We start from the raw sequence: 230686 nt of genomic DNA, 5'->3' as shown, positions 1-230686 counted from the left end.
TCTTCAACATCTTCTGAACTAAATTTTATGCTGGTTAATGGATTATCCGTCGTGGCGATCATTTTCTCAACCCATGGCAATTCATCATAGCGTTCATCTCCTGTAAAAAAAGTGTAAGCCCTTATTTTTTTATTATTTCCGAACAGGTTTACCAATGCCAGAAGCAGCGAACTATCAATACCTCCACTGATATTAAAACCCAGCGGAACATCGGCCCTGAACCTCAATAAGATGCTTTCTTTTAAAAGGTCGTAATATTTTTTTTTGGCTTCCTCAAAGCTATATCCGGTAGGAATTTTAGCTATTTCAGCCTCAAAATCATACCATTTTTCAACAGCAAATTCCCCGTGGGAGCTTTTTAGGAAATATCCGCCTGGAAGCTGACTGATATTTTCATAAAAGGTTTTCTCCGGCATCCCGTAGGAACCATAGGTGAAGTAATTGGCCCAGACTTTCTCGTTTGGCCGGCTTGTTCCCGGAACAATTTGTAAGGCTTTGATCTCGCTGCTGAAGTAAAAGGAACCATCCTGAACAGTATAGTAAAAAGGTTTAACGCCAAAGCGGTCCCTGGCGGCAAAAAGCTCTTTTTTTTCAGTGTCCCAAATTCCGAAAGCAAACATTCCCCGGAATTTTTCCAGACAGTTTTTTCCCCAGTGAATATAGGATGCAAGCAGTACCTCTGTGTCTGATGAGGTGCGAAAATCGTAATAATCTTTTAGTTCTTCCTTTAATTCTATGTAGTTATAGATCTCCCCGTTAAAAGTTAAATAATACCTGCCGGAATTATCGCAAAATGGTTCATCAGCAGCCGTGGAAAGGTCAATTATTGATAATCGGTTATGCCCAATTGCGGCGTAACCTTTATCGTTAAAGGATCCGGTATGGTCCGGGCCGCGGTGGACCTGCTTTTCCAGCATTTTAAGAAGCTCTTCTTCTGAAGGATTTGAAGAAATTATTCCTGCTATTCCGCACATTTCGAATTGTTTTTTATAATCTAAATTTTTTTCTTTATCACTTCAGATTAACTAAATCATAGCTTTACGAATTCAAAAGTAATGGAGTTTGTTAGATAAACCTATAAGTCAGGGGTTCAGATTTTTTATCATCGATTATTATTTGAAAATAAAAAAACATTCCCGGCAATATTTTTTTTGAAGGTTTGTCATCCATAGTTTCCGAAGCACTGTAGACGTGGGGATATGATGGGATTATTTTTCCTATTTTTACCAAAACATTTTATATGAGCCTAAAGCGACATGTTCCTAACTTTATCACGATCCTTAACCTTCTTTGCGGTGCAATAGCTACTATTTTTGCGGTACAGGGTAATTTAATAATGGCAGCTTTGTTTGTTGCACTGGGAATATTCTTTGATTTTTTTGACGGACTTGCCGCCAGGGCGTTAAACGTGAAAAGCGAGATGGGATTACAATTGGATTCTTTGGCCGATGTGATCACCAGCGGACTCGTTCCCGGGATCGTAATGTATCAGTTATTGGTCCGGGCTTTGCCGGGAACAGTAAAGCCTGTTTCAAACTGGACCGATTCAGGTAGCTGGTGGGAGTGGGATTTCCCCACCCTGGCTCTAGTTGGTTTGTTAATCGCCGCCGCTTCCGCGTACCGACTCGCAAAATTCAATATAGACGACCGCCAAACCGATTCCTTCATTGGCCTTCCAACGCCTGCAAATGCCTTGCTTATCCTTAGTCTGCCATTGATACTGGCTTTTCAGCCAAATCCCTGGGCGGTGGAACTTATTTTAAATGAATGGTTTCTTATTGGATTAACATTGGTTAGTTGCTATATGCTGAATGCGGAAATCCCTCTTTTTGCCTTAAAATTTTCAGACTGGTCTTTTAAAGCGAATAAACTCCGGTATTTCTTTTTAGGCTTCTGTTTGCTGATGCTTATTTTGCTTCAGTTTATAGCGATCCCACTTATCATTTTAAGTTATGTGATCCTGTCTATTATTTTTCCGGATAGGAAAGAGAATTTGAAACCCACAGAATCTTAAATCAAAAAAAAAACTCACAGATCCAGGGAATTTGTGAGGTTATATCTTGAAAGCCTTTAAAGTTCCAGGTATTTCTTAATCGAAGATCTTTTTCTTTCTCAGTTCAAAATTCTGGCCCAGATAGACTTTACGTACCATTGGATCGGCAGCGAGTTCTTCCGGTTCCCCGTGTTTGAGAATACTTCCCTCAAACATAAGATAAGTCCTGTCGGTTATGGCAAGGGTTTCCTGAACATTATGATCGGTGATAAGGATACCGATATTTTTATTTTTTAGCTGGGCAACGATTCGCTGAATGTCTTCAACGGCTACGGGATCTACTCCTGCAAAAGGTTCATCCAGCAGAATAAAGGCAGGATCGGTGGCCAGGGCACGGGCGATCTCTGTCCGCCTGCGTTCCCCGCCGCTTAAAAGATCTCCGCGGTTTTTCCGGATATGACCCAAACCAAATTCATCAATAAGGGATTCCATCTTATCTACCCGTTCTTTTTTGGTCATTTTGGTAAGTTCCAAAACGCTCATGATATTGTCTTCGATGCTAAGTTTTCTGAATACTGAGGCTTCCTGAGCCAGATAACCAATTCCGTGTTGTGCGCGCTTGTACATCGGAAATTTAGTGATCTCCATATTGTCCAGAAATATCTTTCCTCCATTGGGTTTTATAAGGCCAACGATCATATAAAAAGAAGTGGTTTTCCCGGCACCATTAGGCCCCAGTAAACCCACGATCTCTCCCTGATTCACTTCTATGGAAATGCCTTTTACAACTTCCTTCCCTTTATATGCTTTGACTAAATTTTCCGCAGATAACTTCATTTTAATATGTGGATCCTTATTGTTTTTCATTGGTCATATTTAATTCGCAAATCTTCATTGGTGTTTGTATCGAGTTTCCGTTATGCTCATTTCGTATGTTCAATAATAATTGATGAGCTAATTGATTAATTTTCCTCATCAAGGGTTTAATTCCCCGAAGCTCGCCTCGACTTTTTAAAAGTATTTTCCAGCTCATACCTCAGTGGCTGGCACTGAGGTTTTTGATTTTTATTTTCTGAAGCAGTTTTGTTAAAATACAAAATAATAATCAGATAAAATTTAGCTCAAAAACAACTTACACCTGAGCACTATTTTCCTCAAGCGCTTCCCAAAATTCATAAGCGCGTCTTAAATGCGGGATTACTATGGTTCCGCCAATAAGAGTTGCTATTCCAAGGGTTTCCACTACTTCTTCTTTGCTAATCCCTTCTTTGTAGCAGGTTTCAAGGTGGTATCTCACACAATCATCACAACGTAAGACGGTAGATGCAACCAATCCTAATAATTCCTTGGTCTTAATATCCAGTGCTCCCGGCGCAAAAGCGTTGGTGTCCAGGTTAAAAATGCGTTTTATAATTTTATTGTTGTCTTTCAAAATTTTATCATTCATCCGCTCCCGGTATGAATTGAATTCTTCAACCTGATTTGTCATAAATTTATACTCGTTTTCTTAATTTTTTTTCTTCTCTTTTAAATACAATAGCCGAAATCATAATACTTATTTCATACAATACCAAAACCGGAATGGCCACAATTATTTGAGAAACGATATCTGGAGGGGTAATAATTGCTGAAAATATAAGTACAAGAACAAGAGCATATTTTCTGTAGGTCCTTAGGAATTGCGGCGTGATAACCCCAACTTTGGTAAGGAAAAAAATGATTATAGGTAATTCAAATATCAATCCGCTGGCAAGAACAGAAGCCCTTACAAGGCTGATATAACTACTGATGTCAAATTCGTTAAGCACAAGTTCACTTACCTGATATTTTCCCAGGAAATTGATCGATAAAGGCGTGATCACGTAATAGCCGAATAAAACCCCTAAAAAGAAGAGGAGCGAGGAGATAAAAATGAATCCCCGGGCATTGCTTTTTTCATTGGTTTTCATTGCCGGAGCTACGAATTTCCAGAATTCATAGATCACATATGGAAATGCGATAATAAAACCTGCGGTAATGGAAACCCAGATATGTGCAGCAAATTGGCCTCCCATGGTACGACTTTGAATAGTGAATGGCAGCTCCTGAAAACAAAATCCGCCGTCTACTCCCACAAAGTTGGTGATACGGCATAAAATGTCATAGGTCCAGAAATCACCTTGGCTGGGACCGAATAAAAGAACGTCAAAAATAAATCCTTTCGCAAGAAATGCTACCGTAGCCGCTATTACGATGGCTAAAGTAGCTCTTATTAAATGCCAGCGAAGGTCTTCAAGATGATCTAAAAACGACATCTCTTCATTGGGGGTTTTTACTTTTGCCATTATATTATTCCTTCTCGTATTAGATTATGAATATGCACTACACCGGCATATTTTTCGCCATCCTGTGCTATTAACTGAGAGATTTTAAATTCTTCGAGCATATCCAGGGCATCCACCGCCATCGCATCCTGGTTTATTGTTTTGGGGTTCTTGCTCATAATATCTCTCGCGGTGAGATGTATAAAAGCTTCATTGTTCCGAAGCATTCGTCTTATGTCTCCATCGGTAATAATTCCAATTATCTTTTCATCTTCAATTACAGCAGCCACACCCAGCATTTTTTCAGATATTTCTACAATTACATCCCTAACGTTTGTTTCCGGGCTTACCCTGGGTTTTAAATTCTGGGAGGTAATGTCGCTCACCCTTAAATATAATTTTTTACCAAGTGCTCCCCCGGGATGATATTTTGCAAAATCATTACTGGAAAAGCCCCGTAAATCCAGTAAACAAACCGCCAGCGCATCTCCCAGTACCAATTGCGCGGTTGTGCTGGTGGTAGGGGCCAGGTTATTGGGGCAGGCTTCCTTCTCTACATACGCGTTTAAAACAAAATCTGATTGCTGGCCAAGGAAAGAATCCTTATTCCCGGTAATTGCAATAATTTTATTTTTGAAATTTTTAATTAATGGAACCAGAACTTTTATTTCGGGAGTATCTCCGCTTTTGGAAATACAAATTACCACATCATCTTTTAAAATCGTACCCAGATCTCCGTGAATTGCATCTGCAGCGTGCATAAAAATGGCAGGAGTCCCCGTAGAATTAAGGGTTGCAACAATCTTTCCTGCAATAATTGCACTTTTCCCTATTCCAGTAATAATTACCCTACCTTTCGAGTTAAAGATGCACTGTACCGCCTGTGCGAATTCCCTGGAAAGTAAATTCTCCAGATTTGCAATGGCTTTGGCTTCAATGGAAATGGTATCTTTGGCTACAGAAAGGATTTTTTCTTCAAGTTTCAAATTTGTAAAATTATGAATTGTGAATACTAAAGAAACATGTATCTTTATTAGTGCAAATGTATGTAAAATTGTAACACAATTGAATGGGTCCTACCGAAATCGATTTACACAAACAGCTTAAAAAGTACTTTGGATTTAGTCAATTCAAAGGCCTTCAGGAACAAGTGATTACCAGTATTGTCAACGGGCACAATACTTTTGTGATTATGCCCACAGGAGGTGGGAAATCCTTGTGTTACCAATTGCCGGCTTTAATAGCCGAGGGAACCGCGATCGTGGTTTCACCCCTTATCGCCTTAATGAAAAACCAGGTGGATGCAATTCGCGGGATCTCTTCGGAACACGGAGTTGCTCACGTACTTAATTCATCCCTTAATAAATCGGAAGTACGGCAGGTGAAAGAAGACATCACCAACGGCATCACCAAATTGCTGTATGTAGCGCCCGAATCCCTTACCAAAGAGGAACATGTTGAATTTTTGCGCAGCGTGAAGATCTCCTTTATGGCGGTAGATGAAGCGCATTGTATAAGTGAGTGGGGACATGATTTCCGGCCTGAATACAGGAATTTGCGTACCATCATTAAGCGTATAGGCGATAATATTCCAATTATTGGACTTACTGCTACTGCAACTCCAAAGGTTCAGGAAGATATTCTGAAAAATCTTGGGATACCAGAGGCAAAAACCTTTAAAGCGAGTTTTAACCGCCCCAACCTGTATTATGAGATCCGTCCAAAGACCAAGAATGTAGATGCCGATATTATTCGTTTTGTAAAACAGAATGAAGGAAAATCCGGGATCATATATTGTTTAAGCCGAAAAAGGGTGGAAGAACTCGCTCAAACACTTCAGGTAAACGGAATTAAAGCGGTTCCCTATCACGCCGGGCTCGATCCCAAAACCCGAATTCGCCATCAGGATATGTTTATCATGGAAGATACAGATGTTGTGGTGGCGACCATCGCCTTTGGAATGGGGATCGATAAACCCGATGTGCGGTTTGTAATACACCATGATATCCCTAAAAGTCTGGAGAGTTATTACCAGGAAACCGGTCGGGCCGGGAGGGATGGAGGAGAAGGGCATTGCCTTGCATTCTATTCCTATAAAGATATAGAAAAGCTCGAAAAGTTCATGAGCGGAAAACCTGTAGCCGAACAGGAAATTGGCCATGCATTATTGCAGGAAGTAGTTGGCTATGCTGAAACATCCATGTCACGAAGGAAATTTTTGCTTCATTATTTCGGGGAAGAATTTGACAGTAAAACAGGAGATGGGGCCAATATGGACGATAACGTCCGAAACCCTAAAAAGAAAAGCGAAGCAGTTAAAAACGTGGAGCTTTTACTGAAAACAGTTAAGGAAACCAATGAGTTATATAAATCCAAGGAAGTAGTAAACACCCTTATTGGGAAAGCCAATGCGGTGATACTTTCCCATAAAACCGATGAGCACCCGCTTTTTGGAAAAGGTGGTGACAAGGATTCAAAATACTGGATGGCCTTGATCCGTCAGGTACTTGTAGCCGGAATGTTGAAAAAGGATATCGAAACCTACGGCACGGTAAAACTCACCGAAAAAGGAGCGGATTTCATAAAAAATCCAACCTCATTTATGATGACCGAGGATCATGTTTTTGACAATACCACCCAGGCTGTTCCAGGACCCGCTAAAGGTGAAGGAAGTGGCGTGGATCAAAAGCTTGTGAAAATGCTTAAAGACCTGCGGAAAAGGGTCGCCAAGAAACGCAATGTTCCCCCTTTTGTTGTTTTTCAGGATTTTTCACTGGAGGATATGGCTTTGAAATATCCTATAACTTTGGAAGAATTAAGCAATATTCACGGCGTTGGAGAGGGAAAAGCAAAAAAATTCGGCAATGAATTTGTAGATTTCATCAAAACCTATGTCGATGAAAACGAGATACTTCGTCCGGATGACCTGGTGGTGAAATCCACCGGTGCAAACAGCGGATTAAAACTTTATATCATTCAGAGTGTAGACAGAAAATTACCGCTGAATGATATCGCTTCGGCTAAAGGCATGGAAATGCCACAATTTATTAAAGAGATGGAAGCCATTGTTTTTAGCGGAACAAAACTCAATATAGATTACTGGCTGGATGATCTCCTGGATGAAGAGCAACAGGAAGAAATACACGAATATTTTCTTGAAGCCGAAACCGATAAGATCGAAGATGCCATGGAGGAATTCGACGGAGAGTATGAGGATGAAGAATTACGCCTCTACAGAATTAAATTTATTAGTGAGGTAGCAAATTAAAGAGATACGGCTTTTAGGGCGCCTCAACTTTCTTAAAATCCCTATCTTTGCATTCTAAATTAAAAAATTATAGACATGCAAGACGGATTATACGCAAAATTTCACACATCAAAAGGGGAAATTCTTGTAGAACTTAAATATGAGAAAACACCTGGAACGGTAGGAAACTTTGTTGGACTGGCAGAAGGGAATATCGAAAATAAAGCGATTCCGCAGGGAAAACGCTATTATGACGGATTAAAATTTCACCGCGTAATTCCCGATTTCATGATTCAGGGAGGAGATCCAAAAGGGAATGGTACCGGAGGCCCGGGATATAACTTTGAAGATGAGATTCATCCCGACTTAACCCATGACAAACCCGGAATATTATCCATGGCCAATGCAGGTCCGGGAACCAACGGAAGTCAGTTTTTTATCACTCATATCGCAACGCCCTGGCTCGATGGGAAACACACTGTTTTTGGAGAAGTAGTTGAAGGTCAGGATGTGGTGAATAAAATCGCCCAGGGAGATAGATTGGAAAAGCTGGAGATCATCCGTGAAGGGGAAGATGCCAAAAAATTTAATGCGGTTGAAGCATTTCGTTCTTTTAGCGGAGCAAAAGCTGAAAGAGAAGCTGCAGCAGAAAAACAGCAGGAGGAAATGCTTGGGGAAATTTCACAGGGATTTGAAAAAACTTCCAGTGGGCTACGTTATAAGATCGAGGAAAAAGGAACAGGTGCCAAAGCAGAAAAAGGGAAAACCGTTTCGGTACATTACAAAGGAATGTTGCCAGACGGTACCGTGTTTGATTCTTCCTATAAAAGAAATCAGCCTATAGATTTTCCATTGGGAGAAGGCCATGTGATCGCAGGTTGGGATGAAGGAATTCAATTATTGTATGAAGGCGGTCAGGCAAGATTCGTAATACCTTCGCACCTGGCATACGGAGAGCGTGGCGCCGGTGGGGTAATTCCTCCAAATACAACCTTGGTTTTTGATGTGGAATTGGTAAAAGTTAAATAGAGTTTAAATTTAGATCAACAATCAAGAACCTCCGGGCAAGCATAGGAGGTATGTCCCGATAATTCGGGAGAAAAATACTTTAAAAATTCGAGGCAAGCCCGCCTGAATGAAATATATTTCGGGCAGGCCTCGGAAATTAAACCCTCAATGAGGGATTAAAAACCAATTTTTCAACCCTCCCTTCTGAATGGATATAGAAGACAGAATAAATCAACTCCGCAAAGAACTTAGCGAACATAATTACAATTATTATGTGCTTGATAAACCCGTAATAAGTGATTACGAGTTTGATATGAAGCTGAAGGAATTACAGGAACTTGAGAAAAAACATCCTGAATTCTTTGATCCTAATTCCCCTTCGCAGCGGGTTGGGGGGGAGGTTACCAAAAGCTTTAGAACGGTAGTACACGATCATCCCATGTATTCGCTTTCCAATTCTTATTCAAAAGAAGAGCTGGAAGACTGGGAAAAGCGTGTGATGAAGCTGGTGGATGAACCTGTGGAATTTGCATGTGAATTGAAATATGACGGCGCCTCGATCAGTTTAACCTATGAAAACGGAAAATTTTTGAAGGCCGTGACCCGTGGAGATGGTGCTCAGGGAGATGATGTATCTCATAATGTTAGAACCATACGATCTGTTCCGCTTCTATTAAAAGGAGATGTTCCCAAACGATTTGATATCCGGGGCGAGATTGTTTTGCCTTATGAAGGATTTGCAAAATTAAACGCAGAACGTGTAGAACTGGGCGAGGAGCCTTATGCCAATCCTCGTAATACAGCTTCGGGAAGTTTGAAATTACAGGATAGTGCTGAGGTTGCAAAAAGACCTCTGGACTGTTTGCTTTATGGGATCACGGGTGATAACCTTCAGTTAAATTCTCATTTTGAAAGCCTTCAGAAAGCCCGGGAATGGGGTTTTAAAGTCCCAAAAGAAGCAACTTTGGTGCAAAGTGTGGATGAGGTGCTTGATTTTGTGAATTATTGGGAGCAGCACCGGCATGATCTTCCCTATGAAATAGATGGAGTAGTTGTAAAGATTAACAATTTCAGGCAACAGGAGGAATTAGGGTTTACAGCCAAATCTCCCCGTTGGGCAATGGCTTATAAATTCAAGGCAGAGCAGGTTTCCACAAAATTGAATAAAATAACCTATCAGGTTGGCCGTACCGGGGCAATTACCCCGGTTGCTAATCTTAAGCCCGTTCAACTGGCCGGGACCGTTGTGAAAAGGGCTTCCCTGCACAATGCCGATCAAATTGCAAAACTGGATATCCGCGAAGGGGATACGGTTTTTGTGGAAAAAGGAGGCGAGATCATTCCCAAGATAATAGGAGTGGATTTTAGCAAACGCGACCCGAAAACCGAAGAAACACAATACATCACTCATTGCCCCGAATGCGATACAGAATTGATTCGGAATGAAGGAGAGGCCCAGCATTATTGTCCTAATTATAATGGCTGTCCACCTCAAATCATTGGTCGTATCCAGCATTATATTTCACGGAAAGCGATGGATATAGAAGGCCTGGGCGGAGAAACCGTGGCCCTGCTCGTAAATGCAGGTCTCATTCATAATTATGCCGATCTTTATTCGCTGAACAAGGAAGATATCCTTCCTTTGGAACGCATTGCAGAAAAATCGGCTGAGAATCTTATTCGGGGAATAGAGAATTCGAAGGAAATTCCTTTTCCCAGAGTCCTTTTTGGATTGGGGATTAGGTATGTGGGAGAGACTGTAGCCAAAAAGCTGTCCAGACATTATAAAAACATCGATGCACTATCAAAAGCTTCGGAAGAAGATTTAATAAATGTGGATGAAATAGGAGAACGGATCGCTCAAAGCGTTACCGACTTTTTTGCTTCCGAAGAAAATCAGGAGATCATTCGGCGCTTAAAGGAATATGGCGTGAAGATGGAGATTTCCGCAGAAAAACTTGCGAATCAAACCGATACATTACAGGGAGAAAGTTTTGTGATATCGGGGGTTTTTGAAAAGCTGTCCAGAGATCAGTTAAAAAAGATGATCGAAGACAACGGCGGGAAAGTTTCCTCATCCATTTCTTCTAAAACCAATTACCTGGTAGCCGGGGAAAATATGGGGCCAAGTAAACTCGCCAAAGCAGAAAAACTGGGAACAAAAATTCTTAGTGAAGATGAATTTCTTGGAATGTTAGGAGCGTAATTGAAGTCCTTGGCGTTGGAAATGGACATTAGGTGGCTGATTATTTTGTTGGCCCCGTATTAGGAAATTGTAGAATGGTGCTTTCTTAAACCACAAATGGCACACAAAGCCTTGCTATTCCAATTCAGCTCTTTGGTATAGTAATCCCTTTTATAATTTTCAACTAAATAATTATCTATTTGGTTCAATTTAAATCATCATTTTTTCTTTTTGTCCTCTGTGGTTTTTTCTTTGTGACTTTGTGGTTAAATTTGGAATGAAGCAAAAACGGCAATTCTTAATTGAGATCTATAAAATAATCCACAATGTTATAAAACAGAACCTTTAATATTATTAAATGCAAAGTCCTGCAGTGGAAGCTTTACACAGAAATACTTCTTCCATCCCCGGAAATATTATTTTCCTTATCCAGATAAAAATCTATTCGACCCAAATAGAGGCCATAACAACCCACCTGATTTATAAGTACTTTTTTACCCACTTTATTGCTGTGTACTTCCGGTTTTTCCAAAAATGTATGAGTATGTCCCCCAATGATAAGGTCTATATTTTCTGTCGCTGCCGCCAGTTTGACATCAGAGATCTTATCTGATCTATAGCTGTGTCCAAGATGGGAAAGACAGATCACAATATCACATTTTTTATCTTCTTTTAATATCCTGCTCATATCTGTTGCGATCTCTACCGGATCCAGATATTTTGTTTCCTTATAAAGGTACGCATTCACTAAACCTTTTAATTCCACTCCCAGTCCGAAGATTCCAATCCTTACTCCATCTTTTTTGAAGATTTTGTGTGGCAATACGTGCTCACTCATCACCGTATTGCTGAAATCATAATTGGAGGAAATAAAATCGAAATCGGCGTGTGGAAGCTGGGCGTAAAGGCCGTCTATTCCATTATCGAAATCGTGATTTCCAATGGTGGAGGCATCGTATTTCAATTTGCTCATCAATTTGAATTCCAGTTCTCCCCCGTAAAAATTAAAGAAAGGAGTTCCCTGGAAAATATCTCCGGCATCCAGCAGAAGCGTATTTGGATTTTCGTTCCTGATATTATCAATTAAGGTTGCCCGCCGTGCCACTCCGCCCATATTTGGATTCCGGGGGTCATTTGGGCTTAAGGGTTCTATATGACTATGAACATCATTGGTATGCAGAATAGTGATGTGTTTTTTATAATTTTTAGAAAACGAAAGGGATAGGCCTCCAAGGCCAATAAATGCTCCTGTAGCTGCGGTTTGTTGAATAAAATTCCTTCTTTGCATAGCCCTTTATTGTATTTTGATATACCGGTTATCCCTTGTGGTCTTTAAGGTATCCACTTTTTGAAAATAATCTATAATTGTATTCCGGATCTTATACTTCATGTTGTATAAATTAACCGGATCTTTAAAAAAGATCATATTATCTCCACCCTGCTGAAGATAATCGGAGGTTGCCACAAAATATGATTTTTCAGGATCGATTTTTTCCTGGTTTATGGTGGCTTCAATGATCTTGTAATTTTTATCTACCCTAATCTGAATACCGCTCAAAGGATGGGCAGTTCTATTGCTTTCAAGATAAGAGAGCATTTCATTTATTTTATTCCCGGTGAGTTCAACGATTACCACCTCGTTCTCAAATGGCATAAGGCTATATGCGGTTCTGGCGTTCACAGGTCCTTTTCCTACAGCAGCTCTTATACCGCCGTAGTTTAGTAAAACAAGGTTGATTTCTTTACCAGTTCTGCTTTTAAATACCGGGTTTACCTGCGCCATGATGATGTCGGCCATCAGGTTTCCCAGTGCTGTATTCAATTCACCATCGTTCTTGTTTAAATTGGTTGGATTGTATGCCAGAACGCTGTCCAGGGTTTTATTGATATGTTGGGAATATGGTTTTATAAAGTTTTCAATGCTGGAATCGGGCGTGATGCTTTGGTCTATCGCGATTCGTTTCCCCTCAATTTCTGCGGGTTCCAGGGTTCCGGTCTTGCACGAGATAAAATTCAGTGCAAGTAAAGAAAAGATAAGAATTTTAAATTTCATTATGGACTTTTTTGCATTGCAAATATAAAGAGATTTTAACCAAACCTTTCTAAAAGTAAATTCTTACAATTGTTAATAATATTAACATTATAATGAATGTCTTTCTTCCTTGTTCCAATATATTTACAGCCTTTAATACCCCCAATGAAACCAAAATTTAGATTTATAACAGCTTTTATATGCCTGATGATCATGGACATTATGGCTATATTCTCTACCTGGTTTTGGGTTGTTAATATCATTTATATCATTTTTTTATTTACCGCAGTATGGATGTTTCGTAAGAAATATAAAAAGTTCAACACCTATTTATTTATATTCATTGGATTTTCCGGTTTGGCTTTTCTGGCAAGAATCTTCGAAACAGCCTGGTATTTTAATCAGGTATCTTTAATCCTTTTAACAATCGCTTACCTCGCTCTTATTATGGAGTCGGTGAAATATATAGAAATGAAAAATGCGAGTAATTATATGTTGCTTTATTTCACATTGATTGTTGGAATAAATGCGTATTTGCTGGGCATTCACGTTTTCGACCTGAGGTTTTATCTTTCCAGCGGCCTGGATTACGGGATTTACATTTTTTATTATATCAATTTACTTATACTTGGAATTTTTGGTTTTATCTATTATTTAAATTCCTATTCCAAAAAAGCCGTTTATTTTGTTTCCCTTATTCTGGCTCTAATATTTGCTGAAGTTCTTAGGGATATGGGGGTTTTTTATATGCAGGATCCAAGCGTGGAAGTTGCAGAAGCTATTCTAAGACTGGCAGTTGCCTTATTTGCAGTCTTGTTTTTTATCACCAAAGAAAAAAAGTTGCACCTTATAAATATGATATAGCACACTTTTTCAATTCTATTTTCCGTTTACTTTAAGAATCCCTAATTTTACGGCGGATTACACAATTTATATGATTAGAAATGGTATTAAACTATCGGTTGCGAAAAGAAAAATTTCGAGGCTTGTAGAAGCAAGAGAACAGGAAAATTTTAAAATTCCAGTTAAATCCATCGGAATTATTGCCGATCTTAAAAATATAAAAGCTTTTGAAGTTTTAGAACAATTAAGGGATCAACTAAATATAAAATCTAAAAATTTTAAAACCCTTTTATACGCTGAAAGTCATCAAAGCATTCAGGATTATTCCGGACAACGTTATTCGTTAAGGGATATCGATATTAAAGCTTCGGTAAAAAATGAAGCTTTGGAGAAATTTACCTCAGAACCTGTTGATTTACTTATTACTTTTGCCGAAGAAAACAATACAGCAGTTCATCTTATTACCGCGTTTTGTAAGGCGGGAATTAAGGTAGGACGATATCGCAAGAATGAAGCTTTATACGATATCATCCTTCAGGCGGATAATGATCATGAATTGTTTGTAGATGAATTGATGAAATACATAAAAAATTTAAAAAAATCGAATAATGAATAAATTGATTGGCACCGGGGTAGCGCTCATAACTCCGTTTAAAAATGATCTCACTGTAGACCAGGAAAGCCTTGCCAAACTTGTAAAAAATCAAATTGCAAATGGAATAAATTATTTGGTGGTGTTAGGTACCACCGCGGAGGTTGCAACGCTTACCAAGGCTGAAAAAAAACTGGTTATTGATACAGTAATTAAGGCCAACAATTCACAACTTCCGCTTGTATTGGGTATTGGCGGGAATAATACCGCAGCTCTTGTAGAGGAGTTATCGTATGAAGATCTTTCTGCTTTTGAAGCGGTTCTATCGGTTTCCCCGTATTACAATAAACCAACCCAGGAAGGAATTTATCAGCATTACAAAGCCCTTTCGGAAGCATCCCCAAAACCCATTATAATATATAATGTACCAGGAAGGACAGCTTCCAATGTCTTACCAGCAACTATAAAAAGACTTGCGGAAGATTTTCACAATATTATTGGAATAAAAGAAGCCGCAGGAGATATGGTGCAGGCCATGAAACTTATTGCTATGGTCCCCGAAGGTTTTCTGGTTATTTCCGGCGATGACATGATCACTTTGCCAATGATACTTGCAGGAGGACACGGAGTGATTTCAGTAATAGGACAGGGATTCCCGGCCGAATTTTCTGAAATGGTGAAAATTGGGTTGGAAAGCAAAGTGAAAGAAGCCTATAAACTGCATTATAAAATTGCACCTTCCATAGATTTGATCTTTTCTGAAGGAAATCCTGCCGGTATAAAATCGCTGCTTCATTCCAAAGGTTTATGTGAAGAGGCTGTGAGACTACCATTGATGAAAGCTTCAGAAAAATTAAAAAAGGAACTGAGCAGATTCGTTGAAGCATTTTAGTCCAGATTATATTGAAATACTGGAAATTCCTTTGGGAATAGCGCAGGAGCTTGCTCCGGCGTAAGAAATAGAAATTGGGATTGCTATGAACGAAAGTTTTTATTATCTAACATAAAAGAGTACTTTTGCAGGATGTTTTTACAAAGAATGAAAAAAAGTTTATTATTTTTAGGTGTACTTTTAATGCTTGTTTCCTGTGGGGAATATCAAAAAGTATTAAAAAGTGAGGACGTTGGCCTGAAATATTCAACAGCTGAAAAGCTTTATGACGAGGCTAAAGAGGAAAACAGTAAATCCAAATATCGGAAAGCCTTAAGGTTATTTGAACAAATCGTTCCACAATATCGTGGAAAACCACAGGGAGAAAAGGTGACTTTCCTTTTTGCCGATACCTATTTTCAATTGGGCGATGATTACCTTGCCGGATATCAATTTGAGCGTTTTACGCAGGCATATCCCAATAGTGATAAAATAGAAGAAGCCGCCTTTAAAAGTGCAAAGAGTTATTATTTTCTGTCTCCAAGATATGATCTGGATCAAACGGAAACGTATAAGGCTATTACCGAGCTTCAAAAATATATAGATAGTTACCCCGATGGTGAAAACCTGGAGGAAGCCAATAAGCTGGCAACAGAACTAAGGGTGAAACTTGAGAAGAAAGCCTACCAGATTGCGTGGGAATATTATAATAAAGGGGAAGCAGGACTTCCCGGGCAGAATTATAAAGCTGCAGTTGTTGCTTTTACAAATTTTTTAAGTGATTACCCCGGATCACCTTTCAGGGAAGAAGCATATTTTTACAGATTTTCGGCCGCATACGAATTGGCTGTTAACAGCTATGCATTTTTGATAAAGGAGCGTTTGACAGACGCGAAAACCTTTTATAACAGTTATATAAGGTATTATAAAGAAGGAAGTCCTTATTACGAGCAAATTCAGGCTTTGAACAGGGACTTAGAATCAAGACTACAAAATTTTTAATCATAACTCAACGATGGATTTAAAAAGAATCAATGCACCAATCAACACTACCACGATCGATAAGAATCAGGTAGATGCCCCTACAAATAACATTTATGAGGCTATTGCGGTAATTGCAAAAAGAGCGACTCAAATCAATTCTGAAATCAAAAAAGAGCTTTTGGAAAAGTTGGATGAATTTGCAACTTACAACGATAGTCTGGATGAGATTTTTGAGAACAAAGAGCAAATCGAAGTGTCCAAATACTACGAAAAATTGCCTAAACCTCATTCTCTTGCAGTTCAGGAATGGTTAGAGGATAAAATTTACTACCGTAATACGCAGGATACTCAGGACGAGATATAATATAATGAGCGTGCTAAAGGGCAAGAGGATACTATTAGGCATTACCGCCGGTATTGCTGCCTATAAAACAGCCTTTCTTGTTAGGTTATTTATTAAAGCCGGAGCCCAGGTGAAAGTTATCCTAACTCCGGCGGCAAAGGATTTTGTAACCCCACTTACGCTATCCACGCTTTCCAAAAACGAGGTGATTTCTTCTTTCACAAAGGATGAGGATGAAAATGCCATGTGGAACAATCACGTTGAACTCGGCCTTTGGGCCGATTTTATGCTTATAGCCCCCGCTACCGCCAATACGCTTTCTAAAATGGCATCCGGGGCAAGCGATAATTTTCTTCTCGCAACCTATCTTTCAGCAAAATGCCCGGTATATTTTGCACCCGCAATGGATTTGGATATGTACAAGCATCCGGCTACCAAAAAAAGTTTTGAAACGCTTCAATCCTTTGGAAATACGATGATTCCGGCAGAATCAGGGGAACTCGCCAGCGGACTTACAGGAGCGGGAAGAATGGCCGAACCGGAAAATATCCTGAAATTTATTGAAGCTCATTTATTGAAAAAAATGCCGCTTCAGAATAAAAAAATTCTAATCACTGCCGGCCCAACATACGAAGCAATAGATCCTGTGCGTTTTATAGGAAACCATTCCAGCGGAAAAATGGGTTTTGAACTCGCGATAGAATCAGCTAAATTAGGTGCCCAGGTTATCCTGATTACCGGCCCAACCCATTTGAACACAGATTTACCTGAAATTGAATTGATACGGGTTACTGGTGCCGGGGAGATGTATGATGCCGTGCACAGGTTTTACCAGAATGTGGATATAGTAATTGCTGCCGCGGCTGTTTCAGATTACAAACCTAAAGTTGTTTCCGCCCAGAAAATGAAAAAGAAGGATTCGGCCTTGTCTATAGAACTGGAACCTACAAAAGATATACTCGCTTCCCTGGGTAAGCTTAAAAAACATCAGAAATTGATAGGATTTGCTTTAGAAACCACTGATGAACTCGAGAATGCGACCGGGAAACTGGAGCGAAAAAACCTCGATTTTATAGTGCTCAATTCCTTAAATGATGAAGGAGCTGGATTCAAAAAGGACACCAATAAAATTAGCATTATCACAAAAACCTCAGTAAAGAATTTTGAATTGAAATCCAAAACTGAAGTCGCGAAGGATATTTTAAACGAAATAATCAATATGCCAGATGAATAAGATCATACTCTTAGTTGCATTTTTCCTGGGAATAACATCACTGAACGCGCAGGAACTAAATTGTGAGGTCATAGTAAATGCCGAGCAAACCGGGCAAACCAATCTGCAGGTTTTTAAAACCCTGGAACGCTCTATTTCAGAATTGATCAATCAAACCAGTTGGACAGATAATGAATTTCAAAATCAGGAACGAATTAACTGCAGCATTTTCATCAATATCACCAGTTTTGAGAATGAAACATTTAGCGGAACCATTCAGGTGCAATCTTCAAGACCGGTTTTTGGTTCTTCCATGATAAGCCCGGTATTTAATTTCAACGATGTGCAGTTCAGTTTTAATTACAGGGAATTTGAACCCTTAAATTACAGTCAGAACTCCTATAGTTCGAACCTGGTTTCGGTGCTTTCCTTTTATGTTTATACTATTTTGGGCTTAGATGCCGACACTTTTTCTCCGGAAGGAGGCACTCAGTATTACCAGGAAGCAAATAGGATAGTTTCAACCGCGCAGCAGGGGAATATGCCCGGCTGGCGGGGAACCGATGGTGCGCGTTCGAGGTACAGGTTGAACACAGATCTTTTATCTAATGCCTTTGCGGTTTACAGGGACGTTGTTTATACGTATCACCGGCAAGGCTTGGATTTGATGCATAAAGATCCCGCAGCCGGAAAAAAAGCAGTTGCAAACTCCCTGGAAAAATTAAATTCGCTGAACGATACCCGACCTAATTCTTTATTAATGCGGGTGTTTTTTGATGCGAAAGCACAGGAAATTGAGCAAATATTTGGGGGAGGCCCATCGGTTCCTATTTCAAGCCTGGTAGAAACACTAAACCGTATTGCCCCAATGTACACAGAAAATTGGCGTAAGATCCAATTCTAGGTCTTTCCGTTTTGATTGGAACGAATTTCTCTTGTATCTTTAGCTTTAAATTCAATATACCTTGCTAACCGCTTTATCCATTAAAAATTACGCTCTCATTGAGGACATTAAGATCGACCTCCGTCAGGGATTTACTATAATTACGGGCGAAACCGGTGCCGGAAAATCCATCATGCTGGGCGCAATGGGGTTACTGCTTGGGAAACGTGCCGATTATAGCGCGATTCGTTCTTCCAGGGATAAATGTGTTATCGAAGGGTATTTTGATATTTCCAACTACAGGCTGAAAGATTTTTTTGAAGCTGAAGATCTCGATTACGAACCACAATCAATTATTCGCAGGGAAATACTTTCCTCCGGAAAATCCCGTGCTTTTATCAACGATACTCCTGTTACACTTCCTGTTCTTGTGAAACTGGGAGATCTTCTTATAGATATTCACGGGCAGCATCAAACCCTTAGCCTGGGTGAAAATCAATATCAGTTTGAGGTGCTGGATACTCTATCCGGAAATGCCGATTTGCTCCAGGAATATCAGTTGAAACTGAGTTCCTATAAAAAATTACAACAACAGCTGGTACAATTAAAGGAAACGCAGGCAAAAGCTATCAAGGAACACGATTATAATTTGTTCCTGCTTAAAGAACTTGAGGATGCCCGGTTAAAATCGGGAATGCTGGAAGATCTGGAAGAGCGTTTTGAGGAACTTAACAATGTTGAAATCCTCACCGAGTATTTAGGAAATGCGGTAACCCAAATTGAACAGGAGGAAATTGGGACGCTGGCAGGATTAAAAGATGTTAGACTTAACCTGAATAAAATTTCAGGTTTTTCAACCACCTACGCTGCCTTACAGGAGCGCGTGCAAAGCGTTATTATAGAATTGGATGATATTTCACAGGAGCTGGGAAATGCCCTGGAAAGGGTAGAGGCTAATCCTAAAGAACTGGAAGAGGTAAATGCAAAGCTTCAGGTGCTGTATAATTTGCAGAAAAAACATGCTGCGGAAGGTTTAGATGCTCTTATTGGAATTATGGCTCAACTTCAGGAAAAGGTTGACTTTACAGAAAATGCTGAAGCCGATCTTGAAAAAGTAATCAAACAAATTGAAATAGATAAAACCGCTCTGAAAGAAATTTCGGTTAAAATACATAAGAACAGGGAAAAGGCTATTCCCGGATTCATAAAGGAAGTTGAAACCATTATTTATGAACTGGGAATGCCAAATGCAAGGTTAAAGATAGACCTTAAACTTCAGCAGGAATTCTTCAGCAACGGTCAGGATCAGCTTTCCTGGTATTTATCGGCCAATAAAGGCGGTAATTTTTCCGAGATTAAAAAAGCCGCTTCCGGAGGGGAACTCTCCAGGATAATGCTTGCTGTAAAAAGTATTTTGGCTTCAAGGAGCAACCTGCCAACTATAATTTTTGATGAGATAGATACCGGCGTTTCCGGAGATATCGCTCAAAAAATGGGGGATATTCTTCAGAATATGGGGAATTCCATGCAGGTGATCGCCATCACGCACTTGCCGCAAATAGCCGGGAAAGGAAGTAAACACTTTAAGATTTTTAAGGAAGATATTGGAGAAACCACGATAACTAAAATAAGGGTACTTGAAACCGAGGAGCGAATTGAAGAACTGGCCTTGATGCTTGGCGGAAATACAAAAAGTGAATCGGCGATGGCACACGCAAGGGCATTGCTTAATTAAATTCAAGTTTGTTATATTTACGGCCTTTACAACTATAAAAAACCAAAACACATGTCATACAATTTACTAAAAGGAAAAAGAGGAATTATTTTTGGCGCTTTAGATGAAAATTCCATCGCCTGGAAAACTGCCGAACGCGTGCATGAAGAAGGAGGGAAGTTTGTCCTTACCAATGCACCTATCGCTATGAGGATGGGAAATATTAAAGATCTTGCCAAAAAAACAAATTCTGAGATCATTCCTGCAGATGCTACCAGTGTTGAAGATTTGGAAAACCTTGTAGAAAAGGCGACCGAGATTCTTGGTGGAAAACTGGATTTTGTATTACATTCCATAGGAATGTCGGTAAATGTGAGAAAAGGAAACCATTATACCAATATGGATTACGATTACACTCATAAAGGATGGGACGTATCTGCGGTTTCTTTTCATAAAACAATGCAGGTGCTTTACAAAAAGGAAGCGATGAATGAGTGGGGAAGTATTGTAGCGCTAACTTACATGGCTGCACAACGCGTATTCCCGGATTATAACGATATGGCCGACAACAAAGCATATTTGGAGTCTATTGCCCGTAGTTTTGGATATTTCTTCGGAAAAGATAAAAAAGTAAGGGTAAATACAATTTCTCAATCTCCTACGCCAACCACTGCCGGACAAGGCGTGAAAGGATTTGATGGATTTATAGCCTATGCAGATAAGATGTCGCCTCTTGGAAATGCAACCGCAATGGATTGTGCAAATTATACGTTGACCTTGTTTTCCGACCTTACAAAACGGGTAACTCTTCAGAATTTATACAACGACGGTGGTTTTTCCAATATGGGTGTAAGTCAGGAAGTGATGGATACTTTTATGAAAGATTCAGAGTAGTAGAATTGAAATGATCCAATTCTATAGCTAGAAAAATAACCTGCTGGATTCAAAGGATTTAGTAGGTTTTTTTTTGATTTAGAGATTATGACTGACTAGATGCAATTAAATTATTCATTTATCATCCCGGTTTACAACAGGCCGGAAGAGATCAGGGAATTGCTGCAAAGCATGCAGGAGCTGGAATTTCCAGCTTCCTTTGAGATCGTGATCATAGAAGATGGCTCTACGCTTTCTTCTGAAGAGGTGATAAAGGATTTTCAAAAAAAGCTACAGATCAGTTATTATTTTAAGCCGAATTCCGGTCCCGGAGATTCCAGGAATTTTGGAATGGAAAAGGCAGCGGGAAATTATTTTCTAATTCTGGATTCTGATGTTTTGTTACCGCCGAATTATTTACATGAAGTACATTCCTATCTGTCTCAACATTACACCGATTGTTTTGGAGGTCCAGATGCTGCACATCCTGAATTCTCCAATTTACAGAAAGCTATTAATTATGCGATGACTTCCTTTTTAACCACGGGAGGAATTCGGGGCAGAAAAAAAGCGGTGGGTAAATTCCAGCCACGGAGTTTTAATATGGGATTATCAAAAAAGGCTTTTGAAGCTTCCGGTGGGTTTGGTGAAATTCATCCCGGGGAAGATCCGGATCTTTCGCTTCGGTTGGAAAAACTGGGTTTTGAAACCCGGCTCATCCCAAATGCGGTAGTTTTTCATAAGCGCAGGATCGACTGGGAAAAATTCTATGTTCAGGTGCGAAAATTTGGAATGGTGCGCCCGGTATTAAACCTTTGGCATCCTGGATCTGGTAAGATTACCTACTGGTTTCCCAGCTTTTTTATCCTGGGATTGACCGCTGCATTAATTTTGCTACTTTTAGGGATTCCCTTTTTCTTTTTATGTTATTTGCTGTATTTTTTGATAATTGGAACAGATGCTGCAGTAAAAAATAACAGTTTTGATATTGGTTTGGCAGCAATTGTTGCTACTTTTATTCAATTCTATGGATATGGCACTGGCTTTTTAAAAGCCATTTGGAAAATAAAATTCCTAAAACTAAAACCTCAAATCGCTTTTCCGAAGCTATTTTTTAATGATGCAAGACAAAACAAAACAGCGTAAACCCCTAATAAAAAAAGGTCCACTAAAAACATTTTTGTTTTTTCTGGCATTTTCGGCATTTGTGTGGATTTTCGTTCAATTTTCAAAACAATATTCGGAAGTGGTAGGATTTCCCATCACCTATATCAATGTTCCAAAAGACAAAATCATCCTTGGAGACTCCCCCAACAGTTTGGAGCTTAGGCTTCGGGATAATGGGATAAATATAGCTTTCAGAAAAATTTTCCCGAAAAAACTGGCGATAGATATCAGTGAAACTACCGAGGATGGCAATAAACTTATCTACGATCTTGAGAAACAAAAGCAGGCAATCCTAACGCAGCTAAAAATTGATTATGAGGATGTGAATTTTCTTCAGGAAGATTTGAAGATAAATTTTGAGCAGCGTATGGTTAAAAAACTCCCTATAGTTCCCGATATTGAATTAAGCTTTTCTGTAGGTTATTCGGCCCTGGAAGGCATTAAGCTGGAACCGGATTCGGTCACTATAAGCGGACCAAAAAATATCCTGGATACCCTTCAAAAGGTTCAAACAAGATCTTTAAGGATCAATAATATTAGTAAGGATGTTCAGGGGAGTATTAAACTGAATACTGCAAATTTGAAGAGACTTACTTTTTACAGGGAGGAGGTTAACTATTCCCTGCGAACAGATAAGTTTACTGAAGGAAAAGCAGTGATTCCCGTAGAGCTTGTCAACGTTCCTGAAAATTTGAATGTAGTGATCTTTCCAAAGGAGGTGACGGTTTTTTACCAGGTAAGTCTGCAAAAATATGATAAAATAAATCCTTCCGGTTTCAAAGTTGTGGCCGATTTTCAAAAGGCCAGCAATAGTGACGGGTATCTATTGGCGCAAATCGTGAAGAAACCACAATTGGTAAACAATGTGCGTTTAAATGAACAGAAGATACAATTTATAATTAAACGATGAAACATCCATAACGGCAAGTAGATACACAGGGGGGGATTATTATGGATGTCTCCAGATAGCCATCGGGGGACCGATAAAAAACAATAATATAAACATTTGAAATGAGCATAATGGAAACACGATACAAACTCGGGTGAAGATATGCGAATAGATATGACCAATAAAAAACAATAAATATCCACATATGAAAGTAGCTGGACTTACCGGCGGAATGGGAAGCGGAAAAACCACCGTTGCCGGTTTTTTCCGGGAACTGGGAGTTCCGGTTTATATTGCCGATGAGGCCGGAAAGAGGCTAATGGATACTTCTGCAGAAGTTAAATCTCAAATTATCCAGGTCTTTGGGAAAGAAGCATATTCCGAAGGAAAACTTAACAGAAAATACATAGCTTCTAAAGTTTTCAATAAGAAGGAACAACTTGAAAATCTAAACAAGATAGTTCATCCGGCTGTAGCCCGGGATTTTGAGGAATGGAAAAATGCCCAAACTAAGGCTTATGTGATTTATGAAGCGGCTATTTTGCTTGAAACAGGTGGGCAATCCCGCTGTGATTGGGTAATACTGGTAACTGCAGATAGGGAAAACAGGATCCAAAGACTTCAAAAACGCGATCAAAGTACAGTGAAAGAAATTGAAGCGAGATTGAAGCATCAATGGAGTGATGAGAAAAAACGTACTCTTGCCGATTTCGAAATAAAAAACGATGATTTATCTTCTACAAAAGAACAGGTGCAGAATATTCATGAATTTATCTTAAAAGCTATTAAAAATTAGGATATGTTTTGTTAACATTTGGTTAAAGAGATAAGGCTCTAAATGTTAAAATATTACTTTTGATCCATGAATAAAAAGTTGTTCCTTTTACTGGTTGTGCTGATGAGTCTATCGCTAATTGGGATTATTTTTGTTCAGGGATATTGGATAAAAAGCACGGTGGAAGATAAGGAAGAGCAATTCTCCTATAATGCCAAACAGGTTCTTGTGAATGTTTCAGAAAATATCCAAAATAATGAGTTGGAAAGGTTTTGGTATAAATTTACCGATACCGACAATTCCGCCATTCTCTTAAATGAAAAGGTTTTAAATGAATATTTTCTTTTGAAACAGGAAGGGGAAGATGGTAAATCTGCTAGGTTATCTGAAGGGATCCCTGATGACGATTATAAAATTACTTCAGATTTCCTTGTTTTTGCCCAGGACAGCCTTCAGTTCTCCGATCTTATAAACGATAAGTTATCGTCGATTCTGAATAAAGGAAATACCCAGGGAGCGGTGCTTACGTCAGAAGAAAAGCTTAACAGGTTTATGCAAATGGAGGAGATGGAAAAAGATGTTTTACGTTCTTTTATCCTGGAATATACTTCCCGGATCCCAATTCATCAAAGACTTTCGGAGAGTGCAGTTGAAGAACATTTGAAAACCGAGCTTCAAAATTATAACCTTAATACAGCATTTGAATATGCGGTTTACAGCAATTCATTGGCAACTAAGGTACATTCAGATAATTTCTCCCCGGATTATCCGGCAACCTATTCGGTGCCGCTGTTTATAAATAATACCGGCGACAGCGATTATCAATTGCTGGTTAATTTCACAGGTAAAAAGAAAGTGGTGCTATCATCGGTTACTTTGATGGCGCTGCTCTCCATAATTTTTACGCTTATTATTGTAATAGCCTATTCAAGTGCGTTATCTCAATTGATCAAACAGCGGCAGATTTCCCAGATCAAAACCGATTTCATCAATAATATGACCCACGAGTTTAAAACACCTATTGCAACCATTAATTTAGCGTTGGATGCCATTAAAAACCCCAAAATAATTAGCGATAAGGAAAAAGTTGCCCGTTATCTGCAAATGATTAGGGATGAGAATAAAAGAATGAACGCCCAGGTAGAAAATGTATTGCAGATATCAAAACTGGAAAAAAACGAACTGGACTTAAAAAAGGAACGGCTGCAGTTACATGAACTTGTGGAGGAAGCGATGAGCCATGTAGAGTTGATTGTAGAGGACAGGAATGGGTATATAAAAACCCATTTTGGAGCTTTGAAATCTTCCGTGCTGGCAAATCAAAATCATATGACCAATGTGCTGGTAAATGTGCTTGACAATGCGATTAAATATTCTGAAGATCCCCCTAAAATTGATATCTATTCTGAAAATGTTAAGAATTTAATAGTGTTGAAAATCAGAGATCAGGGAATGGGGATGAATAGGATAGTACAACGAAAAATATTTGAAAAATTCTATCGTGAGCACACGGGAGATATACATAATGTAAAAGGTCACGGCTTAGGTCTGGCTTATGTTAAACGCATCCTGGACGACCACCACGGAACTATTTCCGTGGAAAGCGAAAAGGGAAAAGGAAGTACTTTTATAATTAAATTACCATTAATAACTTAGAATATGGAAACTGAAAACAAAAAGATTTTACTGGTTGAAGACGATCCCAATTTTGGAACTGTCTTAAAAGACTATTTGGCTATGAATGACTATGATGTTACGCACGCCAAAAATGGAATGGAAGGATTTGAGAAATTCAAAAAAGATGATTTTGATCTTTGTATCCTGGATGTGATGATGCCTTACAAAGACGGATTTACACTGGCTAAGGAAATTCGCGAAAAGAATGAGGAAATCCCTATTATCTTCCTAACCGCAAAAGCGATGAAAGAAGATGTACTCAAAGGATATAAAGTAGGGGCAGATGATTACCTGAATAAACCTTTTGACAGTGAAGTGCTCTTGATGAAAATAAAAGCGATCATGCAGCGTAAAGCTACCGATAGCGTTGCCGACAGTAAGCAGTTTGAGTTCATCGTTGGCGGATTTCACCTGAATTCAAAGCTTAGGTTTTTGACTTATAAAGATGAAGAACCTCAAAAATTATCTCCAAAAGAGAATGAATTATTGCGTTTGCTGGCTTTGCATGAAAATGATCTCATGCCAAGAGAGCTTGCACTAACCAAAATTTGGAGGGACGACAATTATTTCACTTCCCGAAGTATGGATGTTTACATCGCCAAGCTGCGTAAATACCTTAAAAAAGATCCGGATGTGGAGATCCTTAACATTCACGGGGAAGGTTTTAGACTTGTTGTTAGAAATAAGGAAGTTAAAGAATAAAGGACATTTAAAGCGTTCAGTTTCCAAAAGGGCTGTATAGGGACAGTAATATATTTTTTAACGGGTTATTTACTTTAAGAGGTGAATATCGCGTTAAAAATCAATATGTTATCGATCTTTATACAGCTCTCTTGTGTTTAAATGTTAACAGTTAGCGGGCAATATTTCAAGGAAAACTACATTATATTTGTTCCTTAACCCCCAATTGGATGAGCAGTACCATTACTGGTAAAACATATTCAAAAACACCATTCCACAATTTTTTTGGAAGGGTATTCCTATGGGTTATTTTTATCTTTACATTATTTGTTTCTTCCTGGAATGTTGTTGGTCAGAATCCGGAAATGATTATACCGGAGTATCAATGGTTAGAAAATAAGACTTTACCAACTGTCAATGTTAAAATAATACCTCCTTCGGTAAACTCAGAGGATATAACAATCTCCATTGCAACTGATCCTGAAGGAAACGTATATTTACTCACTTTTGGAAAAGGTGTAGCTAAAAGAGATAATTCTGGAAATTTAATAAATCCCAATTTTATTCCAGCATCTGCTTTGGATAGTCCATTAGATATTGCAATAGATGAAAATGGCTTTATTTATATAGCAGACTATTTTGCTGGAGGTGAAACCTTTGAAGATAATGGGAAAATATGGGTTTTTAGCCCCGAAGGAACTTTAATTAATTCCAGAACCATTTTTACTTCATTTTATAGGCCATTAGGGGTTGATGTTGATGAGGAGAATGTTTATGTAGCAGAGTTTAACGATGGAAACAGTGGGCCTGAGAGTAATCAATTAAGCCGTATAAGAATATATGATAAAAACTCTGGAGTTCCGGGTCTTATTACAGCCGATGTTAATACTCCTTATAGAATTGCGGTAGATTCTCAAAAAAATATCTACGTGAGTCAGGCAGGAAATGGTAGTCCTTCAGTTCGAATTTATAATCAGGATCTTATTTTTCAAAATATTACCCTGCCAAATATTCTTTCTCCCGGAAGCATTGTTATTGATCATTTTGATTTTATTCATGTTATTGAATATGATGGTAGAATAGATTTTAGTCAATTTATAAATTTTGAAGATCTTACCCTTTCACAGGTTCAGGCTATCGCTAAAAAAATTGATGAAGGTCAAAAGGCAAATGCATTTTCTATTAAGGTATTCAATCCTAATAGAGAATTAAAAATCACAATAAAAGATCAAATTGATTTTCCCATAGATCTTACATTTAATAATTGTGACAAGATGTATGTCAATAATGCCAAAATATTTGGATCCCCGAATTTTATTTTAGGTTATGTTCCTGATCGATTGGAATTTGATTTAGAGATTTATAAAAGAACCCCATCCTTTGATCTGATAAAACCCTTACTTAATTGTCCTGCAGATATTACCGTCACGGCGGCGGCAGGTGCAACCTCTACAGAAGTAAATTATACAGTTCCTATTCCAACAGATAATTGTTCCACTCCGGTATTGACTCGGAATGGTCCTGCCACAGGAAGCAGCTTTCGATTGGGCGAAACCACAATTATTTATACAGCAGAAGATGCAGCAGGAAATGTTGAAACTTGTTCATTTACTATCACCGTAAATCCTAACGATTCTGAAACTACACCTATCCCGGTGTTAAAAGATGATACATATCCAGTAAATGCATATGAAGTTTTAATAGCAGATAATAATCCAATAGATGGGATATTAGAGAATGATACCTATACATCAGGTTTTCAAATAGAAATTATAGATGAAGTTGGCTTTGGGGTTTTAAATTTAAATAGCGACGGTACATTTGTTTACACTCCTAACGATGCAATTTCCAGAACTGGAGGAACAGATAGATTTACATATAGATTAATAAATGCAGATGGAGTAGTATCTGAAATTCCAGGTATTGTAATCATAACAGTAATTCAATTAACCATAGAATGCCCAGCTAACAGTGAGCTTCAGGTAGATTTAAATGGGCAATGCGAGGTGCCACTTCCAGATTTTACAGGTTTGGTTAGTACCAATAATCCAAATGCAGTTATCACCCAAAGTCCATTAGAAGGTACTCCTATTTCTGAAGATACTCTTATAACTTTTACAGCTACTGTAAATGAGAGAGGTTCGGTTTTTTGTGAAAGATTAGTCGAAGTAATAAACCGAAAAGTATTGGACTTTAATTGTCCTTCAACTCAAATAGAGGAAATAGCAGCTGCCGATGGCAATTTTGAAATACCGGATTATACGGCATTGGTAGATGTAACTTCATACTGCGGTATAGAAAATATTGTTCAAAACCCACCTAGGGGAACTATAATAAGTTCAAGTCAAACCATTGTATTTACAATTAGTGATGATTTTGAAGTAAAAGAATGTGAGATAGAATTAATATTAACTCAGCCAGATCCTCCATTCAATATTAATTGTGTAAGTAATTATTTAGTAAAACTTGAAGGTAATAATATTGTAATTCCAACGGCAGAATTTGTTGAAGGGGACCTTTCAAATATAGAATTCACTGTAGCCGAGCAATCTTTTACCTGTGCTGATATTGGAATCAATAGCATTACAATTGAAGCTACAAATTTAAATACGGGAGAAACTGACAGTTGTATTGTAGAAGTAACTGTTGAGGATACTACTGCCCCGGTAGTTAGCTGTCTTGTAACACCTTACACAATTACCCTTGCCCCGGATGAAAGCCGGACAATTACAGGAGAGGAACTTGATACCGGATCTTCTGATAATTGTGGGAATGTTAGTTTTTCTTTAAGCCAATCTACTTTTACAGCCTCAGACGAAGGTTCCAACACCATAATTTTAACTGTTACCGATGAAAATAACAATTCCTCAACATGTTCTGTTTTGGTTCAGGTAGAGGTAGAGGATCCGCAGGCAGCGTTTGAATGTAAAGAATTTTTCACGATTCAGTTGGATGCAAATGGTCAGGCCACGCTTTCCGCAGGAGATTTATATACGGGTGACGGTACGGGAACACAATTTAGTCTCAGCAAATCCACTTTCACTTGTGCAGATGTAGGTGTCCAAACTATCACCCTGAGCTATACAGGAGCTGAAACGGGAAGTTGTCCTTTAGAAGTAACTGTTGGGGATATTATTGCCCCGGTAATTAGCTGTCTTGTAGTGCCTTACGAAATTACACTTGCCCCTGATGAAAGCCGGACAATTACAGGAGAGGAACTTGATACCGGATCTTTTGATAATTGTGGGAATGTTAGTTTTTCTTTGAGCCAATCTACTTTTACAGCCTCAGACGATGGTTCCAACACGATAACTTTAACTGTTACCGATGAAAATAACAATTCCTCAACGTGTTCTGTTTTGGTTCAGGTAGAGGTAGAGGATCCGCAGGCAGCGTTTGAATGTAAAGAATTTTTCACGATTCAGTTGGATGCAAATGGTCAGGCCACGCTTTCCTCAGGAGATTTATATACCGGCGATCCAGGCGATCGTGAATTCACTCTTAATACATCAAGTTTTGATTGTACCAATATAGGTGAGAATCCGGTAGTATTGAATTACACAGGGAATGATGGTTCCGGAAGTTGTACTATAAACGTAACTATTGAAGATGCTTTGCCCCCAGAGATCCAGACCCAAAATATAAGTATAAGCCTGGATTCCTTTGGATTTGCAACCATCACACCCGAAATGGTAGACAATGGAACCATCGATAATTGCGGAATTCCCGAATTTAGTTTGGATCTTTTAGATTTTAGCTGTGAAAATTTGGGAATAAATACCGTTTTATTTACAGCAATAGATGCCAACGGCAATTCTGCCACTCAAACGGTGAATGTAGATGTTACCGGAAATTGTAAGCAAATATCTATACCGCCAATCGAATATATATTTATATATCCAAACCCAACTCCCGGTCCCTTTACTTTTGAAGCCCCTACCGGTTGGATTATTGAAAAGGTGGATGTTTTTGATTATCGTGGCAGATATATAACTACTGCCGAGTTTCCTATGGGTGAGCCTTATAATATGGATCTAGGCACCCTTCAAACAGCGGTATACACCTTACATTTGACCACGAACCAGGGAAATAAAATTATAAGGGTGATCATTGAGTGATTTGATATTTTCAAGAATCAATCAAAAATGTCGAGTTTTTTCAATTTCTGCCTTTATAAAAGCGATGATTTCTTCCGAAGAAGTTTTATAATCAAACCAATGTATATTTTTATCTTTTCTAAACCAGGTGAGCTGTCGTTTAGCAAAGCGGCGGGTATTTTTTTTGATCTCGGCAACGGCTTCTTCCAGGCTAAACCTGCCTTCCAAAAAAGCAAACAATTCCTTATATCCAACCGTATTTAAAGCATTGAGTTCACGTTTTGGATACAGGCTTTTCACCTCTCCCAAAAGACCTTCAGCCATCATAGCATCCACCCTTAAATTGATGCGTTCATAAATTTCTTCCCTTGGCGCCGTAAGTCCTATGGAGATTGTTTGAAATGGTCGTTTTGGTTTTTGTTGATTTAAAAAAGAAGAATATGGTTTTCCTGTTCCCAGACAAATTTCCAATGCCCGGATAACCCGATGCGGATTATCAATATCTGTCTTTTTATACGCTTCGGGATCGTGTTCCTGTAAACGGAGTTTTAAAGGCTCGAGGCCTTCTTTTTCAAATTGTTCATTTAGCTGAAGGCGTATTTTGGGGTCTATTTCGGGAAAACTATCCAGCCCTTCCAACAGGCTCCTTACATAAAGTCCGCTGCCACCAACGACTATAAGAATATCCTTCTGCTTAAATAATTCCTGGGTTTTAAGCAATGCCTCCCGTTCAAAATCTCCTACCGAATAAGAATCTTCAACACTTTTATGCTGAATGAAATGATGTGGTGCTGCCAAGAGTTCTTCCTCTGAAGGTGTTGCGGTGCCTATTTTCATATCCTTATAAAACTGGCGGGAATCTGCAGAGAGTATTACGGTATTAAAAGCCTTTGCGAGCTGTATACTTAAAGCGGTTTTTCCTATAGCGGTAGGGCCGGTGATGCTTATAAGAAATTTATTTTTCATTCAATCTGTTTCCGCAGTTATGGCAAAATTCGGCATTATCAAGGTGTTTGGTTTCATTGCAATGTGGGCAAACCTGGGTATTGTGGGGAATTCCTTTATGCGCACCCTTTGTAATCTCGGCACTAACGATTCCCGTAGGAACCGCTATAATTCCGTACCCCATGATCATAATAAATGAAGCGACAAACTGTCCCAGCGGGGTAATAGGATGAATATCTCCAAAGCCTACGGTGGTAAGCGTTACTATACACCAATAGATTGACAAGGGAATACTTGTAAACCCATTTTCGGGGCCTTCAACAAGAAACATTACAGAGCCCATAATTATTGAAATAATGATTACAGCGAACAGAAATACCAAAATTTTGGGCTGACTGTTTTTTAATGCTCTTATCAGTTTATCCGATTCCCCAATATACCGGGTGATCTTTAAAATCCTGAATATTCGCAGGAGTCTTAATGCGCGCACCGCAAAAAGCATGTTGTGTCCTCCAAAGATAATAGCGATGTAGGAGGGAAGGGTAGAAAGAAGGTCTACCAAACCATAAAAGCTGAAAATATATTTTTTTGGTCGGTTAATGGTAATGATCCTAAGGATATATTCTATCGTGAAAATGGCGGTAATGATCCATTCCGCAATATAGAATTCCATATAATAAGTCCGGTTCAAATCGGCAACGCTTTCCAGCATTACAAGAGCAATGCTGAATAAAATAAAGATGAGTAGAACGATGTCAAATGCCCTTCCCATCCTGGTATCTGCCTCATAAATTATTTCATGAAGTCTGTGTTTCCAGTCCAATTTTTTTTCGGGTTCCTTCAAATTGTATACATTTTAAAAGTCATTCAGGTTTTAACTTTCCAGTGAATTGAATTCTTCTATATTTCATCATAATATCGAATATTTCTTCCTTAAACACTTTCTGAGAATTGAATGATTTTAAGCTTTTTGTTTTTTCTTAAATAATTCTGAATGATGTGTCTAACATCCCGGTCATCCTTCATGGGAGTGATGATTGAACGTACAATATCTATATTATTAAGCTGATAATTCAAATTAAAGTACCCAATTCCTCTAAAAACACCATCTTCTACCAACAAGGCACTTTTCTCGTCTATATCCCTTCCACGGTCAATAATTAATATATTTTGATCCTGGTAGCTGAATTTGGCAATCATTTCGAAAACCCTTTCATTGTATTCTGCAGGGCATTCTGCTTTAATACAGACGCCTTTACAGGTTTTTAAATAATTGAAACAGTTTTCCTTACCGCTATGAAGGCCGGTTAAATAAAAACACAGCCCATAGGTTTCTACGATATTATGCAAAACAGATTTCGCTTGTTGTAGCCCGGTAAAAGTTGTGATGTTTTTCTTTCTGGCATCGGCCTTTCCTATTTTTAAATTGATGTAACCATCCTCATCGGTGAACTGATAAAGCGCATAATTGAAAATAGATTTTGTAAGTGCCTTGTTATATTTAGGCCTATTGTGTTTTATTTCTTCATTTTCCTTCAAAAGCGCAATCAATTCATTTCCCGTAGCTTCAAAACTAACCGAAGCTACTGCCTTTTGAATTTCCCTGGATTTATGATGATCATTTGTAAAGTGCTGATTGACCCTTTTTCTGATATTCTTGCTTTTTCCAATATAAATGATCTCACTTTCTTCATTATGAAAATAATAAACTCCGGTTGCTGCCGGTAGTTCTTCAATCATTTGTATTAATCTCGTATCTAACTGCCGGGAGGGTTCATTTTTTACTGATTCTTTTAGAATATTTTTTTCGATATCCTTGTTGAGCAGCATTTTAAAAAGTTTTACTGTAGCCTGAGCATCTCCACTAGCTCTGTGACGGTCGCTTAGTGGAATTCCTAGTGCTCTTACCAGTTTTCCAAGGCTATATGAATCCTGATCCGGGATAAGCTTTTTGGAAAGTTCTACTGTACAAAGGGTTTTTCTTTCAAAATCAAATCCCAATCTTCTAAATTCAAGTCTCAGGATTCGATGGTCAAATTTGGCATTATGAGCCACTACAATGCAATCACTTGTGATCTCCACAATTCGTTTTGCAACTTCAAAAAATTTAGGAGCATTGCGCAGCATCTCATTATTAATACCGGTAAGACCCACTACAAAAGGTTGTATAGGCTGCTCTGGATTTACAAGACTTATAAACTGATCTACTACCTTATGGCCATCAAATTTATAAACGGCAATTTCGGTAATACCTTCTTCATTATATTTCCCACCGGTGGTCTCTATGTCTAAAATTGCGTACATAAAAACCCCCTAACCCCCAAAGGGGAAATTATCACTGTTGAACAAATTTTTCATTTTATATAAACTCATTATCATTTTCTTTTTAAGCCCTTATTTAGGGTTTACCTTCCCGAGGCCTGCCCGAATCATTCAGGCGGGCCTGCCTAGAATTTTCAAAGTATTTTTCACTTTCCTCCGAAGGAGGGGATAACCTTTACTCCCCCTTCGGGGGTAGGGGGGCTTATCTTTCCCCAAATATAGCACTTCCAATGCGCACCATATTGCTCCCGCATTCCACAGCGATCTCGTAATCTCCGCTCATTCCCATAGAGAGTGTTTTCAATTCCTTGAAATTCTTCTGAAATTCATCAAATACCGATTTTAAATACTGAAATTCTTTTTTAACCTGCTCTTCATCTTCCGTAAAAGTTGCCATTCCCATGAGGCCGGTGACTTTTACATTTTCCATTTCAGCTAATTTTTCCGATTTCAGTATCGACCCGGCTTCTTCCGCGCTAATTCCAAATTTTGAATCTTCATCGGCTATTTTAATCTGAAGAAGGCACTTGATTATCCTATTGTTCTTTTTAGCCTCTTTATCGATCTCTTTCAATAATTTCAAGCTGTCTACAGCATGAATCAGGCCAACGTAAGGAGCCATATATTTCACCTTATTTCGCTGTACATGACCTACCATATGCCACTCGATATCCTTTGGAAGGTCCTCCCATTTTTCGGTCATTTCCTGGATCTTATTCTCTCCAAATAATCGTTGTCCGGTGTTATAGGCTTCCAGAAGATCAGCTGTAGGTTTTGTTTTGGAAATTGCTACCAGGCTAACACCCTCTATTTCTGTTTTAAATTTTTTTATATTTTCTGAAATGCTCATGCTCTATTCTAAATAAACTATAAAAAATTCAGACTAATTTAAAGGTCGCAATTTTAAAATTCATAGATGGTTAATCCGCTTCTTAATTTTGGCTCAATATAGGTGCTTTTAGGCGGCATAATAAGGCCTTCATCGGCCACTTTTTTTATTTCTTCAATGGTTAAGGGCAACATTCCAAAACCTACTGCAAACCTGCCGCTATCAATTTCAGATTTCATTTCTATTAAATCATTCTTCCCGTGAATATAAGAAATTCGAATGTTATTTCTTACATCCTGAATACCTAAAATAGGTTTCAAAAGCTTTTCATATAAAATATGGGTATCTAAAGTGCTTAGGGAATCGGTGAATTCATAATTGATCTTCCGAAGAAAAAGGGAATAGAATTCACCATCCAGATACATATTGAAATGATGTTTGGACTTAGGTGAATATACCTGGGTACCCCTGTTTTCTATTCGAAATTGCTCATCCAGCTGCATCAGGAATTCCTCTTTGCTCCAGCCATTTAAATCGGTCACCAAACGGCTAAATTCATAGATCTTCAATTTGCTTTCAGCAATTAGGAAACTCATAAAGTAATTGTAGGGTTCCTCCCCGGAATGCATTGGATTCTCCGCTTTCGATTCCTTTGCCAGTATATGGGACGAGGAACAGCGATGATGTCCATCTGCAATATAAAGGGCAGGCATTTTCCCGAATTCCAGTTTTATTTGCTCCACGATTTCAGGTTCACAAACAGTCCATAGAAAATGGGTTTCCTTATTGTGGGTGGTAAACTCATATTCGGGCCGGGTATTCATGGCTTCTTCAATAAGTTTTTCTATTTCGGGAGAATCCGGATAGGTGAGCAAAACGGGCTCGGTATTAAAACCAACGACTTTTAAATAATCCTTGAATAAATTTTCCCTGAAGGCAATGGTGTCTTCGTGTTTTTTAATGATATTATTTTCATAATCCTCCACACTTGCAGCTGCAATTATTCCAAAAAAGGAATCATTTCGGGTTACTATTTTATAGAAATAATAGCAGGGAACAGCATCTTTTATAAAGATTTCCTCTTCCTTGAATTCGAGATAACGGTTTTTAACCAGCTGAAAGCGTTTTTCCCCGGTAATTTCATGTTGGAATTTATAACCGGGGTTTATGATATGCAAAAAGGAAAAAGGATTGTATTGTAGCTGGGCTTTGAGCTCCCCTTCAGTATAATCTTCATAGGGCCGGGATGCAACCAGGCCGGCTTTATCTTTTGCAGGCCTTACCGCCTTAAAGGGATTTATCTTTGCCAATTTTTTCTATTTACCTTTTCTGAAATTTCCTTCGGAAAAAACTATGTATGATAAAGGGACCAAATAATAAGAACCTTCTAATTTTTCATCAAGCAGCGAATCTTGGGGGTTGTGTTCTCAGAAATGCTTCTCTCCGGTGAATCGCTATTTAGTAAACTGTTCCGAAACTTTTTCCGCTTTTCTGCTTTCAGAATAATCATAGAAACCTTCCCCGGATTTTATTCCAAATTTCCCTGCACGAACCATATTGGTAAGCAGAGGATTTGGAGCATATTTCGGATTTTTAAAGCCGTTATACATCACTTCCAGAATGGAATGACACACATCCAGTCCTATGAAATCTGCCAGTTGAAGTGGTCCCATGGGATGTGCCATTCCTAGTTTCATCACGGTGTCTATCTCATAAACCCCGGCAACTCCTGTGTACAAAGTTTCAATTGCTTCATTGATCATTGGCATCAAAATTCTGTTGGCAACAAATCCCGGATAATCATTTACTTCTACAGGAACTTTATCCAGCTTTTTGGAAAGATCCATGATTGTTTTGGTCACCCTATCGGAAGTGGAATAACCCCGTATAATCTCTACCAGTTTCATCACAGGCACCGGATTCATAAAATGCATTCCTATTACCCGCTCCGGATTAGAAACCTCTGCAGCTATTTGCGTGATGGAAATGGAAGAGGTGTTGGTGGCAAGGATAGTATCATCGGTACAATTGGTGTCGAGTTGTTTGAAAACCTGTAATTTCAATTTCACATTTTCTGTAGCGGCTTCTATTACCAATCCAACATTTTTAACTCCGGAAGGAATATCGATATGAGTGGTGATGTTTTTTAAAGTCGCTTTTTTATCTTCTGCAGAAATTTTTTCTTTGGCAACCATCCTGTCCAGATTTTTGGAAATGGTATCGATCCCGTTTTGAAGATTTTCTTTTGAAATATCGATGAGGTTGACTTTAAATCCAAACTGGGCAAATGTATGTGCAATTCCGTTGCCCATGGTTCCTGCTCCTATTACTGCTATTTTTTTCATTTTGATTTTTATTTTTAGGATCCTGATATTTTATAATTCAGTTTCCGTTATTAATTGTGTTAATCCATTATTTGGCTTTAATCCAGATTCGTTTTGGCCCTATTTCATCCAAATTCTGGTTATTTCTGCCTTTTGCATAGCTTATAAGCTTGCTCCCCTATAATTGATTGAATTTAAATATTATCATTTCCAAATCTTACTTTCTGAACCCTGCAATTACCTGGTTTGCCACTTTTAATGCTGCGGCTCCTTCTTCCAGGCTTACTATTGGTGTGGTGTTGTTTAGGATGGCATCTGCAAAAGTTTCCAGTTCCTCCAAAATTGCATTATGCTCTTCTACTTTGGGATTTTCAAAATAGATCTGTTTCTTTACACCTTCAGCATTTTGCAGGATCATCGCGAAATCATCTGGTTTTTCAGGTGCATTTTTCATTTTCACCACTTCGCATTTTCGCTCAAGAAAATCTACCGAAATATAGGCGTCTTTTTGAAAGAACCTTGATTTGCGCATATTTTTCAGGGAGATCCTGCTGGCGGTTAAATTTGCTACACAGCCGTTTTCAAATTCGATCCTGGCATTTGCGATATCGGGAGTATCACTAATTACAGAAACTCCGCTGGCATTTATATTTTTCACTTCAGATTTCACCAGACTAAGGATCACGTCTATGTCATGGATCATAAGGTCCAGCACTACGGGAACATCGGTTCCCCGCGGATTGAATTCTGCAAGCCTGTGTGTCTCGATAAACATCGGGTTTTCAATCTTATCGGCAACCGCGCGAAAAGCAGGGTTAAAACGTTCTACATGGCCAACCTGGCCTTTAACCTTGTGTTTTTTAGCGAGCTCTATCAGTTCCGAAGCTTCCTGAAAAGTAGAGGTAATGGGTTTTTCAATAAAAACGTGTTTTCCTGCGAGTATGGTTTTTTTGGCAACTTCAAAATGGGCAAAAGTTGGTGTTACAATGTCTATCATATCTACTGCATCGATTAACTCTTCAGCAGAATTAAAGCTTTTGTAACCAAATTCTTTTTCAATTGCAACGGCGGTTTCTCTATTGTCATCATAAAAACCAACCAGTTTATATTTTGGGGATTCTTCAAGAAGTTTCAAATGGATCTTTCCAAGGTGCCCTGCACCAAATACGCCAGCTTTAAGCATTATATTACATTTTTCACAAAAATAGCATTTCTTGGGTTAAAGCCAATATCATTTTGATTGTTATTGGTTTAGGACATTCGTTAAATAAAAACTAAATCGATGCTTGAACCCTAGGGTTTGTTTGAGTATTTTTATACCGTAAAAGTTAAAACCGTTTTGAAAGATACATTTAAGCATAAGGGAAAAAGACAACAACTGGCGGCTATCGTGGAGGCTAAGGGAGTGAAGGATAAAAAAGTGCTGGAAGCTATTAAAAACATTCCAAGGCATTTGTTCATGGACAGCAGTTTTGAGGATCACGCCTATCAGGATAAAGCCTTTCCCATAGCTGCAGATCAAACTATCTCCCAACCTTATACGGTTGCGTTTCAAAGCGAGTTGCTCGAGATCAAAAAAGGCGAAACCGTATTGGAAATTGGCACGGGCAGCGGCTATCAAACCGCCGTTCTATGTGAACTTGGCGCAAAAGTTTATAGTATAGAACGTCAGCAGGAATTGTATAAAAAAACCAAACTTTTTCTTTCAAAAATCGGGTACCGGCCAAAATTCCTGAGTTTTGGAGACGGCTATAAAGGTCTCCCGGAATATGCCCCTTTTGATAAAATAATAGTTACCGCCGGAGCGCCATTTGTTCCGAAAACTTTGCTGTCACAATTAAAAGTTGGCGGCAGAATGGTGATCCCGGTAGGAGATAAGGTGCAGGTAATGACCTTATACATTCGGAAATCGGGGAAAGAGTTCGAGAAAAAGGTATATGGGGACTTCCGTTTTGTTCCATTGCTGGAAGACAAGAACTGATTCTTTAAAGATTCAAGATTTAAAATTCAAGATTAAGAATTTTAGAGAATGGAAAAAGAGAAAGATCAAAGAAATATTCGTGTATTCTAGGTTATCGATTGATCACTCAAAAATCCCCAGAAACTTCAAACCGAAAATAAAGGCTCCCTGCCTGTTTCCTTCAAAATTGGAAAAAACATAATCCAGTCGTAAGAGACGGTATTTTCCGAAACCAAGATTGTCAATTCCCACAGAGTATTCGGAATATGGTTTGTTGTTTTCGGTTGAAAGAAAATGTGCTCCCAGGATGAGGTTGTAATTTAGCTGATTTATACCCGGGACCTTCCCAAGGATCCAGCCTTTAAAATCCTGTTCAAAATGACTCTCAAAATAACTTTTATCAGTACTTAACGCGTAATAGGGCAGAAGATTGAATTTGTTAATATAATTGCCGTTTCCAATCCTGGTTTGATTTCCGTTAAAATGCTGGAAATCTAAAAACGCAATATTTCCCGGATTTAAAAACGTCCCGGCCTTTAAATTATAGCTAAAAGTCCCCTTGTTTCCTAAACTCACATCCTGGACAATTGCCGCCCGGAACTGGTCAAAATTATAATTCTTAACATCGGCGCCAAACCCTTTTTCATAAGCAAGGTAAAGCGTTGGGAATCTATTCGAGCTCATGTTGAATTTACCGGTTGGATAACTCATATAATTTTGCGCAAAATCTATTTTGGCGATTAGATTAAGCTTGAAAATTTGATGGTCTTCGAAGGGAGCAGAACCAAAATTAGCTGGTTCCAGGGGATTATTGGAAGTATAATCTATTCCATCCCGGTTTATCCAGGATTGGTTTGTAGTATTTAAAAGTGAAGACCGATCCTGAAAACTGATGTCTGATGTCAATTGAAACCCATTGAAAAGCTCTTGTTGAAACCTGATCTCAACAAATTTCTTATCGTATAATTTCAGGTAATTTCGTTGAAAAAACAGGCTTGTAATATCGTTGATTCTTTCTGAAATGGGTTCGGTAGGATTGATCTGTTCCGTTTTAACGCCACCTAAAATTGTTAAAACAGGCTTGGAGAAATTGTTGAATTTTTTCTGAAAAAGGCCTGTGAATCTTAGCTTGTCATCACTAAAACCATAATTTACAGAACCTGCAATTCGCCAGAATTTCCCGAAATTCTCATCCTGATTTTGCCGGAAATCAATATTTACCGTAGTATTCCAGCCCTGAACTGAATTAAAATGGGAGCCAAAAAGCGGTGAAGAAATACTGAAAGTTTGTTTTTTATAGGAGTTGCTGAAGCTATATCCAAAAGCCAAATTGGAAATATTGAATTCGTTCTGCACCCTGTCTACAGAATCCAGGTAGGTTTTAGAGTTCCGCAATTCCTGAATACTGTCTTTTCTGATATAATCTGAAAGCTCTTCTGTGGTAAGGGGAACCGGCCGGATTGTTTTCCAGTACAGGGAATCTTTTTTATTCGCTGCATCGGCAAAGGTCAATACCTCGCGGGTAAAGGTTTTTTTGTCAAAACCGGGATCAAAATTGTAATTGCTGTAAACCGCCGTGAACCTACCGTCCCCCGAAATACCAAACATCGCAAAACTGAAATCCACGGTTTGTGAGATCTTGATCCAGAAGTTGTTTTCTTCAGAATACTTGAAATTTTGAGTGAATGTAAGGGTTTCAATTGGTTCAAACTGGATGGCCTTTCCTGTTGTATTGAGGCTTAGTCCATAAATTTGCCAGGAATCCTCAACAATATAGATAAGGCCATAAAACACCCTGTCCTGAGGGCGTTTGGGAGTCACCCGGATCTTGTTGATCATTTGTCCAGCTTCATCGTAAAATACCCCTTCCAGCTTATACGTATAATAATTAAAGGCATAATCGGCTATGGGTGATACAACCTTAGCATTGAGATCTATGGTGTTTTCATAAAATGAAAATTCCGATTCCCGTGCAGAATTGAGGCTGAAACCATTATCATTCCCACTTACCTTTGAGGCCAGGATCTTTTCCCTGAAATCATTGGGAGCGCGATAATTGATCGTGGAGATGGTCTCGCTTAAATAAACAATTCCGCTGCGGGTAGAATCCAGGCCGCCGCCTAAATCGCCAATATCCTGGCCCAGGATCTTTTCCGGTGCATTTTTGATCCGCCATAGGCCGCGCGAGTAATAATCGGCAGAATATTGTTTTATTTTTGCGAGGTTTTGTTTCCGTTGATCGATCGTTTTCCGGATAATTTTATCGGCCGGATTTTCATTGGAATTTATGGTGACTTCATCAAGATTGGTAGTAGTCTCGGTAAGTTTGATATCCTGGCGAAATGGAAATATTGCTATGTTTATTTTCTTCCGAAGGGTTTCAAATCCCAAAAACTGATATATCAGTTCATATTCCCCTTTTTCTGATATTTTGAGCGAATAATCCCCATCTTCATTGGTGGTGGTACCAAACTTTCCGTCTTCGGTATAAATATTCACATAGGGGAGTGGTTCATCATCAAAATTGGTAACTTTTCCTGTTAGCTGAGAAAAACTCCAGTTAAAAACTAAAAAGAACAGGATAAAAAGCTGGATTTTACTGATCATTTATTTTTGATTTACTTCAGCAAATAGCTATTCATAAAAGAATGGAGGATTAATTGAAATCTTTTTTGATACGGTCCAACCTTCGTTTACTATCTCTGTCTTTGATGGTTTCGCGTTTATCGTAGAGTTTTTTACCCTTTGCAAGAGAAATCTGCAATTTCGCCAGTCCGCGGTCATTGATAAACAAGCGAAGTGGGACAATAGTAAGCCCGGAATTTTTGACTTCCTTTTCAAGTTTATTCAGCTCCCGTCGCTTCATTAAAAGCTTACGTGCGCTTTTTGGGTCGTGGTTAAAATGGGAGGCGTGCGAATATTCTTCCACCGTCATATTGATCACGAAGAGTTCATTATTCTGAAATTCACAAAAACTTTCAGCAATAGAAGCTTTTCCAAGCCGAATGGCTTTTATTTCGGTTCCCGAAAGCTTGATCCCGGCGATAAATTTATCCAGGATCTCAAATTCAAACCTGGCTTTTCGGTTCTTGATGTTAATGGTATTGCTACTCTTTTTCATACGTAAGCAAAAATAGGAAGCTTTCTTTAGAAACACCTATAATGTAATTGTAAATTTTGATGATCAACAAAATCATAAATAGAAAATCTCTGCTTTTAGCTTCCTTCTGTTTTTTCCTGGCATTTTAGTACCTTTGAGGCTATTCTGATAAAAAAACATATGAAACAATTCATCATACTTCTTGTTACAGTTTTTTTTATTTCCTGTCAGGAAGAGAAAAATGAGATCACAGCGGAAGAAATTATTGATAAAACAATTGAGAATGCGGGAGGAGCAAACTACCGAAAGGCGACTATCGATTTTAAATTCAGGGATTATACCTATAAAAGCATTCGAAACGGCGGAGAATTTCAGCTGGAAAGAAGGATTGTGGATTCTACAGGTATAAGTTACAGGGATGTGATAAACAATACCGGATACCAGCGTTTCAAAAATGACAGTTTGATAAAAGTTCCGGATTCAATGGCTACCAAGTATACAGGCAGCGTGAATTCTGTCCATTATTTCGCGCATTTACCTTATGGTTTGAATGATAAGGCCGTGAACAAAGAATTGGTTGGGGAAGCAGAAATAGCGGGAGCGCCTTATTACGAGGTGAAAATAAGCTTTCAGCAGGAAGGTGGTGGCGCCGATCATCACGATGTTTTTATGTACTGGATCCATAAAAATGATTTCACCATAGATTATCTCGCGTATAAATTTCAGGTTGATGATGGCGGAATCCGATTTAGAAAGGCCTTTAAAGAACGGGTTATTGAAGGGATTCGCTTTGCCGATTATGAGAATTACAAAATTGAAGATTTTAGCACTCCCCTCGAAGATCTTGATGAATTATATGAAGCGGGAAAACTGGAATTCCTTTCTACTATTGAAACAGAAAATATTGAAGTGAAAATCAGGTCCTGAAACCAGGATTTTATCATAAAAATTTATTCCAAATAATATAATAAAGAGTCAGCTAAAATTCCTGACTTTTTGATTTGGGCAAACTCAGCTATTTATTAATTTAGCTTTTATCCACTGGCTTTACCTTTCAAATATGTTTCAGGTGTAAAAATGGCGAGAGATTTGATTAGATATTGTTTTTCTGCACGGTTAACACATTTTTTCTGGACAAGTTTCATTTAAATATACTTATCTGAATTTCTTATAAATCAGATTTTACTTTAAACTGATTTAAATCCGGCGGGCTTGCCTCGAATTTTCAAAAGTATTTTCCACACGAATTATCGGGACATACCTCGTGGGCCTGCCCCAAGTTTTTGATTCTAAAATTGGTTTTTCTTTGGATTCAAATACAGTTCATAGGAGTTGCTATGGTTAAATATGAGGTTTAGCATATTTTTCTTCGATGTGAAAACAACATCCAAGGTATTTCCTGAAGTTTTTAGAATAAAGCGGCCTTGCAAATAAATACCTTAAAAATCTTTTTTTGATGAAACTCTTATAATCCTGTAAACCGGTAATACCACCCACAGGAAAAGTACCCCAAAAGAAATAAACATACCCTGGGAGGTGCCAAAAAATTGTTTAAAAACCGCGCCTGTGTACCCTAATAATGCCGAAATATCTAACTTTAATAACACAAGAATCCGCGACAGGTCAATAGGATTCAAGACACTTGCTATAAGCGCAAATTTATCCAGCGGATATTCCTGGAAATATACCAGGATGAGCAAAAATATTCCGTCATAGACCACCGCCAGGAATAACCAAAGCAAAATAGCCAGTCCAAAACCTTTGATTTTGTTTTCATGGGACAAAGCGATATTGAAGGCAAGGGCGGTGAAAATGAATGTAAGAAACACACCAGATACCAATAAAGAAAAGAAATTCCAGATGGCTGCCGACTCAAATAGGCCGTATGCTGCAAAGGGGATTCCCAGTCCCAGAACAAGGCTAAGAGAAAGGGAAATAGCCACACCCAGATATTGCCCAATAAAAATGGTGCTCCGTTTTATGGGTTGTGCCAGTAAAAGTTCAGTGAACTCCCTCGAATCGTAATAATACATCACCCCAAAAATTGTCCCTATCAGCGGAACCAGAATAATGATCACGTTCATTAATGTTATTACCGCATTGGAAAGATCGTTGTTAAGAAATAACAGGATAATTCCCAGGAATAAATAGAATAGGAAATAAACATAGCTCCATAAACTGCGGGAAAGATCAAAAAAACTGTATTTTAATATTTTAAGCATCGTTTTCGGTTAAGATATTGGCAATTGCATGTTCAAAATCGGGCTGTCCGGTTGAGGTTTTAAGCTCGGAAACCGTACCGTTGAAATAAATTTTTCCTTCCAGCAAAAACACGATCCTGTCTGCCACTTCTTCCACAAAACTCATAATATGTGAAGTGATGAGAATGGTCTTTCCTTTTGCTTTTTCCTCTTGAATTAGATCCCGCAACCGCAACAGTGAAACAGGATCCAGGCCCGAAGTGGGTTCATCCAGAATTATAAGCGGACTGTCAAACATAAAGCACAATACCACATTGACTTTTTGTTTTGACCCGCCGGAAAGGTTGCTGAGTTTTTTGTCCAGAAAAGGTTCCAGTTTAAAGAATTCTATCAATTCTTTATCGCGGGCTTCTTTTCCTCTCAGGTCTTTTATCATTTTAATAAGTTCATTTACCTTGAGGTTGCCGGGGAAATTTGCGATTTGGGGCAAGTAATCAATATCCTTGCGGTATTCCCAATGGTTTTTCACCTTTTTGCCCCCAATTTCAATGTCACCTTTGGCAGGAACCACCATTCCCAGCAAACTTTTTATGAGCGTAGTTTTCCCGGATCCATTGGGTCCCAGTATGGCAATAATACCTTTTTGATCTATCTCCAGATCAAGGCCGTTAAGCACTACCAGGGAGCCGAATTTTTTATGAAGGTTTTTAATACTTACCATTTGATTCTTTTCATTTGGGGTTCTTGATCAATTAATTCTGCAGGGGTAAAGATGGGGGAGACCTTTTCTGAAAAATCCACCAGGTCAATAAAGAGACTTCTTAACAATACGATGGCTTCGGGGGTTTGATTTACCAGGTATGAAAAGAGTTTAACAGGCCGGAAGGGAACATCCCCTATCTTGTCCTTATTAAGGTCATAGCCTCTGTATTCGCTCCAGTAATTCCCGTTAAAAGTATTGTCATTCAACCTTCCGGAATATCCAACATCAAATGAATTGTACAAAAAGTTATTACGGGTAAAACTGGTTGTATAAGCGCCCCCGTGGACCTTAATGGCATAACCGTTATTCATAAAGTCGTTTTCTATGAATTTCACCCGCGTGGTACCATCTGCATTTACTGCTATGGTGTTGTCTTCAAAAACATTGTGTTCAAGAGTTGCGTCTGAAATTTCCTTAAGCAACAAGCCATAGGAAGCTGTACCCCAGTTTTTCCTGAACAGGTTATTTTTCATTTCAATAAATTTAGAGAACATGACCGCGACCCCGGCACCGTTATCATCAAAGGTATTTCCTATATAGCTGTTATTGTTGGAAAACATAAAATGCAGCCCATACCGTAAGTTTTTTTCACATACGTTGTTGATAATGTTACAGTTTTCGCCGAATTCAATATAAATCCCGTCACGCATTCCCTGCACGTGGTTGTTTTTAACGGTAATTTCAGAGGAGTTCCAAAGATGGATTGCATTCCCGGAGTTTGTTTGCTCGCTTCCTTTACCTTTAATACGATTGCCTTCAATAAGCCCATTAACCGATTTTTCGATTAAAAATCCGAAGAAAACATTTTCAAGGATGTTGTTTTTCATCGTAAAATTTTGACTTCCGTTTAACAGTACGGCCGCAAATTCCTTGGTATAACTTCTGCCAACATTTATAATCTTAAGACCTTCTATGGTAACCCCGTCGGCTTTTATACCAAAAGCAGTTCCGTTCATTCCGGCATCAATAACGGGATAGTCGATTCCTTTTAGGTGAAGCTTCTTATCAATTATATTGATATCGAATTCCTTATAGACCCCCTTTTCAATGATTATGGTATCACCAGATTGGGCGATTTCTATAGCCTTTTTCACAGTTTTCACCTCACAGGAACTGCATACCCTGATTTCTCCAGCCAAGGAAGGAAGGAGGTGCAGTAAAAATATAAGACTTAGAAAATACTTCATTTCAGGTTTTGCGGATCCTCTTTGAGGAAGTGTTTTTTAAGTTCATTCCAGGTATATGCCTCAGAATATTCTTCCCGATTACCGTCTTTATTAATTGCCGCGAGATTTGCCCCCATAGGACTGGTGATTTTTTTATCAATTACAAAGGAAGCTTCCTCAACGGGCAGCATTGTGCCAGGTTCCTCATAGTTTGCTACGAGCATAACGGCAATTTCTGAGGTTTCATAATTTTGAAGATTATCCTGAACCATACATTCAATGGCATCGTATTTTATTTGTTTGCCTTTTTTGGTGACCATTTGGGCAGAATGTGCCTTGCTTACAATTGTCATTTTGCAATAAGAGCAATTATCACTTCCATAAACAATTGGTTCAGGCTCATTGCTGCAGGATACAAGCAGCATTCCAATAAAAAGAAAGATATAATATTTCATATTTGGATCTTTATTATTTTTTAACGGTCTCCCGATATTCGCATGGCTGTTTCATTATAAATTGTTTTGGGCCTTAACTGACTTTTTTCCCACCCACCAGGCGACTAAAGTTAAGAACATTCCCGCAAACATTAACCAGGCTCCAAGTCTTGGATAGGAATGTGCTGTAAAGTTCAGGATCTTTTCTGTGCCAAAGAGCGGAGGTTTGTAGTTTAAGGGATTTCCAGCCTCATCTGTAAGTTTGATTATGGCTTTTGGATCAAGGTTTGTCCCATAATCTGTAAGCCATGCATTGAAATCATACATACCCAGGATTCCAAGAACCATCATTAAAGCAAACCATCCAAGAAACCATTTGGGACTTATTTTTTTAAAAAAACCCAGAATTCCAAGAAGGATTCCAAGGCAAGCCATCCCGCCAATTACAAGGGGAAAAGTCTTGAATTCCCACATTTCTGCGGGCTTTGGTATTTTTTTCATACCGATATAATGATTTAATCCATCAATATTTTGAATATCAAATTCCGAGTTTCCTTCGATTCCTGAAATATAGATATCCATTCCCAGTGGTTCGGGGTATTGAGGTGCGCCCAGAGTGATATTCCAGAGTGGAAAATAAAATAGTCCCAGCAATAAGGCTGAACCCAGTATCATTAAAATTCCTGATTTTTTCATATACAGATTTTATTGTTTTTCAATAACCATATGCAATTCGCATATCTACATTGAGGTTTGGATTTTTTCCAGTATTGCTCATTTCAATTGAATAATTTTTATAAAAAAGCGGGTAAATACTAGTATTCACCCGCCTTACCAGTAAAGATGTTCAACTAATCAAAACTGTATCTAGTCTCCATCCAGTGACCACTTAAGCGGCACATTGGAACCGGAACCTGAAACTCTTACATATCCCTGCATTTCCTGGTGAAGTGCAGAACAGAAGTCAGTACAATAGAATGGCCATACTCCAACTTTCTTCGGTTCCCAGATTATGGTTTTTGTTTGTCCGGGCATGATCAAAAGTTCAGAAGTATTGGCACCAATCATTGCAAATCCATGTGGTACATCAAAATCCTGTTCCAGGTTGGTTACGTGGAAATATACCTTGTCACCAACTTTGATTCCTTCGATATTATCTGGTGCGAAGTGGCTCCTTACCATGGTCATATATACGTGTACTTCGTTCCCATTGCGCTCTACACGGGTTTCTGATTCATTAAGCGCTGCATTTTCATGTTTGTTCTCATCAAGCCTGTAGATCTTTTTTGAGTTGGCTTTGACCTTATCAGCATGAATTGCGGCAGCATAATGTGGTTCTCCGTGAGTAGGGAAATCCAGAAGGAGTTCCATTTTTTCTCCGGAAATGTCATACAACTGAGCAGAGTGCTCTAACTCGGGACCAGTTGGCAGGTAACGGTCCTTGGTGATCTTGTTCATAGTGATCATGTATTTCCCGTCAGGTTTTCTTGAGTTTCCACCGGGGATCATATTGTGTCCCACAGAGTAAAAAGTTGGTTGCCTGTCCAGCACTTCCCAGGTTCCCAGCTTCCATTTTACAACTTCAGAAGAGATGAAGAAGGTAGTATAGGCGTTCCCTTTATCGTCAAATTCGGTATGCAAAGGCCCTAATCCTCCATTTTTAACAACTCCCGCGAGTGTAGATTCAAAGTTCAAAATAGGAATTCCGTAAGCATCTCCGTCAAATTCTTTATTTTCAATTGCCTTCAGCATTTTGGAGAAAGAGTGGATGGTAAGATCTGTAGATAGTTTTCCGTTCCCAATGATATATTCACCAGAAGGATCCACATCACATCCGTGAGGGGATTTAGGTGTTGGCATAAAGTAAACTGCGCCTGGCACATCCCTTGGATCTACGGTAAGAACTTTGTCCATCATTGTAGTGGTAGCGGTTTGCGTTGAATGATTGAATACGTTATGCGCATATTTAGCGTCGATCTCTTCCCCACCACCGTTTTGTACATATTCCTGGATCTTTTTCCAGTTTACGGCAGCGATGAAATCCTTATCGTTTTGTGAAGCGTTCACCTCTTGCAGGGTGTGAGCCTCTTCTGTATTATAGGTAGTAAAGAAGAACCAGCCGTGAGAATCCCCACGTCCCGGGTGCGAAAGGTCATAATTGAAACCAGGCATCTTTAGCTGAAAATCAATTGACATACCGCCTTTGTCGTCTATTGCAATAAATGTAAGAGGGCCTTTGAAATTTCCTTTCATTTGATCGATCGCAATATCTTCCTGAGGATAGGGAACAGAAAAACGAGTACCTGCTACCACATATTCGGTATTTTCAGTTACAAATGAAGAAGAGTGGTTACCTGCACTATGAGGGATCTCTATGATTTCTTCTGTTTCAAAGTATTCAAGACTGATACGTGCAATCCTTGGCGTGTTGTTTTCATTGATAAAGACCCATCGTCCATCCAGTTCCCCATTGGTTTGGGAAATATCCGGGTGGTGAGCATCACCCCAGGGAATAAAACCAAAAGAAGTTTCCAGCATTGGGGTTGTTTCCTCAGAATACCCATATCCATTAGTAGGAAATTGAGAAAACACAGGAATCTCTTTTAACATTCTTCCAGAAGGAAGGCCGTATACAGTTAGGTTTCCGCTATATCCACCAGACAGGAAAGCATAATATTCATCATGTTCTCCGGGTGCTACATAGACTCTTTCGGCAACGTTGGATGCCATTGCACCTCCGGAGCGTTTGGATTCGTTATTATCACCACAACTCACCATGATAAGGGAAAATATGGCAACAAAGAAAATTGAATTGAATTTTTTCATTATTGTTTTTGTTTGATTAATTTTTTGGTAAAATGATATCTTCTATTATGTGAACCCAGCCATTGCTAACATTTATAGAGGCAAGAATTTTTGTTCCTCCTACATAGATGTCCTCACCTTCCTGGGTTACCGGAACATATTCCCCGGATGCCATATATAGAGTACGCCCTTTTTCAACATTTTTTTTCAGGGTTTCAATTGGGTAATTGCCTGGCGCCACATGATTTATTAGGATATTTGCAAGTTTTTCCTTGTTCTCAGGTTTCAGAAGGTCATCCAAAGTGCCTGCCGGTAACTTGTCAAATGCGGCGTTGGTAGGTGCGAAAACCGAAAGGGGACCAACGTTTACAAGTGCATTTTCAACTTCAGCAGCTTGTACCGCAGCAACCAGGGTGGTATGATCTGGAGAATTGATAGCGGTGTTCAGAGCATTTGGTTCAGAATTTTCATCATCGATAAAAGCCTGGCCGCGATTGGAAGCAGCATCGGTGGTTTCCTCGGTATCAGTGGAAGTTACTTCCTCTGAGGGTTTTTCTTTACATCCTACAAACAGCATTGTGCCTGCCATTATAAGATAAGCAAATAAAAAAGATCTTGTTTTCATATTAAGCGTTTTTGGTTAGATTAAAATTTAATTTTTATTTCTCGTCATCAAGAGACCTGAAATATTCAAGAATAGATCTTGCTTCCTCCTCGGTTAGGTTTTGATTGGCCATTATTGCCATGTTGGATTCTAAAAGCAATTGTTTTGCAATAGGATCTTTGGCGATCATTTCCTGAGGATTCAGGATCATGTTCATGATCCATTCAGGTGAGCGGCGTTCGGTTATTCCTACCATTGCCGGACCAATGAATTTTTTATCGGTTTTATGGCAGGCGGTACACATATTCTTAAAAACTGTTTCTCCCTTTACAGCAAGCGCTTTATCAATTTCGGCATCCAGGGATACTGATTTTATGGGTCCTATGCCTTTATTGGACATATCCACCATATCTCCTGAGCTGGTGGCAGGAGCTTCTTTTTTAGGATTTTCCTTGCTGTAATCTTCGATTTTAATATCTTCCTTCTCTTTTTTTTCTGAATCCCCGCAGCCCGTAAAAACGGCAAGGGTGAATAAAAACAGAATAAAATTTGATAATTTTCTCATTTGTTTATGTTTAATTAATTGTCACAAATTTAAAGTTGTTGTCTTTTTTATTATATGACCAAAATCATAAAAAGTTAAATTTCGGAGGAACTTGTCTTGTTAAAGCATGAAATAATAGCATTTAAAAAAATCTGGGTTTTAATCCCTCATTGAGGGTTTGTTTCCCCGAGGCCTGCCCGATTCATTCAGGCTGGCTTGCCTTGAATTATTAAAAGTATTATTCAATTCATACTTTTTTCGGTTACCCCAAGATTTTTAATTACCCGGATTTTTTAAAAAGCCGGGAGGGGAACCTTGCAGAAGGAAGGATCTTTAGAAAAAAAAAGAATTACAATTATAAGGTTAGACGACATTAATTGGCGTGTGCTTTCCCTTTCTTTGATTTAAACCTTAAAAAAACAATAAATACTTACTTATGAAAATACTTTATTTACACGGCTTGGAAAGCAAATTGAGCGAGGAAAAAAGAACTATTTTGGGAAGATTTGGGGAGGTAAGCGCGCCTAATCTGAATTACTATAACAACCCGGATGCAATAGAAAGTATCGTGGAAAAATATGGAAAAGCGGGAATAGATGTGGTGATAGGAAGCAGTATAGGAGGCTTCGCTGCATATTATGTTTCTACAGTTTTAAAGAAACCAGCATTGCTATTCAATCCGGCTTTAAGAAAACGTTCTGTGGAGCAAATCATACCTTCTGAAGCGATAAATTCCTATACCCTGAAGCATTTTGTGCTTGGTGCCGATGATAATGTGGTAAATCCCGCAGACACTATGAATTTCATTTCAGAAAAATACAATGAGTTTACAGACTTTCACCTTCATATCCGGCCAAAACTCGCCCACAGCATACCTGTGCATGTATTTGAGGACGAAGTTGAAAATTTTTTCACGCAGGTTTTGGGAAAATATATCAAACAGCGTCATTAAATGTCCCGATATGGTTTTATATTGGTTTTTTAAAAATTAAATTTATGTCAAGACAGGAAGGATTGCAACGTCATCGCTTTATCATACATCAACTCTCTAAACGTCCTTCATCTTTTGAAGATATTCAGAATTTTTTGCGTTTACAGGAAACGCTGTCCGAAGACAAACTTACCTGTTCTATCCGCACTTTTCAGCGGGATATGAAAGAGATTGATGACAATTACAAAATAGAGATCAAATGTGACAAATCCCAAAACCTGTATTACATAGCAGAAGATGGGAGGGAAGCGCAGTCTGAAAGACTTATGGAAACTTTCGATCTTTTTAATGCCATCAAAATGGGGAACAGTTTTGGGAATCATCTCATCTTCGAGAATAGAAAAGCTCTTGGTACAGAACATATGCACGGACTCCTGCATGCGATACGGAACAGGCTGGAGGTGAATTTCACCTATAAAAAGTATTACGATTCTTCCATTACCGAAAGAACAGTCCGAACTGTCGCTATTAAGGAATCACGCAACCGTTGGTATCTATTGGCACAGGATACACGGGATGAAAAAATCAAGAATTTCAGTTTAGATAGAATAAGCAAGCTTGAAATAAGTGGCAAGAAATTCAGGGAAATAAAGGATTATGACCCGGTGGAGGAGTTTAGGGATATTTTTGGGATCATTAACGGCACCGGGGAAAAACCTCAAAAAATCGTTCTTTCCTTTACACCCCAGGAAGGCCGTTACATCAATTCATTGCCCCTGCATGCGAGTCAGCAGGAAATTCTGAAAGATAAAAATGAGCACCGCTTCAAATATCACCTGGCGCCAACCCACGATTTTAAGATGGAGATCCTTTCTCACGGGGACCAGGTAAAGGTGCTTGAGCCGGAAAGCCTGCGGAAGGACATCATTGCACAACTCCAAAAAAATCTTGATGCCTATTATTAATTACCGGGGAAATAAATTGAATTTTTTGGTACTGTTTCAGGAAATTGCAGAAAGGTACTTTCTTTAATCACAAAGGACATAAAGTTTACACAAAGTTCGCCAAGTCTTGCTATACCATTCGGCATTGCTGTCAAGTAGTCCTTTTCTAATTTCCAACTCAATAATTATCCATGATTCATTTCCAATCATCACTTTTTCTTTGTGTCCTCGGTATTTTTTTTTGGTGTACTTTATGGTTAAAAAGATACAAAGCGAAAATGGCAATTCAGAACTGAGATCTATATTATAATCCAAAATGTTCTATAACATAACCTTTTTTTTTAAGCTTTTCTTCTGAAGGATTTATCCGAAAGAACTTGTAAAACAGGTGATGATTGAAATTTCACCTGCTTAAAAAATCTGAGCAAATTCGCGTTGGATTACGGTTTTCCTTTTTTAGAATCGATTAATAAAGCCTAATTTGGGAAGAAATTCAGAAGGCAAAAATTAGATGAAACACAGTGTCCAGAATTTTCAAACAGAATCAAAATTCATTATAAAATATGAAGGTAATTTTCAATTTCAACGGGACTTTTACAAGAAGAATTTTAGGGATTTTAGTTCTAAGCCTTATGTTTCACCGCTCTTTTCCCAAACGGTATTTCCCGTTAAATTCGCCACCCAGGCCGATGTAAAAGTGTACGAAGTGAAGTTTGAAACCCAGGCGGACCTAAACGTGTTTCGGGTAGATTTTCAAAACCAGGCAACAGATTGCGACGGCCTATGGTTCTACCCAGATTTTGTGAATCAGGCGCAATGGAAGATATTCTTCACCAACTTTCAAACCCAGGCCGATCTTAAGATCTTTTATGTGAAATTCAGAAACCAGGCAGGGTGGAGGAATGAGGAAAAGAAGCAATTGTATTGCAGCAAAACCTAACAACTACAAACCAAATTATTCTCTTTTAAAAAAACTCCAGTGTTGAAAACCCGAATTCTATTAATCTTTTTGCTGTTTTTCTGTAATACCCTTCTCATTGCCCAGGTAAAGATATCTTCCTGGAATCTTCAGAACTTTGGTAAGACCAAAACAGAAGCTGAAATCAATTTTATGGCAAATACGCTGAAGGATTTTGACCTTGTGGCTCTTCAGGAAGTGGTGGCTGGTTATGGAGGTTCCCGGGCGGTTGCAAAACTGGCAGATGAGCTTAACCGGAAAGGAGCAAAATGGAAGTACTTGGTAAGTGACCCAACACAAAGTACGCCTTACGCGACAGAGCGCTATGCATTTTTATGGAAATCGGCAACCGTAAAACAGATGGAGAAAGCCTGGCTGGATCAAAATTATGTAGCTGAGATAGATAGGGAACCCTATATGATGGATTTCAGCTATAAAGGAAAACCATTTACGCTGGTAAGTTTTCACGCCGTTCCCAAAAAGAAGCAACCGGAAACCGAGATCAAATACTTCAAATTTCTGCCCGGAAAATATCCCGGTAAAAACCTGATCTTTTTGGGAGACTTTAATGTTCCGCAGAGCCACACCGTATTTAATCCGCTGAAGAAAATAGGATATCGGCCCGTGTTGCAAAACCAAAAAACCACTATGAAAATGGAATGCGTGGGAGAAGAATGCCTTGCATCTGAATACGATAATATCTTCTATAATTCCAATAACCTTCAGCTTTTAAGTTCCGGGGTGGTTTTGATCTATAAAAAATTCCCCGATATGAAAGCGGTGCGCCGCATCTCGGATCATCTTCCAGTGTGGGCCGAGTTTGAATTTTTGGATGGTAGCCAGGAGATGCAGGCGATAGTACCAGGGAAGTGATTGTTGGTGATGAGGTGATTATAAGAACTAAAGCCGTGGGGTTCATTAAAAATACGATAATTAATGCCCTGCTGAAATAACACAAGGTTTCCAATTGATCTTGAAGCCGGAGCCAATAGGTTTCGGTTTTTTTATGCTGGCATCCGGCATCGTCATTTTTAAGCTTCGCACCTCCTGAATACGCTAAAGTTTTAATAAATTGAAGAAATGAGGCATGGAAAAGTATTAATTTAATCTCTTTGAGGGTTTTTAAGTATAAATCAGGGAAGTAACTTCCGTGTGATGGTTACTTTTTTTCAAATAAGATAAAAATTATGAGATCGATTTGGAATGGTTCAATACAATTTGGCCTGGTTTCAATTCCCGTAAAATTATATTCGGGATCTGAAGACAGGAAGATAGACCTTGATATGCTGGACAAACATGACAATGCCCGGATACGCTATAAAAGAGTGAATGAAGATACGGGCAAAGAGGTAGAGTGGGATGATATCGTAAAAGGTTTTAAGCAGGGCGAAAAATACGTGGTATTGGAAGATGAGGATTTTGAAAATGCCAACATGAAGAAAAGCAAGACAATAGATATTGAGGAATTCATTGAGGAGAATGAGGTAGCCGATGTGCTGTTTAAAAAACCCTATTTTCTCGAGCCTCAAAAAGAGGGCGGGAAATCCTATAATTTGCTTCGTGAAGCCCTGAAAAAAACCAAAAAACTTGGTGTTGCCACCTTTGTAATGCGGCAAAAAGAACACCTGAGCCTGGTGGGATTATATAAAGATGCCCTCGTGTTGCATGTAATACGTTTTTCCGATGAGATCCGCGATCCGGGAGAATTAAAATTACCAGATACCAAGGTGACCAAAAAGGAAGTGGATATGGCCATTTCACTTATAGAACAGTACACCACAAATTTTAAGTTGGAGAAATTTAAAGATGTGTATAATGATCAATTGATGAAGATCATAAATTCCAAAAGTGCCGGGAAAAAGGCCAAAGCTTCCAAATACGAGAGCAAACCCACCGCCGCATCAGATCTTATGGCCCAGCTTAAGGCGAGCCTTGAAAAAAAGAAAACCAAGGCTTCCTAAATGAGCTTAGAAGAATATTTCAAGAAGCGCGATTTTAATAGTACCCCCGAGCCAAAAGGTTCCATTCCGAAAAGTAAAGGGGACCTGCGGTTTGTGATCCAGCGTCACCAGGCAACCCGCCTGCATTATGACCTCCGGCTGGAAATGCAGGGCACTTTGAAAAGCTGGGCGGTACCCAGGGGACCTTCCATGAATCCGGCGGATAAGAGGCTTGCTATCCAGACAGAGGATCATCCCATCGAATATTTGACATTTCAGGGGACTATTCCAAAGGGGAATTATGGAGCAGGGGAGATGAAGATCTGGGATGAAGGTATTTATAAAGGAACCGGGGATCTCTCCAAAAAGGAACTGCTGGAACAATTTGTAAAGGGAGATTTAAAGCTGGAATTCTTCGGGAAAAAGATCAAAGGAACATTTGCTCTTGTAAAGACCAACCGGGAAGATAAAGGAAACCAATGGTTGCTCATCAAAAAAACCGACGATTTTTCTACCGATCTCTCTTATGATGCCGAAGATTTCTCTCCCAAAAGGGATATGAAAAAAATACCGGCCCCAAAAGTTAAAAGCCTTCAGCCAACAGAAACCATAAAACCCATGCTGGCCACCGCCACCAAAAAGATCTTTAACGATCCCAAATGGATCTACGAACTCAAATGGGACGGGTACAGGATGATCGCTAATATTAAAGACGGAAAAGCAGCGCTTTATTCCCGCAACGGAATCTCCTTTAATTCGAAATTTTCAAGATTGAAACGTGATTTGGAACAAATTCCACATAATGTGATTTTGGACGGCGAAGTTGTAATCGTGGATAAAAAAGGAGTACCCGATTTTCAGAAATTGCAGAATTACGATGAACATACCCTGGGAGAATTGCGGTTTTATGTATTTGATATGTTATATCTCAATGGCTTGAGTATGCTTGATCTGCCGCTGGTTGAGCGCAAATCCCTGATAGAAGAAGTTATTGAAGGTACCTATCACACCTATTACTGTGATCATATGGAAGGAATGGGAAGTGCTTTTTACAAGCGGGCCATAGATGCAGGGATGGAAGGGGTGATCGCCAAAAAAGCCGATTCAAAATACAGTCCGGGGTACCGGAGTGAGAACTGGCTAAAAATTAAGGCAGTTCAAAGCACCGAGGCAATTATATGCGGGTACACCAATTCTGAAAGCGGGGGTTCTCTTTTTGGTTCTCTTATCCTTGGAATGTATAAAGAGGAAAAGCTTACATATATCGGGAATTGTGGTTCCGGTTTTTCAGAAGCAGAGCAAAAAAAACTGCTGGTAAAATTCAGAAAACTGGAATCGGTAGAAAGTCCGTTTGATAAGAAGATCAATTTAAAAGGCAGAACACCGCACTGGTTGAAACCCCAACTTATTTGTGAAGTTCACTTTACCGAATGGACCAAAACAGGAAGGTTACGGCATCCCGAATTCAAAGGCCTGCGGAATGATAAAAGCCTGACTGAAATCACCGGAGAAAAGGTGGTGGAAAATCCCGAAAGTATAAGCGAAACTTCCACCGATAAAGGGTCAGCGAAAGCAGGTCACCTAAAAATTGACGGCATTGAAGTTCCCTTCACCAACCTGGATAAGATCTACTGGCCGGAATCGGGTTTCAGAAAATATGACCTTATAGATTATTATATCAAGGTGTCTGATGTTATTTTGCCCTATTTGATAGACAGGCCCGAGAATTTACACCGGCATCCCAACGGGATTGATCAACCGGGATTCTATCAGAAAGATAATGAAGGCATACTGCCGGAATGGATAGAAACTTTCAGGGTACACTCAAAGTCATCCAACAAGGATATAGAATATCTTTTGTGCCAGAATGAAGCTACCCTGCTTTATATGGCAAACCTGGGGTGTATAGAGATCAACCCGTGGAGTTCCCGCATTCAGCATCCTGATAAGCCGGATTTTACGGTGATAGATATAGATCCTTCAGAAAAAAACAGTTTTGAGGAAGTGATAGAAGTGGCCCGGGCTGCAAAGGAGGTTTTGGATAAGGCAAAGATTAAAGGTTACTGTAAGACCTCGGGCTCCAGCGGCCTGCATATCTATATTCCTTTGGAAGGAAAATACACCTATGAGGAAGGCCGGGATTTCACCAAACTGATGTGCTATTTCATTCACGAAATGCTTCCGGAGATCACCAGCATGGAACGAAATATCAAGAAAAGGGGAAAGAAGATCTACCTGGATTATCTTCAGAACCGCAAAGGACAAACCCTGGCTGCGCCATATTGTGTGAGACCAAAACCGGGTGCTACGGTTTCAGCGCCTTTAAAGTGGGATGAGGTGAAACCAGGTTTAAAGATGGAAGATTATACTATAAAAACCATGCCCGGCCGTATCGATAAGATGGGTGATATTTTTAAAGAGGTGTTGGGAAAAGGGATCGATATGGAAACGGCCCTGCAAAATCTTAATGAGGATTAAAGGTTAGTTAGTGGTAAAAAAAGTTGAAAAGTTGAAAAGTTGGAAATTGGAGAGTTAAGTTTGGGGTTCCTGGCTTAAGGCTTTGACCAAATGATCACACATTTTCTAGATGAAATGATTCGTGTTGCGGAAAGGGAAAATCATCAGGAACTTTTGGGGTTTGATAAGGAGCTTCAAAAACATGCGGTCCTGGAAGAAGAAATTTTATTTCCTGCGGTATTGCTGATTGGAGATTACCTAAAACAAAAATACGGCGAAGGAGTAGAGGAGTAAGTCCGGTTTTTCTATATTGTATAACATTTAAATTTTTGCTTTTGATATTGCTAAAACTCTTGTCCTTCATTTTTTTTCTTCTGCTTTCTGTTGCTGGAATGGCACAGTCTGTTCACCTGGAGAACAGGTATGGCAGTAAAGTTTACTTTGTCGACGGAAATACGCTGAAGGCAAACGACAGGTATGGAAAGCCTGTTTTGTTTTATGACAATAAAACCTTGAAGTTGCAGAGCAATTATGGGAAACCATTGTACTTCCTGGATGATCAAACGGTAAAAGTAAAGAACAGGTATGGAGAAGCATTGCTGTTTTTCGATGGCAACTTTATTAAAACCGAAAACCGCTACGGGGAAAAACTGTACTACCTCGACGGGAATATCCTCAGAAGATCAGATCTATATGGCAAGCCCATTTACTATTTTGAAGAAGTACCGGAGAGGTGGGTGTTGGCTGGGGTGATTCTTTTCCTTTAACGTGGTTAATTCTTTATTACCGAAAGTTTACAGAGAGTTTCATCCGTAGCTTTTTTTATCTAAGGCCAGCCTTTCTTTTTAAAGTGGAATTTTTTATTCCCACCCCGAACCCAACAATTCGTCAAGATTTTCCAGTGCAGCCGTAAATCCTTCTTTAAAGCCCATTTCAAGCAATTTTTCAAGATCAGAAAGCAAATCAAACTTTGTTTCTATTGAAACTAATGTTGAATTGGATTTTTCACTGAATCCAACGGTCCAGAATGATATGGGTAACGCCGTGTCAACCGTTCCGTTTTCGTCACAAAATGCATCCCAGCCTGAAAAACTTTTTAAGGAGATAATCTCTTTGTAATCTGCCCTTGACCAATGTTTTGTTCCACTTGGTCCCTCCATTACATACAGCCAGAATCCCCCTTCTTTAAAATCCATTGTTTTGGTGGTAGCCTTCCAGGGTTTCGGGGCCCACCATTGGTCCAGAATCCGACTTTCTGTCCATGCAGCCCAAACTTTGGAAAGTGGTGCTGCAAATTCTCTCTTTACATTTATTCTTTTATTTTCCCTGTCAATGGAAAAATTCATTAAAAGATCTGTTTTCATGATTATTTAATTTAAGTTTATAAATGCCGGTTAATTCTGATCTGTAAATTCCCATGCGGATGTTTCCTGGTTTCAAAAATCGAAATTCAGCAAAAGTCACTGAGTTTTTCTTTGCACTCTCTGCGGGTTTTCTTCGCGCTCTTTCTGGTTAAATTGAGCAAAAACATTCATAATCAGAATTTTACCTTAAGATAAATCATAATAAAAATTGAAGAAAATGTTTTAAGTATCTTTTATGAGAGAATTAGGATTGAATAAAAACAGAAGCATTCTTAAAGACCTTCAATTGTATTTTTAAATACCCTCAGCATCACACTTAATTAAAAACCCTCAGGACTTAATAGTTCTGAGGGTTTTTCTTTGCGCTCTCTGCGGTTAAATTTTTTATCTACGATTAATTCATTTTAGCGCCAAGATCGCAGAGGTTTACGCAAAGGTCGCGGGGAGATTTTCTTTTGCTGTGCGTTCTCTGTTGTTACTCTTTTTTTCGAAAAGAATGGGTTTTCCGCTTAGCGTTTAGCTTTGAATTTTGATTTTTTGAACTTTGAATTATTCGCCAGATTGCTTCTCCCGATCCAAAAATCGGGATCGCAAGGACAGGCTCATTTCGAAATGACTCCAGGGGATGGCTTTTCCGTTTAGCGTTAACTTTTGAAACTTTGAACTTTTGAAACTTTGAACTTTTCAACTTTCTAACTTTGAACTTTTGATCCTCAGCAGCCTGACCGAACTTCCTTCGCCGCATTTCATTCTTACATAAATAACTATGGAAGAAAAGAAGGTGAGCGCGCCCACTATCGCAATAGCAGCTTCTATACTTATAAGATCTGAAATCACACCGGTAAGGATGGCTCCCACTGCATAACCCATATCCCTCCAAAGCCGGAAAATCCCGATACTTTTAGCCCTGTCGGTAGGATGGGTGTTTTCAGCAATAGTGGCCAGGAAGGTTGGATAAACCATCGCAGTTCCCCAGCCCAGAAGGGCCATCAACCCTACGAATTGCCACATGGTATTTGCCCATACAAGGGCGATTAGCACTACTGCCTGTAAGAACATCCCAACAAAGAGCATATCTTTTTTGCAGAACTTATCGGCCATCCTTCCGGTGAATAATTGTCCAATTCCCCACACGCCGGGGTAAACAGCTACTACAATCCCTATTTGTTCCAGGTTAAATCCCCTGGTGGCCAGAAGGATTGGAAAAAGACCCCAGGCCATCCCATCATTCAGATTATTGATAAGCCCCGCCTGGGTGACAGATCCAAGGTTCTTATCTTTCCAGGTGGTGTCCCAGAAAATGTTTTTCAGCAAGGGAAAATCACTGGTATCTCCCTCTTTCAAAGCATGGCCACGTGTATCTTTTATAAGAAAAATACTGGATAGCAATCCCAGAACCATCAGTATGATGCCCAGATAAAAAGGATAGGGCCTAAGGCCGTACTCGGCGGCTATCCAGCCCGTTAACCAGGCAACCAGACCTACAGCCAGATATCCTGCAAATTCATTAAGGCCCATGGCAAATCCGCGCTGTCTTTCGCCAACAAGATCAATTTTCATAACCACGGTGCTGGACCAGGCAAGCCCCTGGTTGATCCCCAGCAAGACATTGGCAGCGATTATCCAGTTCCAGTTTTCGGCAAACATCAGGATAAACGGGATGGGAATTGCAAAGATCCATCCCAGGACCAGCAGGTTCTTTCGTCCAAACTTATTGGCAAGGGCTCCAGCATAATAATTGGAGATGGCCTTCACGATCCCGAACACTACAATAAAGGAGAGGATTGCGCTGGTGGCAGCTATGCCAAATTCCTTTTCGGCAATCTCGGGCAGAATACTGCGTTCCAAACCTACCATTCCACCCACAAAGGCATTTACAATTACCAGCAGGGTAAACTGTTTCCAGTTTTCCTTTAATCCGTGTTCCAGCGTATCTTTTTGCATATTTTTTGAGTAATGTCTGGTAAAGAGTCAAGATCGTTGCGCTTTTGGCGTAAGTACATGAATCAGGAACCAGGACTTGATTTCCCTCATTGAGGGTTTAAACCGCCTGAATGTTTCGGGCAGGCTCCCCCGGGTTTTTGATTTAACCGATAAACATTCAGTTATGATTGCTATTTTTTTATTCCGAATTATCTAAATGACTTATCTCAGCAGGAAAACCCATCGCTTTCCAATCCGGATATCCTTCTTTTAATCTTTTTGCCTTAAAACCTTTTTCTCTCAGCAAGCTTACTGCCTCATCGGCATATACGCATAAGGGCCCACGGCAATAGGCGATAATTTCCGAATCTCTGGGAAGTTCATCCATTCGGCCGGCAAGCTCTTCCACGGGAATAGAAATGGCTTCCTTAATGTGGCCATGTTCATACTCTTCCCCCGGACGCACATCGAGAATGACAACATCCTGCCCGGTAATTTTCTGACGTAACTCTTTCAATGTTACGGGTTCCAGTTGATTTTCGGAATGATAAAAATCATGAACGAGTTTCTCTGCTTCAGCGTTTTGGGCAAGCCCAAGTTCCCGTAAAGCCCTCCAGACCTGAAATACGCTCTCACCGGCAAGATGATAGTAAATGAAATTTCCCTTTCTGCTGATCTCTACCAGGAGCGCCCCTTTTAATACCTGCAAATGTTGCGAGGCGTTGGCGACACTCAAACTTGTTTGTTCTGCGATCTTCTCCACAGAAAAAGGACCTTGTGCCAACAGATCAATGATTTCCATTCGGCGGGGATTTCCCAGCGCCTTGGTCACTTTTGCCAGCTCGGTATATATTTTATTCTTAAACTCCCTCTTCTCCATAGCTTCAAATCTTTAGCTGAATTTCAGTTGCAAAGATAAAAATATAAATAACTATTCAATTATTTTATTGAATAGTTATTTAGCAGCAATGGCTGATTAAATAAGGAAGATTTAAGCTTAGGAAATTAGCTTAGACCGGCCACGAACTATTTTTATGGAGAAAGATCTCTTATAAGGCCGTAGAAATGCTCTTTCCCTATTGGTTTTCATTTATCTTTTCTTTCCGCTCTCTTCGGTTGCTCTTTTTTATCGAAACTAATACGTTTATTAGGGAACTTTCTAACTTTTGCATTTTGAAACTTTTTGAACTTTGAAATTTTTTTACCACAAAGGTCACAGAGGTTTACACAAAGTTCACGGAGAGATTTGTTTTCTCTGGATGCTTTTAGTTATCTATTTTATTAGAGTTCTCTGCGGTTCAGCTTTTACCGCAAAGAATGGGTATTTTCCGTTTAACTTTTTGAACTTTGAAACTTTTTTACCACTGTCATTTCGAGCGAGCGGTTTAAACTTGAAATTTGTTTGCCTGAAGGCATTGATTTTTATTAGGCTTTTGTCAGGTTTTCGGAATAAAGCGACGAGAAATCTCATGTTTGAAGGTAGAAGGTTTTAAGGGAGTTTTGGCTTTACTAATTTGAGATTTCTCAATCGCCAGATTGCTTCTCCCGATCCAAAAATCGGGATCGCAATGACAGGCTCATTTCGAAATGACTCCAGGGGATGGCTTTTCCGTTTAGCGTTTAGCTTTGAACTTTGAATTATTCGCCAGATTGCTTCTCCCGATCCAAAACCCGGGATCGCAATGACAGGCTCATTTCGAAATGACTCGAGTGGATTTGCGTTTAACTTTTGAACTTTCTAACTTTCTAACTTTTAAACTTTTAAACTTTTAAACTTTTCAACTTTGAAACTTGTCTATTTTTCCTTCTGTAACTGCCGATTGCTCAACCGTACTTTTACATTCAACTTTTGCTTCCGCTCTTTTTCATGGTTCTTATCCTGTACAAGTTGCAGGTAGAATTTTGAACCTGCCTTTGCAAAGGTTGTTTTTTCTGGAAGCGTCAAACCATCCTTACTTTTAAGGTTCCTCCAGGGCAGCGATAGCCAAACATCGATATACTCATCAAACTTTACCTTTCCTTCTACAAAAACATGAATGGCAGAGGATTGTATTTCCGTTTGGGGAATGAGGAGTACACCATCCCTAATTTCAAAAGTCTGAACGATGGGTCTAAATCGCAACTTCTCAAAACGCTCATCTTTCATCATTACCGAGTTTTCTATGATGGGTTTGTAATTGAAAAGTTCAAAATCCTTTAACTGTAATTCTAAGGTGCCGTTTAAAGACTCCAGCTTCACTTTGCCATCATTATCAAGAGCTCCAATCGCTTTTAAATGCAAATCAAGCATTCCTTCTATGGTGTCAGTGGCTCTTAAATCAGCATCATTAAAATAATCAAATCCTGTTACCAGCTCGTGAATGTCAACGTCAGTTGCTTTCATATCAATGGTCACAGGCAGGTTGTCACTGGTTTTTAAGTCAACCTCCATAGTTAGGGCGATAGCGCCACCATGAAAATCGAGTTGTGTGTCTTCAATTTTAAACTTGCCGGTATCGTCAAACAAAAGATCCATTCCAAAATCGGTCAAAGTAAAATCCTTATGCTTTAAGGTATCTATCTTAACGCCTAAAGTTGGATAGAAGGATGTATTGATCTTGACCATGGCATCCTTTAATTTCTGCAGATCTGTTTCTTTTCGGGTTGGCGTTTCATTGTTTAATGTCGCATTCTTTAAAAATTCCTTGAGGTCGTCAGTGTTCAGATATGGCGAATGAATAGAGAAATTGGATTTATGAATACTGTTTTCATAGGAATTATTTATAAATTCCGAAAAATGATCGATCGATCCGGAAAAATTGATGGCACTTTTTCCCGGCAATTTGATGTCGAGGTTTTTCAGGGTAGCCAAATCATCATTTATTTCCAAATGCAGGCTATCTACCGGAATTTGTAGGTTTGCCGCCGTGTAATCAATACGTGTGTTGCTTAACTTTAAATCGCCAAAGGTCTTTGAATTCATAATATTCAAATCTTCAGATTGTGCATTGTAGTTGCCGACAAATTCAAAATCACCCGATTGAAAAATAAAGTTGGTGGTTTTTAAGTAATCATTTAAATCTTCTGATTTTCCTTTGACCTTCACGAAAAAATCAAGGTCAAAAGGATTCCCGCCTGATAAGTCTTCTTTGCTGCTGTGCGCATTGATAGTGCCCTCTATGTAGACTTTGGTGTCTTTGTAGGTTACATCGAGATGGTTCAGCCGAAGAATGGAATCGTTTTCAAAATAGATCGCAGCTTTTAAGTTCTCGGTGATTAGTCCGTCATATTGGAGCGAATCAATGTCCAACTCAATTTCCGGATAGAACTTATACATATCCTTAAACAAACTGTGCATGGCTTTTTTAGTCCGTAGCTCCTTGTCAGCGTTTTCATTATCAAAGGATTTTATGGTATTCAACACATCATCAACATTTACGAAGGGCGCTTGTATCTTCAGGGCCATAGAGCCAGCATTCTGTACATCGTTTAATAAGAAGCTTGGAAACTGTTTGATACTTCCGGTTAAATTCAATGGGGTTTGTTCATCCACCTCTAAACTGAATTTATTCAGAAGAATATCAGAATTATCCAAAAATAGTGAGATAGAATCAATAACCACCTCCATATCTGCAGGTTCATAGTAGAGTTTGGTATTGGTTAAGGCCAAATCGCCTCGCGCATTATTCAAAAGTTCAGAAAACCTTTTGACATTGCCATTCACTTTTCCCTGAAACTGAAATTCACCGGAGTCTATGTGGAACAATTCAATATTGAACAGCTCCTTAAAAACAGCAATGGAGCCGCTTGAGGTAGCTTCGGCATCCATATAAATGGCATCCTTAAACTTGCTTTCGGGTCCATATATGATGAGGTTGCCATTAAGGCTTGTAGAGGATTCGTAGTATTTAAAATCAAAATTTCTCAATAAAATAGTTTCAGAATTCAATAAAGTTATGCCCGATTTCAAGTTATGGATAACATGATCATTATACTGCAAAGTGTCCACCCTGATACCGAATTGCGGATGGAATTGGGTATAAACCGCATCCAGGGTTTCGTGCAGCGTCTTTCGATTGTTCTTGTTTAAATCAGATTTTGGGATAAATTGTAGTGCCGTCGCAATTAGTTCATTGACATTGAGGTTTTTGGAATCCAGAAAAATCTGGCTCGTTGTGGGGAAGCCCGGCTCTTTTGATAAAAGTCCCGATAAGTTTTTGAGTTGGCCATAAAGCACCAGATTTTCCCCATTAGGAAGATTGATAACCAACTGTTTCAAATATGAATTTTCGGGTGCCAGCTCAAGGTTGATATTTTGGATGGGCAATTGAAGACCATTTTTTTTAAGGATGACCTGGGTACCTTCCAAATTAAAATGACCAGTGGCAATATTCAAAAAATGATACATATTAGGAATTTCTCCGGCAATGGCAGCATTCAACCGGAACCTTCCACCTTTAAAATCGAAATTTTCAGTTTTTATAATTCTCGTAAGGGACTCATTACTTCCATCCAGCAGGATGGTGGCTTCTACAAAGTTGGAAACATCACGGGTATTTTGGTAGTACCCATGCTGTATAAGAACTTTAGCATCCTCTAAATCCGCTTCAATCCTGTCAAATGCTATTTTGATATCCTTTGAGGATTTCTTTGCTTTTCGATCTTCATCAGTTTCATAAATATCAGTCGTTAAACATCCACCAAAAGAGGCATTTTTAAGATGTAACTTATTTGAAATTATGAGATCATTATTTTTTGTCGAAAAGGTTGCCAGGATATCCGGATCATTTCCATAAGCGAAGTTTCCCGCGATTTTTACTGTGGATTTGAACGGTTTCTGAATGTCAAAGTTTTCCATTTTGACCGCTATGCTATCGGTCAATAATCCTTTGACGGCTTTATAGTCGGTTTTGTCATTTTGAAAATTGAACAGATAGCTATCCAATTCCGACAGATTGAGTTGTGCATTCAATCGAAAGTTCTGTTCGTCAATACGCAGCGGAAATTCAGGGATTTCGATCTGATCATTTTGGATGTCTATCATAAATTTTGGTTTTCCAACGAGACGTGCGCCATTTGAAAAACTTCCTTTTTTTGTATTGAACCCGAGCTTGTTAATTGTAACATCAAAAAATGCACTTCCGGATAGCTGCAGGTCTTTTCCTTTATAGAAGCCTTCGATTTCATGGATGTTATAATCAAAATATCGGTTAGAAATACTGTCTTTACCGATGTATTTCACGTTATAAATAGAGAAGGCAGCGCCATCTTCAGCAAGCCATTCAGGTAGATTGAGCCCTTTTTGTTGGGTTTGTGACTTAAGTCGCCGGAGTTGTTCATGATATTCTAAGGACCTTTTTGAAATAACTTCAGAAGTGATGCGGGCATTATTAATGGAAATATTTTCAAATTTTATGTTTCCTATCAACAGGTTTCCTGCTCCAACAATCAGTTTTGCTTCGTCAATATGAAGGGTCAGGTTTATATCGGTAATCGTGTCTGTGCTTGTATGTGTAATATTTTTTAAAATGAACTCTACTTTTGGGAAACCACTTAAAAAGGTGGTATTTACTTTCTCAACAGTGAATGTCCCTGTACTGTTTTCACTATACCAATCCTGCAACTCATTGATGATGGTATCCCTATTCAGCCAGCCAAGGGTAAAGAGTGCGATGGGAAGTAAAATAATGACTGCTAAAGTTTTTAGAATACGCGGTAACCAGGTTCGGAAAGTGGATTTCTTATATTTTGCATTCTTCGCTTCCAAATCTGAATTTTATTGGAAAATAAGAAGAATATTTGGATTCTCTTGAGCCTTTTTAACTTTGAACTTTTGTTTTACCGCCAAGGTCGCGGAGAGATTTTCTTCCCTGTTGGTTTTTAGTTCTTTTTTCTTTGCGCTCTCTGCGGATTTTTCTTTGCGTTCTCTGCTGTTAAATTTTTACCTCTTGACCCTTTTTAACTTTCAAACTTTGAAACCTTTAAACTTTTTAACTTTGAACTTTTTTACCACAAAGGTCACAGAGGTTTACACAAAGGGCACAGAGAAATTCTTTTTTCTTAACTTTCAAACTTTGAGCTTTTCAATCTTGAACTTTGAATTTTTTAACATTGAACTTTGAAACTTTGAACACCCTAAAAGTCACCTGCGCCATCATTGAGAACAACGGAAAGATCCTGTGCGCGCAGCGCAGTGAGAAAATGCACCTGCCTCTTAAATGGGAATTTCCGGGCGGTAAGGTGGAAGACGATGAAAGCCTTGAAGCCTGCCTGAAAAGGGAGATAAAAGAGGAATTAGGAGTAGAAATTGAACTTATAGAACGGTTACCTTCTAATTTTCACATATATTCGAATATCAAATTAGAATTAATTCCATTTAGTTGTTCCCTACAAACATTTGAAATTGATCTCCTTGAACATGCACAAATTCACTGGCTCTCAATTCACAAGCTACAGGATTTGGATTGGGCAGAGGCAGATGTACCAATTGTTAATCATTATATACAAAATTATAAATGAGTTTTGAAACGGGGCTTTACGAACAACTTATAACTAAATTAGTTTCTAATAAACTTGAGGATATTGATTCTCAAAAGTTTCACATCAGTGAAACAGTTCTAGATAAGCAGGAAGCTTCTCAATACTTAAGTCTTTATTTAGCAGAGACTATTAAGTACGCTTTAAATGAAATTAAAGAAAAGGATCGTCCTTTAAAGCAAATAGAATTATCTAATAAGATTATTAACCTACTTGTAAAGGAGCTTCAAAATGTAGAACTTTCAAATAATTTAATTGAAATTGAAGGAAGGATTCTACAAGCTGTTTTCTCCAAATTAGATTTTCCGTTTTCAAATTTAGAAGCTCGTTTAAAGGAAATTACGCCATATACTCGTTTAAGTCAAAGTGAATTGTTTACAGGAAATAATGTGGGAATTTCTTTAGAAAGCGAACTTCGAAAAGAAATCCTCTCTTCAGATGAAATTTCCTGGATAGTTTCTTTTATAAAATATTCTGGAATTAGAATTTTTAAAAAGGAGCTGGAAGAGTTCACGAAAAGTGGTAGAAAATTAAAAATTATTACTACTTCCTATATGGGAGCAACAGATGTAAAGGCCATAGAATACCTCTCTTCACTTCCCAATACTGAAATAAAGGTTTCCTATAATTCTGAACATGAAAGATTACACGCGAAAGCTTATTTATTTCTAAGGAGCTCTGGATTTCATACGGGATATATTGGCTCATCTAACCTCTCCCGATCGGCACTTACAAACGGACTAGAATGGAATCTAAAAGTAACCACAAAGGAAATCGGCCATATTATTGACAAATTCCAAAAGACCTTTGAAACCTATTGGGAAGATCCAGAATTTGAACCTTATCTTCATGGAAAGGATCGCACAAAATTAAGCCAGGCTTTAAAAAGACAGAGCAATTTTGGCTTAGGAAAAATAAGTGCTTTTTTTGATTTGAAACCATATCCTTATCAGGAAGAGATTTTATCAAAATTACAAGCCGAAAGAGAAATCCATAACCGAAATAAAAATTTATTAGTTGCCGCTACTGGTACAGGAAAAACTGTTATCTCAGCATTTGATTTTAAAAGGTTTAAAAATGGAAAATCTAATCTGAATTTTTTATTTGTAGCCCATCGCAAAGAAATCTTGGTCCAAGCCCAGGAAACTTTTCAACATGTTCTGAAAGATGCCAATTTTGGAGAATTATGGGTTGATGGAAATGAACCGGAAAGATATAACCAGCTTTTCGCTTCAGTTCAAACCTTAAATAGCAGATTAAATAATCTTGACTTAGCAGAGAACTTTTTTGACTATATCATAGTTGATGAGGTTCATCATATCAAGGCAAACAGTTATCGCCCAATACTCAAAAGATTTGAACCGCAAATTCTACTTGGTTTAACAGCAACTCCTGAAAGAATGGATGGTGGCGATATAGCTGAAGATTTTCATAATAAAATTGCAGCGGAGATTAGACTTCCTGAAGCCTTAAATAGAAAACTACTTAGTCCTTTTCAATATTTTGCACTTTCTGATACTATTGACTTGTCCAATGTACAATGGCGAGGAAAATATGAAATTAAAGAACTTACCAAACTATACACCGAGAATGATCGCCGTGTTTCAGATATTATTAGGAACTGTGAAGACTATTTAACTGATATAAATGATGTTCAAGCCCTGGGTTTTTGTGTAAGTCAGGAGCACGCCAAGTATATGGCTGAAAAATTCACACTTGCAGGTTTGAAAGCCAATTATTTAGTTAGTAGCAACAGCTCCTCCAGGGATATCGTTAGAAATCAACTTCTTAAAAAAGAAATCAATTATCTCTTCGTCGTTGACATATTCAATGAGGGTGTTGATATTCCAAATATTGACACTGTTCTTTTTTTAAGGCCAACAGAAAGTCTGACTATATTTTTACAGCAATTAGGTAGAGGGCTCCGTCTTGCTGAAAACAAGGATTGTTTGACAGTTCTTGATTTTGTTGGTAATGCTCATCCAGATTACGATTTTGAGCATAAATTCAGGGCGCTTGTTGGCAAAACTCACACCTCAATAATCAAAGAAATCGAGGATGAATTTCCTCATTTACCACTAGGATGTTCAATAGTCTTAGAGAAAAAGGCAAAAGAAGTAATCCTACGGAATATTAGGGCAGCCACAGAATTTAGAAGACCTCAACTTCTTAAGAAGATTCAAAGTTTCAAACACCACTCAACACTCCCGCTCACTTTGCACAATTTTTTAGAATTTCATCATCTGGATATTCGACAAGTATATAAGAAAGGAAGCTGGAAAAGGTTATGTGCAGATGCAGGGGCTATTCCTGATTTCAAGGAGCCACAGGAAAAGGAATTGACTGCTTGTATGCAAAGGAAACTTATTCAAAGCAACTCTATTTACTATCTGAAATTTATTCAAAACGTAATTTCTGAAAATACAAACCTTGAATTATTGAATAAGCAAGAAGAGGTTATGCTTCTAATGTTCCATTATGACGTATGGAAAAAAAAATGGGCAGATTTAGGTTTTTCAGATGTTAGAGAGAGTATCAATTCCCTTCGGAAAAACAAAATTATGCTCCAAGAAATGCAAGAGTATATTGAACATCAAATTGAAAAAATAGAGTTTGTCGAAAAAAATATAGATTTAGGTTTCCCTTTTCCTTTAAAACTACACAGCAGATACAACCGGGAAGAAATTCTTGCAGCAATAGGAATGAGTACTTTCAGTGAGAAATCATCAAATCGTGAAGGTTCTGCTATGCAAAAAACATTAAATGTTGAAGCTTTATTTGTCACACTTAAAAAGACCGAAAAAGAATATTCTCCGACTACGATGTATGAAGATTATGCGGTTAATAAAACCCTTTTCCATTGGCAGTCTCAAAACAGCATCTCACCCCATTCGCCAAAAGGTGACTCTTACATTCGACATAAAGAAATTGGAAAAAAAATTATACTTTTCGTAAGGGAGCAAAACGTTGACGAATATGGATTTACTATGTCCTATATTTTTCTAGGAGAGACAGAATTTGTAAAAACTAAAGGAGCAAGGCCAATGAGCGTAGAATGGAAATTGGATGAACCTATACCTTCCTACCTTTTAAAAGAAAGTAGAAAATTGGCGGTTGGATAATATCTAATTGAAAATTTCCTGGTATCTTTTCTCTAAAATCAGAAATGAAAGCAGATTCAAGTAAACTCAGATTCGAGTATCTTCATCGGGATGGAAAAAATTATAAAATATTTGGTTCTATAATTATAAAGAATATTGATAAAATTTCTCCTTTAAAAGCAACGCTATTATTGGAAAAAAAGCTCATTGATACTGAATATTTTTATCCTAAAATGGCCAAAATTCCTTTATTTGAAGAACATAAAGAAGACAGTGAGTTTTTTACCGATTGGTATGAATTCGACAAATTCTCACTCACGGATGAAACTCCTTCCGATTCTCGTTCTTTAAAAGAGTTTATAAAGAGTTTTGAAAATTGATAAAAAAATAAGTCAACCTATTCAACCTGGTTCTTCAATTCCTTCTCACGCACACCGGTCCTCCCTCAAAAACCTTGGTGCGATTTCATCTTCTCCAATTATTTTATTGGATCTTAGGATCATTTGGGTTTTGCCAGTGAGCGGATTTTTAAACAGGGAGAATCCCCCGCGACAGTTTTTATAGCGAAAGAAAAATGCTTTTATTCCGGCAATTAATCCGTAAGCAGCGGTTTGATCGTAAATATGGTGGGAACAGGTTGTGGAGAACAGGCAGGCACCGCGTTGGGGAACCGGCACCCATTTCCAATACATACTGATACCTAAAAGAAGCAATTGTTTCATTTTTTTAAAATAGGAATGTCCGGTATAGAGTCAAGATCGTTCCGCCTTTGGCGTAACTGCAAGAATCAGGAACCAAAACTTGTCTTTAATTAAGTGATAAACATTTAGTTATGATTTCTATAAACCCCGGGGTCAATTCTTGCCCTTTTCTTACAAAAAAGGAATTGTTAACTATGGGCAGTTCTGTGGTTATAAAGGTAAACCGGGGTAGGGGATATTCCTTACGGGTTTCCGTAAACGGGTGAAATCAGGTCGTAAAAAAGGTTTATGCTTGATGTGAAAAAGTAGGCACTACTTCGAAAAATGCGATGAAGTGCCAACAAATTTTTAGGATTTCAGGAAGTGCCAATCAAGATGACCGGATTTTCAGGTTTTTGGGAAATACCTATTAACCTATTTATTTAAGAAAAAACCGCAGTTGAACACAAATTTAGGGCGATGGGGTTCTTTAATCGAAAAAACAGAATTGTCTTAAGATTAGGTTCAGGAATTGATATTTGATTTTTCAGTACATTAGGAGTGAAGAATCCAATTTAAAAGATATCAAATACACGTTCTAACCGAAGACTCATAATAGTGCACTTGTAGTTTAAATAACCAACCATGATTAGCATAAGCGATATTCCAAAATTTCTACTGGCCTTTTTCCTGGTCCTGCCAGTGATCTCCATTCTACATGAGGCCGGGCACGTTTTTTTTGCTTGGCTCATGGGTGGGAAGAAAATCAAGGTCACCGTGGGTAGCGGAAAACCCGTATTTAAGCTATGGATGCTGGAAATAAAGCAGTACTACTTCTGGTATGGCGTGTGTATTTTTGAAAATATTAAGCGCAAAAATAAATTCGCCAATATTCTCATTTTTTCCGGAGGTTCTTTTTTTAATCTTTTAGGGGTATTTGGTGTCATAATCCTTGTTGAAAATGAACTTTTGGAAACCGGAATTGTCACCTATCAGTTTTTATACTTTTCCCTCTACTATATTTTTTTCGCACTGTTTCCCATGCCCTATCCCGACGGGTCCTACAGTGACGGAAAGATGATCCTCGACATTTTAAAGGGTAAGGAAGCGGCAGTAGCGGAATGGACATATCGGGTTCAATGGCAGACGAAAGAAGAACAATGGCAAGTACTGGATTACAACAATGAATTTATCGAAAGTTTTGATAAGGAAGAAGATGCGATGGAAAAGGCCCGGAATGTTGCCCGGGAAAACCGGCCGAGCCGTATCCTTAAAAGCAAAGGAGATGAAGAAAGGGAGGTTCAAAACTTTCCAAAAATCCCTTTGTAAATTATTTAACAACACATAAAAGAAAGTTGTTAAATGCTTTGACCCTCATATCTTGGCTTTGTTGTAAATTATCAGAAGAAAAAAGGAGAAAACAGGATTCGGAATTGGCGCTTAATCCCTCCCGATGATTATCCTGACATACCCTATTCCCCCGAAGTTTTTGATTTAAATTTTAGATGCTGAAAAAATGAAGAAACCCGTTAAAAAAGAGAAGCCCGATCAAAATTCCAGGGTAGTTGTAATAGGTACATCTGCCGGGGGGCTTAGCGCATTGAAAGAATTAATTAGCCAATTGTACAAGGATTTTCCCCTCCCTATATTGGTTGTCCGCCACATTTCGCCCGATGCTACGGGAAATGTGCTTTTAGATGAACTTAATAGGTTGGGGACTGTAAAATGTCAACATGGAAAAAGCGGAAATACCCTGAAACCCGGAAATTTATACCTCGCACCATCAGACCATCACCTGATGATTGACGGAGACCTGAAAATTCTGGTGACCAAAGGCGCTCATGAAAACAGGTCACGGCCTGCTATTGACCCTTTATTTAGATCGGCTGCCGTAGTATTCGGTACTGGTGTAATAGGAATTTTGCTTACCGGGTATCTCGATGATGGCACGTCAGGAATGAAAGCTATTAAAAGCTGCGGAGGAACCTGTATCGTTCAGGATCCTGAGGAGGCCGAGTATCCCGATATGCCCAGAAATGCCCTGAATAATGTGAAAATTGATTATTCCCTTCCTATTTCTGAAATGGGAACCCTGCTGGACAAACTTATTCTCCGGAAATTAAGAAAACAAAAACCTGCTCCGGAAGATGTTGTTATAGAGGCTGAAATAGCCCAACGTGTATTGAGCGATTTGTCATCTGTAAATGCAGTGGGCGATCAGGTTCCCTTTAATTGCCCTGGTTGCGGTGGTGTTTTGTGGAAAATAGAGTCAGATAGTGACATGAGGTTCCGTTGTCATACTGGGCACGCATATACTTCTGCTGCCCTTTTAGCCGAACAAACAAGTAAGATTGAAGAGACTATGTGGACCGCATTACGGATGTTCGAGGAGCGAAAAAACCTGCTAACATCAATGTCACGAGGAGAAAAAGGTGTTGGTTCTAAATCGGCGCTTGAAAGAGCACAAATGTCTCAGGTTCATATCAATCGGATCAGGACTATTTTAAAAGCGGATGATACTAAAAGTGATGATGATATGCCTAAATGATGAACTCATCAATTAACAGAACAATGAGGATGAAAGGCCTGAAAGGGTGAAATATATTAGCGATGGGCAAAGCCCATCGAAAAAAAGACGATAGTTTAAGAAAGCCCTGAAAGGGCGAAATAAAAAGGGTACGAGGAAGAGTACACCTTAATTATCTCACCCTTTCAGGCCTGTTATGGTTTTTGTTTTCACCTGGCCTACCATCTCTGTAAAATTCAAAGTTTAAATGGTATTATTCTCTCATTGAACCTTCTGCCTGAACTTCTGCAATATTCATCACCTTTACTTTCCAATCATTTTCCTCATCAGACCGTTCCCAGATAAAGGTATAAGATCCCGCATAATGAGTCGTGTCGTCTGTATAGGTATGAACATAGGTGCCTGTTTCGTAAGCCACATAATCTGTAGTTTCTTTCTTCAGGCTACGCAATTTGAGATCTTGCATTGCCAAAGTGGCTGCATCTATCCAAGCGCCCAAACTATCCTGCGGAAATTCCTGTCCATTCAGCACCAGTACGACGTCATCTGCGGTCATTGCCCGCACCTGTTCAGGATCTTTACTGTTCCAGGCATTTTCCCAGCCCTTGATTGCCTCATCAGCATCAGGTACTTTTTGGGTAGTAATCATATCTTCTTGTTCCATTTCTGTATTGCGGTTTTCGGTTTCACCACAAGAATACAAAAAGATGAAAAGGGTAAAAAAGGAAAATAATTCAATCGTTTTCATAAAATTTGATTTAAAGTTAGTCATCTAATGTACTTAAAATTAAATAATTACATTTATTTAACTTAAAATTCAGTTAAAAGCATCTTACCTTCTCGTTTACTAACTATTTTTCTTTTAACCCGGCAAATCTCTATAAGGTAAAAATCCTTGTAAATTTTGCCCTGGATCAAATTCAATTCAGGAGATACTTTGGTTAGATATCTACCACGAATACACAAATGTTTTTTTATAACAGCGTTGGGTTGCAGAACTACTTTTCTGTATCCATTCTGGAACTTTCGGTGTTCACTATGCGATCCCTGAAGCTCAATTCATACTTTGTAGGCTTGCCCCGGGGTTTTCGATTTCTTTTTTATCAGAAAACAGGAGGCCAGGGTAATGAAATATGCTGCTGCGGCCATCAACATCAGCACTGAAAATCCTACTTCTATTGCCAGGATTGTAGCCAGGGAAGCACTTACCACTGAAAGGCAGCCATTGATTCCCCAGGCCCAGGGGACAGCTTCTTCATTCCTTTGGGAAAGAAAATGCAGCCCCAGCGGGAAAGGCATTCCCATAAAAAAGGAAGGAAGGCCTATGAGCACCAAAGAAACCAGGATCTTTGCCCAAATTGAAAATCCCATCCCCGCTTCCAGCAGCCATGGCAAGATCCCGGCATACAACAGCAACAACAAAACGATGGACAATACAATTTTTTGTATGCCCGCAATCGATAATTTTAAGCCTGAAGACAACCAGCTTCCAAATCCGGATAAGAGTAACATTCCACTTATCACAGCTGCCACCGAATATACGGGATGGCCCAGATAAAGGACAAACCGCTGGATCAACACTATTTCCACGAACATAAAACCCATTCCCAGTCCGGAAAAATATACCAGGGTGAACCCTTTGTTCCTGATATTCTTTTTCAGCCGGAACAGGGGAAGGAGGATAAGCAGAAAAGCAAGTAAAAGCGACTGGATAAAGGTTACTCCCACAATTAGGTAACCCAGCTCAATAAAGGAAGCAGACTGATTTCCGAAGATCTCCTGCAAATGCGGCAAACTTTTTAATCGCAGGAATTGTGAAAAATAGGGTTTGTCGTCGGTGGCAGGACGCAGGTGAAAATCGTAGTTTTCATAGATATTTTCCCTGTTGCCGGAAATAATGGAATCGGTAAGGCTGAACAAGGCCTGGTCTTCCAGCATATTATACTGGTTTCGCTCTTTGGGAGTGATTCCCGGGAGTAACATAGGGTCAAAATACAAACGATCGCAAAAATCGCGGACAGCCTGTACTTCTGTCAAAGAAAAAGGTGTTTTTTTGACCAGGAAGGTGAGGGTATTCCAGCTTCTTAGGCTTACCAGATGCTGTTTCGGGTGAGAAATGCCTTTTTTAGCAAGAATTTCAGAAATGGTGGCAGCAATTTTCAGCGGATTGCGGAAAGGATAATCCAGCCATACGGTTATTTCAAAGAATCCGTCGGTTTCCAGTCGGTCATAGATAAGGGAAAAAGCCCTGGTGGTAAGCAGATATTCCTCCTGCAGCGCTCCCAAACCGGCGGTTCCCCCAAAAGCACCAATAGGAGGGAGGCTAATAAGGTTATAGGATTTTTTGGTTTGGGCGAGAAAAGACCGGGAATCCTGCTGGTGCAAAGTTACAGCGTCGTCACTGGCAAGTTCGGTTTGATCTTCAGCAAAGTCGGTAACTAGCCGATGAGATTCCACGTGATCTATTTCCGAAGCACCCTTTAAGGAGGCATATTGGGTCCTCACGCCGGAGTCTGCATCCAGAACCAGCACTTTTTTATGATTTCCCAACTCCCAGGCTACAGCCGAAGTGGTATAATCTAGGATCTGGCTGTCCCCGGGAGATTTCAACACCGCGCCGGCCCATTCCCCGTTGCTGAACACCACATCGATTACCGGCACCTCCCCGGTAAAGGAAAGACTTAAGCCGGGGGCATAGCGCAGCACCGGAGAAGTGACATATTGCACCCAGCCGTGCGGACTGTTAGCCGATTTTTCTATATGTGCTTCCGGGAGATCCAGGGTTTGACTCAGACTTTTATATTGCGAAAGGGGTAACGTTGCCGGAGACGAAAATGCAAGAAGTATCAATATAACCGCTGTTATCCCTACGGAAACCATCCAGATTCGTTTTCGGTGATGGGGAATTATCAGCAAGGCAGACAGTAACGAGAGAAATCCGGTGATATAAGGGATTTGCGTGGGAAAAACCGTCCAGAACAGGGCAATAGCCGCCAGACCCCCCATTCCTGAACCCGCCAGATTGCTGAAATAAAGTTTTCCGATCCTGTCGGTATATTTAACGAAAACCAGCCCGATTGCAAGTGCACAAAAAAAGAACGGTATAAAAAAGAGCAACTCATACAGCAGCAATTGCCATAACTGACTTCGTTCCACGAACAAAAGATAGGTATCAAACCGGGCAAAAGGCTGTCCCGAAAGCCAGAGGACAAGCGGCATGAAAATACCGGTTAGCAGCATGAATAACGGCAGTAAATAATCTATTCTACCTAGCAGGTATTTTCGAAAGAGGGCAATAAAGGTTCCTGCAGCACCAAATCCCAGCAGGGCGATGGCAATCACCATATAGGCAAAATGATACCACTGCACGATAGACAGGTATTGCATCAGGCTCAACTGGTAGGCTATCATGGACAGCGAGAGCAGGGCAATAGAAAACAACAAGCGGTTGAAATAAGAAAAAGATCCCATTAGTTACGGGTAAAGGGAACAAACCTCACCGGCAGGAGATTGCGGGTTTTCCGTTTTCCGTCTTTTTGCTTTTCCACCAGCATAAGTTGCTGGGTGGTAAAAGGGGCACCCACAGGAATTACCATTTTCCCGCCTTCTTTTAATTGTTCTATAAGCGGCGGAGGGATAAATGCTGAAGCTGCAGTTACAATTATGGCATCAAAAGGAGCATGTTCTTCCCATCCAAAATAGCCATCGCCTTCTTTTACATGAACATTGGCATATCCCATTTCCTCCAACCTGCTTTTGGCCGTTTTTGCCAATGCTTCAACGATCTCAATAGTATAAACCTCATCCACAATTTCCGCAAGCACCGCCGCCTGATACCCGGATCCGGTACCGATTTCCAATACCTTCATTCCGGCAGTAGGCCTTATCACTTGGGTCATATATCCAACCATATAAGGCTGGGAGATGGTTTGTCCAAAACCTATGGGCAAAGGGCGGTCTTCATACGCATATTCCACCTGTGCTTTGGGAACCAGGCGGTGACGTTCAACACTGCGCATGGCGTTCAGGGTTGGCTTATGGTTAATTCCACGGGCTTCCAGTTGAGTTTTCACCATGTGTTGACGATCCTTTTGATATTTATCCTGATCAGCCGGAGCTACTGAAAAAAGCAATATAACTGAAATTAAGAGTGCTAACTTCATGATCCTTTAATTTGTTCATATTCAATTAAATATAAGAAAAAAGAGTTGAAAATTTAGGGTAAGGGAGTTGAAAAGATCTGTAAAACTTCGATCAGTACAGCAAATTTTTCGGTTTTAGGGCAGTCCTTCAGATGGACTATATTTTGAAGTTTTTTTCTCTTCGGAAAAGGGATTTTTTCAGCTCTAATTTTCCTAAACTTGAGAAAACACAAAAATTATTGAACTAATTAATCACATTCTGTTTCAGGAAATTGTTGAAAGCTGCTTATCTTAACCACAAAGGTCACAGAGATTTTAGTTCCCTGTGGGTTTTCAGTTCTTTTTCTTTACGATCTCAGCGCTAATTTTTTCCCGAATAGAATGCAAGCCTTTTAACTTTAGAACTTTGAAACTTTGAAACTTTGAATTTTTCAACTTTGAAAGAGTTAAAAGGAATCCATTTTTTGACAATTCAGCATATGTACCAGGATACCAAGATCCTGCACCTCCATTTTGTTTCTGGACAGCTTCAAGGAACCATTATGCTTCAGGCGTTGTAAATGCCGGTTTACTACCGCCCTTGTAGATCCCAGCAGGTGCGCAATTTCCTTATCCGGTAAATCGTGAATGAATTCCAAATCCCGGGAATTTTTGTTCACGTTTTTAATAAGTAATTTCAGAAGTCGGGTGGCGATGTCATTAAAGGTCATTTCGTAAAGGGAATTTTCCAATAGCCTCAATTGCTTTCCTGCATATGGGAGAAAATTTTTATACTTATCAGGGTTTTTATTAAGCCAGTTCCTTAAACTTTCCATGGGTGCCGAAAGCACAGTGACTTCGTCCAGACATTCATAATAAATGGTATGTGTCCGGCTATCAAGAAGGCAGAAAATATCAAAAAAGTCGCATTTGCTCAACAAAAAAAGTGTGAGCTCTTTTCCTGAAAGTGGATCTACCTGATACATTTTTAACCTTCCGGAAAGTATTATATGAAATTTTAAGGACAACTTTTCCGGGTTCAGGATACAGGTGTTTTTTGGCCACTTTTCTTCCTTAAAAAGCCCCAGAAAAGCATTGGATGTTTCTTTATCCAGGCTTTTTAGTAAATCGCATCCGCCCAATATCTCCCGATATTTATGGTTTAAAATTGTTTCTCTTGTCATCGCTACAGTCTTTATCATTCCAAATTTCAAACAGTAGGGCATAAGAACTGCTAAATAAGCAACATTTGGTTGATTATAAAAGCCTTATAGGACGGAGGCCTCCTAAATTTGTCCGGTTGGCTTAATTTTTTTATCGTAAAAATCGGTTGAAACAAAAAGTTATCTTTTTACAGTCGCCTGGCGAAGTGTAGCTGTTATATTTAAATTCTCCTGAATATTTTAGACTTCATAAATCAACAAGGCATTGAAAAACAAGGATTTAGTTGTATATTTCAGTTTTAATTTTTTAGTGTAAACTCTCTTGATTACAGCAAAAAATATCATTTTGACGCTGTTCCTTTCCGCGCTTTTCAGCACATCCGGTTATGGGCAAATCTTCGATTTCAGTAAACCCAATCCCTACAATAAGGTATTTGTGGGAACCGATGATTTTGATAGTTCCTATCTGCAAATTCTGGAAAATGCCCTGGATAAAATTGAAACAGATACCATAAAATTTTCTGTTTTAAATGATCTGGCCTATTACTGGCATACAAGAAACCTGACTTTTGCCCTGGATTTCACGGAGGAAGGTTTGAAACTCACTTCCCAAAAAAACAATAGCCTCTGGAATGGAAGATTTCAAATTACTCAGGGTTCAATTTTGCTGCGACAGGAAAAACTGGATTCGGCGGAAGCAGTGCTTAAGGAGGCTGAAAAAAAAGTTCCGGAAAGTGATCTGGCTTTTCTGAACACCCAGTTGGGTTACGTTTATGAACGTAGGGGGCAACTGGGAAGAGCGGCAGATTATGCCCTGGAATCCTTGCGGTTAGGGGAAAAATTAAATGACGAAAAGGCAATGGGACTGGCCTATAGCGATCTCAGCAACCTGTTTTGGAAGCAGGCTAAATTTGAAGAAGGGCTGGAGTATGGCTTAAAGTCGCTGTCCTTTTTTGAATCACGCGGATTGAACGATCTTGATTATGATTTCACGCTTTATATAGTCGGGAATAATTACTTAAGCCTTAATGAGTATTCAAAGGCGTTGGAATATTATAATCGTTCCATAGAAATTGGCGAGCGCTATGGCTTTTACAATAATTTAAGCGACGTTTATATTTCCCTTGTCGATCTGTATTCTTTTTTAAAACAATTCGACAAGGCAAATGAGGCCGGTAAAAATGCCTTGAAATATGCGTATTTACTGGATAATTCATTTATGCTGATGCGTTCCTATCTCTCTGTTGGCGAACTTCAAAACCAATATGGGAATTATCAGGCTGCTATAGAAAACATCAATAAATCCATCAACGTGGCCACCACAGAATTTGGGGATGGATTTTTTTTGAGTAAAGCTTTTGAAAGCTTGGGAACGGCCTATGCAGGAAATGGTCAATATAAGGAAGCCTATGACGCATTTTCCAAATATGATTCTCTTAAAAGCATAGTTTTTACTGCGGAAGCAGATCAACGTATCTCCCTGCTTCAAACCGAATTTGAGGTAGCGCAAAAAGAAAACACCATCGATTTACAGGAGATAAAACTGAAACAGCAATTGGCTACCCAGCGGTTGATCTTACTTATTTCAGGACTGCTTTTGCTTTTTTTAATCGTTTTGTTTTTTAGTTTCAGGAATAACCGAAAGAAAAACAAGCTTCTGAGGAAACAGAATAGGGAAAAGGAATTTTTGCTGAAGGAAATCCATCACAGGGTGAAAAACAATCTCGAGGTGGTTTCCAGCCTTTTAGCACTGCAAACAGCTCAAATAAAAGATCCCAATGTGGCGAGTGCGATGAAAGAGAGTCAAAACAGGGTGTATTCAATGAGTATTATTCACCAGCGCTTATATCAACATAATCACCTTTCTTCCATTGAAATGAAAGATTATTTATTCAATCTTGGCACTCATATTTTGGATTCTTTTGGGGAGGAGGAACGCATTAAAATCAACTATAAAATGCCGGAATTGTATCTGGATGTAGACACGGCCGTGCCTTTAGGATTAATAGTAAATGAATTATTGACGAACAGTTTCAAATACGCGTTTCCGAATAAACAACCGGGAGAGATCACTATCAATTTGGAAAAAATATCGGTGCACGAAATACAACTCTTGGTAAAAGACAACGGTATTGGGCAAACCGTAGGTGAACCCATTAAGGGCACGGGTTTTGGAAAAAAACTTATCGAACTGCTTACCCAGCAGCTGGATGGGACTATGGAGGTTATTCACAGCCCCGGTACACAATATTTATTTGAATTTAAAGTGAACGGACTTCAGTGACCGATATGTTGACCCTGGCGGGACATTATTCGCACTAGGTTTACCAGGGGAGCATTTTCAAAATACTGCCCCGGTATAAACACCAGCTTTCAAACTATTTTACCACAGCATCATCATTGTAAATGTCCCTGATGCAGATGTATTTTCCGTCGCGCTTTTCCCAGATAGCCATATATTTCCCTGTTCTAATCACCTTGCCTGATGCATCCTTAGATTCTGAAATGCCAATCTCAGTTACAATGTCTTCATCACCAAATACCTCAATGGTTTTATAAGCCACCGTTTCTCCTTCAGCTTTTTTTGCCAGGCCTTCCTCTATTTCCTTTTTAATGGCTGCTTTTCCTTTTGTCATTGGAGCATTATTGGACAAACTCACCGCGTCATCCGAATAAAACGCACTAAAAGCATTCGCATTACGGGCATTATCAGCTGCGGCCCAGGCACTTTCCAGGGCTTGTATCTCGGCTTTTATAGTGGCCATGTCTGCCTTGGCTACTGCTGGTTCTGCCGTTATAGTTGGTTCCTTTTCAGTTTTTTTATCGGGTTGGGAGTTACACCCTAAAGTGAAAAGGCAAATTGCAAAGCCTAGCGTTGCAAGTTTAAAATTGTTCCTTCCGTTCATTTTTTTGATTTTTAGTTTTGCCTACTCTGGTCGGTTTTTGGCTCACCCCTTTATTTTGTTTTAGATGCCTTGGAAAAAAGATTTTTTTGCATCTTTAAAATTGATTTTTCAAAAAGTAAATGGTAGCTGTGAAAACAAAATGAATCTGACTACAATTTTTTTAAACAGAGCCTTAAATTATTTACCAATAGCTTCCGCAAATTCTTTGTAGCGATATAATGCTGAAAACCATGCACTTTCCCGTTTTAAAATTCCCTTTTTTGAATTTCATTCTATAAATCAACCTGAAGCGACATGGTAATGGGTTCTAACACCGTGTGCAAATCTTTGATCCCCTGGTTTTTTGGGTCGTTAATGATGGCTCCAAGCAAATCCAAATCGGTTACTTCCACAACTAAAACCACCGAATTTGGGTCATCAGTATCCTGAAATGTTTTAAATTCTTTTACTGCCGGAGCGAATAATTTTACCCGATCCTGATGGCCCTTGAGCCATGCATTAATATCCCTGACTTTGTGTCTAACTACAATTGTTTCCATTTTTTTCTATTTAATTTTATTACCTACTCTTGGCGGTTTTCGGCTTACCCGGTTTTAAATCATTTACGTCATTAATGCTTTTCATAGGAATACATTTATGTTAATCATGATTCTTGATTCTTGTATCGAAACAGGCTCCAATCTTGTTCTGGACAATATTTAAATTATTTGCTGGAGGCATCTGCAAGTTGTTTTGTATCCACATACTGTTGAAAGCCGACTACTTTCCCATCTTTGAGTGTCCAGAGATGAGCAACCTGAGCATTATAGGTTTTTCCGGTTTCTTTCACTTTTCCATCATACCTTAGTGTTGCCAATACTTTATTGTCACTCATTTCATGGAGCTGAATATTTTCCAAGGTAAAATACTCATGTTCTTCACCCACGCGTGCAAAAACCCCATTCAAAACAGCGTCCGGACCGATGTACGGATTACCGTCAGCATAGGCGTTGCCTTCGGCCTCATTCCAGACAACTTTTTCATCCAAAGCACCAAGCACCGAGGGAATATCGCCAGTGGAAAAAGCTTTGTATAAATTATCTACTATGTCCAGGTTTTCAGGGTTGGATACCAAACCTAATTGTTGCATAAATAACATATTATCAAAAAAATCCTGTTCCTGGGCTATTTTTCCATTTTTCATTTTGGCAATTGTAACCCCACTTAAATCAACGGTTTTACCAGTTGGCGGAATCCCAAAAAAATCACCCGTGTGCTTGCCTTTAAAATTAAAATGTTTCACAATTTTATCTTCGCTTCCAAGAATTTCCACCACGGTGAATTTGATGTCTGAAAATCCGGTAAGAAAGTTTTGGTAGTAGGCTTTAAAGGCATCAATTCCCACAATATTCTCTGGGCTTGCTATCATGACGATGTTCTCGTCAAAATTTTTAGCGTTTATTTGATCTATTTGTCCTTTGTTAATGACATTGTCCCAGGTGGTCTTATAGGTTTTAATGTTGTTTTCTACCTGGCTTTGCTGCGCGAATATGTTCGGGATACTCAAAAAAGAGAGTGCTAAAAATAATGTTGCTGTTTTCATTTTAAGAAATTTAGTGGCTGGTATGATTTTGTAACTATTGTTTTATTTCTACCCTTATGAGCCTAATAATTTTTTGGTTAGTTCAGGTTTATTGCAGAATGAAGCGCTTGTCAACTTTCCACAAAGTCATTGAAAAATGTTTTATCGCACCTTCCTTAAAAGGGTAGCCATATACTTATATTTCAAATCCCGGGAAGCGATTCCTTCCTGAATTTTTCGATTTTGGTCTGCAGACAATGCTGGTGCTGCGGCAGCTCCTCCACTAAATAAATGGTTGTAATTCCTGTACATATCCACGGTGATATGTGAGGCGTAAACATCACTTCCAACCGGCAACATATAGCGCAATAAACCCCAATTTCCCCTTAATCCCGTATCGACTTCTTTTTGATGCATGGGCTGGAAAATTTCTGTTTCAAATTTTTCGTATTTTTCATAATCTCCATCCGTTACTTTCATTAAATTAATTCCGGCAACGGTACCTAAAGGCATCTCAAAATCACCTTTAGTGGTCGCGATTTGTTCAAGATATATGCGCTTTGCCAAATCTCTTGATTTTGCGGTGTTGTTAAATTTTTCAGTAAGATCGTCATCAGACATTTCCGGGTAAGCTGCTTTTAGGGCTGCCTCAAAATCTCCTGCCCCGCTCATCATTTTTACCGGATCATTATAAAGGCTTACAGTGAGGTATTGATATCCCTGATTCTCACCTCCGGGCTGTAAACCCCACAAATCCCATCCCATAATATCTCCATTTTTAACCCGCTGTTCCTGAATTTTTTCCCAAAATGCTTCGGTTTCCATATAAGCTTGTTCCTGCTCATTGTCCACTTTCATAAACTCGAATATTAAATAAAGCTTGTCCTGGGCAATTCCAGTATGGCCCACCATCATTAGTACGATTAGAATTAGTAAATTTTTCATGATCTATAGATTTTAAATTAGTTGTTGGTTTAGTTTTCATTTTGAAAAACTGCTTAATGTTTCCTTTACCGGCTTGAACTTTATTTTCAAATCGCTTTTAGCGAGATCGTTTTTATAAATAACCTGTGCTTCTTCTTTGGGTTCACGGTTGTTAAGCATCTCGTGAATATCTGAGACACGGTATGTTTGGCTGCTCAATAAATAGTCTTTCCCGTGGAGTCCTTTTGTAGTTGCGGCATTAAAAACGGCATTGGCTACATCTTCAACATCTACTACCGCAAAAGGAACATCGTTGTCGTAGAGTGATTGAAAAAACTCATCGGGGGCTATTTTGTTCTTTATGAGGAACTGAACTCCGGTAGAGGTGGAATCTTCTCTGTTAGAAAGGGATTTCCCCATCACCATCACCGGCGAAACTGAACATATTTCAAAAGAAATTTTGGGGTTTTTTTCGATGAATTGCTCCACTGCCTGATTGGCAATAAATTTGGCCTGACCATATGGGTGGCTTTCTATACTGGTAAATCGAAGTTCCTTTTCATCAAAGGGATCTGTAAAACTTTTACCGCCTGCCGGCATAGGAAAGTTAGTGTTGAAAGCAGCCACGGAGGCAATAAAAACTACCTTTTCAATATTTGGCGCCTCACTTACGGCATCAAGAAAATTATTGGTACCATTAATAGTTGGATCAAAAAGTTCGGTTTTGGGATCTTTAACATCCAATTGGAAAGGGGTGCCGCTGTGCACCACAATTTCACAATCCTTTATAAAATCCTGTAAAGTTTCTGTATCCTCGAGTTTTAATCCGCGAATATTGAGGTTGTCAGAATTTTTAAGATTGAAAAGATGTTGATACTTTTCGCTTTTACGGATATCGGTCACCGATACTTTTACCTCGAATCCTTCTGCCAAAAATTTCCGGGTGATGTAGCTTCCAATAAAGCCTGAACCACCAATTATTCCAACTGTTTTCATTTTCAAGGCCCGCGAAACCGGGTGTTTTTTTAGTTTATAAATTATAATCTATATTGAATCCTGTTCCTTAAAAGGGTAGCAAGAATACTCAATTGATTAGAAATTAAATCAAACAGATTCCCATAGATTTTTGTAAGCTCTTTAAATTAAAATTCGTTTCCTGATTACTACTCAACCTGTGTACCCAAATTATCTGCGTGTTTTTTATGAATTTAAGATTTTGGAGGTGCCGGCATTGAATATCCTAACTGTTGAAATAAAGTAAGATTATCATAATAGGCATCTTCTCTGGAAGCTTTTCCGTCTTTTTCAAAGGTCCAGATGCTTGCACCATGCGTGGTAATAGGTTTGTTTGTTGTTACCCCCTGGAACTCACCAGTATTGGTACCTGTGACTGTCCAATTAATCAACACTTTGTTCCCCATAATTTGATAGTCGTCTAAGGCCACCTGGAAATCAGGGAAACCGGTAAAAAAGACATCCATAAGGTTGGTTGCATATTCAGATGAGCTGTTAACAATAACATTCCCGTTTTCAGTTCTAATGAAATTGTCCGTCATGGCAGCCTTCATAGCTGCTTGATCGTTGGCATTCCAAGCTTTGACTATGTCGTCAATTCCTTTTTTGAGTAGTTTTTCATCAACAGACATGGCCTTTTCGGCTTCGATATTTTGTAATTCCATAAGGATTTCTGTTGGATCCCAATAGCCATGCTCTTGAACAATTTTACCATCTATTATTTTAAATGTCATATGAACCGGCATGTCAATTGCCTTTCCATTAGTCGCTAAGGTAGCTTGCCAATCCAGCCAGGCATTGACCCAAGTTTCACCATCATCGGTTACTACCATCTCAAATTCCTGGTCTTTTTCAAGAAAGCCTCTTTTAGAATAATTGGCATCATTGGCCTCATGGTAGGCGATGATGTCTTTTCTTAAAATAGGATTCTCTTTAGCATTAAAAAATGATTTAGAGCTATCGGCCAGGGCACTCCCATTCATGTTGTAATTCTTTTTGTTGTAATTGTCTATGTGTTTTTTCACCAAATCAATTTCCGGCGATTGTTGTGTGTATCGTGAGTCTTTTTGTTCACAGGCTGTAAATAAGACTATTGCAAGTCCAATTAATAGTATTTTTCGCATAATATTGGTTTTTTAATATTCTTTAAAACTGACGATTTTTCCATCTTTTAAATCCCAGGAATGTTTAAACCGGGTTGAGGTAAACTCACACTCTGTTGGTTGGCGTCCATTTACTATCCCGGTAACGATTACCTCATTTTTTTCGGTGTCCCGGATATCAAGTTTCTCAAATACAATGCTGCCCCATTCTTTTTTCATAATCGCATCCAATGTTATGGAGGATCTTTCATTGTCTTCCCTGGAATATTTTACATCCTCCCATTTTATTCCGGGGATTAACACTGTGATGTCATTTGAGCTTGCCTTACTGTTTTGCAGGATATCATATAAGTTTTTAATCATTTCCTGATTGTTGGTATTTTGCCCTTGCAGTATGGTTGATGTAAACAATACAGTTATAAGAAGAATTGAATATCTCTGTAAAGTGTTCATCGGTTGTTTTTTATGTTGTTATTGTTTTGCAGTATATCCCAGGTCTGCACGCATGCTGCCTGTTTTGGATTCATATTTATGAACGTATTGCATCATTTCATCAAACAATTTCTCTCCTTCCGCTCCCAGAAGTACATCTGTTTCATCAGATGTTTTTTCATAAGCCAGGGCATCCTTTGCTGATATTACCACGAGATAGTAATCTCCAGCGGTGCCAAAGCCATTGCGGTAGATCCTGAAATGTTCATTGGCCCCTTTCTCCTCGTACAATGCTTTAATTTCCTTCATCTTATTTCTAAGGTTCGCAACATTTTCAGGGGTTACGTGAAAGAAGTGCCATTTCCTGTAATCCTCTCCTGGGGTATTGGTGGTGAGTCCGTCAGGCATATAAGACATATCAGTGATCAAATGAACCACATAGTTCCTGTGAACATCATAGCATTTGTCAAAACGGTTAAATATGGCTCTAAAATTTTCTTCTCCCATTTTTTCAACTAAAGGCGCCAAAGTATTCTTATCAAGATCGGCCATGTTACTAATAGGTGAAATGGTCAAATAGGTTCCACCGTGCAGACGAGCCGTTGACCAGTTGGCATCTTTTAAATCATGTTCCTTGCAGGCGGCAATAAAATCTTTGGAAACGGCTTCATACTCTTTAAGCATGGAAGGTTTTACCTGGTCTTCGTGTACCCAAAATGACTGATTGGTGTTTTGAGAATGGACGACATTTGTTGGCAGAATTGCTAATGCAAAAAGGAAGGTGATAAAATTTACAGTTTTCATAATTTCCTGGTTTTAGTTGATTTAACAACAAAGTAATTACCTATTAATCTGAAAGCAAGTATGTTAGGATGAAAGGGGTGAAATACTGTCCTAAAGAGTTAAATAATTTCCCAAAGCATTCTTTTGTTGGTTAAATGGAAAAAAATAGAGAATAGAGAATAGACAAAATTATTCTTGTATTCTTAATGCATTGAGGATTAATTTCTGCGGAGATCAGCGGGAGATAAAAACAAGTAGCATTGAAAATTAATGTTTAATACCGGTCAACACTAATCAGCATTTTAATTATCGGTATAATTGAAAAATTCAGAAAAGCAAGGTTTGTTTATTTTCGACCAAATAATGTTTTAAAGGATTCTCCATCAGGCTGCATTTTTGATTTTAAAGTGAAACTCTACTGCAGTGCCATTTTCATTTTTTTCCAGAATAGTGCCATTGAGTTGTTGTGTCAATAATTGAATTAACTGAGAGCCAAAACCGGTTCCTTGTGGTGACAAACCGATTGTTTTACCCACGCCGTTATCAGACACTGTTAAGGATAAAGTCTCTGGATTTGTTTGAGATAAGCTTATTTGTATGGTTCCATTCCTATTCTCTGGAAACGCATATTTTAAGGCGTTTGTAAGTAGTTCATTAACTATCAAACCAATGGGTACTGCGGTATCCACATCCAGCTCCAGGCTGTCCATCGCGCATTCAATTTTCACCTTATCTTCTGCATTAAAGGTATCTAAAACGCCTTCACCCAAATTCAGGAAATAATCTTTCATTTCAATGCTTCCCAGATTTTCTCCCTGATATAATTTTTGATGAATAATGCCCATGGACTGCACCCTGTTTTGACTAGCCATCATAGCGTCTTTGGCTGCTGAATCTTCCAGTTGGGCTGATTGCAGCGAAATTAAACTTTTAACCAATTCCAAATTGTTTTTTACACGGTGATGAATTTCTTTTATAAGCAGCTCGTTTTGCTTGTTTTTGATATCTAATTGATTATTTAATGCGAGCAATTCCTGGTTTCGCTTTTGGCGCTTTTTATAATAATAGAATAATCCAAAAAGAATAAAGGCCAATAGACCCACAAGAATTATGTAAAGGGTTTGAGTTTTGCGTTGTTGCGTTATTTTTTCATTTTGAAAAAGGATGGTGGCATTTTTTTGTCCGGTTTCATATTTAGCCTGGATTTCACTTTCCAAACTTTGAATCGCGCGATCTTTAAGTTCTGTATATGCCTTTGCATAAAGCTTGGTGTATATCATTGCATTTTTGTAATCACCTAAAGACTCATAAATTGACGACACGTGCATATAGTTTTCCCATAGATTTCCTACCCTCCCTGTTTTTATCATAATATCAATAGCTTCGAGATTGTAGGGGAGTGCTTCTTCATATTTTCCCTGCATCAAATACACGTGCCCTATATTAGCCAAAGAGGGGATTAGGTATCGTTGCAATCCCATTTCGTTGGATTTATCAAAATTGGCCTGGTAATCTGCAATAGCAGCATCATACTCTCCCATATACTTGTAAATATTTCCACGCCAGTTTATAGAGGCCATCATAGGAATACCATATTCCCCCTGGGTTTTATAAAGGGCAATAGCTGTATTTATATTCTTCAATGCATCTTGCAGTTCATCTCCTGAAAAAAGTTGGTTAAATGCTTTATTATGATAGGCCAAGGCCAAATCTTCCTTTGAATCTAACTTTTCCAGTATTTCAATTGCTATGTTGCATAAATCGATCCCTGTTAAATAACTGTTTTCGTAATATAGTAGTCCGCAAAGATGCGTATAGCTTTGTGCGATGCCTTTTTGATCGTTTAATTTTTCGAAAATTTCCAAGGCTTTATACCCCTGTTCTGTAGCTTTTCCATACTCTGTTTTAAGGGCATAAACTTCCTTAAGGGCGAGATGGGTTTTGGCAAGGTTTAATTCATTTTGCAAAGTGCTGTAAATATCTTTTGCCTTAAGGGTATAAACCAATGAAGAATCCAGGTTAGAGTATTCTTTGTGATAATATGCCAGATGTAAATAAGATTTGGCAAGGGCGTTTTGGTTATTCAGCTTTTTGGACAGCAATACAGCTTTATGTGAATTAGCGCCCAACTGCGTAGAGTCTGCAGGTATTTTTGCGTGCGCATCCATCCATACAAGAATGGAATCTAAATCTTTCACATTCGAAGCCTGTGAAAAACCAGCGCTGATGTAAAAAAACATAAAAAGTAAAGAGATAATTTCTTTCATATTTATTTTTTTAAACTAGGAAAAATAACCTGAGGGTATTTAAATATATGGAAAAAAGAAACTGGTTTTACGTTTGGAAATCCATGGTTTAGCATCTCAAGATTGTTGAATAAATAATTATTTATAAATCTGAAGACAAGCAGAATAGCATGACCCGCAGAAAATACTTTCCAAATCGACCATATCTTTACCAAAGGTTTAAATGGTTTGCAATCTTTTTAAGAGCTCGGTGCGCATTCCTTTGGACATAGGGATTGTTTTTCGTGAAATAACTACATGCGAGCCGCCTATTTCGTCTATTCGGGAGAAATTGATAATGTAAGATCTATGAATTCTTAAAAAATGTTCTTGAGGTAGCTTTTTGTCTATATCTTTAAGCGTAGTCACTATTAAATATTCCTTTTCCATTGAAAATATCCTGCAATAATTACGCTCAGCTTCAATGTACCGAATATCCTTAATAGCTACTTTCACCATCGTTTCACGATTTCTAACAAAAAGGCAATCTTTTAAAACAACCGTGGAAGACCCGTTTTTAGATTCATTGGATGTGCTATTGATATTACATTTTAACTGATGGATTGTAAGCTCAATACTGCGCTGTAAATCTAATTTTTTAAAAGGTTTGGAGATAAATGCATACGGGTGGGTTATTTTAGCCCTGTTAAAATTTGCTTCATCGGCATTGGCAGTAAGGTATATTATCGCAATATCCTTATTGAGTTCATGCATCTTTTGCGCGGTTTCTATTCCATCCAGTTCACCTTTAAGCTGAATGTCTATCAACACGATATCCGGGAGGTTGTTTATAATATGACTTAAGGCGTCTTCACCCCTGGGAATAATTCCTGAAACTTCATACCCCATTTCTGTAAGCTGCATAGAAATATTGGCAGCGATGATCATTTCATCTTCAACGACTAATATTTGAATAGGTTGAATCATCGAATAGCGGTATTAAATCACACAAGCTGGCTTTTGTTTAAAACCGGAATTGATCTCAAATTATGACTGAAGCTCTTTTTCTTGAAAAAAACTTCCGAAACAAAACTCAAGAAAAAAGAGTTAGTAGAAAAGCTGCGCTTGTAATTATATTTTTAAATTGAATGAACATCAAAGGACAAGTAGGGTTTCTGTGAGAGGGAGGGCATTTCTTCCTTGCATCAGGAAGCGCATAAAATGCGTTCTTTCGCAGCTAATTTAATAAATATTTAGATATAATTAATAATTATTTTTCTGAATCTTCCGATCCGGCTATTCTTTTAACAGAAGAAGTGGGATTCTTCTATAAAGTTTATTTTTCAGGCCGCGTTTCGTATTTTTACCAGGAAAATAATTTAATTGGAATGGAGAAACAAGAAATTCTGGCAAAGTGTAATGAAATGTCTAAAAACACTTTGATGGAAACCCTCAATATAGAATTTATAGATATAGGCGACGATTTTGTTATGGCCAAAATGCCGGTTACTTCAAAGGTTCACCAACCGGATGGTGTCCTGCACGGTGGTGCAAGTGTTGCACTGGCCGAAAGCGTTGGCAGCGTGGCCTCTCATATTTTTATGGATGCCGAAGATTTTTACATCCGCGGCATTGAAATTTCTGCCAATCACATCAAAAGTATTTCTAAAGGAGATGTCTATGCAAAAGCAACCTTTATTCACAAGGGAAGAACCACTCAGTTATGGAATATAAGAATAACAGATGTTGAAGATAACCTGATCTCCCTTGTGAAATTGACTACCATCGCCTTGCCTAAAAAGAAATAAATGATTACTTCTGAAGAATTTTTTGATAAACTTCGGTTGCAGCTGGAGAAGAAATTGCCTTTTGTAGCGTATAGAAAACCATCGACGGGACCCGGGAGAGTAAAAGCCTTTCTGCAATCAAATCCTGAAATTTATAAAACCCAGGATTTTTCTGAAAGCGGTTTTGTTTTCGCCCCTTTTGATGCCGGCAAACCTAATTTTCATATTCCTGCTGCCCATTCAGAATTTCTGGAAAGCATCCTTGATCTTTCAGAAATCGATAAGAATTTCAGTAAGTCATCCATCGGTAAGACTGAATCTAAAACTGCCCGGAAGCAGCATATAGCTTTAGTAGAAAAGGGGATAGAGCAAATAAAAAAAGGAACATTCAAAAAAGTGGTGCTTTCAAGGAGAGAATCGGTGAAACTGCAAGGTCAGGATCCTGTAAAAATAGTTCAGGAATTATTCCAGATGTATCCAACAGCACTGGTGTATATCTGGTTTCATCCCGAAACCGGATTATGGCTTGGCGCTACTCCGGAAACCCTGCTTAAAATTGAGCGCAACCGGTTTAAAACGATGGCTCTTGCAGGAACTCAGAAATATGATGAAGAAATGGAGTTTGTTTGGGGAGAAAAGGAACAGCAGGAACAGCAGTTTGTTACAGATTCTATTATGGAGAATTTGAAACCATTTGTTGAGAAGATTGAAAAATCGGATCCTTTTACAGCTAAAGCGGGGAATTTACTTCATTTAAAAACCGATATCTCCGGATCTTTAAATCCGGAATCCCAGGATTTGGGAACCTTGATTTCTGTAATACATCCAACTCCTGCCATTTGCGGACTTCCGAAGGAACCCGCCAAAAAATTCATCCTGGAATATGAAAACTACGACAGGGAATATTACTCCGGCTTTTTAGGGGAATTGAATTTGAAGACGGAAATTAAAAGAAGCGGTAACCAAAGAAATCAGGAAAATCAGGCATACGCGACTATTATTACCACTTCGAATTTATTTGTGAACTTACGATGTATGAAGTTTGAAGAGAAGCAGGCCGTTTTGTTTGTTGGCGGCGGAATTACAAAAGACAGCGATCCGGAGGCGGAGTGGGTGGAAACCCAAAATAAAGCTGAAACGATGAAGGCGGTGCTTTAATCCAAGCCTTTCAGGATTTCATACCCTGACTGTCACTAGGTGCTGGTACATGTGCTTTCAAAATCGTAATTTTACCTTTCATTCAAAACTCATTATAAACCTCACAGGTTTTGAAAACCTGTGAGGTTTATAATGCGAGGTTTTGGTTAAATAAAGTTTAGTGAAATACTCCAAAATTCCCGTTGCCCAATCCATAGTCGCTTTATGCGTCGCAAAAAATATAAACCATGTGGTGATTTCTCCGGGTTCACGAAATGCACCATTAACCATTGGCTTTACCCATCATCCCGAAATTAAGGCTTACAGCATTGTAGATGAGCGTTGCGCAGCATTTTTCGCATTGGGAATGGCACAGCAACTTCAACAGCCGGTCGCCCTGGTGTGTACTTCCGGATCGGCATTATTGAATTATTATCCCGCGGTGGCAGAAGCTTTTTACAGCGATATTCCGTTGGTGGTGATCTCTGCCGACAGGCCAATTGAACGCATTGATATTGGGGATGGACAAACCATTCGGCAAAAAAATGTATTCGAGAATCATATCCTGTATTCTGCCAATCTCTATTCTGAAATCGTACTGGAGAACACTTCTGCAGATAAAAAATTACAACAGAAACAATTTGAATCTCAAAAGCACAATCAAAGGGAGATCAATCTTGCACTGAATAAAGCTTTGGAAGGAAAAGGTCCGGTTCATATCAACGTGCCTTTTTATGAGCCCTTGTATGAAATAGTAGAAAAAGCCTCGGTAAATCCTTTACAGATTCTTCCGGAAATCCGGGAACGAATTTATTCTGAAAAGGAATTGGAACCCTATGCCGAAATCTGGAACAAAGCCAAACGAAAAATAGTGATCGTGGGAGTTGCCCAGCCAAATGCGCTGGAGCAGAAATTTCTGGATTTCCTCGCTCAGGATGAATCGGTGTTGGTGTTGAGCGAAACCACGTCAAATTTAAATCATCCGGAAATTTTTACACGTATAGATACCCTGATAGGTCCTATTGAAAGAAGCGAAGATGCAGCAGAACAATTTGAGGCTTTAAGGCCAGATATATTGTTAAGCTTCGGAGGGATGATCGTTTCAAAGAAGATCAAGTCTTTTCTACGCAATTTTCAGCCGGAACATCACTGGCACGTAGATCCTAAAAAGGCGTACAATACCTTCTTCTGTTTAAATAAGCATTTTGAGACTTCCATCAATTCCTTCTTCGGAAAGTTTCATCCCTTGCTGGAAAATGGGAAAAGCGATTATGCCCTGCATTGGAAAAATATCAGGAAAAAAAGACAGGCCCGGCATGATCTATATGTTCAGGAAATCCCATATTCCGACTTTAAAGCCATGCAGCAAATTGTGCCAAGTGTGCCGGAAAAATATAATGTACAATTGGGAAATAGCGCCACCGTTCGATATGCACAACTTTTTAACTGGGACTCAACCCTGAAGTTGTTTTGCAATCGCGGCACGAGTGGGATAGATGGAAGCGTTTCTACCGCGGCAGGAGCTGCGCTCAACAATGAAGACCCTACTTTACTGATATGTGGTGATTTAAGCTTTTTCTATGATAGCAACGGGCTGTGGAACAATTACATTCCAAAAAACTTCAGAGTAATTATCCTGAACAATGAAGGAGGCGGGATTTTTAGAATTCTTCCGGGAAATAAGAATACTGAAAATTTTGATACGTATTTTGAAACCGTTCACAATATGAATGCGAAGCCTTTATGTGAATTGTATGACTTTGAATATTTTTCGGCTAAAAATTCAGAAGAGATAAGTGAATCTTTAAATGGATTTTATGACACTTCAGAAAAGCCAAAATTACTGGAGATCTTTACGCCGCGCCAAATCAATGATGAGGTTTTATTGGAGTACTTTGGTTTTATGAAATCTTAACTTTTATCTTTTTTTTTTCTAATATTTTGTTAAATTAGCAATTACTAATAATTAAAAATTTAAATTATGGGAACCAAAACCGATGAAAAAGTTGGAAAGTACATTCAGGATTATAAAGATAAAATAAATGATGATCTGGATGTAGGCTTGTTGCGCAAGGTAACAGAAGGATGTGGTCCAAGTATTTTTAACAGCGATGCCGAGACCGTTTCCGGATCTTCAAAATCTGAGCTTGCTACCGTAAGGAAAAATTTCCTCATCAATAAACTCGGTCTAAAAGATGATGAAAAACTGGATGCCGGAATTAATTCCGTGATGGAAAAATATGGCAAATCCAATAGAAACAAATACAGGGCAGTGGTATATTATATGCTTACCAAACATTTTAAAAAAGAAAGTGTCTATAACTAATAAATTCTTTTTTATGTCGAAAGATCCGTTTTTCAAAATTTGAAAAACGGATCTTTCAGTTTTCCCTCACTGAGGGTTTAATATCCTGGAGCTTTTTAATTTTTTAAAATTTAAGTTTGTGTAAGAAAAAACAAGGGCTCCTTCCTCCCGAAGCGTCGGGATAAAGGGAATCCCGCCCGGTACGGGCAGGGTGGATTAATTGGTACCGGAATATTTTTCTTATTGACCAGAATCCTTCTTCCGATTAAGACGGAAGGGTATAGGATTTAAATTAAAACCGGAACCACCCCGGCCTTTGGCCACCCTCCCGATTTTATCGGGATTGGGAAGTAAATGTTTTTCCAATCTTAGTAAGCTTGCTACGAGGTTTGTGATTTTATTTAGTATCCATCACATTTAGGACAAACCCCCGTTTATGTAAATTCTCGATTTTTACCGAAGGATCCCGGCTTAAGTATTTCCGGAGATGAGATATAAATATATTAAGGCTTTTTCGGTTAAAATAATCGAATTTCCGGTATTTCGGGTTTCATGATTCGGGCTAATAACACATTGATACGCGCTACAAGTTCTTCTTCATCAATAGGTTTTTTTGCCTCCATGGCTTCCTTGCTGTTCTTTGCCCCGGTAAACCCAAAATTCTTCATCCCAGATATTCGGATAGTAAATATCCAAGGGAAGCATCGACCTCTACAAGTAAAATTTTATAACTGCTTTTTTTTATTTGAGTAATGGTATATGGACAGAAACAATAGTTCCCTTGTTTTGTTCGCTTTCAATGGTGATTGTTCCGCGATGTTTTTTAACGATCTCTTTCACATAACTTAAACCGAGTCCGTAGCCTTTTACTTTATGCAAATTCCCGTTGGGAATCCGGTAGAATTTCTTGAAGATTCGCTCTTTTTCTTTCGCAGATATGCCAATCCCGTTATCCTCAATGCTGATTACCAATTTTTTATTCTGAAGTGATGCTTTCAGATTAATTTCAGGTTGATCGGAATATTTTTTTGCATTATCCAACAGGTTGTTGATCGCGTTTTCCAAATGGGAAACTTCAGCTTTAACTGGGTATTTTCCCTCCTGCAGTTCGCAGGAAAATTTTATTTCTTCCATTTGAGCCAGCAAACTGAAATCTGCACACAGCTGAAGCAGTACCGGGCGGAGATCTGTTTCTTTAAAATCGAATATTTTTTTCCCAGATTCCAGACTTGCAAGATCCAGAACCTGATCGATATGTCTTTTTAAGCGCTCTACCTGCTTTCGAATTAGATGAACTATAGGTTTTTGGCGTTCATCCAGATCATCCTCCAGTATTTTTGAGGCGAGTCCAATTGAAAATACCGGGGTTTTAAGCTCGTGCGTGAGGTTGTTTATAAACTCATTTGTGGTGGTAATTACATTGCTTTGCCAATAAAAAGATCTTAGGATCCAGATCACAACAAAGATAATAGCAATAATAAATATCAATGCCGGAATGGTAAGCCCATTAAGCTGGGAAAGGAAATACTTGTTGAGGTCCTGGAATTGTAATTCCAGGATAAGTGATTTTTCAATGGACTGAGGTAAATACCCCTTTAGTTCGATTGGATAGTTTATAAGGGATTCGTCCTTTTTAAAAACAGTAGGGGATTTTAAATAATCGGTGCTGTCCCGGGTGTAAAGCCGATAGGAAAAATCGGTATCTATTCCATTTGATACCAGGCGTTGCTCGAGAAAATCATTCAGAAAAAAGCGGGATGCATCTTCAACGCTGTCAAGGCTTAATTTAAAATAATCTTCTCCCGTGATAGCTTTGGCAACTAAAAAGGTAAGTTGGTTTTCAGAATTAAGATCATCCTGAATATCCTTTCCAGCCGTGGCCATTTTCCTGTCAAACTGAACCTTCGCCAGATTCAGGCCAACCCTCAGGAATTGGTACTGTACAACGAACAGGCCGAGCACGGAAACTATAAAAATACCTATATATAATTTTCTTCTTCTCACAATTGCAGGCCCTATATTACAGAAAAATCTCCTTAAAAACCCATAAATAGCCTTTATTAATTCATTTGATCCTTCTTTTATCTTTTTTGTTTTTCATCTACTGTTTATGCAGTATTATTTATAAACAGGCATCTTTAACCCAGTTTATAAGTTTCTTTTCAGGATGCGGGAGGATTTTATCCATAATATGGTTGTTGGTTCTCTTGCCTTATCTGGCAAATTCGATCGTATAATATTGATATTCAGTTGTGTAGATTAAAAAAATCTTAAATTAATAAAGTAAGATGTAGGTGTATTATTCAAAAATAGACGATATTTAAATAAAAAACACTTCAGAGTTGTATTTAACTGCTGAGTATTTTTCTCTCTCCCCCTTGAATTTATTTAAAAAATTAAGAATATCTGTTTCAAAATATTTTAGAGAGGCTATAAAGGCTGGACTGAAAAATAGAATTACTAAAATTTAAAAAGTATATCATGGAGAACAAGATCAAAAGATTTGGATTTTTAGTATTATTTATTCTGGCAACTTTTATAACCAGCAATGCGCAGGAGGTGAAACAGTGGAGCCTGGATAAAAATCATACTTCTGTTTCATTCGGAATTAAACATTTCTTTAACACTGTAAACGGAACTTTTAATGATTACCAGGGGGAATTTTGGTTTGACGCAAATAATTTGAAAGACAGTAAGTTCACTTTTACAATTCCAGCTTCAAGTATAGATACCAATAATAAAAAGCGGGATACACACCTTAGATCTGAGGATTTTTTTTATGTTGAAAAACATCCAAACATCACATTTAAATCTAAAGGTTTTGAGAAAAAATCTGGAGCAAATTATGTAGTTCATGGCGATTTAACGATTAGGGGAATAACCCGGAAGGTTACGGTACCTTTCGAAATTACCGGGGAAATGGATCACCCAATGAAGGAAGGGACAAAACTTATGGGCCTTTCCTTTAACACCAACCTGGATCGCACAGATTATAAGGTGGGAGTGGGAGATTGGGCTTCCACGCTGGTGGTTGGCGATAATGTTAATGTGTCCATCAATATGGAACTCAACAGCAAAAAATAAAGCAAACGCAAGATTATAGTTTTGAAAAGTCCACTTTGTTTAAAATGTGGACTTTTTTGATCCCTCATTGTGGGGTTAATTCCCCGATGCTTGCCCCAAAGTTTTTGATTTTTAGTACCGGTAATTTATTCTTATTTTTCAGCATCCAAAAATCCATAATTTATGAAATCAGTTCTCAGCTTTATGTTCACTATCTTTTTTATCTCCTTCAGCAATGCGCAGAATGGTACCCCCACCGATTATTTATCGGCAGAATTCCACAAAGAAAGACGTGAGGCACTTCGCGCAAAAATGCCTGAGAATAGTGTAGCGGTATTTTTCGCAAATGCTGTTCGTAACCGTGCCAACGATGTTGATTATATTTATCACCAGGATCCCGATTTTCATTATTTGACAGGTTACAAGGAGCCGCATTCTGTTTTGGTTATTTTTTCTGAAGACCAGGTCAATGCTGAAGGAAACTCTTTTAATGAGCTTTTATACGTTCAGGAAAAAAATCAGAGGGCAGAGCAATGGACAGGTTACAGATTGGGTGTTGAAGGCGCCAAATCGAAACTTGGATTTGAAATTGCCCAAAACGGAAAGGAATTTTTAAACTCCGGAATAGATTATACCGGATTTGATAAGGTGTTTTTCAAGGATTTTGAGGATGATTACCGGGATAATAAAAGAGATTCCGCAGATCTTTACAGTTTAGTTGAAACATTTAAGGTTCAGGTTGGATACTATCTGGAGGAGGAAGGACAGGGAAATGACCCTTTAAACAATGAACTCAACGTAAAAAACACCCTTACTTCCCCAAAAGCCAAAACCGATACCAGAACACTCAGGACTTTTATGGCAGGTCTACGCCAGATAAAAACTGAAGAGGAAATGGCTTTGCTTACCAAGGCTGTTCGTATTTCGGCAATGGGACAACGAGAGATCATGAAAGCCATGCACCCCGGAATGTCGGAAGCCGAAATACAGGGAATTCACGAATATATTTATAAAAAATATGGCAGCGAGTATGAAGGCTATCCATCAATAGTTGGAGCGGGTAACAATGGTTGTGTTTTACATTATATTGAAAACAATAAAATGAAGGTGGAAAATGACCTTGTCTTGATGGATCTTGGTGCCGAATACCACGGTTACACTGCAGATGTTACCCGTACCATCCCTGCAAACGGAAAATTCACGCCAGAGCAGAAGGCTATTTATGACCTGGTTTATAAGGCTCAGGAAGCCGGTATTGCAGCTTCGGTTGTGGGAAATGAGTTTGGTTCACCCGATGCCGCCGCACGAAAGGTTATTAACGAAGGCCTTGTTAAATTGGGAATTGTTGAAACAGAGGAGGAAGCACGCCAATATTTTCCTCACGGAACTTCTCATCATATAGGTTTAGACGTTCACGATCCCGGATTGGGAGGGCCTTTTGAAGCCAATATGGTAATTACCGTGGAACCCGGAATTTATATTCCGGAAGGCAGCAATTGCGATCCAAAATGGCATGGAATTGCAGTAAGGATTGAAGATGATATTCTCATCACCAAAAACGGTCCGGTAAACTTATCGGGAGAAGCGCCTCGAAAATCGGAAGAGATCGAAGAACTGATGAAAGAAAAAAGTGTTTTGGGTGATTTTGAACTACCTAAACTGGATTGAGTATGCACGATTAAAAATCCATATAAATATGCCAATTTCAGAGTTCGATTTGTAATTCCAGTTCTCCAGAGATGTAATATACATGGCAACAATCTGCACCTACCTCGTAATTTGAACTTACAACTTCTACTTCATCTATAAACCCTTTAAAATTTATAGTTATTTCCCGCTGCCTGAATTCTCCGGAAAACAAATCGCTAAAGATTGGATAGGTACCATTTTCTCTGAGATATTGAAATTCTGATTCATTTATTCTCAGGTTAAGCTCATTGCCATTTGCTGTATTGATAACCCTGAAAGAATCCAAAGCAACTGGATTGCCTTCCGAATCTATTATTTCTATTGTAATAGTCCTGAATTCTTCCGTGCAAATTCCGGAACACTCATTAACTTCATCTCCTTTCATGCAGGATTGAAAAAGAAGGGTCACAAAAATAATGGTCAGGCTGAGGTTTTTCATAGAAATTCTGTATTTGGTAAAATTATAATGAAAGTTAGGAATGTAGTGGTTTGTTGATCTAAATATTTCCTTAAAATAAAGAAATGTTTTAAAGGATTCATTTTTTCTGAAATATTTCAGGTTTTTCACTTTCATCCTTGATTTTGGAACCTGGAACAAAATACAAACTGTACAATCCTAAAGCAGGGCCAATGGCAAGGACGGTGAGGACAAAAAATGGATTAAACAGGGTTATTAAAAATGTAACCAATTGTATGCTGAGGATCGTGATTGCAAAACCTATGGAGTTTACAATTGTTAGTGCAGTACCTCTGGATTCTGCGAAAGCATTTTCAGATACCAGGGTAGAAAACAGGGGAGAATCTGCCACCACCATAAGTCCCCAAAAGATCAGGAAGCAAAGGAGGAAAATTTCAGAATCCTGTAAAAAAACGAGGGGAGAAATAACACAACAGCAGCCCGAAAGGAACAGGGATGCAGTAGCGAGCTTTTTCGCACCCCACTTTAGTGATAGATATCCTCCTGCTGCACAGGCAAATCCGCCAAGTCCAATAATAAGAAAAGAATTCAGGGGAACATTAAGATCGGTTCCCGGGTGAAGCAGATTATAACTGCTTAAAACAACCGGAACAAAAGCCCAGAATGCATACAACTCCCACATATGTCCAAAATATCCAAAAGCTGCCGCACGAAACTCCCTGTTTTTAAAGACTTTTATAAATCTGAAAAAATCTTTTCCGGTTTGGGGTTTTCTAAAGGGACCTTCGGGAACTGCCAGCAGGATTAAAAAGCCTCCTAAAGTCGCCATTAATGAAGTGATTATAATCACCATTTTCCAGGGAAGATTTTCGGCTCCGGTAAAATTTTTAAGCAAATGCGGAAAGGCAGTTCCCAAAACAAGGGCTCCCACAAGGAATCCAAGAGATCTCCCAAGATCCTTTTGATAATAATCGGCGGCAATTTTCATTCCTACCGGGTAAATACCAGCCAGGGAAAATCCAGTTAGAAACCGCCACAAAAGCAAACTACTCAGGTTATTGTTATCCAGGATCACTCCAAGGTTAAAAACCGCCCCAAAAAGTGCGCAAATAAAAAACACTTTGGAAGGAGGAAATCTGTCTGCCAGACTAAGAAATGCAAATAGAAGAGTGCCTGCTATAAAACCTATTTGTACCGCTGAAGTTAAGTGACCCAGTGCTAAAAGGCTCAGTCCATAGGTTTGCAGAAGATTACTCATAACGCCATTCCCGGCAAACCATAAGGAGGTACAACAGAACTGTGCGAATACAATGGTGGGAAGTATGAATTTCATTTCGTTATCAAACCTCATTGCCATTTTTTCGGATTGTTGTCCTTGTTTTATTGGTGCAATATAAAGTTTCTCATTTGAACTTCTTTCGTCAAGATTTTAATATCGTAAATATTCTGAATTGTGGAGAGCGATGATAAGGCCTAAAATTGAAGATTTCTAGGTCAAGAGATGCTGGAATTTTTTTCCTTAATCATTTTTATATCTTCCAGTTGCTTTTTGATAAACTTCTTTTGTTTCCTGTTGTTTCTAAGAAGTATCAACAGGAAAAAAGCGAACAGGATAATCAGGATTCCATATATTAAATTTATCATTAGAAAAATTTGGATTTGTAAACATAAACTAATCCCGAAGATTTGCTTTACGGAAAACCACAAACCGAGGGTTTATTTGATTCTTTTTTAAGTAGGCCTCATAGGTCTTCGAGACCTGTGAGGCCTAAACTATTATCCTCATTTAATATTTCATACCGTTTTACCTTACAGAATTTTTAGTACTTCTTATTAAAACTTAACAAGGGAACTTTCAGGCAGACTTGCATTCGTTTAACCAGATCCCGGTGTAATATTTTTGTCAATTCGGTTTTTTTTCCGCGCTCCAGCATCGCAACGATGTCTATACCGGCCTCCTCGACATAGGTTTTTAAGGATTCAACGATTTCATCAGAATAAACTATTCGGACAGTGGAATTGCTGAATTCTAAACAATTTTAACTGGTTTGGATTTAAGAAACAATTTAGGATTGATATTTATCATTGTTAATCAAAGGTTTAGATAGTAAATTCAATACATAATACTAAAAATTTTAAGCTTATTGATATTGGATGATTAAGAAAACACAAAAAAATGGCTAAAAAAGTAGCGGTTATAGTTGCACATCCCGATGACGAAACCTTATGGAGTGGTGGAACTATTTTGATGCATCCTTCCTATAACTGGTTAATTATTTCTCTTTCCAGAAAAAAAGACCAGGACAGAGCTCCTAAATTTTATAAGGCTGTTGAACTTTTCCAAGCAAAAGGGATTATGGGGACCATGGATGATGGTCCGGAACAATTTCCTCTGGAGGAAGCAACTATTGAAAAAATGATATTGGAGCTTTTACCAAAGGATTATTTCGATGTGTTAATAACTCATGATCCACAGGGAGAATATACCCGGCACAGACGGCATGAGGAAGTAAGCCGGGCGGTGATAAAATTATGGTATTATGGAAAGATTCATGCAGGTGAACTCTGGACCTTTGCTTATGAGGACGGAAATAAAAGATATTTTCCAAAGCCCGTGGAGGATTCATCTATTCTAAACAGACTTCATCATAATATCTGGAAGCAGAAATATGATATAATTACAAAAGTTTATGGTTTTCCTCCTGGAGGTTTTGAGGCTGAAACTACCCCGAAATCCGAAGCATTCAGGAAATTCCGGAATCCTGTAGAGGCATATCGCTGGCTTATTAAAAAGGGAAATCTGGGATTGACAAAGCAGTATATAAATTAATGTTTTTGAGAAACACGTGTCTAAAAAAACTATGAAATGAACACAACGGAAACACGAGACATACACCGATGAAGATATACGAATTACACATGACCAATAAAAAACGCTTGTATTGAGCGAAGTCGAAATAATAAATATCTACCTATGAAAGTATTGGTGCTTTATGATTATCCACCTTCTCCAGGCGGTTTAGCTACCCAGGGAGATCTGTTATATAGAGGTTTACGGGAATTGGGAATAGATGCCCATGCGGCTCATTTTGAATCTTCACAGGAAAAGGAATGGTATTATCGTTGGTTTAAGCCGGACGTAGTAGTGGGAGTTGGATATTGGGGTCACACCCCGGATCTCATTCTTCATCCTCAGAGCTTTGGAATACAACCTGTGCCCTGGTTAGTGGCAGATGGATATATAGCCAATTATCAGAAAGTTTTAAATGAACTTCCACTTATTTTGGTGACTTCCAATTGGGTTAAGGAAATGTATGTTCGTGACGGTATTAAGGAAGACAATATTGTGGTATTGCCCGTTGGTTGCGATACAGCGTCTTTTCGTCCATTTGAAAAAACACATCCCAAAATTATGGCGGTCCGTGAAGCATTGGGAATCACTCCCGAACAGATCATGCTCCTTACCGTGGGTGGTGATGCGGCATCTAAAGGAGCTCAGGAGGTCATGCAGGCACTTGCAATTATTGATGCAAAAGCACCCAACTGGAAATATATTTGTAAAGTTTGGCCCCAACGCCGCACAATATTGCAAAACAGCAAAGACCTTGAGTTGGCAAGGCAATTGGGTATAAAAGAGAAAATATTTTATGCCACTAATACCGTATCCCGCAATTTTATGCCATATCTCATTGGGGCCTGTGATATCTATGCAGGTCCATCCAGGCTGGAGGGTTTTGGAATGCCCCAGGTGGAGGCAGGGGCCTGCGGAAAGCCTGTTATCGGGATCAATGCCATGGGAATGAAAGACACACTTATCCATGACAAAACCGCATTGCTTGCCGGAATAGCAAAGAAAATTGATGTAGACCACGTAATTCTTGGAAAAGAATCCGGCTATGAGAAAAATCACCAAATTACATTTGACATTCCAAGAACTGTAGATTACCGGGCGAATGTTCAGGATATTGCCCAAAATCTTCAACGGCTTATGCAGGATGCAGATTTAAGGGAAAAAATGGGGAAAGAAGCGCGTCAACATATTGAAAGAAAATTCAATTACAAAATTGTAGCAAAGCGGTTTTTAGATACTATACAGGATAAACTAGGAATTAAATAAAGCCTCATCGATGAACTCAGAAAATCTCCTTTTGATAGAATCTGCGAAAAAAGCAGCCCTGGAAGTACTTCTTAATAATTCTGAAGGAGCGTATCATGGACTTCCCAGAACTGCCGCCTGGGGATATCCTGAACCCTATACCCGGGATTTAATGTTTTCCATACTTGGAATAGCAGTAACAAATAATCCTGTTCTTATAAGCAGTATCCGAAAAGTTCTTGAAAAGCTTGCTGAAACACAATCTGAAAAAGGACATATTACCTCATTGGTTCACGATAAGGAAGATAGGGGAGCAAGTGATACCACTCCCTTGTTTTTGGTTGGAGTAGGTATTTTCCGGAAACTAATTGATGAACCTGAATTTTTAACAACCGCTGTAAACAAAGCGCTTTTGTGGATGGAATACCAAAGCCCAACAAACCAGTATTTGGTTGCGCAACAACCTACCAGTGATTGGAGGGATGAACAATGGGTCCTGGGTTATGGCTTGTTTGTGAATAGCCTTGTATATACGTATTTAAGAATGTTGGGTCAAAACAAAAGAGCAGAAAATGTCCGTGTAGAGATGGATCGATTTGCCATAACCGAGAAAAAAATGCATAGGCATGTGCACGAAGGATTGGTATTAAAGAATAAACCTTATTACGCGTTGTGGTCTTATAAAATATTATGTAGTGAACGTTTTGATCTTTTGGGCAATAGTTTGGCTATTCTCTCTGGGATTTCTTCCCGGGAACGTTCAGAGGAAATAATTGACTGGATAGAAAAAGAGTGTCTGGCGATGAAGGAAAAAAATGAATTAAATGTAGATCTTCCCCCGAACTTCTTTCCTTTTGTAAAAGCTGAAGATTCCGACTGGAATGAACGTTATGCACTTTATAATAAACCCGGGGAATACCATAATGGCGGAATCTGGCCTTTTGTATGTGGTATTTATGTAGCTGCATTGGTTGCTTCGAAAAACTACAGTCTTGCAGAAGAAAAACTTGTAGCGCTCACTAAACTTGTAAAACTTTCCAATAAGGAAAATCTTGAATTCGGATTCAATGAGTGGCATAGACCGGAGAATGGAGAACCTGCAGGGCAGGATTGGCAAACCTGGAGTGCTGCCCTCTACCTGTATGCTGCCAAGTGTGTAGAAGAAAAAAGTACTCCCTATTTTGAAGACATGAGGAAATATTCCCTTTAATCCCTCATTGAGGGTTTAATTCCCCGAGGCCTGCCGGGATTTTTTAGCCGAGCCTGCCTTGAATTTTTAAAAGTTTTTTCCTCCAGATAATATCGGGACATACCTTGTGGGTTTTTCCCGAGATTTCGATTTGGGATCAGTTTCTGGTAAAACTCTGTCGTTCCAGACCAATGTTTAGGCCTTTTTCGATCTTTTTAAAACAGCCAGTAATTCAGTCATATCCACAACACCATAAGTCGAAGAATAATCGGATACGGCATAGGGAAGAATAAGATTGTTGTTATGAATAAGCGATCCACAGGAATAAACCACATTGGGGACATAGCCTTCCCTTTCATGTTCCATTGGAGTGAGGAGTGGTTCCTTCAGGCGCCCTATTTCTTTTGAAGGATCATCCAGATCAAACAATGAAGCACCGATGCAATAACGGCGCATGGTTCCAACTCCGTGAGTGATGATTAACCAACCTTCTTCGGTCCATATTGGGGATCCGCAATTCCCCAACTGGGTAAACTCCCAGGGGTATTTTGGTTGTTGGAGGATTTCAGGGTTGTTCCAAAGGGTTGCTCTATCCGAATACATAATATAATTATTTACACCATCCACCCTTGCAAGCATCGCATATTTGCCTTTGATCTTTCTTGGAAACAAGGCCAAATTCTTATCTCTGGCACCATTTCCGTGCATCGGCATTACCCTGAACGTATAAAAATCTTCTGTAGATATCAGCTTAGGAAGGATAGTTTTACCATCATAAGCTGTATAAGTCGCAAAAATTTTAACGCTATTGTCATCATCAGTAAAATGCACAAACCGTGCATCTTCTATCCCGCTCTTTTCAGCACTTGAGATAGGAAAAATCACCCGTTCAGAAAGATCGGAATCTTTATGGAATTTAATATCGTAGTACGAATCTACAAGCCAGGTCATCTCTTCAAGGGCAATTTTTTTATCGGTGGATAAGGTGCTGTTTTGCAAAACTTTTTCTACTTCATTCTTCAATGAATAATGTTCAAATTTATCCGGAAGACCATTCATGATACTTTGCGAATATTTTTCAGGAATATTCATTTCCTTCATCTTATTAGAAAATCGTTTCTTATCGTATAATTTTTTAAAAGAGATTACCGGCACATCGATGTTATCACCAACCCGGCTAATTATTAAGTCATTATTACTGTTCAGGACAGCTCTTCTAAATACCAATGAGGAAATATGGCCTTCTCCGGTAGCACGAAAGGAAATAATCACTCTCTTCTCCCCTGGTTTCAAATAGGTTTGATCAAAATCCTCTACTATGGAAGGATTGAAAATAGCGGCAGATTCTATGGCATATTCACTTGTACAGTATGCCCCTAATAATAATTTACGTTCTAAGGATAACTCTTTAAAATCAATTTCCATTTCCTCTATGATGTCCTGTATTTCAATTACATGATTCATGAAAACTTTGGAGATATTCCGGTGCCTGTTTGCAAATTCCCTTAAGGTTTGTTCCAGGGCCATATTGACTTTTTTATCCGGCAGGTTGAGGACTCTCATGATGAGCTGCTGGGTTCTTAATTCCCCACTCATAAAAAACCTGGCAATGATCCGACTGGAATCTGGAAGAAATTTGATGTTTTTTCGTGTTACAGAAACTCGCATATAATTAATTTTAAAGCACTATAAACCTCTTAAAGATACTAAAACATCCTTAGTATTTAATCTTCTAAATAGCTGATATTTATCATCATGTGCAATTGTGATTTCAATTTTTTTCTGGTTTTTCCGAAGCGTATTTGCAATTCTATTATTGTTTTTTGCGATTTATCCCGAAGTTAGCCTATGCCAACTATCCGTGGTGGTTTTCACTGTTACGCTGAATTTATTGTATATTTAAAAGCTATTCTCTGAAATTTTAGTCAGTATTTATGGAACGAATTATAGGTTTAAAATATAACCATCAAGGCAACTACAAGTTTCCGCTTGCTTTTCCCAGGCAGAAAGATCTCAAAGAATTATCAGGCCATGTGCTGGCAGCTGATGTCGGAGGTACAAAGACTAATTTATCGCTTTATCAAATAGATGATGGCGCGCTCCAACCCATAAAACAAAAATCCTATAGCACTAAAGAGCATTCCTCTTTTCAGGAAATTGTCAAGAAATTTAAAAATGAAGACCTCCCGGAAATAGATAGCCTTTGTCTTGGGGTTGCGGGGCCGGTTAATAAAGGTGTTGTAAAGGGAACGAATTTTCCCTGGATAATCGATGAAAAAGAGATCCGTAGGGAACTTGGTATCAGGAATGTTGAGATGATAAATGATATGGAAGCCAATGCCTTTGGATTGGGCGCGCTGGAAGATTCCGATTTCGAGGAAATTAGAAAAGGAGCGGAAGTAGCCGGGAATGCCGTCATTATTTCACCGGGTACAGGACTTGGCGAAGCAGGTTTATTTTGGAATGGAAAGGCTTATCATCCATTTGCAACCGAAGGTGGACACTCTGAATTTAGCCCCCGGAATCAATTCGATGCTGATTTATGGCACTTCTTGCATAAAAAATACGGTTTGGTAAGCTGGGAAAGGATCATCTCCGGTTCTGGAATTTATGATATCTACCAATACCTGATTCATAGCAAGGGAATAAAGGAACCAACCTGGTTTAAAGAGCGAATTTTACATGAAGATCCGGCAGCCGTTATAAGTGCTGCTGCTATGGAGGGAAATTACCCTGTTTGTAAAGAAACCATAGATCTTTTTGTGAGATATCTGGCCACTGAAGCCAATCAATTTGCATTAAAAACAAAAGCTACCGGTGGAATATTTATAGGTGGCGGAATTGTTCCAAAAATTATTAAAACTATTGATAAGGAAATTTTTAACCAAAATTTTATTAAATCGGACAGGATGGAGCACCTCCTGGAGCTTATGCCGGTTAAAGCGATACTAAATGAAAAAACGGCTACCTATGGGGCCGCACTTTACGGCGCGATGCTATTATAAGAATTGAAAACAATCCTAATCAGTCCAAAGGAATCCTTTTGAATAGGTTCTTGCTTTTCCGCTGATAAGAACACGATCCCCTTTATTTTCACAAATAAGACTTCCTCCCCTTTCAGAAATTTGTTTTGCTTTCATCACGGATTTATTCAGTTTTTCACTCCAGTAAGGAATGAGCGAACAATGTGCCGATCCGGTTACCGGATCTTCAAAAACCGAAGCACCCGGGGTGAAAAATCTGGATACAAAATCACAGTCGGTTCCTCTGGCCGTAAAGATCACTCCTCCGGTTCCAAGATCCAGTTGATCAAAATACAACCTGTTGATCTCTATATTCTGAATATCTTCTTCCTTTGGGTAAACCAAAACAAAATCGCGTGCCTTAAGCACATACGTAGGTTTTATACTTATTGCTTTTTCCATAAGTTCCGGCAAGGGAGTTGGGATTGGTTTCCTGGAAGGGAAATCCAGGGTATATGTATCATTTTCTATGAAGACCTTCAAATCGCCACTTTTGGTGGTGAAAACTAAATTTCTCTTAGGATAGTCGTGAATGGAATGAAGCGCATGTGCTGCAGCAAGTGTTGCGTGCCCGCAAAGATCCATTTCGATTTCAGGCGTGAACCATCTCAAATGAATTTTACTGCCTGACACGACAAAAAAAGCGGTTTCAGCCACCGCATTTTCCCTGGCTATTTTCAGCAGTAATTCATCCGGGATCCATTCCTGAAGAGGAACAACACAAGCGGGATTCCCGGAAAACAATTCATCTGTAAAAGCATCAATTTGATAAAGCGGTAATTTCATAAGCCTGATTTATCGCTAAATTACTTAAAGAAAGCAAAACTGACAATTATTATAAAAACAGTCAGTAATGGCCGGAAAAGAATCAAGTTCGTTCCGCCTTTGGCCTAACTGAAAGAATCAAGACTTGATTTTTAATTAGCTGATAAACATTTAGTTATAATTTCAAATTTTGCAAAACACTTTAATTTTTAGTATAATTTAAAAATATTAAAAAGGCAAGTTCTGTTTTTGAAAAATCTCATAGGAATGCCCAATGGAGGTATAATTTCAGCTTTAAAAAAAATGTTTGTCGGACACCAATAAAAAAAGTGATAAAATAGTTCAAAAACCATTCTTCAGAAGACATAAACCAGTCTTCAATAATGCCAAATTCTTAGATCAGGGAAATTCGTTTTCCCCCATTTGCTGCAGATTCGTATATTTTTTCCAAAATCACAATGTCCTTCAATCCATCGGTTCCGGGGACAAAAACCGGAGTGTCATTAAGAATAGCCAGCGCATCATCATCCATCTGGACTGCCTGCTGATTCTTACCAAAAGGCTCCAAAACAGTTCCGTCGCTGGCTTTGCCCTTAACTCCGGAGTAGGACTGAAACGGGCGTAAATAATACCATCCATTTCTGCAATTTATCTCAAGGTTATTGAGGTTTTCTCCAAAACTTGTTTTGCAGTTGGCAACAATCCCTTCAGGAAATTCGAGTTCGAAGATGGTGGTTTCGTCAACTTCAGTAAATACTTCCGGCCTGTTGGTAGTATGGGTAGCACTTACAGCTATTGGCTCCAGCCCGGTGGAATAGCGTGCAGCATTCAGGGGATATACACCCATATCATACATAGCACCGCCTCCCATTTCCTTTTTCAATTTCCATGGATTCATCGGGTTGCCATAATACCCGGCTTCGGCTTTCAGGTATTTTATGTTTCCAAAAGGTTTGGTTTTTGCCCATTTCATAATGGTTTGGGTGTTATCCTCATGCTGCATCCGGTATCCGATGGAAAGTTTCACCTTATTCTGCTCGCAAGCCTGAATGATTTGCCGGCATTCTTCGGCAGTTCTGGCCATTGGTTTCTCACACCAAACATGTTTTCCTGTATTGGCAGCTTTAATGGCATATTGCGCGTGTAAACCTGTGGGCACAACGATGTAAATCACATCGATCTCCGGATTGTTGGCTATGGAATCCATATTTTCATAGTTGTAAATATTGGAGTCTTTAATCCCATACTTTTTTTGCCAGACAGGTATTTTTCCGGGACTTCCCGTAACGATTCCCCGAAGTTCACAATGTTTGGTTTTCAAAAGGGCCGGAGCAAGCTGAGTACTGCTGTAATTTCCCAAACCAACCAGGGCAACACCTAATTTTCTGTTTCCATTAGGAAAAAGAAAACCATAGGATGGAAGAGCAGCTGCAGCCATAAATAAGCCCGATTTTTTGATAAAAGTTCGTCTGTTACTCATAATTTCTGAAATTAAGCAACTTAAAGATAACTCAAATCTTTCATTGAGGGTTTAATTCGCCGTAGCTTGTTTCGAATTTATGAAAATATTTTCTAATTCATACCTCGTGGGCTTGCTTCGAGGTTTTTAATTTATTTTTTTCTGCTGCATTCTTTTAATCCTAAATATGAAATATCTGAGTTTTAACAGCTGAAACATAAGTGTATGTAGAAATTTTTCTTCTGTTAATGCAAGCTGAAACAGCCTTCTAAAATTCCCGTTGAGGCAAGAATCAAATTCAAAGAAAAAACGCTATTTTTGCACATTAATAAAAGAATAAAGTTGATATGGGCAATATTGTAGCCATTGTAGGAAGACCGAATGTAGGGAAATCCACTTTTTTTAACCGCCTGATCCAACGCCGGGAGGCAATTGTGGATGCGGTAAGTGGGGTTACCCGCGACAGACATTACGGAAAATCTGACTGGAATGGTCAAACTTTTTCGATTATAGATACCGGTGGGTATGTGAAAGGGAGTGATGATGTTTTTGAGGCTGAAATAGATAAGCAGGTGGAACTTGCTATTGATGAAGCCGATGCGATTATTTTTATGGTAGACGTTGAAAGCGGAATAACCGGAATGGATGAGGACGTTGCCGCGCTGCTTCGAAAAGTTGAAAAACCTGTTTTCCTCGTGGTAAACAAGGTTGATAATGCAAAACGACTCGAAAATGCCGTGGAATTTTATTCCCTGGGGTTAGGAGATTATTTTCCCATTGCCAGTACCAGCGGAAGCGGAACAGGGGAACTGCTGGATGCGCTTATTAAGGCCCTTCCTGAAGTGGAAGATGAAGAAGAGACAGAATTGCCAAGGTTTGCCGTTGTAGGAAGACCAAATGCAGGAAAATCATCTTTCATAAATGCACTTATAGGTGAAGATCGATATATAGTACACGATGTTGCGGGAACTACCCGTGATTCCATAGATACAAAATACGACCGTTTTGGTTTTGAATTTAACCTGGTAGATACTGCCGGAATTAGAAGAAAATCGAAGGTTAAGGAAGATCTCGAGTTTTACTCGGTAATGCGATCTGTACGTGCGATAGAGAATTCAGATGTTTGCTTAATTATTCTGGATGCCACCCGTGGATTTGACGGACAAGTACAAAATATTTTCTGGCTTGCCCAGCGCAATCGCAAAGGGATTGTTATCCTGGTAAACAAATGGGATCTTTTGGAAGATAAAGAGACCAATACCTTAAAGGAATACGAAAAAAATATAAGGAGAGAGATTGAGCCTTTTACAGATGTGCCAATCGTATTTATTTCGGTGTTGACAAAACAAAGGATTTATAAGGCCATTGAAACTGCTGTTGAGGTTTATAAAAACCGAAGCAAGAAAATCAAGACCAGCGAACTAAATGAACGCATGTTGCCAATAATAGAACATTATCCGCCGCCGGCCTGGAAAGGAAAGTATGTTAAGATAAAATTCTGTATGCAACTTCCCACTCCGCAGCCTCAATTCGCATTTTTCTGTAATTTGCCTCAATATGTACGGGAGCCTTATAAACGTTACCTGGAGAATAAATTGAGAGAGGAATTTGACTTTAAAGGAGTTCCGGTTTCAGTTTATTTCAGAAAAAAATAAGATTGGTTTAAACCATTGTTAAATATAATGGTCTTAACAGAGTAATTTCTGTTAAGACCATTTTTTCGTTAAAATCAAATAACAAACTCCTCCCAAATGAAATCAGTATTTTTTCTCCTTACCTGTTTTTTCACATTTCAATTAGCTGCCCAGGATTTTAAAATTTCAGGTAAGATCCTGAATAAGGAATCTAATGAACCTCTGGAAGCTGCAACTATTTATGTTGAGAAATCTACAGATAGCAGTCTTGTAAGTTATACGATTTCAGAAAAGGACGGGGATTTTGTCCTTAGCGGAAATTCTTCAGCAAAATCAATGAATTTATTTATTTCATTTACAGGATTTCAAACCTACAGGCAAAGCGTTTCCCTGGAGGAAAATCCTACCTATACCTTGGGAACCATCCAAATGGAAACCCAGGATAATACCCTGGGTGAAGTTCAAATTGTTGGCAGCCGTCCTCCAATAGTGGTGAAAAAGGATACCCTGGAGTTTAATGCAGCCTCTTTCAACACACGTCAGGATGCCAATTTGGAGGATGTTATGAGAAAACTTCCCGGGGTTGAAGTGGATACCCAGGGAAATATAACCGTGAATGGAAAACCGGTTTCCAGGATACTTGTAAATGGAAAGGAATTTTTTGGAAATGATCCCTTAATAGCTACTAAAAATCTTCCGAAGGAGATTATAGATAAAATTCAGGTAACCGATACTAAAACAAGGTCTCAGGAATTTACGGGAAAAGCAGGAGATCCAGATGATAAAACAATCAATATTACCATACAGGAGGATAAAAATAAAGGATATTTTGCCCGTTCAACTCTTGGAGGAGGAACCGATGAGCGTTATGAAATGAGCGGAATTGGGAATTATTTTAAGGATAAAATGAGGCTTAGTGTTTTGGCGAGTTCAAATAATATTAACAGCTCGGGCTTTAGTTTCGATGAGGTTTTTGATATGATGGGAAGAAATGCCAGGAGTATATCGATGAACAGTGGTAGTGGCGGAAATTCCTTTGGGATCAACGGAATGAATTTTGGGGGTGGAGGTGGCATCACTAAAGCTGAAACTGCCGGAATAAATTATGTGAACGAATGGGGAAAAGAACTGGAATTCACTGCCGATTATTTCTTTGGTAGAAATGATACCGAAAGCAGAACCATTGTAGCACGGGAAAATATTTTACCAAATTCGCGGTTTTTTTCAAATTCCATCAGCGAAAGCAATTTGGTGAATGACAGTCATCGCGCGAGTGCAAGGTTGGAATATGAACCCGATACCTTAACCCGAATCTCTATTTCACCCAGGTTTAATTCAAATTCTGGAATTTCTAACCGAAATAATTCTGCGTTTTCTCAAAATAAAGATCTCCAACTCGTGAATTCCACCGAAACCCGTGATGATGAGGTTCTGGAAAGCAGAAGCTTTAGCAACAGGCTCGATTTTATCAGGAAATATGGAAACCGCGGCGCATATACGCAGGTGAATTTTGAGAATAGCCACAGAAATCAGGAAAATGAAAATTTCTTTTTTTCTGAAAGTCGGTTTTTCAGGGATGGGGAAGTGATCGAGATTCAGGATCAGTTCATAGATGAAGAGGAGCAGCAGGATGAATATTCTATAGGAGCCACGCAGCGCTTTGTGCTTGCAGAAAAATTGTTCCTGGATGCATCCTATGATTTTTCTGCCTCCAACTCTGCCAATACCCGAAATGTATTGGATTTTAATGAGCAAAACGGAAATTATTCAAGCTTTAATGAGTTGCTCAGCAATGATTTTGAGGTTAAAAGTCGAAAAAATATTCCGAATGTGGGACTGAATTATGAAGGAGAGAAATGGCGGGTAGGATCTGAAATAGGTCTTTTAAATACCAGCCTGGAAAATACCAATTTCCTTCAGGAAGCCTCCTTTTCCAATTCGTATAACAACCTTTTCCTAAGCGCAAATGTTCGGTACGAGATTAAGCGATCTCAGAGTGTTTACCTCAATTATAACAGCGATGCAGGAATTCCTTCTATTCAGCAATTACAACCGGTTGTGAACAGAACCAATCCGTTGAACATCATTACAGGAAATCCAGATCTTAGGCCATCCTACACGCAAAGCCTTCGCGGGGGATACAGGAATTTTGATTTTGCAAAGCGCAGCGGATTTTTCAGCTATGGTTCCGTAACTTTTACAGATAACAATGTTGTGCCGGTAACTATAACGGGGGAGGACCTCGTAAGAACTACAACCTATACCAATGTGGACGGGGCAATCAATTCCAATCTTGGAATGTCATATTCCAAAACCAACAAAAAGGAGAAAAGGGAATTTAGATATAGACTCGGGCTTAACGGAGATTACAGCAGGAATATTGGGTTTACCAACGGAGAGAAATATAAGGCCGAAAGGTATACAGCAAGGCCTAGAATCAATTTAACTTATGCGATTGAAGATTATTTTTCACTGGATCCTGGTTATCAGCTCACTTTTACTGAAACCCAATATGATATTAATGCCAGCAGAAATGAGAATTTCGTGAACCATCAAATAAGTCTGGAAGCCACAACTTATTGGCCTAAAAATGTGGTTTTTGGCAATGATATTTCTTATAACTATTACGGGAATGTTTCTCCTGGATTTGATAATACAGCCTTGTTATGGAATGTGAGTTTGGGGTATAAATTCCTGAAAGACAAGGCTACTTTAAAAATAAAGGTGCACGATATGCTGAATGAAAATGTTTCTACCCAGCGTATTGTGGGGGATGATTTTATCCAGGATACCAACAATTTGATTTTACGCAGATATGGAATGTTGAGTTTTACCTATAAAATCAGCAAATTTGGCGGAAAAGATCCTAATGCTGGCAGAGGAATGATGAGAATGTGATAGCAGGAAGTACTTCAGTTTACCAGCTTCCACCGGCACCGCCACCACCAAAGCCTCCGCCACCGAAACCGCCACCAAAACCTCCGCCACCACCAAAACTTCCTCCTCCGCTTGAGCCACCGCCAAAACCACCACGGCCTAAGCTGCTTAGGATGATTACATCCAATAAAGAACCACCAAAGCCACGTTTGCTTCCGGGGCCGCCATTGTTGCCTTTATTTTTGCGTACAAGGGAAACTATGAATACCAGGAATATCACCCCAAGGATCAATAACTGAACAGGAAATCCCTGTGATCCCTGTCGTTGTTTGGGAGAACCCTGAAACGTACCACTTAGTACCTCAAATATTGCAGATGTGCCTTTGTCCAGTCCATTGTAATAATCGTTATTTCTAAATTCGGGAAGGATGATATTCTCAATAATATCTTTGGTTCGGGCATCGGTTAAATATTCTTCCAGTCCGTAACCGGTGGTGATCCATATTTTTCGGTCTTTCTCAGACATTAGGATCAACAGGCCATTATCTTCTTTTTTCTGACCGATTCCCCATTCCTGCGCCCATTCGGGAGCATACAGGCCAATATATTCCCCTTCCAGGGATTCTATGGTCGCTATGACTATTTGGGTAGTGGTAGTATCGGCGTAATTGATGAGTTTTTGTTCCAGCCTTTTTTCATCGGCAGCCGATAAAATATCAGCCTCATCATAAACGCTTGTTTGTTCAGCTGGTTTGGGAGGTATATCCCTTTGAGCAAATCCTGATAAAGAAAAGGCTGCTATTAATAGAAAGGTTACCAGAAATTTTCTTTTAAATTGTAGCATTTACTCTTTTGAAATATTATTGGGAAGTTCGTTTCTATTGCCTTCACTCCAGGGGAAATGAGTTTGTAACTGTCCCCCTGCTTTCAAAATTCCATCGATGAGTCCCTGTTTGAAATTGCCGGCCTTAAATTGGGCGACAATCGCATCTTTGGTGCTTTCCCAAAAATCTGCAGGAACCACATCATTGATACCTTTGTCTCCGTAGATCACAAAATCACGGTCTTCCACCGCAACATAAATCAAAACACCATTATCCAGTTTGGTATTATCCATTTTTAAAAGGTGAAATACCTCCATGGCACGTTCAAAAATATCCTGATCGCCGTGCGTTTTTTCTATATGAACCCTGATTTCCCCTGAAGTAGATTTTTCAGCCACTCTTATAGCTTCAACAACTTCCTCTTCTTCTTTTTTGGATAAGAAATCTTCAACTTTGCTCATAATTTTTATTTTTTCTTTAAAAATCGAAATCCACATCGGGTGCATCTTCAGAACCGGCATCGGCTTCAAAACGTACCATTTGGTCAAAGCCAAACCATCCTGCAAATACAGAATTAGGAAAAGTCCTTATGTAGGTATTATAATCTGTAACTGCTTCATTATATCTGTTTCGGGCTACATTTATCCGGTTTTCAGTCCCTTCCAGTTGTGATTGTAACTGAAGGAAGTTTTGATTTGCTTTAATATCCGGATAGCGCTCCACAGTAACCAACAATCTGGATAGGGCAGAAGAAACCTGGCCCTGCGCTTGCTGGAATTGTTGCATTTGTTCCGGTGTGATGTTGGACGGATCTATCGTAATACCGGTAGCTTTTGATCTTGCTTCAATGACATCGGTAAGCGTACCTCTTTCAAAATCGGCTGCTCCCTGAACGGTTTTTACCAAATTGGTGATAAGATCATTTCTTCGCTGGTAGGAGCTTTCCACATTGGACCAAGTCAATCGGGCATTTTCCTGTTTAGTGATGGCGGTATTGTTGAATCCTACTGTAAGACTGTAAATAATGATCCCTAACACAGCGATCGCGATTACGGGAATAAGCCATTTTTTCATTTTATAATTGGTTTTTGATGTTGGTTAATTCAGCTTTAACACTTTGCAGTTTTCTAATAATTTCAAAGTTAGTAAGAGTTTTTTTCTTTTCCTCTTTTAAATGGATTTTTGCACCTTCCAGTGTAAAACCGCGTTCCTTCACAAGATGAAAGATAAGCTCCAGATTCCTGATATCCTGAGGGGTAAATAAGCGATTGCCCTTGGCGTTCTTTTTAGGCTTTAAGGCATCAAATTCCTTTTCCCAAAAGCGGATAAGCGATGTGTTCACGCCAAAAGCCTCGGCTACCTCACCAATTGCATAATAGCGTTTTTCGGGAAGATCTATATACATTAGTCCAGAGATTGGTTTTCCTGCTGTGATTTCTCTAGTACCTGATCAAACTCTTCAGGAGAAAGGTTTCCGTAGTAAAAGTTTATAGGATTGATACGGTCTTCATCTTTAAATATTTCATAATGAAGATGAGGAGCTTCAGATCTTCCTGTGCTACCCACAAAACCTATAACATCGCCACGTTTAACTCTTTGACCAACGCGTACATTATATTTATATAGATGTCCATAAAGACTGGTATATCCATAACCATGATCTATCCGGATGTGATTGCCATATCCTGTAGACCGGTTATCTGCACGTTCAATTCTCCCATCTCCTGTAGCATATACCGGGGTTCCGCGGGGTGCGGTAAAATCCATGCCATAATGGAATTTCCTTACTTTGGTAAATGGATCGCTTCTCCAACCATAGCCGGAGGCGATCCTTTTTAAATTTTCATTTTTTACCGGTTGAATTGCAGGAATTGAAGCCAATAAATTTTCCTTTTCCTTCGCAAGGACGGCGATTTCATCGAGGGATTTGGACTGAACCACTATTTGTTTGGAGAGGATATCCATCCTTTTATTGGTTTCGGTGATGAGTTTTGAATTTTCATATCCCTCCAGGTTTCTGTACCTGTTAATACCTCCAAATCCTGCTCTTCTTTGTTCATCAGGGATAGGATTTGCTTCAAAATACATTCTGTAAATATTATTATCCCGGTCCTCTACATTGGTGAGTACATCCTGAATTTGATCCATTTTCTTATTGAGCATCCCGTATTGAAGTTGCATATTTTGCAGCTCCCGTTTCAGTGCTTTTTCCTTTGGAGTTTCAATAAGAGGAATATTCAGGTAGATTACCAACAGGACAAAACCTGCTAAAAAAGTTCCAATTATGCTCAGAAATACAATTCCTAACCTTCGGCCTTTCTTTTGCTCAATTTTTTGGTAAGAAAGCGTGTCGCTATCGTAATAATATTTAACCTTCGCCATAAATTAAAAATATACTATTTTTGCTGATATAAACTTGTGCAAAAACCTTGCAGAAGTTTAAGAGAAACGAACAAATATAAAAATTGTTTTCTCAACCTACACAATTTAATAATTTTTAGACCTTTTCCGGCTATATGAAATCTAAAAAGATACGATCTACATACCTCGAATTTTTTAAATCCAAATCACACGTAATTGTTCCATCTGCACCCATGGTTATCAAGGATGATCCCAGCCTTATGTTTACCAATGCAGGAATGAACCAATTTAAGGAATATTTTTTAGGAAATACGGACCCAAAATTTTCCAGGGCAACCGATACCCAAAAATGTTTGCGGGTAAGCGGAAAACATAATGACCTGGAAGAAGTGGGAATGGATACCTATCACCATACTATGTTCGAAATGCTTGGAAACTGGAGTTTTGGTAATCCTGAAGGAAAAGAGATCAATGGCGTTGGAGGTTATTTTAAGAAAGAAGCCATTCATTGGGCATGGGAGTTGTTGACGGAGGTTTTCAAGATAGATAAAAGCATTTTATATGTTTCGGTTTTTGAAGGAAGCGATGATGATAAACTCGAAATGGATAATGAAGCGCTGGAACTTTGGAAAGCCATAGTTCCGGAGGATCGTATAATTTATGGCAACAAAAAGGATAATTTCTGGGAAATGGGGGATCAGGGTCCTTGCGGGCCAAGTTCAGAGATCCACGTAGATATACGAACGGACGCTGAAAAAGCCAGGGTTCCGGGAAGGGATCTTGTAAATGCAGATCATCCCCAGGTTGTAGAGATATGGAACCTGGTTTTTATAGAATTTAACAGAAAAGCCGATGCTTCTCTTGAAAAACTGCCAGCGAGACATGTTGACACGGGAATGGGCTTTGAGCGCTTATGTATGGTTTTACAGGATAAAAAATCCAATTACGATACCGATGTTTTTACGCCGCTCATTCAGGAAATTGAAAAAGTAACCAATTCCCAGTACGGAAAAAGTGATAAAACAGATATTGCAATTCGTGTAATCGCAGATCATGTAAGAGCAGTAACCTTCTCTATCGCCGATGGACAATTACCCAGCAATACCGGGGCTGGATACGTGATAAGAAGAATTTTACGACGGGCTATTCGTTATGGATTCACATTTTTGGACACCAAAGAACCTTTTATTTATAAGCTCGTAGAAACTCTAAGTTCCCAAATGGGAGAGTCGTTTCCCGAACTTATCTCTCAAAAGACGCTTTGCGAGAATGTTATACGGGAAGAAGAGCAATCCTTTTTAAGAACGCTGGATCAGGGGCTTGTTTTACTTGATAATATCATAGAAGTTAGCCCGGGAAAAACCGTTTCCGGAAAAAAGGCTTTTGAGTTATATGATACGTTTGGTTTTCCAATAGATCTTACCGCGCTAATCCTTCGGGAACGTGGGTATTATCTTGATGAAAAGGAATTTGATGCTGAATTGCAAAAACAAAAAGTAAGATCCCGTGCCGCATCTGTTGTTATCTCCGGGGATTGGCAAATTCTTGGAAAAGAGGAAGAAGTGCCTTTTATTGGGTATGATGCAATGGAAACTGAAGTGAAAATCACCCGAATCCGAAAGGTGGAAAGCAAAAAAGAAGGGGAACTTTATCAGTTGGTATTTAATAAAACACCGTTTTATCCCGAAGGGGGAGGACAAGTAGGAGATAAAGGTTTTCTTATACTTCCCGATGGAAACATGATTAAAATCCTTGATACCAGAAAGGAAAACAACCTGATTCTTCATTTTACTAAAAAATTACCTTCAGATACTTCTGCAATCTTAAAAGCCAGAGTTAATAGAATGAAGCGACTTCAAACTCAGGCAAATCATTCTGCTACCCATTTATTGCATCAGGGATTGAGGATGTTCCTTGGAGATCATGTGGAGCAAAAGGGTTCTATGGTTAGCAGTGACCATTTAAGATTTGACTTTTCCCATTTCAGCAAACTTTCTTCCGAAGAATTAAAACAAGTGGAAGATTTTGTGAATGACAGGATTAGGGAACAACTTCCGATTCTAGAACAACGAAATTTGGCCTTTCAGGAAGCGCTGGAACAGGGAGCTATTGCCTTATTTGGAGAAAAATACGGAGATACTGTGCGAGCGATAAAATTTGGGGACTCCATGGAACTTTGTGGAGGGACCCATGTTCAAAATACCGGTGATATCTGGTTTTTCAAAATTATTTCAGAGGGTGCTGTTGCAGCTGGTATTAGAAGAATTGAGGCGATTACGGGAGATGCCGTAAAAGAACATTTTACAGAACAAACTGAGACATTAAATAAGATTAAGGCAGAATTAAAAAACGCCAGCGATCCCGTAAAAGCGATTGGTTCTTTACAGCATGAAAATGCCAACCTTAAAAAGCAGTTAGAATCTTTGATGCGGGACAAAGCCAAAAACCTTAAAGCTGAATTGCAGGAGGAATTAACAGAAGTGAACGGAATTTCTTTTCTTGCTAAAAAAGTGGATATCGACGCCGGAGGTATAAAAGATCTTGCTTTTCAGTTAGGGGAAAAAGCAAACAACCTGTTTTTATTACTGGCTTCAGAACAAGATGGTAAAGCCGTGCTTTCCTGCTATATTTCTAAAGAACTTGTTGTGGAAAAAGGATTAAATGCAGGAAAAGTGGTAAAAGATCTTGGGAAATACATTCAGGGAGGTGGTGGCGGTCAGCCATTTTTTGCCACGGCTGGCGGAAAAAATCCAGCCGGAATCCAGGAAGCTTTAGATAAGGCAAAATCTTTCGTAGAATAATTTTTTCGATTTAAATTAAAATGCAGTTTAGAACCCAGTTTTCCATAGAATCTCAGGAACCTAAAATAGATCATACTTCCAGGATCTTTTTGACGGGATCTTGTTTTGTGGAAAACATTGGCGCTAAACTGGATTATTATAAATTTCAAAATCGTCAAAATCCTTTCGGAATATTATTTCATCCGGCAGCGATCGAAAAATTTATCACCAATGCGGTGAATGAAAAGGAATACACTGCTGAGGATATCTTTTTCCATAATGAACGCTGGCATTGTTTTGATGCGCATTCGGCCCTTAGCGATCCGGATGAATTAGCTTTACTGAAAACTCTCAAAAGAGGCATTACGGAGACGCGAAAGTTCCTTCAGGAATCTACGCATGTGATTATAACTCTTGGAACTTCCTGGGTTTATAGAAATCTAAATTCTGATGAAACCGTAGCAAACTGTCATAAGCTTCCGCAGAAAAATTTTTCAAAGGAGATCACAGGAGTGGAGCAGATTTACGATCACTTAAAATCAACGATTTCGGCAATTAAGAGTTTAAACGCTAAGGCAGGAATCGTATTCACAATTTCACCCGTACGGCACCTTAAGGATGGCGTGGTTCAAAACCAGCGCAGCAAAGCACATCTGATTGCGGCTTTACATAAAGTAATGGACGAACAGGATAAAATTGATTTGTTAAGTTATTTTCCGGCCTATGAATTAATGATGGACGATTTAAGGGATTACAGATTCTATGGCGAGGATATGTTACATCCCAATGAAACTGCTATTGAATATATATGGCAGAAATTTGTTGATTCCCAAATTTCCCCCGAAAGCCTTCCTCTTTTAAAACAAATTGAATCCATTCAAAAAAGCCTGAAGCACAGGGCCTTTAACAGCGACTCTCAAGCTCATATAAAATTTCAAAAATCTCTTGAAAATAAGATTGACCAGCTTCAAAAAATATATCCACACTTGAATTTTTAATCCCTCATTGAGGGTTTATCTCGAATTTTTAAAAGTTTTTTCGGCCTCATACTTCTTATACTTGCATCGAGGTTTTTGATTACGACCAATTTATAAGCCTGATGATTTTAAATGAATCCAGGGTATTTTTTTAGTGATTGATTATGATTTACTGATTTGTAGTGATTTAAGGTTTTTTGGGTTAATGAATTTCCTTGATTTGATTTATTTTTGGGTTACAAGTTTAAACTTAGAATCTTTTTAATATCCCATAAAGCTATGGGGGTAGCTTTGGGGTAATTAAGAAGCAAAATGGACGGGATAGCCGTCCATTTTGCTTTTTTCTCTCTCCTTAAAAACCAAGAAAATCAAGGTTTAATTTTTTTTTACAAATATTTAAAGGTCAGATATTTATAATTAATGAGTATGGAAAAATCTCATTAATCATATTTTATTTTCAATATTTAATTACGACTGAATTTGAAATTATTAACAAATTGTTGATAAGTAGCTCATAAAATAAATAAAATTTTTATAAAGGAATCAATTAGATGAATTTCACTGCGAATTCCTTGTTAATATTGAATTTATTTGCACTTTTAATATTATAGATAATTAACTATTGAATTGAATTATTGATTAAATTTTAGCATAATAATTATGTTATATTAATAATAACTGTCAAATATACAATTAAGTATTATGTAAAAAATATAAAAATCCCCCTGGAATTGAAGATTTTTTTTGTACATTTAGTCTTGTTATGAAACTCTAAGCAAACTCAATTCGTTGTATTTGATTAAAAGTCATAACGAAGTTTCTAAAATTTGTTGGGGTAGATTTTAGAAAAAAAAAGACAAATGGACGGGTGGGGCCGTCCATTTGTGCGTTTTGTATTTAAGGTTTTCTTCAATTTCTTTTAAACTTCCGCCTGTTATTTGAATTTGTATCTTTGTTGAAAATTTGAACTATGCGGAAGCTTCTTCCTGTTGTTCTTTTGGGCTTAGTGATCTTTTTTGCCTGGAAGTATTTTGAGAATAAAAGTATACAAAGGGATAGGCTTGAGGAAAGTACAGACCTCATCCAGAAACAGATAAAAAATGTGGGAAAGCTGGTGGTTACGGAAGGTAATTTCGCCCAGGTGTTTTCCTATAATGACTCTAAAAAGTTTTATCTGGATGTTTTTTCAGCAAGAAAAAAGGCCCTTATCATCGTTAATGCCGATGTTACTGTGGCATACGATTTAAGTAAACTCCAAACACGGGTTAATCCAGAGACCAAAACTGTAACCATTACTTATATTCCTGAGGAGGAGATCTCCATTAATCCTAATATTCAGTATTACGATGTTACCCAGGATTATTTAAACCAGTTTGAGGCCAAAGATTATAATAAAATTCAGGAACGTATTAAAAAATCGTTGATGGGTAAGATTGAACAATCCTCTTTAAAATCCAATGCGAAAAACCGATTGATAAGCGAGCTTCAAAAAATTTATATCCTTACAAATTCCATGGGTTGGACACTGGAATATAACGGAAATGAGATCACAAGCCCGGACGCTATGGACGTTTTAAAATTTTAGACAGATTTAAAAATAGTTCAGTCTTTAAAATAAATCCTTTCAAAAAGCTTTAATGGATAAGAGATTTGGATTCTATCATTTCAATCCCGCCATCTATCAAATGGGCTATTTTGGGCCGTGAAACTTTTACCATTTTCAGGTGTTCCTTTATCTCGTCTGCAAATTTCGGATCCCTGTCTGTTACCAATTCATAGATTTCTACTGCAAGCAGCCAGTCTTTTGGGTGGTGTTTTTTTGCAATATCGAAAGCAGCTTGCAGGGAGAACCTTGTATTTTCTCCATTTCTGATATTTCTAACCGATTGATATAATGATTCCAATTCTTCCTTTTCAGCAGTTTTCTTGCTTTTAATGGTTGTGCTTGAAGGCGTATGAGTGATCAAATCAAAGGATTTAGGATCTGCAGGTCCAGCAAATGCTGAAATAATAGATTTCCCAATTGCCATATCATAATTACCCCATTCGGGTTTAAATAAAATTTCGTCCTGGTACTGTACCGTGCAGTTTTTAAGACTTATCAAAATTATTTTTCCCTGCAGGTTCCGGCTTCCGGTAATTATCTCTCCTTTTACTGTCACACCCCCTTCGAATTCGAAAGTGATATGCTCTCCTTCGTAAATGTCATAGGCTCGTAAATCACGCGGACTCATATCTTCAATTGCAAGGTTGATCCCTTTAAGCTTCCCAAGAGGAGAACCAAAACCATCGGGATGATTATGTGTGCCGTGCCCTACAAGCTCTTTTTCCCGCGAAGAAAGTGCAGTTTTTCCTTTGGTTTGAAAATAAACAGGTTGACCTTGATCTACCAGTACTCTTGAGAAATCCCCGGATATTTGTATTCCGGTACTCAGCTCTATAGTCCCGAGATTTTTTGAATTAACTAGTTTTTGAAGTCCTTCCAATCCACCGGTTCTCAAGGCCATTGTATTGGCAAATTCTTCCAGGACCAGGCTCAAATGTGCGAAATCCGGAGTAACATATAATTGGGGTTGTGGTTTTGTAATATCAAAATCCTGTTTTGATGCCGCCAGAGTATACGGGATTTTTCTGACTTTATCTGTCATACACCACGCGCTTTCACCTATAGAAGACAGTAAGCCGGCTCCATAGATCTTTGGATCTTCAAGAGTTCCAATCAAGCCATATTCCACCGTCCACCAGTGGAGATTTCTTATTTGAGCCATTTCGCTTTGTTCTCCCATATTATTCTGAAGAAATTCAACTTTTTCTTCAGCTTTGCTGATATCTTCTTCAGGTGTATCTTCAGCCTCCTTTATGATAGACAAATGTCTGATGGCTTCATACATCTCATAATCTCTTGCGCTGGAAATTGCTTTGCAGCCTATTTCTCCAAATCTCCGCAGATATTCGGCATATTCAGGGTTGGCGATAATAGGAGCGTGTCCCGCTCCTTCGTGTATAATATCAGGGGCGGGCGTATATTCAATATGATCCAATTGTCTGATGTCACTTGCTATCACCAATACATTATAAGCCTGAAACTCCATAAATGCCGCCGGGGGAATAAAGCCGTCAACCGCGACTGCTGCCCAGCCAATTTCTTTCAAAATGCGGTTCATCCCATACATATTGGGAATGCTGTCAATAGAAATTCCTGTTTGGTTTAGACCTTCCAAATAAGACTTATGTGCCACCTGACTCAAATACTCCACATTTTTGCGCATTACATAACGCCAAACTGCCTGATTGATGGCGTTGTAATCGTCGTAATTTTGCGGTTTAATGAATTGTTGTAAATGGGCCGGGAGCCTGTCTAAAATTTCATTTGATTCTATATTTTCTAACATAATTAAAAAGTCTTATCCGATTCATAAAGATACAAAACAGGAAGGGAATTCTTTAAAATCTGTGGAATCCGATTTTGCGAAGTCTTTGAACATAAAAAAACCTCCCGAAGGAGGCTTTAAAAATTCTTATCTTTTTGCTTCCGGAGGATATTTTTCTAATATTTTACTTACAATCTCATTAATACGCTCCTGTTTACGGTTTACATCTTTTGCAAGGGCTGCAGTTCCCATTCCCTGCCATACAAGTTCTTTTTCTTCTGCATCAATTAGGTCAAGATATAAAGTTCCTTCACTTGTGGTGCTAACTGTATTTCTTCCGGTTCCCCAATACCAGGGGTTCCATCCCCAACCGTAATAACCATACATGTTGTTTTGATAAATATTGATATTCTCGTTTGTTTTGGTAAAAATACTTACTAAAAGATCTGGATCTTCAGATTTCACAAAACCTTTGGCCATCATTTCGCTTTCGATAGCGCGGAGAATCCTTTTTTTATCCAAATCAGAAATTTCTGCCTTGTCAATTCCCGGTTTGAAGAATGCAAAGGATTTGTATTTGCTGAAATCGGCATTCTGATCATAATCGGATGCAACCTGAACAGTGCTGCAGGAAGTCATTACAACTGATAGCAGAAGAAGCACGGAAGTGATTTTAAAGATTTTCATAGATATATATTTTAGGTTTAAAGTCTAATCTAAAAATAAAGAATCTTCAACAATATTGGGCATTGTGATTTTAAGCTTCTTTTCGATTTCCATTGCACGATTCACAGAGAAAATAGCCTCTTTATTTCGGGCCCAGGAACGTCTTGCCAGCCCATTGGTCACATCCCAAAATAACATGGAACGCAATTTATCTTCAGACTCTTTTGAACCATCAAGAACCATACCGAATCCCCCGTTTATAACCTCTCCCCAGCCAACTCCACCGCCATTATGAATGCTCACCCAGGTAGCTCCGCGGAAGCTGTCTCCAATAACATTTTGTATCGCCATATCGGCTGTGAATTGGGAGCCATCATAAATATTAGAGGTTTCTCTGTAAGGAGAATCGGTTCCCGAAACATCATGATGATCTCTTCCAAGGATCACGGGACCAGAAAAAGCGCCTTCAGCTATAGCGTCGTTAAAGGCTTTTGCGATTTCAATTCTTCCTACAGCATCCGCATATAAGATCCTGGCTTTGGAACCTACGACGAGCTTGTTGTGTTTAGCAGTTTTTATCCAGTGGATATTATCCTGAAGCTGGGACTGGATCTCGGCCGGTGCATTTTCTTTGAGTTTTTCTAAAACCCCGGCGGCAATAGCATCGGTTTTATCGAGGTCTTCCTCCAAGCCCGAAGCGCAAACCCATCTAAAAGGGCCAAAACCATAATCAAAACACATTGGCCCCATAATATCCTGTACATAGGAAGGGTATGCCCAATTGGTATTGTTTTCATCTACTTCCCTGGAGCTTACAAATTCCCCGTCTTTATCTTTAAAGATTTTAGCTCCGGCCCTGGAAGCCTCCAATAAAAAGGCATTTCCATAATCAAAGAAATAGGTTCCTTTTTTGGAATGCTTATTTATTGCCTCGGTTTGTCTACGAAGGCTTTCCTGTACTTTCTCTTTAAATTTATCCGGGTTTTTCGCCATCATTTCATTGGATTCCTCAAAACTCATTCCCGCAGGGTAATATCCGCCTGCCCAGGGATTATGTAGGGAGGTTTGGTCACTGCCCAAATCTATATAAATATCTTCCTTATCAAAATGTTCCCATATTTCAACGATATTCCCCTGATAGGCCAGGGAAACCGATTCCTTATTTGTTTTGGCAATTTTAACCCTTTGCGTAAGAGGATCCAGATCTGTGAAAACTTCATCTACCCAGCCCTGACTATTTCTTGTGTTTACCGCTTTTGGGTTTACTTCGGCACAAACGGTAATGCATCCGGCAATATTTCCGGCTTTTGGTTGTGCTCCGCTCATTCCCCCAAGTCCGGAAGTGACAAAAAGTGCACCGTCTTCCTGTTTTTTGGAGATTTTCCTTAATGCGTTTAAAACTGTAATGGTTGTCCCATGAACAATCCCTTGCGGTCCTATATACATATAGCTTCCGGCTGTCATCTGTCCATATTGGGTAACCCCAAGCGCATTGAATTTTTCCCAGTCGTCAGGTTTTGAGTAATTCGGGATCATCATCCCATTGGTAACCACAACCCGGGGAGCATTGGTATGTGAAGGAAAAAGCCCCATAGGATGGCCGGAATAGATTACCAGGGTTTGGTCATTTTCCATTTCTGAAAGATATTTCATCACCAGTAAATACTGCGCCCAGTTTTGAAATACTGCTCCGTTCCCACCATAAGTGATCAATTCCTCCGGATGTTGGGCAACATCGGGATCCAGGTTATTCTGGATCATAAGCATAATTGCTTTTGCCTGAAGACACCTCCCTGGATATTCTTCTACCGGCCGGGCATAGATCTTATATTCGGGCATAAAACGGTACATATAGATTCTTCCGTAGGTTTCCAGTTCATTTCTAAATTCCGGAAGGAGCACAGAATGATGTTTTGGATCAAAATACCGAAGCGCATTTTTTAGGGCAAGGATTTTATCCTCTTTATTGAGAATATCCTTCCGTTTAGGAGCGTGGTTAACAGAAGTGTCGTATGGTCTTATGCTTGGTAATTCTTCAGGAATTCCCTGTGAAAGCTGTTCTTTAAAATTCATTAATTATGTTTTGGTTAGATCCTTTTTAAAGTACCATAAAATTAAGAACTTTCATATATTTAGACCTTGTTTTATAAATTAAAAACTCCAATAAAATGATAAAATCAATCCTGTATATTTTGATGTTGTTTTGCATTCTTTCATGTAAAGATGAAAAAGAAGCTGCAGAAACAATTGAAAATACCGCTAAAACTGAATCGGACATTGCTTCTGAAAAGATATCGGAAATCAAAGATGGCCATACTTCTGAAAATTCCCTGGATTGGGAAGGGTCTTATTCCGGAGTGCTTCCCTGCGCAGATTGTGAGGGGATAGATACCCGTCTCATTCTCCGTAAAGACCAAACATATCAACTGAAGCTTCGCTATTTAGGAATTCCTGAAAAAGAAAGTCAGGATTTTATTTCTGAAGGTAAATTTAGCTGGGAAGTTGATGGGAATAATATACTACTTGAAGGCGAAAAAGTGGATTTTCAAAATTTTAAGGTCGGGGAGCTTTTTCTAATGCCGTTGGACAAAGATGGGAATGAACTTAAGAGGATGCCCGGCAATAATTTTAAATTATTGAAATCTTAGGGGTCACATAAAAAACCTATTTAAGAGTCCCTGTTTTTTTATCGAAACCGTAAGGACAATGCCTGCATCCGCTTTGACAGCAATGGCCTCGCTTCAAGTGGTATTGTTCGGTGAAACATTTATATCCCTCTGGAGTCAGATAATAATCTCCTTCTTCCAGATCGATTTTTTTATTGTAAAAACTCATGCTGCAAAATTACAAATTCTTACTTTGAAACTGTGATCCTGATCGTAAACAAATATTTACTCAGTAAAAAATTCAGGGGCATCAGCCTTTGGCCATTTGTGATTATAAGGAAGAGAGAAGACTCCAGCGATCCGGTTTTCCTAAATCATGAGCGAATTCACCTGCACCAGCAACTGGAATTATTCATTATTCCTTTTTACATATGGTATGTCGCAGAATTTAGTATCAGATATTTTCAAACGAAAGATTTTCACCGGGCATATCGCAATATCTCATTTGAGCGGGAAGCTTATACTAATGAAAGTAATTTAAATTATCGTATTTCGAGAAAGCGTTGGAATTTTTTAGGTTACCTAAATTTTAAAAATAAAGAAAATTAGGCATCGGGGGTTTCTTAATCCGGCTGGTTTTTTTGAATCTTTGCAGCATGAGGGAACCACTGAATTTTAGTTTAAAAAATTCTCCAAATGAACTAATCTGGAAATTTGAAAGTTCCAATAGTTCGCTTTTCTTAAAAAGGGAAGATCTTCTGCATCCTGAAGTTTCAGGGAATAAATTCAGAAAATTAAAATATAATTTACAGGAAGCCAAAAATCAGAAAAAGCGATTGTTACTCACTTTTGGCGGAGCCTTTTCAAATCATATTTCGGCGGTAGCTGCTGCCGGAAAAATTACGGGATTTAAAACCATTGGGATCATAAGAGGAGAGGAATTAGGGAAAAATTTGGAAAGCACCCTTAGGGAAAATCCAACCTTAAGATTTGCAGCGAGCCAGGGAATGGAGCTGTGGTTTGTTTCAAGGGATGAATACAGGCAGAAGGATCAAGCGTATTATATAGAGAATTTAAAACATCAATTAGGTGAATTTTACCTGCTTCCGGAAGGCGGGACCAACGCTTTAGCGATAAAAGGTTGCCAAGAGATTCTTTCAGAATCCGACAAAGATTTCGACTTTATTTGCTGTTCCGTAGGCACCGGTGGAACAATCTCAGGGATAATTGATTCCGCAGAAGCTTCTCAGAAAGTCCTTGGGTTCCCCGCATTAAAGGGAGATTTTTTAAGATCTGATATTTCCGGATTTACCTCGAAAACCAACTGGGAGCTCATTAAGGATTACCATTTTGGCGGTTATGCTAAAATTTCTTCAGAATTGATCACATTTATAAATGAATTTCAACAAAAAACCAACATAGCACTGGATCCGGTTTACACCGGAAAGATGATTTTTGGTATTTTTGATATGATGGAACGGTCTGCATTTCCTGAAAATTCCCGTATTTTAGCCATTCATACGGGAGGATTGCAAGGTATTGCCGGAATGAACAAGGTATTATCAAAGAAAAATCTGCCCTTAATCGATGTTAGGAATGAAATTTAGTCGCTATTTAATACTGATAGTAATCCTGGTTTTTGCTGCTTCCTGCGGAAGTAAGAAAAAGGCTGTTTCCGGTAAAACCGAAGAAAAACAGGCTGCTTCAGAAGTTTCCTTAGGAGAAAGAACGGAGCTTCCTCAAAAACGCTATGCCGATGTGGTTGAGGATTATATATCAGAATTTTCAGTAATCGCACAGGAAGAAATGAGACTTTATAAAATACCAGCCAGTATTACCCTTGCACAAGGGATTCTGGAATCGGGTGCCGGAAGGGGAGACCTTACAAGGAGGGCAAATAACCATTTTGGAATAAAATGTCATGACTGGGAAGGCGATAAAGTGTACCACGATGACGATCTTTCCCAGGAATGTTTTAGAAAATACAGTGATCCAAAATTTTCCTACCGCGATCATTCCTTGTTTTTAAGCGAGCGATTGCGTTATGCAAAATTATTTGAACTGGATGAGGATGATTACCAGGGTTGGGCAAAAGGTTTGAGAGCTGCCGGATATGCTACAGACAGGTTGTATCCCGCAAAGCTGATTAGTTTGATAGAACGGTATGAGTTATATAATTATGACGCGGAAGTCCTTGGGGAAATAACAAGAAAGTCTTCCATTGCTCAAAAGGGTGGAACTACGCACTATGTGAGGAAAGGAGATACTTTATATTCAATTGCTAAACGCTATAATACGACAGTAGAAGTGCTGCAGAGAAATAATAATTTAAGAGGAACGGAAATTTCCATAGGTCAGGAATTAACTGTGGAATCCAATTAAAAATGTTTAAAAAATATGATTTATAAAAGAAGTAGCGCATTGTTTGAAGATGCACAAAAAGTGATCCCGGGTGGGGTGAATTCTCCGGTACGTGCTTTTACGGCGGTAGGAGGAGATCCTGTTTTTATTGAAAAAGCGGAAGGGGCTTATCTTTTTGATGCAGATGGAAACAAGTATATAGATTATATCAATTCCTGGGGTCCAATGATCCTTGGACATGCGCACAAACCTGTTGTGGATGCTATCATTGAAAAAACCAAACTGGGAACCTCCTTTGGAACTCCTACTGAAGTTGAAACAAAAATCGCCGAACTGGCGGTAAAAATGGTCCCTAATATTGATAAGATCCGTTTTGTGAATTCCGGTACCGAGGCTTGTATGAGTGCGGTAAGGCTTGCGCGGGGATTCACATCAAAAGAGAAGATCATTAAATTCGCGGGTTGTTACCACGGGCACAGCGATTCTTTTTTGATACAGGCCGGAAGTGGTGCGATGACGTTTGGTACACCCAACAGTCCCGGGGTTACCCAGGGAACGGCAAAGGATACCTTGCTTGCAAAATACAACGATCTTAAAAGTGTATCGGAACTGGTTGAATCCAATTCTGGTGAGATCGCCTGTATCATCCTGGAACCGGTAGCTGGAAATATGGGATGTATCCCACCTCAAAATGGATTTCTGGAAGGCCTTAGAAGATTATGCGATGAACATGATATTTTACTGATATTTGATGAAGTAATGACCGGATTCAGACTGGCTCCGGGTGGAGTTCAGGAACGACTTGGAGTAAAAGCAGATCTGGTGACTTTTGGAAAAGTGATTGGCGGTGGTTTGCCGGTTGGAGCTTTTGCAGGCCGTGCCGAAATCATGGATTATCTCGCACCCATCGGGCCGGTTTATCAGGCCGGAACTTTGAGCGGAAACCCGCTGGCTATGGCCGCCGGACTTGCTATGCTTACCGAACTCGATGAAAACCGTACTATTTTTGAGAGTATAGATAAAAAAACGGCTTATTTGCATTCAGGTATGGAATCTGTCCTGAAATCCAACAATGTTGCCCATACCATTAACAGGATAGGATCAATGATCTCTGTGCATTTTTCTGAACAGCCTGTTAATGATTTTGAATCGGCTGCGCACGGGAATAATCATTTATTTAAAGAGTTTTTCCGCGGAATGCTGGAAAACGGGATCTATATAGCACCAAGTGCTTTTGAAACCTGGTTTATAACAGATGCCCTTTCTTACGAAGATCTTGACAGGACCATAGCGGTGGTGGGGAAAATAACGAAGGATTTTTAATCCCACTGGAAGGGTTAAGGAATTAAAGTATAACTGAAACCACCCCGGTCTTTGGCCTCCCCTCCTTCTGAGGAGGGGGGCTTTTATATTTTTTAAATTTTAAGTTTGTTTAAAATAATAAGAAAAAACAAAGGGCTCCTTTCCTTTGAAGGGAAGGTGGATTAATAGGAACCAGGATGTTTCTGATTTACCAGGATTCTACGGCCGATTAAGACGGAAGGTTTAAGGAACTAAATTATAACTGCAATCACCCCGGCCTGATACCTGAATTTGACTATCACGAAACCATCTTCTATTTATAAAACACCCGAACCATCTCTTCCGTAATTTTTACGGGCTTTTTGGTTTTATAGTCCATCAAACACCAGGTAGATTTTGCTTTTATAAGAACTTCCTGGGTTTTCTTATTCAAAATGTTTACCAGTCGCTGTGAGGTTACATGGGTGTGCTCCCCAACATATGTCTGCAATAATAATTCATCATCCAGGAATGCCTGTCCTTTATAATCGATCTCGTGGCGTATCACTATCCAAAAATAGTCTTCCTTAATCTCGTCACTTGCGCGGACGTTCCAGTGTGCTTTAGCGATATCTTCCATCCATTGCACATACCGCACATTGTTTACATGCTGCAGTTCATCAAGATCTGCCTTGGTAACCTTAATGGTTTGTTCAAAAATTTCGGGGCTCAGGCTCATTTTTTTATAATTTCAACTTCAAATAATTTATCCCAGTTCTTTCCGGTCACATAGATTTTTTTGGTATTAGGATTGTATGCGATCCCGTTTAAAACATCCAGGTCCGGATGTTGTGTTACTTTGTCCCGAAGCCCCTGAAAATTGATAAGACCTTCTATTGCTCCATTTTTCGGATTAATAATCGCTACTCCATCTTTTTGGTAAGTGTTTGCGTAGATTTTTCCTTCTATCCATTCCAATTCATTCAATTGAGTGGATATGGAACGGTGGGTTGTGGGTTGGATAAAACTTTCTTCAGCTAAGGTAGTGCCATTTAAAATCCATATTTTTTCGCTTCCATCGCTTTTATAAAATTTCTTTCCATCATTGGTGAGCCCCCAGCCTTCTTTACTTTGATTGTATTTAAAACTTCCAGTTTGTTTTAAATCTGCAATATCGTAAATCAAACCTTCACCTTCATTCCAGGTAAGTTGGTAGATCTTATCGTTTAAAACAGAAAGGCCTTCCCCAAAATATCGGTCGGCCAGATCTACCTTTTTAAGGATTTCTCCGGTTTCAAAATCGGTCTTACGTAACGATGAATTTCCGTACTGCCCGGTGCTTTCATATAAAGTATCCTTATAAAATTCTAAACCCTGCGTATACGCTTTTTGATCATGGGGATAGGTATTGATTATTTTATAGGTATAAATTTCCGGTAGGTTATTGTTGAAAATTTTTACACCAATCTGTATACTGTCTGTTTTTCCTTCGGAATATACCAAAGCCTGAATATTTTGATTCCCGAGTTTCTGATCTTTCAGCTGAAGACTGGCTGAAGTTTTATCTGATTTTTCCAGTAAATGATCTTCAAAATAAAAGCTGACAGAATCGATTTCCCTGTTTTTCGGATTTTTTACAGCAACTTCCAGGGTCTCTCCAAGTTGAAATTCGGTCTTCGAATCCATAAGACTCAAAGAAAAATCACTGATTTTTTTTCCGGAATTACTTCCGCAGGAAATCAATGTGAGGTTTAATATAAACAGTAACAGGAGGTTAGAATTTTTCATGAAAATGTGGGTATTTACTGAAGGCTAAATTAATTAAATCAATCTAAAAAATCCTTGTAAAATGTATCAAAGATTGTATCTTTGCCCCGGCAAGTCCCACACAACCAGCTCCTGCTGAATCCCCCAGGGCGGGAACGCAGCAAGGGTAAGTGGTCGTAGCGGTGTGATGTGGGTCGCTTGCCATTTTTTGTGTCTGATATTTAATTTTTATCGCATCTTTGTGATCTATGAAAACAGATACTTCTTCAAAAGTTGTCCTTATCACAGGTGGTTCTTCAGGAATTGGAAAATCCATAGGTGAATATTTAAAAAGCAAAAATTTCATTGTTTACGGTACCAGCAGAAATCCTGGCAAGATCGCCAATTTTCCATTTTCACTTGTTGCGCTTGATGTTACCAGGAATGAGACTATTACTGCGGCAATTTCAGAAATTATTAAAAAGGAGGGGCGTATAGATGTCTTAATCAATAACGCGGGAATTGGGATCACGGGTCCTATTGAGGAAACTCCGGAAGTGGAGATCAAAAAAGCCTTTGACACCAATTATTTTGGTCCTTTAAATGTTATAAAAGCGGTTTTGCCCCTTATGCGACAGCAGGGGGAAGGACTTGTAATTAATATTACCTCCATTGCAGGATATATGGGCTTGCCTTACCGAGGAATATATTCTGCCACCAAAGGTGCTTTGGAATTAACGACGGAAGCTTTTAGGATGGAATTGAAAGACTTTAATATAAAAATGACCAATGTTGCGCCGGGAGATTTTGCAACTAATATTGCTGCCGGAAGATACCACGCACCGGTTCTGGAAACTTCACCTTATAAAAAGGCTTACAGCAATACCCTGGATATAATGAACCAGCATGTGGCATCCGGAAAAGATCCTCAGTTGATGGCAAAAGCAATTTATAAAATCATCCATACAAAAAATCCCAAAGGACATTATAAAGTAGGGGAGCCCTTGCAAAAATTTTCCATTGCACTTAAGCGCATTTTACCGGATAAAGTATATGAGAAAATGCTCCTTAAACATTATAAATTGTAATTTCGCGAAAAAATAGCTTTCCTGTTACCCGGGAGTTGCTTAATATAAAAGTAAAACCTTAAAATACACAACTATGAAATTTTTTATTGATACTGCAAATCTTGACCAAATAAAGGAAGCCCAGGAACTTGGAGTTCTTGATGGGGTTACTACTAATCCTTCCCTTATGGCCAAGGAAGGGATTACAGGAAGGGAAAACATCATCAATCATTACAAAAAAATATGTGAGATCGTAGATGGAGATGTGAGTGCGGAGGTAATCGCTACAGATTTTGCCGGGATCGTGAAAGAAGGGGAAGAACTTGCAAAATTGCATGATCAAATAGTGGTAAAAGTTCCAATGATTAAAGAAGGGATTAAAGCTATTAAATATTTTAGTGATAAAGGGATCCGCACAAATTGCACCCTGGTTTTTTCTGCGGGACAGGCATTATTAGCAGCTAAGGCAGGTGCTACCTATGTTTCTCCATTTATAGGAAGACTAGATGATATTTCAACAGACGGTTTAAACCTGATTGCAGATATTCGGTTGATTTACGATAATTATGGATTTGAAACCCAGATTCTTGCGGCTTCAGTAAGACACAGTATGCATATTCTGGAGTGTGCTAAAATTGGTGCCGATGTTATGACAGGACCACTTTCTTCTATTGAAGGTCTTTTAAACCATCCGCTTACAGATAGTGGACTGGCAAAATTCCTGGCAGACTATAACAAAGGGAACTAAGAATTATAACTTATTATTCTTAATAAACAGAACCCCCGAAATGTGAATTTAGGGGGTTCTGTTTTTATTTTATAAAACCAGCTATTTCACTGACTAATAAATTCAAGAATACTTGTTTCCAAATCGGGTGCGTTCAATTGAATATCCCCTTTGATTATGGTTCCGGAAGGATCCATAAAGAGCATTTTATTTAAATAATTTTTCAATAAACCCTCTTTCACCCGAATCATGTCGGGTTGATATTCAAATTCCGGATTATAAGAATTATTTTTAATTACCCTTTTCCAAATTTCGGTTTGATCCTTATCTATGTTGATCCCTATAAAATTGATTTCAGGATATTTAAATCTAAGATCTTTAATGATCTTATGCGCCAATCTGTGATGTCCTTGTTCGCTTAAGGACCAATGGAAAGTAACTATAGGTTTTGTGGAAATATTTTTTAACTGCACGGTTTCCCCAGTTGTAAGGACTAATTTTAACTCGCCAATATTATTTCCCGGAAGTAAGCTTCCCTGGATTTCTGCCATTTGTTTTAGGTCTGTCAGCGCATTTCCTTCATAGTTAATTTCCTCAATCAGTTTCAGGATCGATTTAATTTCCCCCAGGCTGGTAGAAAAAATAATCCCCTGTGCGGCAAGCCTTTCAAGAAAAGGATTCTTGATGTTTTTATTTTGAATAAGGGAATCCGTCATTAAAATCCTTCTTCTAATATTCTCCACACTTATAAGGTTGGAACAGGAATGCCCGGCAATGTTATTTTTATTGCAATTTTCCACAGAAACAGTTCGTATATAATCGTCAATCAGGTTTAAGTACAAATAATAATTTTGAAACTGTTCATCATTAAAATTAATATTTTTACGATACTCATGAAAATCACCCGGAATTTTATCGATATACTCTCTTTGGTATTTATGGATTAAAAGGGCGTATCGTTCTCTTAAATCATAATACTCGTAATTGATACTGGTTTTTGCCAGTTGGTAGAATTCTTCTGAAAACTCTTTTTTTACATTTATTTTATCCAGCTCTTGGTGCCGCACTTCTCTTATGGAATCTGTTTTTCGGGCAAATTCTATGGGTTCTACTTTATAATAGGAAAGAATGAGGTCGTTATTTTTCTGATTTAAAAGATAAATATTTGTGATGAAATTGCTTTTATCAGCACCTTTTCCACTAAAATTTATAGATTCATCAAATGCTAAGGTGTTTACCCAAATCAATGTGCTATCTCCCGGTTCCAGATACATCACTTGATTTTCGGGCGGGTGCCTGAAAACATACAATCCAGCTTCAATATTCTTAAGCTTTCCACTAAACTTGTTATTTTCATTTAAATAAAGAGTATCCAGGATGACATTATTTTTAGAGATAATAACATATTCACTTGTTGGATTGGCAATTTGCCCCCCTATATAAGTGTCATCTAAACCATTAGTTTCCTTTTTGCAGGAAAAAAATGTCAGAATTGCAAAAAATACTATAAGAGCTGTTTTTATGTTCATATTAGGTTTTAAGAGCAAGTGAGGTTGATCCTAAAGTTCACGGTATTTAATACAAAAGTAATTTTTGCCTTTCCGGAGCTATGTTAACTGCACGTTAAAAGGGTTATTTAAAACGTTAATCTTTTATGAAGTGGGCAATATTAGCTACTTTTGCAAAAATTATTAGAAGAAAATAAAAATTTATGTTATCAGTTTCAAATCTTTCGGTTCAATTTGGTAAGCGCGTGTTGTTTGATGAGGTTTCTACCAGTTTTACACAAGGAAATATTTATGGGATTATTGGTGCCAATGGTGCCGGGAAATCTACGTTTTTAAACATACTTTCAGGAAAATCTGAGCCAACCAGCGGAAGGGTTTTTCTGGAACCCGGTAAGCGTATGTCTGTTTTGGAGCAAAATCATAATTTGTATGATGAATATCCGGTTTTGGAAACAGTGATTATGGGTAACAAGCCTCTTTACAAGATCAAGAAAGAAATGGACGAGATCTATGCCAAGGAGGATTTTAATGATGCCGATGGGGAACGGGTAGGAGTGCTACAGGTTACTTTTGAGGAAATGGACGGCTGGAATGCCGATAGTAACGCTGCTTCCCTGCTTTCAAATTTGGGAATAAAGGCGAATTACCATTATACCCAAATGAAAGATCTTGACGGACAGCAAAAAGTGAGGGTTCTTTTAGCCCAGGCACTTTTTGGAAATCCGGATGTATTGATCATGGATGAGCCAACCAACGATCTGGATTATGAAGCAATTCTTTGGCTGGAGAACTTTCTTGCCAATTATGATAATACGGTGATCGTGGTTTCTCACGACCGTCACTTTTTGGATTCAGTTTGCACGCATATATCCGATATAGATTTTGGGAAAATAAATCATTTCAGCGGAAATTATACTTTTTGGTATGAATCGTCTCAGCTTGCAGCAAGACAGCGATCTCAGCAAAATAAGAAGGCAGAAGAAAAGAAAAAAGAATTACAGGAATTTATAATGCGTTTCAGCGCGAACGTGGCCAAGTCAAAACAGGCTACTTCGCGTAAAAAGATGATTGATAAACTGAATATTGAAGAGATCAGGCCATCCAGCAGAAGATATCCTGCCATTATTTTTGACAGGGAGCGGGAAGCCGGGGATCAAATCTTAAACATTGAAGGTCTGCAAGCATCCATAGAAGGGGAAACCATCTTTAAAAACATAGATCTAAACCTTAAAAAAGAAGATAAGGTGGTTGTGTTTTCAAGAGATTCACGGGCGACTACTGCATTTTATGAGATTCTTAACGGCAATGAAAAGCCGGTTTCAGGAACTTTTTCCTGGGGGATCACCACTTCCCAATCGTATTTGCCACTGGATAATTCTGGATTTTTTGAGAACGACCTAACCCTGGTTGATTGGTTACGCCAATGGGCTAAGACTGAAGAGGAACGGGAAGAGGTTTATATTCGCGGATTTTTAGGAAAAATGATTTTTAGCGGAGAGGAAGCGCTTAAAACTTCAAGGGTATTATCTGGAGGGGAAAAAGTTCGTTGTATGCTAAGCCGAATGATGATGATGCGCGCCAATGTCCTGATGTTGGATGAACCTACCAATCACCTGGATTTGGAATCTATTACCGCATTCAATAATTCCCTTAAGAATTTTAAAGGAACTGTATTATTTACTACTCATGACCACGAATTTGCACAAACAGTAGCAAACCGTATCGTGGAATTAACTCCTAGCGGTGTAATTGACAGGTATATGACGTTTGACGAATATATGGATGATAAGAAAATCCGGGAGCAAAGGGATAAAATGTATGCAGTAAAGGCATAATCCAGCTCTCAATCCCTGAGTTTACTCCAAGGGAATTGACCACAACCAAAAAGCGGGAATTCCATTTAGGAGTTCCCGCTTTTTGGTTGAAATTATTGGATGTTAAGTGCTAATAATTTTGTTAAAGGCCTTTGTTATATTTCCAGAGGTCATATAAACCAAAAGCAATAAACCCTATGGCCAGTATAAGTCCAAGGGTGTCATCCTGAAAATTATTTTCTGAAAGAACATATAGCCGGTAGCTTCCGTAGATCAAAAAAAGCAGTCCTAAGACCAGGTTCCAGATGTTCTTTTTCTTTGGAACTCCGTTAATATTCTCGTTGTTATTCTCCATCTGTATAGTCTTTTGGGAAGGTGGTCTTGGCGATTTTTAATGCTTCGTCTAGATGCGATTTTAGTGCGAATAACTGAACCTGGCCAGGCAGTCCTCCACCAAATCCAGCCCTTAATCCCGAGTCAAAATCATTTCTAACCCTTGATGCAATCCCAGCTTTTTCAAAAAGCTCCTGCAGGTATTGAACATTTGTTTCAGAGCCCGTGTAAACCCTTTCGTAACTATCGTCTGTACTCATAATTCTTGATTTTCGATCTAAGATACACAGAACAATAGAAATCAATATGTTTTTTTAAAAGAGTTTAACGCATCAGGCGTTATAAAATCTACTTCTCCAAATGGAAGAACTAAAATTCTTACCCAATTTGACTCCATAAAATATTGAAATTCCTCCAACCCATTTTATCATAAAGAAATAGATCATAAAAAATTCGGAGGTGGTTTGTTGTTTGGAAAATAATCCTTCGGGCACCATTGCGGTTAATATCAGGCTTATAAGAAGCACGAAACCAATGAAATTTTCCAGGTTTCTGAAAGGCCACATCATCACTTTCCTTAACGGATGTAAATCCCTGCCCCAGGAATGTATAAGATAATAATATTGATTTCCTATAGGAGCAAATAAAAGCGGATCGTCTGAATTTTTCAATTTAAACACCTTGGCCGGAGCCATGATCTTAAAACCCTTCAGGCTTGTATTATGGTTTTTTTCAAGATGTTTTATTTTTGAGATCGCTTGATAAGGTAATTCTGCTTTAAAGAGGGCGCTGTTCAAAAACCGAAGCCGGTAGTCAATACATATACGCTCTATGTCTGAAAGATGATAAATGTTATCGCCTTCCAAAAGATCAAAATCAAAAATATTGGATTCCTCAACTTCGGAATCATCGTTAAGGCTATCCAAAATTATACGATCCTTTCGACTTTCCACTTCAAAAATCCGCTGAACTTGTTCCATTAAGTTTTCCTGGGAAATCCTTTTGTTTCTGAAATTTAAAATTTTTTCGGGAATGTGGGTTCTCTTTATTTTCATCTTCATCGACTTAACCTAATTACTAATTTAAATAATTGATCCTTAACCAACAACGCTTTATTGAAAATAAATTTTCTAACCATAATTTACTTTTTGAGACCTGAAACGCATGTTAATTTCATATTAATTCGATTAAAATTAATAATCGTCCAGTTTATTACTGCATTCATTAGAAAATACGGAAATGGAACAGCGACTTTTAAAACTGTTAATGGTGTTGAGTTAAAAGCGATGTTAGATGGCGGAGCAGTTAAGTTAAATAACTATGATGAAAACCAGTCTAATGGTGTAATTCACCTAATCGATACCATGCCTTTTCCCGCAAAATAGAATTTTATCCTTCCTGATAAATTTTTAGTATAGAAAAAGTCCTTTTCAGAATTTCTGAAAAGGACTTTTTCTGTTAATCCGGTTGACTGAATTAGAAATAACCGCTTTTATTACCTTAATTCCGCCTTGAGCTCTTCCTCAAAGCGGTGCTTTAATTTTTTCATAACCTTATCGACCTGCTTGTCGGTAAGGGTTTTATAATCATCCTGAAATGTAAAGCTTACCGCATAGCTCTTTTTGCCTTCCGGCAGATTATTACCCTGATAAACATCAAATAAACTCACCGATTTAAGCAATTTTTTTTCAGTTTGCTGTGCGATTTCTTCTACTTGCCGATACATTACTGAATCATCCAGAAGCAAGGCGAAATCTCTTCGTACAGCAGGGAATTTTGGAATGTCGGTAAATTTGTTCTTTTGTGATTTGGTGGTTTCAATGATTAGATCCCAATTAAAATCGGCGTAAATAACTTCCTGAGCGATATCAAAATGTTTTAAAACCGATTTCTTCAAAACCCCGAATTCTACAAGTTTCGATTTGCCCAAACTCAGGATTAATCCTTCAGAAAAAACATCCGATTTGAACGCGGCTGATTTTAAATCTTTAATTCCCAATCGTTCAAAAACACTTGAAATAATTCCTTTCATAAAGAAAAAACTTCCTCCGTTTTTAGAAAAGCTCCAACTTTCCGGGAATCTGTTCCCTGAAACAATCAAACTTAAATGCTTGGTTTCTTCTCTTCCGCCTGGGTAGTTGTGATAGGTTTTTCCAAACTCAAATAATTTAAGATCGGTTCTCTTTCTGTTGATATTATAGCTTATCGCTTCCAGACCTGAAAACAATAAAGACTGACGCATTACCGAAAGATCCTGACTTAAAGGATTCAGTATTTTCACGTCGTTTTCTTCTTTTAGATTTTCGGTTAAACGGGTATATACTGCGGAAGTAAGGGAATTTGCCATCGTTTCATAGAACCCCTGACCTACTAATTGGTTTGCAACATGATTCTGAAGTTTGTAATCTTCAAATTTTGTTGAGTTTGCAATGGATGCATTAAATTTAGTCCCGAATTCAATCTTGTTGTATCCGTAAACCCGTAATATTTCCTCAATAACATCGGCTTCACGCTGTACATCTACGCGATAGGAGGGAATGGTGAGGCCCATTCCGGTTTCGGTAACATTGTTTACGCGAATCTCCAGGGATGCAAGAATAGATTTAATGGTTTCTTCGGCAAGATTCTGCCCAATGAGTTTATTTACTTTTTCAAAGGTCAGGAATACCTGGAAGTCTTCAAATTTCTTGAAATACAAATCGTCAATATCACTGGTGATCTCTCCTCCGGCCAGATCCAGGATAAGCAAGGCGGCACGTTTTAAAGCATATTCTGTAATATTAGGATCTATTCCTCTTTCGTACCTGAAGGAGGCGTCTGTGTTCAGGCCATGTCTCTTTGCGCTTTTACGAACGCTAACAGGATTAAAATAGGCACTTTCTATAAATATTTTTGTGGTGTCTTTAGAAACAGCGCTGTGCAAACCGCCAAAGATTCCGGCCAGCGCCAGGGGTTTTTCTGCATCACAAATCACGAGATCTTCTTCGTGAAGTTCGCGTTCCACTTCGTCCAGCGTAGTGAATTTTGTGCCTTTGGGCAAAGTTTTTACATTGATCTCATCACCAGCAATTTTTTCGGCATCAAAAAAATGTAAGGGCTGTCCCAGCTCGTGCATCACATAATTTGAAATATCTACGAGGTTGTTTTTAGAGTTGATCCCAATGGCTTTTAACCTGTTCTGCAGCCATTTTGGAGATTCTTTCACCTGTATTCCGGAAACGGTAATTCCGCAATATCTTGGCGCAAGGGCAGAATTTTCTACCTTTATTGGAATTCTAAAACTCCTGCTATCTACATGAAAAGCACCTACCGAAGGTGTGATGAGCTCCAGGCTGATATCCTGTTGCTGATATCCCGCCTTAAGATCCCTGGCAACGCCCCAATGGCTCATAGCATCGGCACGGTTAGGGGTTAGTCCTATTTCAAAAACATGATCATTTTCAATATCAAATATTTCAGAAACAGGTTTTCCGGGAATAAGATCAGCTTTCATCACCATAATTCCTTCGTGGCTGGTTCCAAGGCCGAGTTCTTTTTCTGAACATACCATTCCTTCACTTGCTTCCCCGCGGATCTTACCTTTTTTAATCACAAAGGATTCCCCTTTTTCATCATACAACGTAGTTCCTATAGTTGCAACCGGAACTTTTTGTCCTTCGGCAATATTAGGGGCACCACATACAATTTGAAGAACCTCTCCATTCCCAACATCAATTTTGCAAAGTTGTAATTTATCGGCATTGGGATGTGAAATACAGCTTTTTACATGCCCAACAACAATTCCCTGCAGTCCGCCTTTTATACTCTGAAAGTCTTTAATTCCTTCTACCTCCAGGCCAAGATCTGTAAGTAAATGACCTGTTTCTTCAGGGGTATTTGGGAGTTTTATAAACTGCTTAAGCCAATTGTATGAAATCTTCATCGGATACTTTTTTCGAGTGCCAAAGATAGTATTACTAATAGTTTTGGCATAATGTGAATTTTGTTTTTTAAAGCTAATAATAATGATCCCAATATAGATTAAAGGGCAGCTTAGCTGCAAAATCAAAACAAAGCAGTTTTTCTGGCGTATTTAAGATGAGATTTAAATCCCTTAGCTGATATAATTCCAGATATTCTTGTGGACTCCCAGTTGCTGAAAAGTATATCCAATCATTTTATTTTTAGGCATTTTCATTTCTGGATCTTCGGCCAAAAGTTGTTTTGCATAAAACCTGGCCGATTGCAGGATCTGGTTGTCCCTTACAATATCGGCTATTTTGAGGTTGAGCACCCCGCTTTGCTGGGTTCCCATAAGATCCCCGGGGCCGCGAAGTTTCAAGTCAACTTCAGCGATTTCAAATCCGTCGCTGGTGGAAACCATGGTTTCCAATCGTGTTTTAGCATCCGATGAGAGTTTATGGCTTGTCATCAGGATACAATAACTCTGTTCGGCTCCCCGGCCAACCCGTCCTCTCAACTGGTGCAACTGCGATAATCCAAATCTTTCAGCGCTTTCAATAATCATTACACTGGCGTTGGGAACATTTACCCCAACTTCAATTACCGTAGTGGCGACCATGATCTGGGTTTCGCCTTTAACAAAACGTTGCATTTCAATCTCCTTATCGGCAGGTTTCATTTGCCCGTGCACGATGGAAATTTGATATTCCGGCATTGGAAATTCCCTTGCAATACTCTCATAACCGTCCATAAGATCCTTGTAATCCATGGTTGCCGATTCCTGGATCAAGGGATAAACTATATAAATTTGTCTTCCCTTTTGGATCTCATCCCTTATAAATTTGAAGACTTTTAATCGATTGCTATCGTACCTGTGAACGGTTTTTATTTCCTGTCTTCCGGGTGGTAATTCATCTATTACAGAAACGTCCAGATCTCCATACAAACTCATCGCCAGAGTTCTTGGAATTGGGGTAGCGGTCATCACTAAAATATGCGGGGGCAAATGATTTTTTTGCCATAATTTTGACCGCTGCGCTACTCCAAAACGATGTTGCTCATCGATGATTGCAAGGCCTAAATTCTTAAATTTCACCTTGTCCTCAAGGAGGGCATGGGTGCCAATTAAGATGTTTATTTCCCCGTTTTCCAGTTTTTCGTGGATTTCCCTTCTCTTTGAAGTCTTACTTGAACCAGTGAGTAGGTAAATACTGGTTTTCAAATCTTTACATAATTCCATTAACCCATTGTAGTGCTGTACTGACAAAATTTCAGTAGGAGCCATTAAACAAGCCTGAAAATCGTTGTCAAGCGCTATAAGCATTGACATGAGCGCCACTATGGTCTTCCCTGAACCAACATCTCCCTGGAGCAAGCGATTCATTTGTGCCCCGCTGCCCAAATCGCTCCTTATTTCCTTGATCACCCGCTTTTGTGCACCGGTTAATTGGAAGGGTAAATGTTCCTGATAGAACTCCCCGAAATTTTCTCCCACCTGTTCAAAAACAAAGCCTTTAATTTTTTGTTTATGGAGCATATTTTTAATCAGAAGCTGAAGCTGAATGTAAAATAATTCTTCAAATTTCAACCGGAATTGTGCTCTTGCAAGCAGCTCCTGGCTCTTCGGAAAATGAATATTAAACATGGCTTCTGCCCGGGAAATAAGTTTCAATTCTTCCTTTATCTCTTCCGATAAAGTGTCGTAAAATCTTCCGCCGGTTTCTATAAAAAGTTGTTGCATCAACTTATTTATAACCCGGTTTGTAATTCCTGCTTTGGTGAGTTTTTCTGTAGAAGGATAAACCGGTTGCATGGCCGTGCGCAAATTCTTTTGGTGTTCCTCCAGCAATTCCATTTCCGGATGCGGCATATTGAACATTCCATTAAACCAGTTTGTTTTTCCAAAGATCACATAAGGAGTATTGATCTTTATATTTTCCCGGATCCATTTCTGACCCCGAAACCATACCAATTCCATTTTTCCGGTATCATCAATAAATTCAGCCACCATCCTGCTGCCCCTTTTTTGATCTACGGTTCTTATATTGATTATCTTTCCCACTACCTGGACTTCAGCTGTGTTTTGCTGCAGTTCGTTAATCTTGTAAAACCTGGTTTTATCAATATAGCGGTTGGGGAAAAAGTTGATGAGATCCTGGTAGGTGTGAATGCCTAATTCCGTACGAAGCAATGCTGCCCGGTTGGGACCAACTCCTTTTAAATAATCGATGGGGGTTTGTAACAGGTTTGCATTCATAAAACGAAGATATTAAATCTGCTATCAAACTTCCTCAATGTTGAAATAATATTGTAATTGGCCATTTCTATAAGTATTCAAAATCCGGTATGCTGCAATTATAATGGCTGGATTTTGTAATTTGCCTGAAATAAGGCCAACTATTTTTATGAGATCTAAATTTCTTCTGCTATTTCTGCTTTTAACAATACCAGGGTTTTCGCAATATGATGCTTCCCGGGATCAAAATAAGGTGGTAGATTTTAAAGATGTACTTGCTGAAGTTTCCATATTTCCTTCGGAAAAAAGGGTAAAAGGAACGGTAGATTTCAGTTTTGATATCCTTCAGAAGGTGGATTCTATCTTTATAGATGCTAAAAACATGAAATTTGAACATGTGATTTTCAACGGGAAACCTGTAAAATTTCACAATGACAGTTCCCGGCTTTGGTTGATCTCCAAATTCAGGCCTTCAGAAGAAAACAATTTAAAATTCAGTTATTCTGTACAACCGAAGCAGGCGATGTACTTTATAAACTGGGATTTCCCGGAGAAAATGGAAATCCCAAAGCAAGTGTGGACCCAGGGACAGGGTAGAAATACCTCCAATTGGCTTCCCAGTTTCGACGATATGAGAGAGAAGTTGGTTTTCGATTTAAAAATTAAATTTAAATCGGGATACGACGTGATCGCGAATGGAAAATTGATCGAAACCAAAATTTTAAACGATTCCATAACTCAATGGTACTATGATATGGATCAACCAATGAGCAGTTACCTGGTTGGGATTGTTGCTGGAAATTATCTGCATAAAGAAATTGAATCGGCTTCCGGAATACCAATTTTGCTTTACTACAATATTTCAGAAGAGAATAAGGTAGAACCAACGTATCGGTATTCAGAAGAGATCTTTAATTTTCTGGAAAAGGAAATAGGCGTTCCATACCCGTGGCAAAATTATAAGCAAATTCCGGTGCAGGATTTTTTGTATGCCGGGATGGAAAACACGGGAACAACTTTTTTTTCTAATTCCCTGATGGTGGATTCTATAGCTTTTAATGACCGGAATTATGTAAATGTAAATGCGCATGAATTGGCTCATCAATGGTTTGGGAATTTAATAACCGAAACCAACGGAGCCAACCACTGGCTCCACGAGGGGTTTGCAACCTATTACGCATTGCTGGCAGAAAAGGAGCTTTTTGGAGAGGATCACTTTTATTGGAAGCTCTATGAAACTGCAGAGCAACTAAAGGAATTAAGTGATTCCGGCAAGGGAGAAGCCCTTTTAAAAGTTGGCGCCGGTTCCTTGACCTATTACCAAAAAGGGGCGTGGGCATTGCATATTTTAAAAGAAAAGCTGGGAGAAGAAGCTTTTAGAAAAGGGGTGAAAAACTATTTGGAAAAATATGCTTTTAAAAATGTTACCACTGATGAATTTCTGTTTGAAATGGAAAATGCATCGGGGATGGATCTATCTCAATTTAAAAAAGATTGGTTACTGCAGTCTGCATTTCAGGGAACCCAGGCTTTAAATTCCTTGAAAAAGTCAGAATTCATCACAAATTATTTGGAAATAGCTGCTTTAAGGGAACTCCCATTATCCCATAAAAGCGAACTCTTATCTACAGCCCTGGATTTTCCGGTAAACGATTATATTGGATTGGAAGTTGTTTATCAAATTGCAGGAGAGCAGGATGCCGAAGCGCTTAAACTTTACAAGAAAGCCTTCAGCAGCGGAAATCTTTATGTAAGACAGGCTATTGCCTTAAGTTTGCAGCCAGTTCCAGGGGAGTTAAAATCCGAATTCAGAAGTCTTTTGAATGATAAATCGTATATCACTATTGAAAATGCGCTTTTGAAGTTGTGGATGCAATTTCCGGATCAGGCGGAGGAGTTTCTGGAAAAGACCAACGATATGGAAGGCTTTTCAAACAAAAATATCCGAATGTTATGGCTGGTCCTTAACCTTGTTAGCCCTGAAGTGAACCCAGAACACACGGGAGATTATTACAAAGAACTATCAGGATATACCCGGGAATATTATCCATTTGAAGTAAGGGAAAATACTTTTGGATACCTTTACCAGTTAAATGCATTCAGCGATCAGAATTTGCTGGATTTGTTGAATGCTACACAGCATCATACCTACAAATTCAGGGATTTCAGCAGAAAATTATTAGACACCTTGTTGAAAGAAGAAGAATATCGTAAAAGTTATGTAGCTTTAAGGGAGCAAATTTTTGGAAGAGAACTTGAATTTTTAAAAACTAAGCTAAACTTATAGATGCGGGCACTTGTAATTTCAGGAGGAGGCAGTAAAGGAGCATTTGCCGGAGGTGTAGCTCAATATTTAAGAGAAGTTCAGGGTAAGGATTATGATCTTTATTTGGGCACCTCAACAGGAAGTTTGCTCATCTCTCATTTAGCCCTGGATAAAACTCAAAAGATAAAAGAAGTATTTACTTCGGTTACCCAAAAAAGCATCTTCAGCAGCGTTCCATTTAAGATAAAACGCGTCCATGGACAAGATCAGATTAGTATTGATCATTTTAATGTGGTTCGGAATTTTATAAAGGGTAAAAAAACCTTCGGCGAAAGCCTGAACCTGAAAAAACTTATCCTTGAAACTTTAAGTCCGGAGGAATTTGAGAAACTGAAAGCTTCTCAAAAAGATATTGTAATAACGGTGTCCAACTTATCGTTGAATGAAGTAGAATATAAGTCGATTAAGGATTATGGATATGAGGATTTTTGTGAATGGATATGGATTTCTTGTAATTATACGCCATTTATGAGTTTGGTTAAAAAAAATGGATGTGAATATGCCGATGGTGGCCTGGGTTCCATGGTGCCAATAGAAGAGGCTATTAAGAGAGGTGCAACTCAAATTGATGCGATTGTGCTTCAAACCGAAGTTACTTATTTTAACAGGATGCCTTCAAAAAATGTTTTTGCACTTATAATTAATCTGTTTAGTTTTATGCTGGACAGAATTGAAAATCAGAATATTCGAATCGGGAAATTTGCAGCTGCAAATAAAGATGTGATCATTAATTTTTATTACACCCCCACGGTTTTGACCACCAATTCTCTTATTTTTGATAAAATAAAGATGGAAAGCTGGTGGGAAAGTGGATTTAGTTTTGCTAAATTTAAAAATGAAGAGTTAACCCAAATTGAACCTTAATGCGAGCATTGGTAATTTCAGGAGGGGGCAGTAAAGGAGCCTTTGCAGGCGGTGTTGCTCAATACCTGATGGAAGAAGAAGGCAAAAAATATGATCTTTTCCTGGGAACTTCAACCGGAGGGCTTTTGATCCCGCATCTAGCCGACGGAAATATTACCAAGATCCACGATATTTATACCAATGTTACCCAGCAAAAAATTTTTAGCGTTAATCCATTTGTTGTAAAAAAGAAGGATGGACGCGAATATGTTTCCATCAATTATTTTAATACGTTTTGGCAATTTATCAAGCAGAAAAGGACCTTTGGGGAAAGTAAAAATTTGCAAAAGGAGATCCGAAAGCATTTTAGCGAAGAGAATTTTCTTTCAGTAAAAAACAGCGATAAAGATGTAATAGTCACTGTTTCCAACCTTTCCAAAAACCGGGTGGAATATAAATCGATAAGGGATTTTGATTACGATGATTTTTGTGAATGGATCTGGATTTCCTGCAACTATATTCCCTTTATGAGTCTGGTTACAAAAAACGGCTACGAATATGCCGATGGAGGTTTGGGGTGCGTTGTGCCTATACGGGAAGCGATACGCCGCGGTGCTACAGAAGTAGATGCAATTGTTCTGGAAGCTGAAAACATGGAATATAATAAAGTGCTTGGAAAAAATCCATTTTCATTGATGATCAACCTTTTTGGATTTCTTCTGGATCAGGTGGAATACCACGATTTAGTGGAAGGAAGGCTGGCGGCTTTAAATAAAAAGGTGAAATTAAACACTTATTTCACGCCGGTACAACTCACGGAAAATTCGCTCATCTTCGATAAAAAAGCTATGACCCGTTGGTGGCAAGAAGGTTTTGAACATGCAAAAGAAAAAGCTTTGAAACAGAAAGCGGAAGCAGGATTCTTTAAACGTTACTTTTTTTAAATCGATTCGGTCTAAATTAAATAGTATTTCTCACTTCTTTCTTGATAAATTCCAGTGCCGCATCTGTTGGAGAAGTTTGATCCATGGAGCTGGTGAGGATCACTTCACGTAATTTTTCTGCGGAATCCATATCTTCACTCATTCCGGTCTTACGAATGATGCCTATAGTTGCATTTTTAGCTGTTTTTATCACGTTCCAGCATTCAGCAGAAAGGTATATTTGCTGCGCCAGGTTGTGTTCAAATTCCTGATCGATATTACGGATAAGCAGTTGTTCATACTCTTCTTTCGAATAATTCGATGGCTTAACTCTCAAAAGCAGTTTTCCCGGGGATATTCGCTCCAGAAGTAATGCCATTCTTTCGAAAGCCTGTAATTTTATTGGGAGCGCGGTTTTTTGATTTTCCTGTCTCAATAAAAACCTTCTTAGTTTTTCTTCGTTATCCACGTGCATTTTGAAAAAGTAATAGGAGATAGCACCTACAATTACTGCAGGTAAGAGGAAAAAAAATAACTGTATAATATTAATCTCGTCCATAGGCGACCTTTGAAAACTGATTTTTTTCAGTTTCGGTTTCTTGATTTATTAAAATGCAAATATAAAATATTTGTTCAATGGTATTTGGAGCTGATTTTTTTAGCTTGCTGTTTCAGAAAAAATATCGCTTATAAATTCAAATAATCCAGCGCCAGTTGAGACATTACTTTTACTCCAAGCAGCATTCCGTTTTCATCTATAAAAAAATCGGGAGTATGATGCGGCGCGGCTTCAGAAGTTCCCAATGGCTGTCCTCCCAGGAAAAAGTAAAATCCGGGAATTTCTTCCTGAAAAAAGGAAAAATCCTCTCCACCTGTGGTAGCCTTTACCAGTTCCACTTTTTCCGGACCCGCAACTTTTTGAAGCGTAGGCAGCATCTGCGCGGTTAGTTCCACATCATTAAAAGTAATCGCGGTGTTGTTTTGAATTTCAATAGTTGCTGTTCCACCAAATGCTTCGGCAATTGCAGGAACCATTTCCCTCATTCTCCTAAGGATCATTTCCTTCATGGCAGGGTCCAGGGTGCGTACTGTTCCTATCATTTCAGCAGTTTCGGGAATTATATTGAAGCGTACGCCGCTTGTTATTTTTCCGACGGTAATCACTGCCGGCGCATCTACCAGTCGGGATTCCCGGCTGATAATGGTTTGTAATCCATCAATAATTTTTGCGGAAATTAGAATGGGATCAACTCCGCTCCAGGGTGCCGATCCATGAGTTTGTTTTCCTTTAACATTTATTACGAAACGCTCTACAGCGGCCATAGTGCCTTCCGGCTTATAACGAAGGGTTCCCACCGGTGTTCCGGAATTGATATGCAACCCAAAAATCGCATCTACATCCGGGTTTTTTAACACTCCCTCTTTGATCATAACCGAAGCGCCGCCTTCTTCTCCCGGAGGCGGACCTTCCTCTGCCGGTTGAAAGATGAATTTTACGGTACCATTGATCTTGTCTTTGTTTTTTGAAAGAATTTCTGCAACCCCCATTAAAATAGCCGTGTGGGTATCGTGACCACAGGCGTGCATCACCCCGGTTTTTGCACCAAGAAATTCGGTTTCTACTGTGGATTTAAAAGGAAGATCATTTCTTTCAGTCACCGGTAAAGCATCGATATCGGCCCTTAGAGCGACTACTTTTCCCGGATTATCACCTTTTAAAACTCCAACAACCCCGGTTTTTGCAACTCCGGTTTGAACTTCCATTCCAAGGCTTTTGAGATGTGCCGCTATCTTTTCAGCGGTTTTAAATTCACGGTTGGATAATTCAGGGTTTTGGTGAAAATTCCGTCTCCATTCTATAACCTGTTGTTCCAGTTCTTCTGCTGCCAGGCTTATTTCAGGATCTATTTGCTGTGCGTTGGACGTAAAGCAGAAAAGAGTCGTAAAAAAGACAGCGACTAAGGTTGATAATTGATTTTTCATAGAATCGGTTTTTTTTGTGATTATTGTAAACTGAAACTTTATAAACGTATCAGCCGGTATCCATCATTTTGAAGCTGGATCAGGGCCGTCATTGCCGATAGGGAAATCTTAGCCTCCGGTATCCTTCTTTCTTTTGAAATATTTCTGGCGTGAGCTGTTTGCCCACATAAAATAATTTTAACTCCCGTTTCGTTTAAAGCCTCAAAAAGGGCGATATTTGGATTGTCTGTTTTATAAACCTCATTGTAGAATTCATTTTTGAGAAGCGTTTGTGCGGCCCCACCGTGCATTACAACATAGACATCCATGGAATTTAAAGGTTTTCCGGCTTCCACATGCATATTTAAAAACCGGGCAACAGCTTCCACATATCTGTTTAGTTCAGAAGGATCTTCAGAAGCCTTGGTGATATCAAAAACAACTTTATATTCTTCGGAAAGTGAAGTTTTATAATCGGGGTTTTCAATAGGGTAGGTTGGTCCAAAATTGGAAATTGGTTTCTCTGGTGTAACCTTGTTCTGTGCAAAACTTTCAGAAAAAATAAAAAGGAAACTCAGCAAAAACAGTACTTGAACTTTTTTGATCATAAACGCTTAGATTAAATGAAGATGCTAAATGTATTTAAAATATAGGTATTGACATAATTTAAGATTCGTTTGTTTAAAAGTAACCTAGATTGAGGTTTTCAGTTAAGGGGTTTTTGGTTAAATTCACAGCTTAAAATAAAGAAGAACTATTGGAATCTTATTTAGCAGAATTAAATGATGCCCAACGGGCTCCAGTCCTTCAAAAGGACGGTGCGATGATTGTGATAGCAGGGGCTGGCTCCGGGAAAACCAGGGTGCTTACCTACAGGATTGCCTATTTGATGAGCAAAGGGGTAGATCCTTTTAACATCCTCTCGCTCACCTTTACCAACAAAGCGGCCAAGGAAATGAAGAAACGTATTTCCCAGATCGTGGGAAGCAGCGAGGCCAAAAACTTGTGGATGGGTACCTTTCACTCCATATTTGCTAAAATGTTGCGTTTTGAAGCAGATAAATTAGGATATCCATCAAATTTCACCATTTATGATACCCAGGATTCCCAACGATTAATTTCGGCTATAATAAAGGAAATGGGTCTGGATAAGGATATTTATAAATATAAACAGGTGTATTCCAGGATCTCTTCCTATAAAAACAGCCTAATCACAGTAAAAGCTTATTTTCAGAATCCGGAACTAAGGGAAGCCGATGCGATGTCTAAAAAACCTCGTTTAGGTGATATCTATCAAAATTATGTAGACCGTTGTTTTAAGGCAGGAGCGATGGACTTTGATGATTTGTTGCTGAAAACAAACGAACTTTTAAACCGGTTTCCGGAAGTGCTTCAGAAATATCAAAACCGCTTCAGGTATATTCTTGTGGATGAGTACCAGGATACCAATCATTCCCAATATTTGATCGTAAAAGCACTTTCAGATAAATTTCAGAATATATGTGTGGTAGGAGATGATGCTCAAAGTATTTATGCCTTTCGGGGTGCGAACATCAACAATATTCTGAATTTTCAGAAAGATTATGACAATGTTCAACTTTACAGACTGGAACAGAATTACCGTTCTACAAAAAACATCGTGAATGCCGCCAACTCCATCATTGAAAAGAATAAAACCAAGCTTGAAAAGGTGGTTTGGACCGCAAATGAAGACGGGCCAAAGATCATTGTAAACCGGTTGTTAACCGATGGGGAAGAAGGCAGGTTTGTGGCGAGCTCAATTTTTGAGAACAAAATGCAAAACCAGTTGAACAATGGGAGTTTTGCCATTTTATACAGAACGAATGCCCAAAGCCGGGCGATGGAAGATGCCTTGAGAAAACGCGAAATCCCTTACCGGATCTATGGCGGACTTTCATTTTATCAGCGTAAGGAGATAAAAGATGTACTTTCATATTTAAGATTGCTTATCAATCCTAATGACGAACAGGCCTTGAAAAGGGTGATCAATTATCCTGCCCGTGGAATTGGGCAAACCACCATCGATAAGCTTACCATTGCTGCAAATACCTATGGAAAATCAATCTTTGAGATCATTGAAAATCTGGATCATATAGATTTAAAGGTGAATTCCGGAACCAGGAGCAAGCTTACAAATTTCGTAAATATGATTAAAAGCTTCAGCATTTTGAACGAAAATGCCGATGCTTTTACAGTTGCCGATACGGTTGCAAAAAAAACAGGGCTTGTTCAGGATTTGAAGAAAGACGGAACTCCGGAAGGAGTTGCCAAAATTGAAAACATTGAAGAGTTATTGAATGGAATCAAGGATTTTGTAGAAGGGCAAAAAGAACTGGCCGATGCTACCGGGTCTTTAGCCGAATTCCTGGAAGATGTAGCATTGGCTACCGATATGGATAAGGAATCCAACGATGATCACGTGGCCCTTATGACCATTCACCTGGCGAAAGGACTGGAATTTCCATACGTTTATATTGTTGGGATGGAAGAAGATCTTTTTCCTTCCGGAATGAGTATGAACACCAGAAGTGAACTGGAAGAGGAAAGACGACTTTTTTATGTTGCACTAACCCGGGCTGAAAAGCAGGCCTATCTTACCTATACCCAATCGCGGTACCGATGGGGGAAACTGGTGGATGCCGAACCCAGCCGATTTATAGAAGAAATTGAAGGACAGTTCCTGGATTATATGATTCCGCAGGATGATTACAAGTACAAACCATTGATAGATACCGATATTTTTGGGGAAGTGGACAAAAGCAAATTGCGGCAAACCAAACCCAAAGCAGGATCACCACCACCAGCTCATAAGCCAAGTGAAGAGCAACTTCGGAAACTCAGGAAATTAAGGCCAGCTTTAGATAATTCGGGACAGGCATCGATTAAAGATGTGGTAAAGCTTGAAGAAGGGAATGAAGTGGAGCATATTCGCTTCGGAAAGGGGAAGGTCCTAAAAATAGATGGCATAGGACAGGATAAAAAAGCAGAGATCAATTTTGAAAATGGAGGAATCAAAAAGTTGTTGCTTCGATTTGCAAAGCTAAAATTACTTTCATGATTTTTTAATTTTTTGTTTTGTGGTAAGAGATTATCCGGTGAATTTTGAATTACATTTTGTCAAGATCATTTTAACTTTAAAGTTTTACTAACTTTAGTAAGTAATAATTAAAAACGGTTAATTTGAAAACTCTGAAAATGTGCAATAAAATCTCGATAATTTGAACCCCCAAAAAATAATAGGCAAGCAAACCTATTTTATTTTGGGGTTTTTGTTGATATGGGTAGTACTCAATCTTCTTAGTGCAGCCTTTACCGGCCTGGCTCATGATGAGGCTTATTACTGGATGTATTCCCAAAATTTAGATTGGGGTTTTTATGATCATCCACCCGCAATTGCGATCATGATTAAAGCTGGTTATTTTCTCTTTGAAAATGATTTTGGATTGCGGCTTGTAAACGTTTTAACGGGATGTGTATCCCTGTTTCTGTTATGGAAAATTTGCACTAAATACGGAGAGGATTTTTTGCTTTTTGTTTCATTGATCTCCGGGTTAATCATTTTTCATGTATATGGATTTATCGTGGTTCCTGATGGGCCACTCCTGGCTTCATCCATATTTTATTTTTGGGCTTTAGAAAAATACCTCAATTCAGAAAAAATAAAATATATTTTGATCTTAGCCCTGTCTGTTGCCTTAATGCTATACAGTAAATATCATGGTTTCTTAATCCTGCTTTTTACAATAATAGCAGCCCCCGAATTTCTTAAAAAAAGGAGTTTCTGGCTCATAGCACTATTTTCCCTGATATTATTCTTTCCCCATATTATTTGGCAAATAGAAAACAACTATCCTACTTTGCAATACCATCTTTTGGGAAGAGGAAACCGGGCATATACCATTTCCTTCTCCCTCAATTATTTTTTAGGATTAATCCTTATATCCGGACCACTGATAGGTTTTATTTTATGGTATGTCTTTTTTAAAGTTCGTATCACATCAAAGTGGGAGCGGGTATTAAAATTCAATGTGCTTGGGGTGGTGATATTTTTCTTTTTCTCAAGTTTTTACAGCAAAGTTGAACCCAACTGGAATATTCCCGTTGTAATACCGCTGTTAATTCTTTCCTATAAATATTTAAAGGAGGAATTTACTTTGCGAAAATGGATTGTCGTTTTAGGAGGAATAACATTTGTGATTGGATTATTTTTTCGGGTTTTCCTGGCTACTGATAGCATATTTAATGGGGTTTCTTCACATTTTAAAATTAGGAATGAATTTCATAATTGGGAAGAATGGGCGCAGGAAATAGCCAAAAAAGCACAAAACAAACCGGTGATTTTTTTGAACTCATATCAAAAAGCTTCAAAATACACCTATTATACAAAAAGTTTAGCGCACAGTTACAACGGAGTAAATTACAGAAAAAATCAATTTGACCTGTGGGATACAGAAACTAAAATTCAGGGTAAAAATGTCCTGATGGTATTGGGTATGGATTTGCCGAACTTTTCTTTGGTTGAAACCGCTATTGGGGATTTTTATATTTCTGAATTAAAAAATTTCAGAAGTTATAATAAAGTGGAAATTGAGGTCTTGAATAAGGAATGGACTTTTGAAGCAAAAAAAACATATCCATTGGAAGTAATGTTAACGAACAACTACCCTTTTTCGGTAAACTTTCAAGAGAATGAAAATTTTTCAGTGGAAATTGTTGCTTCTTTAATTAAGGATAAGCAACTTGTTGAAGAACAGCGTTTTCCTTTATTATTAGATAAGGGAGAATTGGATCCGGGTGAAAGTTTTATTCAAATAATAAATTATAAAGCCCCACCTGAAAAGGACAGTTACCATATTTTCGTTTCTTTAAAAAGCAATTATCTGGAACCTGGAATAAACTATAAAAACAAGATTCTAATTGTAGAATAATTAGTGATGGAAATATTTGCCTGGCAATTTATTAAATTTTCTCTTGTCGGAACTTCAGGGTTATTTATTGATTTTGGAATCACCTTTCTTCTCAAAGAAAGATTTTCCTTTAATAAATATCTCGCCAATAGTACTGGATTTTCATTCGCGGTGATAAGCAACTATTTTCTCAATAAATATTGGACTTTTCAGGACCTCAATCCGGAAATTTTCTCCCAAGGGTTCAAATTTATTCTCATTGCCATCATAGGTTTAATTATTAATAACCAGGTGATCTATCTTTTAAACCACCACAAACAGTTTAATTTTTATGTGGCTAAGGTTTTTGCGATTGGAATTGTTGTTTTATGGAATTTTACAGCAAATTATTTTTATACCTTCTCAGGATAATTTTTCGTTCATATTTTAAGGTAAAAACTTTAAAATTTTGTAAATTCTTTTTGTTATTAAAATAAGGTAGTTATGGCAGAATTAATACGTATTTACGAAGAGAACCCAAATCCTAAAGATATTAAAAAAGTGGTGGAAGTACTGCGAAAAGGTGGTTTGGTGATCTATCCAACCGATACCGTTTACGGGCTGGGTTGTGATATCACCAATACTTCGGCACTAGAGCGAATAGCTCAAATAAAACAGGTGAAACTTGAGAAAGCAAATTTCTCCTTTATATGTGAAGATCTCAGTAATCTTTCAGATTATGTAAAACAAATTGACACCCAGACCTTTAAGATCTTAAAACGAAATCTTCCCGGGCCTTATACCTTTATTTTGCCGGGAAATAGCAATTTGCCGAATGTTTTCAAAAAGAAAAAAACAGTCGGAATCAGGGTGCCCGATAATAATATTTGCAGGGCTATCGTTCGTGAACTCGGAAATCCTATTGTTTCAACCTCGATTCGCGATGATGATGAGGTGATAGAATATACCACAGATCCTGAGCTGATCCATGAAAAATGGGATAAATTGGTAGATATAGTTATTGATGGTGGGTACGGAGATAATATTCCTTCCACTGTAATAGACCTTACCAATGCTGAGCCTGAAGTAATGAGGGAAGGAAAGGGAAGTATTGAGATTATATAAATGGGGGTTGTAACAGTTTGCTCAAAATCCTGAATTATTAAATCCAGATAATAAAAAAGCCCCGCAATGCGAGGCTTTTTTGTATTTATGTTTTCTGCTAGTTATTATTTAGCATCTCCCATACCTTCTTCAATCAGGTTGTAGAACTGATCTAATTTAGGTAAGATAACAATTCTTGTTCTTCTGTTTTTAGCACGACCTTCAGCATTTGCATTGGTTGCAAGTGGAATATAGTAACTTCTTCCTGCTGCAGTCATTCTTTCCGGTGGCACACCGAATTCGTTTTGAAGTATTCTCACAACTGAAGTTGCACGTTTTACGCTTAAATCCCAGTTATCTTCAATCACGGCAGTTTTTATAGCCTGATCATCTGTATGACCTTCAACCATAAATTCAATTTCCGGTCTGTTTTTTACAACGGTAGCAACTTTACCCAGTACTTCTTTAGCACGACTGGTAACATTCCAACGACCACTGTCAAATAACATTTTATCTGAAATGGATACATAAACAACACCCTTTTCAACATTGATCTGGATATCTTCATCGCTCATGTTTCCAAGAACACCTTTAAGACTTGTTACCAAAGCAAGGGTTACCGAATCTTTTTTGGTGATTGCATCCTGCATACGTTGAATTTTCAAATCTTTTTCTTTGATACTTTCCAAAGATCTTTCAAGATTTTGAGCTTCTTTCACTGAAAGTGTCGCTAAATCTCCAACGTTGTTAAGCAATGCAGCATTTTGATTGTTTAAAGTTTTGACTTGTTGTCCCAACCTCTCTTTTTCGTCTAAACAAGAATTCAGCTTAACTGTAGCCGTGTTTAATTGATCCTGAGTTTCTCTTTGTTGAGTTTCCAGTGCTGCATATTTCTTCTGTGAAACGCAAGAAGAAAGAAGAAGCGCTGCTGATGCTGTTAAAAGCAAAATTTTCTTCATAATGGTGTTTTTTTTTGTTAAAGTTAGATTTTCCCAAAGTTATCAAAACTGGTGCCAATTCCCTAGTTTTTGGTTAAAAACATTACATTTCCGAGAATTTTTTTATTCCCAAAAAATAATGACTGCAAACAACGGAAAATTTTGAAAAAGAGGCGAATTTCACAGGGACTTTTTTTCTCTTTTTAATGAATACCGGCAACATTTTATAAAAACTTATATGGGCATTTAGAATCTCTAAAAAATGTTTTCCACGGCCTTCAATTAAAAATTTTATAGCTGCGATCCCGTCCAGGATCATTCGTATTGGAAGTATCCATAAGAGTTGAGAAGCAGGAAGATTTTTCAGCAAATTATATAAGCTGTTCCTGAAATTATAAAAGGTTTTTCTTGGATTCATATGGTTTAAGGTTGCCCCGCCCACGTGATACACAATAGATTTTGGCGTGTATTTTACTTTGAACCCAAAATTATGCAAGCGCCAGCAAACATCTATTTCTTCCTGATGGGCAAAATAATCTTCATCCAGCCCTCCTATTTTAAAAAAAGCACTGCTCCTAATTGCAAGACACGCGCCGCTTGCCCAAAAAATATTGGTTTCATCGTCATATTGGCCTTGATCTTTTTCCAAACTGTTAAAAATTCTTCCCCGGCAATAAGGATATCCCAGTTTATCGATAAAACCGCCTGCAGCTCCTGCATATTCAAAATATTCAGGATTTTTAAAATCCATAATTTTAGGTTGTGCTGCTCCCAGATCTTCATTTTTTTGGAATAGCTCCATTATTGGGGGTAGCCAGTGCGGAGTCACCTGCACATCGCTGTTCAACAAGATAAAAAGTTCTTCCTCAAGGCCGGAAAGTGCATCATTATATCCTTTTGAATAGCCTCCGTTTAATTTATTCTGAATGATCTTTACTTTCGGAAAATTTTCTTTTACAAATTTAACCGAATTATCTGAAGAAGCATTATCGGCAAGATACACTGTGGCTTCAGGAGAAAAATCGACCACAGAAGGCAAAAACTGTTTTAAGAGTTCAATTCCATTCCAGTTTAAAATCACAACAGCTACGGTCATTAAAGGGGATTTTTTTAAGCGTGTTCAAAAGTAATCAGAAAATTTCAAGGTTGCCCGATGCAAAATGGCTTATTCTATTTTCTATAGATTCAAATATTCCGGAAGATCCTGAAGAAAATGATATTTTTCCTCTGCATAATCAAGTTTACAGTAATAATGCTCCAATCCATTGGTAACCATTAAATAGGTAGCATCTAAACTCATATTATAACGTGCAATTTGATCAAAAGTAGCCTGGGAGATCTTTATTGATGGGGCTTTACATTCCACAATCAATTGTATTTTTCCATTGGGTTTATAAACCACCACATCATAACGCTTGGTCATTTTGCCCAATTTCAGCTGTTTCTCAACATTTAAATGGCTTTTTGGATACTGTTTCTCCTTCATAAGAAATTGAACCGTATGCAATCGAACCCATTCTTCAGGAGTTAGAATTACAAACTTTTTTCGTATTTCATCAAATACGGCCGTTTTATTTTCGCTATTTTTGAATCGAAATGAATAGTCCGGGAAATTCAATTTTTGCATAATTCAAAATAACAAAATTTTAGAGTGAACTCCTGAATCTATTCAAATTAAATTCTTGAAAGGAACTACGGAATTTAAGAAATCAAAGAACCTTTTTAGCTATGAACTCAAAAGTTTAAACTATTTTAAGCCATTATGGAAGAAGCTATACAAATAGTTAAAAAAATAAAAAACGGACAAATACACCCCATTTATTTCCTGATGGGTGAAGAGCCTTATTATATCGATAAGATTTCCGACTATATTGAGGATAATTTATTAGCAGAGGAAGAAAAAGGCTTTAACCAGATGGTCCTCTACGGAAGAGATACAAGTATTGATGAGATTGTGAGCAATGCCAAGCGCTATCCCATGATGGCAGAGCGGCAGCTTGTAATTATAAAAGAGGCCCAGGATCTCTCCCGAAGTATTGAAAAACTTGAATCCTATGCCGAGAATCCTCAACCTACAAGTGTTTTGGTATTTTGCTATAAATACAAAAAAATAGATAAGCGTAAAAAACTATATAAAACCATCTCAAAAACCGGGGTTATCTTTGAGAGTAAAAGATTATATGAAAATCAAATAGCAGGTTGGATCCAAAAAACCCTTAAATCCCGTGATTATAATATTTCTCCCAAAGCTGCCCAAATGCTGGTGGAATTTTTGGGCGTAGATCTCGGGAAAATAGATAATGAACTTCAAAAACTTCAGTTAATCACCCCGAAGGAAACCCTTATTTCCCCTGAATTAATCGAGGAAAATATAGGGATAAGCAAGGATTTCAACAACTTTGAACTCAGGAAAGCAATAGGTTTGAAGGATGAGGTAAAAGCTCATCAAATTATCAATTATTTCTCCCAAAATTCAAAGGACAATCCAATGGTGGTAACTGTTACCTTATTATTCTCCTATTTTTCTCAAATATTACAATATCATGGGCTAACAGATCAATCTAAAGCCAATGTTGCAAAAGTTTTAAAAGTAAACCCCTATTTTGTGAGTGATTATGTGGTTGCAGCAAGAAACTATCCTATGAAAAAAGTAAGTGGGATTATAGGATTTTTGAGGGATGCCGATGTTAAAGGAAAAGGAGTAGGAGCGGCCAATGTTGGGCAGGGAGATTTATTAAAGGAACTGCTTGTTAAAATAATGCGTTAATATGGGAAATTTCAGTTCATGGATTAATGCTGCACGCTTAAGGACCTTACCGCTTTCAATTTCCGGAATTATAGTGGGGACAACCATCGCAGTTCAACAGGGATATTTCAATATAGTAACCTTTAGTTTGGCGCTTTGCACTACCCTGGGACTTCAGATACTTTCCAATTTGGCCAATGATTACGGTGATGGCGTTAAAGGAACCGACAATGAAAATCGGGTGGGTCCTGCAAGAGCTATTCAAAGCGGATTGATCTCTGCAAGGGAAATGAAGCAGGGGATTTGGATTACTGCAATCGCAACAATGATCCTCGCACTGCTGTTGATTTATGTTGCTTTTGGGAGTGAAAACTTCCTTTCTGCATTTGTGTTTTTCGCACTGGGCATAGCCGCCATAGTAGCCGCCATTAAATATACCGTAGGAGAGAATGCTTATGGATACAGGGGATTAGGAGATGTTTTTGTATTTATTTTCTTTGGTCTTGTCGCTGTATATGGCTCTTATTTTTTATATACGATGGAATTCAACTGGCTTGTTCTATTGCCGGCTTTTGCTATAGGTTTTTTAAGCGCAGGGGTTTTAAACCTAAATAACATGCGTGACCGCGAATCGGATGCAAATTCAGGTAAAAACACCCTGGTGGTAAAAATGGGAGCAAGTCGGTCAAAAAATTATCATTATTCTTTAATTATTGGAGCAAGTTTTTGTTTGGTGATATTTTCGGTTTTTACGGCTGATTCATGGACTGATTTCCTTTATTTAATAGGTTTTATTCCGCTTTTTCTTCATTTAAAAAGAGTGGTTGAAAATGAAAACCCAATGCTTTTGGATCCTGAGCTTAAAATACTTGCACTCACCACATTTTTTATTTCCATATTATTTGGATTGGGGCTTATTTTATAACAGGTTGTTTGGAAATAAATTTCCCGTGATTAATGATATTTCAGCTTTCAATGCTTATTTTAGAATAAATCTTAAAAATAGAATTATGAAATGAGCATAACGAGAAATATGAGAAAAACACCAAAGAATATATGCGAATTGCATATGACCAATAAATAACAAAAAATAAAACACATATGAAAATCACTTTTTACGGACATAGCTCCTTTGGAATACAAATAGGCGAAACTCATTTAATTGTAGATCCATTTATTACCGGAAACGAAAAATCCAAAGAAAAGATTGACATACATGAATTGAAGGCAGATTTTATTCTGCTAACCCACGCACACCAAGACCATATTCTGGATGCTGAAAAAATAGCCAAAAATATGGGAGCAATTATAGTAAGTAATTTTGAAATCGCTACGCATTATGAAAACATGGGATTAGAAGTACATCCCATGAACCACGGAGGAAGTTGGGATTTTGAATTCGGGAAGCTGAAATATGTGAACGCCGTGCATACAAGTTCTTTTCCGGATGGTTCCTATGGTGGACAGCCTGGAGGTTTCGTGATTGAGAGTGAACATAAAAATATTTATATAGCCGGAGATACTGCGCTTTCCATGGATATGAAACTTATTCCTATGTCAATAAAACTGGATCTCGCTATTTTACCCATAGGAGATAATTTTACGATGGGAATAGAAGATGCGATTTTCGCCAGCGATTTTGTTGAATGTGATAAGATTATAGGTTGTCATTACGATACGTTTGGGTATATAGAAATAGATCATGAGGAGGCAAAACGAAAATTCTATGAAAAAAACAAGGATTTAATGCTTCTCGAGATTGGGGAGAGTATAGAATTGTAGATAACCTCTCTTGAGCTTTTCCAAAGTTTAAAATTTTTAATAAAACTTTGGAAAAGCTTTAGATAAATAACTTTTTCAAAGTTTCAAACAGTTGAAAAAAATTTCGGAAAAGTTCAACCAAACCTAAATGCAGGCAAACTACCAACAGTATTTTTTAAATTTTAAACGCCCCAGTGGAACTTCCCGGGGCATTCTTTCTACAAAGGAAACCTGGTTTATTATCCTTGAACATGACGGAAAAACGGGTGTAGGCGAATGCGGACTTTTACGGTCTCTTAGTTTTGATGACAGGCCGGATTATGAAGAGAAATTGAAATGGGTTTGCGAAAACATAGCATTGGGACCCGAAGTACTTTGGAAGCAACTCTTGGAATTTCCATCCATTCAGTTTGGAGTGGAAATGGCTTTTAAATCTCTCGAAGCACAGGATAAATTTATTCTTTTTCCTTCTGAATTCACCAAGGGAAAGTCTGCAATACCTATTAACGGATTGGTTTGGATGGGAGATAAAGCTTTTATGAAAGCGCAAATTTTAGAAAAAATCAAGGCTGGGTTCCGTTGTATAAAATTGAAGATTGGCGCGATTGATTTTCAAACCGAACTGGATCTTCTTAAATATATTCGCACCGAATTTTCTTCAAAAGAAATCGAACTCAGGGTAGATGCCAATGGGGCTTTTTCCTATCCGGAAGCGATGGAAAAACTCGAAAAACTCAGCGAATACGAAATTCATAGTATCGAGCAGCCCATAAAACAGGGCAAATGGGAACACATGGCCGATTTATGCAGCAAAACTCCTATTCCTATAGCATTAGATGAAGAATTGATAGGTGTTACGGACTTTGATAAAAAACAGGAATTATTGCAAATTATAAATCCACAATTTGCGATATTTAAGCCCAGTTTAATTGGAGGCTTTAAAGGCACTCAGGAATGGGTAGACCTGGTGGATGAAAATTCTATTGGTTGGTGGGTAACAAGTGCATTGGAAAGCAATGTAGGTTTGAATGCTATCAGTCAGTGGATTTTCACGAAAAATAAATCTTTGCCCCAGGGATTGGGAACCGGTGGATTGTATACAAACAACTTCAAAAGTCCGCTGGTAGTGCAAAAGGGAGAAATAAAATACGATCCTGAAATATCGTGGAAATTTAATTTATAAAGTAAATCATATGTTTATTCAGCAGGCTTTTAAGTATCAAAATGATTTCTGGAGGTATATCATTGGAGTGGCAATAGTCCTTGTTTTTATAATAGCCGGCCAATTACCTCTTGCGCTTGCGATATTTTTGGAAGGAGGTTTTGAAATAGCAGGAATGGAACAGGATGAAATGTTGCAATTGCTGGATTCAAATCTTAATTTATTCTTGATTCTACTCTCCTTTGCGTTTGGACTGGCAGGAGTTTTTCTGGCAGCAAAAGTCCTTCATAATCAGCCCATAATTGCCTTAACAACCACCCGAAAGAAAATTGATTGGGGAAGGTTCTTTTTTGCATTTGGCCTGGTAGCACTGTTTTCTGTTGTTGTAACAGTTGGAGATTATTTTGCCAATCCCGATGATTATTTTTTCAATTTTAAACCCGGACCATTTTTTATTATGCTCTTTATTGCCATTATAATGATTCCTCTTCAAACCAGTTTTGAGGAGTATTTCTTTCGGGGTTATTTAATGCAGGGGGTTGGTACTTTGGTTGGAAATAAATGGGTGCCATTAATCCTTACTTCGGTAGTTTTTGGAGGGCTTCATTTTTTCAATCCGGAAGTTACAAAACTGGGGAATATTATTATGATCTATTATATAGGAACAGGATTTATGCTGGGAATTATGACTTTAATGGATGAAGGCCTGGAACTCGCTCTGGGATTTCATGCAGGGAACAACCTAATTACTGCCGTTTTAGTAACTGCAGACTGGACTGCTTTTCAAACCAACTCTTTATTAAAGGATATTTCTGATCCGTCCATGGGGTGGGATGTGCTTATCCCGGTATTAATTGTTTACCCGGTTTTCCTCTTTATTATGTCCAAAAAATATGGCTGGAGCAACTGGAAAGACAAATTATTTGGGAAGGTAGAAAAACCCGAAGTGTTAAAACCTTCTGAATAAAAATAAAAATTCGAGAGTATTTTGTTAAATTGACGTATTCTTAATAAGAACCTTCTTTAAGTTCAAAAAAATATGAACGAAAAACACATAATTCCTGAAACTCATCCTGATTTTAAACTCAATAAGAATCATTATTCTAATTCCGATTTAAGCCAGGTTGCATATAATCTCATAAAAGAGGGAGAACCCTATGAAGGTGCCATTGGGGATTTTCTTCTGGATTGGCTGAAGCCCTCCGCGTCTATGGAGGTACAAACATCTGGATCTACGGGAACGCCAAAAAAAGTGAAACTCCTAAAAGAGCACATGATAAATTCGGCCAGGGCAACTGGTAAATTTTTTGAACTTCCGGAAAAATCTACTGCCTTACATTGCTTACCGGCAGAATTTATTGCAGGAAAGATGATGTTGGTGCGGGCGATGGTTTTAGGTTGGGAAATAGATTTGGTTACTCCGGCTTCAAACCCCCTGGATCAGGTTTTCAAAACCTATGATTTCTGCGCGATGACACCCTTCCAACTGGATAATTCCATTGGCAGATTACATTTAATAAAAAAGTTGATCGTGGGAGGGGGTGCTGTATCTCCTTCGCTCCAAAAAATGGTACAAGGTGTAAAAACCAAGGTATACGAAACTTTTGGAATGACGGAAACCGTTTCTCATATTGCTGCAAAAAAACTTAATCCGGGAAAGAAAAAATCAAAACCAATTCCTTTTAAAGTGCTTCCTGACATTTCAATTTCTACAGATGAAAGAGGCTGTCTTGTTATTAAAGCCCCTAAGGTTGCCAGCGATACAATTGTAACCAATGACGTTGTGGAGATTTTGACCTATAAAAAGTTCCTTTGGAAAGGGAGATATGATAATGTGATAAACTCCGGAGGCATAAAATTATATCCTGAAGAGATCGAGCGGAACTTGAATAAAATCATTAAAAGAAGGTTTTTTGTAACCGGAATGCCGGATGATGCCTTGGGAGAAAAACTGGTTTTATTTGTTGAGGCCGATTTTTCTGAAGAATTGTTGGAAGAACTTCAGAAAGAAATTAAATCTCTGAAGTCGCTTGATAAATATGAAATTCCAAAGAAAATTTATCTGATCGAAAAATTCGAGGAAACCCCAAATGGGAAAATCCACAGGGAAAAAACATTGAAAAGCATGATTTAATCCCATCATTAGGTTGAATTCCCAATGCCCTTAACGTTTGGACAGGATTTCACCGAAATCCGGAGATTTCTTTCCCTGATATACCTGGAGAGCTTTCTCTCAGGTAATTGCTTAAAACAAACACCCATTTTATAATGACCTCCAATATGTTTAAATTCTTTATTAGTTTTTTCTTTTTCGGAATTGTAGCCAATGCTCAAATTTTATCTGAAAAAGACCGTGCCAGTCTAGAAGATGAGATTCTGGAAGACCGTTTCACCAATCTTTTGCCAAAGTTGATGGACAGGGCAGGATTGGATATGTGGGTTCTAATCTCCAGGGAATACAATGAAGATCCTGTGTTGAAGACCATGCTCCCGGCAACCTGGCTTAATGCCCGAAGGAGAACCATTCTGGTGTTTTACAGGGATAAACAAAAAGATACTTTAGAGCGACTGGCTGTTGCCAGATATAACATTGGTGATAACATTGCTTCTGCCTGGGATCCCGAATCTCAACCCGACCAGTGGAAGGCTCTTTTGGAAATCATCGAAGAAAAAAATCCAAATAAGATCGCACTTAACTATTCCCGGGATTTTGCCCTGGCAGACGGGATTGTAAAAACAGATTATGAGTCTTTTCTTAATATTTTATCTGAAGAATTAAAAGCTAAAGTTGTTTCAGCAGAAGAGCTGGCTATTGGTTGGATAGAAACCCGAACTGCAAAGGAAATGCAACTTTATGAAGATCTAATTTTTTTAACTCATGGGATTATTGCCGAAGCTTTTAGTGAAAAATTAATAGTTCCGGGAGAAACCACTTCAAAGGAAGTTGTTTGGTGGTTACGCCAAAAAGTAACCGATCTTGGGCTGGAGACCTGGTTTCATCCTACGGTTGATATTCAAAGAAAGGAAGAAGCTTTAAAAGATCATATTGAAGCCTTTTCTGCAGGATATGAAGATGAGGTGATACGCCCCGGAGATTTGCTACATTGTGACTTTGGAATAACCTATTTAAAACTGAATACAGATTGCCAGCAGCATGCCTATGTTTTAAAACCCGGGGAAACAGAAGCTCCTGAATTTTTAAGGGAAGCATTAAGCAAAGGAAACAAATTACAGGATATTCTTACAGCTAATTTTAAAACCGGAATGTCCGGAAATGAAATTCTTTTAGCTTCCTTAAAACAGGCTAAAAAAGAAGGCCTGAGGCCATCGATATATACGCATCCTTTAGGATTATATGGTCATTCTGCAGGTCCTACGATCGGAATGTGGGATTCCCAGGGCGGTGTTCCGGGGACAGGAGATTATGAACTCTACCCAAATACGGTTTATGCTATTGAACTGAATACAACTGTAAATATTCCTGACTGGGGTAAAGATATTCGAATAATGTTGGAAGAAGCAGGATTCTGGAGAGAAGATGGCTTCCGTTATGTAAACGGCAGGCAAGAGAAACTACTTTTAATTCCATCAAAATAAATTTCAATTCAGGAAAATATTGGGCGTTTTTTTAATGTTGATGAATTGTCTTTCATATATATCATCTTCCTCTTTTTTTTTCAGCTTCTAAGATATTCTTGATTCCCTTAGCTACAGCATCCGGATTAAAGGAAATGCTGTCTATTCCGTGTTCTACCAGGAATTGGGTAAATTCAGGAATGTCACTTGGTGCCTGTCCACATAAGCCTATCTTCCTGCCTTTCTTTTTGGCCTTCTCAATTGCCATACCTATCATTTGTTTGGAAGAAGGATTGGTTTCATCAAACAAATCGCTCACCAGTGCCGAATCCCTGTCCAGACCTAAAGTGAGCTGTGTTAAATCATTGGAGCCAATGGAAAAACCATCAAAGATCTCGGCGAATTCTTCCGCCTGAAGTACATTTGAAGGAATTTCGCACATTACATAGATCTCCAAATCATTCCAACCTTGTTTCAACCCGAAGTCGCCCATAAGATTAATTACTTTTTTTCCTTCTTCCACTGTACGGCAAAAGGGGATCATCAACTTTACATTGGTAAACCCCATTTCATCCCTTACGATTTTCATGGCCTCACATTCCATTTCAAAACCATCTTTGTACTTTTCACTATAATACCTGGAAGCTCCCCTGAAACCCAGCATCGGGTTTTCCTCATCAGGTTCAAATTCTTTTCCGCCGATCAAATTCGCATACTCATTCGATTTAAAATCGCTCATTCTTACAATGACCTCGCGGGGATAGAATGCAGCAGCAATAGTTGCAACACCTTCCGCCAGTTTTTCAACAAAAAAAAGATGTTTTTCCTCGTAGGAAGCTGTTAATTCTGAAATTTTCTTTTTTGCTTCTTTGTCTTCTAAGTCATCAAAATACCGAAGCGCAAGGGGATGGATCTGGATGACGTTATTTATTACGAACTCCAGGCGCATTAATCCCACGCCCTTTACAGGATAGTTGCTGTAACTGTACGCCAGGTCCGGATCGGCCAGTATTAACATCACTTCAGTTTCCGGCTCTTCCTGTTTGCCGAAATCTATTTCTTTCTCTTCCCATTCCAGAAAACCTTCGAATATTTTTCCAATATTTCCCCCGGCACAGGCAACTGTGATTTCTTGTCCGTCCTTAATCACCTCGGTCGCATTTCCGGTTCCAACTACCGCCACAGCACCTAGTTCCCGGGCCACAATAGCAGCATGGCTTGTTCTACCTCCACTATTTGTGACAATAGCAGATGCTTTTTTCATCACATTGTCCCAATCAGGATTTGTAATTCCAGTTACCAGAACATCCCCCTTTTGCAGTTTGTCAGATTCGGCAGGAGAACTCAGGATGCGGCTTTTGCCTTTGGTGATTCTTTCTCCAATTCCGGTGCCCTTGGTAATTACTTTTCCTTCTGTTTTTAACCGGTATTCTATAATCTTGGATTTGTCCTTTCCGGAATGCACTGTTTCCGGCCTGGCCTGTACAATATATAGCTCCCCGCTTTCCCCATCTTTAGCCCATTCGATATCCATTGCCCGTTTATAATGATCTTCTATTTCTAAAGACCAAACTGCCAATTGTAGTACTTCATCATCGGTAAGAACATATTGTTTTTGCTTTTTAGCAGGGGTTTTCTTATTGATTGTAGTGGTATCATTTTTTCCACCACCGGTGGCATAAACCATTGTTTTTTCCTTGCTGCCTAATTTTTTGGAAATAATAGAACGCATTCCTTTTTTTAAAGATGGTTTAAAAATATAAAATTCATCGGCATTTACAGCACCCTGAACAACATTATCTCCCAGCCCCCATGAACCTGTGATAAAAAGCACTTTTTCGTAGCCACTATCTGGCAAAATAGTAAATCCTACTCCTGCTGAAGCTTTATCTGAACGCACCATTTTTTGCACTCCGGCAGAGAGTGCTACCTGCATATGTTGAAATCCATTGTGCTCCCTGTACCTTATTGCCCTGTCGGTAAAAAGAGATGCAAAACATTTTTTACAGGCTTTTAGTGTGTTTTCGGGTCCTTGTATGTTCAGGAATGAATCATGCTGGCCAGCAAATGATGCTTCTGGAAGATCTTCAGCAGTTGCGCTGCTTCGCACTGCAACACTGGTTAATGCTACTTCTTTTTCTTCCAGTTGTCGGTAAGCCTTCTTTATTTCTTCCGCAAGTTCATCAGGGAATTTCCCCTTTAGAATCAATTCCCGGGCATTTTTACCTGTTTCCCTAAGATTTTTGAACTCTTTTGTATCTAGTTTTTGAAGCAGGTTGGTAAGTTTTTCTCTAAGACCGTTGTGTTCAAGATAATCCCAATAGGCCTGAGCGGTGGTAGCATATCCTGCAGGAGTTCGAATTCCTTTGGGGCCAAGCTGCCTTATCATTTCCCCAAGGGAAGCATTTTTTCCACCCACTTCGGCGGAATCCTCATTATTTAGATCGCTAAAAAATCGTATATATTTACTCATTACCTAAAATATTTGAATGATTAAAATTTGCTTGTAATTTATTTTACAGCCTTGAAAAGGCCTCCTTTAATTTAAAGCTATTTTGATAAAATGGATATTCATAATATGTTAAATTTGAATGGTTTATATTATTAATAGTGATATAAATATTCCATTTTTGAAGATATCCAGAAAATTGAATTGAAGTATTTTGATTTCAGGAGAATTCATCATTATCCTGATTCCCTCCTCAAATTCATTTTCTCATGCTGGTTCTTTCTTTTTCACTAAGCCAATCAAATATTTTTTCTACGTCTTTTTTGCGACACAATTCTGTCCCGGGGGTTATTGTTGCGGCAGTACCTGCAGCTACTCCCCATTTTACGGCATCTCTTAATGAATCTCCACGGGAAAGGGACAAAATTAACCCTCCTACCATAGAATCCCCCGCGCCAACTGTACTGTCCTGTTTGACGGTAGGAGGCACAAAATATTCAATATGATCCTTAGTTACTACCATTGCCCCCCGTGCGCCCAGAGAAACTATTAGGATATCTGCTTTGCCTTCGTTTATTATTTTTTTTGCGATCTCCTCCTGTTGCAGCCCCGAGATTTCCTCTTTTCCTGCCAGTGTACTTAACTCTCCTAAATTGGGTTTCAAAATACAAACTCCCATTTCCGCAGCTTTCAACAAAGCCCTTCCAGAAGTATCTACCAAGCATTTAATATTTTTTCTTTTGGCAATTTTAGCAATTGTTCCGTAGAAATCATCTGGTGCATCCGGAGGTAAACTGCCGCTTGCAACCAGGTATTTAACATCATCGGGAAGATTCTTTATCGCATCCAGGCATTTCTGCATGCCTTCCTGACCTACCTCTGCTCCCGGCATCCCGAACCTGTATTGGTTTCCGGTTGAACTTTCAACAACCATCAAATTTTCCCGGGTATTTTTTTTAATATTGACGCGCTGCTGATTTACTCCTTCCTTTTTAAGCAGTTCTTCTATTTTATCGCCAACAGGACCACCTCCTGCATAAATAGCCAATGAGCTCCCTCCCAAAATATTTATTGCCCTGGAAACATTAATTCCGCCGCCACCGGGTTCATAATTTGGTTCTTCACATCGCAGTTTTTTTTCCGGTTGCAGTTTATCTATTGAAGTGCTTTTATCCAGTGCCGGATTCAGGGTTAGGGTTACAATTTTCATAAGAGTTTATTTATTATTAGAATATTTTATCTATTAAATTTTATTGGATCTTATTTTTGCTGGATCATTTTAGAATTAAAAGTTTTTTCTGAAAATTTTTATAAGCTGAATAATTATTAAAGGCAGTAAACTTGTAATAATTATAAGTCCCCAAATCCTTAATTCAAGTTCCTGAAATGAAAGAATTTCGGAAATTCCGGGAATAAAATAGGCTGCAATTAATATGGTGAAACAAAAAGCGAGTGCCATCCAAATATATTTATTACGGGTGACCTGATTATTAAAAATATTTTCATCGGTTTCCCTCATATTAAAAACATGAATTAACTGAGCAATTGCAAGGCTGAAAAAGGCAACATTGTTCGTTATTTCCTTAGGTTGATCCCATACAAAGTGGGCAAAGAAATATGCCCCTGAAATACAAATGGTCAAAATCACTCCGTAAAAGCCTATCTGGATCCAATTCTTTTTGGTTAGAATAGGTTCTTCAGGATCTTTTGGGGGTTTTTTCATAATTCCCGGATTTCCTTCCCCAATCCCTAAAGCCAGTGCAGGAAAAACATCCGACAATAAATTGAGGAAAAGCAGTTGCAATGGTAGCAGGGGCAGGGTGAACAGGGTAAAACTAATCAGTGCGATTATCAAAATTTCGCTTAGGTGATAGGATAACTGGTAAATTATAAATTTCCGGATATTCCCAAAAATAATCCGTCCCTGCTCTATGGCCTTTACAATAGAACCGAAGGCATCATCTTTTAATACCATATCTGATACCTCCTGAGCAACCTGGGTTCCCCGTTTTCCCATAGCTATTCCTATATTGGCCCTTTTAAGAGCAGGAGCATCATTAATCCCATCACCTGTCATTCCAACTATTTCTCCTTTATTTTGAAAATGTTTGATGAGTTCTAATTTCTGGGAAGGGTCAACCCTGGAAAATATTTTTGTATTTATTAATTTGGAATCGTCTTCTTTTTCGAATTCCTCCTGAAGGTTTTTTCCTGAAAGCACTCCATCCCCTTTCTTTTTATCCCTCTCATAGATTCCTACCTCCTTCCCAACATTTTTAGCCGTTCCGGGATGATCCCCGGTAACCATTATCACCTTTATCCCTGCATCTTTGCAGATATCGATTGCATTGGCAACTTCTTTTCGGGGAGGATCAATAAAGCCTATTAAACCGGCAAAATTCATCCCATGAATAAAATCTTCCGCTTCTTTTCCCTCCGGAAGGCTATCTATGTTCTTATATGAAAACGCCAATACCCGCAATCCTTCTTCAGATAATTCGTCATTTTTTTTATGCCAGTACTCTTTGTCATCATCAGATAGTTCCTTAAGTTCATTCCCCGCCAAAACCTGACTAGAACGATCAAGAATTGCATGTGCAGCACCTTTGCCGGCCACATAAAACCCTTCATTTTCCTTATAAACAGTGCCCATGATCATCGTTTCGGAGTCGAACGGATCATGTAATTTTCTTTTTAAACTGCGATTTTTCCGGTAAAGATCCTCATCAAACTTTTTAGTGAAGCTTAGTAAGGCGATCTCAAGCGGATCTCCATCTCCTTTTTCGTTTTCTTCGGCCACATCATCATCTGCATCTTTTTCAATTACTTCTTCTTTCTTCTCTTCCGCTTCAATCTTTCTACCTTCAGTTCCTTTTGCTTCCTTTACTCCTAATGAATCTCTTTTTTGTTCTTCCTCTTCCTCTTCAGGTTTCTCTTCTCCATCTAAACTTGCATCGTTTGCCAGTATTGATATTTTAAAGATCTGAAGGAAGTTTCCGTTTTTCTCCGGTTCCTGTTTTTCTTCAATATTGGGTTTAGCACCTTTCCAATTGGCATTCATTCTTACGTCTCCGGGAAAATACAAGGTATCTACCGTTAGCTGATTTTTTGTAAGGGTTCCGGTTTTGTCTGTGAAGATGACCGTGGTTTCCCCAAGGGTTTCTACCGCTTCCAGTTTTTTTACAATAACATTTTTTTTAGCCAGGCGAAGCATGCCTCTTGCCAGAGCTATACTGGCTACTATTGGCAAACCTTCGGGAATGGCTGCAATTGTCCAGGCAATAGAGGTTTGAATAAGTAAGTAGATCTCTTTTCCTAATATCCAGCCAAACACCAGGAAGGCAACGGCTAGTCCTATAGTTACTAAGATCAGGTTTTTGGTGAGCTTATTTAATTTTTGATTTAATGGGATCTCATCCTTTTTCTCTTCTCCAACCATAGCCGAAATGCTCCCTAATTCGGTTTGCATCCCTGTTGCGTATACCACAGCTTTTGCTGTACCGCCGCTTACAGCGGTTCCTTTATAAAGAATATTTATGCGGTCCGCTACAGGTTTTTCCTCTTTCAAAACCTCAGGAGATTTATTTACGGGTACAGATTCTCCTGTTAAGGGAGATTCATCAATTTGCAATTCTGTGGCTTCCAGTATTCTTCCATCTGCCGGAATAAGATCGCCGGATTCCACAATTAAAATATCTCCGGGTACTATCTTTTCTGCATCTATCCTTTCCTTCTTTCCATGGCGAATGACCCTGGCTTGTATTTTATCTAATTCTTTTAGGGATTTCATAGATTTCTGGGCTTTATACTCCATCCAAAAACCTATAATTGTATTTATCAACAGAACAACTACAATAGCGATTCCCTCGGCGATGTCATTAAAGGCAAAGGCTAATATAGCTGCAGCACTTAAAAGGTAAATTATTGGATTATTGATTTGGGAAAAAAGTATTTGCCAAATATTTTTTTGGGATTGCTCTTCAAGAATATTCGGGCCATATTTTTTTAACCTCTTATTGACCTCTTCATCTGAAAGCCCTTTTTCTTTATCAACAGAAAATGCTTTTAGGACCTCTTCTATAGACTTTAGAGAAGCATTTTCAATTATTTCCTCCGATCCGTTTTTCATTTCCCTTAATGGATTTTGTTGTAAAAAGATGAAAATTTTAACTTCGGTGGTTTATGATTGGGGCACGAGTGAAAATTCCCTTACTTCTCCAATTTTGAATTTATAAAGCTCATCAAGAACCCCAATATTTACTTCATTGCTCCAGCCTTCTTCAAAAGAAATCTTTATCTTTTCATGATCCACAGCGACAAAGATCCAGTGCTTTCTGTAATTTATACGCATGGAAATTTTTTTGATGCTTTCAGGTACTCTGGGGTTTATCCATAAAGCATCATCACATACAGCAAGACCTGCAAAATTTCGTTGAATAAGGTCTAATGATCCCGCCATGGCCCCCAAATGAATTCCCTCTGGGGTAGTCCCACCCTGAATGTCTTCAAAATCACTGATAATGAGTCTTTCAAAATTTTCCCAGGATTTTGCTTTGTCATATTTTGATTGGATCCAGGAAAAAACCAATCGGCTAAGTGTGGATCCATGGGAAGTGCGTTCACTGTAATATTCAATGTTTTTAGTGATCATACCTTCCTGAAATTCATATCCAAGATTTTCAAGAATATTCTTTAATTCACCCTGGGTAAACAGGTAAAAAAGCATAAGGACATCTGCCTGTTTACTGGCCTTATAATTATTTGGGCTATCCCCTTCTTTTTCAAGAATCCTGTCCAGGCGCTGTATATCCCCATATTTTTCCTGGTAATCCTTCCACGGAAACTCTTTTAGTATTTCATAACCCTCAAATTGATTGATAATCCCATCTGCAATAAAAGGAACGTACATTTTTTTACTGATTTCCTGCCACAAAGAAAATTCTGTATCATCGATGGCCAGAACCCGGAGCAATTCACGTTTTCGGCTTTTTTCAATAAGTTCCAGAATCTCTAAAGCTTTTTGAAGCACCCAGGCTGCCATTATATTCGTATAGGCATTGTTTTTAAGGCCTTGCTCTTTAGAATCGGGATAGGAGGTATGATATTCATCGGGCCCAACAACTCCGTGTATTTCATAACGATCCCGCTCCTTGTTATATTTAGCTTTACTTGCCCAAAATAGAGCAATGCTCAGGAAGATCTCGGCTCCAAAATAGGAAAGAAAAAGTTTGTCATCTGAGGCTACATAATAGTTCCAGATATTATAAGCAATAGCCGAATTCACGTGCCTTTGTAAATGGGTGTTATCTGGGATCCAATTTCCCGATTCGGGATTTAAATGCAATATCTGGCTTTCTTCCCGTCCGTTACTGCCACTTTGCCATGGGAACATGGCTCCTTTGTAACCTTCCTGTTTGGCGGCATGACGGGCTTCATCCAGCCTGTAATAACGATACATCAATAAACTTCTGGTAATTTCAGGAAACCTCAGGTTGAGAAATGGGTAAATATAAAGTTCATCCCAAAAAATGTGACCTCTGTAAGCTTCCCCATGCAAACCCCTGGCTGGCACGCCTACATCAAGATTCATAGTGTTTGGAGAGATGGTTTGCATGCTGTGAAAAATATGCAGACGTGCTAATTGCTGAATCTTTTTGTTGCCTATTATGCCTATATCAGATCGATGCCACAAAAATCTATAAGCTTCTTTTTGTCTTAAAAGCATTTCTTTGAATCTTCCTGCACGCTCAATATCATTGCAGGCTTCCAGGGATGGCTCTGTTATAGCTCTGTCTCGGTTTGTATAGATGGCGACGATCTTTTCGACTACGTATTTTTTTCCTTCTTTAGCTGAAAAATGGAAAACCTGCTCTATATATCCTTCTTTTTTTTGTGTGCTTATATCGCTTTTTACAATTTTTTGTCCGGAATAAATCTGGGTTCTTGCCGCCTGGGCCATTATAATGTTCGATTGTTTTGTCTGTACCTGTAAAAGCATGCTATTTTCATTAATCACCTCGGTGTTTAAAGGATGCAAATGCTGCCCGTCCAGTTCCCTGTACCTGGCAACATTATCATTTATAACGGTGCCGTCCAGAGCTGTGCGTATTTCTATATTTCCGCTCCAGTTTTGCGGAGTGAAATGCCATTGGATGGCAGCCAGGTGCAAATCTTTCATACTTACAAGGCGGCGGCTGTAAATGGAAGTTATTCGACCTTCAGGATCTTTTATCTTGAAAATTCGTTCCAGAGTACCTTTTTTCATATCCAGGACCTGCTTGTAATCAAGGATTTCTACTTCCTCAAGGTTTAGCCATTCTCCTCCTTCAGGCCTAAAACTAAGGCAGAGCCAGTTGGGAAAATTCACAAGATCCTCATTTTCAATAATCCTTCCTGAAATTTTGGTTTTAGCACGATTGTAACCACCTGCTAAGTAGGTTCCGGGATAATTGAAGTGATTATTGGAATTCTCTTCTGCAGCTCCCCGGGTGCCAATATAGCCATTACCTAAAGTGCAAAGAGCTTCCCGAAGTTTTTGTTCTCCTGGTTTCCATTCGTTATAGGTTATACTAAAAGGTGCCATAATTGCTTGTTTTTCTTTTTCTTCCGTTTATTTTAACCGATCCTTTATATGTTGAAGAAATTTGGTCACCTCATTTGTATTGCGAAGTGCTAAAGTTGCAGAAGTTTTTTCGCCGTGGGTTCCTACCAGGATCCCGACCCCTTCTTCAATAAGCGCCTCAAAGCCATCTTCATCGGTAATATCATCACCTATATATATCCGAAGATATTTTTCCTTGTCCCAAGCCAGTTTTTCTGTAAGCCAATCCAGCGCATATCCTTTGTTCCAGTTTATATTCGGCTTAAGTTCCAGGATTTTCTTACCGCTGCCTGTCTTTAATATATCCTGGCGATCTGCTTCTTTTTGAACGGCATCTTTTATTTCCTGAACATACTTTTGTTCCACATTTCTGTAATGAACAGCAATCGCGAATTTTTTTCTTTCGATATATGCGCCAAGTATATCTTTTAGCTGCTCTTTTAAGCGTTTTTCAGCTTCATCGAGGGCAGGAGTAACTTCTTTTTCCGATTCGTGCACCATTTCCAAACCATCAGGTCCTGTAATATCAAATCCATGACTTCCGGCATAAATAACAGTATCTATTTCAATTTTAGATTTTAGATCCCTGAGATCACGACCGCTGATGATGGCTACCGGAGTAATATTTGAAAGATCGGCAATTATTTCCCTGTTATCATCCGGTAATTCTGCAGCATCAGGATCTGAAATAATTGGGGTCAATGTTCCATCATAGTCAAGGAAAATTGTGATCTTCCTGTTCCCTTTTATTTCGAACAATTCTTCAATTTCTTTTAGGGCATTGGGAAGCGTCTCTGGAGTTTTTTTATTCATGTATGAAAGTTCTGTAAGTTTTCTCACTACGATATCTGCACCGGCTTCCTTTAAAGACTTTTCTTCACCATTTCTTGCCACACCAACCACACAGGCAAATCTTCCTTTTTTTCCTGCTTGTACTCCCTGGACAGCATCTTCTATTATGATAGTTTCTTCATTCTTTACATTAAGATATTCAGCTGCTTTTATAAACATATCCGGTTCCGGCTTCCCTCTTAAATTTTCTTCCTTTAAAGTATTTCCATCCACCCTTACCTTAAACCTATCTTCAAGGCCCGATTTTCCCATGATGTATTTACAGTTTTTACTGGAAGAGATTACTGCAAGTTTTATATTTTCATTTTCCCATTTTTTAATCATTTCCACGGTATCTTCATAAACCTGTACACCATCTTTTTCTATAACATCCCTAAAGATCTTATTTTTTCTTTTTCCCAACCCGTGAACCGTATTCTTCTCGTGGTCATCATTGGGGTTTCCTTCCGGGATGTCGATATCGCGGGATTTTAGAAAACCGCGAATTCCATCTAATCGTGGGATGCCATCTATGTATTTTTTATAGTCAGTTTTGATTTCTAAGGGCTGGAAATCGCCTCCTTCTCTTTCTTCCAAAAATTCATCAAACATTTTTTTCCAGGCTTTGGCATGAACCCTTGCAGTTTTAGTAATTACTCCATCCATGTCCAGGATCACAGCTTTAAAATTCAGATTTTTAAGTTTCGACATATAATGATTTAAATGTTATTGGATAAATACGCTATCCATTTGTTTACTACTTTCTATGAATTATTAAATTAAGTTACTAATAATTTCCTGAACATTCGGGTGATATTAATGGATTAGAATAAATTTAACGGGATCTGGAACAGGAATTTTCTGTGGGATAAAAGGGAGTATTCTGGGGAAAAAACAAAAAAAACCTGCAGGTGGTGAGCTTTATTGAATTTTTTACTTATTGCATAAAAGAGGAAGCTATATAAAATTTCAGGTTGTTTACCTTGATATCATTTTTATCCTTCACCATTTCAGAAAATGGCATCCATTCATCTGTGGGGTATAATCTAATTTCTTTCCCTTTAACAAATACATCTACCGGCATATTAAAATCTTCAACCGTTTTCTGCCAACGATAATATACCTGGGTTCCAATTTTTTTAAACTGAAGTACGGGTATTTTGGAATGCCTTAAATACTGATCAAAAACAGGCTTTAAATCGACCTCGGTTGCTTTATCAAAAAAGTTTTCGGTGGTTTTAGTGTCAATGATCTGGTGTTTATATGTTTCTGTATAATCTTTAAGAGTTTTCCACCAAAGTTCGTCATCATTATAAATACTTCTGATAGTGTTGAGCAAACTGGCACCTTTGTAATACATATCTCCAGAACCTTCAGAATTAACCCCGTAGTCTCCAATGATAGGAGTACTATTTCCAATTCCATTGCGTGTTCCTTTTAAATATTCCAGGGCATCCTCTTTTCCCCAGCGGCATTCAACATAAACAGCTTCAGAATATGCAGTGAATCCTTCGTGGATCCACATATCTGCTATATCTTTTGCAGTTATGCTGTTTCCGAACCATTCGTGCCCCGACTCATGAATTATTATAAAATCAAATCTTAAACCTATGCCTGTTCCCGAAAGATCCCTTCCCAGATAGCCCTTTTCATATTCATTTCCATAAGCCACAACGCTTTGATGTTCCATCCCTAAATAAGGAGTTTCCACTAACTTAAACCCATCTTCCACAAAAGGATATTCCCCGAATTTTTCGTAAAAACATTCCATCATTGGCTTCACTTCTTCAAACTGCATTTTAGCTTTTTCAAGATTGTAGGGAAGTACATAATAATCCAGATCGAGATCCTGATAGGAATCCTTAAAATGAACATAATTTCCAATGTTTAAAACCACATTGTAATTATTTATGGGGTTTGTGACTTTCCAGCTCCAGCGTGTAAAACCATCCCCCAGGTCTTTTTTACCCATAAATCTTCCATTGGAAACATTCATAAGGCCATTGGGAACTTCAGCTTCTATTAACACTTCTTCCGGTTCATCGCTTTGATGATCTTTGTTTGGATACCAAAGACTGGCTCCCGTTCCTTGTACCGCAACGGCAATCCAATGATTTCCATCATCATCTTTTTCAAATACGAACCCGCCATCCCAGGGAGCATTTTCTGCGATAATTGGATTTCCGGAATAGAAGAATTTTACAGAATCTAAAACACCCGATTTTAAAGGCTCTTCAAATTCCACAAAAACAGCATTATGTTTTCGCTCATATTTTAGAGGGTTATTCTGATGTATGATGGAATCTACCTTCATATTTTCAAAAAGATCGATTTGCATCAGCGGTAGTTCCTGTTCTGTTAGAAATGTGATGTTATTAAAACCAGAAATATATTTTTCTTCAGGATCTACCCGTACCTGTAGGTGATATTTTAATACATCATAAGCCCTTTCTGCTCTAAGGGATCCCCTAAGAGAATCGGCTTCGGTATATTTTTGTTGTTTATCGCTTAAAACCTGTGAACAGGAAGTATTAAGTCCGAATAGCACCAGAAGTATTGGAAAAAGAAATTTATTCATAAATATGGAAACTAAATTTTATGTTTGAATTACCCCCAAATTAAAATCTTTGGTAATAGGGGAGTGGTTGGCTGCTTCTATCCCTGTGGCGATCCATTTTCTTGTATCCAGCGGGTTGATAATTGCATCCGTCCAGATCCGGGCAGCGGCGTAATAAGGTGAAGTTTGGGAATCGTATTTTGCTTTGAGCTTTTCAAAAACTTCCTTTTCTTTTTCGGCATCTACAGGTTCACCCTTTTTGGCCATGGAAGCGGTTTCAATTTGCGCTAAAACCTTGGCAGCCTGAGTTCCACCCATTACAGCCAGTTCAGCACTTGGCCAGGCAACAATAAGTCTTGGATCATAGGCTTTTCCGCACATAGCGTAATTTCCGGCGCCATAGGAATTTCCAATGATAACGGTGAATTTTGGTACTACCGAATTGCTAACTGCGCTTACCATTTTTGCTCCATCCTTAATTATTCCGCCATGCTCGCTTTTGCTCCCAACCATGAACCCTGTAACATCTTGTAAAAAAACCAGTGGAATTTTTTTCTGATTGCAATTTGCTATGAACCGGGTTGCTTTATCGGCAGAATCTGAATAGATTACTCCACCAAACTGCATTTCACCTTTTTTGGTTTTCACAATCTTTCGCTGATTGGCAACAATTCCAACTGCCCAGCCATCTATTCGTGCATATCCGGTGATAATGGTTTGTCCGTAACCTTCTTTATATTCTTCAAATTTGGACTCGTCCACCAATCGGCTTATAATCTCCCGCATATCATATTGATCACTGCGTTTTTTTGGCAGGATCCCAAAAATATCTTCCTGATTTTCTTTTGGTTTAAGTGCTTCTTTTCGATTAAATCCGGCCTTATCGTAGTCCCCAATCTTGTCCATTATATTCTTAATGGTTTCCAGGGCATCTTTGTCGTCTTTTGCTTTATAATCCGTAACTCCGCTAATTTCAGAATGTGTGGATGCACCTCCCAGGGTTTCGTTGTCAATAGACTCTCCAATGGCGGCTTTTACAAGATAGCTTCCTGCAAGAAAGATACTTCCTGTTTTTTCAACAATAATGGCTTCATCACTCATAATAGGAAGATAAGCACCCCCGGCGACACAGCTTCCCATCACGGCAGAGATCTGGGTAATTCCCATACTGCTCATTACGGCATTGTTTCTGAAGATTCTTCCGAAGTGTTCCTTGTCCGGGAAAATTTCGTCCTGCATAGGTAAATATACCCCGGCACTGTCTACAAGATAAATTATAGGAAGCCTGTTTTCCATGGCGATTTCCTGTGCTCTAAGGTTCTTTTTTGCGGTGATAGGGAACCAGGCGCCTGCTTTTACCGTGGCATCATTGGCAACAACGATGCATTGCTTTCCAGAGACATGACCTATTTTTACCACGACACCACCGCTTGGGCAACCTCCATGTTCTTTATACATTTCATCTCCCGCAAAAGCCGCTATTTCTATTGCGGCATCGGCATCATCCAAAAGATAATTGATGCGCTCCCGTGCAGTCATTTTGCCTTTCCCGTGGTGTTTTTCGATTCGTTTTTCTCCGCCGCCAAGATGCACCTTAGAAAGTTTTTGCCTGAGGGAAGAAGCTAAAAGTTTATTATGATCTTCATTTTTATTGAAGTTGATATTCATGCCTGTTTTTTTATGGATTGTTCAGATTTCAGTATCTTTAAGAGTATTTTTTTCCAGAATATCTATTTAAGATGGAACCGGGCTTATTGTAACGAGGCTAAAATACAAAAACGAGGCAATTTTTATGGTGAATTAAATCATTTAAATATCGGATATTTGTTGAGATAATGCCCAAGGGATTGCAACAGCACCTTTTGGATTGATACAAAAAGGAATAACGCGAAAGCCTTTTAAAGGCGATAAAATAAAAACTGGATTTATGGGAATGAATAAAAATACCATTTTTGCCTGGGCATCTTTTTTTATGTTGCTTATTGGGATCGCTTTAGTCTTATTGGGAGTGCTTAAATATCAGGATTATGCCATTGGATTTTCCACGGTAGGAATAGGTTTTTTTGTAATGTCCTGGGCTTTCAATGCACTTAAAGGAAGGGTTTAAAAATGGCGGATTTTTTTGAAATAAGGAAGCAAATTTCAAAACATTTAGAAGGTGGTGCAGCGTTTATGCCTGTGGAAGAAATGCTGAAAAATATCAAATTTGATAAATTAGGTGAACGACCCGGGAAGCTTCCATATTCATTTTACGAACTTTTTTATCATATAAAATTTGCACAGAAGGATATCCTTGATTATTGTACAGCTGAAAAATATGAATCTCATCACTGGCCGGATGAATATTGGCCAAAGGAAAAAGCTCCGGCATCTCAAGTCGATTGGAAACAGCTGAAAGCCGATTATTTCGCGGAACGTCATCAACTTTCTGATTTTCTTTTAAATCCAGAAAACGACCTTCTTACTCCTGTGCGCAAGGGCACCAATCATTCCCTACTTCGCGAAATTCTGCTGGTTATTGAGCATACCGCATATCACAATGGGCAACTTTTAATTCTGTTAAGACAGTTGGGCTTATATTCTTCCTAAAAAACTTCAGGACCAAACCTAACTTGAATTTAAAATTCTGATATTTGTGCAGAAATACAAAAAGATCTAAAAAGCCGTCACTGGCTTTAAAGTAGGATATTAATTATAAAACAAAATAGAATGGCAGACGACAATAAGGTTATTTTTTCCATGTCCGGACTCACAAAATCCTATCCCGGCGCGAATGTTCCGGTGCTTAAAAATATTTATCTAAGTTTCTTCTACGGTGCAAAAATCGGGATCCTTGGTCTTAACGGTTCCGGAAAATCCACATTGTTGCGGATTATTGCAGGGGAAGAAAAAAATTACCAGGGAGATGTGGTGTTTTCTCCGGGCTATACCGTGGGATACCTGGAACAGGAACCAAAACTGGATGATGAGAAAACCGTACTTGAAGTAGTAAAAGAAGGAGCAGCAGAAACTGTTGCCATTCTCGATGAGTACAATAAGATCAACGATATGTTTGGTCTTCCCGAAGTTTATGAAGATGCAGAGAAAATGGAAAAACTGATGGATAAACAGGCTTTGCTGCAGGATCAAATTGATGCCTCAAATGCTTGGGAACTGGATACCAAGCTTGAAATCGCGATGGATGCTTTGCGTACTCCGGAGCCCGACAAGAAAATAGGAGTTTTATCTGGAGGGGAACGCCGCCGGGTAGCTTTATGTAGATTGCTTCTGCAGGAACCCGATGTATTATTGCTGGATGAGCCTACCAACCACCTGGATGCAGAATCTGTACACTGGCTGGAACATCACTTGGCTGCTTATAAAGGAACGGTAATCGCGGTAACTCACGACAGGTACTTCCTGGATAATGTGGCAGGCTGGATCCTGGAACTCGATAGAGGAGAAGGCATTCCGTGGAAAGGAAATTATTCCTCCTGGCTGGACCAGAAATCCAAACGCCTTGCACAGGAGCAAAAGACAGCCAGCAAGCGTCAGAAAACTCTGGAACGTGAATTGGAATGGGCCAGAATGTCTCCAAAAGGAAGACAAACCAAGCAAAAAGCCCGTTTGAATAATTATGATAAACTGCTTAGTCAGGATCAAAAGCAAATGGATGAAAAGCTGGAAATCTATATTCCAAATGGTCCACGTTTGGGAACAAATGTGATTGAAGCCAAAGGGGTAAGCAAAGCTTTTGATGATAAATTGCTTTATGAGGATCTTAACTTCAATCTTCCGCAAGCTGGGATTGTTGGAGTTATTGGACCCAATGGAGCCGGTAAAACCACGATCTTCAAAATGATTATGGGGGAAATTCAGCCCGATAAAGGGAGTTTTGAAGTAGGGGAAACCGTAAAGATCGCTTATGTAGATCAGGCGCATTCCAATATCGATTCTGAAAAATCCATCTGGCAAAATTTTAGTGATGGGCAGGAATTAATTATGATGGGTGGCCGTCAGGTAAATTCCAGGGCTTATTTAAGCAGGTTTAACTTTGGAGGAAGCGAACAAAACAAAAAGGTGAGTATGCTTTCTGGTGGGGAACGTAACCGTTTGCACCTTGCAATGACCCTAAAAGAAGAAGGGAACGTTCTGTTGCTGGATGAGCCTACCAACGATCTTGATGTTAATACCCTAAGGGCGCTGGAGGAAGGTCTAGAAAATTTTGCAGGATGTGCAGTGGTGATTTCTCACGACAGGTGGTTCCTGGACAGGGTATGTACGCACATCCTTGCTTTTGAAGGAAATTCACAGGTATATTTCTTTGAAGGAAGTTTCTCTGATTATGAAGAGAATAAGAAAAAACGCCTTGGAGGTGATTTGATGCCTAAACGTATTAAGTATAAGAAATTGGTTCGTTAAGTAAAACTGAATTATTTAAACAAAAAACTCCGGAATTTCCGGAGTTGTTTGTTTTTGATCCCTCATTGAGGGTTTAATTTTCCCGAGGCCTGCCCGAATCATTCAGGAGGGCTTGCCTCAAATAAATAAATTGACTGATAGAATTTCTTTAGTACCACCTCTTTTTATTGGCCTTGGACCCGCTTCCTTTTCTTCCTGGCTTATGTTTGCTCCCCTTCTTTTTATGAACCTGAGGTTTGGCATCCTTATCCATCGGATACGGATTTTCATCAACAACCGGGATTTTGGTACCGATCAATGTTTCAATAAATTGGATGTATTTTTTCTCATCGGCACTGCAAAAAGAGATGGAAGTTCCCACATTTCCAGCGCGACCAGTCCTTCCAATTCGATGCACATAAGTTTCCGGCATACTCGGGATATCGAAATTTATCACGTAATCCAGTAAATCTATATCCAGTCCGCGGGCTGCAAGATCGGTTGCAACGAGGATATTTATCTCCTTGTTTTTAAACGAATTCAGCGCCGATGAGCGGTCGCTTTGGCTCATATCGCCGTGCAGGGCATTGGCTCTAAATCCATTTTTAGTAAGGGACTCCAAAGCTTTTTCTACTCCGTATTTCGTTCTTCTGAAAATTAAAACTGATTTTTCTTTTATTACATTCCGCATCACAAATAACATCAGCTCGGTTTTATCCGGTTTTGGGACCAGGTATAAAAGCTGTTTCACCTCTGGTGCTGCCGATGAATTTGGGGTGAGTTCAATCTTTTCAGGATCCTTCAGTAAATTTTTTGCCAGATCCTGAACCTTAGCAGGGATAGTTGCAGAAAACATCAATCGTTGCTCCAGATTTGGTGATAGACGAATGATCTTTTGAACTTCATCTATAAATCCCATGTCCAACATAAGATCGGCTTCATCAAGCACCAACACCTTAATTTCATCCAGGTTGATATAACCTTGTTTTCTAAGATCCAGCAATCGTCCCGGAGTAGCCACCAAAATGTGCAATCCTTTCTTTAAAAGATTGATTTGGGGTTGCATAGATGCACCGCCAAAAACCACTCCCGATTTTACATTGGTAAATTTTGCGTACGCCAGTATATTTTCCTCAATTTGAACAGCAAGTTCCCTTGTAGGACTTATTATTAGGACTGACAAAGTTTTTGCATCTGTGGATTCTCCAACCTTTTTATGCAAAAGATTCAAAAGAGGGATAGCAAAAGCGCCGGTTTTTCCGGTTCCTGTCTGGGCACCGGCTATAACATCATTCCTTCTAAGAATCTCAGGGATCACTTTTTCCTGAATTGGAGTAGGAGTGAGATGGCCTATTTCGGCTATTCCCTGTAAAATCGCTTTGGATAATGGTAAGTCTTCAAATAACATAAGCTGTAATTAGCCTGTAAAGATACCGTAAATGAAATTGTGATAAAAAAATTAATTTTTGGATCGAGCAGCCCTTCTTGCTTTGTTAATCTGAACGAGCTTTCGGGCGAGGAAGAATCTTTTGATGGTGTGATGAAGTGATGAAGTAATGCTGTGATGGTGTGATGCTGTGACGGAGTGATGCTGTGATGAAGTGATGTTGTGATGTTTGGAATAATCTGATCCTAGGATGATCTGTTTGAAATGTTTTATGTTTATTGCCTTTCAAACATGATGCGTCCAATGAGAGCGCAGGATTCTTCACTTCGCTACAGAATGACATGTCAAGGTCGTTTATTTGATGAAGAATCCCTGCCGAAGCTTAATCAATATTCAGCACCTGTGAAGATTTTGTGCCATCCGGAGAAACATTTACTATAAAAAGACTTCCATAATCTTCTTCGGAAAGCTCTTCATATTTTTCTAACCCCAGTATATAATTCACGAATTTTGGATTGGAATTACTGTGTCCAACAACCAATACGGTTTTACCTTTTGTATTTTTCTGAAAATCCCCGTCATTCAACTTTTTTGAACTGTACAGCTGAAATTCCTTTTTTTGAGATTCGGCTATGATTTGAGCGGTTGATTTTGTGCGTTTATAATCTGAACTGTAGATAAGATCAAAAGAGATTTCCTTAAAAACTTTTGCCCAGTTTTCTCCGCGCATGATTCCCTGTTCGGTTAAAAGAGGATCTTTATCTGTTGGGTTTGTGGTATCCTTTTCGGTATGTCGAATGAAATAATACTGTGTCATTTTTTCGGAGTTGATTTCTGCTGAAGATTCGGATTTATTGGAGTTACAGGCGATGGCCATTAAAACTGATATCAATAGAACCAATTTTTTCATAATTTCTGAATATTTAAAAAACATTAAAGTTAATCGCTACTTCCATCAATATTATTTGACTGATTTGTTTTCCAAGACTGCTAAAATTATCATCGGATATCAAAAGTAAAGTCTTGTTTCCATTGGGAAGATCCGGCCCAAAAGTCATTCCTTCAAGATTGTCGATGGTATTTTCTTTTAATTGCTTTTTTACAGATTTAAAATCGAAAACCAGTTTTTTCGTTGCTGCGGTATAATCCTTTTTTCTTAAATTCTCGAAGTTCAGGGTATTGCTGGCATTTCTGGCATCAACGTCAAAGATCCTAACAGTATTGCCATTAGTCCCATGTCCGGCAGAGAAAGCCCTTTCCAACACCAGTAACCGGTTTGGTGCATACTCCAAAATTTCAGTCAATCCATTTACGGCAAAATACAACCAGGGAATTTTCGTGATATTTTCCAGTTGCATCACGAATTGCCGGGTAGGTGTTCCGTTTTCTTGATTAAAATGGGTAATTCGTACAGGGGATTTAGTTGGAAATAATTTTGGTTTAGAGCCGTCTTTTTCCAGGGGGAGTTCCATTCCAACCCAATAACCGGATTCATCAAAACTTTCAGCCAAACCTTCAAAAACACCATTATTTCTAGGTTTTTGATCTCCGGAAGCTAAAAAATAATCGGGTAGGGAATAATTTGATATAAATTCCCCATTTGGGGTTATATGAAAAATTGAGGGATCTTTTCCCTTGTTTATGGAGCCTTCACTGCTTAGGACGAGTTCGTTTTTTTTAACGTTATAACGGATGGCTTCAAGATCTAAAGTGTTATTCTTAAAAAATCCGGAAGTTCTGTCCAGCTCAATCACTTCGGAGATTATTACGGTATCGATTTTTTTCTGATTTATTTTAATATCCGCCTTATAAAATCTTGGATTTCCAGGATGGTCACAAACCAAATAATAGGTTCCATCATTATATTCTATTCCAGAAAGGCCACCTACTTTGGTTCCATCAATTTCTAAGTTTTCCGGAATGATAAAATCATCCAAAAAAGTGAGTTCAATATTCCCGGAATCAATATTTTTTGTTGTACCACAGGAGGCGGCAACTACTACAAATAATAATAAAAGGATGGTTTTTTTCATAAATTTTGATAAATCTGTAAAAATAACAATTCCTTAAGATAAAAATAGGGATTTATTGAGAGAATACTTAGACCTCAAATATTACATTTAAAAATATTAATGAACTAAAAATAAAAATTATGAATAATGATCAGTTAGAAGGAAAATGGAAACAAATCAAAGGTGAATTTAAACAGAAATATGGAAAATTGACCGATGATGATGTTACTTATTCTGAAGGAAAATTCGATGAAATGATGGGGCGTTTACAGGAAAAGACAGGAAAGTCGAAAGAAGAATTGCAACGTGAAATCGACAAATGGTAATTGATTTATCATGAATTTAAGCGGCTGCTCAATTATTTGAGCAGCCGCTTTTTTTAATCTCATTGGGGGTTTAATTCTCCGGGACTTGCCTCGAATTTTTAAAAGTATTTTCTCATACCTGGTGGGGTTGCCCGAGGTTTTTGATTAGCTATATTTTTACTTATTCCTTCGTTGCCAGAGATTCCTGATTTCTAAAAACCAGGTTATTATCAAATTCATCCAGCAGAATAATGCTTTCTGTATGCACTTTTCCTGAAAGGATTTCCTTGGAAAGCTTATTCAGGACTTCACGTTGTATGACCCTTTTTACCGGTCTGGCACCAAATTGCGGATCAAATCCACGTTTAGCTAAAAAGTTAATAGCTTCTTCAGTTGCATCCAGGGTAATTCCCTGTTTTAAAAGCATTTTTTTAACACCTTTTAATTGGAGACCCACAATTTGGTGGATATGTTTAGTCGAAAGTGGAGTGAACATCACAATATCATCTATTCTATTGATAAATTCCGGTCGAACACTTTGTTTAAGCAGGGCGAGCACTTCGGTTTTAGCCGCTTCTATAGCTGTTTCCGCATCCAGGACTGCTTCAAATTTCTCCTGAATTATTTGCGAGCCCATATTGGAAGTCATAATGATAATGGTATTCTTAAAATCGGCAAGTCGTCCTTTGTTATCGGTAAGCCTTCCTTCATCCAGCACCTGTAAAAGGATATTGAATGTGTCCGGATGGGCTTTTTCGATCTCGTCCAGCAAAATCACAGAATAAGGCTTTCTTCGCACGGCTTCTGTTAATTGCCCGCCTTCTTCGTAACCAATATATCCCGGAGGTGCTCCCACAAGCCTGCTCACCGAATGACGTTCCTGATATTCGCTCATATCGATCCTGGTCATGGCAGCTTCATCATCAAAAAGATATTCGGCCAGGGCTTTGGCCAGTTCAGTTTTCCCAACTCCCGTAGTTCCCAGGAACAAGAAAGTCCCTATTGGTTTCTTCTGATCCTGAAGTCCGGCACGACTTCTTCTTACCGCATCGCTCACCGCTTCAATAGCTTCTTCCTGTCCTACCACTCTTTTATGGAGCTCATCTTCCAGTTTCAATAATTTTTCACGTTCACTCTGGATCATTTTGGTAACCGGAACCCCGGTCCATTTGGCAACCACTTCTGCGATATCCTCATAGGTAACTTCTTCCTTGATAAGGGTATGGCTGTCTTTATTCTCATCCAATTGCTTTTGTAAACTTTCAAGTTGCTCCTGAGCTTCTTTTATTTTTCCGTAACGTATTTCCGCCACTTTTCCGTAATCACCTTCGCGCTCGGCTTTTTCTGCTTCCAGCTTAAAATGTTCGATATCAGATTTTGCAGTTTGGATATTATCTACTACTTCCTTTTCATTTTTCCAACGTGCATTTAATTCATTGCGTTCCTCTTTTAAATTAGCAAGGTCTGCGCTTAGCGATTTTAATTTAACCTCGTCTTTTTCCCTTTTTATAGCCTCGATCTCTATTTCCAGCTGGGTAACTTTTCTGTCCAAAACATCCAATTCTTCTGGTTTTGAATTTATTTCCATTCGCAGTTTCGATGCAGCCTCGTCCATAAGATCTATGGCTTTATCGGGCAGAAAACGGTTCGTAATGTACCGCTGTGATAGTTCTACAGCTCCAATAATTGCCTCATCTTTGATCCTTACTTTGTGGTGAGTTTCATATTTTTCCTTGATCCCGCGTAAAATTGAGATAGCACTTTCTGTATCGGGTTCATCTACAATTATCTTTTGGAAACGCCTTTCCAATGCCTTATCCTTCTCAAAATATTTTTGATATTCATCCAAAGTCGTTGCTCCTATTGCCCGCAATTCTCCACGTGCCAGTGCAGGTTTTAAAATATTGGCGGCATCCATTGCACCTTGTCCGCCTCCGGCACCAACAAGGGTGTGAATTTCATCAATAAAAAGCACAATATCGCCTTCGCTTTCGGTTACTTCCTTGATAACAGCTTTTAATCTTTCCTCAAATTCACCTTTATATTTTGCACCTGCTATTAGAGCTCCCATATCCAGGGAATAAATTTGTTTATCCTTTAGGTTTTCAGGGATATCACCGGCGATAATACGATGGGCCAGGCCTTCTGCAATAGCTGTTTTACCCACACCGGGTTCTCCAACCAGCATTGGGTTGTTTTTGGTTCTTCGTGAAAGAATCTGCAAAACCCTTCTAATCTCTTCGCCTCTTCCAATTACAGGATCCAGCTTTCCCTCTTCCGCCATTTTGTTGAGATTTTTGGCGTATTTGTTCAGGGAGTTATAGGTCTCTTCAGCACTTTGTGAGGTTACACGATCTCCTTTTCGCAATTCCTCAATAGCTGCCAGCAAACCTTTTTCTGTAGCACCCTGATCTTTTAATATCTGCGCGATCTTGCTGGAGGATTTAAATATCGCAAGAATCAAATGTTCTATAGATACGAATTCATCCTTCATTTTTTTGGCAATGCTGCTCGCTTCATTCAAGGTTTTTGAAGCTTCCCGGGATAACATAAGCTCTCCGCCGCTTACCTTGGGAAAACTTGTAAGCGTATTATCCAGAATTTGATTGAACAAATTCACATTGATATTTAATTTCTTCAATAAAAAAGGAGCTACATTCTCATCTACCGTTGTGATGGCTTTAAAAATATGCTCGTTTTCTATTTGTTGATGGCCAAATTCCTGAGCAAGTTGTTGCGCTTGCTGGATTGCCTCCTGGGATTTTATTGTAAAATTATTGAAATTCATGATGTTGAAGTTTGTTTTAATTTCATTTCATTTAGCAAAGCATGTACCAGCGAAAATAACCTGCAATTTTGGCGTGTTAATATAGGAAAAACACAGACAAAATGGCTGGATTTAATTTGTTCTATTAAAGTTAGGGCTTTATTAGCAGTCTAAATATTCTCTTAGGTAAATTTTAATAATTTGCTGTGAAAGGAATTCTTTTTGAAACCGTAATTTGCGCCGAAAATAAAATGATATGGGATTATTTGATAAAATATTTAAAAGTGAACCTAATAAAACAGCGGAAAAATCGAATCCTTTTCCCTGGAATAACCTTTCAAGTTTTGAGACTTTAGAAAAAATTGTTGAGGATTCATATTCGCAGCCTGTTGCGATCCTGAAACACTCTACAAGTTGCGGGATAAGCAGGATGGTGTTACGTCAATTTGAAAAAGAGTTTGATGCTGAAGCAGGGAAAGTAAAATTGTATTTTCTGGACCTTATTAGCAACAGGGAAGTTTCCAACAGGATCGCCTCCAAATTCAATGTGCCTCATGAAAGTCCTCAAATCATTCTTATAAAGGGCGGAAAGTCGGTTTATGATGCCTCACACAGTGCGATACAGGCAGAAAGTTTAATCAAGGCGATAGATTAAGGTTATTCCTGAAATTTATTCTTTAAACGATTTTAATATTCAGAAAAATTAAAACCACCAGAATAATTAATTCTGATGGCTTTCAAATTTAAACCTAACGAGGTCTAGAAGACCTGTTGGGTTTTTTTTCAATTAAAGCCACCAAAATATTTAATTCTGCCGGCTTTTTTTATAGTTTAAAATAGCTTATTTCTTTTTAGGCTGGTAAACAGGAAGCAATTTTGTTCTAATTTCTCCAAAACCTATTCTTCGGTCTTTTTTCTTGCAATAACCGCGCATAATAACCGTGTCGTTATCTTCTATAAATTTACGTTCACTGCCGTCATTTAATTTGACAGGTTTCGATCCTTTCCAGGAAAGTTCCAGCATGGATCCATAAGAATCGGGAGTAGGCCCGGAAATTGTTCCCGATCCCATCATATCTCCTGAAAGAACATTACACCCATTCACGGTATGATGCGCCAGTTGCTGACTCATATTCCAATACATATATTTGAAATTGGAATTGGCCAATACAGTTTCTTCTGAATTTTCAGGCTGTAAAGCTACCTGTAGGTTAATATCAAAACTTTTTTTCCCTTTAGACTGAAGGTACGGTAGCAGTTTCTTTTCAGGTTTCGGACTTTCGGTTCTAAAGGGTTCCAGGGCATCCAGCGTTACGATCCACGGCGAAACCGAGGAAGCGAAGTTTTTTGCTAAAAACGGGCCCAAGGGTACGTATTCCCATTTTTGGATATCCCGTGCGCTCCAGTCATTGAAAAGTACCAGCCCAAAGATATAATCTTCTGCCTCTTCAATAGGAATAGGTTCTCCCAGTGGATTTGCATCGGTAGTGATAAAGGCCATTTCCAATTCAAAATCTACCAATTTTGAAGGAGCTAGGATAGGTTCATCTGCCCCGGCGGGTAAAATTTGTCCCTGAGGCCTGTGAACAGGTATCCCACTTGGGATTATAGAAGAACTTCTACCGTGATATCCTACAGGAATATGCAGCCAGTTTGGTAAAAGCGCATTTTCAGGATCCCGGAACATCGTTCCCACATTGGTTGCATGTTCCTTGCTGGAGTAAAAATCGGTGTAATCCCCAACTTGTATAGGCAATTGCATTTCAATTTCATCCAGAGTAAATAATACGGTATTTCTATCTTCCTGATTATCTTTTAATTTTGAATTTTTTGAATCAAAAATATCGGCGATTCGGTTTCTTACCAAACGCCAGGTTTTTTTTCCGTCGGAAATAAAATCGTTCAGGGTATCCTGAAGAAAAATATCATCGGTTAAAGGAATACCTTCAAAATAACCCAATTGATGTAAAGCTCCAAGATCTATGGCATAATCGCCAATTCTTGTGCCGATAGTAATAATATCGTCCCTTGTTAAAAACACCCCGAAAGGTATGTTCTGTATAGGGAAATCTGTTTCTTCGGGAATATCCAGCCAGGTTTTTCTTTTAGGATCATTTGCTGTAATAGGCATATATATTTTGTTTTATTCTTAAATCTACTTGCTTCAAATATATTATTTTCCATGCATTAACCGATTGTAATTATTACTTTTGATGAATATTTAACGTAAAATTTTTTTATGCAACGAGATACACAAATTTTCGATTTGATAAACCAGGAAAAAAACCGACAAATAAACGGTTTGGAATTAATAGCAAGTGAGAATTTTGTAAGTGACCAGGTGCTGGAAGCGGCAGGATCTGTTTTAACAAATAAGTATGCTGAAGGCTACCCGGGGAAAAGATATTATGGCGGCTGTGAAGTGGTAGACAAGGTTGAAACCCTTGCCATTGAACGTTTAAAGGAGCTTTTTAATGCAGAATACGCCAACGTGCAACCACATTCCGGATCTCAGGCAAATACTGCTGTTTTTCATGCCTGTTTAAATCCCGGTGATAAATTTCTAGGATTTGATCTGTCGCATGGTGGACATTTGACTCATGGTTCTCCGGTGAATTTTTCAGGAAGATTGTATGAGCCTGTATTTTACGGAGTAGATGAAAAAACCGGTTTAATAGACATGGATGCCGTTGCCGAGATTGCAGAACGGGAAAAACCTAAAATGATCATCGCCGGTGCTTCTGCGTACTCAAGAGAAATCGATTATAAAAGATTCCGTGAAATCGCCGATAGTATAGGAGCTATTCTCTTTGCAGATATTGCACACCCTGCGGGACTTATCGCAAAAGGTTTGTTGGGAGATCCTTTACCGCATTGTCACGTGGTAACTTCTACAACTCACAAAACCCTTCGAGGTCCAAGAGGTGGAATAATAATGATGGGCACAGATTTTGATAATCCTTTTGGGTTGAAACTTAAGAATGGCAATCCTAAAAAAATGTCTTCGCTTTTAGATAGCGCTGTTTTTCCGGGAAATCAGGGTGGACCATTGGAACACATAATCGCCGCAAAAGCAATTGCTTTTGGAGAAGCTTTAACCGATGATTTTCTACATTATACAGTGCGGGTAAAGAAAAACGCAAAAGCCCTGGCAAAAGCATTTATGGACAAAGATTACCACGTGATCTCCGGCGGAACGGATAACCATATGATGTTAATAGATCTTCGGAATAAAAACATCACTGGGAAACAAGCCGAAGAAGCCCTTGGAAAATCTGAAATTACCGTAAATAAGAATATGGTTCCGTTTGATGATAAATCTCCTTTTGTGACTTCAGGGATACGTATTGGGACTCCAGCTGTTACTACACGAGGCTTAAAAGAAGAGGATATGGCCAAAATAGTTGATCTAATAGATAGCGTGATCACAAATTTTGAAGATGAAGCCAAGCTGGAAGAAGTGAAAAATGAGGTGGAAAATATGATGAAAGGGAAACCCCTTTTTGCCAGTTAATCCCAAAAATATTTTTCAAATTAAAATTCAAATAATAAAAATAAATTAAAAAAAATGCTTAAATTATGACGCAATTTTAACTGGTAAAAAAAGAACTAAAGACCAGGTTATAATTGAGCACAAGTTAAAAATTAAAATCAAATTATGGGTAGATCACAAGAAACGTCTAATAAAAAAGAAAAAGAAAAAAAGAAGTTAAAGAAAAAGAAGGATAAGCTTTTGAAGAAGGAAGAGCGCAAAGCAAATTCTGAAAAGGGGCAAAGCCTTGAAGATATGTATGCCTATGTAGATGAAGACGGAAATCTTACATCAACTCCTCCGGATCCAACAAAGAAGAAAACAGTAATAAATACTGAAGATATTGCAATTAGTACTTCCAAGAAAGAAGATGTTGAACCGGAAGATCCAATGAGAAAAGGAACTATTACTTTTTTCAATGATTCTAAAGGTTATGGTTTTATTAAAGATCACGATAGTCAGGAAAGTATCTTTGTTCATATAAACAGTCTTGAAGATTCAGTTTCTGAAAATGATAAAGTTACTTTTGAAACCGAAAGAGGTCAGAAGGGATTAAATGCAGTGAAAGTAAAACTGATGAAGTAATTTATATTTTGCTTGAAATAAAAAAAACGCCTTTTTTGGGCGTTTTTTTTATGTGTAAATTTCTTAAGATTTAAATTCCCGATAATTGCTTAGTTCATTTCGGGATACCAATCTAAAAGCACCACTTCAATATTTGGATTTTTTTGATTCACCAGTTCCTTGAATTTTTCAACATCGGATAAACCATCACCACCGCGATAATGAAAGGGATAAACCTGTTTTGGCTGAAATGCCAGTACGGCTTCTGCAGCCTGATCTAAGGTCATGGTATAAGGAAGGTTCATCGCAACAAGTGCCATATCGATATTCTTTAAACTGCGCATTTCAGGAATATCTTCTGTATCTCCTGAAATATAAAGTCGTTTTCCGTCTTTTTCTAGGATGTAGCCATTTCCACGACCTTTTGGATGGAAGGCATCAGCCGCCTCCGGTAAATTATACATTGGAATTGCTGTTATGCTGAATTCCATAAATTGTTGGTTTTCATCATTGTTAATTACAGAAATCTTGTCTCCAAGTTCTTTTGGAAGTTGGTCTTTAACAGACTGAGGTGCTAAAATTTTGATGTCACCCAGTTCCAGGGCAGCCAATGTTTTTGCGTCCATATGATCTCCATGAATATCGGTGATCAATACAAAATCCGGATTTGATTTTCCTTCGAATGCTTTGGCACCACCCGTGGGGTCCAAATAAATAACCGCATCTCCCCAATTAATGATCGCGGTACCATGTGTAATTGGATCAATAGGAATGTCTACAGTAACAGCTTCAGTTTCCATGGTTTCCTGGGTGGCAACAATTTCCTGATTTTCTCCCTTCTCGTTCTTACAACCAGTAAAAATGAGTACCAAGCTTAAAATACTCAATAAGTTTTTCATTTTTTTTTGATAAAGTTACAAGTCAAAATACGGAGGGAACAATAGATTAAGAATTTTTTAAGAAATTATACTTAATTTAATGATTCAAGGGAGTGGTTTACAATTCATTCTATTTAATAAAATTAGACCAGAAGTAAAACTTTCCTAATTAATCATTTATATTTAACATTTGGCGGGAGCTATTCTTCCAATACTAATTTCAGATAATTCATATTTATGAAGCAATCAAATTTCAGCAACACAATTCTTTCTTTATCGCTGCTTTTTCTATCAAGTTGCGCTACGCTTACAAAGCCAGAATCCAGGGAAGCCCAGATCTTTCCTCCTGAAGAACTTTACGGGGAATTATTCTTTGCCGTGCAAACCAATAAGGATGTTTTTGAGGACAGCAAAACTTTTGTAGATGCTGTTCCATTATATGATGTTGCAAAAATAAGAAATGACTATGCTAAACTTGAGAGTAAGTCAGCTAATAATATTTCTAAATTTGTTTATAAAAATTTTACAGTTCCGGAACAGGAATCGGTTTACAAAACAGATTCTTCATCCATCAATGAACATATTACCAAACTTTGGGATGTATTAAAACGACCGGCCGATAAGGAGGTTTCAGGAACCCTGCTCCCTTTGCCTCATCCTTATATAGTTCCGGGAGGAAGATTTCGGGAGATCTATTACTGGGATAGCTATTTTACGATGTTGGGACTTCAGGAAGACGGGGAAATAGCGATTATCCAAAATATGGTAGATAATTTCTCTCACCTTATCAATGAGTTTGGTTTTATTCCCAACGGAAATAGAACGTATTACTTAAGCAGGTCACAACCTCCATTTTATTCATTGATGGTGGATGTATTGGCAGAATCAAAATCAGATTCAGTCTATACTTCTTACCTTGAAACGCTTTTAAAGGAATATGATTTCTGGATGACGGGTTCTGAATCTCTTAATCCTTCAAATAATTCTATTAAAAGAGTTGTTAGATTGGAGGATGGAACCATCCTCAATAGATATTGGGACGAAAAGAATACCCCAAGACCTGAAAGTTACAGGGAAGATGTGGAAACTGCTACCCTTGCTATCATCGAATTTCCAAATTTAAAAAGGGAAGAGGTTTACAGGAATTTAAGAGCCGGCGCAGAGTCCGGCTGGGATTTTTCCAGCCGGTGGTTAACAGAGGATAAGGAAGATGGGTTCAAGCTTTCTACCATTCATACTACCGATATAATTCCTGTAGATCTTAATTCTTTGCTCTTTCACCTGGAAGAGACTATTTCTAAAGCTTATAAATTAAAGAATGATTCTAAAAATTCCGAAATTTTTCAGCAAAAAGCTTTAACCCGAAAAAATGCAATCCAAAATTATCTTTGGGATGATGAAAAGGAATTTTTTATGGATTATAACTTTATAAAAAGGGAAAGTACGCCGGTATATTCTTTAGCGGGAGTATATCCTTTATTTTTTGAATTAGCCGATAATGAGCAGGCTGAAAAAGTTACCCAAAAAATAAAGGAAATGTTCCTTAAGCCGGGGGGCGTAGTTACCACCCCTTACAACACAGATCAGCAATGGGATGCTCCAAACGGTTGGGCCCCGTTGCAATCGATCACAATTTCAGGCTTGAGAAATTATGATCAAAATGATTTAGCTGGAGAAATTAAGGAAAGATGGCTCAATTTGAATAAGCAGGTTTATAAAGACACCTATAAATTACTGGAAAAATACAATGTAGAAGATCTGTCTAAAGAAAGTGGGGGAGGAGAGTATCCCACTCAGGACGGTTTTGGCTGGACAAACGGGGTTTTTCAGAAATTATCAAAGGAATAATGCATCAGGTATTAAAAAATTCAAATTCAACCTCAAAGCCTATAATTAAGGGCTTTGAGGTTGAATTTTGTTTTTATAACTCCAGTTTCATCTTGATATCTCCCCGGGCATAGGGATTATTTTCTTCTATAGGGATTTCCTGAAATCCGTATTTTTGGTAGATATAGATTGCATTTTCAAGTTTTCGGTTAGAGTAGATAATAACCGATTTCCAGCCTTTCTCTTTGGCATACTTCAGGGTATGCTCCATCAGTTTTTGTCCGATCTTTTTACCCTGAGCTTCAGGAGTAACTGCCATTTTGGTGAGTTCAAAGATCCCATCTTCTATCTTCATCAATGCCACAGTGCCAATAATATGCTCATCCTCTTTCGCGAAAAAGATATTTCCGCCGGGTTCAATAATATATTTTTCAGGATTACCAAGCACTTCCCGATCGTGGTCTTCCACCCAGAAATATTTTTTTAGCCAGGCCAGGTTGAGTTCCTGAAAATCCCGGGCGAACTGGGATGAAAAAGGAATAATTTCTATATTCATTCTTTACCTGTAGTTTTATGAGGTTTTTGCTTCCAGGGAAATTTGCCTTCAATTTCAATTTCCAGGGTAAAACTTAAAATGATTCTGATTAAAACGATCAAACCTAAATTTAAGATACTTTTAGTTGTAGTTTCAAAAACTACCGTTGCAATAATATCTGCAGCTACAAGAAATTCAAGTCCTAAAAGTATAGCTTTCCCCAGTTCTTCCCGTATGATCTTGAAAGATCGGTAAGGTTCTCCCTGCTTTTTAAACAAATATCGGCCTAAAGCCCAAAATGCACCTAAACCAATGATTAAAATGCCAATAACCTCAATAAGAGTGGAAGCATATTCTACAAAAATTTGTAAATTTTTGCTCATCAGGCCGGGTTTATAAAATCTGTTATAAAATAGCTAAGCGCTTTTCCTGTATCAAAATTTTGATTCTCTTGTGGTGCAGCTTCACAGATATGAAGATAGCGGATATTTTTTTCCTCGGAAGCGATTTTAATAAAATTCCTTACCATATTTATAGGAAAACCTGTTGGAGACTGCGCGCTGCTTGGAAAATCCTTGATCGCATCACAATCCAGTTCCAATCCAAAATCTTCCTGAGCGGTGAAATCCAGCTCTTCCCGGAATGCTTTAATGATGGATTCTGAAGATTTTAAAGTAAGATGTTCAAAAAGCCTGAAATGATCATTAGGAGACTGTATTATTTCTTTGAAAATATAATCGGGGGTATAATTTTGGTGTAATCCAAAAACACGGTATTTCCCAAGGATATTTTCTTTTCGGGCAAAACTGAAGCCGTTCCCGCTGTGGCGATAATCGGTTTTTCGGAGATCGGTATGCGCATCGATATTCAAAATATTCACAGGTTTGGCCAGCGCTTTAAATGCTCCTTTTATATTTCCGTAGGCATTGTTGTGTCCGCCACCCACGATAATCGCGATTTTTCCTGCTGAAATTATTCGCGCCACCACATCGCTCACGATAACATCCAATTTGGAAGCAAGCTCACCAAGTTTCACGAAATAATTAGGATCTTCCCGATCAAAATTTGCTGCTTTAGACATTAACTCTTTACAATCAATTTCTCCCAGTAAAAGCACGCTTTCCGGATTGGTGTATTGATTTGCCTGAATGTTTAGCAGGGATTTTAAACAGGCATCCCAGGCTTTGGAAGCGCCTGGTTTTCCTGAATTTCCCCGAATTCCAATATCCTCTGGGATTCCGAACAACACATACCTGGATTTGGAATCCTCCAACTCATTAAAATCCCTTATAAAACTTAATTCATCTCCAAACCTGGTTTCTCCTTCCCGTCCGGAAATAAGGTTGGCGATAGTTTTGTGATTGTATAATTTAAATCCTTCCATTAATTCACCGATTTTCCATTGATGTAAACATCCTCTATTGCATTAGTGCCAAAAGCATATGGCAAATAAGCATAGGAGGGAATATTTTTAGTAACTATAAAATTTGCTTTTTTACCTTTGGAAATACTTCCGTGCGTCTTGCTTAAACCCATTGCATAAGCCGCATTTATTGTAGCTGCATTGATAGCTTCTTCCGGAGTCATTTTCATTTTAATACACGCCAGGGAAACCACAAGATTCATATTTCCGCTGGGAGAACTACCAGGATTGAAATCGGTAGCGAGGGCCAGGGGTAAACCGGCTTCCATGATTTCCCTTGCCGGGGTGTATGGAATACTTAGAAATAAGGAGCAACCGGGAAGTGCAACAGGCATAGTTGGTGTGCCTGTTAAACTTTTAATATCCTGCGGAGTCATGATCTCAAGATGATCCACACTTATGGCATTATGAGTGACTCCCGCTTGTACACCTCCAATGGCGTTGAACTGATTTACGTGGATTTTTGGTTGCAATCCATATTTTTGTCCGGCTTTCATAAGCCTGTTGGTATCCTCCACGCTGAAATAACCTTTTTCACAAAAAATATCGATATATTCTGCAAGATTTTCTTTTGCAATTACAGGTAATATCTCGGTAATAACCATATCAAGATATTCCTCTTTTCGGTCTTTGTATTCTGAAGGTAATGCGTGTGCTCCTAAAAATGTAGCTTTTACAGGCAAACTAAAATTATTTTTTAATTTTTTGATTACCCGAAGCATTTTTAACTCCCCTTCTTTGGTAAGTCCGTAGCCTGATTTTATTTCAATTGCACCTGTTCCAAGTTTGATAACCTCTTCAAGCCTGGCGGCAGATTGTTCGTACAATTCTTCTTCTGAAGTTTCATTCAGGGTTTTGGCAGAGTTCAGGATACCACCGCCACGATTTGCGATCTCTTCATAGGTAAGCCCGTTTATTCGGTCTACAAACTCCTGTTCCCTGTTTCCGGCATAAACCAGGTGGGTATGCGAATCGCACCAGGAGGGAAGCACAATTTTTCCGGTAAGGTCGATGGTTTGATCTACCTGAATCTCCGACAGATCTTCCATTTTTCCGAAATCTGAAATTTTATCGTTCTCAAAAAATAGCCAGGCATTGGAAATTTTGGGCAATTCCTTCATTTCAGATCCTGAAACTTTTTCTACGGAAGAATCCCTTATCTGAACTAACTCCCTGATATTTATAAATAATGATCTCATTTAGTATTTTTTTATGGCTCCCCGGAAAGCTATAATTTTTGGAGAACGTAATTTTATAGATTTCAATGAACAGGTAAAGATAAAAAAGTTGTTCTGAAATAAATTTTTTGAAGGATAAAACCTTAGTCCTGTTTAAGAAAATCGACTTTACCTAAAAGCTCAGGATTATTTCCATCATTTTTTTAAATATCAGATATGGCAGAAAATATTCTAAACAAAAAAAGCAGTTGGAATTGATTCCAACTGCTTTTTAAAATATTTCAAAACCTATTACGTAAAAATTTCACGTTAGGTTCTATCTATCTACTGATTGTTTTTCAAAGATTTCATATCGATCACGAACCGGTATTTTACATCCGATTTAATCATGCGGTCATAGGCATTGTTAATGTTCTGAATATCGATCATTTCCACATCTGAAACAATATTATGTTCCCCACAGAAGTCCAGCATTTCCTGGGTTTCTTTTATTCCTCCAATCAAAGATCCCGCTAAGCGTTTTCGTCCTCCTACCAGTCCGCCACCGTGGATTGGATCCAAAGGTTCAATTGCGCCAACCAAAACCATCGTAGCATCTCTTTTTAGCAAACTTATATAAGGGTTGACATCATGGCCTACAGGAATTGTATTCAAAAGAAAATCGAAGGAATTTTGATGCTGAGCCATTTGCTTCTGATCTTTGGAGATTAAAACCTCATGGGCACCAAGATCCTTGGCATCTTCAGTTTTTGATGCCGAAGTTGTTATCATTACAACATGAGCTCCCATTGCATTGGCAAGCTTCACGCCCATATGACCAAGTCCTCCTAATCCTATAACCCCAACTTTATCTCCTTTCTTCACATTCCATTGTTGCAGAGGCGACCAGGTGGTTATCCCGGCACAAAGAAGCGGCGCTACTGCTTTAACATCCAGATTTTCAGGAATGTTTAAAACGAATTTCTTGTCAACCACCACTTTTTCGGAATATCCACCGAAGGTATGTCCACCTAAATGTTTATCCTCACTGTTGTAGGTAAACGTTGCTCCGTTCTCACAATATTGCTCCAAATTATCCTTACATGCGCTGCATGTTTGACAGGAATCGACCATACAGCCTACTCCAACAAGTTGGCCTTCTTTAAAATTTGTTGCATTTTCTCCGGTTTTGGTAACCCGTCCTATTATTTCGTGTCCGGGAACAGATGGATATTTAGCATTCTTCCAATCATTTTTAACCGTGTGTATATCACTGTGGCAAACTCCACAGTAAAGAATTTCAATTTCAACATCCTCTGCAGTTGGTTCCCGTCGATCAAGTTCAAATGGTTCAAGATCCCTGGTTGCAGATTTTGCTGCGTATGCTTTTACATTACTCATATCAATATTTTTTTTAAAATTACAATAAATGCAGTGTTTGGTACCCTAAAAATGCCACTTTAACCAAATTTAACTTCTGAAAAAGTGCTGCTGTTTTCCAGTATAAAACATAAAATTTAGTTCCAGCCTTGGCTTTTGTTCTGTGTTGTACTCCCTTCTTATTTTGGAGAAATTTAAATGAAATCTTGGATATTTATTCCTTTCCAGCAAATTGATTTATAGATTTTCTGGTTTTGAATTACAGAAGATTAAACAGGACTTCTATTTTAATTTGTCTTTTAAGAATCCACAGAGAGCGATATTTTCAAATATTTCTTTTTACATTAGGGCAAAATTAAAATAAATAAATCCCAACACCTCTTATGGCTCATAAAAACCCAGGAATCAACACGGTTTGCACACATTCCGGAGAATTGAAAGATGAACAATTTAAGGGAGCTGTATCCCCATTATATATGTCGACATCGTATGCTTTTGAAGATGTAGAGGTAAAACGCTACCCTCGGTATTTTAATACGCCCAATCAGGTTGCTTTAGCTCAAAAAATGGCTGCTTTAGAGCACGGCGAAGCTGCATTGATCTTTGGAAGCGGAATGGCCGCTGTAAGCACTTCACTTTTTGCGTTTTTGCATAAAGGAGATCATGTTGTACTTCAAAACACACTTTATGGAGGTACAAGTAATCTTGTTGTTGAAGAATTTGAGAAATTCGGGATCGATTTTTCCTTTACAAAGGACTTGCAACCTGAAAGTTTTAAAGATCAAATTAAAAAGACCACCAAAGTTATTTATATAGAAACCCCTTCCAACCCTTTACTTACTATTACCGACCTTAAAATGGTGGCGGAAATTGCAAAGGAGCACGGATTGGTTAGTATGATAGACAATACCTTCGCATCTCCGGTAAATCAAAACCCGATTGATTTTGGAATTGATATCGTGATTCATTCTGCAACCAAATATATGGGTGGGCACAGTGATATTCTTGCCGGCACCGTAATTTCTTCCGAAGAACACATCAATACCATTTTTCAGCTGGCCAAGAATTTTGGTGGCAGTTTAAGCGATTATACGGTGTGGCTTCTGGAACGCAGTATTAAAACGATGGGATTGCGGGTAAAAGCACAAAATAAGAACGCTAAAAAACTGGCGAAATATCTGGAAAATCATGCCGACATAGAAAAGGTTTATTATCCCGGACTTAAATCGCATCCGGATCACGCACTTGCAAAATCCCAGATGAAAGGTTTTGGTGGAATGCTTTCATTTGAATTAAAGGAGGGCTTAAATGCCTCCTTATTTCAGAAAAAATTAAAGCTGATAAAGTCTTCTATGAGTTTGGCCGGAGTTGAATCCACGATTTTATCTCCAACACTGACCTCTCATGCTTTATTAAGTCCGGAAAACAGGGAAAATCAGGGAATCAAAGATGGTTTGTTGCGATTTTCAGTTGGAATAGAGGAAAAGGAAGATTTGATAGCCGATATTGAGCAGGCGTTGGAAAAAATTAAAAGTTCGAAAGTAGAAAGATAGAAAAAAGAGGTAATTCCTATAGAAAAATAAAAATATTCGTGCATTCGTGGCTTAAAACCATAGATGCAAATTATAAAAATAATCAATTACATGAAATTAGATATTTTGGCAATAGGTTCTCATCCTGATGATGTAGAACTTAGCTGTTCAGGAACAATAGCTAAAGAGGTAGATAGAGGTAAAAAAGTTGGGATCCTGGATCTTACCCGCGGGGAACTTGGAACCCGGGGAACAGCTGAAATCAGGGATAAAGAAGCGGCTGAGGCTGCCAAGATACTCGGGGTTAAAATTCGCCATAATCTTGAATTTAGCGATGGATTTTTTGAGAATAATATTGCGCACCAGTTGGAGGTTATAAAGATCCTTAGAAAATACCGACCTGAAATTGTGCTATGTAATGCGATAAATGACAGGCATATAGATCATGGAAAAGGTTCAAAACTTGTAAGTGACGCTTGTTTTTTAAGTGGTTTAACAAAAATTGAAACCATTTACGAAAAAAATAACCAGGCTGCCTGGAGGCCCAAACATGTGTACCACTATATTCAATGGAAAAATCTTTCTCCGGATATAGTTGTGGATATTACAGGATATATGGATAAAAAACTGGATTCGGTTAGAGCTTATAAGACACAATTTTTTGATAAAGAGAGCAAAGAACCCGTAACTCCCATCTCCAGCGACAACTTTTTTGACAGTATAAGTTACCGGGCGAGGGATCTTGGGCGATTAATAGGTACAGAACACGCCGAGGGTTATACGGTAGAGCGCTATCCTGCAGTTAATTCCATTTTTGACCTAATTTAATTTTACTTTTTTCTTTGTGAAAATGAAGAAAAAAGATACATTTGCATCCGGAATAAATGGTGGTTGTAGCTCAGCTGGTTAGAGCATCGGTTTGTGGTACCGAGGGTCGCCGGTTCGAACCCGGTCTTCCACCCTTTTTTAAGCTCCTTGGGAAACTAAGGAGCTTTTTTTTTTTGCTTAAATTCAAAAATGAGTAATTCCCAATCAAGTTCCGGCTGGATGTCTTCATAATGGAATATTTCTTCTTTTGTATATCTCGTGAACTTTTTTTTTGGTAATTGAGCTTTAGTGAAAATAGTTTGATCTTATTTCAATTGTAATCTTATGTTAATCATTTGACTTTTGGTTAATTCTTTGGTACTTTAATAAGAAATAAAATGTATAACCAATTTAAACTGAAATTATGTCAATAGTAAAAGTTATCGAAGTTATTGCAACCTCTACAAAAAGTTTTGACGATGCTGCACAAAATGCTGTGAAAGAAGCATCAAAAAGTGTAAAAAATATTGTGTCCGTATATATTAAGGATATGAATGGAAAAGTTGAAAACAATGCTATAGTTTCCTACGGTGTTACCGCTAAAATTACATTTAAAATTCAAAAAGAAGGTTAAGTTTATTAATTCCGCTAAAGTGAATTATTAAAAAACGGAAAAACCTTTGTACGCAAGTACGAGGGTTTTTCCTTTTTTTTAGCGTAATAAAACTTATTCCAGCCATTGTTTAAAATCTCTAACCCGTTCTCTTGCAACAATGATGTCGTCCTCTGTTAACGGGTTTTCTAATTTAATTTTGAGACGGGAATTGGAATATGTTATAATATCCAGAATATAATTGATATTTATAAAAAATTTCCGGTTCACCCTGAAAAAGGTTTTAGGACATAGTTCGTTCTCCAGGCCATCCAAAGTGGTTTCTAAAAGATAATTTCTGCCTTCATCCGTACGTAAATAGGTTCCCTTGTTTTCACTGAAAAAGCAACAAATATCCTCAGATGGGATCATTTTAAAATGTTGCCCAACTTTTACAGTAAACCGCTTTTTGTAATCCCTATCCAGCGGATGAATCAGTAATTTTTTTATATCCTCAAAATTCAATTGAACCAATTCAGGTTGTTCTGTCCCAAAACGATTTTTAAGGTTTTTATATTTATCAACGGCAACCTGTAATTCCTGGTCATCAATTGGCTTTAATAAATAGTCTAAACTGTTTAATTTAAAAGCCCGTAAGGCATATTCATCATAAGCAGTAGTGAATATTACCGCACTTTTAATTTCAATGTTTTCAAAAATCTCAAAAGAAAGGCCATCACTTAATTGAATATCCAGAAAAACGACCTCCGGATGGTCATTCATCAAAAACCACTTTTTCGAATCTTCAACAGAATGCAATGTTTCCATAACCTCCACGTCCAACCGCTCCAGCATTCGCATTAACCTACGGGCAGCCGGTTTCTCATCCTCTATTATGATTGCTGTCATTTTGTTTATTTTGGAGTTTATTTATTAAATTATTTTCAGTATTGCCGCGTATTTAATCTAAGATTTTAGATTGATCAAATAAAAGCTCATTCCCATTTTTGCATTTGTTTCCGGTCTTTTTCTATCAATTCCTTAATCTTTCGTTCTTCCCATTTTTTGCCCAAAAGAAATCCCGGACCAAAAACATTTGCCCAATGTGCAGCAAGACCTATTCCCCAAAATAAAGCCGTATAAAAATTTGACATTTCAAGGTTCCAGTTACCAAACCTTGTTATTCCGCTGTTTACAAGAATAAGAAAAATATTAACAGTCAGGTAAACCACCAGGTGCACATAAAAACCTTTTATGTCTTTTACACGTTTCCGGGCTGCTTTGTAACCCGGATCTTCTTCAAAATTTCGTTCCATTATTTCCATGTTTTATTGTTTTGTTTTTCTTTAGCCATTATTTCCGCGATCTTGCGTTCTTCCCAGTTGGAGCCATATCCAAATACAGAGAAGCCGTGTATTGTCAAACCAAGTCCCCATCCAAAGAGCGGAAACCAGAACCACTGAAAATGCCAATATGTATAATAATTAATAAAGATGAGAAAAGGGATTACTATGCAGTAGGAAATAAGATTCCCGTAAAATTCCTTAATATCTTTCACCCTTTCTTTGGCCTTGTAATAGGCATCGTTTTCTGTTGTTTTATAAGTTTCCATAACAGTGATTTTTTGTGTTAATACGGGTAATTTCACCCGGAATGTTGCTGTGTTTTGTTCGATTATAACTTTTCGGTTTGAAACAAGGTGGTACCTGCTTATAATGTTTTGTAGCCCAACTCCGTTTCGATTTTGAAGGGTTTCTTTCTTCTGAAAATTATTTTCCACAACCAGGTAATTCCCTTCCTCATAAATGTGAATATTTAAGGGCCTTTTTTCGCTTATCGCATTGTGCTTTATAGCATTTTCAAGTAATAACTGAAGGGAAAGCGGAACCACTTTTGCTTCAGGATTAGAAAGGATTTCCGGGACTTCATAAGAAACACTGTCCTCAAACCTCATTTTTAAAAGATCCATATAGGTTCTTGCAAAGTTGAGTTCTTCTTCCAGGCTCACCAGTTCTTTATCCTTTTGTTCCAGTACATACCTATAAACCTTTGACAGCGAAGTGGTGAATTTTTGAGCATTTTCAGGATTTTCTTCTATTAAAGAGATGAGAACATTAAGGCTATTGAATAAAAAATGCGGATCGATTTGATTCTTCAGGCTTTCAAATTTTGCTGAAGCTGTTCCGGCAATAATTTTTTGCTCGTTGATCTTTGATTTCTGAAGCTCTTTGTAAAAATAAAAAGCGTGAAAAAACAAGGAAATGAACAAGGTGATAAGCAGGGCAATAAAGTAAAACTGAAATTTTTCTGCAGTTATAAAATCGTTGTATGAATTTCCTTCTATGCTTACTTTATGGATTATTCTAATAAAGAATATTGTAATAAGGGTAATTACCACAGAACCCAATAAACCAAAGATGAAACGATATTTTTTATAATTACCCCAGGAAATGCCGTGGTTTACCCAAGTAAAAAAGTAAGAATTAACAAAACTTAGGGGTACACTATACAGTACATAAAACCCAAAGGTCGCTAAATCCGGCTTCCATGACATTCCGGAAACAAAGCGAAATGTTTGATCTACAAGGAAAAGCAGAAATCCAATAAGTACTCCAATGGCTAATATTTTTAAAGCGTTTCTCATTATTTGAAGGTATACTGTTATTTACAATTATTTAAAATTGCCAGTGCCTGATCTTTACCCCAATTAGGAGAATATTTTGTTTCAGCTTTAAAGTTATCAAAAAGTTCAACAGATCGCTCAATTTGTGTGCAAATAGGTTTGATGTCAGAACCAAAAAATTGTGCGGTTCCCATCTCAAATCGTGCTTTGCTTAAAATCAATCTGGGATTATTTGGGGCGATGGCTTCTGCCTTAGCGTATAATTGTATTACGGAAGGAGAAAGTTTTTGCCCGTAGGACATAGGATCAAAAGCGATCCAGGCAGTATGGATCATTGCTTGCATAACAAGAAGCTCTACATTATTAGGGTTTTCACCCAGCTCAATGTCAAGTGAGGTTTGTGCTTTGCTTAGCAAATCATTCATTTTGTTAAAATCCAGGGTTTTAAATGCCGATGTGGTATTGACAAGGGCAACATAATAATTCGGTAACCAGTTTTCTTTTTCGGTAGATCCAACCTTTTCAAACAGGGCAGAGGCTTCCTCGTTTTTGCCTTCCTCCCATAATAGGAATGCCTGTTCCATTCCCTGCTCATAATTTTCCTGACCCTGAATTAGTCCTGAAATTGCCAACGCCAAAATAATAAGTACTTTTTCCATGATTTTTTATTTTTATTGTGGTTAATAAGAATACAAATATGGAGTGATGAATGGCGCTATTAAATTTTATTCTACCGAACTGTTGATATTTATGGATGAATTGTTGGGAGTTCCAGATTTTAATGAAAGTTCTCTTTGTTTATTAGAATTTGAGAGGACTATAAAATATGGTTCTGTTTTAGGAAATTGTAGAAAGGTGCCTTCTTTAATCGCAAGGTCGCAAAGGTTTACACAAAGATCACAGAGAAATTCTCTTTCCCAGCGCGTTTTCAGTTTTCTTTTATTTGCACGGATTTTTCTTGAGCTTTTTATAGTTAATTTTTTTTACCAAAAAAAAGGCTTTTCGTTTAGCGGTTAACTTTTGATATTTTCAACTTTGAACTTTTTTACAACTTATTATTTAACTTGAAAAGCTAATTGGAGTTAAGGAATTAGAAACGTTTTTTCCCATTCTTCATCTTTCAGTTTAAAAACAGCTCTTATCCTGCTTGGCTCGTCTCTTAATTTCAAATATTCAATGGTATCCGGTATCAATTCAAGAACCGCAAAATTAAGATCTTTGGTGCGGGTTACTGCGATGGGATTTTTTATGGGTTTTCCCGGAGCGTTTTGGGTGTTGTAATCGTTTATAGACTTACCTTCAATATTTACAATATGATCATTCCATAAAGAATCTTCAAAATGAATTTTAATTATGCCACTTAGGAAAATTTGCAGTTGAACAGAATGGTTATAAAACAAAACGCTTCCTTTCGGATTTTTTTTAATTTGTTCAATTTTGATAGATCTTAAATCGGTATAGAATAATAAGGTTTTCTTTTTGGTAAGTCCCCGGAAATTAATTGTTCGTTGTCTAATTCCACCAGAGATTTCAGAAGTTGCCATAGTGCAGGTCCTGAAGGGGTGACTGTGTTTTTTGCTTCCGTCCTCGAGTTCTTTCCAGGTTTCGTTAAATAAATCGATTAACATAAAAAATGAATTAAATTTTTATTCTGGAACGTTTGTAAACCCAAGTAAAAAAAGGAGCATACAATATACGATTTTTTTATTATTTATTTCATTGATTTATTTGTTGAAGGTATGAATAGAGGCTTATTTTATTATTACAATGAATTTTTTTAAAAACGATTTATTAAACAATTTCCGGTATATGACTGAAATTTATTACCTTTTTAAAAGATTAAATTTTTGAGTTAAAAACTTAACAAATAATCCTTTAGTAAAAGTTATTAATTTGATAAAAAATCAAGGTGAAAATTAAACAGATAAATAGGATCAATAGTGTTTTAATCTTTGTATTATTAATTTTAGGATCCATGTATATAGGTGCTTCCTTTTTAATTCCTTTTACCTTTGCCATTTTTCTTGCCACTCTCATATTACCGGTTACTAATTTTCTAGAGCAGAAATTTAAAATTGCCAGGATCACGTCTTCTTTTATAGGAACACTTATTATTTTTATTGGGGCAGGTCTTATTTTCTATCTGCTAATACACCAAATTGGTGTTCTTCTAAATGACCTGGTGGACAGAAGAAACCAAATTTTGCTGTTTGTTCAGGTGATCCAGGAAAATTTAGCTACTGCTTTTGATATTTCGCTCGACCAGCAAAAGAAAATGGCTCAGGATAATTTACTTAGCGGAATCAATTTTTTACAATCCTATCTCACTAATATTCTTTCCAACATTATCGGGATAATTTTAAATTTTTTACTGATTTTAATTTATCTGTTCCTGTTGCTACTGAACAGGGGGAAATTCACCGATTTCATGATGATGTATACTGCTGATGAAAAAAAGAAGGAAACCGCAGAAATTCTGGAGGAAACAGAAAAAGTGGCTAACTATTATTTATGGGGACGCATCAAGGTCATGACAATCCTGGCAATAATGTACCTTATTCTATTCAGTGCCTATGGTCTTGAGCACATGGTGCTGCTGGTGGTATTTGGAGCAATTATTACCATTATTCCCTATATAGGGCCATTTTTCAGCGGATTTCTTCCTGTAGTGTTTATGATCATTTTTGATCATAGTTATATGGAAGTAATTTCATTCGCTGTCATTATTTTAATTGTTCAGTTAATAGAAAGTTATGTTTTAGAACCTTTGATCATAGGTTCAGAAGTAAAGCAGAATCCTTTATTTATAATTATTGGGGTTTTACTGGGTGGAATGGTTTGGGGTATGGCAGGGTTAATACTTTTTGTGCCGTTGTTTTCCATTCTGAAGATAATTTTTGACAATACACAGGAACTTAAGCCTGTTGGTTTTTTAATGGGTTACGAAAGTTCGGGGGAAAAAGAAGGAATAATTGAAAAAATACAAAAAAAATTTAAAAAGAACATCGATTGATCCGTTGTAAAAAAAAATTCAGGAAGATAAGTTAAGCTGAAGCCGATTTCATACTTCCTGCCAATTTTGGTGCTACATCGTTTCCATCTGTCGTTTTGAAAAGAAAGGATAAGTATTATTTAATTGCTCAGTTTTTTTTTGCCATTTGAACAACTGAAAAGAAAACCCTGAAAAAGCTAAAATGAACGAAGTATCTAATCGATCTTATAATCAAGTCGCATGGTTATAGAGGCTGTTTTCTTTTTATCCTGAGTATTAAAGGAGCCGCTCCAGCTATAATCTTCTCCGCTGTTTTGACCTGTGATCTGGAAAACACCCATCCCGGCATTGTTTAGCTCGCCAAGAGAACCACCGCTGTTTTCTGCTATTTTTTCTGCCCGCATTCTTGCGTCTTCAGTTGCTTTAGAGATCATTTCGATCTTAAGATCGGCCAGTTTTGTATAATAATAACGGGGCGGGGTGGAGTTGAACTGTACGCCACGGTTTAGCAATTCTGTGATCTCCCTGGAAACATTTTCTATTAGTTCTACATCTGTGGATTCTATTTTCACCGATTGCCGCAATTCATAGCCTTTAAAAACGCTGCCTACATAATTTCCGTCCTGATATTGATTTTCCCGTTGTTCATTGGTTTGCACCGAGTTAAAGATGAAATTATCAGCTTTTATTCCGTTGTCTATCAGGTACTTTCGAACAGTTTCTTTGTCTGCATTCAACTCTTCGAAGGCCTGTTTTAAATCTGGGCTCATTCTGCTGAATTGGCCTTCCCAAACGATAAGGTCTGATGTGAAATTCTCACTTCCCGAACCGGTTACCGAAATCACACCCTGGGGTTGAGCCCTTTTAATATAAGCATTTCCAAGGAAATAGGCTGCCACCACAATGGCAATTGAAAAAATGAAAGCGCTTAAATATTTCATCGCAGAAGATTAAATTTATCTTTAAAGATATAAAATTATAGAAGCAGTAGGTCATTATAATTTCAAATTCTTATTTTTGCGGATGCAAGAAAACGTACTAATTTTAGACTTCGGTTCGCAGTATACGCAATTGATTGCAAGACGTGTTAGAGAGCTTAACATTTACTGCGAAATACATCCATACAATAAACCACCTCAGGATCTTTCGGGATATAAAGCGGTCATCCTTTCCGGGAGTCCATTTTCGGTAAGGGCAGAAAATGCCCCGCACCCGGATCTTTCTGAAATACGCGGGAAACTGCCACTTTTGGCGGTATGTTACGGGGCGCAATACCTGGCCCAATTTCACGGTGGAAAAGTAGAACCTTCAGAAACCCGGGAATATGGAAGAGCCAATCTTTCAATAATTAAAGATGCTGAAGAACTTTTTGAAAATATAGTCGAAAATTCACAGGTTTGGATGAGCCATAGCGATACGATTAAAGAATTGCCTGAAAACGGTGTAAGGCTCGCCAGTACTAACGATGTTTTGAATGCCGCGTATAGGATTGAGGGAGAACAAACTTATGCGATACAGTTTCATCCGGAAGTGTATCATACCACAGATGGGAAACAACTGCTGGAAAATTTCCTTGTAAACATTGCTAAAGTGCAGCAAACCTGGACTCCGGAAGCCTTTGTAGGAATGACGGTTTCAGAATTAAAAGAGAAAATAGGAGATGATAAGGTTGTTCTTGGACTAAGCGGGGGAGTGGATTCATCGGTAGCTGCAGTGTTGCTTCACAAAGCAATAGGATCTAATTTGTACTGTATTTTTGTGAACAACGGATTGCTTAGAAAAGATGAATTTGAAAGTGTCTTGCACCAGTATAAGGATATGGGGCTGAATGTAAAAGGAGTAGATGCTTCGGCACGTTTCTTGGATGCCCTGGCTGGAGTGAGTGATCCTGAAGAAAAACGTAAGGCTATCGGGAATGCATTTATCGAGGTTTTTGACGCAGAAGCACATCGAATTGAAGATGTGAAATTTTTAGCTCAGGGAACCATTTATCCGGATGTAATAGAATCAATTTCTGTATCCGGTGGCCCTTCAGCAACAATAAAATCACATCACAATGTTGGAGGATTACCTGATTTTATGAAACTGAAAGTAGTGGAGCCTTTGAAGATGCTTTTTAAAGATGAGGTGAGAAGGGTAGGAGCAGAATTGGAAATTTCTGATGAAATATTGGGAAGACATCCTTTTCCTGGACCTGGACTTGCTATAAGAATCCTTGGAGATGTTACAGCAGAAAAAGTGCGTATTTTACAGGAAGTTGATGCGGTTTTTATCAATGGACTGAAAGAATGGATGCTGTATGATAAAGTATGGCAGGCAGGTGCGATCTTGCTTCCTGTGAGCTCTGTAGGCGTGATGGGAGATGAACGGACTTATGAAAAGGTTGTGGCTCTAAGAGCGGTAGAATCCACCGACGGAATGACGGCAGATTGGGTTAATTTGCCGTATGATTTCCTTCAAAAAATGTCCAATACCATAATAAATCGGGTAAAAGGCGTTAATAGGGTAGTGTATGATATTAGTTCAAAACCACCTGCAACTATTGAATGGGAATAGATAATTCAGGATTAACATTTTTTTAGTCCCTGAAGCCTCGAATTTATACCTATAAAAACCAATAAAATCAACAAGATGAAGTATGTTACCATTATATGTTTGTTTTTTCAAGTTCTATCATTTACGGCATTTGGCCAGGCATATAAATATCATACGGTAGCACCAGAGGAAAATGTTTACAGGATCGCCCTGAAATACAATTTGAGTACAGAGGATATCTATAAATATAACCCCGATGCGAAAAATGGAGTTCAGGTGGGAACCAAATTGGTGATCCCAATACAGGGCGATGCAGCCTCTCCTTCCGAAAGTGCCACAAACTCTGCTGATGCGGTGACATTCAGGACACATCAAGTTGAAAAAAAGGAGACTTTATACAGTTTATCAAAACAGTATGATGTTAGTATTGATGATATAAAGCGATATAATAAGCAGCTGTATTCCAAAGAATTGCAACATGGCGAAACCATTCAAATCCCTGTTTTTGCAAAAAGAGAACCGGGAATTGCGCAACCTAAACCAAATGTTTCCTCTCCGGCCCAAACCGGGAAAACCAGGGAACATATAATTCTTCCCAAAGAAACCAAATATGGGATAGCCCGTAAATATGGGATGACTGTAAAGGAACTTGAGGATTTAAACCCGATGGTAGATGTTTTACAACCCGGAATTATGCTGAAAGTTGGTACAGCTGTTTTAAACGAACCGGTAATAATAACAGATACTGCTTTCCAATTCTACGAAGTGCAGCCGCAGGAAACCATGTTTGGGTTAACAAGAAGGTTCCAAATAGACCAGGACTCGCTGGTTGCTCTTAATCCCGCTTTAAAAGACGGATTAAAATATGGGATGGTTTTAAAAGTTCCAACTAAAGATTCAAGTGGAAGGGAATTAGAGGATGTTGAAATGCCTGTTACAGAAACCTCAGAGATTAAAAGAATGGATCTTTCAAATAATCTTAAGGATTTCAGTACAAAAAATCTGGTTTTGATGCTTCCTTATAACCTTAGTAAAGTCAGAAATGATTCGGTTTCCAATTCTGTAAAAGTATTGCAGGATGATAGGGTAATGAGGATTTCCCTGGATTTTCATAGCGGGGTTATAATGGCGATAGAAAGGGCTAAGGAGCTTGGGGTTTCAACCAATATAAAAGTTTTTGACACTCAGCAACAAGCTTCAAGAGTAATTTCTATTGTACAATCAAATAATTTTGACAATGTAGATGCAGTAATAGGACCTTTATTACAAGCAACTTCCGAGGAGGCTGCCTCCAGACTTCTTCGGGAAAAAATACCTGTAGTCTCACCAATTAGCAACAGGGAACTTAAGGCAATTCCTAATCTTTACCAGGCAAGACCTTCAGATGAGATGCTAAGGGACGCGATGATTGAATATTTGCGAATAAATGCACAGGGTAAAAATGTGATTATCGTGGCCGATGGTTCATCAACAGGTGTAAAAACAAGATTGATGAACGCGTTGCCCAACGCGCGTACTGTAAATCCAGGGGCAAACAATGTGACAGAATCAACTTTAGCTGCGGCTCTTGTAAAAGGACGTGAGAACTGGGTAATCCTGGAATCTGAAAGTATGGGATTGCTAAGCAGCGCAACTTCAGCACTAAACAGGCTGGCAAGAAATAACAATATCACGTTGTTTACCACCAATAAAAATAATTCTTTTGAAAATGACGTAGTTTCAAACGCCCACCTCGGAAGATTAAAATTTCATTTTCCCTCAGAGTATAAGGAATTTGATGAAACGGTAAAAGATGATTTTATAGAGGCATATAAGGCTAAGTATAATGTAATACCAAATAAATATACGGTTCGCGGGTATGATCTTACCCTTGATGTTTTATTGCGACTGGCGGCAATGGGCTCCCTTGAAAAATCTGTTGAAGCAAATATTATCACAGAGTATGTAGAAAATAAATTTTTATACCGTGCTAATCCTAACGGAGGTTTTTACAATGATGCTGTTTACATCATGCATTACAACGAAGATCTCACTTTAAGTATTGCTAAATAATTATACCGAATGACTTCAAAAGTAGTTTATAAAGGAGATCTAAGGACAGAATGTGAGCACCTTCAAAGCAAAAACATTTTTATTACAGATGCTCCTTTGGACAATCAGGGAAAAGGAGAGGCATTTTCGCCCACAGATACTGTTGCTACAGCACTTGCATCGTGTATGCTTACCATAATGGGGATTAAGGCACGGGATCTGGAACTGGATATTTCAGGTACGTTTGCTGAAGTCACAAAATTTATGGAAGCTAATCCCCGAAGGATTTCAGGGATTAAGGTTGCATTTACTGTAAAGGGAATTCTTAGTGCTAAGGAAAAAATAATCCTCGAAAATGCCGCAAAAACCTGCCCTGTGATATATAGCATTCATCCTGATATCATTAAAGATATATCTTTTAACTATTGAGCCCGCTTAAATTTTGCTTCTGATTTTAAGGAAGCAGAAATCAAATGGGAAAATTGGTTAAAGAAGAACTTTATAATTTCAGGAACTAATAGGTGAAAACTTCTGTTTTTGCTTTCTCAAATTCTCCCATCATTTCCCTAACAATTTCAGCAGCGGGTTTAATATCATGGATCAAACCTGCTATTTGGCCAATTTCAAGTTCTCCTTCTTCCAAATCCCCCTCGAACATGCCTTTTTTGGCCCGTGCCCTTCCCAGCAATTCAACCAATTCCTCTTTGGTTGGGCAGGTAAGATATAAATCCTGAATATCTCCAAAAAACTTGTTTTTCAAAAGTCGGACGGGTGCGAGTTCTTTCAAAGTCAATTGTGTATCACCTTCCCTGGCTTCCACTACTTTTTGTTTAAAATTGATGTGGGAAGAAGCCTCTTCACTGGCCACAAAGCGTGAACCAACCTGAACGGCATCGGCTCCAAGAACCATTGCAGCCAGCATTCCGCGACCAGTGGCGATTCCTCCGGCAGCAATTAGCGGGATTTCAAGCTGTTCTTTTACCATAGGGATCAACGTAAAGGTGGTGGTTTCATCCCTTCCATTATGGCCTCCTGCTTCAAAACCTTCGGCTACAACAGCATCCACGCCAGCTTCCTGAGATTTAAGCGCGAATTTCACACTGCTCACTACATGAACTACCTTAATGCCATGGGATTGTAAATGTTTAGTCCAGATCTTCGGATTTCCTGCGGAAGTAAATACGATCTCAACCCCTTCTTCAATAATAATTTCAATAATTTTATCTATATCCGGATACAACATTGGAACATTGACAGCAAAAGGTTTTTTTGTGGCCTTCTTACACTTTTGGATATGTTCCCGAAGGATCTCGGGATACATAGAACCCGCACCAATAATTCCCAATCCGCCTTCATTGCTCACAGCGCTTGCCAGGCGCCATCCACTGGCCCAGACCATTCCTGCCTGTATGAGCGGATATTTAATGTTGAAAAGCTGAGTAATTTTATTCGGCATAAGATTTCAATTTTTAATCCCTCATTAAGGGGTTAATTCCCCGGGGCCTGCCTCGAATTTTTAAAGGCATTTTGTAATTCGTACCTAGTGGACTTGTCCCGAGGTTTTTGATTCTAGGAGATCACTCCGGATCCTATTAATTCATCCTCGAGATACCAGGCTACGAACTGACCTTCAGTGATAGCCGATTGAGCCTCTTTAAATACCACGTATAGCCCGTTTTCGGTTTGATGGAGCGTTGCTCCCTGTAAAGTTTGTCGGTAACGGATTCGTGCCTCCACGGCCATTTCTTCACCCGGTTCAATGGCCAGATCCGGACGAACCCAATGGACTTCATCCCAATTTACAAATAAAGCCTTGTTATATAAACCTGGATGTTGATTTCCCTGTCCGGTATAAATAATATTGGAATCTACATCTGTACCTATTACAAATAGGGGTTCAGGGGTTCCGCCAACGGCAAGGCCTTTGCGTTGTCCCCTTGTGAAATAATGAGCCCCCTGATGTTTTCCCACCACTTTTCCATCGGATAAAGCATAGGTATATTTTTTGGACAGGTGTTTTAATTCTTCAGTTTTGGAATTAAATTCAGAAGTTGTTTCTGAATAGATTTCCTTTTCAGAAGCTATCTCTACAATTACACCTTCCTTTGGTTTTAATTTTTGCTGAAGAAATTCAGGAAGCCTTACTTTTCCAATAAAACAAAGTCCCTGAGAATCTTTTTTATTTGCAGTGATCAAATTTTGCTCGGCAGCAATCCTCCTTACTTCAGGTTTTTGTAATTCCCCAATAGGAAAAAGGGTTTTTGCAAGCTGTTCCTGGGTGAGCTGGCACAAAAAATAAGATTGATCCTTGTTATCATCTTTCCCTGCAAGTAACTGATAGATGGTTTCTCCATCCTTCGTTATCTCTCCTTTTCTGCAATAATGTCCTGTAGCGACATAGCCGGCTCCAAGAGATAATGCAATTTTCATAAAAACATCAAACTTGATCTCCCGGTTACAAAGTACATCCGGGTTTGGAGTACGTCCTAATTCATATTCCCGGAACATATAATCAACAATACGTTCTTTATATTGTTCACTTAGATCAACTGTTTGGAATGGGATTCCCAGTTTTTCAGCAACCATCATAGCATCATTGCTGTCATCCAGCCAGGGACATTCATCCGAGATCGTGACCGAATCGTCATGCCAGTTCTTCATGAAAAGTCCTATAACCTCAAATCCCTGTTGTTGTAATAAATAAGCGGTTACACTGGAATCTACTCCTCCAGATAAACCAACGACTACTTTCTTCATAATTACTTCTTCCATTTTGCCGAATCAAACTACGCTGATTGGCGCATAGATGGTCGGCAAAGACTTGGCAAAATTACGAAAATAATAAGGGTGGTAAAAACCACCCTTTAAAACCTATATTTTAAAAGTAAAATTAATCCCTTTCAAATACAAGTGTGGTGCTTGGAAACAATACCGGGGTAAAGATAAATGTGTTTGAAGTGAACGCAATGGTTCCTGTGAAGGTGTTAAATCCTTCCAGTTCAGGGATGGGAATGGTTATGGTATATATTCCACTTTGATTGTTCCAGGTGCTATTGGTTGGTTGTCCAGCCATGCAATTTCCCTCAACCTGTGCATGAAAGACAGAGGTAGCTGTACCGTCGCCATTAAAAGTCATCGTTGAATTTTTATTGCATTCACTCAACGTAAAATCTGAATTAGGTACATTGTTTACCTCCACAATAAACCAGGTTCCCAGAATTCGATCTTCTTCGCTGGCATCATCGTCGCTATTGCATGCGGTTAAAACGGTTAGGCTCATAAATAATAAAAGTAATTTCTTCATAGGTATGGTTTTAAATGGTCGTTAAATATAGGAATAGGAACGTAATTCCAACGGAAATTATATCTCATCGGGTAGTTTCTAATATAAAATTAACTTTTGTTGAATTAAAATTAACGAAAGTTGAACAAAGTAAAAAGAAGTTAATAATTATTTCTAGCATCAACTTAAAAACAAAAAAAATGCTATTAAAATCAAACCTTAAAAAAATTGCATTCGTAACCTTCTTATCTTTAGGAGCGATCGCTTGCAACAACGATGATTATGCCGTAATCATGCCAGAGCCAGAATCTAACACCATAGCGGATGTGGTAGAGAACAGCGCAGACTATTCTTCACTAAATGCAGCTCTTAAAGTAGCCGGCTTAAAAGCTACCCTTGATGGAACTACAGGATATACTGTATTTGCACCAAATAGTGCGGCTTTTAGCGAATTTTTTTTCTGATAATAATTTTGCAGATCTAAGCGCAGTACCAGTGGATGTGTTAACCCAGGTTTTATAAAATCATGTATTGGTAGGGGAAAAACGTGCTGCTGATTTAAGTAACGGCTTTGTAACGACTGCTTCTACCTCATCTCCGGGAGAAAATAATTTGAGCAAGTACATTGCAGTTGGAGAAAATGTAGTGATTAATGGATTAAGTACGGTAACTCAGGCTAACATTGAGGCCGACAATGGAGTGGTTCACGCGGTGAATTCAGTAATTGGGTTACCGGAAATTACCGCCTTCGCGCAGGTCGATCCTACTTTTACAACATTGGTTGCAGCACTTACAAGAGATGAATCTTTTGATTTTGTTCCAACTCTTCAAACCAAGGGTGCACCTGCTGAAAATATTACAGATGGAATGGATGTGACAACTTTTGAGGGCGGTACATTTGTTATCAATACGACAGGAGGTGTAACTATTACTGACGAAATTGACAGAGTTTCAAATGTAGTAGCTACCAATAGTAACGCGGTAATTCACGATATAGAATCCGTGCTTTTTCCAGATCCTGAAGACTAAATAAGCGAATGAATAAAAGTAAGAGCCTGGATTTCCAGGCTCTTACTTTTATAATAAAAAATCTTATTTTTTATTTTTCTTCTGTTGTTGTTCTGCCTGTTCCATCATATCCTGCATTTTCTTCGCGAATTTCCCCTGCTTTTTAGGCTTCTTTTTATTCTCCTGAATTTTTGCGTGAATTTTTTCTTCATCGATGATCGCATATTTAATCACTAACATTATTCCAATTGTAATTAGGTTGGAAGTGAAGTAATAAAGAGATAACCCACTGGCATAATTATTAAAAAAGAATAACATAAAGATAGGAGATAGATACATGATGAATTTCATGTTAGGCATCCCCGGTTGTTGATTTTGTGACATCGTTTGTCCTGTAGTCATCATCATGTAAATGAAGATGGCAATAGATGCCAGAATTGGGAATAAACTCACGTGATCTCCATAAAACGGAATGGAGAATGGAAGTTCTGCAATGGTATCATAACTCGAAAGGTCATCTGCCCATAGGAATCCTTTGTGACGTAACTGAAAGGCACTTGGAAAAAACTGGAATAAAGCATAGAATACCGGAATTTGCATAAGAGCAGGTAAACATCCGCTTAATGGACTGGCACCGGCTTTATTTTGCAGTTTCATAGTTTCCTGCTGCTTCTTCATCGGATTGTCCTTGTACTTTTCGTTCAGCTCGTTTATTTCCGGCCGAAGTACCTTCATTTTTGCCTGCGCTAAGTAGGATTTGTAGGTAACAGGAGATAGCACAATTCTTACAACTATAGTCAACACAATTATGGCAATACCATAATTTGGAAGAAAGGTAGCCAAAAAGGCAAAAAACGGGATAAATATAAATTTGTTTATCCATCCAAAAATCCCCCAACCAAGTGGCACTATTTCATCCAGATTACGATCATAATCATTTAGGATCTTATAATCTGTTGGTCCATAATACCAGTTCATATTATAGTTCAATTCCCCGCCTTTTAGTTCCAGAGGTAAAGTGGTAGTGAACTCTTTTGTATAAACCGTATCTATGTCTTCATCCTGCACCAGATTTCGGGAGGTGAATTTCCCTCTTGAAAATGGGGTGTCGGTTAATAAAATAGAGGTAAAGAAATGCTGTTTGTATGCAACATAGGTTACGTTTGTTGCCTCATCTTCCTTAAAATCACCTTGACCCAGATAATCATCGTCTCCATCGTCATATTCAAAAATAAGTTCGGTGTATTGGTTTTCATAGGAAAGGCTTTTCGCGTGACGATACCCTTTTAACTGCCAATCCAGTTTAATTTCATTTGATGGGTTGATAACACCACTTAACCCCTGAGAACGTATGCTGAAATCCATCATATATTCACCTGGCTTCAGAACGTAACGGTATTCCAAAAATTCAGTTTCAGAAACTTTTAATTTCATAGAAACCACTTGATTTTCACCGCTTTTAGTTACAGTAGGTTCAAAAAACAGGTCCTTGGTATTAAGGATCCTTCCGTCTGAAGTCGTAAAAGTAAGATTGAAGGAAGCGTTGCCATCTTTAATAAGATAAACCGGAATAGAATCATAGGTTTTAAACTGTGTTAACCTTGCTTCAGAAATATAACCACCTTTATTGTCGATCTTCAACTCAAGTAAATTGTTTGAAACAGTAGTGATATTGTTGGTAGCTGAAGGTAAGGTTGCAGAATAACCAAAAGATCCCAGTTGTTTCTGGGCTTGAGCCATTGCAGTAGAGTCTTGCAGGTCGCTTGATGTTTCTTCAACCTGGGGAGCAGGAGTTGTTGGGATTTTTTCAACCTGTTCAGTAGTTTGCTCCGGGTTTGGATCCTGCTCAGTCTCCTGAGAGTTGTTGTACAACATCCAAATTAAAATCGCTCCTATCAGTAAAAATCCTATAAGGGATTGTACATCAAATTTTTTTTCTTCCATTTTTTATAATAAAATAAACTAATACGAATTCCTTCGCCTACAAATGATTGATTTTCAATCCCTCAATTAGGGTTTGATTTCCCGAGGCTTGCCCCGAATTTTTAAAGTATTTACCAATTCATACCTCGTGGACTTACCCCGAGCTTTTTGATTAAAATAGCTAATTATTCTTTTTTCGTCACTTTGACATTGTTCTTTTGCTTAGAAAAGGTTTCTGCAGCTTTGATAAAGGAAATAAATAATGGGTGAGGATTTGCAACCGTACTTTTGTATTCCGGATGATATTGCACGCCAATAAACCAAGGGTGGTTTTCCAGTTCTACGATCTCTACCAGGCCGGTTTCAGGATTTATCCCGGTACATTTTAATCCTGCCTGTTCTATTTCCTTTTTGTATTTGTTATTGAATTCATAACGATGCCTGTGGCGTTCATGAATAAGAGTACTGCCATATATTTTTTGTGCCATAGAGCCCTCGATTAATTCGCATTTCCACGAACCCAGCCGCATTGTTCCTCCCATATGGGTAATGCTTTTTTGCTCCTCCATAAGATCTATCACCGGATGGTTTGTCTTCGGATCCATTTCTGTAGAATTCGCCTTGCTAAGGTGTAAAACATTTCTTGCAAATTCAATTACCGCCATCTGCATCCCCAGGCAAATTCCGAAAAAAGGAATGTTATGTTCCCGGGCATATTTCACAGCATCGATCTTTCCTTCTATACCGCGTTCTCCAAATCCTGGTGCAACCAGGATACCGTCCAAATGTGAGATTTTATTTTTGATGGTATTCTCATTGATAAATTCAGAGTGAATACTTTCTATATTTACTTTTACCTCATTTTCTGCACCTGCGTGAATAAAAGATTCCAAAATAGATTTATAGGAATCCTGTAACTCCACGTATTTCCCTATCAATCCTATGGTTACCTGGTACTTCGGATTCTTATGCCTGTATAAAAATTTATTCCATCTGTCAAGATTTGGAATAGTATCACTGGGAAGGCCTAATTTTTTTAATACTACCTTATCCAACCCTTCTTCCAGCATCAAGTTGGGTACATCATAGATCGTGGAAGCATCAATAGATTGTATCACAGCTTCCTGCTTTACATTACAGAAGATTGCGAGTTTTCGCCTTATGTCGTCTGAGAGTTCGTGTTCAGTTCTGCACACCAAAATATCGGCTTTAATCCCGCTTTCCATGAGTGTTTTTACACTGTGCTGGGTGGGTTTTGTCTTAAGCTCTTTCGCTGCTGCAAGGTAAGGCACAAGGGTAAGGTGAATTACAAGGGCATTTTCGTCGCCCAATTCCCATTTCAATTGCCGTACCGCTTCAATATACGGTAAAGACTCAATATCACCAACAGTTCCACCAATTTCGGTGATCACCATATCATATTCATTGTTTTTCCCCAATTGCTGGATACGCTCTTTTATCTCATTGGTGATATGTGGTACTACTTGTACGGTTTTTCCCAGAAATTCCCCTCGTCGCTCTTTTTCAATTACACTTTGATAGATCCTTCCGGTAGTTACATTATTTGCCTGAGAGGTATTTACATTTAAAAATCGTTCATAATGTCCAAGATCAAGATCTGTTTCTGCACCATCTTCGGTAACATAACATTCTCCGTGCTCATAAGGATTTAGCGTTCCAGGATCTATATTGATGTAGGGATCAAGCTTCTGAATAGTGGTTTTAAACCCACGGGCTTGAAGTAATTTTGCCAGGGAAGCAGCGATTATTCCTTTCCCCAGAGATGAAGAAACCCCACCTGTGACAAAAATATACTTGGTTTCGGCCATTTTAAAAAATATTAGGTTGTGTTGTATTATTCAGGGCGCTAAATTACAAAGAAGAATAGAAAAAAACCTTGATTTTCCGGCCTAATATTTCTAGGTAAGGAAGTAGGAAATTGTTTGCGAAACAGCTTAGATTTTAGGGTATTTAGACCGAATATTCCTAAGGATTTGCTCCATTCCATTCACTTTTAATTCGGTTACCTCTTTTAACTGATCTCCCAGTTTTCCTTCCGGAAAACCCTTTTGGCTGAACCAGATGAGATAATATTCAGGAATGTCTGATAAATACCGGTCTTTGTATTTTCCAAAATACATTTTTGCGTGCGCAAGTTCTATCAAGGACTTATAATCCGGTTTTATTTCCATTAGACAAAGATAAGCAGCTTTTTTTAAATTCCATTAGGGAGTTTAAATCCCTGTGATTCCAGTTCTCTTTTTTCTGAAGATTGAACTTGTTTGCTTTTTCAATTTTGAAAAGGTTAATTTTGCTGAATATTTTGACCCAATGAAATATCAGTATCAGCTTAGATTAACTCCGGAAGTGGCGTCAAAAACGGCTCTTTTAAGAAGAGAAGTTTCCCTGCATTCCGAAATTCCAGAAAAGAAGATCAACCATATACAGGTTTTAAAACGGTCCATAGATGCTCGTCAAAGGATTGTAATGATCAATTTAAAAGTTGAAGTTTATGTAGATGAGGTCTTTTCTCCCAAAGTTTTCTCTTTACCGGAATATCCGGACGTTAGCAACATGGAAGAAGTCTTTATAATTGGGGCAGGTCCTGCAGGACTTTTTGCAGCATTACGCTGTATAGAACTGGGAAAAAAACCTGTGGTGATAGAAAGAGGAAAAGATGTAAGGAGCAGAAGACGGGATCTAAAAGCCCTGAATATTGAGCATATTGTAAATGAAGATTCCAATTATTGTTTTGGAGAGGGTGGTGCTGGAACCTACAGTGACGGTAAATTATATACCCGTTCTAAAAAGCGGGGCGATGTAAGCAGAATTTTGGAACTTTTCGTAGGTTTTGGAGCCACCAAGGAAATTCTCATCGATGCCCATCCTCACATTGGAACCAATAAATTACCTGAAATTATTTCAAATATTAGGGAAATTATCCTTCATCATGGAGGTGAAGTTCTTTTTGAAACACGGGTTATCGATATCGTGATCAAAGACAAACAGATCTGCGGGATAAAAACGCTGAAGGGAGAATTATTTTCAACAAAAAACGTGATCCTGGCAACAGGACATTCTGCAAGGGATATTTTTGAACTTTTGGAGCGAAAAGGGGTGAAAATTGAGGCAAAGCCCTTCGCCCTGGGAGTTAGGGTAGAACATCCACAACAGCTTATAGATAAAATTCAGTATAAATGCGATAACAGGGGTGAATATTTACCACCATCTCCCTACAGCATTGTAAAACAGGTGAATGGCCGGGGAATTTATTCTTTTTGTATGTGCCCCGGTGGTGTTATTGCTCCGTGTGCAACAAGCCCGGGAGAAGTGGTAACCAATGGATGGTCTCCAAGTAAGCGTGATCAGCCAACGGCCAATTCAGGAATCGTTGTGGAATTACGTCTTTCCGATTTTTCAAAATACGGAAATTCTCCTTTGGCAGGAATGCATTTTCAGAAGCATATAGAACAAACTGCCTGGCATTTGGGAGGAGAAACCCAAAGAGTCCCAGCACAAAGAATGGTAGATTTTATTGATGGGAGAATCTCTCAGAATCTACCAGAAACATCCTATAAACCTGGCGTAACTTCCGTAGCATTAAAAGAGGTGTTTCCGGAATTCATTCACGACACTTTAAAGAATGGGTTTAAAGAATTCGGTAAGACAATGAATGGGTATATGACTAATGAAGCTATCATCCATGCGCCGGAATCCAGAACTTCTTCCCCGGTGAGAATCCCCCGGGATTACAAAACCCTCGAGCATATTGAGATTAAAGGATTGTTTCCTTGTGGTGAAGGGGCTGGTTATGCGGGAGGAATTATTTCTGCGGCCATCGACGGGGAAAAATGTGCCGAAAACTGTATCGCCTTGATGGAATAAGCTAGGAATGAACCACCAACAATCGTTAAAAAACTGATAATTTGTGCGTAATCCATTTATGATTTTTCACTTTTGCCTATCTTAAATTTCAATTTAAAAAGCGTATTATGGCTGTAGTGGGATCTATTATTAAGGGAATTATTGATTTAAGGGATAAGCTGGTTTCTGAGCCCGATGCAGAAGAAGCACAGCTGGAAGTGTTAAAGAGCCTGGTAACAAAAGCCAGGGATACGGCTTTTGGGAAACACTATGGTTTTGAAGAAATACTGGCTTCTGAAGATATTAAAAAAGCATTCTCTGAAAAGGTTCCCTACTTCGATTATAATAAATTGAATAAAGAGTGGTGGTCTAAACTACATGAGGGGGAAGAGAATGTTACTTGGCCAGGCAAACCACCTTATTTTGCCTTGAGTTCCGGAACTACCGGAAAATCCAGCAAACGAATTCCCGTGACAGAGGATATGCTCGACACCATCAAAAAAACCGGAATTAAACAAGTGGCTGCTTTAAGTAATTTTGACCTGCCTTCCGATTTTTATGAGAAAGAAATCATGATGTTGGGAAGTTCTACAGAACTTCAGGAAGAAGGAGATCATAAGGAGGGTGAAATAAGCGGAATAAGCGCCAGCAACATTCCGTTTTGGTTCCGGGGTTTTTACAAGCCCGGACAAGAAATTTCAAAAATTGAGGAATGGGATGAAAGGGTTCAGCGAATTGCCGAAAATGCCAAAAACTGGGACATTGGTGCTTTAAGCGGGATTCCTTCCTGGATGGAGCTTATGATGAAAAAGGTGATTGAATATCATAAGGTTGAAAATATTCATGATATATGGCCTAATTTACAGGTTTATACAACCGGTGGCGTTGCTTTTGAGCCTTACGAGAAAAGTTTTGACGCTTTGCTGGCTAAACCTATCACTGTGATTGATACCTACCTGGCTTCTGAAGGTTTTCTTGCTTTTCAGCAAAGGCCGGAAACCAACGCTATGAAACTGGTAGTTGATAACGGTGTTTATTTTGAATTTGTGCCATTTAAAGCTGAATATATAAATGAAGATGGTTCCATAAGTGATAATGCCCCGGTTATTTCCTTGGAAAACGTAAGGGTAGAGGAGGATTACATCTTATTGATTAGTACAGTTTCCGGGGCCTGGAGATATCTTATTGGGGACACTATTAAGTTTACGGACGTGGGACGGCATGAGATTAGAATAACAGGTCGAACAAAATTCTTTTTGAATGTGGTAGGATCACAATTGTCGGTAAATAAAATGAATGATGCCCTTAAGGTACTGGAAAATAAATACGATATTAAAATTCCGGAATTCACATTGGCAGCGGTAAGAATAAATGGAGAGTTTTATCATTCCTGGTATCTTGGTACTGAAACCGAAGTAGGTAATGAAGAACTGGCCGAATGTCTTGATGACACTTTGAAAAAAGCCAATAAAAATTATAGGGTAGCGAGGTCTAAAGCCTTAAAAGGAGTTAAGGTGAAAACTATTCCTCCTGAACTTTTTCATGAATGGAGCGCTGCAAACAAGAAAAAAGGAGGGCAGGTAAAGATGGAAAAGGTGATGAATGAAGAGAAATTCGCCAAATGGGAGGCATTCGTAGAACAGCAGGAAAATAAATTATAAATTATAATTGTCCTTCCGGGAAATGGAGTTTCTCCACCAGATTCAGGATCTCGTCGGGGGATAAGTATAAGCGTTTAATGCGGTCTTTATAGAGTTGAGAAAGATGTGCGTGATTAATGATAAAATCTTTTGTGGCTAAAATATAATTGCCCATTCCGTGATTTACGGCAAATGTATCGGCTGCTCTTTCTGCTTCTTTAATAAATCCACTGGAGGTTAAATATTTAATTCCGAATAATAAAAGGTTTAACCCGCTTCTTTCCTGATAATCCATGATGTGTCCCAATTCATGGCCAATCCATCCTATTAAAACTTCGGAAGGTATTTCTGAAATCTGGAATTCTTCATTTTCAATATGAAAACTTTCACTGATCATTATTAAATAAGACCGGTTTTTTTTATCCTTAAAAAGACCTGAAAATTTTGGCTGGGCTTGCATGAAGGATTTCCTGATCTTTTTTTTAAACCTGAATTCGATAGGTGTTTCCCTTAAATCCGGATAATGAGAAAGGGCAATTTGCACTTCTTTCAGAATAGCTTCAGGGATAACCTTGTTTTCAAAGTTCATACTGCTGTCGTTATTTTTCATGTGTAAAGGAGAGCCAGTGGTTGGATAGTACAAAAATAGAAATATGAGGACTAATAGCAAGTTTAATTTGCTATCACCTTTTATCTTTATGTATTGTTGAACCCTTATGACTATTGTTTTTTCAAATTGTAAGATTATTCTAGATTTAAATAATGTAAAAGTAATAAACAAAAAAAAGCCTTACACATTGTGTAAGGCCTAAACTTTCATAAGTATAGTAACTATATAAACTAAGCCTAAGCTTGTTTCACGTTTACTGCATTTAATCCTTTTCTTCCTTCTTCAAGATCGAACGTTACTTCGTCGTTCTCTCTAATTTCATCAACAAGACCATTTGCGTGTACAAAATATTCTTTGTTTGATTCTTCGTCTGTAATAAATCCAAATCCTTTAGAGTCGTTAAAAAATTTGACTGTTCCTTTGTTCATTATATATAAATTTAATTTGAGCAAATATAGAACTTTTTATTTACCTAAGAAACATAAAGGCAATTAATTTTAAAATAATTTAAAACACTTTGATAAAGATTTATAACCCTAACCTAGCTATTTTATAGTAAAAATTTAGATTTCACGCATGAAAAAAGCTGCCAGAAGACAGCTTTTAAGATATGTTACTATGTTAAAATATTAAAACTACCCCATCAATATTTTTTGAAGTCGTTCTTGCAATCCCTGGTTAGTTTGCATAGCAGTTGCAATCTCCTGGTATCGTTCAATACTAAGTCCTGAATTTGTTATAAGCGTTTCCATCTCTTTTTGAAAACCAACTTGCATAACTTCAATTTTTTCTACCGCTTTCTCATGCTTTTTGACATCTTCTGGCGCTGCATCAACTTCGGTGTTTTCTAATTTAGCTTTTTGAATTTTGTTAAACGTAGCAACATCCATTTCCTCGGCGTCAATTACAGCCATCATTTTTCTTTGAATATCCTGGTTGGCTACTTGGAGTCCTTGAAATACTTTAGCAAATTTATTTAATTCTGCATCCGTTACTTCAATCTGGCTCTGATTTTGCTGTTGAGGCATAGGTGTCGTTTGGGCGAAAGATATAGTTGCCGTAAGCAAACCCGCTACCATTACCATTGGTTTCAATTTCATCGTCTTAAACATAATTTTTGTTTTAATTATTAAATAAAGGTTGGCAAGCTATTGGTTTTATAAGATTAAGTCAAGATATGATTGTTAAAATTGCCTTAACTCTTGTGAAAGAGCTTTTATATGATAATTAAAAACCTTTCATTTCTACAGGAATGGAAATGACCACAGGTTTAAAAATGTTAATTATTATCCAAGATTAAACTGCAATTCGTCGTTTATAACGACTTTTGACGAAAATTTGAATACCTCAACTTTTTTTAAAATTTTAAAATTACTTTTTGAAAATGAACATGTTTTTAAGTAAAAAATTCTCCGCAATTTTTTTGATACTTGGTTGCACGCTAATTATTTCTTCATGTTCTCAAAGTACTTCCGATAAGAAAATTAAAGAAGACAAATTTCCATTGGAAAACGACAGTGTTTTTGACGGGGAGGAAATAAAGGAACCTGAATACATAATAACTTACAAACTGGATTCTCTGGCAAATGAGAAACAAATTGATAGTTTTAGAACGGAATACTCAAACGAGCAACATAAAATAATCTTTGCATTAAACAGGCTGGATCCAAACCGCTTGAAATTAGGCTTGAATTTGCTCATTCCGGACACTTTATTCAATGATATTATTAGATATTCACCTTTTCCGGAGGAATTTGATATTTTGGATTCTATCCCTAAGGTCGTATTGATCTCCCAGAGAATTCAGGGATTTGCGCTTTATGAAAATGGGAGACTTGTTAAATGGGGGCCGGTTAGTTCAGGAAAGCAATCTACGCCAACTCCCAATGGATTACATTACGGAAATTTTAAGGCAAAGAAAAAGATAAGCTCTGTTAATCCAGACTGGCTGTTACCGAATTATTTTAACTTTATGAATTTTGAAGGGGTAGGAGTTCACCAATATGCGCTTCCCGGATATCCGGCCAGTCATGCGTGTGTACGATTGCGGATGGAAGATTCTCAATTTATTTATGATTGGGCGAACCAATGGGAACTTGATAAAACAGGGAGGAAAATTGAAAAGAACGGTACCCCTTTTATGGTTTTTGGTGAGTATGATTATAAAAATCCATTTCCCTGGCAAAAACTTGATCAGGATCCAAAAAGCAACCATTTAACTAAAGTTGAGCTGGAAACTTTGAAACAATATTTACGGGAATATTTTAAAAATGAAAAAAACTTCGAGGATACGAGGAAGGAAAGTGAATTTTTGGCTTTAAATTAAATTTCGGTTTATCCGTTTTTACTGAATTGCCTCTTAACCTGGTTCCTGTTAATTAATTTTATTTTTTCTGATATTTGTAACTTACCTAAAAGAATTACCATGAAA

General features: G+C 38.4%; 200 protein-coding genes, 1 tRNA gene and 1 other RNA gene (2 of these 202 cut by a window edge). 95 read left to right on the top strand and 107 right to left on the bottom strand.

All coding sequences use genetic code 11. The features are described from left to right. A protein-coding gene (gene asnB / locus ACKGJN_RS09015) for an asparagine synthase (glutamine-hydrolyzing) (RefSeq protein WP_409539158.1) crosses the window boundary here: on the bottom strand, nucleotides 1-974 show its 5' portion. The gene continues 742 nt to the left of window position 1, outside the view; the window shows 974 of its 1716 coding nt (coding positions 1-974); its start codon is at nucleotides 972-974; the stop codon falls past the left edge of the window. A 266-nt stretch (nucleotides 975-1240) separates the two neighbouring features. Between asnB and ACKGJN_RS09010 the strand changes: the two genes are divergently transcribed. Next, nucleotides 1241-2014 (top strand): CDP-alcohol phosphatidyltransferase family protein, encoded by a 774-nt coding sequence (locus tag ACKGJN_RS09010; RefSeq protein WP_409539157.1) that lies wholly within the window; start codon nucleotides 1241-1243, stop codon nucleotides 2012-2014. A 75-nt stretch (nucleotides 2015-2089) separates the two neighbouring features. Here the strand turns inward: ACKGJN_RS09010 and lptB are convergent, their stop codons facing one another. The 4 genes from lptB to ACKGJN_RS08990 form a co-directional block, all read right to left on the bottom strand. Continuing rightward, entirely contained in the window at nucleotides 2090-2830 is a 741-nt protein-coding gene (gene lptB, locus ACKGJN_RS09005; RefSeq protein ID WP_409539245.1) for an LPS export ABC transporter ATP-binding protein, read from the bottom strand. Nucleotides 2831-3125: 295 nt separating this feature from the next. Continuing rightward, a complete protein-coding gene (locus ACKGJN_RS09000) occupies nucleotides 3126-3482 on the bottom strand; it encodes a carboxymuconolactone decarboxylase family protein (RefSeq protein ID WP_409539156.1) in 357 nt (118 codons plus the stop codon). Nucleotides 3483-3486: 4 nt separating this feature from the next. Next, nucleotides 3487-4317, bottom strand: a complete 831-nt coding sequence (gene tatC, locus ACKGJN_RS08995) for a twin-arginine translocase subunit TatC (protein ID WP_409539155.1) — start codon at nucleotides 4315-4317, stop codon at nucleotides 3487-3489. Further along, nucleotides 4317-5282, bottom strand: coding sequence for a KpsF/GutQ family sugar-phosphate isomerase (locus tag ACKGJN_RS08990; RefSeq protein ID WP_409539154.1), 966 nt, complete (start codon nucleotides 5280-5282; stop codon nucleotides 4317-4319). The genes tatC and ACKGJN_RS08990 overlap by 1 nt, the downstream gene beginning before the upstream one ends. Nucleotides 5283-5365: 83 nt before the next feature. Here ACKGJN_RS08990 and ACKGJN_RS08985 point away from each other — a divergent pair, with 83 nt between their 5' ends. The 3 genes from ACKGJN_RS08985 (at nucleotide 5366) to ligA (ending at nucleotide 10757) form a co-directional block, all read left to right on the top strand. Beyond that, nucleotides 5366-7564 carry a RecQ family ATP-dependent DNA helicase gene (locus ACKGJN_RS08985; protein ID WP_409539153.1) on the top strand — a complete coding sequence of 733 codons (2199 nt, stop codon included), beginning with the start codon at nucleotides 5366-5368 and terminating at the stop codon, nucleotides 7562-7564. Nucleotides 7565-7639: 75 nt separating this feature from the next. Beyond that, nucleotides 7640-8572: a peptidylprolyl isomerase gene (locus tag ACKGJN_RS08980; protein WP_409539152.1), complete on the top strand. Its 933-nt coding sequence runs from the start codon at nucleotides 7640-7642 to the stop codon at nucleotides 8570-8572. A gap of 187 nt (nucleotides 8573-8759) precedes the next feature. Next, nucleotides 8760-10757, top strand: coding sequence for an NAD-dependent DNA ligase LigA (gene ligA, locus ACKGJN_RS08975; protein ID WP_409539151.1), 1998 nt, complete (start codon nucleotides 8760-8762; stop codon nucleotides 10755-10757). Nucleotides 10758-11118: 361 nt separating this feature from the next. Here ligA and ACKGJN_RS08970 read toward each other — a convergent pair whose 3' ends face one another. Beyond that, nucleotides 11119-12024 (bottom strand): bifunctional metallophosphatase/5'-nucleotidase, encoded by a 906-nt coding sequence (locus tag ACKGJN_RS08970; protein ID WP_409539150.1) that lies wholly within the window; start codon nucleotides 12022-12024, stop codon nucleotides 11119-11121. 6 nt (nucleotides 12025-12030) lie between these two features. Further along, on the bottom strand, nucleotides 12031-12789 hold the full coding sequence (locus ACKGJN_RS08965) for a 5'-nucleotidase C-terminal domain-containing protein (protein WP_409539149.1): 759 nt from the start codon (nucleotides 12787-12789) through the stop codon (nucleotides 12031-12033). A gap of 144 nt (nucleotides 12790-12933) precedes the next feature. Between ACKGJN_RS08965 and ACKGJN_RS08960 the strand changes: the two genes are divergently transcribed. From ACKGJN_RS08960 to ACKGJN_RS08890, 15 genes are all read left to right on the top strand, one after another. Beyond that, nucleotides 12934-13632: a hypothetical protein gene (locus ACKGJN_RS08960; RefSeq protein ID WP_409539148.1), complete on the top strand. Its 699-nt coding sequence runs from the start codon at nucleotides 12934-12936 to the stop codon at nucleotides 13630-13632. 70 nt (nucleotides 13633-13702) lie between these two features. Then, nucleotides 13703-14227 carry a DUF6913 domain-containing protein gene (locus tag ACKGJN_RS08955; RefSeq protein ID WP_409539147.1) on the top strand — a complete coding sequence of 175 codons (525 nt, stop codon included), beginning with the start codon at nucleotides 13703-13705 and terminating at the stop codon, nucleotides 14225-14227. Continuing rightward, nucleotides 14220-15095, top strand: a complete 876-nt coding sequence (dapA, locus tag ACKGJN_RS08950; RefSeq protein ID WP_409539146.1) for a 4-hydroxy-tetrahydrodipicolinate synthase — start codon at nucleotides 14220-14222, stop codon at nucleotides 15093-15095. Before ACKGJN_RS08955 ends, dapA begins: the two co-directional genes overlap by 8 nt. Before the next feature lie 132 nt (nucleotides 15096-15227). Further along, entirely contained in the window at nucleotides 15228-16076 is an 849-nt protein-coding gene (locus tag ACKGJN_RS08945) for an outer membrane protein assembly factor BamD (protein ID WP_409539145.1), read from the top strand. 13 nt (nucleotides 16077-16089) lie between these two features. After that, nucleotides 16090-16422, top strand: a complete 333-nt coding sequence (locus ACKGJN_RS08940; protein ID WP_409539144.1) for a DNA-directed RNA polymerase subunit omega — start codon at nucleotides 16090-16092, stop codon at nucleotides 16420-16422. A 4-nt stretch (nucleotides 16423-16426) separates the two neighbouring features. Further along, nucleotides 16427-17635, top strand: a complete 1209-nt coding sequence (gene coaBC / locus ACKGJN_RS08935; RefSeq protein ID WP_409539143.1) for a bifunctional phosphopantothenoylcysteine decarboxylase/phosphopantothenate--cysteine ligase CoaBC — start codon at nucleotides 16427-16429, stop codon at nucleotides 17633-17635. After that, nucleotides 17628-18518, top strand: a complete 891-nt coding sequence (porD, locus tag ACKGJN_RS08930; protein WP_409539142.1) for a type IX secretion system protein PorD — start codon at nucleotides 17628-17630, stop codon at nucleotides 18516-18518. The genes coaBC and porD overlap by 8 nt, the downstream gene beginning before the upstream one ends. Nucleotides 18519-18579: 61 nt before the next feature. Beyond that, nucleotides 18580-20232 (top strand): DNA repair protein RecN, encoded by a 1653-nt coding sequence (gene recN / locus ACKGJN_RS08925; protein ID WP_409539141.1) that lies wholly within the window; start codon nucleotides 18580-18582, stop codon nucleotides 20230-20232. A gap of 51 nt (nucleotides 20233-20283) precedes the next feature. Then, complete coding sequence (locus tag ACKGJN_RS08920) at nucleotides 20284-21105, top strand: enoyl-ACP reductase FabI (RefSeq protein ID WP_409539140.1); 822 nt, start codon at nucleotides 20284-20286, stop codon at nucleotides 21103-21105. A 99-nt stretch (nucleotides 21106-21204) separates the two neighbouring features. Next, a complete protein-coding gene (locus tag ACKGJN_RS08915; protein WP_409539139.1) occupies nucleotides 21205-22230 on the top strand; it encodes a glycosyltransferase family 2 protein in 1026 nt (341 codons plus the stop codon). Beyond that, nucleotides 22202-23161: a CdaR family protein gene (locus ACKGJN_RS08910; RefSeq protein ID WP_409539138.1), complete on the top strand. Its 960-nt coding sequence runs from the start codon at nucleotides 22202-22204 to the stop codon at nucleotides 23159-23161. Before ACKGJN_RS08915 ends, ACKGJN_RS08910 begins: the two co-directional genes overlap by 29 nt. A 184-nt stretch (nucleotides 23162-23345) precedes the next feature. Then, nucleotides 23346-23936, top strand: a complete 591-nt coding sequence (gene coaE, locus ACKGJN_RS08905; RefSeq protein WP_409539137.1) for a dephospho-CoA kinase — start codon at nucleotides 23346-23348, stop codon at nucleotides 23934-23936. A gap of 66 nt (nucleotides 23937-24002) precedes the next feature. Continuing rightward, nucleotides 24003-25571 carry a sensor histidine kinase gene (locus tag ACKGJN_RS08900; RefSeq protein ID WP_409539136.1) on the top strand — a complete coding sequence of 523 codons (1569 nt, stop codon included), beginning with the start codon at nucleotides 24003-24005 and terminating at the stop codon, nucleotides 25569-25571. Between the two features lie 3 nt (nucleotides 25572-25574). Beyond that, entirely contained in the window at nucleotides 25575-26294 is a 720-nt protein-coding gene (locus ACKGJN_RS08895; RefSeq protein WP_409539135.1) for a response regulator transcription factor, read from the top strand. A gap of 209 nt (nucleotides 26295-26503) precedes the next feature. Further along, nucleotides 26504-30391, top strand: a complete 3888-nt coding sequence (locus tag ACKGJN_RS08890) for an HYR domain-containing protein (RefSeq protein ID WP_409539134.1) — start codon at nucleotides 26504-26506, stop codon at nucleotides 30389-30391. Nucleotides 30392-30412: 21 nt separating this feature from the next. Here ACKGJN_RS08890 and miaA read toward each other — a convergent pair whose 3' ends face one another. The 7 genes from miaA to ACKGJN_RS08855 all read right to left on the bottom strand — a co-directional run bounded on the left by miaA (nucleotide 30413) and on the right by ACKGJN_RS08855 (nucleotide 37973). Next, the gene (gene miaA / locus ACKGJN_RS08885) at nucleotides 30413-31336 is read right to left on the bottom strand and encodes a tRNA (adenosine(37)-N6)-dimethylallyltransferase MiaA (RefSeq protein WP_409539133.1); all 924 of its coding nucleotides are present in this window, start codon (nucleotides 31334-31336) and stop codon (nucleotides 30413-30415) included. Then, on the bottom strand, nucleotides 31326-32159 hold the full coding sequence (locus tag ACKGJN_RS08880; RefSeq protein WP_409539132.1) for an ion transporter: 834 nt from the start codon (nucleotides 32157-32159) through the stop codon (nucleotides 31326-31328). Before ACKGJN_RS08880 ends, miaA begins: the two co-directional genes overlap by 11 nt. A gap of 89 nt (nucleotides 32160-32248) precedes the next feature. Further along, a complete protein-coding gene (locus ACKGJN_RS08875) occupies nucleotides 32249-33619 on the bottom strand; it encodes an exonuclease domain-containing protein (protein ID WP_409539131.1) in 1371 nt (456 codons plus the stop codon). 220 nt (nucleotides 33620-33839) lie between these two features. Next, nucleotides 33840-34487, bottom strand: coding sequence for a YggS family pyridoxal phosphate-dependent enzyme (locus ACKGJN_RS08870; RefSeq protein WP_409539130.1), 648 nt, complete (start codon nucleotides 34485-34487; stop codon nucleotides 33840-33842). A 53-nt stretch (nucleotides 34488-34540) separates the two neighbouring features. After that, complete coding sequence (locus tag ACKGJN_RS08865; RefSeq protein ID WP_409539129.1) at nucleotides 34541-35776, bottom strand: DUF1015 domain-containing protein; 1236 nt, start codon at nucleotides 35774-35776, stop codon at nucleotides 34541-34543. 144 nt (nucleotides 35777-35920) lie between these two features. Then, entirely contained in the window at nucleotides 35921-36811 is an 891-nt protein-coding gene (locus tag ACKGJN_RS08860) for a 3-hydroxyacyl-CoA dehydrogenase family protein (protein ID WP_409539128.1), read from the bottom strand. A gap of 196 nt (nucleotides 36812-37007) precedes the next feature. Beyond that, on the bottom strand, nucleotides 37008-37973 hold the full coding sequence (locus ACKGJN_RS08855; RefSeq protein WP_409539127.1) for a Gfo/Idh/MocA family protein: 966 nt from the start codon (nucleotides 37971-37973) through the stop codon (nucleotides 37008-37010). Nucleotides 37974-38129: 156 nt separating this feature from the next. Between ACKGJN_RS08855 and ACKGJN_RS08850 the strand changes: the two genes are divergently transcribed. Continuing rightward, nucleotides 38130-38771, top strand: coding sequence for a protein-L-isoaspartate(D-aspartate) O-methyltransferase (locus ACKGJN_RS08850; protein ID WP_409539126.1), 642 nt, complete (start codon nucleotides 38130-38132; stop codon nucleotides 38769-38771). Nucleotides 38772-38873: 102 nt separating this feature from the next. On the opposite strand, the gene ACKGJN_RS08845 is transcribed toward ACKGJN_RS08850, so the two are convergent. Both ACKGJN_RS08845 and smpB read right to left on the bottom strand, forming a co-directional pair. After that, on the bottom strand, nucleotides 38874-41357 hold the full coding sequence (locus ACKGJN_RS08845) for a DUF5686 and carboxypeptidase regulatory-like domain-containing protein (protein ID WP_409539125.1): 2484 nt from the start codon (nucleotides 41355-41357) through the stop codon (nucleotides 38874-38876). 49 nt (nucleotides 41358-41406) lie between these two features. Beyond that, nucleotides 41407-41871, bottom strand: coding sequence for an SsrA-binding protein SmpB (gene smpB / locus ACKGJN_RS08840; RefSeq protein ID WP_409539124.1), 465 nt, complete (start codon nucleotides 41869-41871; stop codon nucleotides 41407-41409). 159 nt (nucleotides 41872-42030) lie between these two features. Here smpB and ACKGJN_RS08835 point away from each other — a divergent pair, with 159 nt between their 5' ends. Further along, on the top strand, nucleotides 42031-42777 hold the full coding sequence (locus tag ACKGJN_RS08835) for a DUF6503 family protein (protein WP_409539123.1): 747 nt from the start codon (nucleotides 42031-42033) through the stop codon (nucleotides 42775-42777). A 512-nt stretch (nucleotides 42778-43289) separates the two neighbouring features. Here the strand turns inward: ACKGJN_RS08835 and ACKGJN_RS08830 are convergent. The 8 genes from ACKGJN_RS08830 to ACKGJN_RS08795 form a co-directional block, all read right to left on the bottom strand. After that, nucleotides 43290-44072 carry an ABC transporter permease gene (locus ACKGJN_RS08830; RefSeq protein ID WP_409539122.1) on the bottom strand — a complete coding sequence of 261 codons (783 nt, stop codon included), beginning with the start codon at nucleotides 44070-44072 and terminating at the stop codon, nucleotides 43290-43292. Continuing rightward, nucleotides 44065-44772: an ABC transporter ATP-binding protein gene (locus ACKGJN_RS08825; RefSeq protein ID WP_409539121.1), complete on the bottom strand. Its 708-nt coding sequence runs from the start codon at nucleotides 44770-44772 to the stop codon at nucleotides 44065-44067. Before ACKGJN_RS08825 ends, ACKGJN_RS08830 begins: the two co-directional genes overlap by 8 nt. Then, on the bottom strand, nucleotides 44766-46001 hold the full coding sequence (locus tag ACKGJN_RS08820; protein WP_409539120.1) for a nitrous oxide reductase family maturation protein NosD: 1236 nt from the start codon (nucleotides 45999-46001) through the stop codon (nucleotides 44766-44768). The genes ACKGJN_RS08825 and ACKGJN_RS08820 overlap by 7 nt, the downstream gene beginning before the upstream one ends. Beyond that, nucleotides 45998-46435: a nitrous oxide reductase accessory protein NosL gene (locus ACKGJN_RS08815; protein ID WP_409539119.1), complete on the bottom strand. Its 438-nt coding sequence runs from the start codon at nucleotides 46433-46435 to the stop codon at nucleotides 45998-46000. Before ACKGJN_RS08815 ends, ACKGJN_RS08820 begins: the two co-directional genes overlap by 4 nt. 54 nt (nucleotides 46436-46489) lie before the next feature. Continuing rightward, a complete protein-coding gene (locus ACKGJN_RS08810; protein ID WP_409539118.1) occupies nucleotides 46490-47110 on the bottom strand; it encodes a hypothetical protein in 621 nt (206 codons plus the stop codon). Nucleotides 47111-47281: 171 nt separating this feature from the next. Then, on the bottom strand, nucleotides 47282-49240 hold the full coding sequence (nosZ, locus tag ACKGJN_RS08805; RefSeq protein ID WP_409539117.1) for a Sec-dependent nitrous-oxide reductase: 1959 nt from the start codon (nucleotides 49238-49240) through the stop codon (nucleotides 47282-47284). A 16-nt stretch (nucleotides 49241-49256) separates the two neighbouring features. Beyond that, entirely contained in the window at nucleotides 49257-49844 is a 588-nt protein-coding gene (locus ACKGJN_RS08800; protein WP_409539116.1) for a fasciclin domain-containing protein, read from the bottom strand. Between the two features lie 34 nt (nucleotides 49845-49878). Continuing rightward, complete coding sequence (locus ACKGJN_RS08795) at nucleotides 49879-50388, bottom strand: c-type cytochrome (protein ID WP_409539115.1); 510 nt, start codon at nucleotides 50386-50388, stop codon at nucleotides 49879-49881. A gap of 415 nt (nucleotides 50389-50803) precedes the next feature. Here ACKGJN_RS08795 and ACKGJN_RS08790 point away from each other — a divergent pair, with 415 nt between their 5' ends. The 8 genes from ACKGJN_RS08790 (at nucleotide 50804) to ACKGJN_RS08755 (ending at nucleotide 58364) form a co-directional block, all read left to right on the top strand. Beyond that, nucleotides 50804-51319 carry a YqiA/YcfP family alpha/beta fold hydrolase gene (locus ACKGJN_RS08790; RefSeq protein WP_409539114.1) on the top strand — a complete coding sequence of 172 codons (516 nt, stop codon included), beginning with the start codon at nucleotides 50804-50806 and terminating at the stop codon, nucleotides 51317-51319. Nucleotides 51320-51363: 44 nt separating this feature from the next. Then, the gene (locus ACKGJN_RS08785) at nucleotides 51364-52263 is read left to right on the top strand and encodes a helix-turn-helix transcriptional regulator (protein ID WP_409539113.1); all 900 of its coding nucleotides are present in this window, start codon (nucleotides 51364-51366) and stop codon (nucleotides 52261-52263) included. Nucleotides 52264-52753: 490 nt separating this feature from the next. Continuing rightward, the gene (locus ACKGJN_RS08780) at nucleotides 52754-53182 is read left to right on the top strand and encodes a DUF6150 family protein (RefSeq protein WP_409539112.1); all 429 of its coding nucleotides are present in this window, start codon (nucleotides 52754-52756) and stop codon (nucleotides 53180-53182) included. Nucleotides 53183-53221: 39 nt separating this feature from the next. Beyond that, a complete protein-coding gene (locus ACKGJN_RS08775; protein WP_409539111.1) occupies nucleotides 53222-54073 on the top strand; it encodes an endonuclease/exonuclease/phosphatase family protein in 852 nt (283 codons plus the stop codon). A 314-nt stretch (nucleotides 54074-54387) separates the two neighbouring features. After that, nucleotides 54388-55161: a non-homologous end joining protein Ku gene (ku, locus tag ACKGJN_RS08770; protein ID WP_409539110.1), complete on the top strand. Its 774-nt coding sequence runs from the start codon at nucleotides 54388-54390 to the stop codon at nucleotides 55159-55161. After that, nucleotides 55162-57618, top strand: a complete 2457-nt coding sequence (gene ligD / locus ACKGJN_RS08765; RefSeq protein WP_409539109.1) for a DNA ligase D — start codon at nucleotides 55162-55164, stop codon at nucleotides 57616-57618. Between the two features lie 90 nt (nucleotides 57619-57708). Then, the gene (locus ACKGJN_RS08760) at nucleotides 57709-57891 is read left to right on the top strand and encodes a hypothetical protein (protein ID WP_409539108.1); all 183 of its coding nucleotides are present in this window, start codon (nucleotides 57709-57711) and stop codon (nucleotides 57889-57891) included. A 41-nt stretch (nucleotides 57892-57932) separates the two neighbouring features. After that, nucleotides 57933-58364, top strand: a complete 432-nt coding sequence (locus ACKGJN_RS08755) for a hypothetical protein (protein ID WP_409539107.1) — start codon at nucleotides 57933-57935, stop codon at nucleotides 58362-58364. 93 nt (nucleotides 58365-58457) lie between these two features. Here ACKGJN_RS08755 and ACKGJN_RS08750 read toward each other — a convergent pair whose 3' ends face one another. From ACKGJN_RS08750 to ACKGJN_RS08735, 4 genes are all read right to left on the bottom strand, one after another. Continuing rightward, a complete protein-coding gene (locus tag ACKGJN_RS08750) occupies nucleotides 58458-58961 on the bottom strand; it encodes an SRPBCC family protein (RefSeq protein ID WP_409539106.1) in 504 nt (167 codons plus the stop codon). 684 nt (nucleotides 58962-59645) lie between these two features. Further along, nucleotides 59646-60905, bottom strand: coding sequence for an MFS transporter (locus ACKGJN_RS08745; RefSeq protein WP_409539105.1), 1260 nt, complete (start codon nucleotides 60903-60905; stop codon nucleotides 59646-59648). A gap of 178 nt (nucleotides 60906-61083) precedes the next feature. After that, nucleotides 61084-61764: an ArsR/SmtB family transcription factor gene (locus tag ACKGJN_RS08740; RefSeq protein WP_409539104.1), complete on the bottom strand. Its 681-nt coding sequence runs from the start codon at nucleotides 61762-61764 to the stop codon at nucleotides 61084-61086. Between the two features lie 915 nt (nucleotides 61765-62679). Further along, nucleotides 62680-66630 carry an AsmA family protein gene (locus ACKGJN_RS08735; protein ID WP_409539103.1) on the bottom strand — a complete coding sequence of 1317 codons (3951 nt, stop codon included), beginning with the start codon at nucleotides 66628-66630 and terminating at the stop codon, nucleotides 62680-62682. 359 nt (nucleotides 66631-66989) lie between these two features. Here ACKGJN_RS08735 and ACKGJN_RS08730 point away from each other — a divergent pair, with 359 nt between their 5' ends. Genes ACKGJN_RS08730 through ACKGJN_RS08720 form a run of 3 tightly spaced genes read left to right on the top strand, consistent with a single transcriptional unit; the run spans nucleotide 66990 to nucleotide 70881 of the window. Further along, nucleotides 66990-67382: a (deoxy)nucleoside triphosphate pyrophosphohydrolase gene (locus tag ACKGJN_RS08730; RefSeq protein ID WP_409539102.1), complete on the top strand. Its 393-nt coding sequence runs from the start codon at nucleotides 66990-66992 to the stop codon at nucleotides 67380-67382. Beyond that, nucleotides 67379-70522, top strand: coding sequence for a DEAD/DEAH box helicase (locus ACKGJN_RS08725; protein WP_409539101.1), 3144 nt, complete (start codon nucleotides 67379-67381; stop codon nucleotides 70520-70522). Before ACKGJN_RS08730 ends, ACKGJN_RS08725 begins: the two co-directional genes overlap by 4 nt. Before the next feature lie 44 nt (nucleotides 70523-70566). After that, nucleotides 70567-70881 carry a hypothetical protein gene (locus ACKGJN_RS08720; RefSeq protein WP_409539100.1) on the top strand — a complete coding sequence of 105 codons (315 nt, stop codon included), beginning with the start codon at nucleotides 70567-70569 and terminating at the stop codon, nucleotides 70879-70881. Between the two features lie 45 nt (nucleotides 70882-70926). Here ACKGJN_RS08720 and yidD read toward each other — a convergent pair whose 3' ends face one another. Continuing rightward, nucleotides 70927-71223: a membrane protein insertion efficiency factor YidD gene (gene yidD / locus ACKGJN_RS08715; RefSeq protein ID WP_409539099.1), complete on the bottom strand. Its 297-nt coding sequence runs from the start codon at nucleotides 71221-71223 to the stop codon at nucleotides 70927-70929. A 603-nt stretch (nucleotides 71224-71826) separates the two neighbouring features. Here yidD and ACKGJN_RS08710 point away from each other — a divergent pair. Further along, nucleotides 71827-72510 carry a DUF2188 domain-containing protein gene (locus ACKGJN_RS08710; protein ID WP_409539098.1) on the top strand — a complete coding sequence of 228 codons (684 nt, stop codon included), beginning with the start codon at nucleotides 71827-71829 and terminating at the stop codon, nucleotides 72508-72510. Between the two features lie 187 nt (nucleotides 72511-72697). Beyond that, the gene (locus ACKGJN_RS08705) at nucleotides 72698-73729 is read left to right on the top strand and encodes a chemotaxis protein CheB (protein WP_409539097.1); all 1032 of its coding nucleotides are present in this window, start codon (nucleotides 72698-72700) and stop codon (nucleotides 73727-73729) included. Between the two features lie 232 nt (nucleotides 73730-73961). Here the strand turns inward: ACKGJN_RS08705 and ACKGJN_RS08700 are convergent, their stop codons facing one another. The 4 genes from ACKGJN_RS08700 to ACKGJN_RS08685 form a co-directional block, all read right to left on the bottom strand. Beyond that, nucleotides 73962-74456, bottom strand: coding sequence for a nuclear transport factor 2 family protein (locus ACKGJN_RS08700; RefSeq protein ID WP_409539096.1), 495 nt, complete (start codon nucleotides 74454-74456; stop codon nucleotides 73962-73964). 311 nt (nucleotides 74457-74767) lie between these two features. Next, nucleotides 74768-77179 carry a hypothetical protein gene (locus ACKGJN_RS08695; RefSeq protein ID WP_409539095.1) on the bottom strand — a complete coding sequence of 804 codons (2412 nt, stop codon included), beginning with the start codon at nucleotides 77177-77179 and terminating at the stop codon, nucleotides 74768-74770. Beyond that, on the bottom strand, nucleotides 77179-77871 hold the full coding sequence (locus tag ACKGJN_RS08690; RefSeq protein ID WP_409539094.1) for a protein-L-isoaspartate(D-aspartate) O-methyltransferase: 693 nt from the start codon (nucleotides 77869-77871) through the stop codon (nucleotides 77179-77181). The genes ACKGJN_RS08695 and ACKGJN_RS08690 overlap by 1 nt, the downstream gene beginning before the upstream one ends. A gap of 425 nt (nucleotides 77872-78296) precedes the next feature. Further along, the gene (locus ACKGJN_RS08685) at nucleotides 78297-79013 is read right to left on the bottom strand and encodes a Crp/Fnr family transcriptional regulator (protein ID WP_409539093.1); all 717 of its coding nucleotides are present in this window, start codon (nucleotides 79011-79013) and stop codon (nucleotides 78297-78299) included. A 325-nt stretch (nucleotides 79014-79338) separates the two neighbouring features. Here ACKGJN_RS08685 and ACKGJN_RS08680 point away from each other — a divergent pair, with 325 nt between their 5' ends. Continuing rightward, nucleotides 79339-81276 carry a tetratricopeptide repeat-containing sensor histidine kinase gene (locus ACKGJN_RS08680; RefSeq protein ID WP_409539092.1) on the top strand — a complete coding sequence of 646 codons (1938 nt, stop codon included), beginning with the start codon at nucleotides 79339-79341 and terminating at the stop codon, nucleotides 81274-81276. 94 nt (nucleotides 81277-81370) lie between these two features. Here ACKGJN_RS08680 and ACKGJN_RS08675 read toward each other — a convergent pair whose 3' ends face one another. The 10 genes from ACKGJN_RS08675 to ACKGJN_RS08630 form a co-directional block, all read right to left on the bottom strand. Further along, complete coding sequence (locus ACKGJN_RS08675) at nucleotides 81371-81898, bottom strand: YybH family protein (protein WP_409539091.1); 528 nt, start codon at nucleotides 81896-81898, stop codon at nucleotides 81371-81373. A 272-nt stretch (nucleotides 81899-82170) separates the two neighbouring features. Then, nucleotides 82171-82437, bottom strand: a complete 267-nt coding sequence (locus ACKGJN_RS08670) for a hypothetical protein (RefSeq protein ID WP_409539090.1) — start codon at nucleotides 82435-82437, stop codon at nucleotides 82171-82173. Nucleotides 82438-82601: 164 nt separating this feature from the next. Next, nucleotides 82602-83480, bottom strand: a complete 879-nt coding sequence (locus ACKGJN_RS08665; protein WP_409539089.1) for an ester cyclase — start codon at nucleotides 83478-83480, stop codon at nucleotides 82602-82604. Between the two features lie 141 nt (nucleotides 83481-83621). Continuing rightward, nucleotides 83622-84404: a hypothetical protein gene (locus ACKGJN_RS08660; RefSeq protein ID WP_409539088.1), complete on the bottom strand. Its 783-nt coding sequence runs from the start codon at nucleotides 84402-84404 to the stop codon at nucleotides 83622-83624. A gap of 36 nt (nucleotides 84405-84440) precedes the next feature. Then, the gene (locus tag ACKGJN_RS08655; protein WP_409539087.1) at nucleotides 84441-85379 is read right to left on the bottom strand and encodes an NAD-dependent epimerase/dehydratase family protein; all 939 of its coding nucleotides are present in this window, start codon (nucleotides 85377-85379) and stop codon (nucleotides 84441-84443) included. A gap of 212 nt (nucleotides 85380-85591) precedes the next feature. Beyond that, entirely contained in the window at nucleotides 85592-86521 is a 930-nt protein-coding gene (locus ACKGJN_RS08650; protein ID WP_409539086.1) for an ester cyclase, read from the bottom strand. Between the two features lie 12 nt (nucleotides 86522-86533). Beyond that, on the bottom strand, nucleotides 86534-86953 hold the full coding sequence (locus ACKGJN_RS08645) for a nuclear transport factor 2-like protein (protein WP_409539085.1): 420 nt from the start codon (nucleotides 86951-86953) through the stop codon (nucleotides 86534-86536). Between the two features lie 18 nt (nucleotides 86954-86971). Beyond that, nucleotides 86972-87736 carry a hypothetical protein gene (locus ACKGJN_RS08640; RefSeq protein WP_409539084.1) on the bottom strand — a complete coding sequence of 255 codons (765 nt, stop codon included), beginning with the start codon at nucleotides 87734-87736 and terminating at the stop codon, nucleotides 86972-86974. Between the two features lie 362 nt (nucleotides 87737-88098). Further along, on the bottom strand, nucleotides 88099-89982 hold the full coding sequence (locus tag ACKGJN_RS08635) for a tetratricopeptide repeat-containing sensor histidine kinase (protein ID WP_409539083.1): 1884 nt from the start codon (nucleotides 89980-89982) through the stop codon (nucleotides 88099-88101). A 198-nt stretch (nucleotides 89983-90180) separates the two neighbouring features. Further along, on the bottom strand, nucleotides 90181-90927 hold the full coding sequence (locus ACKGJN_RS08630; protein ID WP_409539082.1) for a LytR/AlgR family response regulator transcription factor: 747 nt from the start codon (nucleotides 90925-90927) through the stop codon (nucleotides 90181-90183). Between the two features lie 401 nt (nucleotides 90928-91328). On the opposite strand from ACKGJN_RS08630, the gene ACKGJN_RS08625 reads away from it, so the two are divergent. The 4 genes from ACKGJN_RS08625 (at nucleotide 91329) to ACKGJN_RS08610 (ending at nucleotide 95190) form a co-directional block, all read left to right on the top strand. Beyond that, a complete protein-coding gene (locus tag ACKGJN_RS08625) occupies nucleotides 91329-91748 on the top strand; it encodes a PaaI family thioesterase (protein WP_409539081.1) in 420 nt (139 codons plus the stop codon). After that, on the top strand, nucleotides 91749-92885 hold the full coding sequence (locus ACKGJN_RS08620) for a chorismate-binding protein (protein WP_409539080.1): 1137 nt from the start codon (nucleotides 91749-91751) through the stop codon (nucleotides 92883-92885). It begins immediately after the preceding gene. Nucleotides 92886-93045: 160 nt separating this feature from the next. Beyond that, the gene (gene menD / locus ACKGJN_RS08615) at nucleotides 93046-94779 is read left to right on the top strand and encodes a 2-succinyl-5-enolpyruvyl-6-hydroxy-3-cyclohexene-1-carboxylic-acid synthase (protein ID WP_409539079.1); all 1734 of its coding nucleotides are present in this window, start codon (nucleotides 93046-93048) and stop codon (nucleotides 94777-94779) included. Nucleotides 94780-94845: 66 nt separating this feature from the next. Beyond that, the gene (locus ACKGJN_RS08610; protein ID WP_409539078.1) at nucleotides 94846-95190 is read left to right on the top strand and encodes a DUF2853 family protein; all 345 of its coding nucleotides are present in this window, start codon (nucleotides 94846-94848) and stop codon (nucleotides 95188-95190) included. A 497-nt stretch (nucleotides 95191-95687) separates the two neighbouring features. On the opposite strand, the gene ACKGJN_RS08605 is transcribed toward ACKGJN_RS08610, so the two are convergent. Together ACKGJN_RS08605 and ACKGJN_RS08600 are read right to left on the bottom strand one after the other, a co-directional pair. Beyond that, nucleotides 95688-95837 carry a hypothetical protein gene (locus ACKGJN_RS08605; protein WP_409539077.1) on the bottom strand — a complete coding sequence of 50 codons (150 nt, stop codon included), beginning with the start codon at nucleotides 95835-95837 and terminating at the stop codon, nucleotides 95688-95690. Between the two features lie 73 nt (nucleotides 95838-95910). Then, nucleotides 95911-97173 carry a sensor histidine kinase gene (locus tag ACKGJN_RS08600; protein ID WP_409539076.1) on the bottom strand — a complete coding sequence of 421 codons (1263 nt, stop codon included), beginning with the start codon at nucleotides 97171-97173 and terminating at the stop codon, nucleotides 95911-95913. 477 nt (nucleotides 97174-97650) lie between these two features. Here ACKGJN_RS08600 and ACKGJN_RS08595 point away from each other — a divergent pair, with 477 nt between their 5' ends. After that, complete coding sequence (locus ACKGJN_RS08595; protein WP_409539075.1) at nucleotides 97651-98253, top strand: YceI family protein; 603 nt, start codon at nucleotides 97651-97653, stop codon at nucleotides 98251-98253. 162 nt (nucleotides 98254-98415) lie between these two features. Further along, nucleotides 98416-99900 (top strand): aminopeptidase P N-terminal domain-containing protein, encoded by a 1485-nt coding sequence (locus ACKGJN_RS08590; protein ID WP_409539074.1) that lies wholly within the window; start codon nucleotides 98416-98418, stop codon nucleotides 99898-99900. 37 nt (nucleotides 99901-99937) lie between these two features. On the opposite strand, the gene ACKGJN_RS08585 is transcribed toward ACKGJN_RS08590, so the two are convergent. The 3 genes from ACKGJN_RS08585 to ACKGJN_RS08575 form a co-directional block, all read right to left on the bottom strand. After that, nucleotides 99938-100360: a hypothetical protein gene (locus tag ACKGJN_RS08585; RefSeq protein ID WP_409539073.1), complete on the bottom strand. Its 423-nt coding sequence runs from the start codon at nucleotides 100358-100360 to the stop codon at nucleotides 99938-99940. 97 nt (nucleotides 100361-100457) lie between these two features. After that, the gene (locus tag ACKGJN_RS08580) at nucleotides 100458-101690 is read right to left on the bottom strand and encodes an MFS transporter (protein WP_409539072.1); all 1233 of its coding nucleotides are present in this window, start codon (nucleotides 101688-101690) and stop codon (nucleotides 100458-100460) included. A 143-nt stretch (nucleotides 101691-101833) separates the two neighbouring features. After that, nucleotides 101834-101983: a hypothetical protein gene (locus ACKGJN_RS08575; RefSeq protein ID WP_409539071.1), complete on the bottom strand. Its 150-nt coding sequence runs from the start codon at nucleotides 101981-101983 to the stop codon at nucleotides 101834-101836. Nucleotides 101984-102515: 532 nt separating this feature from the next. Here ACKGJN_RS08575 and ACKGJN_RS08570 point away from each other — a divergent pair. From ACKGJN_RS08570 to ACKGJN_RS08560, 3 genes are all read left to right on the top strand, one after another. Beyond that, nucleotides 102516-103169 (top strand): PIG-L deacetylase family protein, encoded by a 654-nt coding sequence (locus tag ACKGJN_RS08570; protein ID WP_409539070.1) that lies wholly within the window; start codon nucleotides 102516-102518, stop codon nucleotides 103167-103169. A 144-nt stretch (nucleotides 103170-103313) separates the two neighbouring features. Beyond that, nucleotides 103314-104456, top strand: a complete 1143-nt coding sequence (locus ACKGJN_RS08565) for a glycosyltransferase family 4 protein (RefSeq protein ID WP_409539069.1) — start codon at nucleotides 103314-103316, stop codon at nucleotides 104454-104456. Between the two features lie 10 nt (nucleotides 104457-104466). Beyond that, nucleotides 104467-105645: a glycoside hydrolase 100 family protein gene (locus ACKGJN_RS08560; protein ID WP_409539068.1), complete on the top strand. Its 1179-nt coding sequence runs from the start codon at nucleotides 104467-104469 to the stop codon at nucleotides 105643-105645. A gap of 174 nt (nucleotides 105646-105819) precedes the next feature. Here the strand turns inward: ACKGJN_RS08560 and ACKGJN_RS08555 are convergent, their stop codons facing one another. Continuing rightward, nucleotides 105820-107292, bottom strand: coding sequence for a glycoside hydrolase family 130 protein (locus ACKGJN_RS08555; RefSeq protein WP_409539067.1), 1473 nt, complete (start codon nucleotides 107290-107292; stop codon nucleotides 105820-105822). 266 nt (nucleotides 107293-107558) lie between these two features. Here ACKGJN_RS08555 and glk point away from each other — a divergent pair, with 266 nt between their 5' ends. Beyond that, nucleotides 107559-108629 (top strand): glucokinase, encoded by a 1071-nt coding sequence (gene glk / locus ACKGJN_RS08550; RefSeq protein ID WP_409539066.1) that lies wholly within the window; start codon nucleotides 107559-107561, stop codon nucleotides 108627-108629. A gap of 15 nt (nucleotides 108630-108644) precedes the next feature. Here the strand turns inward: glk and ACKGJN_RS08545 are convergent, their stop codons facing one another. Both ACKGJN_RS08545 and ACKGJN_RS08540 read right to left on the bottom strand, forming a co-directional pair. Then, nucleotides 108645-109433 carry a PhzF family phenazine biosynthesis protein gene (locus tag ACKGJN_RS08545; RefSeq protein WP_409539065.1) on the bottom strand — a complete coding sequence of 263 codons (789 nt, stop codon included), beginning with the start codon at nucleotides 109431-109433 and terminating at the stop codon, nucleotides 108645-108647. A 373-nt stretch (nucleotides 109434-109806) separates the two neighbouring features. Next, nucleotides 109807-110892 carry a Gfo/Idh/MocA family protein gene (locus ACKGJN_RS08540; RefSeq protein WP_409539064.1) on the bottom strand — a complete coding sequence of 362 codons (1086 nt, stop codon included), beginning with the start codon at nucleotides 110890-110892 and terminating at the stop codon, nucleotides 109807-109809. A gap of 326 nt (nucleotides 110893-111218) precedes the next feature. On the opposite strand from ACKGJN_RS08540, the gene der reads away from it, so the two are divergent. Both der and ACKGJN_RS08530 read left to right on the top strand, forming a co-directional pair. After that, nucleotides 111219-112526, top strand: coding sequence for a ribosome biogenesis GTPase Der (der, locus tag ACKGJN_RS08535; protein WP_409539063.1), 1308 nt, complete (start codon nucleotides 111219-111221; stop codon nucleotides 112524-112526). A gap of 96 nt (nucleotides 112527-112622) precedes the next feature. Continuing rightward, a complete protein-coding gene (locus ACKGJN_RS08530) occupies nucleotides 112623-115403 on the top strand; it encodes an outer membrane beta-barrel protein (RefSeq protein ID WP_409539062.1) in 2781 nt (926 codons plus the stop codon). Nucleotides 115404-115422: 19 nt separating this feature from the next. Here the strand turns inward: ACKGJN_RS08530 and ACKGJN_RS08525 are convergent, their stop codons facing one another. The 5 genes from ACKGJN_RS08525 to ACKGJN_RS08505 are packed head-to-tail and all read right to left on the bottom strand — an operon-like array spanning nucleotide 115423 to nucleotide 118588. Continuing rightward, the gene (locus tag ACKGJN_RS08525; protein WP_409539061.1) at nucleotides 115423-116226 is read right to left on the bottom strand and encodes a TPM domain-containing protein; all 804 of its coding nucleotides are present in this window, start codon (nucleotides 116224-116226) and stop codon (nucleotides 115423-115425) included. Beyond that, complete coding sequence (locus ACKGJN_RS08520) at nucleotides 116227-116667, bottom strand: TPM domain-containing protein (protein WP_409539060.1); 441 nt, start codon at nucleotides 116665-116667, stop codon at nucleotides 116227-116229. 16 nt (nucleotides 116668-116683) lie between these two features. Then, a complete protein-coding gene (locus tag ACKGJN_RS08515; protein WP_409539059.1) occupies nucleotides 116684-117280 on the bottom strand; it encodes a LemA family protein in 597 nt (198 codons plus the stop codon). A gap of 1 nt (nucleotide 117281) precedes the next feature. Beyond that, entirely contained in the window at nucleotides 117282-117611 is a 330-nt protein-coding gene (locus ACKGJN_RS08510) for a MerR family transcriptional regulator (RefSeq protein WP_409539057.1), read from the bottom strand. Further along, nucleotides 117611-118588, bottom strand: coding sequence for a M23 family metallopeptidase (locus ACKGJN_RS08505; RefSeq protein ID WP_409539056.1), 978 nt, complete (start codon nucleotides 118586-118588; stop codon nucleotides 117611-117613). Before ACKGJN_RS08505 ends, ACKGJN_RS08510 begins: the two co-directional genes overlap by 1 nt. 134 nt (nucleotides 118589-118722) lie before the next feature. Between ACKGJN_RS08505 and alaS the strand changes: the two genes are divergently transcribed. The 3 genes from alaS (at nucleotide 118723) to ACKGJN_RS08490 (ending at nucleotide 123909) form a co-directional block, all read left to right on the top strand. Then, entirely contained in the window at nucleotides 118723-121368 is a 2646-nt protein-coding gene (alaS, locus tag ACKGJN_RS08500) for an alanine--tRNA ligase (protein ID WP_409539055.1), read from the top strand. Nucleotides 121369-121388: 20 nt separating this feature from the next. Beyond that, nucleotides 121389-122345, top strand: a complete 957-nt coding sequence (locus ACKGJN_RS08495) for a GSCFA domain-containing protein (protein WP_409539053.1) — start codon at nucleotides 121389-121391, stop codon at nucleotides 122343-122345. 949 nt (nucleotides 122346-123294) lie between these two features. Beyond that, nucleotides 123295-123909 (top strand): DUF4230 domain-containing protein, encoded by a 615-nt coding sequence (locus ACKGJN_RS08490; protein ID WP_409539052.1) that lies wholly within the window; start codon nucleotides 123295-123297, stop codon nucleotides 123907-123909. Nucleotides 123910-123958: 49 nt separating this feature from the next. On the opposite strand, the gene ACKGJN_RS08485 is transcribed toward ACKGJN_RS08490, so the two are convergent. From ACKGJN_RS08485 to ACKGJN_RS08475, 3 genes are all read right to left on the bottom strand, one after another. Continuing rightward, a complete protein-coding gene (locus ACKGJN_RS08485) occupies nucleotides 123959-125716 on the bottom strand; it encodes an aromatic amino acid hydroxylase (RefSeq protein ID WP_409539051.1) in 1758 nt (585 codons plus the stop codon). Between the two features lie 126 nt (nucleotides 125717-125842). Then, entirely contained in the window at nucleotides 125843-126382 is a 540-nt protein-coding gene (locus ACKGJN_RS08480; protein ID WP_409539049.1) for a DUF4136 domain-containing protein, read from the bottom strand. Nucleotides 126383-126406: 24 nt separating this feature from the next. Continuing rightward, nucleotides 126407-128434 (bottom strand): urocanate hydratase, encoded by a 2028-nt coding sequence (locus tag ACKGJN_RS08475; RefSeq protein ID WP_409539048.1) that lies wholly within the window; start codon nucleotides 128432-128434, stop codon nucleotides 126407-126409. Nucleotides 128435-128529: 95 nt separating this feature from the next. On the opposite strand from ACKGJN_RS08475, the gene ACKGJN_RS08470 reads away from it, so the two are divergent. Next, entirely contained in the window at nucleotides 128530-129009 is a 480-nt protein-coding gene (locus ACKGJN_RS08470; RefSeq protein ID WP_409539047.1) for a copper resistance protein NlpE, read from the top strand. Between the two features lie 16 nt (nucleotides 129010-129025). Here the strand turns inward: ACKGJN_RS08470 and ACKGJN_RS08465 are convergent, their stop codons facing one another. After that, nucleotides 129026-129196 (bottom strand): DUF5522 domain-containing protein, encoded by a 171-nt coding sequence (locus ACKGJN_RS08465; RefSeq protein ID WP_409539046.1) that lies wholly within the window; start codon nucleotides 129194-129196, stop codon nucleotides 129026-129028. 427 nt (nucleotides 129197-129623) lie between these two features. Between ACKGJN_RS08465 and ACKGJN_RS08460 the strand changes: the two genes are divergently transcribed. Genes ACKGJN_RS08460 through hemL form a run of 3 tightly spaced genes read left to right on the top strand, consistent with a single transcriptional unit; the run spans nucleotide 129624 to nucleotide 132651 of the window. Further along, a complete protein-coding gene (locus ACKGJN_RS08460) occupies nucleotides 129624-130574 on the top strand; it encodes a 1-aminocyclopropane-1-carboxylate deaminase/D-cysteine desulfhydrase (RefSeq protein WP_409539045.1) in 951 nt (316 codons plus the stop codon). Then, on the top strand, nucleotides 130564-131349 hold the full coding sequence (locus ACKGJN_RS08455; protein WP_409539043.1) for a glucosaminidase domain-containing protein: 786 nt from the start codon (nucleotides 130564-130566) through the stop codon (nucleotides 131347-131349). Before ACKGJN_RS08460 ends, ACKGJN_RS08455 begins: the two co-directional genes overlap by 11 nt. A 15-nt stretch (nucleotides 131350-131364) precedes the next feature. After that, a complete protein-coding gene (gene hemL / locus ACKGJN_RS08450) occupies nucleotides 131365-132651 on the top strand; it encodes a glutamate-1-semialdehyde 2,1-aminomutase (RefSeq protein ID WP_409539041.1) in 1287 nt (428 codons plus the stop codon). A gap of 292 nt (nucleotides 132652-132943) precedes the next feature. On the opposite strand, the gene ACKGJN_RS08445 is transcribed toward hemL, so the two are convergent. After that, entirely contained in the window at nucleotides 132944-133348 is a 405-nt protein-coding gene (locus ACKGJN_RS08445; protein WP_409539040.1) for an acyl-CoA thioesterase, read from the bottom strand. Beyond that, nucleotides 133345-134397: a glutaminyl-peptide cyclotransferase gene (locus tag ACKGJN_RS08440; protein ID WP_409539039.1), complete on the bottom strand. Its 1053-nt coding sequence runs from the start codon at nucleotides 134395-134397 to the stop codon at nucleotides 133345-133347. The genes ACKGJN_RS08445 and ACKGJN_RS08440 overlap by 4 nt, the downstream gene beginning before the upstream one ends. 87 nt (nucleotides 134398-134484) lie before the next feature. Between ACKGJN_RS08440 and ffs the strand changes: the two genes are divergently transcribed. From ffs to fsa, 3 genes are all read left to right on the top strand, one after another. Then, nucleotides 134485-134583: signal recognition particle sRNA small type (ffs, locus tag ACKGJN_RS08435), an RNA gene on the top strand. A 41-nt stretch (nucleotides 134584-134624) separates the two neighbouring features. Further along, on the top strand, nucleotides 134625-135443 hold the full coding sequence (locus ACKGJN_RS08430; protein ID WP_409539038.1) for an SDR family oxidoreductase: 819 nt from the start codon (nucleotides 134625-134627) through the stop codon (nucleotides 135441-135443). A gap of 73 nt (nucleotides 135444-135516) precedes the next feature. After that, on the top strand, nucleotides 135517-136170 hold the full coding sequence (fsa, locus tag ACKGJN_RS08425) for a fructose-6-phosphate aldolase (RefSeq protein WP_409539036.1): 654 nt from the start codon (nucleotides 135517-135519) through the stop codon (nucleotides 136168-136170). 86 nt (nucleotides 136171-136256) lie between these two features. On the opposite strand, the gene ACKGJN_RS08420 is transcribed toward fsa, so the two are convergent. Continuing rightward, entirely contained in the window at nucleotides 136257-137678 is a 1422-nt protein-coding gene (locus ACKGJN_RS08420) for a hypothetical protein (protein ID WP_409539034.1), read from the bottom strand. 182 nt (nucleotides 137679-137860) lie between these two features. Here ACKGJN_RS08420 and ACKGJN_RS08415 point away from each other — a divergent pair, with 182 nt between their 5' ends. Continuing rightward, complete coding sequence (locus tag ACKGJN_RS08415) at nucleotides 137861-139492, top strand: ABC-F family ATP-binding cassette domain-containing protein (RefSeq protein ID WP_409539033.1); 1632 nt, start codon at nucleotides 137861-137863, stop codon at nucleotides 139490-139492. 121 nt (nucleotides 139493-139613) lie between these two features. Here ACKGJN_RS08415 and ACKGJN_RS08410 read toward each other — a convergent pair whose 3' ends face one another. The 3 genes from ACKGJN_RS08410 to ACKGJN_RS08400 form a co-directional block, all read right to left on the bottom strand. After that, the gene (locus tag ACKGJN_RS08410) at nucleotides 139614-139826 is read right to left on the bottom strand and encodes a hypothetical protein (protein ID WP_409539032.1); all 213 of its coding nucleotides are present in this window, start codon (nucleotides 139824-139826) and stop codon (nucleotides 139614-139616) included. Next, nucleotides 139816-140064, bottom strand: coding sequence for a putative signal transducing protein (locus tag ACKGJN_RS08405; protein ID WP_409539031.1), 249 nt, complete (start codon nucleotides 140062-140064; stop codon nucleotides 139816-139818). The genes ACKGJN_RS08410 and ACKGJN_RS08405 overlap by 11 nt, the downstream gene beginning before the upstream one ends. A 72-nt stretch (nucleotides 140065-140136) precedes the next feature. Beyond that, nucleotides 140137-140859: a hypothetical protein gene (locus tag ACKGJN_RS08400; RefSeq protein WP_409539030.1), complete on the bottom strand. Its 723-nt coding sequence runs from the start codon at nucleotides 140857-140859 to the stop codon at nucleotides 140137-140139. Nucleotides 140860-140952: 93 nt separating this feature from the next. On the opposite strand from ACKGJN_RS08400, the gene ACKGJN_RS08395 reads away from it, so the two are divergent. Further along, nucleotides 140953-141189, top strand: a complete 237-nt coding sequence (locus ACKGJN_RS08395) for a hypothetical protein (protein ID WP_409539029.1) — start codon at nucleotides 140953-140955, stop codon at nucleotides 141187-141189. Nucleotides 141190-141299: 110 nt separating this feature from the next. Here the strand turns inward: ACKGJN_RS08395 and pheT are convergent, their stop codons facing one another. Together pheT and recG are read right to left on the bottom strand one after the other, a co-directional pair. Further along, complete coding sequence (pheT, locus tag ACKGJN_RS08390; RefSeq protein ID WP_409539028.1) at nucleotides 141300-143726, bottom strand: phenylalanine--tRNA ligase subunit beta; 2427 nt, start codon at nucleotides 143724-143726, stop codon at nucleotides 141300-141302. A gap of 171 nt (nucleotides 143727-143897) precedes the next feature. Further along, a complete protein-coding gene (gene recG, locus ACKGJN_RS08385) occupies nucleotides 143898-146003 on the bottom strand; it encodes an ATP-dependent DNA helicase RecG (protein ID WP_409539027.1) in 2106 nt (701 codons plus the stop codon). Between the two features lie 148 nt (nucleotides 146004-146151). On the opposite strand from recG, the gene ACKGJN_RS08380 reads away from it, so the two are divergent. The 3 genes from ACKGJN_RS08380 to ACKGJN_RS08370 are packed head-to-tail and all read left to right on the top strand — an operon-like array spanning nucleotide 146152 to nucleotide 150095. Continuing rightward, nucleotides 146152-148269, top strand: coding sequence for a M1 family metallopeptidase (locus ACKGJN_RS08380; protein WP_409539026.1), 2118 nt, complete (start codon nucleotides 146152-146154; stop codon nucleotides 148267-148269). Further along, nucleotides 148270-149172, top strand: coding sequence for a patatin-like phospholipase family protein (locus ACKGJN_RS08375; protein ID WP_409539025.1), 903 nt, complete (start codon nucleotides 148270-148272; stop codon nucleotides 149170-149172). Next, nucleotides 149172-150095 carry a patatin-like phospholipase family protein gene (locus ACKGJN_RS08370; RefSeq protein ID WP_409539023.1) on the top strand — a complete coding sequence of 308 codons (924 nt, stop codon included), beginning with the start codon at nucleotides 149172-149174 and terminating at the stop codon, nucleotides 150093-150095. The genes ACKGJN_RS08375 and ACKGJN_RS08370 overlap by 1 nt, the downstream gene beginning before the upstream one ends. A 16-nt stretch (nucleotides 150096-150111) precedes the next feature. On the opposite strand, the gene ACKGJN_RS08365 is transcribed toward ACKGJN_RS08370, so the two are convergent. The 3 genes from ACKGJN_RS08365 to ACKGJN_RS08355 all read right to left on the bottom strand — a co-directional run bounded on the left by ACKGJN_RS08365 (nucleotide 150112) and on the right by ACKGJN_RS08355 (nucleotide 152644). After that, nucleotides 150112-150633 (bottom strand): DUF7935 family protein, encoded by a 522-nt coding sequence (locus ACKGJN_RS08365; protein ID WP_409539022.1) that lies wholly within the window; start codon nucleotides 150631-150633, stop codon nucleotides 150112-150114. 128 nt (nucleotides 150634-150761) lie between these two features. Continuing rightward, a complete protein-coding gene (locus ACKGJN_RS08360; RefSeq protein ID WP_409539021.1) occupies nucleotides 150762-152057 on the bottom strand; it encodes an amidohydrolase in 1296 nt (431 codons plus the stop codon). 38 nt (nucleotides 152058-152095) lie between these two features. Further along, nucleotides 152096-152644: a DsrE family protein gene (locus tag ACKGJN_RS08355; RefSeq protein WP_409539020.1), complete on the bottom strand. Its 549-nt coding sequence runs from the start codon at nucleotides 152642-152644 to the stop codon at nucleotides 152096-152098. A gap of 149 nt (nucleotides 152645-152793) precedes the next feature. Here ACKGJN_RS08355 and ACKGJN_RS08350 point away from each other — a divergent pair, with 149 nt between their 5' ends. The 4 genes from ACKGJN_RS08350 (at nucleotide 152794) to ACKGJN_RS08335 (ending at nucleotide 158068) form a co-directional block, all read left to right on the top strand. Next, entirely contained in the window at nucleotides 152794-155115 is a 2322-nt protein-coding gene (locus tag ACKGJN_RS08350; protein ID WP_409539019.1) for an ATP-dependent helicase, read from the top strand. 160 nt (nucleotides 155116-155275) lie between these two features. Further along, nucleotides 155276-156985, top strand: coding sequence for an ArnT family glycosyltransferase (locus tag ACKGJN_RS08345; RefSeq protein ID WP_409539018.1), 1710 nt, complete (start codon nucleotides 155276-155278; stop codon nucleotides 156983-156985). A gap of 6 nt (nucleotides 156986-156991) precedes the next feature. Next, entirely contained in the window at nucleotides 156992-157375 is a 384-nt protein-coding gene (locus ACKGJN_RS08340; RefSeq protein WP_409539017.1) for a GtrA family protein, read from the top strand. A 72-nt stretch (nucleotides 157376-157447) separates the two neighbouring features. Further along, nucleotides 157448-158068 carry an L-threonylcarbamoyladenylate synthase gene (locus ACKGJN_RS08335; RefSeq protein WP_409539016.1) on the top strand — a complete coding sequence of 207 codons (621 nt, stop codon included), beginning with the start codon at nucleotides 157448-157450 and terminating at the stop codon, nucleotides 158066-158068. Nucleotides 158069-158172: 104 nt separating this feature from the next. On the opposite strand, the gene ACKGJN_RS08330 is transcribed toward ACKGJN_RS08335, so the two are convergent. The 3 genes from ACKGJN_RS08330 to ACKGJN_RS08320 form a co-directional block, all read right to left on the bottom strand. Then, complete coding sequence (locus tag ACKGJN_RS08330; protein WP_409539015.1) at nucleotides 158173-159006, bottom strand: OmpA/MotB family protein; 834 nt, start codon at nucleotides 159004-159006, stop codon at nucleotides 158173-158175. An 82-nt stretch (nucleotides 159007-159088) separates the two neighbouring features. Then, nucleotides 159089-160081, bottom strand: coding sequence for a glycosyltransferase family 2 protein (locus tag ACKGJN_RS08325; RefSeq protein WP_409539014.1), 993 nt, complete (start codon nucleotides 160079-160081; stop codon nucleotides 159089-159091). An 81-nt stretch (nucleotides 160082-160162) separates the two neighbouring features. Continuing rightward, on the bottom strand, nucleotides 160163-160612 hold the full coding sequence (locus ACKGJN_RS08320; RefSeq protein ID WP_409539013.1) for a type I restriction enzyme HsdR N-terminal domain-containing protein: 450 nt from the start codon (nucleotides 160610-160612) through the stop codon (nucleotides 160163-160165). Nucleotides 160613-160747: 135 nt separating this feature from the next. Between ACKGJN_RS08320 and holA the strand changes: the two genes are divergently transcribed. From holA to ACKGJN_RS08285, 7 genes are all read left to right on the top strand, one after another. After that, the gene (holA, locus tag ACKGJN_RS08315) at nucleotides 160748-161752 is read left to right on the top strand and encodes a DNA polymerase III subunit delta (protein ID WP_409539012.1); all 1005 of its coding nucleotides are present in this window, start codon (nucleotides 160748-160750) and stop codon (nucleotides 161750-161752) included. Nucleotide 161753: 1 nt separating this feature from the next. Further along, on the top strand, nucleotides 161754-162656 hold the full coding sequence (locus ACKGJN_RS08310) for a 1,4-dihydroxy-2-naphthoate polyprenyltransferase (RefSeq protein ID WP_409539011.1): 903 nt from the start codon (nucleotides 161754-161756) through the stop codon (nucleotides 162654-162656). Between the two features lie 176 nt (nucleotides 162657-162832). Further along, the gene (locus tag ACKGJN_RS08305) at nucleotides 162833-163513 is read left to right on the top strand and encodes a metal-dependent hydrolase (RefSeq protein WP_409539010.1); all 681 of its coding nucleotides are present in this window, start codon (nucleotides 162833-162835) and stop codon (nucleotides 163511-163513) included. 127 nt (nucleotides 163514-163640) lie between these two features. Then, nucleotides 163641-164675, top strand: a complete 1035-nt coding sequence (locus ACKGJN_RS08300; protein WP_409539009.1) for an o-succinylbenzoate synthase — start codon at nucleotides 163641-163643, stop codon at nucleotides 164673-164675. 10 nt (nucleotides 164676-164685) lie between these two features. Then, entirely contained in the window at nucleotides 164686-165621 is a 936-nt protein-coding gene (locus ACKGJN_RS08295) for a CPBP family intramembrane glutamic endopeptidase (protein WP_409539008.1), read from the top strand. Nucleotides 165622-165693: 72 nt separating this feature from the next. Next, nucleotides 165694-166788 carry an AMP-binding protein gene (locus tag ACKGJN_RS08290; protein ID WP_409539007.1) on the top strand — a complete coding sequence of 365 codons (1095 nt, stop codon included), beginning with the start codon at nucleotides 165694-165696 and terminating at the stop codon, nucleotides 166786-166788. Between the two features lie 146 nt (nucleotides 166789-166934). After that, nucleotides 166935-168251: a M24 family metallopeptidase gene (locus ACKGJN_RS08285; RefSeq protein WP_409539006.1), complete on the top strand. Its 1317-nt coding sequence runs from the start codon at nucleotides 166935-166937 to the stop codon at nucleotides 168249-168251. Between the two features lie 61 nt (nucleotides 168252-168312). Here the strand turns inward: ACKGJN_RS08285 and ppsA are convergent, their stop codons facing one another. The 7 genes from ppsA to ACKGJN_RS08250 form a co-directional block, all read right to left on the bottom strand. Then, nucleotides 168313-170703 carry a phosphoenolpyruvate synthase gene (gene ppsA, locus ACKGJN_RS08280; protein WP_409539005.1) on the bottom strand — a complete coding sequence of 797 codons (2391 nt, stop codon included), beginning with the start codon at nucleotides 170701-170703 and terminating at the stop codon, nucleotides 168313-168315. 235 nt (nucleotides 170704-170938) lie between these two features. Then, nucleotides 170939-171889, bottom strand: a complete 951-nt coding sequence (locus tag ACKGJN_RS08275) for a 1-phosphofructokinase family hexose kinase (RefSeq protein WP_409539004.1) — start codon at nucleotides 171887-171889, stop codon at nucleotides 170939-170941. A gap of 75 nt (nucleotides 171890-171964) precedes the next feature. Further along, nucleotides 171965-174808 (bottom strand): cation-translocating P-type ATPase, encoded by a 2844-nt coding sequence (locus ACKGJN_RS08270; RefSeq protein ID WP_409539003.1) that lies wholly within the window; start codon nucleotides 174806-174808, stop codon nucleotides 171965-171967. A gap of 51 nt (nucleotides 174809-174859) precedes the next feature. Then, nucleotides 174860-177262 carry a glycoside hydrolase family 65 protein gene (locus ACKGJN_RS08265; RefSeq protein ID WP_409539002.1) on the bottom strand — a complete coding sequence of 801 codons (2403 nt, stop codon included), beginning with the start codon at nucleotides 177260-177262 and terminating at the stop codon, nucleotides 174860-174862. 27 nt (nucleotides 177263-177289) lie between these two features. Continuing rightward, nucleotides 177290-178822, bottom strand: coding sequence for a trehalose-phosphatase (gene otsB / locus ACKGJN_RS08260; protein ID WP_409539001.1), 1533 nt, complete (start codon nucleotides 178820-178822; stop codon nucleotides 177290-177292). Nucleotides 178823-179048: 226 nt separating this feature from the next. Next, nucleotides 179049-180689, bottom strand: coding sequence for a M1 family metallopeptidase (locus ACKGJN_RS08255; protein ID WP_409539000.1), 1641 nt, complete (start codon nucleotides 180687-180689; stop codon nucleotides 179049-179051). Nucleotides 180690-180707: 18 nt separating this feature from the next. Then, nucleotides 180708-182336: an acyl-CoA carboxylase subunit beta gene (locus tag ACKGJN_RS08250; protein ID WP_409538999.1), complete on the bottom strand. Its 1629-nt coding sequence runs from the start codon at nucleotides 182334-182336 to the stop codon at nucleotides 180708-180710. Between the two features lie 259 nt (nucleotides 182337-182595). Between ACKGJN_RS08250 and ACKGJN_RS08245 the strand changes: the two genes are divergently transcribed. The 3 genes from ACKGJN_RS08245 to ettA all read left to right on the top strand — a co-directional run bounded on the left by ACKGJN_RS08245 (nucleotide 182596) and on the right by ettA (nucleotide 185069). Continuing rightward, on the top strand, nucleotides 182596-182775 hold the full coding sequence (locus tag ACKGJN_RS08245) for a CAL67264 family membrane protein (protein ID WP_409538998.1): 180 nt from the start codon (nucleotides 182596-182598) through the stop codon (nucleotides 182773-182775). A gap of 2 nt (nucleotides 182776-182777) precedes the next feature. Further along, entirely contained in the window at nucleotides 182778-183257 is a 480-nt protein-coding gene (locus tag ACKGJN_RS08240) for a DinB family protein (protein ID WP_409538997.1), read from the top strand. Nucleotides 183258-183377: 120 nt separating this feature from the next. Next, nucleotides 183378-185069, top strand: coding sequence for an energy-dependent translational throttle protein EttA (gene ettA / locus ACKGJN_RS08235; RefSeq protein WP_409538996.1), 1692 nt, complete (start codon nucleotides 183378-183380; stop codon nucleotides 185067-185069). Between the two features lie 148 nt (nucleotides 185070-185217). On the opposite strand, the gene ACKGJN_RS08230 is transcribed toward ettA, so the two are convergent. From ACKGJN_RS08230 to ACKGJN_RS08220, 3 genes are all read right to left on the bottom strand, one after another. Continuing rightward, nucleotides 185218-186456, bottom strand: coding sequence for a DEAD/DEAH box helicase (locus tag ACKGJN_RS08230; RefSeq protein ID WP_409538995.1), 1239 nt, complete (start codon nucleotides 186454-186456; stop codon nucleotides 185218-185220). 361 nt (nucleotides 186457-186817) lie between these two features. Further along, nucleotides 186818-187345 (bottom strand): phosphoglycerate mutase family protein, encoded by a 528-nt coding sequence (locus tag ACKGJN_RS08225; protein WP_409538994.1) that lies wholly within the window; start codon nucleotides 187343-187345, stop codon nucleotides 186818-186820. Nucleotides 187346-187358: 13 nt separating this feature from the next. After that, the gene (locus ACKGJN_RS08220) at nucleotides 187359-188468 is read right to left on the bottom strand and encodes an esterase-like activity of phytase family protein (RefSeq protein ID WP_409538993.1); all 1110 of its coding nucleotides are present in this window, start codon (nucleotides 188466-188468) and stop codon (nucleotides 187359-187361) included. Between the two features lie 119 nt (nucleotides 188469-188587). On the opposite strand from ACKGJN_RS08220, the gene ACKGJN_RS08215 reads away from it, so the two are divergent. Beyond that, entirely contained in the window at nucleotides 188588-188773 is a 186-nt protein-coding gene (locus tag ACKGJN_RS08215; RefSeq protein WP_409538992.1) for a CsbD family protein, read from the top strand. A 160-nt stretch (nucleotides 188774-188933) separates the two neighbouring features. Here ACKGJN_RS08215 and clpB read toward each other — a convergent pair whose 3' ends face one another. Then, the gene (clpB, locus tag ACKGJN_RS08210; protein WP_409538991.1) at nucleotides 188934-191540 is read right to left on the bottom strand and encodes an ATP-dependent chaperone ClpB; all 2607 of its coding nucleotides are present in this window, start codon (nucleotides 191538-191540) and stop codon (nucleotides 188934-188936) included. A gap of 235 nt (nucleotides 191541-191775) precedes the next feature. Here clpB and ytxJ point away from each other — a divergent pair, with 235 nt between their 5' ends. After that, on the top strand, nucleotides 191776-192174 hold the full coding sequence (gene ytxJ / locus ACKGJN_RS08205; protein WP_409538990.1) for a bacillithiol system redox-active protein YtxJ: 399 nt from the start codon (nucleotides 191776-191778) through the stop codon (nucleotides 192172-192174). Nucleotides 192175-192360: 186 nt separating this feature from the next. On the opposite strand, the gene fahA is transcribed toward ytxJ, so the two are convergent. Then, on the bottom strand, nucleotides 192361-193650 hold the full coding sequence (gene fahA / locus ACKGJN_RS08200; protein WP_409538989.1) for a fumarylacetoacetase: 1290 nt from the start codon (nucleotides 193648-193650) through the stop codon (nucleotides 192361-192363). A 108-nt stretch (nucleotides 193651-193758) separates the two neighbouring features. On the opposite strand from fahA, the gene glyA reads away from it, so the two are divergent. Beyond that, nucleotides 193759-195033, top strand: coding sequence for a serine hydroxymethyltransferase (gene glyA, locus ACKGJN_RS08195; protein ID WP_409538988.1), 1275 nt, complete (start codon nucleotides 193759-193761; stop codon nucleotides 195031-195033). 144 nt (nucleotides 195034-195177) lie between these two features. Next, complete coding sequence (locus ACKGJN_RS08190) at nucleotides 195178-195636, top strand: cold-shock protein (RefSeq protein WP_409538987.1); 459 nt, start codon at nucleotides 195178-195180, stop codon at nucleotides 195634-195636. Nucleotides 195637-195725: 89 nt separating this feature from the next. Here ACKGJN_RS08190 and ACKGJN_RS08185 read toward each other — a convergent pair whose 3' ends face one another. Next, on the bottom strand, nucleotides 195726-196514 hold the full coding sequence (locus tag ACKGJN_RS08185) for an MBL fold metallo-hydrolase (RefSeq protein ID WP_409538986.1): 789 nt from the start codon (nucleotides 196512-196514) through the stop codon (nucleotides 195726-195728). Nucleotides 196515-196730: 216 nt separating this feature from the next. Here ACKGJN_RS08185 and treF point away from each other — a divergent pair, with 216 nt between their 5' ends. Next, nucleotides 196731-198341 (top strand): alpha,alpha-trehalase TreF, encoded by a 1611-nt coding sequence (gene treF / locus ACKGJN_RS08180; protein WP_409538985.1) that lies wholly within the window; start codon nucleotides 196731-196733, stop codon nucleotides 198339-198341. 73 nt (nucleotides 198342-198414) lie between these two features. Here treF and ACKGJN_RS08175 read toward each other — a convergent pair whose 3' ends face one another. The 5 genes from ACKGJN_RS08175 to ACKGJN_RS08155 form a co-directional block, all read right to left on the bottom strand. After that, nucleotides 198415-198876 carry a GNAT family N-acetyltransferase gene (locus ACKGJN_RS08175; RefSeq protein ID WP_409538984.1) on the bottom strand — a complete coding sequence of 154 codons (462 nt, stop codon included), beginning with the start codon at nucleotides 198874-198876 and terminating at the stop codon, nucleotides 198415-198417. Beyond that, on the bottom strand, nucleotides 198873-199238 hold the full coding sequence (locus tag ACKGJN_RS08170; RefSeq protein ID WP_409538983.1) for a DUF1622 domain-containing protein: 366 nt from the start codon (nucleotides 199236-199238) through the stop codon (nucleotides 198873-198875). The genes ACKGJN_RS08175 and ACKGJN_RS08170 overlap by 4 nt, the downstream gene beginning before the upstream one ends. Beyond that, complete coding sequence (locus ACKGJN_RS08165) at nucleotides 199238-200239, bottom strand: formimidoylglutamase (RefSeq protein ID WP_409538982.1); 1002 nt, start codon at nucleotides 200237-200239, stop codon at nucleotides 199238-199240. Before ACKGJN_RS08165 ends, ACKGJN_RS08170 begins: the two co-directional genes overlap by 1 nt. Next, the gene (gene hutI, locus ACKGJN_RS08160; RefSeq protein ID WP_409538981.1) at nucleotides 200239-201477 is read right to left on the bottom strand and encodes an imidazolonepropionase; all 1239 of its coding nucleotides are present in this window, start codon (nucleotides 201475-201477) and stop codon (nucleotides 200239-200241) included. Before hutI ends, ACKGJN_RS08165 begins: the two co-directional genes overlap by 1 nt. 303 nt (nucleotides 201478-201780) lie before the next feature. Then, nucleotides 201781-202836 (bottom strand): NAD(P)-dependent alcohol dehydrogenase, encoded by a 1056-nt coding sequence (locus ACKGJN_RS08155; RefSeq protein ID WP_409538980.1) that lies wholly within the window; start codon nucleotides 202834-202836, stop codon nucleotides 201781-201783. 362 nt (nucleotides 202837-203198) lie between these two features. Here ACKGJN_RS08155 and ACKGJN_RS08150 point away from each other — a divergent pair, with 362 nt between their 5' ends. From ACKGJN_RS08150 to ACKGJN_RS08135, 4 genes are all read left to right on the top strand, one after another. Then, a complete protein-coding gene (locus ACKGJN_RS08150; protein WP_409538979.1) occupies nucleotides 203199-204368 on the top strand; it encodes a trans-sulfuration enzyme family protein in 1170 nt (389 codons plus the stop codon). Between the two features lie 90 nt (nucleotides 204369-204458). After that, a complete protein-coding gene (gene bshB1, locus ACKGJN_RS08145) occupies nucleotides 204459-205175 on the top strand; it encodes a bacillithiol biosynthesis deacetylase BshB1 (protein WP_409538978.1) in 717 nt (238 codons plus the stop codon). 58 nt (nucleotides 205176-205233) lie between these two features. Then, nucleotides 205234-205309, top strand: a tRNA-His gene (locus ACKGJN_RS08140). A 269-nt stretch (nucleotides 205310-205578) separates the two neighbouring features. Continuing rightward, nucleotides 205579-205788: a dodecin family protein gene (locus ACKGJN_RS08135; protein WP_409538977.1), complete on the top strand. Its 210-nt coding sequence runs from the start codon at nucleotides 205579-205581 to the stop codon at nucleotides 205786-205788. Nucleotides 205789-205881: 93 nt separating this feature from the next. Here the strand turns inward: ACKGJN_RS08135 and ACKGJN_RS08130 are convergent, their stop codons facing one another. From ACKGJN_RS08130 to ACKGJN_RS08110, 5 genes are all read right to left on the bottom strand, one after another. Continuing rightward, a complete protein-coding gene (locus ACKGJN_RS08130; protein ID WP_409538976.1) occupies nucleotides 205882-206655 on the bottom strand; it encodes a LytR/AlgR family response regulator transcription factor in 774 nt (257 codons plus the stop codon). Between the two features lie 86 nt (nucleotides 206656-206741). Beyond that, nucleotides 206742-207062, bottom strand: a complete 321-nt coding sequence (locus tag ACKGJN_RS08125) for a 2TM domain-containing protein (RefSeq protein WP_409538975.1) — start codon at nucleotides 207060-207062, stop codon at nucleotides 206742-206744. Then, nucleotides 207062-208390 carry a 2TM domain-containing protein gene (locus ACKGJN_RS08120; protein ID WP_409538974.1) on the bottom strand — a complete coding sequence of 443 codons (1329 nt, stop codon included), beginning with the start codon at nucleotides 208388-208390 and terminating at the stop codon, nucleotides 207062-207064. Before ACKGJN_RS08120 ends, ACKGJN_RS08125 begins: the two co-directional genes overlap by 1 nt. 17 nt (nucleotides 208391-208407) lie before the next feature. Then, nucleotides 208408-209028: a hypothetical protein gene (locus tag ACKGJN_RS08115; protein WP_409538972.1), complete on the bottom strand. Its 621-nt coding sequence runs from the start codon at nucleotides 209026-209028 to the stop codon at nucleotides 208408-208410. 423 nt (nucleotides 209029-209451) lie between these two features. After that, nucleotides 209452-209997 (bottom strand): pyridoxamine 5'-phosphate oxidase family protein, encoded by a 546-nt coding sequence (locus tag ACKGJN_RS08110; RefSeq protein ID WP_409538971.1) that lies wholly within the window; start codon nucleotides 209995-209997, stop codon nucleotides 209452-209454. A gap of 281 nt (nucleotides 209998-210278) precedes the next feature. Between ACKGJN_RS08110 and ACKGJN_RS08105 the strand changes: the two genes are divergently transcribed. Further along, on the top strand, nucleotides 210279-211382 hold the full coding sequence (locus ACKGJN_RS08105) for an AI-2E family transporter (protein ID WP_409538970.1): 1104 nt from the start codon (nucleotides 210279-210281) through the stop codon (nucleotides 211380-211382). A 194-nt stretch (nucleotides 211383-211576) separates the two neighbouring features. Here the strand turns inward: ACKGJN_RS08105 and ACKGJN_RS08100 are convergent, their stop codons facing one another. Then, nucleotides 211577-212302, bottom strand: coding sequence for an SIMPL domain-containing protein (locus tag ACKGJN_RS08100; protein WP_409538969.1), 726 nt, complete (start codon nucleotides 212300-212302; stop codon nucleotides 211577-211579). Between the two features lie 82 nt (nucleotides 212303-212384). Between ACKGJN_RS08100 and guaA the strand changes: the two genes are divergently transcribed. From guaA to ACKGJN_RS08085, 3 genes are all read left to right on the top strand, one after another. After that, nucleotides 212385-213917 carry a glutamine-hydrolyzing GMP synthase gene (gene guaA, locus ACKGJN_RS08095; protein ID WP_409538968.1) on the top strand — a complete coding sequence of 511 codons (1533 nt, stop codon included), beginning with the start codon at nucleotides 212385-212387 and terminating at the stop codon, nucleotides 213915-213917. A 75-nt stretch (nucleotides 213918-213992) separates the two neighbouring features. Then, entirely contained in the window at nucleotides 213993-215948 is a 1956-nt protein-coding gene (locus tag ACKGJN_RS08090; RefSeq protein ID WP_409538967.1) for a LysM peptidoglycan-binding domain-containing protein, read from the top strand. 9 nt (nucleotides 215949-215957) lie between these two features. Continuing rightward, nucleotides 215958-216356 (top strand): OsmC family protein, encoded by a 399-nt coding sequence (locus ACKGJN_RS08085; RefSeq protein WP_409538966.1) that lies wholly within the window; start codon nucleotides 215958-215960, stop codon nucleotides 216354-216356. 85 nt (nucleotides 216357-216441) lie between these two features. Here the strand turns inward: ACKGJN_RS08085 and ACKGJN_RS08080 are convergent, their stop codons facing one another. From ACKGJN_RS08080 to ACKGJN_RS08070, 3 genes are all read right to left on the bottom strand, one after another. Next, nucleotides 216442-217383: an NAD(P)H-dependent flavin oxidoreductase gene (locus ACKGJN_RS08080; protein WP_409538965.1), complete on the bottom strand. Its 942-nt coding sequence runs from the start codon at nucleotides 217381-217383 to the stop codon at nucleotides 216442-216444. Nucleotides 217384-217496: 113 nt separating this feature from the next. Next, the gene (gene mnmA, locus ACKGJN_RS08075) at nucleotides 217497-218699 is read right to left on the bottom strand and encodes a tRNA 2-thiouridine(34) synthase MnmA (protein WP_409538964.1); all 1203 of its coding nucleotides are present in this window, start codon (nucleotides 218697-218699) and stop codon (nucleotides 217497-217499) included. Between the two features lie 118 nt (nucleotides 218700-218817). After that, the gene (locus tag ACKGJN_RS08070) at nucleotides 218818-219231 is read right to left on the bottom strand and encodes a lipocalin-like domain-containing protein (protein ID WP_409538963.1); all 414 of its coding nucleotides are present in this window, start codon (nucleotides 219229-219231) and stop codon (nucleotides 218818-218820) included. Between the two features lie 179 nt (nucleotides 219232-219410). Between ACKGJN_RS08070 and ACKGJN_RS08065 the strand changes: the two genes are divergently transcribed. Then, nucleotides 219411-219674: a fasciclin domain-containing protein gene (locus tag ACKGJN_RS08065; RefSeq protein WP_409538961.1), complete on the top strand. Its 264-nt coding sequence runs from the start codon at nucleotides 219411-219413 to the stop codon at nucleotides 219672-219674. A 67-nt stretch (nucleotides 219675-219741) separates the two neighbouring features. Further along, the gene (locus ACKGJN_RS08060; RefSeq protein ID WP_409538960.1) at nucleotides 219742-220239 is read left to right on the top strand and encodes a fasciclin domain-containing protein; all 498 of its coding nucleotides are present in this window, start codon (nucleotides 219742-219744) and stop codon (nucleotides 220237-220239) included. Nucleotides 220240-220302: 63 nt separating this feature from the next. On the opposite strand, the gene yidC is transcribed toward ACKGJN_RS08060, so the two are convergent. The 3 genes from yidC to ACKGJN_RS08045 form a co-directional block, all read right to left on the bottom strand. Beyond that, nucleotides 220303-222162, bottom strand: coding sequence for a membrane protein insertase YidC (gene yidC / locus ACKGJN_RS08055; RefSeq protein ID WP_409538959.1), 1860 nt, complete (start codon nucleotides 222160-222162; stop codon nucleotides 220303-220305). A 164-nt stretch (nucleotides 222163-222326) separates the two neighbouring features. Beyond that, nucleotides 222327-223970, bottom strand: a complete 1644-nt coding sequence (locus tag ACKGJN_RS08050) for a CTP synthase (RefSeq protein ID WP_409538958.1) — start codon at nucleotides 223968-223970, stop codon at nucleotides 222327-222329. Between the two features lie 126 nt (nucleotides 223971-224096). Next, a complete protein-coding gene (locus ACKGJN_RS08045; protein ID WP_409538957.1) occupies nucleotides 224097-224333 on the bottom strand; it encodes a DUF3820 family protein in 237 nt (78 codons plus the stop codon). 139 nt (nucleotides 224334-224472) lie between these two features. Here ACKGJN_RS08045 and ACKGJN_RS08040 point away from each other — a divergent pair, with 139 nt between their 5' ends. Then, nucleotides 224473-226026, top strand: coding sequence for an NAD(P)/FAD-dependent oxidoreductase (locus ACKGJN_RS08040; protein WP_409538956.1), 1554 nt, complete (start codon nucleotides 224473-224475; stop codon nucleotides 226024-226026). A 107-nt stretch (nucleotides 226027-226133) separates the two neighbouring features. Beyond that, nucleotides 226134-227666, top strand: coding sequence for a GH3 family domain-containing protein (locus ACKGJN_RS08035; RefSeq protein WP_409538955.1), 1533 nt, complete (start codon nucleotides 226134-226136; stop codon nucleotides 227664-227666). A 1-nt stretch (nucleotide 227667) separates the two neighbouring features. On the opposite strand, the gene ACKGJN_RS08030 is transcribed toward ACKGJN_RS08035, so the two are convergent. The 3 genes from ACKGJN_RS08030 to ACKGJN_RS08020 form a co-directional block, all read right to left on the bottom strand. Beyond that, the gene (locus tag ACKGJN_RS08030) at nucleotides 227668-228255 is read right to left on the bottom strand and encodes a hypothetical protein (protein ID WP_409538954.1); all 588 of its coding nucleotides are present in this window, start codon (nucleotides 228253-228255) and stop codon (nucleotides 227668-227670) included. A 236-nt stretch (nucleotides 228256-228491) separates the two neighbouring features. Then, nucleotides 228492-228683: a cold-shock protein gene (locus tag ACKGJN_RS08025; protein ID WP_006990139.1), complete on the bottom strand. Its 192-nt coding sequence runs from the start codon at nucleotides 228681-228683 to the stop codon at nucleotides 228492-228494. A 207-nt stretch (nucleotides 228684-228890) separates the two neighbouring features. Next, complete coding sequence (locus ACKGJN_RS08020) at nucleotides 228891-229367, bottom strand: DUF4168 domain-containing protein (protein ID WP_409538953.1); 477 nt, start codon at nucleotides 229365-229367, stop codon at nucleotides 228891-228893. Nucleotides 229368-229639: 272 nt separating this feature from the next. On the opposite strand from ACKGJN_RS08020, the gene ACKGJN_RS08015 reads away from it, so the two are divergent. Together ACKGJN_RS08015 and ACKGJN_RS08010 are read left to right on the top strand one after the other, a co-directional pair. After that, nucleotides 229640-230581: a L,D-transpeptidase gene (locus ACKGJN_RS08015; RefSeq protein ID WP_409538952.1), complete on the top strand. Its 942-nt coding sequence runs from the start codon at nucleotides 229640-229642 to the stop codon at nucleotides 230579-230581. 99 nt (nucleotides 230582-230680) lie between these two features. Beyond that, nucleotides 230681-230686: the start of a hypothetical protein gene (locus ACKGJN_RS08010; RefSeq protein ID WP_409538951.1), read on the top strand. Its footprint extends 753 nt past the window's final position; the window shows 6 of its 759 coding nt (coding positions 1-6); its start codon is at nucleotides 230681-230683; its stop codon lies off the right edge, out of view.

Origin of the sequence: Gillisia xinjiangensis (assembly GCF_046298265.1) — a bacterium.
In the GTDB taxonomy this organism is placed as follows: Bacteria; Bacteroidota; Bacteroidia; order Flavobacteriales; family Flavobacteriaceae; genus Gillisia; species Gillisia xinjiangensis.
This window is presented reverse-complemented; position numbering and strand designations above follow the sequence as displayed.

Bases quoted from the DNA above. Each gene is read 5' to 3' on its own strand.
- ACKGJN_RS08360 (WP_409539021.1), bottom strand. From the start codon at position 152,057: ATGAAAAATCAATTATCAACCTTAGTCGCTGTCTTTTTTACGACTCTT.
- ACKGJN_RS08570 (WP_409539070.1), top strand. From the start codon at position 102,516: ATGGCTAAAAAAGTAGCGGTTATAGTTGCACATCCCGATGACGAAACC.
- dapA (WP_409539146.1), top strand. From the start codon at position 14,220: ATGAATAAATTGATTGGCACCGGGGTAGCGCTCATAACTCCGTTTAAA.
- ACKGJN_RS08700 (WP_409539096.1), bottom strand. From the start codon at position 74,456: ATGAAAACGATTGAATTATTTTCCTTTTTTACCCTTTTCATCTTTTTG.
- ACKGJN_RS08150 (WP_409538979.1), top strand. From the start codon at position 203,199: ATGGCTCATAAAAACCCAGGAATCAACACGGTTTGCACACATTCCGGA.
- guaA (WP_409538968.1), top strand. From the start codon at position 212,385: ATGCAAGAAAACGTACTAATTTTAGACTTCGGTTCGCAGTATACGCAA.
- ACKGJN_RS08685 (WP_409539093.1), bottom strand. From the start codon at position 79,013: ATGACAAGAGAAACAATTTTAAACCATAAATATCGGGAGATATTGGGC.
- ACKGJN_RS08490 (WP_409539052.1), top strand. From the start codon at position 123,295: ATGCGGAAGCTTCTTCCTGTTGTTCTTTTGGGCTTAGTGATCTTTTTT.
- ACKGJN_RS08505 (WP_409539056.1), bottom strand. From the start codon at position 118,588: ATGGCGAAGGTTAAATATTATTACGATAGCGACACGCTTTCTTACCAA.
- ACKGJN_RS08650 (WP_409539086.1), bottom strand. From the start codon at position 86,521: ATGCGAAAAATACTATTAATTGGACTTGCAATAGTCTTATTTACAGCC.
- bshB1 (WP_409538978.1), top strand. From the start codon at position 204,459: ATGAAATTAGATATTTTGGCAATAGGTTCTCATCCTGATGATGTAGAA.
- ACKGJN_RS08985 (WP_409539153.1), top strand. From the start codon at position 5,366: ATGGGTCCTACCGAAATCGATTTACACAAACAGCTTAAAAAGTACTTT.
- ACKGJN_RS08820 (WP_409539120.1), bottom strand. From the start codon at position 46,001: ATGAAGTATTTTCTAAGTCTTATATTTTTACTGCACCTCCTTCCTTCC.
- ACKGJN_RS08320 (WP_409539013.1), bottom strand. From the start codon at position 160,612: ATGCAAAAATTGAATTTCCCGGACTATTCATTTCGATTCAAAAATAGC.
- ACKGJN_RS08610 (WP_409539078.1), top strand. From the start codon at position 94,846: ATGGGAACCAAAACCGATGAAAAAGTTGGAAAGTACATTCAGGATTAT.
- ACKGJN_RS08470 (WP_409539047.1), top strand. From the start codon at position 128,530: ATGATAAAATCAATCCTGTATATTTTGATGTTGTTTTGCATTCTTTCA.
- ACKGJN_RS08875 (WP_409539131.1), bottom strand. From the start codon at position 33,619: ATGTACGCAATTTTAGACATAGAGACCACCGGTGGGAAATATAATGAA.
- ACKGJN_RS08305 (WP_409539010.1), top strand. From the start codon at position 162,833: ATGAAAATCACTTTTTACGGACATAGCTCCTTTGGAATACAAATAGGC.
- ACKGJN_RS08230 (WP_409538995.1), bottom strand. From the start codon at position 186,456: ATGTTATTTGAAGACTTACCATTATCCAAAGCGATTTTACAGGGAATA.
- ACKGJN_RS08430 (WP_409539038.1), top strand. From the start codon at position 134,625: ATGAAAACAGATACTTCTTCAAAAGTTGTCCTTATCACAGGTGGTTCT.
- ACKGJN_RS08870 (WP_409539130.1), bottom strand. From the start codon at position 34,487: ATGAGCATTTCAGAAAATATAAAAAAATTTAAAACAGAAATAGAGGGT.
- ACKGJN_RS08665 (WP_409539089.1), bottom strand. From the start codon at position 83,480: ATGAAAACAGCAACATTATTTTTAGCACTCTCTTTTTTGAGTATCCCG.
- ACKGJN_RS08645 (WP_409539085.1), bottom strand. From the start codon at position 86,953: ATGAACACTTTACAGAGATATTCAATTCTTCTTATAACTGTATTGTTT.
- ACKGJN_RS08890 (WP_409539134.1), top strand. From the start codon at position 26,504: ATGAGCAGTACCATTACTGGTAAAACATATTCAAAAACACCATTCCAC.
- holA (WP_409539012.1), top strand. From the start codon at position 160,748: ATGGAAGAAGCTATACAAATAGTTAAAAAAATAAAAAACGGACAAATA.
- ACKGJN_RS08090 (WP_409538967.1), top strand. From the start codon at position 213,993: ATGAAGTATGTTACCATTATATGTTTGTTTTTTCAAGTTCTATCATTT.
- smpB (WP_409539124.1), bottom strand. From the start codon at position 41,871: ATGAAAAAGAGTAGCAATACCATTAACATCAAGAACCGAAAAGCCAGG.
- ACKGJN_RS08520 (WP_409539060.1), bottom strand. From the start codon at position 116,667: ATGAGCAAAGTTGAAGATTTCTTATCCAAAAAAGAAGAAGAGGAAGTT.
- ACKGJN_RS08560 (WP_409539068.1), top strand. From the start codon at position 104,467: ATGAACTCAGAAAATCTCCTTTTGATAGAATCTGCGAAAAAAGCAGCC.
- ACKGJN_RS08780 (WP_409539112.1), top strand. From the start codon at position 52,754: ATGAAACACAGTGTCCAGAATTTTCAAACAGAATCAAAATTCATTATA.
- ACKGJN_RS08300 (WP_409539009.1), top strand. From the start codon at position 163,641: ATGCAGGCAAACTACCAACAGTATTTTTTAAATTTTAAACGCCCCAGT.
- ACKGJN_RS08720 (WP_409539100.1), top strand. From the start codon at position 70,567: ATGAAAGCAGATTCAAGTAAACTCAGATTCGAGTATCTTCATCGGGAT.
- clpB (WP_409538991.1), bottom strand. From the start codon at position 191,540: ATGAATTTCAATAATTTTACAATAAAATCCCAGGAGGCAATCCAGCAA.
- ACKGJN_RS08335 (WP_409539016.1), top strand. From the start codon at position 157,448: ATGGCAGAATTAATACGTATTTACGAAGAGAACCCAAATCCTAAAGAT.
- ppsA (WP_409539005.1), bottom strand. From the start codon at position 170,703: ATGAGTAAATATATACGATTTTTTAGCGATCTAAATAATGAGGATTCC.
- ACKGJN_RS08455 (WP_409539043.1), top strand. From the start codon at position 130,564: ATGAAATTTAGTCGCTATTTAATACTGATAGTAATCCTGGTTTTTGCT.
- ACKGJN_RS08065 (WP_409538961.1), top strand. From the start codon at position 219,411: ATGCTATTAAAATCAAACCTTAAAAAAATTGCATTCGTAACCTTCTTA.
- nosZ (WP_409539117.1), bottom strand. From the start codon at position 49,240: ATGAAAAAATTCAATTCAATTTTCTTTGTTGCCATATTTTCCCTTATC.
- ACKGJN_RS09010 (WP_409539157.1), top strand. From the start codon at position 1,241: ATGAGCCTAAAGCGACATGTTCCTAACTTTATCACGATCCTTAACCTT.
- ACKGJN_RS08845 (WP_409539125.1), bottom strand. From the start codon at position 41,357: ATGATCAGTAAAATCCAGCTTTTTATCCTGTTCTTTTTAGTTTTTAAC.
- ACKGJN_RS08980 (WP_409539152.1), top strand. From the start codon at position 7,640: ATGCAAGACGGATTATACGCAAAATTTCACACATCAAAAGGGGAAATT.
- ACKGJN_RS08100 (WP_409538969.1), bottom strand. From the start codon at position 212,302: ATGAAATATTTAAGCGCTTTCATTTTTTCAATTGCCATTGTGGTGGCA.
- ACKGJN_RS08215 (WP_409538992.1), top strand. From the start codon at position 188,588: ATGAATAATGATCAGTTAGAAGGAAAATGGAAACAAATCAAAGGTGAA.
- ACKGJN_RS08965 (WP_409539149.1), bottom strand. From the start codon at position 12,789: ATGAAATTTAAAATTCTTATCTTTTCTTTACTTGCACTGAATTTTATC.
- ACKGJN_RS08960 (WP_409539148.1), top strand. From the start codon at position 12,934: ATGAAACCAAAATTTAGATTTATAACAGCTTTTATATGCCTGATGATC.
- fahA (WP_409538989.1), bottom strand. From the start codon at position 193,650: ATGCCTATTACAGCAAATGATCCTAAAAGAAAAACCTGGCTGGATATT.
- ACKGJN_RS08555 (WP_409539067.1), bottom strand. From the start codon at position 107,292: ATGCGAGTTTCTGTAACACGAAAAAACATCAAATTTCTTCCAGATTCC.
- ACKGJN_RS08725 (WP_409539101.1), top strand. From the start codon at position 67,379: ATGAGTTTTGAAACGGGGCTTTACGAACAACTTATAACTAAATTAGTT.
- ACKGJN_RS08705 (WP_409539097.1), top strand. From the start codon at position 72,698: ATGAAGAAACCCGTTAAAAAAGAGAAGCCCGATCAAAATTCCAGGGTA.
- ACKGJN_RS08515 (WP_409539059.1), bottom strand. From the start codon at position 117,280: ATGAAAAAATGGCTTATTCCCGTAATCGCGATCGCTGTGTTAGGGATC.
- glk (WP_409539066.1), top strand. From the start codon at position 107,559: ATGGAACGAATTATAGGTTTAAAATATAACCATCAAGGCAACTACAAG.
- ACKGJN_RS08015 (WP_409538952.1), top strand. From the start codon at position 229,640: ATGAACATGTTTTTAAGTAAAAAATTCTCCGCAATTTTTTTGATACTT.
- ACKGJN_RS08045 (WP_409538957.1), bottom strand. From the start codon at position 224,333: ATGGAAATAAAACCGGATTATAAGTCCTTGATAGAACTTGCGCACGCA.
- ACKGJN_RS08295 (WP_409539008.1), top strand. From the start codon at position 164,686: ATGTTTATTCAGCAGGCTTTTAAGTATCAAAATGATTTCTGGAGGTAT.
- ACKGJN_RS08240 (WP_409538997.1), top strand. From the start codon at position 182,778: ATGGCGGATTTTTTTGAAATAAGGAAGCAAATTTCAAAACATTTAGAA.
- ytxJ (WP_409538990.1), top strand. From the start codon at position 191,776: ATGGGATTATTTGATAAAATATTTAAAAGTGAACCTAATAAAACAGCG.
- ACKGJN_RS08340 (WP_409539017.1), top strand. From the start codon at position 156,992: ATGGAAATATTTGCCTGGCAATTTATTAAATTTTCTCTTGTCGGAACT.
- ACKGJN_RS08190 (WP_409538987.1), top strand. From the start codon at position 195,178: ATGGGTAGATCACAAGAAACGTCTAATAAAAAAGAAAAAGAAAAAAAG.
- ACKGJN_RS08795 (WP_409539115.1), bottom strand. From the start codon at position 50,388: ATGAGAAAATTATCAAATTTTATTCTGTTTTTATTCACCCTTGCCGTT.
- ACKGJN_RS08255 (WP_409539000.1), bottom strand. From the start codon at position 180,689: ATGAATAAATTTCTTTTTCCAATACTTCTGGTGCTATTCGGACTTAAT.
- ACKGJN_RS08495 (WP_409539053.1), top strand. From the start codon at position 121,389: ATGCAGTTTAGAACCCAGTTTTCCATAGAATCTCAGGAACCTAAAATA.
- ACKGJN_RS08440 (WP_409539039.1), bottom strand. From the start codon at position 134,397: ATGAAAAATTCTAACCTCCTGTTACTGTTTATATTAAACCTCACATTG.
- ACKGJN_RS08310 (WP_409539011.1), top strand. From the start codon at position 161,754: ATGGGAAATTTCAGTTCATGGATTAATGCTGCACGCTTAAGGACCTTA.
- ACKGJN_RS08955 (WP_409539147.1), top strand. From the start codon at position 13,703: ATGATTAGAAATGGTATTAAACTATCGGTTGCGAAAAGAAAAATTTCG.
- ACKGJN_RS08275 (WP_409539004.1), bottom strand. From the start codon at position 171,889: ATGAAAATTGTAACCCTAACCCTGAATCCGGCACTGGATAAAAGCACT.
- ACKGJN_RS08465 (WP_409539046.1), bottom strand. From the start codon at position 129,196: ATGAGTTTTTACAATAAAAAAATCGATCTGGAAGAAGGAGATTATTAT.
- glyA (WP_409538988.1), top strand. From the start codon at position 193,759: ATGCAACGAGATACACAAATTTTCGATTTGATAAACCAGGAAAAAAAC.
- ACKGJN_RS08270 (WP_409539003.1), bottom strand. From the start codon at position 174,808: ATGAAAAACGGATCGGAGGAAATAATTGAAAATGCTTCTCTAAAGTCT.
- ACKGJN_RS08290 (WP_409539007.1), top strand. From the start codon at position 165,694: ATGAACGAAAAACACATAATTCCTGAAACTCATCCTGATTTTAAACTC.
- ACKGJN_RS08670 (WP_409539090.1), bottom strand. From the start codon at position 82,437: ATGGAAACAATTGTAGTTAGACACAAAGTCAGGGATATTAATGCATGG.
- ACKGJN_RS08135 (WP_409538977.1), top strand. From the start codon at position 205,579: ATGTCAATAGTAAAAGTTATCGAAGTTATTGCAACCTCTACAAAAAGT.
- otsB (WP_409539001.1), bottom strand. From the start codon at position 178,822: ATGTCGAAACTTAAAAATCTGAATTTTAAAGCTGTGATCCTGGACATG.
- ACKGJN_RS08040 (WP_409538956.1), top strand. From the start codon at position 224,473: ATGAAATATCAGTATCAGCTTAGATTAACTCCGGAAGTGGCGTCAAAA.
- ACKGJN_RS08545 (WP_409539065.1), bottom strand. From the start codon at position 109,433: ATGAAATTACCGCTTTATCAAATTGATGCTTTTACAGATGAATTGTTT.
- ACKGJN_RS08375 (WP_409539025.1), top strand. From the start codon at position 148,270: ATGCGGGCACTTGTAATTTCAGGAGGAGGCAGTAAAGGAGCATTTGCC.
- ACKGJN_RS08225 (WP_409538994.1), bottom strand. From the start codon at position 187,345: ATGAAAAAATTGGTTCTATTGATATCAGTTTTAATGGCCATCGCCTGT.
- ACKGJN_RS08595 (WP_409539075.1), top strand. From the start codon at position 97,651: ATGGAGAACAAGATCAAAAGATTTGGATTTTTAGTATTATTTATTCTG.
- ACKGJN_RS08035 (WP_409538955.1), top strand. From the start codon at position 226,134: ATGGCTGTAGTGGGATCTATTATTAAGGGAATTATTGATTTAAGGGAT.
- ACKGJN_RS08620 (WP_409539080.1), top strand. From the start codon at position 91,749: ATGATTACTTCTGAAGAATTTTTTGATAAACTTCGGTTGCAGCTGGAG.
- ACKGJN_RS08525 (WP_409539061.1), bottom strand. From the start codon at position 116,226: ATGCTACAATTTAAAAGAAAATTTCTGGTAACCTTTCTATTAATAGCA.
- ACKGJN_RS08785 (WP_409539113.1), top strand. From the start codon at position 51,364: ATGTCAAGACAGGAAGGATTGCAACGTCATCGCTTTATCATACATCAA.
- ACKGJN_RS08410 (WP_409539032.1), bottom strand. From the start codon at position 139,826: ATGGAGAATAACAACGAGAATATTAACGGAGTTCCAAAGAAAAAGAAC.
- ACKGJN_RS08020 (WP_409538953.1), bottom strand. From the start codon at position 229,367: ATGTTTAAGACGATGAAATTGAAACCAATGGTAATGGTAGCGGGTTTG.
- porD (WP_409539142.1), top strand. From the start codon at position 17,628: ATGAATAAGATCATACTCTTAGTTGCATTTTTCCTGGGAATAACATCA.
- alaS (WP_409539055.1), top strand. From the start codon at position 118,723: ATGAAATCTAAAAAGATACGATCTACATACCTCGAATTTTTTAAATCC.
- ACKGJN_RS08530 (WP_409539062.1), top strand. From the start codon at position 112,623: ATGAAATCAGTATTTTTTCTCCTTACCTGTTTTTTCACATTTCAATTA.
- ACKGJN_RS08365 (WP_409539022.1), bottom strand. From the start codon at position 150,633: ATGGACGAGATTAATATTATACAGTTATTTTTTTTCCTCTTACCTGCA.
- ACKGJN_RS08590 (WP_409539074.1), top strand. From the start codon at position 98,416: ATGAAATCAGTTCTCAGCTTTATGTTCACTATCTTTTTTATCTCCTTC.
- ACKGJN_RS08175 (WP_409538984.1), bottom strand. From the start codon at position 198,876: ATGAATATAGAAATTATTCCTTTTTCATCCCAGTTCGCCCGGGATTTT.
- ACKGJN_RS08325 (WP_409539014.1), bottom strand. From the start codon at position 160,081: ATGACCGTAGCTGTTGTGATTTTAAACTGGAATGGAATTGAACTCTTA.
- ACKGJN_RS08710 (WP_409539098.1), top strand. From the start codon at position 71,827: ATGATTAGCATAAGCGATATTCCAAAATTTCTACTGGCCTTTTTCCTG.
- ACKGJN_RS08895 (WP_409539135.1), top strand. From the start codon at position 25,575: ATGGAAACTGAAAACAAAAAGATTTTACTGGTTGAAGACGATCCCAAT.
- ACKGJN_RS08120 (WP_409538974.1), bottom strand. From the start codon at position 208,390: ATGAGAAACGCTTTAAAAATATTAGCCATTGGAGTACTTATTGGATTT.
- ACKGJN_RS08580 (WP_409539072.1), bottom strand. From the start codon at position 101,690: ATGAGGTTTGATAACGAAATGAAATTCATACTTCCCACCATTGTATTC.
- ACKGJN_RS08415 (WP_409539033.1), top strand. From the start codon at position 137,861: ATGTTATCAGTTTCAAATCTTTCGGTTCAATTTGGTAAGCGCGTGTTG.
- ACKGJN_RS08540 (WP_409539064.1), bottom strand. From the start codon at position 110,892: ATGAGTAACAGACGAACTTTTATCAAAAAATCGGGCTTATTTATGGCT.
- ACKGJN_RS08445 (WP_409539040.1), bottom strand. From the start codon at position 133,348: ATGAGCCTGAGCCCCGAAATTTTTGAACAAACCATTAAGGTTACCAAG.
- ACKGJN_RS08675 (WP_409539091.1), bottom strand. From the start codon at position 81,898: ATGAACGGAAGGAACAATTTTAAACTTGCAACGCTAGGCTTTGCAATT.
- yidC (WP_409538959.1), bottom strand. From the start codon at position 222,162: ATGGAAGAAAAAAAATTTGATGTACAATCCCTTATAGGATTTTTACTG.
- ACKGJN_RS08910 (WP_409539138.1), top strand. From the start codon at position 22,202: ATGATGCAAGACAAAACAAAACAGCGTAAACCCCTAATAAAAAAAGGT.
- ACKGJN_RS08835 (WP_409539123.1), top strand. From the start codon at position 42,031: ATGAAACAATTCATCATACTTCTTGTTACAGTTTTTTTTATTTCCTGT.
- ACKGJN_RS08945 (WP_409539145.1), top strand. From the start codon at position 15,228: ATGTTTTTACAAAGAATGAAAAAAAGTTTATTATTTTTAGGTGTACTT.
- ACKGJN_RS08030 (WP_409538954.1), bottom strand. From the start codon at position 228,255: ATGAAAAATAACGACAGCAGTATGAACTTTGAAAACAAGGTTATCCCT.
- ku (WP_409539110.1), top strand. From the start codon at position 54,388: ATGAGATCGATTTGGAATGGTTCAATACAATTTGGCCTGGTTTCAATT.
- hutI (WP_409538981.1), bottom strand. From the start codon at position 201,477: ATGAGATCATTATTTATAAATATCAGGGAGTTAGTTCAGATAAGGGAT.
- ligD (WP_409539109.1), top strand. From the start codon at position 55,162: ATGAGCTTAGAAGAATATTTCAAGAAGCGCGATTTTAATAGTACCCCC.
- tatC (WP_409539155.1), bottom strand. From the start codon at position 4,317: ATGGCAAAAGTAAAAACCCCCAATGAAGAGATGTCGTTTTTAGATCAT.
- ACKGJN_RS08170 (WP_409538983.1), bottom strand. From the start codon at position 199,238: ATGAGCAAAAATTTACAAATTTTTGTAGAATATGCTTCCACTCTTATT.
- ACKGJN_RS08605 (WP_409539077.1), bottom strand. From the start codon at position 95,837: ATGAAGAATTTTGGGTTTACCGGGGCAAAGAACAGCAAGGAAGCCATG.
- ACKGJN_RS08695 (WP_409539095.1), bottom strand. From the start codon at position 77,179: ATGGGATCTTTTTCTTATTTCAACCGCTTGTTGTTTTCTATTGCCCTG.
- coaE (WP_409539137.1), top strand. From the start codon at position 23,346: ATGAAAGTAGCTGGACTTACCGGCGGAATGGGAAGCGGAAAAACCACC.
- ACKGJN_RS08250 (WP_409538999.1), bottom strand. From the start codon at position 182,336: ATGAATATCAACTTCAATAAAAATGAAGATCATAATAAACTTTTAGCT.
- ACKGJN_RS08025 (WP_006990139.1), bottom strand. From the start codon at position 228,683: ATGAACAAAGGAACAGTCAAATTTTTTAACGACTCTAAAGGATTTGGA.
- ACKGJN_RS08810 (WP_409539118.1), bottom strand. From the start codon at position 47,110: ATGAAAAAATCAGGAATTTTAATGATACTGGGTTCAGCCTTATTGCTG.
- ACKGJN_RS08970 (WP_409539150.1), bottom strand. From the start codon at position 12,024: ATGCAAAGAAGGAATTTTATTCAACAAACCGCAGCTACAGGAGCATTT.
- ACKGJN_RS08750 (WP_409539106.1), bottom strand. From the start codon at position 58,961: ATGAAAACAGATCTTTTAATGAATTTTTCCATTGACAGGGAAAATAAA.
- ACKGJN_RS08760 (WP_409539108.1), top strand. From the start codon at position 57,709: ATGATCACACATTTTCTAGATGAAATGATTCGTGTTGCGGAAAGGGAA.
- ACKGJN_RS08330 (WP_409539015.1), bottom strand. From the start codon at position 159,006: ATGAAGAAAATTTTGCTTTTAACAGCATCAGCAGCGCTTCTTCTTTCT.
- miaA (WP_409539133.1), bottom strand. From the start codon at position 31,336: ATGAAAAATAAATTTCTTATAAGCATCACCGGCCCTACCGCTATAGGA.
- ACKGJN_RS08860 (WP_409539128.1), bottom strand. From the start codon at position 36,811: ATGAAAAAAATAGCAGTAATAGGAGCAGGAACCATGGGCAACGGAATT.
- ACKGJN_RS08285 (WP_409539006.1), top strand. From the start codon at position 166,935: ATGTTTAAATTCTTTATTAGTTTTTTCTTTTTCGGAATTGTAGCCAAT.
- ACKGJN_RS08155 (WP_409538980.1), bottom strand. From the start codon at position 202,836: ATGAGTAATGTAAAAGCATACGCAGCAAAATCTGCAACCAGGGATCTT.
- ligA (WP_409539151.1), top strand. From the start codon at position 8,760: ATGGATATAGAAGACAGAATAAATCAACTCCGCAAAGAACTTAGCGAA.
- ACKGJN_RS08565 (WP_409539069.1), top strand. From the start codon at position 103,314: ATGAAAGTATTGGTGCTTTATGATTATCCACCTTCTCCAGGCGGTTTA.
- ACKGJN_RS08400 (WP_409539030.1), bottom strand. From the start codon at position 140,859: ATGAAAATAAAGAGAACCCACATTCCCGAAAAAATTTTAAATTTCAGA.
- ACKGJN_RS08940 (WP_409539144.1), top strand. From the start codon at position 16,090: ATGGATTTAAAAAGAATCAATGCACCAATCAACACTACCACGATCGAT.
- lptB (WP_409539245.1), bottom strand. From the start codon at position 2,830: ATGAAGTTATCTGCGGAAAATTTAGTCAAAGCATATAAAGGGAAGGAA.
- ACKGJN_RS08815 (WP_409539119.1), bottom strand. From the start codon at position 46,435: ATGAAATATTATATCTTTCTTTTTATTGGAATGCTGCTTGTATCCTGC.
- ACKGJN_RS08655 (WP_409539087.1), bottom strand. From the start codon at position 85,379: ATGAAAACAGTTGGAATAATTGGTGGTTCAGGCTTTATTGGAAGCTAC.
- ACKGJN_RS08130 (WP_409538976.1), bottom strand. From the start codon at position 206,655: ATGACAGCAATCATAATAGAGGATGAGAAACCGGCTGCCCGTAGGTTA.
- ACKGJN_RS08380 (WP_409539026.1), top strand. From the start codon at position 146,152: ATGAGATCTAAATTTCTTCTGCTATTTCTGCTTTTAACAATACCAGGG.
- ACKGJN_RS08245 (WP_409538998.1), top strand. From the start codon at position 182,596: ATGGGAATGAATAAAAATACCATTTTTGCCTGGGCATCTTTTTTTATG.
- ettA (WP_409538996.1), top strand. From the start codon at position 183,378: ATGGCAGACGACAATAAGGTTATTTTTTCCATGTCCGGACTCACAAAA.
- ACKGJN_RS08110 (WP_409538971.1), bottom strand. From the start codon at position 209,997: ATGTTAATCGATTTATTTAACGAAACCTGGAAAGAACTCGAGGACGGA.
- ACKGJN_RS08080 (WP_409538965.1), bottom strand. From the start codon at position 217,383: ATGCCGAATAAAATTACTCAGCTTTTCAACATTAAATATCCGCTCATA.
- ACKGJN_RS08480 (WP_409539049.1), bottom strand. From the start codon at position 126,382: ATGAAAATCTTTAAAATCACTTCCGTGCTTCTTCTGCTATCAGTTGTA.
- coaBC (WP_409539143.1), top strand. From the start codon at position 16,427: ATGAGCGTGCTAAAGGGCAAGAGGATACTATTAGGCATTACCGCCGGT.
- mnmA (WP_409538964.1), bottom strand. From the start codon at position 218,699: ATGGAAGAAGTAATTATGAAGAAAGTAGTCGTTGGTTTATCTGGAGGA.
- yidD (WP_409539099.1), bottom strand. From the start codon at position 71,223: ATGAAACAATTGCTTCTTTTAGGTATCAGTATGTATTGGAAATGGGTG.
- der (WP_409539063.1), top strand. From the start codon at position 111,219: ATGGGCAATATTGTAGCCATTGTAGGAAGACCGAATGTAGGGAAATCC.
- recG (WP_409539027.1), bottom strand. From the start codon at position 146,003: ATGAATGCAAACCTGTTACAAACCCCCATCGATTATTTAAAAGGAGTT.
- ACKGJN_RS08630 (WP_409539082.1), bottom strand. From the start codon at position 90,927: ATGATTCAACCTATTCAAATATTAGTCGTTGAAGATGAAATGATCATC.
- ACKGJN_RS08900 (WP_409539136.1), top strand. From the start codon at position 24,003: ATGAATAAAAAGTTGTTCCTTTTACTGGTTGTGCTGATGAGTCTATCG.
- ACKGJN_RS08635 (WP_409539083.1), bottom strand. From the start codon at position 89,982: ATGAAAGAAATTATCTCTTTACTTTTTATGTTTTTTTACATCAGCGCT.
- ACKGJN_RS09000 (WP_409539156.1), bottom strand. From the start codon at position 3,482: ATGACAAATCAGGTTGAAGAATTCAATTCATACCGGGAGCGGATGAAT.
- ACKGJN_RS08855 (WP_409539127.1), bottom strand. From the start codon at position 37,973: ATGCTTAAAGCTGGCGTATTTGGTGCAGGGCACCTTGGAAAGATCCAT.
- ACKGJN_RS08790 (WP_409539114.1), top strand. From the start codon at position 50,804: ATGAAAATACTTTATTTACACGGCTTGGAAAGCAAATTGAGCGAGGAA.
- ACKGJN_RS08370 (WP_409539023.1), top strand. From the start codon at position 149,172: ATGCGAGCATTGGTAATTTCAGGAGGGGGCAGTAAAGGAGCCTTTGCA.
- ACKGJN_RS08830 (WP_409539122.1), bottom strand. From the start codon at position 44,072: ATGCTTAAAATATTAAAATACAGTTTTTTTGATCTTTCCCGCAGTTTA.
- ACKGJN_RS08355 (WP_409539020.1), bottom strand. From the start codon at position 152,644: ATGATCAAAAAAGTTCAAGTACTGTTTTTGCTGAGTTTCCTTTTTATT.
- ACKGJN_RS08625 (WP_409539081.1), top strand. From the start codon at position 91,329: ATGGAGAAACAAGAAATTCTGGCAAAGTGTAATGAAATGTCTAAAAAC.
- ACKGJN_RS08420 (WP_409539034.1), bottom strand. From the start codon at position 137,678: ATGAACATAAAAACAGCTCTTATAGTATTTTTTGCAATTCTGACATTT.
- ACKGJN_RS08265 (WP_409539002.1), bottom strand. From the start codon at position 177,262: ATGGCACCTTTTAGTATAACCTATAACGAATGGAAACCAGGAGAACAA.
- ACKGJN_RS08915 (WP_409539139.1), top strand. From the start codon at position 21,205: ATGCAATTAAATTATTCATTTATCATCCCGGTTTACAACAGGCCGGAA.
- ACKGJN_RS08185 (WP_409538986.1), bottom strand. From the start codon at position 196,514: ATGAAAAACTTATTGAGTATTTTAAGCTTGGTACTCATTTTTACTGGT.
- ACKGJN_RS08115 (WP_409538972.1), bottom strand. From the start codon at position 209,028: ATGGAAAAAGTACTTATTATTTTGGCGTTGGCAATTTCAGGACTAATT.
- ACKGJN_RS08800 (WP_409539116.1), bottom strand. From the start codon at position 49,844: ATGAAAACAAGATCTTTTTTATTTGCTTATCTTATAATGGCAGGCACA.
- ACKGJN_RS08640 (WP_409539084.1), bottom strand. From the start codon at position 87,736: ATGAAAACTGTAAATTTTATCACCTTCCTTTTTGCATTAGCAATTCTG.
- ACKGJN_RS08460 (WP_409539045.1), top strand. From the start codon at position 129,624: ATGAGGGAACCACTGAATTTTAGTTTAAAAAATTCTCCAAATGAACTA.
- ACKGJN_RS08125 (WP_409538975.1), bottom strand. From the start codon at position 207,062: ATGGAACGAAATTTTGAAGAAGATCCGGGTTACAAAGCAGCCCGGAAA.
- pheT (WP_409539028.1), bottom strand. From the start codon at position 143,726: ATGAAGATTTCATACAATTGGCTTAAGCAGTTTATAAAACTCCCAAAT.
- ACKGJN_RS08085 (WP_409538966.1), top strand. From the start codon at position 215,958: ATGACTTCAAAAGTAGTTTATAAAGGAGATCTAAGGACAGAATGTGAG.
- ACKGJN_RS08220 (WP_409538993.1), bottom strand. From the start codon at position 188,468: ATGAAAAAAACCATCCTTTTATTATTATTTGTAGTAGTTGCCGCCTCC.
- ACKGJN_RS08070 (WP_409538963.1), bottom strand. From the start codon at position 219,231: ATGAAGAAATTACTTTTATTATTTATGAGCCTAACCGTTTTAACCGCA.
- ACKGJN_RS08575 (WP_409539071.1), bottom strand. From the start codon at position 101,983: ATGATAAATTTAATATATGGAATCCTGATTATCCTGTTCGCTTTTTTC.
- ACKGJN_RS08825 (WP_409539121.1), bottom strand. From the start codon at position 44,772: ATGGTAAGTATTAAAAACCTTCATAAAAAATTCGGCTCCCTGGTAGTG.
- ACKGJN_RS08485 (WP_409539051.1), bottom strand. From the start codon at position 125,716: ATGTTAGAAAATATAGAATCAAATGAAATTTTAGACAGGCTCCCGGCC.
- ACKGJN_RS08740 (WP_409539104.1), bottom strand. From the start codon at position 61,764: ATGGAGAAGAGGGAGTTTAAGAATAAAATATATACCGAGCTGGCAAAA.
- treF (WP_409538985.1), top strand. From the start codon at position 196,731: ATGAAGCAATCAAATTTCAGCAACACAATTCTTTCTTTATCGCTGCTT.
- ACKGJN_RS08690 (WP_409539094.1), bottom strand. From the start codon at position 77,871: ATGAAGTTAGCACTCTTAATTTCAGTTATATTGCTTTTTTCAGTAGCT.
- ACKGJN_RS08050 (WP_409538958.1), bottom strand. From the start codon at position 223,970: ATGGCCGAAACCAAGTATATTTTTGTCACAGGTGGGGTTTCTTCATCT.
- ACKGJN_RS08510 (WP_409539057.1), bottom strand. From the start codon at position 117,611: ATGTATATAGATCTTCCCGAAAAACGCTATTATGCAATTGGTGAGGTA.
- ACKGJN_RS08585 (WP_409539073.1), bottom strand. From the start codon at position 100,360: ATGAAAAACCTCAGCCTGACCATTATTTTTGTGACCCTTCTTTTTCAA.
- ACKGJN_RS08475 (WP_409539048.1), bottom strand. From the start codon at position 128,434: ATGAATTTTAAAGAACAGCTTTCACAGGGAATTCCTGAAGAATTACCA.
- hemL (WP_409539041.1), top strand. From the start codon at position 131,365: ATGATTTATAAAAGAAGTAGCGCATTGTTTGAAGATGCACAAAAAGTG.
- ACKGJN_RS08660 (WP_409539088.1), bottom strand. From the start codon at position 84,404: ATGAAAAATTTACTAATTCTAATCGTACTAATGATGGTGGGCCATACT.
- ACKGJN_RS08165 (WP_409538982.1), bottom strand. From the start codon at position 200,239: ATGGAAGGATTTAAATTATACAATCACAAAACTATCGCCAACCTTATT.
- ACKGJN_RS08745 (WP_409539105.1), bottom strand. From the start codon at position 60,905: ATGCAAAAAGATACGCTGGAACACGGATTAAAGGAAAACTGGAAACAG.
- ACKGJN_RS08405 (WP_409539031.1), bottom strand. From the start codon at position 140,064: ATGAGTACAGACGATAGTTACGAAAGGGTTTACACGGGCTCTGAAACA.
- ACKGJN_RS08920 (WP_409539140.1), top strand. From the start codon at position 20,284: ATGTCATACAATTTACTAAAAGGAAAAAGAGGAATTATTTTTGGCGCT.
- fsa (WP_409539036.1), top strand. From the start codon at position 135,517: ATGAAATTTTTTATTGATACTGCAAATCTTGACCAAATAAAGGAAGCC.